Raw genomic sequence first — 169012 nt, 5'->3', positions numbered from 1 at the left:
GCAAGACCCATGTGCGCGAATATAACCTGAAATGGAACTTCTTTGACGGCTCGCCGGAAGATGCGGTTGCGGCGCAAATGGACAAGGACCGCGTATGGGAACGCGAAACCAAACCGTTCAAGAAAACCGAAGAAGAACGTGCATGGGCACGTCTGGGCGTGGATGACCCGCATCAGGTGCTTGGTGCCAACGCCACACAAAACCCCGGTCGCTCGATCACCGGCACGCGCAAACTGCCCCCCACCGAACGTCAGGCCATCGAGGTGCTCGAGGCCAAGGACCACTGGACCAAAGCCGAGGTGCGCAAACAATATAAAAAGCTGATCAAGGTGCTGCATCCGGACCTGAACGGCGGGGACCGTTCACAAGAGGAACAGTTGCAACTGGTGGTCTGGGCATGGGAACAGATCAAAACCAGCCGCCACTTCAAAATCTGATCCGCGTCTTCTCTTTTGTGAAAATATCCGCGCCGCAGGCAACCCGAGTGCCCGAAGGGCGCGAGATATAGAGCGGCCCCGTTCAGGGGCCACTATTTAGTTGTGTTGCGCTTTATTTATCAGGGAACCTCTAAAAATCCCCCAAAATCCGGCCTGACGGGGTAGAATCGTCATCAGGATGAAAATGATTCGACCGACGGGGTTTTGTCATGGGTCAGATGGGATTTTTTGATCTTTCCAGCCGATACGCGGGACTGGACAAATCTGGTGATCCGCTGGTGTTGCTCAACGACATGGTGCCGTTCGAGGATTACCGGGACGAGCTGAAGGCCATATGGCGCACGCCGCCCGAACAGCGCAAATCCAACGCTGGCCGCCCGCCTTGGGATGAGGTGCTGATATTCAAGACGATGGTTTTGCAGCAGCTCTACAACCTCTCTGACGATCAGATCGAGTATCAGATCCGCGACCGCCTGTCGTTCATGCGGTTTCTCGGCCTTGGCATTGAAGACAGCGTACCTGACGCCAAGACCATCTGGGCCTACCGTGAAAGGCTGGCCGGGGCCGGGAAGATGAAGGAGCTGTTTGACAAGTTCGATGCCTTTCTGCGCGAAAAGGGCTATCTGGCGATGGGCGGGCAGATTGTTGATGCGAGCATCGTTCCGGCGCCGCGCCAGCACAACAAAAGGGACGAGAACGAGAAAATCAAGGCGGGCGAAACGCCTGAAGAGTGGGAGGAAAAACCCCACAAGAAGCGCCAGAAGGACGTGGATGCGCGCTGGACGAAGAAGCACGGCAAGAGCTATTACGGCTACAAGAACCACATCAATGTCGACCGGCGGCACAAATTCATCCGCGCTTATGATGTCACCGATGCCGCCGTGCATGACAGCCAGGCGCTTGCCGGTCTGATTGATGCGAGCAACACCTCATCGGACCTGTGGGCCGACAGCGCCTATCGCTCGCAAAAGATCGAAAGCGAGCTGGAAGAGCGGGGGCTTCACAGCCATATCCATCACAAGGGCAGGCGCGGCAAGCCGCTTGGCGAGCGCCAGCAAAAGGCCAACCGGAGGCGCTCGAAAGTGCGGGTCCGGGTCGAGCATGTATTCGCTTTTCAGGAGCGCTCCATGGGCGGCAAGCTGATCCGCTCCATCGGCCTGAAGCGGGCGCGATTTCGCATCGGGATGATGAACCTGGTCTACAACATGAAGCGCTTCGTCCAGTTCGAATGCGGCCTGGCGGCGCCGGGATAAGGGTTCATGGGGTGAGGTGTGCCTGAAATACCCAAAACCGGCTTGAAACCGGTGAAAATGGGTTTATGATCCGAAGCAATCAGGCGGGACAGGCGAAAAACCGTCCACCCCGCCGCGAAGAAGGCGAAAACGGGAATTTACAGAGGTTCCCTATATTTGAAGGAATGCGAGTGGCGTTTCAACAACAGTGACCCTTCAGCTCAGTTATTGCAGCTAAGACAATGGGTTAAGCGTTACTTGAAGTAGTTATCTGGGTCAGCCCCTAGATATTTTACAACATGTTACAAAACTGAACCAAAACCCCTTTAGGCAACAGCTTTGGAGAATATCGGGGGGTAGAGAACCATTTCCGCCAAAACTGCCAGAAGGGCACTCAACAGCCCACCACCTATAACCTTTGAAAACAACAAGAAAATCCGGCTGGGGCCGCAAACGGAGAACGGGTTCTCCGGGGATAGTGGCGGTGGGGACGGTTCTGGGGGCGAACGGTCTCTGCTGAAGTGGTATAGAATTCAATACCTCATGGCTAATAAAAAATACTGCCATGGCAAACTGGGCGGGTGCATCCCAATAGCATCAACGTTCACCCAGCGCGTTCTCAATCGTCCGCAGGATTGGTGCAAAAAAATAGCTGATAATACGCCGGTTTTCCGTCGTTACATCAATCGTCGCCGTCATGCCCGGGCGTAGGGGTAACCTTTTGCCACCTATCTGGATAAAGCCAGCCTCAGGGAAAATACGGACAACATAGCCCCATTTCCCATCACTGATTTCAGTGGAATCCGCAGCCATATCTGCAACATGACCAAATCGCTCTGACGGGTATGCATCAAGCCGGATATTAGCTTTTTGGCCAATAGCCATAAAACCAATATCTTGGTTCGAGAAAAGGGCATCAAATTCCACGGATGATGAATCTGGAACAATGCGAAGCAATTCTGCCCCTGCCTCCACAACTCCTCCCAAAGTATAGACCTGCAATTGATCAACCGTCCCAGACAATGGTGCCCGCAGCTTTGCAGCCTCCAAGCGGTTACGGGCTGCACGCTCACTTTCTGACAAAGTTGCAAGCCGGGCATAAATTTGGTTTTTTCGATTTAGCCGCGCACTTCTAGCATCTGCCAGCACTCTGCGCCTTTCACTTTCGAGCGCCGAGCGTTCAGAGACTAGAGGTGGTCGCGGAAATTCGGACCAGTTGTTAAGGTGGATCGACTTATGAGAAAGACGATTCAAAATGACGAAACGAAAGAACCATTCTCCCGAATTCAAAGCCCGCGTTGCGCTTGAAGCAATCCGCGAGGAAATGACGATGGCGGAGCTGTCGAAGAAGTATGGTGTGCATCCAACCCAGATTGGCACATGGAAACGAGCAGCGATTGAAAACATGGCCACGGCATTTTCCAGACGGGGCCGTGATCCTGATCGGGTTGATGAAGCCCAGATTGAGAAGCTGCACTCCAAGATTGGTCAGCTGGTCGTGGAACGGGATTTTTTAGCCAACGCCTCGCAACAGTTGCTCGGGAAGCGAGGCAAAAAATGGTGAGCCGTGAGCATGATCTGAGTGTGCGACGACAATGCGGGCTACTTTCTCTGGCGCGCTCGAACCTGTATTACCAGCCAAAAGGCGAAAGTGCTGAAAATTTGCGGTTCATGACAATAATCGACAAGCAATTCTTGCAGACGCCGTGGTATGGATCACGGCAAATGGCCCGGCACATGCAGCGCCAAGGTTACAAGTGTGGTCGCCACAGGGTCCGCCGTTTGATGCGGCTGATGCGGTTGGTTCCGATCTACCAGACGCCCAACACGAGCAAGAAACATCCGCAGCATAAGATCTACCCGTATCTGCTGCGAGACCTGACGATTGATCGTCCAAACCATGTGTGGTGCGTAGATATCACCTACATTCCGATGCAGCGCGGGTTCCTCTATTTGGTCGCGATCATGGACTGGCACAGCCGCAAGGTTTTGAGCTGGAGATTGTCAAACAGCATGGAGGCAGATTTTTGCGTTGAAGCCCTGAAAGAGGCTATGGCCAAATACGGCAAGCCCGATATCATGAACAGCGACCAGGGCAGCCAGTTCACCGGGTTTGAATGGACGCAGGCGCTGAAAGAAGCCGACGTGAAAATCTCGATGGATGGCAAAGGTCGCTGGGTCGATAACCGGATGATCGAGCGGCTTTGGCGATCCTTGAAATACGAATGCATTTACCTCAACGCATTTGAAACGGGTTCGCAGACCCGCGCCGGGATCGGGAAATGGTTGGCTTACTACAACACCGAGCGCCCGCATTCCACCCACGGAATATTGACCCCGGATGAAGCCTATGACAGAAAAACAAAACCAATGAGTTTGGCAGCCTAAATGAAACCCTGATCCATCTTAAACTGGCTGCTGACTGGTCAAAAAAGTGGGACCACCTCTTGTTGTAATAGCCTTTCCGAAATCGAAAGACGTTCGGCCTGGGTTTTCAAAGCCGATTCTACTCTATCGATATTCGCTTTTGTCACTTCCTCAGATTTGCGTAGGGCATTTTCCCGTGCATCGATTTGCGCAAGTGAAGCTTGGATATCTGCAATTTCCGCCTCAAGTAATGCCCTTTGCCGTATGAGAAAGGGCGATGCAGCCAAGTCTGAAGGAATCTCAATCCTGCTTTGGGTTTCTTCAGGTGCTATAGAGTGTTGTATGTCGCCAGCCAACAGAGTTAGCAGGGCCTCAATTCTCGCATTTTCAATAATCAACCGATCGCGTTCTTCAGTGATTGTTTGCAGTTCCACCATTGCGTCGGTTGGATCAAGCTCAACCAGGACGTCACCTTTTTCCACCCGGCTGCCATTGCGAACATGGATAGCCACAATCCGGCCAGAATATTCAGGTTGAACTACCTGCACCCGATCAACAGGAACAACACGTCCCTGTCCGCGTGCCACGACTTCAATTCTAAATATAAAGGACATTACAAGAACTACCGAAAACACCGCAATTGTGAACAAGATTGTGGCGTGCAGAGTCGGAGAGGTTATTTTCATTGGCTCAGCAGGCTGATTCATTGCAAGGCCTCAAAATTGATTACCTGATCCGGGGATTCAAACAGATCCGGACTGTGTGTAATGATGATCAGTGTTGTTTCCCGTTTCAAATGCTGCAATTCACAAGCCATACGATGCTGCGCAGCAGAATCAATAGAACTGGTGGGTTCATCCAGGATAAGAACCTTCGGCCTCCGCATGAGAGAACGCGCGATGGCCACACGTTGGCGTTGCCCGCCGGAAAGTGCCGAGCCCCGCTCGCCGACCAATGTGTCCAGACCAAGAGGAAGTTCATCAACCAGAGATTCTGCCGCTGATATTCGCAAGGCCCCTTCAATTGCCTCTGCATTTGCATTCTCATCACCAATAGTTAGGTTTTCGCGCAATGTGCCGGAAAACAAGTATGGTTCCTGCGGAACATATGCGATGTTCGTGCGGACATTGTTGGGATCATATTCGGAAATATTGCATCCGCCGATAGTGATGTGCCCTTTGTCGGGGGCTTCAATTCCCGAAGCCAGCCGCCCAAACGTGGATTTCCCGACGCCTGACGGGCCCACAATAAGCGTCAGTGTATTGGGTTTGGCGACAAAGTTGAATTGCTTCAGGACGAGTTTGCCCGGAGAGTATGAAAAATCCACCCCGTGAAACTGCAATTGCGCCATGATGTCATTCGGCAGATTTGGGCGTTTGTCGAACGGTTCCATCGGCGTGTTTACAATGTCACCAAGGCGTTGCCGAGAAACACGGATGTTCTGCCAACTTTCCCATAAGCGTGAAAAATTCTGTATCGGACCTGTAATCTTTTCGGCAACAAGATGAAAAGCGATCAATTCACCGAGCGTTATCTGACCTGCAAAAACCATTTGTGCCCCAAAATATATGATGCTGATCGTGATGGTTCTGTCGACAATCAGTAGTAGCTTGTCATTCCAAATCCTTAATAATCCAACGCGGTATCCAGTTTTGAGACTTTCATTCAGCGTCAGATCCAAACGCTCCAGCATTTTTTGTTCGGCACTCAGAGCTTTGACTGCTGCAATTCCTGAAATATTTTCAACCATCTGCGTCTGGTGGGCTGCGCCTGCATCAAACTGTAAGCGAAGGCGGCGGCGCAAGAATGGACCAAATCCCATGTAAATCAGCAGCTGAATAGGCAAAGCGATAAGAACAATCATCGCCAGCGGTACCGACAGAGCCATCAGCACCCCCAGATATATCACTACAAAGATGAGATCGAGGAAAATACCGGTGGTTGAACCGACAAGAAAAGACCGAATGGCATCAGTCTCGCTGACTCTGGCAATGGTTTCACCAACCGTCCATTTGCGAAAATGGCTAAATGGAAGTCGGAACAAGTGCCCAAATATGCGGCGGCCCAATTCCCGGGTTACGCGGTTGGCAGTCAGCATGCTGAGAAGTTGAGACAAAACCTCGAAGCCAAGTTGAAACAACGACACAGCTGCAAAAACAAAGACCACGACGACTAGAGATGCTTCGCGTTGGAATGGCAGGATTCTGTCTATAGGGAACCTCTAAAAATCCCCCAAAATCCGGCCTGACGGGGTAGAATCGTCATCAGGATGAAAATGATTCGACCGACGGGGTTTTGTCATGGGTCATATGGGATTTTTTGATCTTTCCAGCCGATACGCGGGACTGGACAAATCTGGTGATCCGCTGGTGTTGCTCAACGACATGGTGCCGTTCGAGGATTACCGGGACGAGCTGAAGGCCATATGGCGCACGCCGCCCGAACAGCGCAAATCCAACGCTGGCCGCCCGCCTTGGGATGAGGTGCTGATATTCAAGACGATGGTTTTGCAGCAGCTCTACAACCTCTCTGACGATCAGATCGAGTATCAGATCCGCGACCGCCTGTCGTTCATGCGGTTTCTCGGCCTTGGCATTGAAGACAGCGTACCTGACGCCAAGACCATCTGGGCCTACCGTGAAAGGCTGGCCGGGGCCGGGAAGATGAAGGAGCTGTTTGACAAGTTCGATGCCTTTCTGCGCGAAAAGGGCTATCTGGCGATGGGCGGGCAGATTGTTGATGCGAGCATCGTTCCGGCGCCGCGCCAGCACAACAAAAGGGACGAGAACGAGAAAATCAAGGCGGGCGAAACGCCTGAAGAGTGGGAGGAAAAACCCCACAAGAAGCGCCAGAAGGACGTGGATGCGCGCGGGTTGAAACGGCCCGAATTTGTCATCGTGGACGGGGCACCGGGACTTGAGGTCGCTCTCATTGCCCTCTGGGGTGAAGATCTGCCGATCCAGAGGTGCACGGTGCACAAGCACCGCAACCTTCTGGCCAAGGCACCCAAGCGTATGCATGATGAGTTGACAGAAGATTACCGCGACATGATCTACGCCAAAACACCCGAGGAAATCGCCACCCGCCGCAAGGCATTTCTGCGAAAATGGCGGCTGAAATGCAAGGCCGTCGCTGACAGCTTGGAAGAAGCAGGAGATAAGCTTTTCACCTTCACGCGTCTGCCACAAGGCCAGTGGAAATCGGCCAGAACGACAAATGCGATCGAACGCCTGAACGAGGAATTCCGCCGCCGCATCAAGACCCAGACCGTGCTGCCATGCGCCGAGACCGTGCCGATGCTGCTTTGGGCTCTGATGGCCTCGGGGCAGATCGTCATGCGAAAGGTCGATGGCTGGGAAACGCTCGCTCAGCCCGTCGCCGACGCAACCCTTGACCAAGCCGCCTGACCGGCGCATAACTCAACCCGCTCGGAGGTGCCTGAAATCAATTTCCACCACTTTCGAGACACAACCAGAAAGAAATAATTCCAGTCAAACCACATATCGCCATTCAAGCAGTTTGCCAGCTTGGCTGCATAAACGTAGTAATCTCAGCATTAATCTTGTTTAGGAAAACTTTGCGACAGAACCAGCCTGGTATATTGGTTTCGAACAAATCAGGCTTGGGATGAACCGCCAAACAAGATAGTTAGTGCCGATGAAAAAAAGAGAATCAAGAATATTATTGAACAAGAGTTTAAGAGAAACGGGACGATAGTCGAGGTTGAATTAACATCTTGAGGCTTGCAAAAGGGACCTGCCCACCTCACTCTCCCAAAACCCTCCCATCCCCCACATCTTGCCCCACATGCACCACCCCGGTCCGGCGGGCGCTCTCCCCCCTTCAAACCCACCGCACAATTCACCCCTAACGGCGGCGGCAGCCATGCGGGCGGCTGGTCCTCGCCCAACATCGCCAGCCGGTAATATCGGCCATCACTGCTACCTGACTGCAGCTTTGATATTTTAAGGCAGGATGCAAAGAAGTATCACCAAAAAGACCCCCCTCGGGCAACCTAATGCCAGAAGGGGGCACATTGCGAAACAATGCCAGGTTAGCGTGGTTTAATCATTGTCGCCGCCACCTTCGCCGCCCTCGCCACCTTCGCCACCACCTTCACCGCCGCCAGCGCCACCTTCGCCACCTTCGCTATCCCCATGTTCGGATCGTCATTATCACTTGCGGCTGCGGTTCCGCCGGTTGCAGTGTCGGTGCCCCCGTTTGTTACCTTGGTCGTTGCGGGTGTCGCAGTTGCCGGTGCTGTTGCAGGAGTCGCTGTTGGCTGTGTTGCCGGGGCGGTGGCCTGAGCCGATGCCAGACCTGCGCCAAATACGCTTGCTGCGATTGCCAGTGCTGCGGTGCTTGTCAGTAGATTTTTCATTTTATTCATCCTGTTTATTCAGACCCGTATTCGGGTGTTTGGTTGTGCCCGATCCGGGCGATTAAGTTCTGTTTGTCCGGCAAGCCATCAAGCCACGCCGTTTCGACAAGGATGACTATCGGGACTATTTCTGCCAGATGATATTGACGGATCGTTTATTCCGGAAATCTTATCCGGAGGTTTAAGTCCCTAAACCTTTTTCCAAAGCCAATGCATTGTAATTATTATACTTTGCTGATCCTGTTATTCCGGAATTTACCGCCTAAACTTTTGATTAGAACAGGGGATCAGGCTTGGCATAAACAAAATGAAACCCTGAATGGCGACTGCCAGCTTGCCATACGCAAGTCTTGCGCAAATCAGCCGCCGATCATACTGCCAAACTCGTTAATTCATCACGCCGCGCAAAACCCCGTATTTCCCACACTAGCATTTCCGCAAGCGTGCCCTTAACCTGCCCCGCATGATCCGTTATGCCGCCACCCGCTTGCTGTCCCTTGCCCTCAGTTTGCTGATGGCCTCGGTCGTCGTATTTGCCGTGGTCGAGGTGATCCCCGGCGATCCGGCCTCTTATATGTTGGGCCTGAACGCCACCCCCGAAGCAGTCGAGGCTTTGCGCAATGAACTGGGTCTGAACGGGTCAATCTGGGCGCGTTATATCGGTTGGGTTTCCGGTATGTTGGTGGGCGATTTCGGGCAATCCTACACCTACCGCGTGCCGGTTTCCGACCTGATTGCCCAACGCATCTGGGTATCGCTGCCGCTGGCGCTGATTGCGCTGCTGATGTCCACCTTTATCGCCTTTCCGGTCGGCCTGATTGCCGCTGCGCGGCGCGGGAAATTTAGCGATTACAGCATCATGGGACTAACCCAACTGGGCATCGCCGTGCCGAATTTCTGGTTTGCCATGCTGCTGGTGCTGGTGTTCGCGATCAATCTGCACTGGTTCGGGGCCGGCGGTTTTCCGGGCTGGGAAAACGGCATCCTTGCCGGTCTAAAGGCACTGACCCTGCCTGCCATTGCGCTGGCCCTGCCCCAAGCCTCGATCCTTGCCCGCGTGATGCGTTCCTCCCTGCTGGAAACCCTGACGCAGGATTACATCCGGTCCGCCCGCGCCAAGGGCCTGACCCGCGCGCAGGCCTTGCGCCGCCACGCCCTGCGCAACGCGATGATTCCGGTGCTGACCATCATTGGGTTGCAGTTCTCGTTTCTTCTGGCCGGTGCCATCATTATCGAAAACGTGTTCTACCTGCCCGGTCTTGGGCAGTTGATTTACAAGGGCATCACCCAGCGCGATCTGGTGGTGGTGGAAAGCGTTGTGATGCTGCTGGTTTTCGCCGTGATCCTTGTCACTTTCCTTGTCGATCTGGCCTATGCCGCCGTTTACCCCCGTCTAAGGAAACGCTGATGAGACTGCCGATCCAACTGATCCTCGGGGCCTTGCTGACATCGTTTTTCGTCATCGCGGTGCTAGTGTCCTTTGTCTGGACCCCGCATGACGTCACCGTGCTGACCATTGCTGACAAGCTGCAACCGCCATCGGATAAATACTGGCTGGGCACCGACCATTTCGGACGCGATATGTTTTCCATGCTGATGGTTGGCGCGCGCACGTCCATCGCCGTGGCCATTATCGCGGTGGGTATCGGCATGGGCATCGGCGTGCCGCTGGGTCTGATGGCGGCGGCCAACAAAGGCAGCCTGCTGGACGAGGTGATCATGCGCGGCAATGATCTGATCTTTGCCTTTCCCTCGCTTGTCATTGCCATCCTGATCACCGCCGTTTTCGGCCCCTCGGCCGTAAACGCCATCCTTGCCATCGGTATTTTCAACATCCCCGTTTTCGCCCGTGTTTCCCGTGGTGCAGCACTTTCGGTCTGGACACTGGATTACATCCTTGCCGCGCGCACTTTTGGCAAAGGGCGGGTGCGGATTTCGGCGGAACATATCCTGCCCAACATCGCCAACTTGTTGATCGTGCAAGGCACCATCCAGTTTTCGCTGGGCATTCTGGCCGAAGCGGGCCTGTCATACGTTGGTCTTGGCGCACAGCCCCCGACCCCCAGTTGGGGCCGGATGCTGGCCGATGCGCAAACCATGATCTACACCAAACCGATGCTGGCCGTCCTGCCCGGCATGGCGATTGTGTTTATGGTTTTGGGGCTGAACCTGATGGGCGACGGGTTGCGCGATCTGCTGGATCCACGGATCAGGAGGGAGCGTTGATATGATCTCGCTGCGCAACCTGAACCTGTCGATCCATCGCCTGCCAATCCTGAAAGACGTCGGTTTCGACATCGCGCAGGGGCAGATATTCGGATTGGTTGGCGAAAGCGGCTCGGGCAAATCCATGACCGCGCTGGCGCTGATGCAACTGCTGCCGCAAGGGTTTTCCGCCAGCGGTCAGGTGATGGTCGACGGCACCGATGTTCTGGCCCTGTCCGAGGCCGAAATGTGCGCCCTGCGCGGCAATGAAATCGGCATGATCTTTCAGGAACCGATGACGGCGCTCAATCCGGTGCAGACCATCGGCGATCAGGTGGCTGAAACCCTGCTGATCCACGGCAAGGCCAACAAGACCGAAGCCGCCAAAATCGCCCGCCATATGCTGAACCGTGTTGGCCTGCCCGAAGATAAATTCCCCGCGTCCCGCTATCCGCACGAACTGTCCGGCGGCCAACGCCAGCGAGTGTGCATCGCTATGGCGATTGCCCTGCGCCCCAAGCTGCTGATCGCCGATGAACCCACCACCGCGCTGGATGTGACCACGCAGGCGCAAATTCTGGAGCTGTTACAGGAACTGGTCGCCGAAGAAGATATGTCGCTGCTGCTGATTACCCATGATCTGGCCGTGGTGGCGGGCATGGCCGATTATGTGGCGGTGATGCGCAAGGGTGAAATCGTGGAACAGGGTGAAACCGAACACCTGTTCAAAACCATGTCGCACCCCTACACAAGGCAGTTGTTCGAGGCCTCAAGCCACCAACCCGACCACGGGGCCGTGACGCAGGAAACACCGATCCTCGAGGTGATAAATGCCACCCGCGAATACGCCGCCCCGCGCAGCAAACTGTTCCACCGCCCGCCCCCGTTTCGCGCTGTGGATAACGTCAGTTTCACCCTGAAACGTGGCGAAAGCCTTGGGCTGGTTGGCGAAAGCGGCTGTGGCAAATCCACCCTGACCCGTGCCATTCTGGGGCTGGATCCTTTGCAGGGCGGTGAAATCCGCCTGTCCGGCGAACCGGTTCTGGCCGGACAACACATGCCCACCCATCTGCGCCAGAAGGTGCAGGTGGTGTTTCAGGACCCCTACGGCAGCTTCAACCCGCGTCACAAGGTTCTGCGCTTGGTGATGGAACCGTTCCACCTGACCACCCCGCCCGACAACGCCCGCGAACATGTGGCCGAGGCTCTGGAAACCGTCGGCATGCCGGCGGACGCGATGGACCGCTACATCCACGAATTTTCCGGCGGCCAACGCCAGCGCATCGCCATCGCCCGCGCGCTGGTTCTGCACCCCGACCTGATCGTGCTGGACGAGGCCGTCTCGGCGCTGGATGTATCCATCCGCGCACAAATCCTTGACCTGCTGGCCGATCTGCAAAAACGGCTGGGGCTGTCCTATCTGTTCATTAGTCATGACCTAACCGTGGTGCAGGCGATCACCGATCGGGTGCTGGTGATGCAGCGGGGCAAGATCGTTGAAACTGGGCCAACAGAACAAGTGTTCATGTCGCCCGCCCATCCCTATACAAAACAACTGCTGAACGCCGCACCACAAATCCCTGCGGACTGGCAAGCGAGGTAAGACAACATGCTGAAAAATATCTGGTATCCCACCGACAAACTGTTCATCGGCGGTGAATGGGTGGCGCCCAAAGGCGGGGAAACACTGCAACTGGAAGACCCGTCCGACGGCACCCCGCTGGCCCCAATCGCACGCGGCAAAGCGACCGATATTGATGCGGCGGTTGCAGCGGCGCAGGCGGCCATGGACGGCGAATGGGGCCGCACCACGGCGCTGGAACGCGGCCGCATCCTGACGCGGATGGGGCAACTGGTTTTGCAGAAGGTTGATGAACTGGGCATCATCGAGGCCCATGATGTGGGCAAGCCCCTGACACAGGCCCGCAATGACGCCATCGCCCTGGCCCGTTATATGGAATTTTACGGCGGGGCTGCGGACAAGGTGCATGGCGAAACCATTCCCTATATGGACGGCTATACCGTTTACACCCTGAGAGAACCGCACGGGGTAACGGGGCATATCGTGCCGTGGAATTACCCGATGCAGATCATTGGCCGATCCGTCGGGGCGGCGCTGGCGATGGGCAACGCCTGTGTGTTGAAACCGGCGGAAGAGGCCTGTCTGACAGCGCTGGGTTTCGCCGCAATTGCCCAAGAGGCCGGCCTGCCCGCCGGTGCGTTGAACGTAGTGCCGGGATTGGGCGAAGAGGCCGGCGCGGCCCTGTCCGGCCATACCGGCATCCAGCATATATCCTTTACCGGCTCGGTCGGGGTGGGCAAACTGGTGCAGGCCGCAGCGGCGCAGAATGTCATTCCGGTGACGCTGGAACTGGGGGGGAAATCGCCGCAGGTAGTGTTTGATGACGCCGATCTGGATGCCGCCCTGCCGTTCCTTGTCGGGGCCTGCATCCAGAATGCGGGGCAGACCTGTTCAGCCGCTTCGCGCGTGCTGATCCAGCGCGGGGTTTATGATAAACTGCTGGCGCGGATGGCAGACAGTTATAGCGGCATGATGGTGGGGCCTGCGATGGCAGATGCCAACGTCGGCCCGCTGATTTCAGCCCGGCAAAAGGAAATTGTCACCGAGTTTCTGGAGCAGGGCAAAGATCTGCGTCTGGCCGCCCAGGGCAGTATTATCGAGGGCACACCAGAGGGCGGACATTATGTAGTGCCAACCCTATTTGCCGATGTGCCGCCGGATCACGCACTGGCCCAGAATGAAATTTTCGGTCCCGTTCAGGTGGTGATCCCGTTTGAAGACGAAGCCGAAGCGATTGCGATTGCCAACGGCACAGACTTCGGGCTGGTGGCAAGTGTCTGGAGCCGCGATGGCGCAAGGCAAATGCGCATGGCCAAGGCGCTGAAGGCCGGTCAGGTGTTCATCAACAATTACGGTGCGGGCGGCGGGGTTGAACTGCCTTTTGGCGGGGTTGGAAAATCCGGTCACGGACGCGAAAAAGGATTCGAGGCACTGTATGGATTTTCGGTTTTGAAAACGGTGGCTGCCTATCACGGGTAACCGAAATCTTTGAAAGATTTCGTGCTGTTTTCTTTGAAGGGAACCTCTAAAAATCCCCCAAAATCCGGCCTGACGGGGTAGAATCGTCATCAGGATGAAAATGATTCGACCGACGGGGTTTTGTCATGGGTCAGATGGGATTTTTTGATCTTTCCAGCCGATACGCGGGACTGGACAAATCTGGTGATCCGCTGGTGTTGCTCAACGACATGGTGCCGTTCGAGGATTACCGGGACGAGCTGAAGGCCATATGGCGCACGCCGCCCGAACAGCGCAAATCCAACGCTGGCCGCCCGCCTTGGGATGAGGTGCTGATATTCAAGACGATGGTTTTGCAGCAGCTCTACAACCTCTCTGACGATCAGATCGAGTATCAGATCCGCGACCGCCTGTCGTTCATGCGGTTTCTCGGCCTTGGCATTGAAGACAGCGTACCTGACGCCAAGACCATCTGGGCCTACCGTGAAAGGCTGGCCGGGGCCGGGAAGATGAAGGAGCTGTTTGACAAGTTCGATGCCTTTCTGCGCGAAAAGGGCTATCTGGCGATGGGCGGGCAGATTGTTGATGCGAGCATCGTTCCGGCGCCGCGCCAGCACAACAAAAGGGACGAGAACGAGAAAATCAAGGCGGGCGAAACGCCTGAAGAGTGGGAGGAAAAACCCCACAAGAAGCGCCAGAAGGACGTGGATGCGCGCTGGACGAAGAAGCACGGCAAGAGCTATTACGGCTACAAGAACCACATCAATGTCGACCGGCGGCACAAATTCATCCGCGCTTATGATGTCACCGATGCCGCCGTGCATGACAGCCAGGCGCTTGCCGGTCTGATTGATGCGAGCAACACCTCATCGGACCTGTGGGCCGACAGCGCCTATCGCTCGCAAAAGATCGAAAGCGAGCTGGAAGAGCGGGGGCTTCACAGCCATATCCATCACAAGGGCAGGCGCGGCAAGCCGCTTGGCGAGCGCCAGCAAAAGGCCAACCGGAGGCGCTCGAAAGTGCGGGTCCGGGTCGAGCATGTATTCGCTTTTCAGGAGCGCTCCATGGGCGGCAAGCTGATCCGCTCCATCGGCCTGAAGCGGGCGCGATTTCGCATCGGGATGATGAACCTGGTCTACAACATGAAGCGCTTCGTCCAGTTCGAATGCGGCCTGGCGGCGCCGGGATAAGGGTTCATGGGGTGAGGTGTGCCTGAAATACCCAAAACCGGCTTGAAACCGGTGAAAATGGGTTTATGATCCGAAGCAATCAGGCGGGACAGGCGAAAAACCGTCCACCCCGCCGCGAAGAAGGCGAAAACGGGAATTTACAGAGGTTCCCTGAAAGAAAACAGCACGACGCCCGGATTCGTTTTACCTACCCGTGCGGGTTTACACCGGTGGCCATCATCCAGTGATGATCCTGATGGTGCATGCCCAGCGCCATGATCCCGAAAAACCCGAGCGCACGCAGTTTATCCATGTCACCTGCGGCTATTGTAACGGTCAGAACCACCCCGGTTTCGGTTTTTTCCGGGCTAAAGGTCCAGTCACCTGTTCCGTTCATGATACCCGAATGGGCAATCGCCATCCGCTGAATGGACCCGATGGTTTTACCCGTTCCCGTCACAGCGAACTGAAAGCCGTTTGCAACCTCGGTCGTCTGGACTTCGGCGTCGGTGAACACCAGTTCCATATCGACCAGATGTTCACGCAAGGCAGGAATGTTTACCTTGGACCAGTCGGTATCCGGATCAGCCACAAGCGCGAGAACAATTTCCTCGATTGCGGCAAAGGCGGACTGGCCCGCTTCGGTCGCAGGGTTCATTTGCATGCCGGTCGCCATGGTTTGCATCTGGGCCATGCCGTTGCCATTCATCATTGCCTCGTGGTTCATGCCTGTATGGGCTTCCTGTGCCACGGCGAAATTTGGCATGGTCGCCAACAGACCCGCAATCAATAGATGTTTCATGTGCAATTTCCTGTTCCTGATTGATTTCCTGAATAGAGCTTGCCTGATAAATCCAATGTGTGACATGATAGTAATCATGTCGCAGAGCTTTTTTGACCACCTACAGCAGCTTCGCCATACCCGCCGCACCCTTGCGGCTGGGACAATGCTGTTTGATCGCGACGATCCTGTGACATCGGTTTACAGGGTCGAAAGCGGTGAAGTGCATCTTTTGCGGAGGCAGGCAGACGGGGCGGAATTCATCCTGCAACGGGCGCAGGCAGGGGGGCTGTTGGCCGAGGCGTCAATCACTTCAATGGCCTATCATTGCGGCGCTGTTGCGGTTCGCCCATCGGTTTTGACGGTGTTTTCGCGCACGGATGTGAAGGCGTTGATTGCCAATAACCAACAGGCCGCTGCCGCATTTGCCACCCATCTGGCACGCGAGGTGCGCGAGGCGCGGATGCGGGCCGAAATATTGTCGCTGAATCGGGTGTCAGAGCGGTTGGACGCCTGGCTAATCTGGAATGATAATACCCTGATAAACAAGGGGAAATGGCATCAGATTGCCAAAGAAATCGGAGTATCACCCGAAGCGCTGTACAGAGAGCTTGCGCGGCGTCGGTAAAGCAGGCAGATTGCGCGTAACAGATATGAAAACCGGGGGTAATCCGATGCGACTTGAAGGGAAAACAGCGATTGTAACGGGGGCCGGTTCCGGCTTTGGCGCAGGCATTGCCCGCAAATTTGCCGCCGAAGGCGCGCGGGTGATGGTGGCCGATATCAATATGGAGGGGGCCGAGGCTGTGGCCGCCGGTGTGGGCGGCATTGCGCAGAAAGTGGATGTCTCGAATGGTGAAAGCGTGGCCGATATGATCAAGGCAGCGCAAGAGGCGTTCGGGCAGATCGACATACTGGTGAACAACGCCGGTATTACCCATATTCCCGGCCCGATGGAGCAGGTCAGCGAAGAGGATTTCGACCGCGTGTTGGCCGTTAATGCCAAATCGGTCTACCTGACCGCACGCGAATTGGTGCCGTTGATGAAGGCGGCCAAGGCGGGGGTGATCCTGAATGTGGCCTCGACCGCGGGGGTTTCGCCGCGTCCGAACCTGAACTGGTATAATGCCTCCAAAGGCTGGATGATCACTGCAACGCGCACAATGGCGGTGGAACTGGCCCCCTTTGGCATACGGGTGAACGCGATCAATCCGGTGGCCGGTGACACGCCGCTTCTGAAAACATTCATGGGCGAGGACACGCCGGAAATTCGGGCCAAGTTTTTGTCGACCATCCCGATCGGGCGCTTTTCCACGCCTGAGGATATGGGCAATGCGGCGGCGTTCCTGTGCTCGGACGAGGCCAGCATGATCACCGGTGTTGCGATGGAAGTTGACGGCGGGCGGTGTATTTAAGGGTGGCAAACGGGGGTTTCACACCCCCGCACCCCCGTTTCACACCCCCGCACCCCCGTGAGGTATTTTTGGAAAGAAGAAGGGCAAAGTCATGAAACCGGGACCGCTTAATCTGATTACCGATGTGGCCGGATTGCGGGTCGGTAATGCTGCGGATGCCAAGGTAAAATCGGGATCAACCGTATTGGTCGGGGATGCGCCTTTTGTTGCGGCTGTGCATGTGATGGGGGGCGCGCCCGGCACGCGGGAAACCGATTTGCTGGCGCCGGACAAGGTGGTGCAGGAGGTGGATGCACTGGTTTTGTCTGGTGGGTCGGCCTTTGGACTGGATGCGGCTTCGGGTGTGGCGGATGCTTTGCGCGCACAGGGGCGTGGGTTTGAAATTGGTGGACAACACGTGCCGATTGTACCGGCAGCGATCCTGTTTGATTTGCTGAACGGTGGCGACAAGGATTGGGACGAGAACCCTTACAAAGGGTTGGGCCGCGCGGCGTTAGAGGCCGCAGCGGTGGAATTTTCTTTGGGCACCCACGGCGCTGGTGCGGGGGCAACCGTGACAGGGTTGAAAGGCGGTCTGGGGTCGGCCTCGGTCGTGCTGGAGTGCGGCGTGACGGTCGGTGCTTTGGTGGCCGTGAATGCGCAAGGGGCGGTGACGGTTGGGGATGGGCCTGAATTCTGGGCGGCGCCCTTTGAAATGGGCGGCGAGTTTGGCACAGGCGGCATGGCGCGGGGTTATGATGTGGGCCATGAGCCGCGCCCCGAAACCCAGTTGCGCGAGAACACCACGATTGCGATTGTCGCCACCGATGCGGTGCTGACGCAAGCGCAGGCCACACGCATGGCCACTGCGGCGCATGACGGCATGGCGCGGGCGATTGTGCCCAGTCACACGCCCTATGACGGGGATCTGGTGTTCGGCGTGTCCACGGGGGTTAAACCGCTGCCCGATCCGGTGTTCGACCCGATCCGGCTGGGCCATGCCGCCGCTGTTTGCCTAAGCCGCGCCATTGCCCGCGGGGTATACGAGGCCACGCCCGAGGAGGGGGACCGGTGGCCAACGTGGCGAGAGAAGTTCGGCCGCTAACCGTTCGCCAGCAGCACCGCCGGAAAGGCCATCATGTTCACGCCGATATGCGACAGGGTGGACAGATAGATCGACTTGGTTCGCCAAGCGAGGACACTCCAGAGCAGGCCCATGATGGCGGCCCCGCCGATCAGGGCCAGTGCGCCGCCCTGATAGTGCACCCCTTTGATCAACGCCAAAGCGATGTGCCATGCTGTGAATAATACCAGCGGGTAGATCACGGCATAGCGGGCGTTCTGCGGGAAATGTTGGATGAATGCGCCACGCCAGAACAGTTCTTCGGCGGTGCCGTTGATGATGGCGAACAGTGTTGCCAGCAGCAGGATACGGGGGGACAGGGACATGGCCACCGGCAGGAAGGCCGCAAAGAACACCAGCACCACGGGCAGGATGGTAAGGGCAAGGTTCAGTGCGTTTGCGGGTTTCGGGCGGGTGTAAAGCCGTTTCAGGTTGCTTAGGCCGATTATAGGGAACCTCTAAAAATCCCCCAAAATCCGGCCTGACGGGGTAGAATCGTCATCAGGATGAAAATGATTCGACCGACGGGGTTTTGTCATGGGTCAGATGGGATTTTTTGATCTTTCCAGCCGATACGCGGGACTGGACAAATCTGGTGATCCGCTGGTGTTGCTCAACGACATGGTGCCGTTCGAGGATTACTGGGACGAGCTGAAGGCCATATGGCGCACGCCGCCCGAACAGCGCAAATCCAACGCTGGCCGCCCGCCTTGGGATGAGGTGCTGATATTCAAGACGATGGTTTTGCAGCAGCTCTACAACCTCTCTGACGATCAGATCGAGTATCAGATCCGCGACCGCCTGTCGTTCATGCGGTTTCTCGGCCTTGGCATTGAAGACAGCGTACCTGACGCCAAGACCATCTGGGCCTACCGTGAAAGGCTGGCCGGGGCCGGGAAGATGAAGGAGCTGTTTGACAAGTTCGATGCCTTTCTGCGCGAAAAGGGCTATCTGGCGATGGGCGGGCAGATTGTTGATGCGAGCATCGTTCCGGCGCCGCGCCAGCACAACAAAAGGGACGAGAACGAGAAAATCAAGGCGGGCGAAACGCCTGAAGAGTGGGAGGAAAAACCCCACAAGAAGCGCCAGAAGGACGTGGATGCGCGCTGGACGAAGAAGCACGGCAAGAGCTATTACGGCTACAAGAACCACATCAATGTCGACCGGCGGCACAAATTCATCCGCGCTTATGATGTCACCGATGCCGCCGTGCATGACAGCCAGGCGCTTGCCGGTCTGATTGATGCGAGCAACACCTCATCGGACCTGTGGGCCGACAGCGCCTATCGCTCGCAAAAGATCGAAAGCGAGCTGGAAGAGCGGGGGCTTCACAGCCATATCCATCACAAGGGCAGGCGCGGCAAGCCGCTTGGCGAGCGCCAGCAAAAGGCCAACCGGAGGCGCTCGAAAGTGCGGGTCCGGGTCGAGCATGTATTCGCTTTTCAGGAGCGCTCCATGGGCGGCAAGCTGATCCGCTCCATCGGCCTGAAGCGGGCGCGATTTCGCATCGGGATGATGAACCTGGTCTACAACATGAAGCGCTTCGTCCAGTTCGAATGCGGCCTGGCGGCGCCGGGATAAGGGTTCATGGGGTGAGGTGTGCCTGAAATACCCAAAACCGGCTTGAAACCGGTGAAAATGGGTTTATGATCCGAAGCAATCAGGCGGGACAGGCGAAAAACCGTCCACCCCGCCGCGAAGAAGGCGAAAACGGGAATTTACAGAGGTTCCCTATAGTCAGACCAAAGCCAAAGCACACCGCACCCCAGTAGATCGCCAGCGCAATTGCCAGCCCGCGCGATTTTCCAAGGCTGTGCGTGAGGGTCGGAAACAGATAAATCAGCACCAGCACGATCAGGGGTGTTGCCACCAGCAGGGTCTTTTGCGGGGCGGAAAAGCGGCTCATGCCAGCAGCGCCTTGACCATCTCGCTGTCCGGCTCGGCCAGATCGTCAATCACATCGAAATGGTGGCGGTTTGGGGCGATGGTCAGTTGCGTATCCGGCCAGCCATCCGCCAACCAGCGGGCCTGATCCAGAAAGGCGGGGCGCTCGTTCGCACCGACCCAGACGTGGGTGGGGATGTTGCGTAAATCCTTACACAGCAGGGGGCTTTCGGCCACAGCTTCGGCCATGTCCATGCACAGCGTTTCGTTCATCTTTGTTTGCAGCAACGGGCGCAGATCAGAGAGCGGCGAGATCGGCATAATCCGCTGCACCCTGTCGGCCACATCCAGCGCCACATCCGAACAACGCATCCGCGCCACCAGATGCCCGCCCGCCGAATGGCCTGCCAGCACGATCGGTCCCTGAATGCATTTTGCCGCCGCTTCAATCGCACGGGCAATCTGGCGCAGCCGGTCTTCAATCGGGTCATAGCCTGCTTCATTGGCCAGTAGCGCGGATGTCGATGTTGCTGTATTCTTTGTCATGGCGTGATCTCCTTGGCGGTTCCAGCCGCCGGTTGGGTGGCTTCGATGCACCCGGAGATTACGCCGTCCTCGAATTTCCACCAAACTCGCGACACTACCCCCTTGCCATAGCGCAAATTCAGCCGCGCCCGCCCGAATGCATTTTCAAGCGAGCGGAAATCATGCGCCGCATCATCCCAGCGGTCGGGGTATTCATCGGCCCCGTCGATATAGGCGCTGTTACTGTAGGCGTTGTCGAAATCCATATCCGGCCCCGATAATTTGATCATTTTTCTGGACAACATGAAACGCACATGCTCTGCCATTGTCAAAGAGACATTTTCCGCAGGAGAACACCATGCTTGAATCCGCTACAAACCTGAAAGACCTGCTTAAGGACCCCTCGTTGCTGGCCACCAAAGGCTATCTGAATGGCGAATGGGTCGATGCCAGCGATGGCAACCAGTTCGACGTGACCAACCCCGCGCGCGGGGATGTGGTGTGTCAGGTGGCCGACCTGACCCGCGCGGATGTGAACCGCGCCACTGCGGCGGCACAGGTGGCGCAGAAAAAATGGGCGGCGCTGACGGCCAAGGAGAGGGCCAACACCCTGCGGGCGTGGTATGATCTGATGATGGACAACGCCGATGATCTGGCCACCATCCTGACCGCCGAAATGGGCAAACCCTTTGCCGAGGCACGCGGTGAAATCGTCTACGGCGCGTCCTTCATCGAATGGTTCGCGGAAGAGGCCAAGCGCGTTTACGGCGAGACCATTCCCGGCCATGCACCGGACAAACGCATAACCGTGATCAAGCAACCGATTGGCGTTGTCGGCTCGATCACCCCGTGGAATTTCCCCAACGCGATGATCACCCGCAAGGCCGGTCCGGCCCTTGCCGCCGGTTGCGCCTTTGTCGCCCGCCCCGCAGCCGAAACGCCGCTGTCCGCACTGGCGCTGGCGGTGCTGGCCGATCGCGCGGGCATTCCTGCCGGCGTGTTTTCCGTGGTGCCTTCAACCCATTCATCCGATGTGGGCAAGGAATTCTGCGAAAACCCGATTGTGCGCAAACTGACCTTTACCGGTTCGACCGAAGTGGGCCGTATCCTGCTGCGTCAGGCCGCCGATCAGGTGATGAAATGCTCGATGGAACTGGGCGGCAACGCGCCCTTTATCGTGTTTGACGACGCCGATCTGGACGCCGCCGTCGAAGGCGCGATGATTTGCAAATTCCGCAATAACGGCCAGACCTGCGTCTGCGCAAACCGGATTTATGTGCAGGCCGGTGTTTATGATGAATTTGCCAAAAAGCTGGCGGCGGCGGTCAAAGGGCTGAATGTCGGGGATGGTTTGAATGAAGGCATCACCACCGGCCCTCTGATCAACGATGACGCGGTGGAAAAGGTTCAAGACCACCTGGCCGATGCACTGGACAAAGGCGGCGAAATCTTGATGGGGGGCAAGGGGCACGCGCTGGGCGGCACCTTCTATGAGCCAACCATCGTCACCAATGTGACACAGGACATGGCCGTGGCACAGGACGAAACCTTTGGCCCACTGGCCGCCCTGTTCAAATTCGAGACCGAGGACGAGGTGATCGAAATGGCCAATGACACCATTTTCGGCCTTGCCTCCTATTTCTACGCCAAGGACCTGTCGCGCGTCTACAAGGTGGCCGAGGCGCTGGAATACGGTATGGTCGGCATCAACACCGGTATCATTTCCACCGAAGTCGCCCCCTTTGGCGGGGTCAAGCAATCTGGTCTGGGGCGCGAAGGCAGCCGCCACGGGATGGAGGATTACCTCGAGATGAAATATCTCTGTATGTCGGTCTGATCCCTTCCAAATGGTCCAAATATCCGCCCGCGCGGCAGCGCCTTAATCTTTTTTCCAAGGATTGACGCCGCACGTCCGTCTAACAGAGTGTAATGCGTATGGAGACCACAGACGAAACACTGGCCCAAGCGGCCGCTGGCGGTGATCGCGAGGCATTCTCGCTTTTGCTGCGGCGCAATTACGACCGCCTGTTCGGCCTGTGTTTCCGCCTGACCGGCACCCGCGCCGATGCCGAAGATCTGACACAGGACATCTGCGCCGCCCTGCCCGCCAAACTGAACGGTTTTCGCGGCCAGGCGCGGTTCTCGACCTGGCTATATCGCGTTGCAGTGAATGCCGCGCACGACCGCCGCCGCCGGTTTGCCAGCCACGCCCGCGCCGCCGATGGCTGGGGTGATTGGGAGGTCAACCGCGTTGCCGCAAACAAGGAAACGCAGGACGGGATCGACTGACTAACGCAAGCCATGTGCGCCCTGCCACAAGAATTGCGCGACACACTGGCGCTGACACTGGAAGAAGAAATGACACACCGCGAGGCCGGAGAAGTTTTAGGTGTGTCCGAGGGCACAATAAGCTGGCGCATGGCCGAGGTGAAAAAGCACCTGCGCGCCCTGCATGAAAAGGAGCAAAAGGCATGACAGATGATCTGACGCACCTGCAAGATGCCATGAAAGCGGCCACGCCCGAGCCGTCCAAAAAAGATGGCGATCTGGCGCTGGCGATGAAAAACTTTGACGATTTTCACGATGCCCGCCAAGGATCGGCCGATCCCGCGCGTCCTACTTCTGATCGCCCCACACACCGCTTGGGGCTTAGCTCAGGAGTATTCAAAATGTTTCATTCCCTAACCACCCGCGGCGCATTGGCCGCCACCACCTCGATTGTTGCCGTTGGCATTGGCGTGCTTTTCTACACGCAACAGGGGGGCACAACATTCGATTTACCCAAGCCGGCACCGGTTACCAACGAAACACCGGCAGACACCCCCGCACCGCAAAAGGCCGCAGAAGCTGCCGAACCGGTTGCCCCTGTTATCGAAGAAACCGCCCCCGATACCCGTGTTCGCAGAGAGGCCGAAGCAACAACCACTGCCCCGACTTTGGGGCTAAATCTGGCGGATTCCGAAGCTCGGGAAGACGCTACTTTAGGTTTGCTTGCAGAACAGGCAGCCCCGGCACCGGCGGAAAAAGATATGGCCGAAAGTGCTATCACTGATGAGGTGATAATGCAGGGGTATGCCGCCCCCCCCAGCGCGCAAGATGGTCTCGCCTTCAACTGGGATGGTTATTGAGTATTCCGAGCCTTCTGTCGTTTCACCGCTTTCCAACACCGAAGCCTTCGCCAACGCCGATGCAAACCCTGTCAAAATCACCACAGAGGAGCCGGTTTCCACCTTCTCGATCGATGTTGATACTGCGTCCTATGCCATTGTGCGTTCCAGCCTGATGAACGGGCAACTGCCCAACCCCGACGCTGTGCGGATCGAGGAAATGGTGAACTATTTCCCCTACAGCTATCCCGCGCCCAAGGCAGACGAGGCGCCGTTCAAGCCCACCGTCACCGTGATGCAAACCCCGTGGAACAGCGGCACCCAACTGGTGCATATCGGCATTCAGGGCGAACTGCCCGCGATGGATGATCGTGCGCCGCTGAACCTTGTGTTCCTGATTGATACCTCGGGATCAATGAACCAGCCCAACAAACTGCCTTTACTGATCCAAAGCTTCCGCCTGATGCTGTCCGAACTGCGCCCCAACGATGAAGTATCCATCGTCACCTATGCCGGCAGCGCCGGTCAGGTGCTGGAGCCGACACGGGTTGCGGACAAGGCAAAGATCATGGCCGCGTTGGAAAACCTGCGGGCCGGTGGCTCGACCGCCGGTCAGCAAGGCTTGCAACAGGCCTATGCGGTGGCCGAGGGCATGGCCAAAGATGGCGAAATCAGCCGGATCATTCTGGCCACTGATGGCGATTTCAATGTCGGCATCAGCAACCCCGTGGCGCTGAAAGATTTCATCGCCAAAAAACGCGAGAGCGGTACTTATCTGTCGGTTCTGGGTTTCGGGCGCGGCAATCTGGATGATGCCACCATGCAGGCGCTGGCGCAGAACGGCAACGGAACGGCGGCCTATATCGACTCCCTGTCCGAAGCGCAAAAGGTGCTTGTGGACCAGCTAAGCGGCGAATTGTTCCCGATTGCAAATGATGTGAAAATTCAGGTCGAGTTCAACCCCGCTCGGATCGCCGAATACCGCCTGATCGGCTATGAAACCCGCGCCCTGAACCGCGAGGATTTCAACAATGACAAGGTGGACGCAGGCGAGATTGGCGCAGGCCACACCGTGACCGCGATTTACGAGGTCACACCGGTCGGATCAGACGCCATTCTGAATGATGCGCTGCGCTATCAACCTGCCGCGCAACAGGAGGGAAGTGGCGAACTGGGCTTTCTGAAACTGCGTTACAAGGAACCGGGCGAGGATGTCAGCAAACTGCTGACCACACCGATCACATCGGGCATGGGGCAGGCCACGGATGATGTGCGGTTCTCGGTTGCGATTGCCGGGTTCGGGCAACTGCTGAAGGGTGGCAAATATCTGCAGGATTGGGGCTATGATGACCTGATCACGCTGGCCAACAGCAACAGGGGGCAGGATGCCTACGGCTATCGTTCGGAAGCCGTGAAACTGATGCGGCTAGCCAAAAGCCTGAGTGGCGAATAGCCCCCTGCTGGAATAAAAGGCCCCGCATCAAGTGCGGGGCTGCGACACGATAAAGGGCGCAAAGCGGTTTGCTTCGCGCCCAAGTCATTCCAAAACCCAAAAGCCGTTAGTGCGTCTTTTTGGCTTTCTTCGGTTTGTTTTCAACCGCTTTGGCATCCACCGGCAGGTCGGATGCGATTTTGATCTGACGCGGTTTCAGTGCTTCGGGCACTTCGCGCACCAGATCGATGTGCAGCATCCCGTCGGTATGGGCTGCCCCCACAACGCGGACATGTTCGGCCAGATGGAAGCGGCGTTCAAACGCACGGGTGGCGATGCCACGGTGCAGATAAACGCGGTCGTCTTCTTCCTCGGCTTTACGGGCGGTGACGATCAACGCCCCTTCACGCACTTCAACCGACAGGTCATCATCGGAAAAACCCGCAACGGCAATGGTAATCCGCCAGGAATCTTCGCCGGTTTTTTCGATGTTATAAGGGGGGTAGCTTTGCTTGCCAGCGTCATTGGTGAACACGCGATCCATCAGATCGGCGATCTGGTCAAACCCGACTGTGGCGCGGTAAAGCGGTGTAAGGTCAAGATTTCTCATGGTTTTTCATCCTTCTTCAAGCGATAAAATGTGGCGCCTTCCGGTATTGGACAGGCTGTCATACTGACCGGACCCGTTAAACGGCATCCGGCTAATCATAAAATAAGTAAGCGATTTTCAGGTTTCAAGACCCTAAGGGCGCACAAATTTTGCACCGCTGCTGCGCGTATCACTGCCGACTTGCAGCCGTCGCGGTTTTATGGATTTGACCGGTAATACACCTTGGCCAGTCCGGAAAGCAGTGAACATGTCTGAAACCAGCGCAGGCAACTCCATACCAAAGGTAACCTTTTGTCCGTCGTAATGACCGCCACTGCAAATGATTGAAACGATCCGTGCGCGATTGCCGGACATATCAAAAACCGGTGCGCCGGATGAGCCGAAGGTCACATCGCAACTGAACACAATCAACCCGTCACGCCGTCCCAGAACACCGCAATGGCGTTGCTTTGACAGTGCTTTTTTACGACCAATAGCATAGGAAACCACGGCAACTTCGTCCCCCAATCCGGAAAACGACTGGACCAGATAAGGCGCGGCTGTAGCGGCGGGGATGGGGCTGCTTAATTGCAAAAGCGCAACATCATAGCGAACTTGTAGCGCCTTGTCCTCGCCCTGATATTTGTAGTCCGGATGCACCACAGCGCGGGCCACCTTGCGTTCGGCCACAGATTTCCCATCACTAAAGCCTGCTTTGAACACGATGCCGGTAGGGTCATTACGCTTGCCTGTTTCGGGATCGAACAGGCAATGTCCGGCCGTAAGCACAATGTCCGGACGCAGCAAAACACCTGTGCAAAACCCGTCAGAACCGATATCGACACGGCCCACGGCCTCCCAGCCAAACACATCGGAACGGGTGGTCAGGCGGCGCAGACTGGAATCGCATTGCGCCACAACGGGTGCGAATGCAGCACAAATACAGGCAAAGGCAGCCAGATATTTCAGAGGCCGCATATCACTTATATCTGCGTTACGGGCGGACAAATTTTGCTCCGGTATGGTCCAGCGGCCCTTGCAGGATTATCCGTTGTGCAGCGGGCTCCACCTTTTGAAACGGCCCTTCGGTTTCTTTCAGCTTTGCCAGAACCACTTGCAACGGTTCGGCCAGCGACATGCCCAGCGCCACCTTTCGCCCCTGAACCTCGGCCATCGCCGACACCACCGAGACAATCAACGGATTGCCGTTTTCCATATTGAAGACCGGCGCACCACTGGCCCCGAAATCCACATCGCACGACATAATCAAATTCCCCGATTGCCGCGCCAGCACGCGACAGCTTTCTTCAATCGACGGGGAATCGCCCGCCCGCGCGCATAGGAAACCACCCCGACAGTCGCCCCCTTGCGCGGCCTTGGACCTGTGGCAAATGGCGTGATCGAGGTTTTCTGGATAGGTCGGGTCAATTGCAGCACGGCAATATCGTTGCGCACGCGGATGTCACTGGAATCCACTGCATAGGTATAATCCGGATGCACCACCGCCCGTTTCACGCGGGCATAGGCCGTGGCCCGCCCGCCCCGCCAACCGGCCAGAAACTCGATCTTGGTGGCGTCCACCTGTTTGCGGCTATCCTTGTCAAACATGCAATGCGCAGCGGTCAGTACCAGATCGGGCGCAATCAAGGCACCTGTGCACATGCTCGTTCCAGCAATGTTCAAGCGCCCCACGGCCTCCCAACCGCGGCTGTCGTCGCCGGTTATCATCTTGCGCAACCCGCTATGTTCCTCGGAATATCCCGCCGAGGCAAAACCGGCCAGCAAGACCAGAACGCTCAAGAAAAACCGCATACTTCCTCCGTTACCGGCCACATCCTAACGGCCGTTACGGCGAGATTAAGGCTGATTTTCCAAAATTGCACGCGGTTTCGGCCCGCCCAGCGCCCAGTCCAGCAATTCAACCGTATGCACCACCGGCACATCGGTGCCCCCGCTGATCTGGATCATACAGCCGATATTGCCCGCCGCGATCACATCCGGCGCCTTGGCCTCGAGCGTTCGCACCTTGCGGGTTTGCAGTTCTTTGGAAATCTCCGGCTGCATCAGGTTATAAGTGCCGGCCGAGCCACAGCACAAATGACTGTCCGCCGGTTCCACCACCTCGAACCCGGCACGTTTCAGCAAGGTTTTAGGGTGGGTTTTCACCTGTTGCCCATGTTGCAGAGAACAGGCCGCGTGATAGGCCACGCGCATCCCCTTGGCCGCCTTTTCGGGAAATTCCAGTGTGGCCAGCAATTCGCTGACATCCTTTGCCAGCCCCGCAATCACCGCCGCATCTTCGGCCAGCGGGTCATTGCGGAACATATGTCCGTAATCCTTGACCGTGGTTCCACAGCCCGAAGTGTTGATCACCACCGCGTCCAGCCCCTCGCCCCTGACTTCCCGCATCCATGCCGCGATATTCGCCGCCGCCGATCCATGCGCCTGTTTGTCCTTGCCCATGTGGTGCGTTAACGCCCCGCAACAGCCCATGCCCTGTGCAATCACCACCTCGCAACCCAGCCGCCGCAACAGCCGGATGGTGGCATCGTTGATATCCGTATTCAGCGCCTTTTGCGCACAACCGGTCAGCAGCGCCACCCGTTTCTTGCGTTCCCCCTTGGCTGCAAACACCTGCGGATCATTATTGCGGCTGACCGCCGGGATACGCTTGGGCGTCATTTCCAGCATTGCCTTCAACCGTGCATCCGGCACCAAAGCCCGAAATGGCCGCCCTATTTTCGCCCCCAACAGCGCCAGCCGGAACCGTTTGGGGTAAGGAATGACCGCTGCCAGAACCCGGCGCAAAGCGCGATCCATCAGTGGGCGTTTATAGGTCTTTTCGATATAACTGCGGGCGTAATCCACCAGATGCATGTAATGCACACCTGACGGGCAGGTCGTCATACAGGCCAGACAGGACAGGCATTTGTCCACATGCTCGACCGTCTTTTTATCCGCTGGCCGCCCTTCTTCCAGCATATCCTTGATCAGATAAATCCGCCCGCGCGGACTGTCCAGCTCATCACCCAGCACCTGATAGGTGGGGCAGGTCGCGGTGCAAAACCCGCAATGCACACAGGCCCGCAGGATATCATTGGCCCGCTGGATGTTGGGGTCGCGCATTTGCTCGGGGGTGAAGTTGGTTTGCATTTATCCCATCACCCCCACGTTCAATATGCCGCGTGGATCGAACTGCGCCCTGATCCCCGCGCTGATCCTTGCCAGCCCCGACGGCTCTGGATGAAACCGCGCAAAACCATTGCCCCGCACCAGCGTTGCATGGCCGCGCACCTCCCCCATCCGCGCCCGCAGATCAGTGCCCTCCTCCATCAAAGCCCAGACCAGCCCGCCGCCCCAGTCATAGACCACAGCCTCGGCCACCAATCCGGCCACCATATTGGGCGCGTCCGAGGGCTTGACCGATATCCGCCACACATCCCCTTCACGGCCCTGAAACGGCGCCACATCGCGCACATCGCGCCACATCGCAGCGACTTGTACCGGATCATCCAGAACCTCGACCTCGCCAAATTCGCCCAGCAATTCACGCAACCGGTCCGCCCGATAAGCCACGGAATCTGCAAACCCCTCGATCCGTAGCAGGGTGCGCCCGCCCTCATGCGCAGCCCCCGACACCTCGTAAGGCGAGCCAAGCGCCCGTACCATTGCCGCCACGGCTTGCCCGTCACCCAAACCACGCAGCACAATACAGGCGGCGGTTTCCACATCCGGCAACACCTTGAACGATACCTCGCTCAAAACCCCCAACGTGCCGTATGACCCCGCCAACAGCTTGACCAGATCATAGCCGGTAACGTTTTTCATCACCCGCCCGCCGCTTTTCAAAACCTCGCCGCGCCCGTCCACAAAACGCACCCCGATCAGGCTGTCCCGACAGGCCCCTGCCTGCACCCGTCGCGGCCCCGATATATTCGCCGCCACAACCCCGCCAATCGTCGACACCCCGCCCGAACCCAGCAACCCGCGATGGTCCATCGTCTCGAACGGCAGGCGCTGCCCTTCGGCGGCCAACACCGCCTCGATCTCGACCAAAGGCGTCCCCGCCCGCGCCACCAGAGTCAGCGCACCGGGATCATACAGCATAATCCCCGTCATCCCCGCCGTTGACAAAACATCCCCTGCGCACACCACCCCGCGCGTGCCGCCGCCGACAATCCGCAACGGCCCATCAGCCCCCGCAATCGCCTCGCCCAGCTCTTTTTCGTCTACCGGCTTCATCATTATCGTTCCTCAAATATCCCGGGGGTGAATTGGCCATTGGCCAAGAGGGGGCAGCGCCCCTTTACCCCGCCCGCCGTGCCTTGGTCGCCTGCAATGGAAACACCTTGGCCGGATTCAACAGCCACTTCGGATCAAACACATCTTTGATGCGCAACTGTGCCTCGATATCCGCATCCGTAAACTGGTCCGCCATCAGATCCCGCTTCTCGATCCCCACGCCATGCTCGCCGGTCAGACAGCCGCCCACCTCGACACACAGGCGCAGCACATCGGCCCCGAAGCGTTCCGCCAGTTCCAGATCGCCCGGCTTGTTGGCATCATACAGGATCAGCGGGTGCATGTTGCCATCGCCCGCGTGAAACACATTGCCCACGCCCAGCCCGTATTCCTGTGACAATTCACCAATCCGGCGCAGCACATAGGGCAGTTCGGACACCGGAATCGTGCCGTCCAGACACATGTAATCATTGATCTGCCCCATCGCCCCGAAAGCCGATTTTCGCCCCAGCCAGATTTTGGCACTTTCCTCCTCGGATTTGCTTTCACGCAATTCCACCGGATTATGACGCGCGGCAATCTCCATGATCTTGCCCAGTTGGAAATCAATCTCGGTGTCAGACCCTTCCACCTCGACAATCAGCAGCGCCTCGCAGTCAGGATAACCGGGGTGGGCAAAGGCCTCGGTCGCCTCGATGCAGGGGCGGTCCATGAATTCGATCGCCACGGGCAGCACGCCGGCCTTGATGATGTCCGACACACAGGCCCCCGCCACCTCGTTGCTGTCAAACCCGATCAGCACAGGGCGCGCCCCTTCCGGCTTTGGCAATATCTTCAGCGTGGCCTCGGTTACCACCCCCAATTGCCCCTCGGACCCGCAAATCAGCCCCAACAGATCCAGCCCGCCAGCATCCAGATGCGCCCCGCCAATCTCGACAACTTCGCCATCCATCAGCACCAGCGTTACCCCCAGCAGGTTGTTCGTGGTGACCCCGTATTTCAGGCAATGCGCCCCGCCGGAATTCATCGCGATATTGCCCGCAATCGCGCAGGCCAACTGGCTGCTGGGATCAGGCGCGTAGAAAAATCCATCCTCCTCGACCGCACCGGTCACCGACAGGTTGGTGCGCCCCGATTGCACCCTGATAAAGCGGTTGTCGTAATCCACCTCCAGCACATCATTCATCCGCGCCACGCCCAGAATAACGCTGTCCGCCGTGGGCAGTGCCCCGCCCGCCAATGACGTGCCCGAGCCGCGCGGCACCACCGGCACGCCCATCTCGTGACATATCTTCAACACCGCCGAAACCTGCTCTGTATTCTCAGGCAAAACCGCACACAACGGCGGGCAGCGATAGGCGCTTAGCGCGTCGCATTCATAGGCTTTCACCTCGGCCACATCGGAAATCACCGCCCCGTCCGGCAATACCGCTTGCAACCGCGCCACGATCTGCGCTTTTTTCGCCAGTATTTCCGCGTCGGGTATGGGCATTTCCATCGGCAAGGACTCCTGATTTTACAATTGGTAAAGAAATATAACCAATTTATCCGACTGGCAAGTCAATTCCCGACCCGTTATGATCACCGGCATGGAACTTCTTGATCGTTTACAGTTTTTCAGCACGCTTGATGTGATCGCCGTTGCCCTATTGGGGCTGGCATGGGTCGGGATCGACTGGATTATCGAACGCGCCGATGCCGCGCATCCGTCGGTTTCGGTGATCATGGCCGGTTACCGGCGTGAATGGATGACCCAGTTCGTCACCCGCGAGCCACGCATCTTTGACGCCAATATCCTTGCCAACCTACGCCAGAGCACCACCTTTTTTGCTTCAACCAGCATGATCGGCATCGGCGGCGGTCTGGCCCTGATCGGCAATAAGGACCAGTTGCTGGGCATTGCCCATGACCTGTCGCTGGAAAATGCGCCGGCGATGGTGTGGGAGGTTAAGATCCTGATCGTCACCCTGTTCCTTGCCAACGGATTCCTTAAATTCGTCTGGTCGCACCGGCTGTTCGGCTATTGCGCCGTGATGCTGGCCTCGGTCCCCAATGACGCCACCGATCCGGCCTGCGTTCCCCGCGCCAATCAGGCAGCGGAAATCAACATCACCGCCGCGCGCAGTTTCAATCGCGGCCTGCGGTCGGTCTATTTCGCCCTTGGCGCACTGGCGTGGTTGCTGGGGGCAATCCCACTTTTGTTTGCCATCGCACTGACCGTTCTGATCCTGTGGCGGCGCGAATTTGCTTCGCATTCCCGCAGCGTTTTGTTGCAAACCCACGGGCCGGATGATCTCACGCCATCGTGACGGGACATCCCGCCGCCAAACCGTCATTCTGCCGCCAACATGACCGGAGACCGATATGAAAAAACTTGCCTTTGCCCTGCTGATACTCACCCCTCTGCCCGCATGGGCCGAGTTCCCGACCATCGAAGCGGTAAAGGTTCAGCCCTCAGGTGATGCCTACAATTTCGCCGTCACCCTGAAGCACCCCGACAGCGGTTGGGACCATTACGCAGACGGCTGGGAGGTTCTGGATGCTGACGGCAATCGTCTTGGCTATCGCCTACTGGCCCACCCGCACGAACACGAACAGCCGTTTACCCGTTCTCTGGGCGGGGTGACCATTCCGGCAGGCACCGACAAGGTATTCATCCGCGCCCATTGTCTGGTCGATGGTTGGGGGGACCAGTTATTCGAGGTGACGTTGGGAGAATAATTCCCGACCTGATTGCGCCAAAACAACCCTTATCACTTTAGGATCAACTCGGATATATCTAGGCTATCGAGGTAACCCATCTCTTTCAATTCTATCACTTTCATCTCCAATTCTGGATCAACAATAGGCCCATGGTCTTTCAGCCTTTGCATCACACCCAGATCTTCCAGATCACCCAATAGACCAAGTTGCTCAAGGCTGTTGATTTCTCGTATCAGCTCTTGCTCAGGTTGTGTCTCGAAAGTGGTGGAAATTGATTTCAGGCACCTCCGAGCGGGTTGAGTTATGCGCCGGTCAGGCGGCTTGGTCAAGGGTTGCGTCGGCGACGGGCTGAGCGAGCGTTTCCCAGCCATCGACCTTTCGCATGACGATCTGCCCCGAGGCCATCAGAGCCCAAAGCAGCATCGGCACGGTCTCGGCGCATGGCAGCACGGTCTGGGTCTTGATGCGGCGGCGGAATTCCTCGTTCAGGCGTTCGATCGCATTTGTCGTTCTGGCCGATTTCCACTGGCCTTGTGGCAGACGCGTGAAGGTGAAAAGCTTATCTCCTGCTTCTTCCAAGCTGTCAGCGACGGCCTTGCATTTCAGCCGCCATTTTCGCAGAAATGCCTTGCGGCGGGTGGCGATTTCCTCGGGTGTTTTGGCGTAGATCATGTCGCGGTAATCTTCTGTCAACTCATCATGCATACGCTTGGGTGCCTTGGCCAGAAGGTTGCGGTGCTTGTGCACCGTGCACCTCTGGATCGGCAGATCTTCACCCCAGAGGGCAATGAGAGCGACCTCAAGTCCCGGTGCCCCGTCCACGATGACAAATTCGGGCCGTTTCAACCCGCGCGCATCCAGATCGTTGATGAACTGACGCCAGGCGGAGGTGCTTTCGCCGCCCATGTTCATCAGTGATAACAAGACCTTCTGCCCATCCCGGCGCACGCCAATCGCGGCCAGAACCGAGATATTGGTGGCCTTCCTGTCAATCCGCGTTTTGATCACGGTGCCGTCCAGGATCAGCCGCACGATGTCTTCATCCGCAAGGCTGCGGGCGCACCACGCCTGCCAGTCCACCTTCACCTTGCGCCAGGCGCGGCTCACCACATCCTTGCTGACCGCCCCCTGAAACAGGCCGAACAGGGCGCGTTTTACCCGCCGTGTGTTGGTGCCCGAAAGGTAGACAGCAGCGATCAGCGCCTCGGCCTTCTTCGTCAGCCGCTGGTAGCGGGGCAATGCCTTCGAGCGCCATTCTCTGGCCTTGCCGGCCTCGCCTGTGATCCGCGCACGCGGCACGCGCACCGTTTCGGTTCCAAATGTTCCGACCAGTTGCCGCTCGCGATGCCCGTGGCGGTATCCGGCCTTTGCCCCGCCGCTGCGGCCATACCGGCAACGGCCCAGAAACTGCTCCAGCTCCTCTTCGAAAACCGCCTCGATCGTCGCGCGGATGTTCTGGCGCAGCCGGTCTTCAATCGGGTCATAGCCTGCTTCATTGGCCAGTAGCGCGGATGTCGATGTTGCTGTATTCTTTGTCATGGCGTGATCTCCTTGGCGGTTCCAGCCGCCGGTTGGGTGGCTTCGATGCACCCGGAGATTACGCCGTCCTCGAATTTCCACCACTTTCGAGACACAACCAGTGGAAGAATAATCATGGCACTAAGGAAATATCAGGAATCGAAAGAAGCATTACCTTCCTAGAGGGCACAGGCCACGGACATTTCTGTATCTTGTTTTACGGGAACACAGGTTGTGAAGCTGCATTCCTATCCCATCTCCCACAATCGTTTGATCAGGCTTGACGTATCCCACCGTGCGCCGCCCAGTTTTTGGACGTCCTTGTAAAACTGGTCCACCAGTGCCGTCACCGGCAGGCTCGCGCCGTTTTCATCTGCTGTGTCCAGACAAATCCCCAGATCCTTGCGCATCCAGTCCACGGCAAAGCCATGTTCGAATTCATCGTCAATCATGGTTTCATAGCGGTTGGCCATTTGCCAGCTGCCCGCAGCCCCGCCGCTGATCACATCCACCACCGCGCGCCCGTCAAGGCCCGCTTTCTCGGCAAAATGCAACCCTTCGGCCAGCCCCTGCACCAGGCCGGCAATGCAGATCTGGTTCACCATTTTGGTCAATTGCCCCGCTCCGCTTTCGCCCAAACGCCGACAGGTGCGGGCATAGGCGTCAATCACCGGTTCGGCGCGCGCATAGGCATCTTCATCGCCGCCGCACATCACCGACAGGATCCCGTTTTCCGCACCCGCTTGCCCGCCGGAGATTGGCGCGTCGACAAAACTGATCTCCAAATCCTTGGCCGCAGTATAGAGTTCGCGCGTCACCTTGGCCGAAACCGTGGTGTGATCGACAAACACGCTGCCCGCAGACATTCCGGCAAAGGCACCGTCATCGCCCAGACAGATCGCACGCAGATCGTCGTCATTGCCAACACAGGACATTACAAACTCACAGCCTTGTGCCGCCTCGCGCGGGGTCGCGGCAAAGCGCCCCTTGTATTCATCCGCCCATTTCCGGGCCTTGGCCGTGCTGCGGTTGTACACACATACCTCGTGACCTGCAGCCACCAGATGCCCTGCCATCGGATATCCCATCACCCCGAGACCCAAAAACGCGACTTTTGCCATTGTTCATTCCTTTGAATTGTCATGCCATGCCTGACCCTGTATTGAACGTCAGGTAAAGCCCCGTCAAGAACGGGCATGTATCAATACAAACCGGGAAATCAGGTTGATGGCATTCATATTCCGCTGGCTTATCCGCATTTTGGTCGGACTTTTCGTGCTGGCCTTTCTAGCGGCGGGAACGGTCTATTACCTCGCCTCGCGCTCCTTGCCCGATTATGATGCAACACATCAGGTGGCGGGAATTTCCGGCAAGGTGGAAATCGTGCGCGATAACGCCGATGTGCCCCATATATTCGCCGACAACGACCGTGATGCGTTTTATGCGCTTGGTTTTGCCCATGCGCAGGACCGATTGTGGCAAATGACCATGCTGCGACGCACCGCGCAGGGGCGGTTGTCGGAACAGTTTGGCCGCAGGACACTGGAAATAGACAAACTGATGCGGCGGCTGGATATCTATAATCTGGCGGTGCGTTCGGTTCAGGTGCAAGATGCAAAAACCCTGGTGGCACTCAAGGCCTATTCGGCAGGGGTGAACGCCTGGTTAACAGAAATCAACAAAGAGGCGTTAGGGCGTGGCGCACCTGAATTTTTCCTTTTCAGCAATGAAATCGCCCCGTGGCAACCGGCGGATTCGATCGCCATCCTGAAACTGATGGCGTTGCAAATGTCCGGCCATCTGGAACAGGAAGTGTTGCGTGCCCAGACCTCGTTGATCCTGTCGCCAAATAGAGTCTTGGACATCCTGCCCGATGCGCCCGGCACCACCACCATTGCCGCCCTGCCAAAATACGCCAGCCTGTTTCCGACAGTGCCGCGTTACGCGACAAACGGCCCAACCCCGCTGGATCCGCTATCCCCATTCAAGCCCCGTGCCTTTGCCGGTGCTTCGAACGCATGGGCGGCGGCTCCGGCGCGGTCGGCCGCCGGCGGCACCCTGTTGGCGAATGATCCCCATTATGGGTTTTCCGCGCCTGCCATCTGGTATCTGGCGCGGCTGGAACTGGCCCAAGGCGGGATTATCGGCGGCACCATTCCCGGCATTCCGGCCATAATGACCGGCCGCAGTGATTATCTGGGGTGGGGCATTACCACGGCCTATGTCGATGATCAGGACGTCTATATCGAAAAGCTGAACCCGGAAAATCCCGACGAATACCTGACGCCGGAAGGGTATAAACCCTTCCTGACCAGCGATTCCATCATCAGGATCAAGGACGAAGGCCCGCTGACCCTGAAATTGCAATGGTCCGATAACGGCCCTGTCCTGCCCGGCAGCCATTATGATCTGGGAAGCATCACACCAGCCGGCCATGTCACCACCGTCGCCTGGACCGCGCTTAGTCCGGCGGATACCTCGGTTTCCGCGCTGCTGGGGTTGATGCAGGCCAAAACGATCGGCAAAGCACTGGCGCAGGCCAAGGGGTATCTGGCCCCGGCACTAAACCTTGTGCTGGCGGATGGGGACAATGTGGCGATGAAAACCATCGGCGCCATCCCCAAACGTGACAAAAACAGCCAGACACAGGGGCGCATCCCCTCGCCCGGCTGGATCGCGGCCAATCGTTGGCAAGGGCGGATGCCCTATGTCGACAACCCGACCTTTATGAATCCGGTTGGCGGCATTGTTGGCAACACAAACAACAAGATGATTGATCGCCCCTTTCCGCGCCACGTCAGCTATACTTGGGGCGATACGCAGCGAATATTGCGCTGGAAACGTCTGATGCAAAGCCGCGAGGTGCACACCCGCGAAAGTTTCATCGAGGCGCAACTGGACACCGTCAGCTATACCGCGCGTGCCCTGCTGCCATTGGTGGCCGCAAATCTGTGGTTCACAGGTGAAGCCGCCCCCGAAGGTACACCCGAGCGCCAGCGCCAGCGCGCGCTGGACCTGTTGGCCAACTGGAACGGCGAAATGAATGAACATATGCCCGAGCCGCTGATCTATGCGGCCTGGATGCGCGCCTTGCAGGACCGGCTGATCCGCGATGAAATGGGGCCGCTTGCGGCAAAATTCACTCATGTAGAACCGTTGTTTATCGAACGGGTGTTCCGCAATACCGACGGCGCGGCAAAGTGGTGCGACATCCTGCAATCCGCCGCCACCGAAAGCTGCACCGATATCGCCCGCATGGCGCTGGATGATGCGTTGTTGTGGATCGGGGAAAACTACAGCACCAACCTTGAGGCGCTGCGCTGGGGCGACGCCCATCAGGCCACCCATGACCATGCTGTACTGGGGGAAATTCCGGTTCTGAAATGGTTTGTGAATATCCGCCAGTCCACATCAGGTGGTGACAACACCCTGCAGCGAGGGCGCACCCGTGGCGGCCCTGTAAAGCCCTTTCAAAACGTGCATGGCGCAGGGTTTCGCGGGGTTTACGATTTCGCCGATCCGAACAGTTCGGTGTTCATCATTTCCACCGGCCAGTCTGGCCACCCCTTGTCGCGGTTTTATGACAATCTGGGCGAGTTGTGGCGCCGCGGTGAATATATCCCGATGTCACTGGACCCCGAACTGGCCCGCGCAGCGGCCGCAGGGATTACGGTGCTGGAGCCTGTAAAGTAAACCTCGCCCGATTGTGCGGTGCATCCAGATCCATCACCGGCCCAAGCGGCACGATCCCTGTCGGGTTAACCGTGGCATGGCTGGCATAATAGTGGTTCTTGATATAATCCATATGCACCGTTTGGGCGATCCCCGGGTGTTGATACAGATCGCGGACATAGTTTGACAGGTTCGGGTAATCCGCAATGCGCCTCAAGTTGCATTTGAAATGGCCGACATAAACCGGATCAAACCGCACCAATGTCGTGAACAGACGCCAATCTGCTTCGGTCAGGTCAGGCCCCGTCAGATATCGGGTTTTTGCCAATATCCCTTCCAGCCAATCCAGTGTTTCAAACAACGCCATGACGGCCTCTTCATAGGCGGCTTGGGTGGTGGCAAAGCCGGATTTGTAGACCCCGTTGTTCAATGTGCTGTAGACACGGGCGTTTATTGCGTCAATGTCGCCACGCAAGTGTTCAGGGTAATAATCCCCTGCGATCGCACCGACACCGTCAAACGCGCTGTTGAACATGCGGATGATTTCGGATGATTCATTGCTGACGATAGTCCGGTTTTTCTTGTCCCACAGCACCGGAACCGTAACCCGCCCGCTATAGGCTGGATCAGCAGACGTATAGACCTGATGCAGAAATTCGGCATTGTTCAGCGGATCGGGAACCACCCCGCCACCAGCGTGAAAGGTCCAGCCCTGATCGCGCATCAACCAGTTCACCACCGAAACCGGGATCATATCTTGCAAGCCCTTCAAGGCGCGGAAGATCATTGTGCGGTGGGCCCACGGGCAAGCGTGCGAGATATAGAGGTGATAGCGCCCCGCCTCGGCCATAAACCCGCCTACCCCAGTGGTACCGGCCGTGCCATCGGCGGTAATCCAGTTGCGAAACTGCGCGTCTGTGCGTTTGAAACGTCCACCGGTTGATCCGGTTTCATACCATTGATCAACCCATTCGCCGTTTTGTAACAATCCCATGCGGTTCCCCTTAATGCGCCGGTTTGACGAATGTGCCGTTGTTCAGATCCCGCAGCGCCTGTTTCAACTCGTCGCGGGTGTTCATCACAATCGGCCCATGCCACGCGATCGGCTCGTTCAATGGCGCGCCGGAAATCAGCAAGAACCGAACGCCTTGCGGCCCCGCTTGCACGGTAACTTCGTCACCATTCCCAAATTGGATTAACGTGCGGTCTCCCGACAGATCACAGATGTTCACCTCTTCGCCCAGAACCTCTTTCTCGAGCAACACCCCCTTGGGCGGCGCCGCATCCGTAAACCGACCTGCCCCGTCAAACACATAGGCAAAGGCATGGCGGTAGGTGTCTACCCGAAAGGTTTTGCGAATACCCGCCGGCACAAAGATATCCAGATATTGCGGGTCGGCCGCGATACCATCCACCGGGCCGCGTTTACCCCAGAATTCGCCGATAATTACCCGCACCTGTGTGCCGTCATCGTCAATGATCTCGGGAATATCCTTGCCCGCGATGTCCTGATAGCGCGGTGCGGTCATTTTCAGGCTGGCAGGCAGATTGGCCCACAGTTGAAACCCGTGCATCTGCCCCTGTGCGTTTCCTTTGGGCATTTCCTGATGCAGGATGCCGGATCCCGCCGTCATCCACTGAACCGCCCCCGCCCCTAACGTGCCCTCGTTATTCAGGCTGTCTTTGTGCGTCACACTGCCGGTCAGAACATAGGTAATAGTTTCGATGCCGCGGTGCGGGTGCCACGGGAATCCGGCGGCGTAATCCTCGGGATTCTCGTTGCGAAAATCGTCAAACAGCAGGTAGGGATCAAACATATCCGGATTGTGAAATCCGAACGCACGGTGCAGTTTAACGCCTTCCCCTTCAATGGTGGGTTGCGCTAGTGTGGTTGATTTTACCGGTCTGAATGACATCTGATACCCTCGGCGCTGGTTGCGGTGCGTATCAGTCAAATATAGATCGGTGCGTGCAGGCAAAGATACAGCCACTGACACACAGGTATCGTGCGCAATAGCACGGTTGGCGCATTACATCTCGCGAAAATTCTTTTCCTGACGGGCGGTCCACAGCACAGTCAGTTTGAAACCTTCTTCGGTCTGGTCCTCGTGCGTGACAACACCTTCCTGAAACAGCCACGCGCGTTTGCGCCCGTCGCTAAAGGGGATCAGCAATTCGCGTTCGGTTTTGGGATCAGTCAGGGCAGCGGTAATGGCATTCAGCAGTTCCTCGATCCCTTGCCCCGTGATCGCGGATACCGCGAATTTGTCATCCTTGCGGGCGGCTTTTTCCTGCAATGCTTCCTGTTCCTCGGGCAGCAGCAGGTCCAGCTTGTTCCAGACCTCGATCATCGGCGCATCATCGGCCACGCCCAGCTGCTCCAGAATGGTCGCCACATTGCGCGCCTGCTCGACCGTGTTGGGGTGCGAGATGTCACGCACATGCAGCACCAGATCGGCGTCCAGCACTTCCTCAAGCGTGGCACGAAAGGCCGCGACCAATTCGGTTGGCAGTTCGGAAATGAAACCCACCGTGTCGGACAGGATGATTTCCTGCCCTGACGGCAATTCGACGGATCGCATGGTCGGGTCCAGCGTGGCAAACAGCATGTCCTTGGCCATCACCCTTGCGCCGGTCAGACGGTTGAACAGGGTGGATTTGCCCGCGTTTGTATAGCCTACCAGCGCCACCACCGGAAACGGCACTTTCTTGCGCGAGGCGCGATGCAATTCGCGGGTTTTCACCACTTTGGACAATTGGCGCTTGATACGGGTTATTGCGTCGTCAATCGCACGGCGGTCGGCCTCGATTTGGGTTTCGCCGGGGCCGCCGACAAAGCCAAGCCCGCCGCGCTGGCGTTCAAGGTGGGTCCAGGCGCGCACCAGACGGGTGCGTTGATAGGACAGCGCGGCCATTTCCACCTGCAGCACCCCTTCACGGGTGCGGGCACGGTCGGAAAAGATTTCAAGGATCAGACCGGTGCGATCCAATATCTTGACGCCCCATTCTTCCTCCAGATTACGCTGTTGCACCGGCGTCAAAGCGCCGTCAATCAATACCAGTTCAATTTCTTCGGCCTCGAAGATGGCTTTCAACTCGGCAATTTTGCCTTTGCCAAACAATACACCGGATTGCACGCTGCGCAGCGGAATGATGTCGGAACCAACAATCTCCATTTCGGGCATCGCTTCAGCAAGGGCCACAGCCTCGTTTAGCGCCGCGACGGGATCACGACGGGAATTGTCGAATTTCAGTTCGGGATGCAGAACCCATGCGCGGGTGTTGCGCGGGGGATCAATTTCCATCAGCGGCTATTCTTCTTCGCCGTCATACAGGTTGATCGGCGCGCCCGGCATGATGGTGGAAATCGCGTGTTTGTAAACCAGCTGTGCCTGCCCGTCGCGACGCAACAGAACGCAGAAGTTGTCAAACCATGTGATGACCCCCTGCAGTTTCACACCGTTGATCAGGAAAATCGTTACCGGAATTTTGGTTTTCCGCACATGATTCAGGAATACATCTTGCAGATTCTGTCTGTCGGCAGCCATTGGTCTTTCGCCTTTTTATTGTGGTCTGCCCCTGTTGGGCAATTAACTGTTCTACACTGGCGCAATTATGAAGAGGCTTTGAGAGAGATTCCAGCCCTAAAATCAGCCCCCTAACGCATTAAACGACAAACTGTTGTTCAGGAGCGCCACAATGAGGGATTTAACAGGGCGATAATGGCAAGGGTTTCCAACCGTCCAAGCACCATGGCCGCCGCCAGAATGAGTTTCGCAATCGAGTCCAGATCTGTATAAAACAAGGGCGTATCAGCCGCGATCCCAGCCAGCGGACCCGTTGTTGACAACGCCGAGACAGTGAAAACCATGGCATGTTCAAAGGGTTGCCCTGTCAGGGAAAGGGCCAGCATAACCATTGCAATAGACATGCTGAACAACATGAAGAATATCCACGATATCTGCGCACCGGATCGCCTGATATAACGCGCTTTGGCCCCGGAACCGGCAACGCTGTCCGGGTGAAGAAGGCGCTCGATCTCGCGGCTGCCGTGTTTATAGAGCGCATAAATCCGCATCAGTTTGACCCCGCCAGCCGTGGTCGCAACCCCGCCGCCGATAACCGCAAGTCCCAGCATAATCAGCCCCGGAGTTTGCAATCCGGACCAGTTGCGGGCATCGGCCCAATCCACCGATTCAAAGCCGGTCGTCGTAAGGAAAGACATCACCGTAAACATCGCCCCCCAAAATGCACGACCAGCGGCCATCAGATCGGTTTCGGTGTCCGAGTCAAAGGCGGCCAGCCAGTGACGCAAGAAAAGAATTATAGGCAACAGGATTACCAAAAACAAACCCAAACGGAATTCGGGGTCATTGCGCAGCTGACGAAATCCCCCGCCTTGGCGATCCTTGAAAAAGGTCAATCGCGAGATGGCAAATATCATAAATCCGAATATCAGGACTTCACCTGTTATGCCGCTTCCTGTGACGTTGTTCTTACCCCCTACAGCCGAGATACCGCTGGTTGATAGCGTTGACATCGCGTGCGTCACCGCGACCAAAGGCTGATCCCCTGCAATCAGCAAAGCAATCCAGAGGATCATGGTCAGACCGGCATAGATCGGAAACAGTTGCGCACTATACTGGGTCAGTCGTTCCGAAGTATTTGCAGTATTGGTGATTTGGGTGAAATGACTGTTGCCGCTGTTCACGGCCGTAACCTCGAACCCGCCCAGATTTAACGGGGCAAGCACCGCAATGGCCATCACCCAGACCAAAAAGCCCCCCATCCAGCCAACCAGAGCCCGCCACAGGTGCAGGGCATCCGGCAGGCGGTCCGGGTCAAACAGGGTCGCGCCAGTGGTGGTCAGCGAGGAAACCATCTCGAAATAGGCATTCAGGAACGTGGTGGTGCGCAGGGCCTCGTAAAACGGAATGGCAAGCATGATCGGCAGGATGGTAAATGTTCCCAGCAGGGCCAGAAGATGCGAGCGCACAAGGTTGCTGCTTTTGCCCGGGGATGTGGCGATGCCTATCATCGTTGTCAGGATCAGGAACAGGGTGCCGCCATAAAGGAAAACCCGCGCCACATGCAGGTCATCCCCGACATAGGCATAGATCGCCGGAATATACATCGCCCCTGCCCCGATCCCCATCAGAATAACCAGTAAAGGCAGGTTTAACAGGCGTGCGAGCATCCTTGGCCCCTAGAAAAAATCGATGGAGACCTGCAACAGCCGCTCCACCTCGAGGACATCATCCGGCATGGAGAACAGCACGATCACATCCCCTTCGTCGATGCGGGTATCGCCGCGCGGGCGCACGACCTTGTTGTCTTTCATTATGGCGCCGACCAGCACGCCTTCGGGAAAGTCGATGTCGGCGATTTTCTTGCCGGTGATGGGCGACGTCGACATCACCTGTGCCTCGATCACTTCGGCTTCGGCATCACCGATAGAATAGACCGCCCGAACCCGCCCGTGACGAATGTGGCGCAGGATCGAACTAACCGTGGTGGCGCGCGGGTTGATGTAGGCGTCGATATTCATCGGCTTCATCAGGGGCACCAGGGATGGGTCATTGACCAGACAAATCGCCATCGGGCAGCCTTCGGCCTTGGCGCGGACCGCGGCAAGGATGTTGGTTTTGTCATCATCTGTGACGCAAAGTATTGCGTCGGCACGGTCAATCCCCGCTTCTTTCAGCAATTCGGCACTCAGGCCGTCGCCATGCAGCACAATGGTTTTTTCCAGCGCATCGGCTGCGACTTCGGCGCGGGCGCGGTCTTTCTCGATCACTTTGGCACGAATACGGTCAGCGCGGGTTTCCAGAGCCTCGGCCACGGCAAGCCCGACATTGCCACCACCCAAAATGACAATCCGGTCCTGTTTCTTGTTGGTTTTGCCAAATACTTCCAATGTGCGTGTGACGTCTTCCTTATTCGTGAAAACATAGATTTCATCCCCCACAAACACCTGATCACCGGCGTCAGGGGCAAACAATGTTCCGTCGCGCCGGATGCCGACAACAATGGCGCTGAGGGTGGAAAACAGATCGGTCAGCTGGCGCAGCGGGGTGTTGACCACCGGGCAATCGTCCTCGATCAAGATGCCCAGCAGCTCGGATTTCCCGTCCAGAAAACTCTCGGTATCAAAGGCAGCGGGGGCAGACAGACGTTGCAAAGCAGCCTCGGCCACTTCGCGTTCGGGGCTGATCACCACGTCTATCGGCATATGTTCGCGACGATACAGATCGGAATAGATCGCGGTCAGATAGCTTTGTGCCCGCAGGCGGGCGATTTTGCGGGGGATTTCAAATACGGAATGGGCCACCTGACAGGTGACCATGTTTACCTCGTCGGAATAGGTGGCGGCGATGATCATATCCGCATCCCGCGCCCCTGCCCGTTCCAGCACATCGGGATAGCTGGCAAAACCGGCAATGCCCTGCACATCCAGCGTTTCCGTGGCGCGGTGCACCAGTTCGGGATTGTTATCGACAACCGTTACGTCGTTGTTTTCACCTGACAGATGGCGGGCGATCTGCCACCCGACTTGACCAGCACCGCAAATGATAACCTTCATCACACCACCTTTTAGGACCGTAAGGCCCAATCCATGCCAGATGCACCGTCAGGCGTCAATCTGATCCCCTGATCCAAAGCAAGCCGCGTGGCATTCCTGCCCTATTCCTTGACCGGTTCATCCACATGCGCCACCCGTGCGCCGCCTTTGCTGGAAGTGACAATGCCCAGCGACTTCAGCTTGCGATGCAAGGCCGAGCGTTCCATGCCGACAAAACTGGCCGTGCGGCTGATATTGCCACCAAAACGGTTGATCTGGGTCATCAGGTATTCCTGCTCGAACATCTCGCGGGCCTCGCGCAGGGGCAATGTGGCCAATCCGGAAGACAACACCACCCGCCCTTCGCTTTGGGATGTATCTTCGGTTGTGGGCAGTTCCTTGACCGTGATAGGCCCGTTGTCAGAGCCAAGGATCAAAATACGCTCGACCACATTTTTCAACTGGCGCACGTTTCCGGGCCAATGCATGGTTTGCATCAGGGCTTGTGCCTCGTCCGACAACGGACGCAATGGCAAGCCCTGTGTCTTATTCAACTCGGCGATGAAATACTCGGCCAGCAGTGGAATATCCTCGCGACGTTCCTCAAGGGATGGCACATAGATCGGAACCACATTCAGGCGGTGAAACAGCTCTTGGCGGAAATTGCCGGCCGCAATTTCAGATTCCAGATTTTTGTTGGTGCTGGAAATAACCCGCATATCCACACGCACTTTGTCAGCCCCGCCGACCCGGTGGAACTGTTGATCTACCAGCACCCGCAGGATTTTCGATTGCGTTCCGGACGGCATATCCGCCACCTCGTCAAAATACAAAACCCCGCCATGCGCCTGTTCCAGCAGGCCCGGCTCGACCCCGCGATCCGGCGTTTCGCGCCCGAACAGCACTTCTTCCATACGCTCGGGTTCGATCGAGGCGGAATTGACCGAAATAAACGGCCCCGAGGCCCGCGGGGAATTGGCGTGGATATAGCGTGCGGCCACTTCCTTGCCCGCACCGGCAGGGCCGGTCAGCATGACGCGGCCGTTTGAATTGGTCACCTTGTCCAGATTGGATTTCAGCGCCTTGAACGCGGCACTTTCGCCCAGCATTTCGGAACAACCGGTTTCCCCGCGCTTTAGTTTCAGATTCTCGCGCCGCAGGCGAGATGTTTCCATCGCACGGGCCACAACCACCATCAACTGGTCGATATTAAAGGGCTTTTCGATAAAATCATACGCCCCCTGCTTGATTGCCGCGACCGCAATTTCGATATTGCCGTGGCCGGAAATGATCACCACCGGAATATCGGGGTTGTCACGTTTGACTGTCTTTAGGATGTCGATCCCGTCCATCCGGCTGTCCTTTAGCCAGATATCAAGGATCATTAACGCCGGTGGCTCGGCATTGACCTGTTTCATACAGTCATCCGAATTGGCCGCCAGACGGGTTGTATACCCCTCGTCCTTTAGAATATCCGCAATCAATTCGCGAATGTCGCGTTCGTCATCAACAATAAGAATATCACCCATATCAATTACCTCTGCTGTTGTCGTTGCTGCCGCTCACAAATTTGGCCGGCAAACGTATTTCGGCCCGTGCACCGGCACGGGTGTTTCCTTCAAAGATTTCGGCATCCCGCAAGATCAGCGTGCCACCGTGTTCCTCGATAATCTTTTTCACGATCGGCAGGCCCAGACCCGTGCCTTCCTCGCGTGTTGTCACATAGGGCTCAAACAGGCGCGCCCGGTCTTCGGGCAGGCCGATACCATTGTCGGAAATGTTGATATTGATTGTGCCGTCATCGGCTTTCATTTCCACATGGATTTCCGGTTTGAATCCCTTAGGCGCGCCTTTTTTCTGCAAACTTTCAATAGCTTCGCCTGCGTTTTTGATCAGGTTAACCAAGGCTTGCGAAATCATGGTTGCATCCAGTTCGGCCATCACGGGGGTATCCGGCAGGTCAGCCTTGATGGCCACATCCGGCAGGGCACTTTCCTGCAATGTCACCGCATCACGCAGGATTTTTGTCAGATCATGGGTGCGCAGTTCCGGTTCCGGCATCCGCGCAAATTTGGAAAACTCGTCCACAATCCGTCGCAAATCCCCGGTCTGGCGAATGATCACATCGGTATATTGCTCTAGCGTGTCCGACTGATCGCCAACCATCGGGGAAAACTTGCGTTTCAGACGTTCTGCGGACAGCTGGATTGGGGTCAGCGGGTTCTTGATTTCATGGGCAATCCGGCGGGCCACATCGCCCCAGGCGGCCATACGTTGGGCGGAAACCAGATCGGTGACATCGTCAAAGGCAATCACATAGCCCTCAAGCCGCCCGTCCTCATTGCGCCGTGTGCTGATCCGCACCAGCAGATTTTCCAGCTTGCCTTCGCGGGTCAGTTTGATTTCTTCCTGCACCACCTCTGTGTTCTTGTCGCGCAGCTTTTGCAGCAACGGGCCGAATTCCGGCACGGCCACGGTAATATCGCCGCTGTTTTCGTCCGGCAGAGCCAGCAGCCGTTCAGCCGAGCGGTTCACGAAGGTAACTTTACCATTGGCATCCACCCCGACAACCCCCGAAGCAACCGAGGACAGCACAGAATCAAACAGCCGCCTGCGACGTTCAATCTGTCGTGTGTTTTCCAGCAGCGTATCGCGTTGGCCCTTCAACTGTTTTGTCATCTGGTTGAAATAGCGCCCCAGCATGGCAATTTCATCGTCACCGCTTTCCTCGATGACCTGCACATCCAGATCCCCCGTCCCCACCTGTTGCGCCGCCCCTGCCAAACGGCCCACAGGGCGCGACAGGCGTTCGGCAAACCACAGGCCCAGCCAGATTGCCGCCAGAATAAGGATCACTGCAAAGCCGATATACAAAAGGCCGAATTCAAACAGCATCTTGCCGCGGTCTTTTTCCAGTTGCTGATACAACAATGCGGTTTCCTGCGTATCATCCAGCAGGTTCAGGATATCGCCATCCACAACACGGGTGACATAAAGATAACGGTCCACATAGGCGTCCAGCTTTTTCAGGGCGCGGAATTCGTTGTTGTCCCAGTCCTGAATGATCACCAGTTCGCCCTGATCCGCCTTGGCAATATCGTCAGGTGACGGGGCCTCGAAATCAAACAGATAGGATCGCGCCCCGCGCGCGCGCAGGTGTGCCCCGCCATCAATCACATAGGCTTCGCGCAGGCCCCGTTGGATCTGGGCCTGCCCTTGCGTTAGCAATTCGCGCAGATCGCCATCGTTCAGAAAGAACGTCGATTGCCGCGCACGGTTCAGATAATTGGCAAGGGCCTCGGTGTCTTTGGTCAGGGCAACGCGGTGTTCCTCTTGATAGGCCTGCGCCGCCTCAAGCGAGGTGCCGACCACCTGTCGCACACGGTCTGAAAACCAGCCTTCCAGACCAACATTCACGGTCAAAACAGCAAACACAGCCACCAGAATGGTCGGGATCAAAGCAACAACAGCAAAAACACCGGTTAATCGCAGGTGCAGCCGCGATCCGGCGGAATGGGCGCGGCGCGCGGCAATCATTTTGGCCACCCGTTGCAACACCAGCGCCGCGACCACAAGGATATAGACCAGATCGGTCAGCAACATCAGCCGCAGGCTGGGGGCGTTTGCTCCTTTGTCCAGCGGGCCAAGGATAACGAATGTGGCAATGGCCAATACCGGTCCCAACAGCACAAGGCCAAGGGTTGCCGCATTTTGCACACGTCTGCGACGCCGCAAACGGCTTAGTTTTTCAAAGGTTGCGCTTTTGGCAGGGCCTGACACCTGTTGCCCGCTTTCCTCTAATGCACCGCCTTGCACGTCACGATTGTGTGGCGCAAAGCCGTAAAACCACCATATTGCGTGTCCTCGTTACCGGCTGATGCCAATGGGCCACGCTTAATGTTGCCCTTTTACACCAGTTTGCGGCGACGTGTCACGCGAATATCGAGGTCTGTAATCTTCTTTCTCAGGGTATTTCGGTTGATCCCCAATAGATCCGCACATTTAGCCTGATTACCGCCCGTGGCTTCCAGCGCGATTTCCAGCAAAGGGCGCTCCATTTCATGCAAAATACGCGGATACAGGCCGGGGGGCGGCAAAGCCCCGCCATGCAAATCGAAATACCGTTGCAAATGGCGCGCAATCGAGGCCGACAGCTTATCCCCCTGCCCGCGCTGCATCACTGGCTCAATTGCCGGTTGTCCACCCAGCGCCTGTTCGGCCTCGCCCAGAGTGATTTCCGCCTGACCGCTGGTGGCGGCAAGGCGTTTCAGACAGTTTTCCAACTGGCGCACATTGCCGGGCCAACTGTAGCTGCGCATCAGTTTCATCGCATCCGGTGACAGAACATGGGTGCCGTCCTCGTCCGCATTCCGGCTCAGGAAAAACTCGGCCAAAAGCGGGATATCGTCAACGCGGTCGCGCAGGGCCGGAACCGCCAGCGATACACCGTTCAGACGATAAAACAGGTCTTGCCTGAAATCGCCTTCGTCCATCTTGGCGGCCAGATCGGCCTGTGTGGTGGCCATGATACGCGGGGAATTGTCGCCCAGACGGTCCATCAGGCGGGCCACCTGCCCCTGAATATTCCATTCCAGATCAGACACTTCGTCAAACACCAGCGTGCCCGTACCCGCGCGGGCCAGCATCCGGTCCAGCCCGTCGGGTGTGGTCAGATCAGAGGGGTTCACCACGACAAAGGGCAGCGCGCGCCTGTCGCTGAAATCGTGGATGGTGCGGGCAATCAGGGATTTGCCCGTGCCGCTTTCACCGCTGATCATCACCGGCAAACCGCCGTTCACCACCCGCGCAATCAGCCGGTAAATTTCCTGCATCACGCCGGTGCGCCCGACCAGTGGCAATTCGCTTTCGGCCTGCTTTGGGCTGTTTGCCGGACTGGCCACGCGCCGTTTCAACGCCAAGGCCCGTGCGCTGCGTTTCATCAGGTCGGGTAGATCAAATGGTTTGGGCAGATAGTCGAACGCCTTGGCCTCGGTCGCCTTGATCGCCGTCATAATGGTGTTCTGGGCCGAGATCACAATCACCGGCAATTCATCCCGTGCCGCACTGATTTTAGGCAGCATTTCCAAACCGTTACCGTCCGGCATGACCACATCCGAGATCACCAGATCGCCCTTGCCTTCCTCGACCCAGCGCATCAGCGTGACCAGCGACGATGTGGCATGCACCTTGCACCCTGCCCGCGTGAAGGCCTGCGTCAGAACCGTGCGGATCGTGCGATCATCGTCAGCGATTAATACTGTGCCATCCATCTATTCGGCTCCTGTTTCTGCGGGTGTTTCTGCGGGGGCTTTGGGCAGAGAAATGCGAAACACCGTGTGGCCCGGCTCGGATTCGACCGAAATCCATCCCTCGTGTTCGGCAATGATTTTCGACACCAGCGCCAGCCCCAGTCCGGTGCCGTTTTCACGCCCCGACACGAAAGGGTCGAACACATCGTCGGCAATATCGGACGGCAGTCCCGGGCCATTGTCGATAATTTCCACCAGAATGGGCAAAGGCGCGCCGCTGCCATCACTGCGGCGCAGGCGCAAGCCGTTGTCAAAAGCGGTGCGGATACGGATCACCCCGCCCGCCTTGGGCGCAGCTTCGGCGGCATTTTTCAACAGGTTCAGCACCACTTGCATCAACTGGTCCGCATCGGCCCATGTGGGGGGCAAGGAGGGGTCATATTCCTCGATGATCGTCATATGTGCGGCAAAGCCCACCTGCGCCGATATGCGGGCGCGGTCCACTACATCGTGGATATTGACCACGCGGCGATTTGGCGGCGACAGGTTGCCGAACTGTTCGACCTGATCCAGCAGGGCAACGATGCGGCGGGCCTCGGATACGATAAGATCTGTCATTTCAAGGTCTTGTGGTGGCAAGTTCATCGCCAGAAGCTGGGCCGCGCCAGTGATGCCCGCCAGCGGGTTCTTGATTTCATGGGCCAGCATTTCGGCCATGCCGATGGCGGACTTCGCGGCGGATTTGGAGGCTGGCCCGCCACCGCCATCCTTGTTTTGGCGCGGGATGATCAGCATCAGCAGCCGTGGATCATCCGGCGCCATCGGCGTGATCTGGATATTGCAGCGCTGGGGGGCATGGCCACGGTGGGCGGCCTCGATATCGTTGATGAACAGTGGACCATGCGTGCGCCGCACCCGTTGAATCGATTCCAGCAAAGGGGCGTTGATCGTTAGACGGTCATCCACCTGTTTGCCCTTCAACGATTTGGCCGAGGTCACAAGGAACCCTTCGGCGGAAGGATTGGCGGCAATTATCTCGTTATCCTCGCCTATCAGCAGCGCAGGTGTTGGCAGCGCGTTCCAGAGGCTGGCAAAGCTCATGCTGCTTGCCTTTCACCCGTCAGTGCCCCGGGCAGCAAGGACAGGACTGTGGCGGGGTCAACCTCGGTTAACAGACGTTTGCGCATATCCGGCGGGGTGCCCGCGTGGTCCATATACCAGCCCAGATGTTTGCGGGCATTGCGGTTGCCCATTTTTATGCCGTAAAACTCGATCATTGCCTCGTAATGTTCCGCTACCAGATCAACCAGCGCCGTCCCTGTCGGGATCACGGGGGGCGGTGTGCCATACAGATCGGCGGCGATTTCCGCCAGCCGCCAGGGCGCGCCCTGCGCCCCGCGTCCAACCATCACACCATCCACGCCCGAGGCTTGCAGGGCCGCGCGCGCATCAGCACTGGTTCTGATGTCGCCATTGGCGATAACGGGGATATTGACGGCCTGTTTGATTGGCGCGATTGCGGCCCAATCGGCGCGGCCTTTGTAGAACTGGCAACGGGTGCGACCATGGATGGTTATCATCTGGATGCCGGCGTTTTCAGCGCGCTGCGCCAACGTCGTAGCGTTCAGGCTGGCATCATCCCAGCCCAGACGGGTTTTCAGCGTCACGGGCACATCGACGGCCCCCACCACGGCGTCAATCAGACGCAAGGCATGGTCCAGATCGCGCATCAGGGCCGAGCCGGAATAGCCGCTGACCACCTTTTTGGCCGGGCACCCCATATTGATATCAATGATCCGCGCACCGTTACCGGCGACCACGCGGGCGGCTTCGGCAATCGGCTCAGGCTCACGACCGGCCAGTTGAACGGCAGTATTTTCCTCATTCAGCCCCAGCTCGGCCTTTTCCCGCACACCGCGTTTGCCAACCAGCATTTCAAAGCTGTCAACCATTTCACTGACCACCAGCCCCGCACCGAACCGCGACACCAGACGGCGAAACGGCAGGTCCGTGATACCGGCCAGCGGGGCCAGAAAAACCGGAGGGTCCAATGTGAGGTTTGCCAGTTTAATAGTCAAATGCCTAATCCTTGTGCATCCTGCCCTTTTACCCTTTGCCACGTTGCAAGCGCAATGGGAACGGGCGATTTGTCACCGTGTGAAACTTCGCATTGCCCTGCTTGCGGGAAAAATCTAAACCTTGCCCCTATGAAAACAGCCGCCATCATCGTTGCCGCAGGCCGTGGTCTTCGCGCCGGAGGGGATTTGCCAAAGCAATTCCAGCCCCTGCGCGGTCGCATGGTTTTGCAGCACACCATCGCCGCTTTTGCCCGTCACCCGCAGATCAACCGTATCATTCTGGTGATCAACACGGATGACCGCGATCTGTTGCCCACCCTGCCCGATGTGGAAGTGGTGAATGGTGGCGCAACGCGGGATGCCTCGGTACAGGCGGGCCTGAATGCGGCTAATGGCGCAGAACTGGTGCTGATCCATGACGCCGCACGCCCGCTGGTGTCACAGCGGATCATAACGGATGTTCTGGACGCCCTGAAAACCCATGCAGGTGCTGCCCCCGCCCTGCCCGTCACCGATGCGCTGTGGCGCGGTCAGGATGGCCGCGTGCAGGCCCCGCACCCGCGCGACGGGCTGTTTCGGGCGCAGACACCGCAGGGGTTTCATCTGGATCAAATCCTTGCCGCCCATGCGGCCCATTCCGGCGGCGCGCTGGATGATGTTGAAGTGGCCCTTGCTGCCGGTCTGGATGTGGCGATTGTCATGGGGGACGAGGCGAATATGAAAATTACCATGCCCGAGGATTTCACCCGCGCAGAGCAAATGATGGAGCAGGATATGGATATACGGCTGGGAAACGGTTACGATGTGCACCGGTTTTGCGAGGGCGACCACGTGGTGCTGTGCGGGGTCAAGGTGCCGCATAGCCACGGGCTGGACGGCCATTCGGACGCCGATGTGGGGATGCACGCGGTAACAGACGCGATTTACGGCGCGCTGGCGATGGGCGACATCGGCCAGCATTTCCCGCCAAGTGATCCGCAGTGGAAGGGCGCGGCCTCGCACATCTTCCTTGAACATGCGGTGAAAATGGCGGCTGATCACGGCTTCACCATTTCCAACGTCGATTGCACGCTGGTGTGCGAGATGCCCAAGATTGGCCCCCATGCTGGGACGATGCGCAGCGAAATGGCGCGGATCATGGGGATGGATATGGGGCGCGTCAGCGTCAAGGCCACCACATCCGAACAACTGGGCTTTACCGGCCGCAAAGAAGGGATCGCGGCGCTGGCCACCGTGACTTTGGTGAAGGCATGAGCAAACTGATCGCAACCTTTTTCTATGTCGGGCTGATCCGCCCCGCGCCGGGCACATGGGGGTCGGCAGCGGCGATTCCGGTGGGGTATCTGATCCATGTCGCGGGTGGCTTTCCGGCGCTGCTGATCGCCACCGTTGCGGTGTTTTTCATCGGCTGGTGGGCTACATCCGAGGAAACCAAAGGCAAGGAAAACCACGACCCAAGCGAGATTGTGATCGACGAAGTGGCTGGCCAGTGGATCGCGCTGCTGCCGGTGTCGGGTGGTTTGTGGTTCGCGGGGGTTGACCCCTGGCTGTTCCCCTACCCCGGCTGGGTCACGGCGTTCTTGATGTTCCGGCTGTTTGACATCTGGAAACCCGGCCCTGTGGGCTGGGCCGACCGCAAATCCACCGCTTTGGGCGTGATGCTGGACGATGTGATCGCGGGGCTGATGGCGGCTGTGGTTGTTTTGGCGGGGGCAGCGATTTCGCACGGGGTATTGATGCAATGAGCCTTGTGCCGGACCTGCTGACAACCTGTCGGGAACGCGGCTTGATGGTGGCCACCGCCGAAAGCTGCACCGGTGGTATGGTGGCGGCAGCGCTGACCGATGTGGCCGGATCCTCGGATGTGTTTGAGCGCGGGTTTGTGACCTATTCCAATGCCGCCAAACAGGACATGCTGGGGGTTTCAGGGGATACGCTGGAGCAATACGGCGCGGTATCGGAACCAGTGGCACGGGAAATGGCCGAAGGAGCGCTGCGCCGGTCTAAAGCCAATCTGGCCGTGTCGATCACCGGCATTGCAGGGCCTGGCCCGTCCGAGAACAAACCCGAAGGGCGGGTGTGTTTCGGGTTGGCTATGGACGGGCAAACAAAAGTGGAAACGGTGGAATTTGGCGCCTTGGGGCGGGAAAAGGTGCGTTTGATGGCAAGGGATCATGCGTTGGGGATGATGTTAAAGGCTGTCACCCCCGTGTAAGCGTTAGCCGTACAGCTCTTTCGCCCGCTTCTCGAACGCGCCCATCGTGCGGCGCACTGCTTCGCCGAACACCACGCCGATCAGTTTTTGCAAAATGGCGTTCTTGAATTCGAAATCCACGAAAAACTGAACTTCGCAGCCCCCTTCCGGCAGATCGGTAAAGCGCCAATTGGAAATCATGTATTTGAACGGCCCGTCCAGATATTCGGTATCAATGGTCTTGTTCTTTTCCGACAGCTTCACCCGGCTGCCGAACCGCTCACGAAACACCTTGAAGGAAATCACCAGATCCGCCTCGAGCAATTCGTAATCGCCCATGTCCTTGCGGCTGCGGATGCGCGCCGCGGAAATCCATGGCAGGAATTTCGGATAGGCCATCACGTCGGAGGCCAGCGCATACATCTGCGCGGCTGTGTAGGGCATGACCTTCTTTTCCGTCTGGGTGGGCATTTTTCCTGTTCCCCTGATCCTTTTTTATGCCATTAAGTGAATATATCGGGAAAGTTCAAGGAAACATTATGCCAACGCGACCCTATGTCATCGACGAAATGATCTCGGCCAAAACCATCGCCGCCCGGATCGAGGATCTGGCCCGCGAAATCCATGACGCATTCGAGGGCACCGACAAGCTGGTCGTGGTCGGCCTGTTGCGCGGCTCATTCGTGTTTATCGCCGATCTGGTGCGCGAGCTGGACCTGCCGGTCGAGGTGGATTTCCTTGAGGCGTCCTCTTATGGCGATGGCACCGAATCCAGCCGCGAAGTGAAAATCATGAAGGATTTGCGCGGCCAGATCGGCGGACGCGATGTTTTGCTGGTCGAGGATATTGTCGATACCGGTTTCACCCTGAAACATGTGGTTGGGCTGCTAAAGGCGCGCAAACCAGCGCATATGAAAACCATTGCCCTGTTGAACAAACAATCACGGCGCGAGGTCGATATAAATGCCGACTTGGTCGGTTTTGAAATACCGGATGAATTTGTGGTCGGCTATGGCATTGATTTTGCCCAGAGAAACCGCAATCTGCCCTTTATTGGAAAAGTACGGTTCACATAAGTCCACAACCGGCAAGGGAAATGGCCAGTTCCGAACCCGGGTAATGTGGATAAATGGCCGAATATTTAGGGTCAAATATAATCCGCCACCCGCTGTTGATAAGTTTATTATATACAATAATATCAATGCCGTGTGAACAGCATCTATTGCAATACAGTAGAAGCGATATTGTGTTTGCATAAATATCTATGATATTGGTAATCAAATCGCTTATTCGTGGGTATTTATTATGAAACGCACTGTCTTGGTTGCTATTGTGAGCACATTAATATCGGCACAAACTGCAATGGCAGAAGTGGATCAGAAACCTTTATTTTCACTAGGTGGAATAGGCATTTCTGGCTATGCGGATATATCCTATTTTGATGATGAAACCCAATCAGGCTCATTTGCGCGGGCCGATATCGATCTGACATATCTGCCCAATCGTTCGCCATCCTCTTTCTCGCTGGGATTTTCGCTAGGATTTGATGGCGCAAAACAAAGCGGTAGTGGTGGTATCAACTCGGGTGTTTTCTATCCGGCCGTTTTGTTCGACTTTGGGGACAGCGGCAGGGTTTCCATCGGTGCCCCACGTTCGGTGATGAACCGTGGCTACATACCGACAACTGTTTTTGCATTGAACAGCCGACTGGATTTGCAACTGTCCCCCTTTACGGATTCAGTGGTGCCCTATCTGGCGCTGGCCGGGGATTATCACCCCTACGGTATCCGCTATGATGCCGCATTCGGAAACACCGAAATCGGGATATCCTATAACCAAATCAGCGATTCCGGTTTGGACGCTGACTTTTATTCGATCGCTTTTTCCCACAGATTTGAATCCAGCGGCCGGATGCCTGAACTTGACATTTTCGGCGGTGTTGAGCGGATTGATACAGGGGCATTGAACACCCGCAATTATTCTCTTGGAATAGAAGCCAGTTTCGAAAATCTGGACGTCGGGTTTCGGCTCGATGAACGTAATTTGCCGGTGGATAGCCGCACAGCCGAGTTGTATGGCAGGATGCAGTTCAAGGTTGTGTCTCGAAAGTGGTGGAAATTGATTTCAGGCACCTCCGAGCGGGTTGAGTTATGCGCCGGTCAGGCGGCTTGGTCAAGGGTTGCGTCGGCGACGGGCTGAGCGAGCGTTTCCCAGCCATCGACCTTTCGCATGACGATCTGCCCCGAGGCCATCAGAGCCCAAAGCAGCATCGGCACGGTCTCGGCGCATGGCAGCACGGTCTGGGTCTTGATGCGGCGGCGGAATTCCTCGTTCAGGCGTTCGATCGCATTTGTCGTTCTGGCCGATTTCCACTGGCCTTGTGGCAGACGCGTGAAGGTGAAAAGCTTATCTCCTGCTTCTTCCAAGCTGTCAGCGACGGCCTTGCATTTCAGCCGCCATTTTCGCAGAAATGCCTTGCGGCGGGTGGCGATTTCCTCGGGTGTTTTGGCGTAGATCATGTCGCGGTAATCTTCTGTCAACTCATCATGCATACGCTTGGGTGCCTTGGCCAGAAGGTTGCGGTGCTTGTGCACCGTGCACCTCTGGATCGGCAGATCTTCACCCCAGAGGGCAATGAGAGCGACCTCAAGTCCCGGTGCCCCGTCCACGATGACAAATTCGGGCCGTTTCAACCCGCGCGCATCCAGATCGTTGATGAACTGACGCCAGGCGGAGGTGCTTTCGCCGCCCATGTTCATCAGTGATAACAAGACCTTCTGCCCATCCCGGCGCACGCCAATCGCGGCCAGAACCGAGATATTGGTGGCCTTCCTGTCAATCCGCGTTTTGATCACGGTGCCGTCCAGGATCAGCCGCACGATGTCTTCATCCGCAAGGCTGCGGGCGCACCACGCCTGCCAGTCCACCTTCACCTTGCGCCAGGCGCGGCTCACCACATCCTTGCTGACCGCCCCCTGAAACAGGCCGAACAGGGCGCGTTTTACCCGCCGTGTGTTGGTGCCCGAAAGGTAGACAGCAGCGATCAGCGCCTCGGCCTTCTTCGTCAGCCGCTGGTAACGGGGCAATGCCTTCGAGCGCCATTCTCTGGCCTTGCCGGCCTCGCCTGTGATCCGCGCACGCGGCACGCGCACCGTTTCGGTTCCAAATGTTCCGACCAGTTGCCGCTCGCGATGCCCGTGGCGGTATCCGGCCTTTGCCCCGCCGCTGCGGCCATACCGGCAACGGCCCAGAAACTGCTCCAGCTCCTCTTCGAAAACCGCCTCGATCGTCGCGCGGATGTTCTGGCGCAGCCGGTCTTCAATCGGGTCATAGCCTGCTTCATTGGCCAGTAGCGCGGATGTCGATGTTGCTGTATTCTTTGTCATGGCGTGATCTCCTTGGCGGTTCCAGCCGCCGGTTGGGTGGCTTCGATGCACCCGGAGATTACGCCGTCCTCGAATTTCCACCAAACTCGCGACACTACCCAGTTCAACACGGCCCTGTCTGCATCGGCTTCGGTGATCAATATTGATCCCAACATCGGAAATAGTGTTACGGTTTACGGGATTGCAGTTGAATATCTGTTTGTGAACAATACCTACTTCAACGCAAGCTATTCGGATGGCAGTAATGGTGTTCCACGCAATATTGACCTGTCCGTCGGGTGGCGGTTCTAGAATGGCTGCGCACAAGTGAATATTTGGCAACTTCTGCGCATGTCCAGATGGGCACGGCATCCACCAAGTGCGAAGAGGGTGAAACTGGTGCTGGGTGTCATTTTGATCTGTCTTATCCTATATGCAATCGAACGTTGGATCGGCGTGCCGGACTGGCTGCAAATGGAGCCGCAAAGACGCTTTCGCATGCCACGCCCATAGGCAAATTGCTGACTTTTTGCGATTTGCCCCCTATGCTGGGTGAATGTTCCGTTTCACCAAAAGCCATTGGCAAGGCCTGTTACCTGCCTATCTCTCTCTTTTTGTTATATTAATTGGATTACGGGTGATCATTCACCTGGTTTATGGCGTTGTTCCCGCTTCCCTCCCTTTAATCGGCATTGCGGCATTATTCACGGCTGATATGATCCTGATTATCTGGCAAATCACCGGTACCTTGCGGGCCTCGGAAAACCGTTTGGGAAAAAGTGGTGACACCCTGCTTTACTGGGGTAGTTACGGTGCTTCGATCGTAGCTGTTGCAATAATGATTGGGGCTGACCCAGATAACTACTTCAAGTAACGCTTAACCCATTGTCTTAGCTGCAATAACTGAGCTGAAGGGTCACTGTTGTTGAAACGCCACTCGCATTCCTTCAAATATAGCCCAAATTGGGCCTTGGGGACACCGTTAAATCGGCGCATGTGGCGCTTGGCTTGGTTCCAGAAATTCTCGATGCCATTGATGTGGTTGTGACGGTCTGCAAAGAGCTTGGAATGGTTGATGCGAAAGTGGTGGAAGTCTGACACATCCAGCACATTATAACCGCGCCAACAATCGGAATAGACGATGGAATCCGGCACGACTTTGCGCTCTATGATCGGGATCAGAGTGGCGGATTTGGCGTCCGGGATGATCTTGGTGTAAACCTTCCCACCCCTTTTTAATATACCAAAAACGGGAATTTTACCTGCCGCACCACGCCCGCGTTTACCTTTGCGTTTGCCGCCAAAGTAGCTTTCGTCCACTTCTATTTCTCCGCCGAACATAGCTTGGCTTTCCGCCTCCAGCTCATAGGCGATTATCTCGCGCAGGCGTAGAAAATAAAACGCTGCGGTCTTGCGGTTTACACCACACAAACTGGCTGCTGTTCGTGCTGTCGATCCCGAAACAAAATGCTCCGTAAGACGGTCTTGCTTGTAGTGGCTCAGGCGACTCTTTCTCATGCTTCCCATCATAACCTCTTTTTAGGTTATCTGGGTCAGCCCCTAATGATTTTCGATGCCACCACGATCATTTCTTCCCGAACCGGTGCCAATCCTGTTCCTGCCATCCCTACAACCGCCCTGATTGTTCGTGGCAATACAATACTGATCAACGGGGAGATAGATTTCGGTACATATGATGCCATAGAAGCCATTCTCGAAAAGCCGTCAGAGCCAATCACAACCGTACGTCTGGACAGTAATGGCGGTCGTATCTACGCCGCTCGTGGCATTGCGCGAATTCTGATCTGGCACAGGTTGGATACAGAAGTCGACAAGCGCTGCATATCCGCCTGCACTTTGGTTTTTCTTGCCGGAAACAGGCGTAAACTGTGGGAGGGCGCGCAACTGGGGTTTCACCAATATGCCCAAGCCAGCGATGTCCCACTACTCGACACGGCAGAAGAACAGGAAAAGGATCGGCTTTTCCTGAAGGCGCGTGGCGTTTCTGATAGCTTCCTTAGGAAAATGTTTCAGGCCGAACACAATGATATCTGGTTTCCTGATGGTAGTGTCGCGAGTTTGGTGGAAATTCGAGGACGGCGTAATCTCCGGGTGCATCGAAGCCACCCAACCGGCGGCTGGAACCGCCAAGGAGATCACGCCATGACAAAGAATACAGCAACATCGACATCCGCGCTACTGGCCAATGAAGCAGGCTAAGACCCGATTGAAGACCGGCTGCGCCAGAACATCCGCGCGACGATCGAGGCGGTTTTCGAAGAGGAGCTGGAGCAGTTTCTGGGCCGTTGCCGGTATGGCCGCAGCGGCGGGGCAAAGGCCGGATACCGCCACGGGCATCGCGAGCGGCAACTGGTCGGAACATTTGGAACCGAAACGGTGCGCGTGCCGCGTGCGCGGATCACAGGCGAGGCCGGCAAGGCCAGAGAATGGCGCTCGAAGGCATTGCCCCGCTACCAGCGGCTGACGAAGAAGGCCGAGGCGCTGATCGCTGCTGTCTACCTTTCGGGCACCAACACACGGCGGGTAAAACGCGCCCTGTTCGGCCTGTTTCAGGGGGCGGTCAGCAAGGATGTGGTGAGCCGCGCCTGGCGCAAGGTGAAGGTGGACTGGCAGGCGTGGTGCGCCCGCAGCCTTGCGGATGAAGACATCGTGCGGCTGATCCTGGACGGCACCGTGATCAAAACGCGGATTGACAGGAAGGCCACCAATATCTCGGTTCTGGCCGCGATTGGCGTGCGCCGGGATGGGCAGAAGGTCTTGTTATCACTGATGAACATGGGCGGCGAAAGCACCTCCGCCTGGCGTCAGTTCATCAACGATCTGGATGCGCGCGGGTTGAAACGGCCCGAATTTGTCATCGTGGACGGGGCACCGGGACTTGAGGTCGCTCTCATTGCCCTCTGGGGTGAAGATCTGCCGATCCAGAGGTGCACGGTGCACAAGCACCGCAACCTTCTGGCCAAGGCACCCAAGCGTATGCATGATGAGTTGACAGAAGATTACCGCGACATGATCTACGCCAAAACACCCGAGGAAATCGCCACCCGCCGCAAGGCATTTCTGCGAAAATGGCGGCTGAAATGCAAGGCCGTCGCTGACAGCTTGGAAGAAGCAGGAGATAAGCTTTTCACCTTCACGCGTCTGCCACAAGGCCAGTGGAAATCGGCCAGAACGACAAATGCGATCGAACGCCTGAACGAGGAATTCCGCCGCCGCATCAAGACCCAGACCGTGCTGCCATGCGCCGAGACCGTGCCGATGCTGCTTTGGGCTCTGATGGCCTCGGGGCAGATCGTCATGCGAAAGGTCGATGGCTGGGAAACGCTCGCTCAGCCCGTCGCCGACGCAACCCTTGACCAAGCCGCCTGACCGGCGCATAACTCAACCCGCTCGGAGGTGCCTGAAATCAATTTCCACCACTTTCGAGACACAACCTTCCTGATCGGCAGGAATTACTGACTGCCGGCGTCATTACTGACTGATCCTAGACCCTCCAGCGCAGCACTTTTACCTCGATCATGCTAAGAACAAAACTGAGTGTCACCCCCAGCAGCGACAGGATGGTCACACCGGCAAACAGCCGTTCCAGATCATAAAGTGCGCCGGCCTGCAGGATATAGGCACCGATGCCGAATTCCGCACCGATCATTTCCGCAGCCGTTAGCAGGATAATAGCAATCGCCAGACTGACCCGCAGGCCGGACAGAATACCGGGCATCGCACCGGGCAGCACGATCTTGCGGATGATGCTGGCGCGGGTCAGACCAAAGCTCTGGCCCATGCGGATCAATGTGCGGTCCACGTTATCCACCGCGCCATAAGTGGCCACCACCGTCGGGGTAAAGGTGCCAAAGGCGATCAGCATGTATTTCGACATCTCGTCAATGCCGAACCAGATCACGAACAGCGGCAACAGGGCGATTTTCGGGATCGGGAACAGCGCGGCCACCAGCGGCACCAGCCCCGCGCGCATCACGCTGAACAGGCCGATCCCCAGACCGATCAATATGCCCACCCCTGCCCCAAGGGTTGCCCCGACCGCCAGACGCGCCAGTGAAACACTAAGATGGGTCCACAACAGGCCCGAGGCAGCCAGTTCATAAAGCGTGCGGATCACGTCACTGGGGCGCGGCAGGGTCAGGTTGGTGATCCACCCTGCCCGCGTGCCCCATTCGGCAATCAGCAACAGGGCCACGAACACCCCGATACCCAGCCCGCGAATACGTTTGGGACGAAAGCCGCCGCCGCGATAGGGAACCGGTTTGCTCATGCGATCAGCTCCTGATCCGCTGCTTCGGCCTCGTCGCGCATCAATTGCCACAACTCCTGTTCAATCGCGGCCATCGCCGGATCACCCGCCGTGCGGTTTTCCAGCGGGGTTTTTATATCAATCACCTTGCGCACCCTGCCCGGCCTGCGCGACAGCACCACAATGCGATGGCCAAGGCGCACCGCTTCGGCCAGATTATGGGTGACATAAACGGCGGTGAACGGTGTGCGCAGCCACAGGCCGACCAGATCATCCATCAGCAATTCCCGCGTCTGCGCGTCCAGCGCCGACAGCGGTTCATCCATCAGCCAGACGGCAGGCCGCACCGCCAGCGCGCGGGCAATCGCCACCCGCTGTTTCATGCCGCCAGACAGGTTTTTCGGCAGGGCATCGGCAAAATCGGCCAGCTTTGTGCGGGTCAGAACATCGGTGATGATATGGTCCATTTCCGCTTTGCCCAACCCGTGATCTTCAAGCACCAGCCGCACGTTACCATCAACTGTGCGCCAAGGTAGCAGCGCAAAGTCTTGAAATACAAAAGTAAACGGGTTCAGGCTGTCGGCGGGCGGATCAGACAGTTGCAACACCTGCCCGTCGGTCGGACGTTCCAGCCCGCCAATAAACCGAAGCAGCGTGGACTTGCCACAACCCGACGGCCCCACCACGCAAACAATGCGTCCGGTGGGGATGTCCAGATTGATATCTGCCAGCACCTCTGTTTCGCCATAGCGGTGCGTCAGGGCGTCGATTTTCAGATCCATAGGGAATGGGGGGCGTCACCACCCCCCGCCTTTTTACATGATGGTTTTGACGTAGCTGTCATCAACCAGCGTTTCATAGGTCACGCTGTCCTTGATCATGCCCTCGGATTTGAACCAGTCCAGCTGATCCATCTCCGACGCCTTGTTCAGCGCCGCCCCCGCATTGATGCGCATTGCGCCGTTGCGGATCGATTTTCCCGCCTTTTCAATCGGCTTGTCGGCATAGACATATTTATGGATCAGGTTGACCATTTCGGTCGCGGCGTCGTCACCGGCGGTTTTGTCCACCAGAGCGGCGTTGAAATCATCCGCCCCTTTCGAGAACGCCCGCAAAAACGCCTCGGTTTTGGCGCGTTCATTGGCGGCATTATTGGCCGATGTAAACACAGTCGTAACCTGATAATTCGGAATGTAATCAGAGACATTGCCGATGATCTTGACCTTGCCAGCCCCGGCCAGTCCTTTGGCGATATGCGGCACGATCGACCACGCATCAATCTGGCCCGATTTCAGCGCCCCGATGATGGCTCCGACCTTGTTCAGCGGTTTGAAGCTGACTTTTACGCCCTCTTTGGCCGCGATTTTCGACCCCATGTAATGGAAGGATGATCCGGGCTGGGTGATGCCGTAGGATTTGCCATCCAGCATTGCCGGGCTGGTCAGACCAGCGTCAAATGCGGCAACCGACGCCAGGATTTTCTGCCCGTCGATACCCTCTTCCTCGCTTAGCGCACCGCCGATCACCTTGGCGGCCCCCTTTTCAGCCAGCGAGATCAAGCCACCGGAAATAGCGGTCACCGCGTAATCGACATCGCCCGAGGCAATGGCAACCGCCATCGGTTGGGCGGCCTGAAAGAATTCAAATTCTACATCCAGCCCCTCGTCTGTGAAATAGCCACGTTCAAAGGCGACAAAGCTGGCGGCATGACTGGTAAAGCGTAGCGCGCCCACTTTCAGCTTAGCCCCCGCAAAAGCCGGCGCCGGAATCATCGGCGCAGCCGCAGCGGCCCCAAGCAGCGCCAAGGACTGGCGACGTGTAAGTTTTGTCATTGTTCATACTCCCCTAACAAAAGTTAAAAACATATGGGCATTGCTTTGCCTGAATGTCAATTTGTTCGCATAAAACGGCGTTCTCTTGACACCGCAGAGCCAAGATTAATCCCTTGGCCGGTCGCAAATCATTAAGACCTCTGCATGAGGCCATGGCTTTCGGTTGAAGCAAGATTTCGGCCGCCCACCTTGCGCCCCTGCGGGTCCGGCGGACAGACGGGTGGCGGGGTTTGGGGCTATGCGATTGCGGGGGTTTGCGGGTTGAGGGTGATCCTGTTTGCGGCCTTGAGCAGGTTTTGCGCGATGGCGGCCATGACCATCTGGGCATGCACCCTGGCGCGCCCGAAATATCTCGCCCGCTGCAGGCCGAAGAGGCGTTTCATCGTGCCGAAAGTCTGCTCGATGCGGAAGCGGCGTTTCGAAATCAGCCGGTTGAAGCGTTTCTCCGATTGCCGCAGGGGGCGGCCGCGCGCTGCCTTGCGCAGGATGCCGTCGCGGTATTTGCCGCGCAGCATCTGGCGGTTGGCCTTGCTCGCATAGGCCTTGTCGGCCAGCACCCGCTGCGCCTTTGCGCCCGCGATCATGGTGGCGAATTCGGGGCTTTCGGCGGCATTGGCGGGCGTGGTGTGCACCTTGTCGATAAAGCCCTCTTCGTCGCAGCGGGCAAAGCCCTTGTAGCCGAGCGTGCTCTTGCGGCCCTTCTTGACCCAGCGGGCATCAGGGTCGGCGCTGAAATGCAGCTGTGCCCCGTCGGGTGAGACCTCGGGCGGATCATCCGGCGTCCCTTCCCTTGCCCCGTCCTCTGCCCGGTCCTGCGGGGCGTCGATATGGGTGCGCGGGCGCGCCGCCGCCGCGATCAGGGTCGCATCAATGATCGCCGCCTCAGCCTCTTTCAGCTTCAGCCCATGCGCCTCGATCTGGCGGCAGACCTCGGCCAGCAGCTCATCGTAAACGCCACCCCGGACCAGCGCATTGCGGAACCGGCAGTGGGTCGTCTCATCCGGCACCGACGCGTGCAGATCGAGCCCGCAGAACAGCATGAAATCCAGCCGCACCTTCAAGGCCCGCTCCAGCTTCGGGTCGCTCAGCCCGTGCCACTGGCCAACCAGAAGACACTTGAACAGAACCAGCGGATCATAGCCCTGAGGCCCGATCCCCGAGCGCCCCAGACCGCGCCGCAGGATCGGCAAAAACGAGTTCCAATCCATCAGCGCGTCGATCTTCGACAGAACGTCATCCGCGCCGATCCGTGCCGCCGCTTCGTGCAGGAAAAGGTCCATCTATTCACCCCAGAGATTTCCCGGCTAGCTTACCAAAACGGCCAACCCGGGGGAATCCCGATGTTATGCAGAGGTCTTTACCAGCCTATGCAATTGCCCTGACGGTCGCGGCCTCTACCGTTTTTGCAGCAAGCCAGATCACACCCGGCCCCTATGATGGCGCGATCAAAGCCCGCCAATCCCACATGCAACTGAATGCTTTCAACATCGGTGTGCTGGCCGGCATGGCCAAAGGCAAAATCGAATATAACGCCGAGGCCGCCGCCAATGCTGCCAGCAATCTGAACGCGCTGGCCAATCTGCACGGCGGTAATTATTGGCCCGAAGGCTCGGATTCGGTTGCCAACCAAAACACAAACGCGCTGCCTGCAATCTGGCAGAATTTCCCTGATTTCGCCTCAAAGGCAAAGGCGCTCAAGGTTGCCACAGCCCAGATGGATATGGTTGCCGGTAATGGTCTGGATGCCCTGAAAGGTCAGATCAAAGCCGTTGGCGGGGCTTGTGGCGGGTGTCACAAAGTGTATCGCCAGTCAGAATAATCCAACCGGAATGGACATAAAATGAAGCGCTTGTTTGTGTTTCTGGCAGTGCTGGCGTTTGCTGGCACTGTTACCGCATATCTGACCACCCCTGAAACGATTGATCCGGCCAAACTGGCAGGCATTACCCCCGACATTACATTTGGTGAACAGGTGTTTGCCGAAGGCGGCTGTGCCTCGTGCCACTCGGCCCCCAAAGCAGAAGGGGTCGAGCGCCTGAAACTGGGCGGCGGACGTGCCTTTCCCAGTGATTTTGGCACGTTTTATGCCCCGAATATATCGCCGGATACAAAAACCGGTATCGGCAACTGGGGTATGATTGATCTGGTCAATGCGATGCGGTTCGGGACCTCCCCCGACAATACACACTACTACCCTGTTTTTCCCTATGGTTCCTTCAACAAGGCCAGCCTGAAAGACATCGTTTCCCTATACGGCTATTTGATGCAGCTGCCAGCCGTGCAACAGCAAAATCGCCCCCATGACGTCAAATTCCCTTTCAACATCCGCGCCACACTGGGGGTCTGGAAGGCGCTGTTTCTGTCGGGTGACCCCGTGTTGAATGCCCCGACAACCCCCGAGGTGCGTCGTGGACAGTATCTGGTAGAGGGGCTGGGCCATTGCGCCGAATGCCATACGCCGCGCAATCTGTTGGGCGGGCTAAAACGGGACCGCTGGCTGGCGGGGGCGCCCAACCCGTCGGGGCGCGGGACAATTCCAAATATCACGCCGGCAAAGCTGAATTGGGATGTGACCGATATTGTTGCCTATTTCACAACGGGTTTGACACCCGAGTTTGACTCGGCGGGTGGGGAAATGGCCGAGGTGATCGAAAACCTGTCACAACTGCCTGAAAGCGACCTGATGGCAATTGCGGCCTATCTAAAGGCCATTCCGGCAGTCGAGTAGCCCGTCAGGATGACAGCTTTTCCAGCCGTGCCGCGCGCAGACGGGCAAAATCATCACCCGCATGATAGCTGGAGCGTGTCAGCGGCGTGGCCGAAACCATCAGGAACCCCTTGCCATAGGCGGCAGTTTCGTAGGATTTGAATTCCTCTGGCGTGACAAACCGCGCCACCGCGTGGTGTTTCGGGGTGGGTTGCAAATACTGGCCAATGGTCAGGAAATCCACACCCGCCGCGCGCATGTCGTCCATCACCTGACGCACACCCATTTCGTCTTCGCCCAGACCGACCATGATGCCGGATTTGGTGAACATGGTCGGGTCCAGTTCCTTGACCCGCTGCAACAGGCGCAGGGAATGGAAATACCGCGCCCCTGCCCGCACTTCGGGGTATAGGCCAGGCACGGTTTCCAGATTGTGATTGAACACATCGGGTTTGGCGGCAACCACCACTTCCAGCACGGACGGATCGCATTTCAGGAAATCCGGCGTCAGAATTTCAATCGTGGTTGTCGGGGACTGGTGGCGAATGGCGCGGATGGTTTGGGCGAAATGCTCGGCCCCGCCATCTTTGATGTCATCGCGATCAACCGAGGTGATCACAACGTGTTTCAGCCCCAGCTTTTTCACCGCATCGGCCACGCGGCCCGGCTCGAACGCATCCAGGTCCTCGGGTGGTTTGCCGGTGGCGATGTTGCAGAAACTACAGGCCCGCGTGCAAACCTCGCCCATGATCATCATCGTGGCGTGGCCCTGATTCCAGCATTCGCCCACATTGGGACAGCCTGCTTCCTCGCAAACCGTTACCAGCCCGTTTTCGCGCATGATCTTGTGGGTGTCGGCATAACCCGCGCCGCCGGGGGCACGTACCCTGATCCAGCTTGGTTTTTTGGGCTGCGCATTATCGGCACGGTGTACTTTTTCCGGATGGCGCTGTTCGGGTATTTTGAGGTCTCGCATCAGATATTCCCCTGATATTTGCCGCGAATATACGCATTATACCACGGGATACCAGAGCGGTTTTCGCAAAGCTGCCATGTATTTGAGTAACGCGTGAACGAGGGAGTATTACACATGAAGAAGATGATTGCAGAAGCATTTGGCACATTCATATTGGTGTTTTTCGGGGTCGGATCGGCCGTTTTGATGGGGGACCAGATCGGCATGCTGGGCATTTCGCTGGCATTTGGTATTTCCATCGTTGCTGCGGCCTATTCGATCGGCGCGATTTCCGGCGCGCATCTTAACCCTGCCGTATCACTGGGCATGGTCACCGCAGGCCGGATGGGCACCGGCGAATTTATCTCGTACGCTATCGCCCAAATCGCCGGCGCCATCATTGCCGCGTTGGTGGTGTTGATGATCGCCTCGGGCAAGGCAGATTATTCACTGGCCGAAAACGGGTTGGGCCAGAACGGGTTTGGCGCGGGTTATCTGGGGGAATACAACCTGACAGCTGCGCTGATATTCGAGGTGGTTGCAACCTTCGTCTTTGTCACCGTCATTCTGGGCGCAACCCAGAAAGGCGCCCCGTCGATGATGGCCGGTCTGGCCATCGGCCTGACACTGGCGGGCATCCATATGGTTGGCATCAATGTCACCGGCGTTTCGGTCAATCCGGCCCGATCCATCGGGCCTGCTTTGTTTGCCGTGGCCAAGGCGCTGGCGGACCTTTGGGTGTTTATCGTTGCCCCGTTGATCGGTGGCGCGGTTGCCGGAATTGTTTTCAAGGCTGGCCTAACCAGCGCCGAAGAATAAGAATACACTCACGGGCAATAAGAACAGGCAGGGCAGCCTTTACCGGGAGTAATGCCCGAAAGTTGGTGATGGGGTGATTGGGTGGCATATCATGGCGGTGTTGACGCGCCGCGATTCTCAGAGAGAAAAGGATATGCCACATGGAAGACGATACTATTTTGGAGTTTACCGATCCAGCCGGAATTTCACCTGATCCGCTGACGGATATCTTGCGCAAAGGCGCGCGGGATCTGTTGGCACAGGCGGTCGAGGCCGAGGTTTGTGATCTGATGGCGCAACACGCGCATTTGAGGGATTCGGCCGGTCGCCAGCGCCTTGTTCGCCACGGATACCTGCCGGAGCGCGAGGTGATGACGGGGATCGGCCCTGTCCCGGTGAATGTGCCTCGGGTGCGTGATCGTGGCACGGGGGCGGAGAAGATCAGGTTCACCTCGACGCTTCTGCCGCCGTATCTGCGCCGGGCAAAGTCGGTCGAGGAGTTGTTGCCCTGGCTCTATCTCAAAGGTATTTCCACGGGTGATTTCGGCGAAGCACTGGCGGCCCTTCTGGGGCCTGATGCGGGTGGTTTGACATCGAGCACGATTTCGCGCCTGAAGGCGGAGTGGTGGGCAGAATACGAGCGTTGGAACCGGCGTGACCTGTCGGCCAAACGCTATGTGTATTTCTGGGCCGACGGGGTTTATTTCAAGCCGCGCACGGATGCTGACAAGCAATGCATGCTGGTGATCATCGGCGCGGACGAGTGGGGTAACAAGGATGTTCTGGGCCTCGTGGACGGGTATCGAGAAAGCAGCCAGAGCTGGCGTGAACTGCTGCTGGACTTGCAACGTCGTGGCCTCAGAAAAGCCCCTGATCTGGCCGTTGGTGATGGCGCGCTCGGCTTCTGGAACGCCTTGCGGGAGGTGTTCGGTGAGACCCGGGAGCAGCGCTGCTGGGTGCATAAAACCGGCAACGTCCTGAATGCCATGCCGAAGTCGCTGCAAGCCAAAGCCAAGGGCCATCTACAGGACATCTGGATGGCCGAGAACAAACGGGACGCCGAGGCCGCGTTCAATTTCTTCATCGAAGCCTATGGCGTGAAATACGAGCGTGCCGTGGGGAAGCTGACCAAGGACCGGGACGTGCTGCTGACCTTCTACGACTTCCCTGCCGAGCACTGGAAACACATCCGCACATCCAACCCCATCGAAAGCATATTTGCCACCGTGCGGCACCGAACGAAGAAGACCAAAGGCTGCCTCGGGCGCAAGACCGCCTTGGCAATGACCTTCCGCCTGATGATGTCGGCAAAGAAGAAATGGCGTAAACTCGACGGCGCATTCCGATTGCCGGAAATCATCGAAGGGGTTGAATTTAAGGACGGGATCAAGCAGGAAAAACATGCCGCCTGATTACTGCGTCACCAACTTTTGGGCATAGCTCCTTTACCGGTTGCCCTGCTTTCTATTTGATCACATTCTGGAATCAGAATAAGAAGCAAAACAGAAACAACCAACCAAATTAATCCCAAAAGGAAATACACTATGAAAGCTGGCGTAACTTTGCCTCGGGTCACCTTCCACACTCGCGTGCGCGATGAATCTATCGGTGGCGACAACCCGTTCAAATGGGAAGACAAAACCACCGATGACTATTTTAAAGGCAAGCGCGTGGTGCTATTTTCACTGCCTGGGGCCTTTACCCCCACATGTTCCACTTACCAGCTGCCCGGCTATGAAAAAGCCGCCGCAGAATTTCGCGATCTGGGGATTGACGAAATCTATTGCCTGTCGGTGAACGACAGCTTTGTGATGAACAAATGGGCGCAGTCGCAGAATCTGGAAAACGTCAAGGTCATCCCCGATGGTGCCGGTGAATTCACCCGCCTGATGGGTATGCTGGTCGATAAATCCAACATCGGCTTTGGCATGCGTTCATGGCGTTATGCAGCTATCGTCAAGGATGGTGTGGTCGAAGCATGGTTCCAGGTACCCGGTCGCGAAGACAACCATGGTGAAGACCCGTATGGTGAATCCTCGCCCGAAACCGTAATGGCCTATCTGACAAATGCCAAGGCAAGTGCAGCGGCCTAAGATTTGATGCGGGGCGGCATCCCTGCCCCGCATTCCCCTGCCGGCAGTAATTCCCTGCCCGCGTCGGCCAAAGTTTCGGCCAGTTTTTCAAACCATCCATCCCCCGCACTGCTTTTGCGACGCACCAGACCAATCACACGCGAAGGCTCTGGGGTTTCAAAGCGCAATGTCGCCATTTCGGGCACGGCCCTGCATTCGCTGGCCAGCGCGATCTCGGGTAAAAACGTCAACCCGAACCCTTCGGCCACCAAACGGCACAATGTTGCCAGCGACGAGGCCGATAAATCGACCCGAGTCGCGCTACGTTCCATTGCGCACACCTCGAGCGCCTGATCAGACAGGCAATGCCCTTCTTCAAGCAGCAGTAACCGGTCGGGATCAATCGTGGTTGGGCGCAGTGCATCCGGGGCCGCAGCAAGTTTGGCTATTTGCGCCATTGATCCGGCCAAAAGAAACCTGTCCTGAAACAAAGGGTATTCCACCAAGCCAGGCACATCGGATGGAAGTGCGACTACAGCCGCATCCAGTGTTCCATTTTGCAATTCATCAACCAGACGTTCCGTGCGCGATTCACGCACCCGCAAATCAAGATTAACATTCTGCCCCCGCAACATTGGCAAGGCCACGGGTAACAGGTAAGGCGCGACTGTCGGAATCACCCCCAAAGACACCCGCCCCGACAATCCATCCCGCAATCGCGTAACACATTGCAAATCCCGCATTTCTGACAATACCTGTTTTGCATGGCGCAATACATCATGACCAGCGGGGGTCAGCACAATATCGCGGGGTTGGCGTTCAACCAGTTTTGCGCCCAGCCGGTCTTCCATTTCGCGTATCTGCACAGACAGCGCAGGCTGGGTGACGTGAACCTTCACTGCCGCCCGCCCGAAATTTCGCGCCTCGGCCAAGGCAATGAAATATTCAAGTTGTTTCATGGTTATATTCATAATGCCTTCCTATCAGTTTGCGCTAGAATAACAATTTCTAATTATCCCTGAAAAATGGCCGCATATCAGTATAAGAAAAACCTCGGAAATTTAGGTAGTGTCGCGAGTTTGGTGGAAATTCGAGGACGGCGTAATCTCCGGGTGCATCGAAGCCACCCAACCGGCGGCTGGAACCGCCAAGGAGATCACGCCATGACAAAGAATACAGCAACATCGACATCCGCGCTACTGGCCAATGAAGCAGGCTATGACCCGATTGAAGACCGGCTGCGCCAGAACATCCGCGCGACGATCGAGGCGGTTTTCGAAGAGGAGCTGGAGCAGTTTCTGGGCCGTTGCCGGTATGGCCGCAGCGGCGGGGCAAAGGCCGGATACCGCCACGGGCATCGCGAGCGGCAACTGGTCGGAACATTTGGAACCGAAACGGTGCGCGTGCCGCGTGCGCGGATCACAGGCGAGGCCGGCAAGGCCAGAGAATGGCGCTCGAAGGCATTGCCCCGCTACCAGCGGCTGACGAAGAAGGCCGAGGCGCTGATCGCTGCTGTCTACCTTTCGGGCACCAACACACGGCGGGTAAAACGCGCCCTGTTCGGCCTGTTTCAGGGGGCGGTCAGCAAGGATGTGGTGAGCCGCGCCTGGCGCAAGGTGAAGGTGGACTGGCAGGCGTGGTGCGCCCGCAGCCTTGCGGATGAAGACATCGTGCGGCTGATCCTGGACGGCACCGTGATCAAAACGCGGATTGACAGGAAGGCCACCAATATCTCGGTTCTGGCCGCGATTGGCGTGCGCCGGGATGGGCAGAAGGTCTTGTTATCACTGATGAACATGGGCGGCGAAAGCACCTCCGCCTGGCGTCAGTTCATCAACGATCTGGATGCGCGCGGGTTGAAACGGCCCGAATTTGTCATCGTGGACGGGGCACCGGGACTTGAGGTCGCTCTCATTGCCCTCTGGGGTGAAGATCTGCCGATCCAGAGGTGCACGGTGCACAAGCACCGCAACCTTCTGGCCAAGGCACCCAAGCGTATGCATGATGAGTTGACAGAAGATTACCGCGACATGATCTACGCCAAAACACCCGAGGAAATCGCCACCCGCCGCAAGGCATTTCTGCGAAAATGGCGGCTGAAATGCAAGGCCGTCGCTGACAGCTTGGAAGAAGCAGGAGATAAGCTTTTCACCTTCACGCGTCTGCCACAAGGCCAGTGGAAATCGGCCAGAACGACAAATGCGATCGAACGCCTGAACGAGGAATTCCGCCGCCGCATCAAGACCCAGACCGTGCTGCCATGCGCCGAGACCGTGCCGATGCTGCTTTGGGCTCTGATGGCCTCGGGGCAGATCGTCATGCGAAAGGTCGATGGCTGGGAAACGCTCGCTCAGCCCGTCGCCGACGCAACCCTTGACCAAGCCGCCTGACCGGCGCATAACTCAACCCGCTCGGAGGTGCCTGAAATCAATTTCCACCACTTTCGAGACACAACCCTTCAAGTAACGCTTAACCCATTGTCTTAGCTGCAATAACTGAGCTGAAGGGTCACTGTTGTTGAAACGCCACTCGCATTCCTTCAAATATAGCCCAAATTGGGCCTTGGGGACACCGTTAAATCGGCGCATGTGGCGCTTGGCTTGGTTCCAGAAATTCTCGATGCCATTGATGTGGTTGTGACGGTCTGCAAAGAGCTTGGAATGGTTGATGCGAAAGTGGTGGAAGTCTGACACATCCAGCACATTATAACCGCGCCAACAATCGGAATAGACGATGGAATCCGGCACGACTTTGCGCTCTATGATCGGGATCAGAGTGGCGGATTTGGCGTCCGGGATGATCTTGGTGTAAACCTTCCCACCCCTTTTTAATATACCAAAAACGGGAATTTTACCTGCCGCACCACGCCCGCGTTTACCTTTGCGTTTGCCGCCAAAGTAGCTTTCGTCCACTTCTATTTCTCCGCCGAACATAGCTTGGCTTTCCGCCTCCAGCTCATAGGCGATTATCTCGCGCAGGCGTAGAAAATAAAACGCTGCGGTCTTGCGGTTTACACCACACAAACTGGCTGCTGTTCGTGCTGTCGATCCCGAAACAAAATGCTCCGTAAGACGGTCTTGCTTGTAGTGGCTCAGGCGACTCTTTCTCATGCTTCCCATCATAACCTCTTTTTAGGTTATCTGGGTCAGCCCCTTTCCTTTTATCTTGGGATCGGCATTGTTCAACAGATTACCCCGCATATATCGGCAAAAAACCGCCTGTTTATCATATAGATAGAAATGCGACGCTGTGCCCGGTTCAAATTTCTTGCTCTGGAGTTATCCCTTCGTTAACAAAAGCGGGTGGGATTTGTGATGGGGACGAATACCACACTGTGAGACAAACATAGGGCAATAGTTTTGACATCTCGACTAGCGACTAAATTCAACTCGATTCTGGCACGCAAATTTCCCGATCGCCGTGTGTTTCTGCGTTCGGAAACGGAAACAAAATTCCTCCGCCTGACACCCACCACACAATTGCTGGGCTGGGTCGGCAGCATAGCCGTTTTTGCCTGGGCCATCTTTGCCACCGCGATCCTGTTGATCGACAGCATCGGGTCCGGCAATGTCCGCGAACAGGTCAAGCGGGAACAGATCGCCTATGAAACTCGCCTGAACGCCCTGTCTGACGAACGCGACCTGCGCGCCCAAGAGGCCGAAATGGCGCATCAACGCTTTAGCGTTGCACTAGCCCAAATCTCGGAAATGCAGTCCAAACTGCTTGAATCCGAAGACAGCCGCGCCGAACTGTCAAAAGGCATTGACGTTATTCAGGCCACCCTGCGTCGCACAATTTCGGAACGTGATGCAGCCCGCGCCAAGGCGCAGGATCTGGAAGTTGCGCTAAACGGTGCCGAAGAAAACGGCACCACGGCCGCCGGACGGGTCGAAGATGCCATTGGCACGCTCGACTTTATGACATCTGCACTGGAAACCACCGCCACCGAGCGTGACCAGATCGCCGCCGATGCACAGGAAGCTATTGACCACGCTCAGGAACTGGAATTCCAGGCCGAGCTGATGAAAGAGCGCAATGACCGCATCTTTACCCAGCTTGAAGACGCAATGACAATTTCGGTCAAGCCGCTGGACAAAATGTTCGCGGCTGCTGGCCTGTCCAGCGACAGCCTGATTGCACAAGTGCGCCGGGGCTATTCTGGTCAGGGCGGCCCGCTGATGCCCCTGTCCTTTTCCACCATGGGTCAGGAACCCGATGCAGATACATTGCGCGCCAATGGCATCCTGAACCAGCTGGACCGGCTAAACCTGTATCGCATCGCTGCACAAAAAGCCCCCTTTGCCCTGCCCGTTAAATCCGCCTTCCGGTTTACATCGGGGTTTGGCATGCGCTGGGGGCGGATGCACAAAGGCACCGATTTTGCCGCACCTTATGGAACACCAATCTACGCCACGGCCGATGGTGTTGTAATTTCGGCTGGCTGGGGAAGCGGTTATGGCAAACTGGTAAAGATTCAACATGCGTTCGGTATCGAAACCCGTTATGCCCATATGTCTAAAATTCTTGTGAAGGTGGGCCAAAGGGTCTCGCGCGGGGATCAAGTAGGTGCTATGGGTAATACTGGGCACTCAACAGGCACACATCTTCACTACGAAGTACGTGTCGGCGGCAAGGCCGTAAATCCAATGACTTATATCAAGGCAGCGAAAGATGTTTTCTAAGAGCAAAATCAACGAACCCGGCCCCAAGGCGGGCGCAAGCGACAAACCGGCCACACCGGATACTGCTAAACCTGCGGGCGATTTTCAGGCCTCAGCGGCAAAACCAAAGCCGCCAGCGTCTGTTCTGTCATCCGACTTGCACATCAAGGGCAACATCAAAACCACCGGCGATATCCTGATCGAAGGTCAGGTCGAAGGCGATATCCGCGCCCACCTGCTGACGGTTGGCGAAGGCGCCACCATCAAGGGCGAAGTGATGGCCGACGATGTGGTTGTTAATGGTCGCGTTGTAGGCCGTGTGCGCGGGCTGAAGGTGCGTCTGACATCCAGCGCACGGGTCGAGGGTGACATCATTCACAAGACCATCGCGATTGAATCCGGGGCGCATTTTGAAGGCTCGGTTCAGCGTCAGGATGATCCTATCAGCAAAACCGGCCCTGCCACCAAACCGGCAGCTGCAAAACCGGACGCCAAGGCGTAAAATACACCGGGGCTGACCCAGATAACTACTTCAAGTAACGCTTAACCCATTGTCTTAGCTGCAATAACTGAGCTGAAGGGTCACTGTTGTTGAAACGCCACTCGCATTCCTTCAAATATAGCCCAAATTGGGCCTTGGGGACACCGTTAAATCGGCGCATGTGGCGCTTGGCTTGGTTCCAGAAATTCTCGATGCCATTGATGTGGTTGTGACGGTCTGCAAAGAGCTTGGAATGGTTGATGCGAAAGTGGTGGAAGTCTGACACATCCAGCACATTATAACCGCGCCAACAATCGGAATAGACGATGGAATCCGGCACGACTTTGCGCTCTATGATCGGGATCAGAGTGGCGGATTTGGCGTCCGGGATGATCTTGGTGTAAACCTTCCCACCCCTTTTTAATATACCAAAAACGGGAATTTTACCTGCCGCACCACGCCCGCGTTTACCTTTGCGTTTGCCGCCAAAGTAGCTTTCGTCCACTTCTATTTCTCCGCCGAACATAGCTTGGCTTTCCGCCTCCAGCTCATAGGCGATTATCTCGCGCAGGCGTAGAAAATAAAACGCTGCGGTCTTGCGGTTTACACCACACAAACTGGCTGCTGTTCGTGCTGTCGATCCCGAAACAAAATGCTCCGTAAGACGGTCTTGCTTGTAGTGGCTCAGGCGACTCTTTCTCATGCTTCCCATCATAACCTCTTTTTAGGTTATCTGGGTCAGCCCCTACACCAAACCGAATTTTTAAAACGGGCACCATATCACCGGGTGCCCGTTTTTTGTGCTTATTCTCTATTCTTCGGGACTTAGTGCCAGCCGGTACAAATGCCACGAGGCATGCCCCAAAACCGGCAACACCACCAACAGCCCCAGAAAATAGGGCAGCATCCCGATAATCAGCATCAGCACAATAAACCCGGCCCATAGCAACATGACCGGCAGGTTTTGCAGCACTGTCTGGAAACTGACGATCATCGCTGTGACGAAATCCAGTTCCCGATCCAGCAGCAATGGCAGCCCCATCACGGTGATCGCATAGATCAATCCGGCCAAGGCAGCACCCGCCACTGTGCCTACGGCCAACATGGTCATCCCATTCGCGGTCAGGAACACATCCAGCGACGACATCACATTTGTCATCGCCGAAAGCCCCAGAAACACTGCAAATATCATGTGCCCCGCAAAGGCCCAGAACATGAATATCAGCACGATCACCACGATGATTGACGGAAACTGGCGGTTCTTTTGCCGGTATGCCATACCCAAAAGGCAGGCCCATGTCGGTTTCTCGCCCCGCTCGCGGCAGCGGCTGATTTCATACAGCCCCACCGCCAAAAACGGCCCGATCAGCGGGAAACCAAAACCAAGGATCACCACCCAATAGGTTTCCCCCGTGGCCCGCGTCACCCACCAGATCAACATTCCCCCAAGGACATATACCCCTCCGAAAAACAACCCGAACAAAGGGTATGCCATGAAATCGCTCCAGCCCGATTTCAATGCGGATTTCAGCATGGATATGGTTACAGTATTTATTTCAGGCACCTTTGAAGGTGCCAGCTCTTCTACAGCTGTCATTGTTATCTCTCCTGTTCGCGCACTCAGGCTAGCGGCAGGAGGGACGTAACGGCAAGGAAAATCTGAGCGTGTGTCTGCGGGGCTTAGTCATCGCCCTGTGCTTCGGCACGGGATTTACCAGATACATCCAGCGCCAGTGTGGCCGCCATGAACCCGTCCAGATCACCGTTCAGAACGCCCTGGGTATCGGATGTCTCGTAATTGGTGCGCAGGTCTTTGACCATCTGGTAGGGCTGTAAGACGTAGGACCGGATCTGGTTGCCCCAGCCCGCATCACCCTTGTTTTCATGGGCGTCATTGATCGCCTGATTGCGTTTATCCAGTTCCATCTGATACAGACGCGACTTTAACGCTTTCATCGCGATATCGCGGTTCTGGTGCTGGGATTTCTGCGACGAGGTCACCACGATATTGGTCGGAATGTGGGTGATCCGCACTGCGGAATCCGTGGTGTTCACATGCTGCCCACCTGCGCCCGAGGAGCGGTAGGTATCAATGCGGATATCCGATGGATTAACGTCAATTTCGATATCGTCATCCACTACAGGGTAAACCCAGACCGAGGAAAACGATGTGTGGCGCTTGGCATTTGAATCAAATGGGGATATGCGCACCAGCCGGTGCACACCGCTTTCGGACTTTAGCCAGCCATAGGCGTTCGGGCCGCTGATCTTGTAGGCAACCGATTTGATACCGGCCTCTTCCCCGGGTGTTTCGGACTGTAATTCGACCTTATAGCCCTTCTTTTCGGCCCACCGCACATACATCCGCGCCAGCATGTTGGCCCAGTCACAGCTTTCGGTGCCACCGGCGCCTGCGTTGATTTCAAGGAAGGTGTCATTGCCGTCTGCTTCGCCATTCAGCAACGCCTCCAGCTCTTTCTGGGCGGCGGTTTTGGCCAGTTTGGTCAGGGCCTCTTCGGCCTCCTTGACAACTTCTTCATCCTCTTCCATCTCGCCCAGCTCGATCATCTCGACGTTGTCGGACAATTCCTGCGCGATATCCTCGTAGGTCTTGATCGCATCCAGCAGCGCCTGACGGTCGCGCATCAGTTTTTGCGCCTTGGCGGGGTCGTCCCACAGCGTCGGGTCCTCGACCCGCGCATCGAATTCTTCCAGCCGGTGTTTGGCCGTGTCCCAATCCATCCGCTGGCGCAAAAGTGCGAGGGATTTTTCAATCGCGTCCACGGTGTTCTGTGTCTCTGCGCGCATGGGGTAGCCTTTGGATGTTGGTGGTCAGGTCAGTATCAGGGGTGTAGCAATGTCAGGCGTGACGGGCAAGCAGCCCGTCAATACAACCCGCCCGATTGCACGGTCCCGAAGGTGGCCTTGCCGCCCAGCGTCACGGTGTTGCCATCGGATGTGGTTACGGTTGTGGCCTGGTCGACCTCGTTAAACAGGGGCAGATTGGCCCCCATCGCAAAGCCGCCATCAAACGCAATACCGAACATCGGATCTTCGCCATCGCGGAAATATTCCGCCACTACATTCGGACCCGAGGCATTGTCAGGCAGGCGTGCACCGGTATAGCGATCGATCTTTATGAAATGGCCGCCAGGGGGCACCGCAAAGGGGCCGCCCCCATATTTTGCTGTCGCCTTTTGCATGAATTTATTAAACACAGGCGCGCACATTGTGCCACCAAATGCCCCGCGCCCCAAAGGCCGCGGTGTGTCAAAACCCATATAGCAACCAGCCACGATATTAGAAGTGAAACCTGTAAACCAAACATCTTTTGATTCATTGGTTGTCCCGGTTTTACCGGCAACCGGCACATTCAGATTGATCTTGCCTGCGGCTGTCCCGCGCTGAACAACCCCCTGCATCATCGACCGGATCTGATAGGCAGTCACCGCATCAATAACCCTTTGACGGTTCGACACGATCCTTGGCGCCACACCAGGTTCCAGCGAAGCAACCTGGCAATCCACACATTCCCGCTTGTCGTGTCGGTAGATCGTATTTCCATAACGGTCCTGCACACGGTCCACCAGTGTCGGTTCAATCCGCTCACCGCCATTGGCTATCATCGCATAGCCAGTCACGATCCGCATCAATGTGGTTTCCTGACTGCCCAAGGCATTGGCCAAGAACCGGTCCATCCTGTCATAGACCCCGAATTTTTCGCCATATTCAGCAACAACTTCCATGCCAATTTCATTGGCAAGCCGGATCGTCATAATGTTTCTTGATTGCTCGATCCCCGTGCGTAATGGTGTCGGGCCATAGAACCTTTTGGATGAATTTTTTGGCCGCCATATGCCCTGCGCTGTCGATATTTCGATCGGGGCATCAACAATAATCGTTGCCGGAGTATAACCACTGTCCAATGCTGCGGCATACACGAATGGTTTGAAGTTCGAACCGGGCTGGCGCCACGCCTGTGTTGCCCGGTTAAACACCGAATTCTGATAGGAAAACCCGCCCTGCATCGCAATCACACGACCGGTATGAACATCCATCGCCATGAAACCGCCCTGAATTTCCGGCACCTGTCGCAATGTCCAGCGGATAAAGCTGCCATCGCTATCTTTGACCATGGCCCGTACATGCACTACATCGCCAACCTCAACCAGTTTCCCTTTACGCCCCAGTTTGCCGTTGTCCAAACGCTTGCGTGCCCAGGCCATATCCTTGGCCGGAACCCAGTTTCCACCCTCGGGCGTGTCCACCCCTTCGATACCCAACCGCGCCCCTTTATCGGTAACTTCCAGTACCACGGCAGGGTGCCACTGTGTTTCCAGAAAAATGTCACGCGCAACCCGCACATTGGCCAGCGCCGCGCGCCATGTTGCTTCGTCAACCAGTGCTTCGGCGGGCAGGGTTTTGCCCGTTCCACGCCAAACGCCCTGACGCCGGTCATATTTTTCAAGCCCTTTGCGCAGTTCTTTAGCCGCTTCTTTTTGCATCTCGGGATCAATCGTTGCCCGAATGCTCAGACCACCACTAAAAAATTCACCCTCGCCAAAATCGCGGGTCAGCTGGCGGCGGATTTCGTCGGTAAAATAGTCGCGCGGTGGCAATTCCTGCTTGAAGCTCTCGAAATCACCGTTTTGCACTGTCAGCAATGGCGCGTCGCGCGCTGTTTCATAAGCATCCTTGGTCAGATACCCGTTTTGATACATTTCCCGCAGCACATAATTGCGTCGCGTTACAGCTTTATCGTGCTGGCGCACCGGATGGTAATCCGACGGCGCTTTGGGCAGCACGGCCAGATAGGCCACTTCCTCGGGCTTCAATTGATCCAGTGTTTTGTTGAAATAGGTCTGGGCCGCTGCGGCCACGCCATAGCTGTTCTGACCCAGAAAAATCTCGTTCAGGTAAATTTCCAGCACCTTTTCGCGGCCAATGGTATTGACCAGACGCGCGGCGATAATGATCTCGCCAATCTTGCGCTCGATCTTGCGCTCGCCACCCAACAGCATGTTTTTGGCCACCTGCTGTGGAATGGTCGACGCCCCGCGCACCCGTTTGCCGCGTGATTTCACAGCCTCGATCATCGCCGCCGCAATGCCACGCAGATCATAGCCCGCATGTTTATAGAAATTCTTGTCTTCAGCCGAGATGAACGCCTGCTTGACCAAATCGGGAATGTCACCAATGGGCGCAAACAGGCGGCGTTCCTTGGCAAATTCGTCAATAATCCGCCCCTCGCCCGAATAAATCCGGCTGATCGTGGCAGGTGTATATTGTGCCAGCGCCTCGTGACTGGGCAGGTTCCGGCTAAAGGTCCAGAACACGCCGCCCAGAACCAATGCGCCCATCAACAGGGCCAGCGTCAGCCAGCTAAAGATTGCGCCAAAAAATGACAAGATGCCTTTGATCAAAACCGTTCTCCAAAACGAGGTCTAGGGCGTATATAGGCACGCGTTGACCGAGGGTCAAAATAAGTTGCCAAAATAATCAGCCATTTCGCGCCGTTTTCATCACTTTTATTTCATTACTGCCGACGCAAACCCGCTTCTACGGCATCGGCCGCGCTCCATTCAATCAAACCCGCCCGAATCCCCTTGGCCGCCTTCGCCCGCCATTGGGGCGTCGTAAGGTTTTTCAAGTCACCGGAATTCGATAAAAACCCGATCTCGATTAAAACCGACGGTATATCTGCTGCTTTCAACACAGAAAACCCTGCCGATTGCCTCGGACGTTTGTGCATCTTGCCAATTGCCGCTGTCAGCCCGATCACCAACTGGTCCGCCAGTTTATCCGCTCGCGCCGTTGTTTCCACCCGTGCCATATCCATCAACACACCGGCAATCACATCATCCTGCCCGGCCAGATCAACACCGGCCAGCAGATCATCCCGATCATGGCGTTCCGCCAATATGGCCGAGGCCTCGTCCGTCGCGGTTTCAGACAGGGTATAAACCGTCGCCCCTGCGGCCCCTCCCTCGCTCAAAGTATCGGCATGCAGCGAGATAAACACATCCGCACCGGCCTTGCGTGCAATGCTGATCCGCGTTTCAAGCGGGACGAATATATCTTCATTGCGGGTCAAAACCACCCTGAACCCGCCTGCCCGCGTCAAATCCTCTTTGATCTGGCGGGCAAAGGACAACATCAGGTTTGCCTCGGTCTCGCCCCCGGTTTGCGCGCCTGGGTCAATCCCGCCGTGCCCCGGGTCCAGCACCACAACCAGCGCCCCACCGGTTTGGCGGGCCACCGGACGCGTCACACCGGCGCTTTGCGGCACTCCCCACAACGGGGTCTGCGGCGCGCCAGCGCGGGCAGCAAAATCGGACGCATCACTGCTCACCAGACGGATTTGCACCATCGCATCGCCGTCATTCGGATCTGTCACCATCGTTGCGGTTTTCACCACCAATGGCGCCGCCAGATCAACCACCATGCGCGACCAGCCGAGTCGAAACACTCCGATACGCGCCCCGCTTGCCTGTGAGCCTTGCAGCAGATCGGCTGCCTTCACCCCGCCCCAGTCCACTTCGCGAAAATCGACCACCAGCCGCCGCGGTTCATCCAGTGTGAACACCCGATACGGCACCGCCTGCGTCAAATGCAGATCAATCGCCAGACCGCTGCGTCCAGCATCCCGAATATAGGAGCGTGTAGCGTCCAGCCGCGCCAGCGCCGACATCTGCTGCGCCTGCGCCGCCCCTGCCCACAGGACAAAGACCATCATCAATAATCGTGTAATACCGCTCATCTGTCACCTATTTTACGGTGACTATACCGCCCCGCAAACAATTGCGAAACAGCCTTCCCATTATCGTTCCATAAATATCCGCGCCGCAGGCATCCCGCGCCCTCAGCCTGTGCCGCGTTTATCCATAAACGCCTTCAGTCGGGCCAGACCTTCCACAATATCCTCTGTCGCCCGCGCATAGGAAAACCGCAACGTCCCTGCCCCACGAACAGGGTCAAAATCCAGCCCCGGCGTGACCGCCACACCGGCCTCGCGCAGAATTTCATCAGCAAAGGCGCGGCTGTCGCCCGTCATCGAAGACACATCCGCATAGATGTAAAATGCCCCGTCCGGCGGCGCGATCCGGTCAAACCCCGCCTGCGGCAACCCCTCCAGCATCAACCGGCGGTTTTCGCGGTAAACATCCATGTTCCCCTCAAGCTCATCGCCACATTCCATTGCCGCCAGCGCCACCAGTTGCGAGGCATGCGAAGGACAGATGAACATATTCTGCGCCAGCCGCTCGATCACGCGCACATGATCTTCAGGCACAACCATCCAGCCCACCCGCCAGCCGGTCATCGAGAAATACTTGGAAAAGGAATTGATCACATAGACATCATCACTGATCTCCAGCGCCGAAACCGCGCGGCCCTCGTACTGGATGCCATGATAGATTTCATCGGAAATGAAACTGATCCCCTGATCCGCACTGGCATGGATCAACCCCTCCATCGCACCCCTGTCCAGCATTGTGCCCGAGGGATTCGCAGGCGAAGCCACAATCAACCCGTCCAATTCCCGCCCTGACAGATCAGCCGGAACCGGCTGCAAGCGGTTTTCAGCCGAGGTTTGAATCCCCACCGGTGCCAGATCCAGCGCGCTTAAAATCTGCCGATAAGACGGATAACCCGGCTCGCCCAGCCCCACCCGCGCGCCTGCGTCAAACAGCGTGGTAAAGGCCAGAATGAACGCACCGCTGGACCCCGGCGTCACAATCACCCGCGCCGGATCAAGGTCGATACCATACCATTCTTTATACAGCCCGGCGATCCGCGCCCGCAGTTCCGGTAGGCCCAGTGCCACGGTATACCCCATCGCCTGATCCTGCATCGCCTCTGCCAATGCGGCGCGCGCAGCAACGGGGGCCGGCGTGCCGGGCTGGCCGACTTCCATATGGATAATATGGCGCCCTGCCACCTCAGCGGCGCGCGCGGCCTCCATCACATCCATCACGATAAAGGGATCAACCACGCTTCGACTTGATGTTTTCATCATACCCCCGCAAACTGCGCAAAATTCAGGGGTCTTGTCCCAAGCAATGCAAAGAAGGTCAATGGCAGCATTTTTCATTAAACGGTTTTTACAAGTCGCGCTTTTTCTGGCCGCCCTAACCACCAGCGCCAGCGCCCAAAGCCTGATCCGCGATGCCGAAATCGAATATGCCCTGCGCAAGCTGGCGCAACCGATCTTTACCGCTGCCGGACTAAACGGTAACCACATCAAAATTCTGGTGATCAATGACAGCAACCTGAATGCCTTTGTTGCCGATAACCAGCATATGTTCATCAATTCCGGCCTGATCCTGAAACTGAAATCGGCCGAGGAACTGCAAGCCGTGATCGCCCACGAAACAGCCCATATCGCCAATGGCCATATCTCGCGGCGGCTGTCCAATATGCGCTCGGCTAGAACCGCTGCCGGTCTGGGTATTTTGCTGTCACTGGCCGCGGGTGCGGCTTCGGGGAACATTACCGCAGGCACCGGCGCCGCTGTTGGCACGATGAGTTCGGCCCAAAGGGTATTCCTGTCCCACACCCGCAGCGAGGAAAATTCGGCCGACCAGTCCGGTGCCCGTTACATGGCCCGCGCCGGGATTGACCCGCAAGCGATGGTCAAAGTGCTGGACCTGTTTCGCGGCCAAGAGGCGTTCTCGTCCACCTCGCGCCATATCGATCCTTACGCCCTGACCCACCCGATGTCTCGCGATCGTCTGCGCGCGGTCAAAGGCTATGCCGCCGCCTATGGCCCGCAAGGCAAACCCGATCCGAACGCCGGTTACTGGTATGCCCGCGCCCGTGGCAAACTGGGCGCCTTTATCCGCAACCCCAACTGGGGCCTGCGCGAAGCCCGCAAGACCAGCTACAAAGACGTGGCCCTGATGATGAAGGCCGTGGCCTATCACCAGATGCCAAATGTCAAAAAGGCACTCAAAGCAGTGGACGCTTTGGTCAAGGCCCGCCCGAATGATCCATATGCCCACGAACTGCGCGGCCAGATCCTGCTGGAATCACGCAAATTCAACGCCGCTGCCGCCGCTTATGCCAAAGCCGTGTCGCTTGCTCCGCGCGAGGCGCTGATCCTTGCTGGTTATGGCCACGCCCTGCTGGCCCAGGGCAACATCAAAAAGGCGCTGCCCGTGTTGGAAAAGGCCCGCGCGCGTGACCCGCAGGACGAACGCATGATGCGCGATCTGGCAATGGCCTATGCGAAAACCGGCAACAACGGCATGGCCTCGCTTGCTACTGCCGAACGATATGCCCTGCGCGGCCGCCTGAAAGACGCCGCCCTTCACGCCAAACGTGCCGCGGGCCTTTTGCCGCGTGGCTCGGCGGGGTGGAATAGGGCACAAGACGTGTTAAGAGCTGCGCAAGCAGTAGCAAAACGGAGATAAAACCAGCATGAAACGCATCCTACTGGCCACAGCATTGGCCATCACCACATTTACCGCGCCAGCATCGGCCACCGACCTGATGGATATGACCGACAGCGAACGCGATGTGTTTCGCGCCGAGGTCCGCGCCTATCTGATGGAAAATCCCGAGGTGCTGCTGGAAGCCATCAACGTGCTTGAGCAACGTCAGGCCGCCGAAGAAGCGGTGAACGATTCCACCCTGCTACAAAACAACGCTGAAGAAATATTCAACGACGGGGTATCCTATGTCGGTGGCAATCCGGATGGCGATGTTACCATTGTCGAATTCTCCGATTACCGCTGTCCTTATTGCAAACGCGCCCACCCCGAGGTGGCGCAATTGCTAGAAAAGGATGGAAACATCAAATTCATCTATAAGGAATTTCCAATCCTTGGGCCGGATTCCCTAACCGCGGCCCAGTTTGCCGTTGCCGTTCTGTTGCAGGACGGACCCGAAAAGTATCGCGCAGTCAACAATGCCCTGATGGAAATGCGTGGCGAACCCAGCGATGCGGCTTTGACACATATCGCGGACGGGTTCGGCCTGGATGGCACGGCCCTGCTGGATAAAATGAAAAGTGATGAAGTGATGCAAGTCATCAAGGCCAACCGCGCCCTTGGACAGCGCCTGAAAATATCAGGCACGCCGACTTTTATCATTGGTGATCAGTTGATCCGCGGATACATCCCACAAGACAATATGCAGGCTATCGTAGACGAAGCCCGCAAAGAGTAATTCAGGCTCCGTCCATCCCGCCAAACCGGGGGTGATGGACGGGGTATTACTCTGCCGCTTCTGTCTTGGCGATCTCGGCCTCGATCACAGCGGCGCGTTCCTCGACCTGCTCGACGATATGTTCGATCATCTCGTCATTGCTTAACTTGTGGCTTTGGGCACCGGCGATATAAACCATCCCGCTGCCTGCCCCGCCGCCGGTGAATCCGACATCTGTCATCAGGGCTTCGCCCGGGCCATTCACAACACAGCCAATGATACTTAGCGACATCGGCGTTTTGATATGTTCAAGGCGGCGCTCCAGCGTGTCCACCACCTTGATCACATCAAACCCCTGCCGCGCACATGAGGGGCAGGAAATGATATTCACCCCGCGATGGCGCAAGCCCAGAGATTTCAGAATTTCAAAGCCCACCTTGACCTCTTCCACCGGATCGGCAGACAGGGATACGCGGATGGTATCGCCAATGCCTGCCCACAGCAGATTGCCAAGACCGATGGCAGATTTGATGGTGCCGGACACCAATCCACCCGCTTCGGTTACGCCCAGATGGATCGGCGCGTCTGTGGCCTCGGCCAGTTGCTGGTAAGCGGCGGCGGTCATGAACACATCCGACGCTTTGACCGAAATCTTGAATTCGTGGAAATCATTGTCCTGCAGGATGCGTATATGTTCCAGCCCGCTTTCGACCATCGCGTCGGGGCACGGTTCGCCGTATTTTTCCAGCAGGTGTTTTTCCAGTGATCCCGCGTTCACGCCGATGCGGATAGAACAATTATGATCGCGCGCGGCCTTGATCACATCCTTTACCCGTTCAGGATTGCCGATATTGCCGGGGTTGATCCGCAGACAGGCGGCGCCTGCCTCGGCCGCCTCTATGGCGCGTTTGTAATGAAAATGGATATCGGCAACGATTGGCACGGGGCTTGCGGCGACAATTTCCTTTAGCGCGGCGGACGACTCCACGTCCGGCACCGACACCCGAACAATATCGGCGCCAGCCTCGGCACAGGCCAGAACCTGCTTGATGGTGGCCGCGGCGTCAGAAGTCAGCGTGTTGGTCATCGTCTGCACCGCAATCGGCGCATCCCCCCCGATTGGCACAGAGCCAACGTGGATTTTGCGGGATTTGCGGCGGTCAATATCGCGCCACGGACGGATCGGGTTATGCGTCATCACAAAGGGCCTTTGTTTGGGCTGCTATGGGGGAGTAGATAATCACCTGCGCAAACAGGTGCAACGCCAAGCTGGCGTTATTCGTCCGGCAATTTGGCAGGATCAACCGATAGTTCAGCCACCACTTTGGCCAGTTCAGCATTTTGTGTCAGATCGGCCAGCGCATATTTTTCGGTGATCTCGCCCTCGCCCAAGGCAACCTTGCTGACCACTGACGGGCCATCACCCGCAGGGCCGTATGTTTTACCATTCACAGCAAAATATACACCGCCGGCATAACCGGTGCGCAAAGTTGGCGGTTCTTCGGTTTTAGGCAGAACAAACTTGTCGCCGGGCTGCATGACTTTTTCATAGATCACTGTGCCGTCAGCAGATTTGACACGAACCCATGCCTCACGAACCGCAAAAATCGCCACTTCGGGCACGCCATCCTCGACCACCTTGATAAGGGTGGGGTCTGTAGGTTCGGGGGACAGGTCGGGTTGGTCCAACCCTGCCATGACCCGCCGAAGCTCGGGGGCGCTTAGGCTGGTATCGGGCGCCAATGTGCCAAAGCTGTCGGGGTTCAGCGCTGCAATCGGACCATCACGGGCCACCATAACCGGCACTTCCAATGCCTGCGGGCGATACAGCCGGTCCAGTGCATCGGGCGATGGTGCCACGAACCCCGTGGTTTCCTCCTCGCTCATTGCCAATACGTCTTCGCGGCCTGCCAGCGGATCCACTGCCGTTGCCAGCCCGGGGGCCTGTTCGACCGGGGCAAACTGCACGCGTTGTACTTCCTGCAAAACGGTCCAGCCGCCGTATCCAATGCCACCGATCAGTGCGACCAGAACCATCATTGATCCGATTGCATTGATCTCGACACCGGAAAAGAAGGATTCCTTGCGTGGCAGGAACGTTGCATTCGGGTCAGCCAACGGGTCGCGATTCTGCACGACACGCTCGGTTTTTTGCGACGTGGTCGATGAAGCCTGCGCCGACATTCCGTGGGCCGTTTCGTAATCGCTTTCATCACAGAATTTCTGAAAGGCCCATTCCGGATCCATCCCCAGATAGCGCGCATAGGAACGCACATATCCGGCAATAAAACTGGGGGATTCAAAGGCGCTGGGATCGGCGTTTTCAATCGCCGCAACATAGGTCGCTTTGATCTTTAGTTCGCGTTGGACATCCTGCAGGGATTTGCCAAGGGTCGCGCGTTCGCCGCGCATCACATCCCCAAGACGTAGATCATATGCATCGAATCCAGACGGATGGACTGTTTCTTCAGCCTCTTTGGGCGTAAAAATTCGCCCGATCATGTGCCCTGCTCCGATGTCACCACATAGTCCCCAAAAGTGTCGACGATTCGCTTTACGCCAACCTATTACGGAATCGTTACCACAAACCAATCAATATTGCACGTTTTCAGATAGTTTAGCCTGTAAGGTCGGCGCGATTCAGCGCACATTGGGACCATAGATCATCCATGGCATGAACCAGCTTGTCCATCTCCTCGGGGCCATGCACCGGCGACGGGGTAAACCGTAACCGTTCGGTGCCCCGTGGCACGGTCGGGAAATTGATCGGCTGGACGTAAATACCGTAGTTTTCCAGCAGCAGATCAGACAGCATTTTGCATTTCACCGGATCACCCACATGCACCGGTACGATATGGCTGCCGTGATCGGTGATCGGCAGGCCCATCGCCTTTAGACGATCCTTCAGGATGCGCGCATGGGTCTGTTGCAATTCGCGCAGATGCGGATCGGTTTTCAGATGTTTGACCGACGCCGCCGCCCCCGCTGCAACTGCGGGCGGCAGGCTTGTGGTGAAAATAAAACCGGGCGCATAGGAACGGATCGCATCCGCCATCTTGGCGCTGGTGGCAATATAGCCGCCATGCACACCGTATGCTTTGCCCAAGGTGCCGTTGATGATATCGATCCGGTCCATCAGCCCGTCACGTTCGGCCACACCGGCGCCATGAGCACCATACATGCCCACGGCATGCACTTCGTCAATATAGGTTAATGCGCCAAATTCTTCTGCCAGATCAAGCACTTCTTCGATTGGGCCAAAATCGCCATCCATCGAATAGATTGATTCAAAGGCAATCAGTTTCGGTGCGTCCTTGTCCAAGCCTTCCAGCAATTCGCTCAGGTGGGCGGTATCATTGTGGCGCCAGACCTTTTTATCGCAACGCCCGCGGATAATGCCCTGAATCATCGACGCATGGTTCAATTCATCCGACAAAATAGTCAGCCCGGGGAACAACAACGGCAAGGTGGAAAGCGTGGCGTCATTGGCAATATAGGCCGATGTGAAAATCAGCGCCGCTTCTTTTTGATGCAAATCGGCAAGCTCGGATTCCAGTGCCTTGTGGTACACCGTGGTGCCGGAAATATTGCGGGTCCCGCCCGACCCGGCACCGGTTGCATGCAGCGCGTCGTGCATCGCTTCCAGCACATGCGGGTGCTGGCCCATGCCCAGATAATCATTGCCACACCAGACGGTGATTTCCTGCTCGCTGCCATCGGGTTTGCGCCAGATCGCATGCGGGAAAGCCCCCTTGCGACGTTCGATATCAATAAAGGTGCGATAGCGTCCTTCGTCGTGCAGACGTTGCAGGCTTTCGTCGATCTTGGCGGAATAATCCAATGGTCAGCTCCCTAATATCCAGCGGCCCAGAATCACCGCTGTCGTTCGCGTTATCACAGGGAATAGCGCAGTTGTTTTAACAAAAACAGGTTACAAAATGCCGCGCGACCTAATTGTCCTGAATTACAACCCTACAGTCAGTCGCGCCTTTTTCAGATGCTGCTTTGTTACAGGCTGCCACCGCTGCCTCGGCTGCGCCATCACCCTTGGCAATCGCATAATCGCCGGTTGTTGGCGAAATCGCCATCGCCTTGGCCCCACGCCCTTTCAGATATGTTTTCCTGAATGCCGTTGTGGCACTCGCGGATAATTGCAAAGGTTGTTCGGAAAATTTGCGCGGAACGACATAAGCCACCATCAAACACTTTGGCCCGCCGCCACGCAGGGCATTGCATTCCTTGATAGCCGCAGCTTCGGCGGCCTTAATGCTGTGGTGGTTTGCCACAGCTGAAATAGACTTATGCGCCAGCCCCTGTTTAGGCGATGCCGCAACAGCCCCGTAATACAGCACCGCCTTGAACTCGGGCATATCCGCCATCAATTCCAGGGTTTTCACATCGACATCCGTCATAAAATCCTGCGGCACCACAACAAATTCCGTTTTCTTCGGGGAAAACAGCATCCGCTTGGCCTCTTTGCCGGTAAAGGGCGCCTCGCCCGCCATGGCCTGCGTGACGCCCAATACGATAATTGCCGCTGCGGTAAAGAGCTATGCCCAAAAGTTGGTGACGCAGTAATCAGGCGGCATGTTTTTCCTGCTTGATCCCGTCCTTAAATTCAACCCCTTCGATGATTTCCGGCAATCGGAATGCGCCGTCGAGTTTACGCCATTTCTTCTTTGCCGACATCATCAGGCGGAAGGTCATTGCCAAGGCGGTCTTGCGCCCGAGGCAGCCTTTGGTCTTCTTCGTTCGGTGCCGCACGGTGGCAAATATGCTTTCGATGGGGTTGGATGTGCGGATGTGTTTCCAGTGCTCGGCAGGGAAGTCGTAGAAGGTCAGCAGCACGTCCCGGTCCTTGGTCAGCTTCCCCACGGCACGCTCGTATTTCACGCCATAGGCTTCGATGAAGAAATTGAACGCGGCCTCGGCGTCCCGTTTGTTCTCGGCCATCCAGATGTCCTGTAGATGGCCCTTGGCTTTGGCTTGCAGCGACTTCGGCATGGCATTCAGGACGTTGCCGGTTTTATGCACCCAGCAGCGCTGCTCCCGGGTCTCACCGAACACCTCCCGCAAGGCGTTCCAGAAGCCGAGCGCGCCATCACCAACGGCCAGATCAGGGGCTTTTCTGAGGCCACGACGTTGCAAGTCCAGCAGCAGTTCACGCCAGCTCTGGCTGCTTTCTCGATACCCGTCCACGAGGCCCAGAACATCCTTGTTACCCCACTCGTCCGCGCCGATGATCACCAGCATGCATTGCTTGTCAGCATCCGTGCGCGGCTTGAAATAAACCCCGTCGGCCCAGAAATACACATAGCGTTTGGCCGACAGGTCACGCCGGTTCCAACGCTCGTATTCTGCCCACCACTCCGCCTTCAGGCGCGAAATCGTGCTCGATGTCAAACCACCCGCATCAGGCCCCAGAAGGGCCGCCAGTGCTTCGCCGAAATCACCCGTGGAAATACCTTTGAGATAGAGCCAGGGCAACAACTCCTCGACCGACTTTGCCCGGCGCAGATACGGCGGCAGAAGCGTCGAGGTGAACCTGATCTTCTCCGCCCCCGTGCCACGATCACGCACCCGAGGCACATTCACCGGGACAGGGCCGATCCCCGTCATCACCTCGCGCTCCGGCAGGTATCCGTGGCGAACAAGGCGCTGGCGACCGGCCGAATCCCTCAAATGCGCGTGTTGCGCCATCAGATCACAAACCTCGGCCTCGACCGCCTGTGCCAACAGATCCCGCGCGCCTTTGCGCAAGATATCCGTCAGCGGATCAGGTGAAATTCCGGCTGGATCGGTAAACTCCAAAATAGTATCGTCTTCCATGTGGCATATCCTTTTCTCTCTGAGAATCGCGGCGCGTCAACACCGCCATGATATGCCACCCAATCACCCCATCACCAACTTTCGGGCATTACTCGTCACCGGCGCATCCGGTTTTCTTGCCAGCCATATCCTGCTGCAACTTCTGGAACAGGGCTATACCGTGGGTTGTGTCTCGAAAGTGGTGGAAATTGATTTCAGGCACCTCCGAGCGGGTTGAGTTATGCGCCGGTCAGGCGGCTTGGTCAAGGGTTGCGTCGGCGACGGGCTGAGCGAGCGTTTCCCAGCCATCGACCTTTCGCATGACGATCTGCCCCGAGGCCATCAGAGCCCAAAGCAGCATCGGCACGGTCTCGGCGCATGGCAGCACGGTCTGGGTCTTGATGCGGCGGCGGAATTCCTCGTTCAGGCGTTCGATCGCATTTGTCGTTCTGGCCGATTTCCACTGGCCTTGTGGCAGACGCGTGAAGGTGAAAAGCTTATCTCCTGCTTCTTCCAAGCTGTCAGCGACGGCCTTGCATTTCAGCCGCCATTTTCGCAGAAATGCCTTGCGGCGGGTGGCGATTTCCTCGGGTGTTTTGGCGTAGATCATGTCGCGGTAATCTTCTGTCAACTCATCATGCATACGCTTGGGTGCCTTGGCCAGAAGGTTGCGGTGCTTGTGCACCGTGCACCTCTGGATCGGCAGATCTTCACCCCAGAGGGCAATGAGAGCGACCTCAAGTCCCGGTGCCCCGTCCACGATGACAAATTCGGGCCGTTTCAACCCGCGCGCATCCAGATCGTTGATGAACTGACGCCAGGCGGAGGTGCTTTCGCCGCCCATGTTCATCAGTGATAACAAGACCTTCTGCCCATCCCGGCGCACGCCAATCGCGGCCAGAACCGAGATATTGGTGGCCTTCCTGTCAATCCGCGTTTTGATCACGGTGCCGTCCAGGATCAGCCGCACGATGTCTTCATCCGCAAGGCTGCGGGCGCACCACGCCTGCCAGTCCACCTTCACCTTGCGCCAGGCGCGGCTCACCACATCCTTGCTGACCGCCCCCTGAAACAGGCCGAACAGGGCGCGTTTTACCCGCCGTGTGTTGGTGCCCGAAAGGTAGACAGCAGCGATCAGCGCCTCGGCCTTCTTCGTCAGCCGCTGGTAGCGGGGCAATGCCTTCGAGCGCCATTCTCTGGCCTTGCCGGCCTCGCCTGTGATCCGCGCACGCGGCACGCGCACCGTTTCGGTTCCAAATGTTCCGACCAGTTGCCGCTCGCGATGCCCGTGGCGGTATCCGGCCTTTGCCCCGCCGCTGCGGCCATACCGGCAACGGCCCAGAAACTGCTCCAGCTCCTCTTCGAAAACCGCCTCGATCGTCGCGCGGATGTTCTGGCGCAGCCGGTCTTCAATCGGGTCATAGCCTGCTTCATTGGCCAGTAGCGCGGATGTCGATGTTGCTGTATTCTTTGTCATGGCGTGATCTCCTTGGCGGTTCCAGCCGCCGGTTGGGTGGCTTCGATGCACCCGGAGATTACGCCGTCCTCGAATTTCCACCAAACTCGCGACACTACCATACCGTGCGCGGCTCGGTCCGTAACGCGGCCAAGGGCGCGCACATCCGCGAGGTGCTGAAAACACATGGGGCCGATACCAGCCGGCTAAGCTTTGTCGAACTTGACCTGATGCAGGACGCGGGTTGGGACGAGGCAATGGACGGGGTGGATTACCTGCTGCACACCGCCTCGCCATTTGTCACCACATCCCCCAAAGACCCCGATGAAATCATCAAACCCGCCCTTGAGGGCACCCGCCGCGCGCTGAACGCCGCCTTGCGGGCCAATGTCAAACGCATCGTGCTGACCTCGTCGATGGTGGCGGCCTGTCACGGGCATGAAAAATACCGCACCGCCCCCTACACCGAAGCCGACTGGACCAACCCGTCGGGCAAGGACGTGACCCCTTATATCCTGTCCAAGACCCTTGCCGAACAGGAAGCGTGGAAAATCATGGAGGCCGCAGCCAGACGCGACGACCTGACCGTGATCAACCCCGGCTTTATCCTTGGCCCGTTGTTAGAGCAGGACATCGGCACCTCGGGCGCGATCATCAAACGGCTGATGAAGGGCGAATTGCCCGGCTGCCCCCGCATCTATTTTTCCATCGTCGATGTGCGTGACGCGGCCGAATTGCACCTGTTGGCAATGCATGATTCAGCCACATTCGGCCGTCGCGTATTTGCGGCAGGACCGTCGATCGAATTCGTTGATGTCGCCAAAACACTGGCCGATGAATTCCCGGCCCACGCCAAGAAAATTCCCACCCGCCGCCTGCCCGATATCATCGTCCGGCTGGTGGCGTTATTTGACGGCGATGTGAAAAGCGCCGCGATGAATCTGGGGCGACAGCATCATATGGACATATCATTGGCCGAGCCACTGCTAGGCCGCCCATTGACCGACATAAACGAGGCCATCCGAAGCATGGGGCAATCATTGATCGACCTTGGGCAGGTTTAGGGCATGTCACACCAAATTGAATTCATCAACCGGACCCAATCTGGCGCGACAAGCCAAAGCAATACAAAGGTGAAAAGGCCAAAGGACCGCCTATAACTGCTCCAGCACCTCATCGCTGGCTTCAAAGTTGGTGGTCACCCGCTGCACGTCGTCGTCATCTTCCAGCGCCTCAATCAGTTTCATCAGCTTTTGCATGCCTTCCAGATCCAGCTCGGTGGTGATGTTCGGGCGCCATACCAGTTTTACGGTTTCAGCCTCGCCCAATGTGTCCTCTAACTCGCCCGCAACCGATGCCAGATCGGTGTCGGCTGTGACGATCACATAACCTTCGTCGGTATCCTCGACATCTTCGGCCCCCGCTTCCAGCGCGGCTTCGAATACGGTTTCCAGATCACCGGCAGATAAAGGATACAGAATTTCGCCCTTGCGATCGAACATGAAGCCGACCGATCCGGTTTCACCCAGATTGCCGCCGGTTTTGGTAAACAGCGAGCGCACCGAACTGGCCGTGCGGTTTTTGTTATCTGTCATCGCCTCGACAATCACCGCAACCCCGCCGGGGCCATACCCCTCGTAACGGATTTCATCGTAATTATCGCCCTCGCCCGCCGCCGACTTTTTAATCGCGCGGTCGATCACGTCCTTGGGCACCGAATTCGACTTGGCCTCTTTCACCGCCATGCGCAAACGCGGGTTTTTATCGGGGTCCGGGTCGCCCATTTTGGCGGCTACGGTAATTTCCTTGGACAGCTTCGAGAACAGTTTCGAGCGCAATTTGTCCTGACGCCCCTTGCGGTGCTGGATGTTTGCCCATTTTGAGTGGCCTGCCATGATGATACCCCGTCGAGTTTTCCATATTTAATGCCTCTATAAAACACGGATCACACCTGCACAACATTGCAAAACGCGCCCCAATCGGTTTCTAGTGGACAAAACCAAAGGAGCCGCGCCCGTGACCAGTGACCAGATTATCCTTTTTTCCCTGTTCGGGGCCGTGTTTGCCCTGCTGCTCTGGGGTAAATTCCGCTATGACCTTGTGGCCTTTACCGCTTTGCTGGTCGGGGTGGTGCTGGGCGTGATCCCCACCAAACACGCCTTTGACGGGTTCGGCCATCCGGCCACGCTGGTGGTGGCACTGGTGCTGGTGGTTTCCGCCGGGCTGGTACGTTCGGGGGCGGTGTTCCTGATCACCCGCACGCTGGTCGATAGTTCGCGCAAACTGGGTGCGCATATTGCCCTGATGGGCGCCATCGGCGGGGTGCTGTCGGCCTTTATGAACAACGTCGCGGCGCTGGCCCTGTTGATGCCAGTCGATATCCAGACCGCCCGCAAGGCCGGTCGCAAACCCGGCCTGTCGCTGATGCCGCTATCCTTTGCCACCATCCTTGGCGGTATGGTCACCCTGATCGGCACCCCGCCCAATATCATCATCGCCACCATCCGCGAGGACAGTCTGGGCAAACCCTTCAACATGTTCGATTTCGCACCTGTCGGCGGGGTAACCGCGATTGCTGGTCTGCTGTTCGTGGCCTTCATCGGCTGGCGTTTGATCCCGCAGGGCGATGACTCGACCGAGGCCGGCGATCCGATGGCGGATATGGCGCAATACATTGCAGAACTGACAGTGCCCGAAGACTCCAAACACATCGGCAAACGTGTGCGCGACCTGACCGAAGTAGCGGACAAAAACGATGTCGCTATCCTTGGGTTGGTGCGGGATGGCAAGCGACGCTATGGCACGGCCCAGAACGTGAAACTTCAGGCCGGAGATGCGCTGGTGCTTGAGGCCAGCCCCGACGCGCTGGACGAATTCCGCGCCGCCCTGTCGCTGGATTTTGCCGAAAGCAAACGCCAAGAGGCGCTACAGGCCGATGGCGACGGATTGCAGATCGTCGAGGTGGTGGTGCCCGAAGATTCCCGCATCAATGGCAAAACCGCGCAGGCCATCGGCCTTGGCTGGCGGCAACGCACCGTGCTGATGGGGATTTCCCGCTCTGGCCGCCGGATCACCAAACAGGTGCGCAAAACCGTGGTGCGGGCCGGCGACATTCTGCTGCTGCTGGTGCCGCAGGACAAAGCGGCGGATGTCACCGAATGGCTGGGATGCCTGCCGCTGGCCGATCGCGGGCTGGCCGTGACGGACGAAAAGAAAGTCTGGCTGGCCATCGGCATGTTCGCCGCTGCCGTGGCAGCCGCCAGTCTGGGGCTGATCTATCTGCCGATTGCGCTGGGGCTGGTTGTGGTCGGCTTTGTGCTGACCAAAATCCTGCCGCTGGCCGATATTTACGACCATATTTCATGGCCGGTGGTGGTGCTGCTGGGGTCGATGATCCCGCTGGGATCGGCGCTTGAAACCTCGGGCGGAACAGAATTGATCGCCGGTTGGCTGATCGACCTGACCGGCGGCATGCCACCCTGGGCGATCCTGACGGTGCTGATGATCGTCACCATGAGCCTGTCGGATGTGCTGAACAACACCGCCACCACCATTGTTGCCGCCCCCATCGGCATCCAGATGGCGCAAACGCTAAACGTCAATCCCGATCCGTTCCTGATGGCGGTTGCTGTCGCGGCCTCCTGCGCCTTCCTGACGCCCATCGGGCATAAGAACAACACCCTAATCCTAGGCCCCGGTGGCTACAGCTTTGGGGATTACTGGCGGATGGGCCTGCCGCTGGAAATTCTGGTGGTTGCCGTCAGCATTCCGGCGATACTGGTGTTCTGGCCGTTGTGACAATTGTTTCTGATTACTTTTAAGAATAATGCTCGCTCATTAAATGCTTTCGGCATCAATCCACATCTTGTGAAACGCCCTACTAAATACTACTATGAGGGGAATTGCAAAACAGCTATGGAATTATAAATGTCGAACTATACTCGAGTCTTTGAAAACTCTGTTTTTCTTGACCAATGGCAAAGAATCTCTGAATTATTAGATGCGATTGACGACAGCCAATTTGACACAGGTTTCAAAGAAAACCTCTTAAGATTTAGGAAGGCATACAAATTCATTGACGGGTTAACTCAAAACATTGACCCCGACTATTTGGAGTAATGCCCGAAAGTTGGTGATGGGGTGATTGGGTGGCATATCATGGCGGTGTTGACGCGCCGCGATTCTCAGAGAGAAAAGGATATGCCACAGGTAGTGTCGCGAGTTTGGTGGAAATTCGAGGACGGCGTAATCTCCGGGTGCATCGAAGCCACCCAACCGGCGGCTGGAACCGCCAAGGAGATCACGCCATGACAAAGAATACAGCAACATCGACATCCGCGCTACTGGCCAATGAAGCAGGCTATGACCCGATTGAAGACCGGCTGCGCCAGAACATCCGCGCGACGATCGAGGCGGTTTTCGAAGAGGAGCTGGAGCAGTTTCTGGGCCGTTGCCGGTATGGCCGCAGCGGCGGGGCAAAGGCCGGATACCGCCACGGGCATCGCGAGCGGCAACTGGTCGGAACATTTGGAACCGAAACGGTGCGCGTGCCGCGTGCGCGGATCACAGGCGAGGCCGGCAAGGCCAGAGAATGGCGCTCGAAGGCATTGCCCCGCTACCAGCGGCTGACGAAGAAGGCCGAGGCGCTGATCGCTGCTGTCTACCTTTCGGGCACCAACACACGGCGGGTAAAACGCGCCCTGTTCGGCCTGTTTCAGGGGGCGGTCAGCAAGGATGTGGTGAGCCGCGCCTGGCGCAAGGTGAAGGTGGACTGGCAGGCGTGGTGCGCCCGCAGCCTTGCGGATGAAGACATCGTGCGGCTGATCCTGGACGGCACCGTGATCAAAACGCGGATTGACAGGAAGGCCACCAATATCTCGGTTCTGGCCGCGATTGGCGTGCGCCGGGATGGGCAGAAGGTCTTGTTATCACTGATGAACATGGGCGGCGAAAGCACCTCCGCCTGGCGTCAGTTCATCAACGATCTGGATGCGCGCGGGTTGAAACGGCCCGAATTTGTCATCGTGGACGGGGCACCGGGACTTGAGGTCGCTCTCATTGGAGCTATGCCCAAAAGTTGGTGACGCAGTAATCAGGCGGCATGTTTTTCCTGCTTGATCCCGTCCTTAAATTCAACCCCTTCGATGATTTCCGGCAATCGGAATGCGCCGTCGAGTTTACGCCATTTCTTCTTTGCCGACATCATCAGGCGGAAGGTCATTGCCAAGGCGGTCTTGCGCCCGAGGCAGCCTTTGGTCTTCTTCGTTCGGTGCCGCACGGTGGCAAATATGCTTTCGATGGGGTTGGATGTGCGGATGTGTTTCCAGTGCTCGGCAGGGAAGTCGTAGAAGGTCAGCAGCACGTCCCGGTCCTTGGTCAGCTTCCCCACGGCACGCTCGTATTTCACGCCATAGGCTTCGATGAAGAAATTGAACGCGGCCTCGGCGTCCCGTTTGTTCTCGGCCATCCAGATGTCCTGTAGATGGCCCTTGGCTTTGGCTTGCAGCGACTTCGGCATGGCATTCAGGACGTTGCCGGTTTTATGCACCCAGCAGCGCTGCTCCCGGGTCTCACCGAACACCTCCCGCAAGGCGTTCCAGAAGCCGAGCGCGCCATCACCAACGGCCAGATCAGGGGCTTTTCTGAGGCCACGACGTTGCAAGTCCAGCAGCAGTTCACGCCAGCTCTGGCTGCTTTCTCGATACCCGTCCACGAGGCCCAGAACATCCTTGTTACCCCACTCGTCCGCGCCGATGATCACCAGCATGCATTGCTTGTCAGCATCCGTGCGCGGCTTGAAATAAACCCCGTCGGCCCAGAAATACACATAGCGTTTGGCCGACAGGTCACGCCGGTTCCAACGCTCGTATTCTGCCCACCACTCCGCCTTCAGGCGCGAAATCGTGCTCGATGTCAAACCACCCGCATCAGGCCCCAGAAGGGCCGCCAGTGCTTCGCCGAAATCACCCGTGGAAATACCTTTGAGATAGAGCCAGGGCAACAACTCCTCGACCGACTTTGCCCGGCGCAGATACGGCGGCAGAAGCGTCGAGGTGAACCTGATCTTCTCCGCCCCCGTGCCACGATCACGCACCCGAGGCACATTCACCGGGACAGGGCCGATCCCCGTCATCACCTCGCGCTCCGGCAGGTATCCGTGGCGAACAAGGCGCTGGCGACCGGCCGAATCCCTCAAATGCGCGTGTTGCGCCATCAGATCACAAACCTCGGCCTCGACCGCCTGTGCCAACAGATCCCGCGCGCCTTTGCGCAAGATATCCGTCAGCGGATCAGGTGAAATTCCGGCTGGATCGGTAAACTCCAAAATAGTATCGTCTTCCATGTGGCATATCCTTTTCTCTCTGAGAATCGCGGCGCGTCAACACCGCCATGATATGCCACCCAATCACCCCATCACCAACTTTCGGGCATTACTCTCGAAGCCACCCAACCGGCGGCTGGAACCGCCAAGGAGATCACGCCATGACAAAGAATACAGCAACATCGACATCCGCGCTACTGGCCAATGAAGCAGGCTATGACCCGATTGAAGACCGGCTGCGCCAGAACATCCGCGCGACGATCGAGGCGGTTTTCGAAGAGGAGCTGGAGCAGTTTCTGGGCCGTTGCCGGTATGGCCGCAGCGGCGGGGCAAAGGCCGGATACCGCCACGGGCATCGCGAGCGGCAACTGGTCGGAACATTTGGAACCGAAACGGTGCGCGTGCCGCGTGCGCGGATCACAGGCGAGGCCGGCAAGGCCAGAGAATGGCGCTCGAAGGCATTGCCCCGCTACCAGCGGCTGACGAAGAAGGCCGAGGCGCTGATCGCTGCTGTCTACCTTTCGGGCACCAACACACGGCGGGTAAAACGCGCCCTGTTCGGCCTGTTTCAGGGGGCGGTCAGCAAGGATGTGGTGAGCCGCGCCTGGCGCAAGGTGAAGGTGGACTGGCAGGCGTGGTGCGCCCGCAGCCTTGCGGATGAAGACATCGTGCGGCTGATCCTGGACGGCACCGTGATCAAAACGCGGATTGACAGGAAGGCCACCAATATCTCGGTTCTGGCCGCGATTGGCGTGCGCCGGGATGGGCAGAAGGTCTTGTTATCACTGATGAACATGGGCGGCGAAAGCACCTCCGCCTGGCGTCAGTTCATCAACGATCTGGATGCGCGCGGGTTGAAACGGCCCGAATTTGTCATCGTGGACGGGGCACCGGGACTTGAGGTCGCTCTCATTGCCCTCTGGGGTGAAGATCTGCCGATCCAGAGGTGCACGGTGCACAAGCACCGCAACCTTCTGGCCAAGGCACCCAAGCGTATGCATGATGAGTTGACAGAAGATTACCGCGACATGATCTACGCCAAAACACCCGAGGAAATCGCCACCCGCCGCAAGGCATTTCTGCGAAAATGGCGGCTGAAATGCAAGGCCGTCGCTGACAGCTTGGAAGAAGCAGGAGATAAGCTTTTCACCTTCACGCGTCTGCCACAAGGCCAGTGGAAATCGGCCAGAACGACAAATGCGATCGAACGCCTGAACGAGGAATTCCGCCGCCGCATCAAGACCCAGACCGTGCTGCCATGCGCCGAGACCGTGCCGATGCTGCTTTGGGCTCTGATGGCCTCGGGGCAGATCGTCATGCGAAAGGTCGATGGCTGGGAAACGCTCGCTCAGCCCGTCGCCGACGCAACCCTTGACCAAGCCGCCTGACCGGCGCATAACTCAACCCGCTCGGAGGTGCCTGAAATCAATTTCCACCACTTTCGAGACACAACCGTTCCTTCAACCAGAATGGTGACGCCAATGGCGGGAATGCAAATGCCAGCGAAGGCATCGGTAACTCCGGTTACGGCGGTGAAAGCAGCGGCAGTGCAGACGCCAATGGCGATGATGGTTATGCCGAAGCATACGGTGGTAACTCCGATGCAACCGGTGGATCCTTTGACGAAGTCGAAGGCGGCTCGAACAGCGCCGGAGACGGTGGCGATGGCGCAGGCGCCGGAGCAATGTCGGCAGGTCTTGGTGGACTTGGTGGCGGTTCCGGTTCAGGCGGTGACGGCGGTTCGTCCGATGCAGGCGACGGTGGTGCAGCCACTGGCGTAGGTGTTGGTGTCGGACTTGGCCTGATCGCAGCCGGGCTGGGTCTGGGTGCTGGTCAAGGTGGTGATGGCGGCGACAGCGGCGACGCTGACGGCGGCAACGGGCCTGGTGTCGGTGTCGGTATCGGTGCCGGTATTGGTGTCGCAGACGCCATGGGCGGCATGGGCGGCATGGGCGGAGGCGCTATTGGTGCCGGCGCAAGTGCTGGTGACGCCACAGGTAGAATTGCCGGTGGCAACGATGCGGCCGTTCACGGTGGCAACGGTGGTGATGGCGGCATGGCCTGGACAGGCGCCGGCGGCAACGGGACCGCTGCTGGTAGCTGGGGTTCAGGCAATGGCGATGACGGTTATGTAACCGGAACATCGGCAGCCGATGCTTCGTCTTTTGTCAACACCACAGCCTTTAACCAAAATATCGTAATGGGTGCCAATGTGCTTGGCAACTCGGTCGATATGACGGTTGTTGGCGGGTCGCTTGATTCGACTATGATTGGCGACGACGCAACCGGCTAATCAGTTTGAGCGATAACACCGGCCTGCGCGGCGGACCTCTTTCGCGCAGGCCCTTAATTAGCAATAAGGGAACCTCTAAAAATCCCCCAAAATCCGGCCTGACGGGGTAGAATCGTCATCAGGATGAAAATGATTCGACCGACGGGGTTTTGTCATGGGTCAGATGGGATTTTTTGATCTTTCCAGCCGATACGCGGGACTGGACAAATCTGGTGATCCGCTGGTGTTGCTCAACGACATGGTGCCGTTCGAGGATTACCGGGACGAGCTGAAGGCCATATGGCGCACGCCGCCCGAACAGCGCAAATCCAACGCTGGCCGCCCGCCTTGGGATGAGGTGCTGATATTCAAGACGATGGTTTTGCAGCAGCTCTACAACCTCTCTGACGATCAGATCGAGTATCAGATCCGCGACCGCCTGTCGTTCATGCGGTTTCTCGGCCTTGGCATTGAAGACAGCGTACCTGACGCCAAGACCATCTGGGCCTACCGTGAAAGGCTGGCCGGGGCCGGGAAGATGAAGGAGCTGTTTGACAAGTTCGATGCCTTTCTGCGCGAAAAGGGCTATCTGGCGATGGGCGGGCAGATTGTTGATGCGAGCATCGTTCCGGCGCCGCGCCAGCACAACAAAAGGGACGAGAACGAGAAAATCAAGGCGGGCGAAACGCCTGAAGAGTGGGAGGAAAAACCCCACAAGAAGCGCCAGAAGGACGTGGATGCGCGCTGGACGAAGAAGCACGGCAAGAGCTATTACGGCTACAAGAACCACATCAATGTCGACCGGCGGCACAAATTCATCCGCGCTTATGATGTCACCGATGCCGCCGTGCATGACAGCCAGGCGCTTGCCGGTCTGATTGATGCGAGCAACACCTCATCGGACCTGTGGGCCGACAGCGCCTATCGCTCGCAAAAGATCGAAAGCGAGCTGGAAGAGCGGGGGCTTCACAGCCATATCCATCACAAGGGCAGGCGCGGCAAGCCGCTTGGCGAGCGCCAGCAAAAGGCCAACCGGAGGCGCTCGAAAGTGCGGGTCCGGGTCGAGCATGTATTCGCTTTTCAGGAGCGCTCCATGGGCGGCAAGCTGATCCGCTCCATCGGCCTGAAGCGGGCGCGATTTCGCATCGGGATGATGAACCTGGTCTACAACATGAAGCGCTTCGTCCAGTTCGAATGCGGCCTGGCGGCGCCGGGATAAGGGTTCATGGGGTGAGGTGTGCCTGAAATACCCAAAACCGGCTTGAAACCGGTGAAAATGGGTTTATGATCCGAAGCAATCAGGCGGGACAGGCGAAAAACCGTCCACCCCGCCGCGAAGAAGGCGAAAACGGGAATTTACAGAGGTTCCCAATAAGATACCGGATTTTCATCGTGGCCATGGGCAAGCCACTGATTTACCTCATATTTGCAGGACACGGAAATGGCCTTTGACGACAAATCAGAAATCATTGCGCATTTTATTGGTATATTTAACACCAATACCGAAGCCGCCCGTTTGCGTTCGGATTATGACAAATTCCGCGCCGAGGTTAAGAAGACCGATGGACCCAATGACCTGATGAATATCAACGTCAAGGTGACCAGCCCTTTTGCGGAAACCGGTTTCCAACCGGGTCTGAACATTAATAACAATTCATATTCTGCACAGATCAACGTCGCATCCCCCGCCCATTCACTGCAAGACGCCGGGGTGAAGGCGCTGAACATTCAGAAAATTGCTCTGGGCACCCTGCCCGATCTGCCTCTGGCTTCGCAGATTGGCGGCTTTGGTGTCTATAGTTTCACATATTTCCTTCATCCCCCTTCTTCAGTTGCCACGATAAATATCCAGCAAAACCTGCTGGTTGACGATGATGTATTTGCCAACGTAGATCTGGGTGTCGAATTTGTTGACCCGTCCGTATTTCACACCGCGGTAAATGAGCTGGCGAACACCGCCGAGAGTTTACAGATCGTCCAAATTCCGGATCTGCCGGAAAACGGGGACGCCATCGCGCAAAATGCGCTGACCACAGTTGAAGCACTGGCCACAGCGACAGCCCCTGAAATGGAGGGTGCCACGATTGATCTGGCGCATGGGCAGGACGCCGTTGGAATTGTTGAAAATGGAAATGCCACAAACGAAGTCAGCAATCTGAAAGACGCCATGCCCGCAGTGAAGCAACCACATGAAAGCGTGGAAACTCAGGATGATACCCCCGGGCATGTTGTTAATACCGGTGGTTCGACGATGGTTAACCAAGCAGTTGTGACAACCAACTGGCTGGACGCCCCCGTAATTGCAGTGATGGGCGATTATGTTTCTGTCAGTGCCGTTGGCCAGGTCAATGTCTGGAATGATACCGATACGACAAACATTGCAGCAGGTGCAGTGATCTCGTCTACAACTCACGGACTTAACAGTTCGACGATCACCACCGTTGCCAATGCCGTCGCTGAAAGCGGATATACAGGAGGGCCTGAAACCGTCATCGTCACACGGATTGAAGGGAATGTGGTCAATGTGAACTACATCCAGCAATATAATTTTGCCTATGACAATGATGTCGTCAGCGTCACCTTTTCAGCGACGGAAACCTATCTTGAACTGTCGGACAACACGCTGGTCAATATTGCCGACCTGGTCGAGCTTGGCTTTCAGTATGATCTGATCGTGATTGGCGGCGACATGATCGATTTGCGGGTGATCTCGCAAACCAATGTTCTGCTGGATACCGACAGCATCCATGTCGAAGGCAGCTTCTCAGGCAATATTGACGGATCCGATAACCTGCTTTGGAACGAAGCGCTGATTTATCAAAGCGGTATAAATACGGTCGAGGATATGCCGGATTTTTACGCCGACACGGCATTTACGCTTGAAAGCGGGTCGGACGATGTCGACGAAGGTGTTCTAAACGACGAAGCGATGGATGGAACACAGGTCCTGCGGGTTCTGTATATCGAAGGTGATTTGCTGGATGTGCAGGCAATCGAACAGGTCAACGTTATGGGTGATGCCGATCAGGTCGCCTTGGCCAGCGAAACCATCCAAAGTGCGGATGGTGCAAATATCGAGGTCATTACCGGCTCGAATGCGCTGATCAATGTTGCGTCGATCATAGATTTAGGAATTGATTCAACCATTTACGTTGGCGGTGACCAATATTCGGACGCCATGCTGTATCAGGCAGGGTTTGTTTCAACCGAGGATCCTCTGGTTGTCAGAGATACGTCCGGACTGGCCAGCGAAGCTGTGCTGTTTTTGGCCGACGACATGATCGAAGCCCCGCAAACCGGCAGCGATGCAGATATGACGCCGGTTATATCGAGCGAGCCACCTTCTGATGTGATGCAGTCGGTCTTGGCCTAGAAAATAAACGGGCAGGAAAGAAGGGCGGAACAGTGAAAGATACAAATGAATATCCTGTGGATGGCGGCGAGGAAATACCAACAGTATTTCGCAGCAGCCGTGCCAGAAAAGCGCTTCGGCTAACCCCCGATCAACGCGTCAATGATACACCGGACACTGCCCGCAAGGGCGGGGATAGCAGCGATGGGGGTGCAGGCAAAAAGCTGGGCACCACAATCAGCGGCAAGGCCGGAGTTCCAGCTGCTGGTACGGGTGGCGGTGGTGGCGGCGACAACCGCAAATTTCACAAGCGCACCGATCCGGCCGGTTTTGAAACCAATCTGAAACGCGGCATCCGCGCTGTTCGACGCAACCTGTTTCTGGTTGGCCTGTTCACATTGGCCACAAATATTCTGGTCCTGTCGATCCCGATCTACCTGTTCCAGATTTCCGACCGCGTTTTGACCAGCCGGTCGCTGGACACATTGCTGATGCTGACCTCGGTTATCATCGGGGCGGTGATCCTGCAGGCCATTCTGGATGCCGTGCGCCGGTTTATTCTGATGCGCACCGCGGTTGAAGTGGCGGTTCAGCTTGGCTCGCCGATCCTGAGTGCCGCAGCACGGGCGGCTTTGCACAGCTCGGGCCGTGAATACCAGACATTGGGCGACCTGCAGCAATTGCGCGCCTTTCTGGTTTCGGGAACGTTGCTGTCCTTTCTGGATGTGCCATTTGCACCGTTATTCATTATGGCCATATTCATGATCCACCCCGATCTGGGGTATATCGTTGTGGTCACGGCGCTAATCCTTCTGGTGATTGCCATCGTGAACCAAAAGATAACGGCCAAACCCTTTGCCCGCGCCAATATGCACCAGTCCAAGGCAAACCTGCATCTGGACTCGATGTCGCGCAACAGCCAGATCATCAACGCTTTGGCCATGATCCCCGAGGCCGTTTCCATCTGGGGCCGTGACACCGCCGCATCGCTAAAGGAACAGGTGCAGGCGCAAGACCGCAACATCATCGCCTCGGCGGTTTCCCGCGCCGTGCGCCTGCTGACGCAAATCGGCATGCTGGGTTGGGGCGCCTACCTGTCCATTCAAGGCGAACTGACCGGCGGGATGGTGATCGCGGCCTCCATCATCGCGGGCCGCGCACTGGCCCCAATCGAAGGGTCCATCGAGGGCTGGAGCCACTTCCTGCTATCGCGCAGTGCTTATGACAGGATTGCAAGCTTGCTGCGCTCGTCCCCACTGAACCACGAACGGTTGATCCTGCCCCGCCCCGAAGGTCACCTGAGCATCGAACGCCTGTTATTCGTTCCGGCAGGCACTAAAACCGTTGTGTTGAACGGGTTCAGCTTTACGCTACAACCGAGTGAATCCCTGGCCGTGATCGGCAATTCGGGCGCAGGCAAAACCACGCTTGGCAAAATGCTGGTTGGTTCGATCCTGCCCACATCGGGCTGTGTGCGGCTGGATCTGATGGACCTGCGCAACTGGGATCAGCGCCAGCTGGGCGAAAACATCGGCTATCTGCCACAGGACGTGCAACTGTTCCCCGGAACCATCAAGGACAACATCGCCAGAATGCGCCGCGATGTGCCGGACGAACAGATCCACAAGGCTGCCGTTCTGGCCGATGTCCATGAAATGATCGCCAGTTTCCCGCAAGGATACGAGACCATCGTTGCCGCAGATGGTGCGCCCCTGTCGGGCGGGCAAAAACAACGCATCGCACTGGCGCGTGCCTTCTTTGGCAACCCGCGCATGCTGGTTCTGGACGAACCAAACTCGAATCTGGACACCGCTGGTGATCAGGCCTTGGCCCGCGCCCTGAAACACGCGAAATCGGAAAACATCACGGTTGTGGTTATCACCCAGAAACCGTCGCTATTAAGCGTGGTGGACAAGATCATGGTGATGGCAGGCGGCAATATCGCCATGTTCGGCCACCGTGTCGAAGTGCTCAAGGCCCTTGCAAAACGCCAGAAAGAAGAAAGCAGCGGACAGATTACTCACCCGTGATCCAGTTGCCCAAACAGGAATAAAACAATGTCGGAACTGCAACTATATGAACAACCCATGGACTGGTACGAGGAAGTTCCCCGCCGGGTAAACCGGATCGGCCTGTTCGGCCTGATGCTGATGCTGGCCGCATTTGGCGGATTTGGATACTGGGCCTTTCGCGCACCATTGGCGGCAGCGGTGATCGCGCAGGGCAGTTTCGTTGCAACCGGCAGCAACAAGGTGCTGCAACATCTGGAAGGCGGGATCATCAAGAAAATCCTTGTGGCCGAAGGGGACCATATCGAAGCGGGCCAGACGCTTGTGCTGCTGGATGACACCGCCGCCAAAACCCGCAAAACCGAACTGGTGCTGCGTCTGGCGCGACTAAGGGCGATCAATGCCCGCCTGTTGGCCGAATACCAGGGGCTGGACAACCTGCCATTTCCCGATGACCTTCTGTCACAGGCCAGTGATCCCAAAGTGGCCGAAATTATCGATGGCCAGCGGATCAACTTCAGCATGTCCAGCACCAAAAAGGCCAACGATATCCGCCTGATAGAAGCCAACATCAAGGCGCTGGAACAACGCATCAACGGCTATTCCATCCAGCGTGACACCCTGCAAACCCAGATCAATATCCTGAACGAGGATTACACAGCAAAAAAGGAACTGTTTGACAAGGGTCTGATCCGTAAACCGGAAATCAACGCCTTGCTGCGCGCCCAGGCCGAAGGCGCGGGGCAAATCGCCCGCCTGACCGCCGAAATCGAGGAAAGCACAACCCTGATCGGCAAATACGAACGCCAGATCGACCAGACAAAACAGGCCTATTATCAGGCTGCACTGGATGAAATCCAGTCGGTTCAGGCGGAAATGGACAGCGTCACCGAAAAGGTTCTGAACGCCACTGATATTCTGCGGCGTACTAAAATTGTCGCGCCTGTTTCGGGCACCATTCTACGCCGCTACTACAATACATCCGGCGGCGTGATCGCTGGCGGCAAACCCATTCTGGAAATCCTGCCCGAAGGGGCCGACCTGATCGTCGAGGTTTTGGTCAAGCGCACCGAAATCGACAGTGTCACCATCGGCCACGAGGCCACGGTGCGTCTGGTCGCCCTGAACCGGCGCACCACGCCTGTGCTGTATGGCAAGGTGTTTTATGTCTCGGCCGATGCCCTGCCCGACAAAACCGCGACCGGTCGTCGCCGCGAGGTCTATCTGGCACGGGTCAGCCTGTCGCCCGAACAACTGGCCCGCGTTCCGGGATTTACACCAACACCCGGGATGCCCGCCGAGGTATTGATCAAAACGCAGGAACGCACGTTCTTCCAGTATCTGACCAAACCGATTGTAGATTCTATGTCGCGGGCGTTTCGCGAGGATTAGAACGTGAAATATTGCTGTGCCTGCCCAGCCCATAACGCAGGCACAGCCCGATCACCACCAGCGAAATCAGCAGCCACAACCCGCCCCACATCATCGTCGCCCCGCCAAACCGGTCCGCCAGCATATAGGCGTCAGAGGTGGTCCCACTTTTTTGACCAGTCAGCAGCCAGTTTAAGATGGATCAGGGTTTCATTTAGGCTGCCAAACTCATTGGTTTTGTTTTTCTGTCATAGGCTTCATCCGGGGTCAATATTCCGTGGGTGGAATGCGGGCGCTCGGTGTTGTAGTAAGCCAACCATTTCCCGATCCCGGCGCGGGTCTGCGAACCCGTTTCAAATGCGTTGAGGTAAATGCATTCGTATTTCAAGGATCGCCAAAGCCGCTCGATCATCCGGTTATCGACCCAGCGACCTTTGCCATCCATCGAGATTTTCACGTCGGCTTCTTTCAGCGCCTGCGTCCATTCAAACCCGGTGAACTGGCTGCCCTGGTCGCTGTTCATGATATCGGGCTTGCCGTATTTGGCCATAGCCTCTTTCAGGGCTTCAACGCAAAAATCTGCCTCCATGCTGTTTGACAATCTCCAGCTCAAAACCTTGCGGCTGTGCCAGTCCATGATCGCGACCAAATAGAGGAACCCGCGCTGCATCGGAATGTAGGTGATATCTACGCACCACACATGGTTTGGACGATCAATCGTCAGGTCTCGCAGCAGATACGGGTAGATCTTATGCTGCGGATGTTTCTTGCTCGTGTTGGGCGTCTGGTAGATCGGAACCAACCGCATCAGCCGCATCAAACGGCGGACCCTGTGGCGACCACACTTGTAACCTTGGCGCTGCATGTGCCGGGCCATTTGCCGTGATCCATACCACGGCGTCTGCAAGAATTGCTTGTCGATTATTGTCATGAACCGCAAATTTTCAGCACTTTCGCCTTTTGGCTGGTAATACAGGTTCGAGCGCGCCAGAGAAAGTAGCCCGCATTGTCGTCGCACACTCAGATCATGCTCACGGCTCACCATTTTTTGCCTCGCTTCCCGAGCAACTGTTGCGAGGCGTTGGCTAAAAAATCCCGTTCCACGACCAGCTGACCAATCTTGGAGTGCAGCTTCTCAATCTGGGCTTCATCAACCCGATCAGGATCACGGCCCCGTCTGGAAAATGCCGTGGCCATGTTTTCAATCGCTGCTCGTTTCCATGTGCCAATCTGGGTTGGATGCACACCATACTTCTTCGACAGCTCCGCCATCGTCATTTCCTCGCGGATTGCTTCAAGCGCAACGCGGGCTTTGAATTCGGGAGAATGGTTCTTTCGTTTCGTCATTTTGAATCGTCTTTCTCATAAGTCGATCCACCTTAACAACTGGTCCGAATTTCCGCGACCACCTCTGTCCGAGCGCAATTCAGAGCGCGCAATCGTGTCGCTGAAGATATCCATCGGCACATAGATCATGCTGGTCAACCCGACCACCCGCAACACAAGGTCATTCACATCGCGTGACAAAAACCGCGCAGCAACCAGCATCAACACGCCCCCGCCGACAATAAAGGCCAGCGCAAATCCATCGCGGATATACAGTGCAGCGATCAACAGCATAACCACCCCCAGCCCCGCCATCATAATCCGGTCGGCATGGCTGCGCACCGCCCCCAGAAACAGCAAAACCCCGATCAGCAATGACCCCAGATACCCCGCTGACATCTGTAAAAACACATTGCCCCCGCGCGTCACCGTCGTGCCGCCCATTTGCGGCGAAATACTGATACTATCAACCGATCCGCCAGTTAGCCAGGCAGCCAAAGCATGGCTTAGTTCATGGAAAAACACGATCAGGATTTTCAGCGGAATGATGACGGGGGTGAACCACAGCAAAAGGATCGCGACCGTGATAACAAGCATTTGCCAATGTCCGCGCACCACCTTCATAGCGGCCACATGAACGGAATGATCAGGCTGGCCAGCAGCCCGACCGACAGATTCAACGGAATCCCCACCCGCATAAAATCGGTAAACTTGTATCCGCCGGGACCATAGACCAGCATATTCGTCTGATAGCCGATCGGTGTTGCAAAGGATGCCGACGCCGCCACCATCACCGCCACCACCAAAGGCCGCGCATCTATGCCCATTTCGGCGGCCAGCCCGATGGCAATCGGTGTCACCACCACCGCAACGGCATTGTTGGACACCAGCTCGGTCAGAACCGAGGTCAGCAGGTAAATCGCCCAGACAATCAGGAACGGCGGCAAGGCCCCCATATAGGGCGCCAGCGTCCGCACAATCAGCGCCACAGCGCCTGATGCCTCAAGGGCCGCGCCAATTGCAAGCATCGCAAAAATCATCGCCAAAAGGCGACCATCGACAAAGGAAAAGGCCTCGTCCGCGTCAATACATCGGGTCACCAGAACCAGTGCCACCGCCAGTATCGCCAGCAGGAATATCGGTGCCACGCCAAGTGCGGCCAGCCCCACAATCAACAGCAATGACAACACCGCAATCGGTGCATGTGCGCGGCGAAACGCGCGGGCCGACGGGTGGGAAATATCGACCAGCCCCATATCTGCCGCCAGCCGCTGAATATCCTCGGGCGCGCCTTCCAGCAGCAGGGTATCGCCGACCTGCACCACCAGATCATCCAGCTGCCCGCTGATGTTTTTATCCCGCCGATGCACCGCCAGCACATAGACGCCATAGCGCCGCCGCAGCCGCAAATCGCCCAGTTTACGCCCGATCATCTTGCCCCTCGGCGTGATCAGCACCTCGACGGTTTTGGTCTCGACCGCGCTTAACTGATCCACCCGTTTCAGGCTTTTGTTGCGCTGCAATGACAGCAATTCCGTCATCGCCGTGCGCAGAACCACGCGGTCCCCGACCTGCAAGGTCACATCCTTCAGATTGCGGCGCAAGGATTGGTCCCCGCGCAAAACGTCGATCAACCGCACCCCGTCGCGTTTGAACAATTGCACGCTCAAAACCTCGCGCCCGATCAGATCGCTTTCCGGCGGAATCGCGGCTTCGGTAAAGAATTTCATGCGGGATTTATCGGACAAAAGGTTCGCCAGACTGTCCCGGTCCGGCAACAGACGCGGCGCGATATAGCGCAGGTAGATCATGCCCCAGATCACCAGAATGATGCCCAGCGGCGTGACCTCGAAAATCGAAAACGCCTGCATCCCGTTGGCCCGCGCCACCCCGTCCACCAACAGGTTGGTCGAGGTGCCGATCAGCGTCAGCGTGCCGCCCAGAATTGCCGCATAAGATAGCGGAATCAACAGCTTGCTGGCTGAAACATCCATCTTTTTGGCCAGTTGCACAAAGACGGGGATCATCACGACGACGACCGGCGTATTCGATACCACCGCACTGGCAACAACCACAAATGCCATCAAGGCCCCGATCGCCACAGCGGGGCGCGTTTGCGCATTTCGTTCGGCAATTTTGGTGAACCAGTCCAGCGCGCCGGTGCGCACCAAAGCCCCCATCACGATAAACATCGCCGCAATGGTCCAGGGAGCGGGGTTTGACAGAACCTTCAGTGCGTCGTCATAGGGCAATATCCCCAGCGCCAGCAACACCGCCGTGCCAGCAATCGCCACCACTTCGGTCGGGAACACCTCGCGCAGGAACAACACGAACATACCGGCCACCACCAGCAGGGTGATCACCGCCTGCGCGGTCGGGGAAAAGGTAAACAGCGTCATTTCCATGTGCCGAGTGTCGCCCAATCAGGTCGCTTTGTCACGCGGCTGCACCAGAAAAATTCCCAACAGCATCAGCGCCATCGCCAGCCAGACAAACCAGGAATAACTCTCGCCCAGAAACACCATCGATATCAGCACACCAAACAGCGTCACCAGATACGCCACCTGCGCCGAAAACACCGGCCCCGCCTTGCCGATCAGCCAGACATATCCGGCATAGGCGCTCCAGTTGATCACCGAGGCCGCAAGGATCGCCCAATCCGGCGCGCCCCACGGATGCAGCGGGCTGATAAACTGCCCCGACCCCAGCGCCAGCGGTATCGCCAAAGCCAACCCGATCACCGACGCCCCGAACAGGATCTGCAACGCGTCCAGCCCGCGCGCGCCATACCAGGTCAGGAAATTTCCCTCGCAACCATATAAAAACGGTGCCATCGCCGCGACCAGCACATAGATCACCCTGGTGCCTTCGGGCAGGCTTGTCTCCGGCCCGATCAGCAAAACCACCGCCACCGCACCGCAAAAGGTGCCAAACAGCCGGATCAGTGACAGTTTTTCAAACCCCAGCATCAGCGCAATCGGCATGGAAAACAGCGGCACCAGCGCGATGATCACCGAAATGATGCCCGCTGGCAGTTCCCGCGCAGCCGTAATGGAAAACCAGTTCGGCACCACCGTGCCCATCAGGGCAATGCCCAGAAACAGGATGAAATAGCGCGGCGCCAGCGTTAACCGGCGCCCCCGTAATACCGTCAGAACACCGGCAAGCAACAACCCGACCAGCATTTGCCAGACCAGAATGCCGAACGGTTTATATCCCGTGGAAACGGCCACCTTGGACAGCGGAAACACCGCCCCCCATGCCGCGCCCATCAGGACCAGCACCAGATAATACAGCATTGATGGCTTCACCCCGTTGGCCCCGATTGCTGCAACCGCCCGCCGACACGCACCATCTGCACATCAACCGCCTTGCCGCTCTTGTCATCGGTTTCCACGAACAGGCCCGATAGCGTCGCCTCGCCCTTGGCCGGCTGGAACCGTCCCTTGCCCATACCGGTAATAAAACGGCGCAGGGGTTCTTCCTTGTCCATGCCGATCACCGAATTATAGTCGCCACACATCCCCGCATCGGCCTGAAACGCACATCCTTTGGGCAATATCTGTGCATCCCCCGTGGGCACATGGGTATGCGTGCCAACCACCATGCTTGCACGCCCGTCGCACCAATGGCCCATGCCCATCTTCTCGCTTGTGGCTTCGCAATGCACATCCACCAGAATAGCCTGCGCCATCCCGCCCAGCGGGTGCGCCTTCAACACAGTTTCAATAGCAGAAAACGGATCATCAAACGGGCGCTTCATAAACACCTGCCCCAGAACCTGTGTCACCAGTATTTTGCGCCCGCGCGCATCCGAAAACAGCCGCGCGCCCTTGCCCGGTGCGTTCTTGGCAAAATTCAAAGGCCGGATGATGCGCGGTTCCTGATCAATGAATGTCAGCATATCGCGCTGGTCAAACGCATGATCGCCCAGCGTGACACAATCCGCACCGGCCTCGAGCAACCCCTTGGCGTGTGCGGCCGACAACCCGGCCCCGTTGGTGGCGTTTTCACCGTTCACCACAACGAAATCCAGCCGCCAGTCGTCGCGCAGCCCCTTCAGCCGTTCCGCCACAGCATTACGCCCCGCGCGGCCGACCACATCCCCTAAAAACAGAATTCTCATATGTCTTGCCTATTGCGCCTACCCTGCAAGAGCAATCCCCAGTTTCTCTTTTGCCCAAATATCCGCGCCGCAGGCAAATCCGAGGCCCCCTTTTGGGGTCGAGACATACAGCGGCCCGCAGGGCCTCCATTAAACAGCCCTACCCGAACACCAGCGTTTCACGTTCAGTCACGATCGCATCCAGTGGCTGGTCGGTCGGCTCCAGCGGCAGCCCGTCGGCCTCTTGCCCCGCATAGGCGAACCCCACTGCCACCGTCGGGCGGCGTTCGCGCAGCATTTGCAAAGTGCGGTCATAAAACCCGCCGCCATAACCCAGCCGCCCACCGCTACGGTCAAATGCCACCAGCGGCACGATCAATACTTCCGGCTCCAGCCACGCGCCATCCGCCGGCACACGCGCCCCGAACGGCCCCGCCAACATCTCGCACTCCGGTGTCCATTGGCGAAACTTCAGCGGCAGCCCCGCACCCTCGATCACCGGCACCACCACAAACCCGCTTTGCGCCATTTTGGCCATCACCGCCAAAGGGTCAATCTCGGTGCGGATCGGCATATAGCCCGATATCGTCTGCCCCGCGTGTGGTTCCAGATATTCCAGCAAGCGCGCCGCCGCCAGTTCCCCGTGCGCCGCCTCATGCGCCAGTTTGCGCCGATCAAACCCCGCCTTGCGCGCCGCCGCTTTCACGTCCTTCAAATCGTTCATAACAACACCACCGAAGCCAGCCCCAGAAAGGCAAAAAACCCAACCACATCCGTCATCGTCGTCACAAAAGCCCCCGATGCCAACGCCGGATCAACCCCCACTTTATCCAGCAAAACAGGCACCACGACCCCGACAAAGCTGGCCACCAGCAGGTTGATCACCAATGCCGCGCCGATCACCACGCCCAGCATCGGCATCCCGAACCACAGCATGCCAAGCCCCCCTATGACCACGGCAAAAACCGCGCCGTTGACCAGCCCGACCAGTATTTCCCGACGGATCACCCGCCAGACGTTGGCGCTGGTGATATCCTTGGTCGCCAGCGCCCGCACCGCCACGGTCAGCGCCTGCGTGCCCGCATTGCCCCCCATCGAGGCCACAATCGGCATCAACACGGCAAGGGCGACAAATTCGGCAATCGTGTCGGAAAACTGCGAAATCACGAACGAAGCCGCAAACGCCGCAAACATCGTTACAAACAGCCACGGCAAGCGCCGTTTAGAGGTTTCGATCACCCTGTCCGACAGGCTGCCTTCGCCCACACCAGCCAGCCGCAACATGTCTTCCTCGTGTTCTTCGTCCAGCACCGCCATGGCGTCATCAATGGTGATCACCCCGACCAGCCGGTCGTCCTTGTCCACCACGGGCGCGGAAATCAGGTGGTACTGGTTGAACGCATAGGCCACATCCTCTTCGTCCTGATTGACGGATATGGTGCGGAAACTGTCCTCGGTGATGTCCTGCAACTTCATATCGCGCGGGCTGCTCAACAGCTTGCCCAAGGTCACATAACCGGTGGGGCGCATTTTGGGGTCAACCAGTATCATATGGTAAAACTGTTCAGGCAAATCCTGCTGGGTGCGCAGATAGTCAATCGCTTCGCCCACCGTCCAGTGTTCCGGTGCCACCACCAGCTCGCGCTGCATCAAACGGCCGGCAGAATCCTCGGGATAGGTCAGCGCCTGCTGCACCGCCACACGATCCGCATCCTCCAGAACCTCGAGGATTTCATCCTGTTGCGGCGCGTCCAGATCTTCCAGCAGATCAACCACATCGTCGGTTTCCAGATCGCGCACCGCTTCGGCCAGTTCCTCGGGGGCAAGGCTTTCCATCACCTCTTCGCGCAGGGATTCGTCCAGTTCGGACAGAACCTCGCCCTCCATCTCGCCTTTCCACAGGCGCAGCAGGGCGCGGCGCTGAGTGGCGCTGATCTGTTCCAGAATATCGGCAATATCGGCCGCGTGCAGCGGTTCCAGCAATTGCGTCAGCCGCACGCTGTCCCCCTGTTCGATCGCCTCGATCACTTCGTCGATCAAACGGTTACCCAGCGCGAAATCCTCGTCCAGCCCGTCACGATTTTCCTGTTGCTCTGTATTCATGATCAGTTCCTGTCCGACGGTTTCCCGTTCTACATAAACAATCCCGCCCGTTAAAAACAGCGAAAATGGGGGCTTCCCCTTGGGCAATCTTGCGCCTAATCTGGGGCGCTGTGAAAACCCGGAGCATCCAATGACCATCGCGCAACTTTTACTGGGCCAGACCCTGACATTCACTGCTGACCCGTTCCATGCACTGGTAAGTGAAGCCACCCGTCACGAGCGACGTGGCGGGGTGCTGGTTGAAGACGGGAAAATCACCGCCACAGGCACAGCAGATGATCTGCGCGCTGCCCACCCGCAAGCGAAGATCACCGATTACGGCGATGCGCTGATCATGGCCGGTTTCATTGACGCCCACGCCCATTACCCGCAGACCGGCATCATCGCCAGTTGGGGCAAACGGCTGATTGACTGGCTGAATACCTATACTTTCCCCGAGGAAACGCGCTTTACCGATCCTGCCTATGCCGCAAAAACCGCCGCCCGTTATCTGGACCTGACCGCCGCCAACGGCACCACCACCATTGCCAGTTTCTGCACCATCCACCCCGCCAGCGTGGATGCGCTGTTCGATGCGGCCAAGGCACGGGACCAGCGCATTGTTGCCGGCAAAACCTGTATGGACCGCAACGCGCCCGACGGTCTGCGGGATACCGCCAAATCCGCCTATGACGACAGCCGCGCCCTGCTGGAAAAATGGCACGGCTTGGGCCGCGCATCTTACGCCATCACCCCGCGGTTTTCGCCCACCTCGACACCCGAACAACTCGAAGCCCTTGGCGCCCTTTGGGCCGAGCACCCCGATTGCCTGATGCAGACCCACCTGTCCGAACAGCTGGATGAAATCGAATGGGTGCAGCGGCTGTTCCCAAAGGCCCGCGATTATCTGGATACTTATGAATCCTTCGGCCTGCTGGGCGAAGGCGGGCTGTTCGGCCACGCCATCCACCTGACCGAGCGCGAAAAAGCCCGCCTGCGCGAGGTTGACGCGGCACTGATCCACTGCCCCACCTCGAACACCTTTATCGGTTCGGGGCTGTTCCAGATGGGGGCCTTGATGGCCGCCGGTCACCGCATCGGCCTTGCCACCGACACTGGCGGCGGGTCATCATTCTCGATGCTGCGCACCATGGCGGCGGCTTATGAGATCGGCCAGTTAACCGGCACAGCCCTGCATCCGGCGCAACTGCTGTGGCTGGCCACTAGCGGCTCCGCCCGCGCCCTGCGGCTGGATGATAAAATCGGCAATCTGGCGGCAGGGATGGAGGCCGATCTGGTGGTGCTTGAGCTGGCCGCCACACCGGCGATTGCACAGCGTAGCGAACGGGCCAATGATTTCTGGGAACAGGTTTTCCCCACCATCATGATGGGGGATGATCGCGCGATTGTTGCCACATGGATCAACGGCAAAGCGGTGCTGCCCCGCAGCTGATGCGGGGCCTCTTGCAATGAAAAACAGCAGGCCCCGGATCACGTCCGGGGCAACGGAATATCACCCTTTGCGGCTCACTGATCAGACCGCCGGTTTCACCGCTCCATCAACCTGCGGGCCAGCGCATTCTGCCGCTCGATCATGCGGGGCAGATCAATCGTCGCCATCTGCCCGTCCCGCACCACCTGCCGCCCTTCGACAAACAGATCGCGCACCTTTGTCGGCCCCGCCAGCAACAGTGCGGCCGCATCCCAACTACCGGCGCTTTCCACGCCGCTGACATCCCAAACCGCAATATCCGCCCGCTTGCCAACCGCAATCTGTCCGCAGTCATGCCGCCCCAGAACCGCCGCCCCGCCACGGGTGGCGATCTCCAGCGCCTCGCGTGCGCTCATCGCGTCGGCACCATTCTGCACCCGTTGCAGCAGCATCGCCTGTCGCGCCTCGGACACCAGATTGCCCGCATCATTGCTGGCCGAGCCATCCACCCCAAGCGCCACATTCACCCCCGCATCGCGCATCTGGCGCACCGGCGCGATGCCCGAGCCAAGGCGGCAGTTGGAACAGGGACAATGGGCCACGCCAGTGCCGGATCTGGCAAACAGGTCAATTTCCCGCCCGTCCAGTTTCACGCAATGGGCATGCCAGACATCATCGCCGGTCCAGCCCAGATCTTCTGCATATTGCCCCGGACGACAGCCGAATTTTTCCAGTGAATAGGCAATGTCTTCGTCATTTTCCGCCAGATGGGTGTGCAGCATCACCCCCTTGTCCCGCGCCAGCAATGCCGCATCGCGCATCAGATCACGGCTAACGGAAAACGGCGAACAAGGCGCAATCCCGACCCGCACCATTGCCCCGTCGCTTGCATCATGGAACCGGTCCACCACGCGGATGCAGTCCTTCAGAATGGCCGCTTCATCCTCGACCAGAGAATCCGGCGGCAAGCCGCCATCGCTTTGCCCGATGCTCATCGCGCCACGGGTCGGGTGGAACCGCAGCCCAATTTCATGCGCTGCCTCAATGGTGTCGTCTAAACGGCTGCCATTGGGGAATAAATACAGATGATCCGATGACAGGGTGCAGCCCGATAGCGCCAGTTCCGACAGGCCGATCATGGCGGATACACGCATCTCTTCCGGCCCGAAATTTGCCCAGATCGGATAAAGCGTCTGCAACCAGCCAAACAGCAAGGCATCCTGCCCACCGGGCACCGCACGGGTCAGGGTTTGATACAGATGGTGGTGCGTGTTCACCAATCCGGGCGTTACCACACAGCCTTTGGCATGCACCACTTCGGCATCGTTTGCCGGCAGGTTCTGCCCCACCTCGACAATCACCCCGCCGGATATGCGGATATCCCCGCCCGTGATTTCACGGCGCGCGTCATCCATTGTCACCAGCGTATCGGCCCCCCTGATCAGAATATCGGTCATTGGTTATTCCTCTGCCTGCTGCAAAATCTCCAGCGCCGCCGCATGCACATCCGCATTGGCCGCCGCCAGCATCCGCCCGCCTTCATGCGCAGGGCCTCCGCGCCAGTCGGTCACCACCCCGCCCGCCGCCTGCACCACTGCAATCGGGGCCTGCACATCATAGGCCTGCAATCCCGCCTCAATCACCAGATCAACCTGACCGGCGGCCAGCAACGCATAGCCATAGCAATCCATCCCGTATCGGGTCAGTTGCACCTGTTTTTTCACCGCATCAAACGCGGCTTTTTCAACCGGCGTTCCAATGGCGGGAAAGGTGGTCAGCATGATAGCCTCGGACAGGGGCCTTGCCGCGCGGGTGTTCAGGTCAAAGCGCCCATGTGGCCCGTCCACCCAGGCCTCACCCAGCCCGCCAACGAAACGCTCGCCGATATAGGGCTGGCAGATCATGCCGAAAAACGGCCCCGTTTCATCGCGCACCGAAATCAGCACCCCCCAGGTCGGCGTGCCGCTGATATAGCCACGGGTGCCGTCAATCGGGTCCAGAACCCACGTCAGCCCGCTGGTGCCCTCGGAATAGCCGAATTCTTCACCCAGAATGGCGTCATCGGGGCGCAAATCAGCCAACACGTCGCGCATCGCAAGTTCCGCAGCGCGGTCCGCTTCGGTCACCGGATCAAACCCGACAGACCATTTGTTATCCGCCATCAGCCCCGGAATGCGAAAATGGCGCAGGGTTTCCACCTGCGCCACATCGGCCATCGCACGGGCCGTTTTTTTCAAGCTGTCTTGTTCGCTTTGACTTAACACGGTCCGATCCCACCCTTTTTGACATCAATGCCCTTGCAGGATGGTATCGGGCCGTCTGACCAGTTCGTCAAGCGCCCTTAGGCAGCGTCACTCAGCACGCGCGCCAGATCGAACAGGCGGCGGCGCTGGTTTTCCGGGATCGAATAATACGAGCGCAGCAATTCCAGCGCTTCTTTATCCGTCATCATATCAACAGGTGAATCGCCCTTGCTGCTGGCTTCTTTTTCCAGGCCATCGAAAAAGAAACTAACGGTAACGCCAAGAGCATTGGAAATGTCCCACAGACGCGACGCGCTGACACGGTTCATACCGGTTTCATATTTCTGGATTTGCTGGAATTTGATTCCAAGGTTGTGTCTCGAAAGTGGTGGAAATTGATTTCAGGCACCTCCGAGCGGGTTGAGTTATGCGCCGGTCAGGCGGCTTGGTCAAGGGTTGCGTCGGCGACGGGCTGAGCGAGCGTTTCCCAGCCATCGACCTTTCGCATGACGATCTGCCCCGAGGCCATCAGAGCCCAAAGCAGCATCGGCACGGTCTCGGCGCATGGCAGCACGGTCTGGGTCTTGATGCGGCGGCGGAATTCCTCGTTCAGGCGTTCGATCGCATTTGTCGTTCTGGCCGATTTCCACTGGCCTTGTGGCAGACGCGTGAAGGTGAAAAGCTTATCTCCTGCTTCTTCCAAGCTGTCAGCGACGGCCTTGCATTTCAGCCGCCATTTTCGCAGAAATGCCTTGCGGCGGGTGGCGATTTCCTCGGGTGTTTTGGCGTAGATCATGTCGCGGTAATCTTCTGTCAACTCATCATGCATACGCTTGGGTGCCTTGGCCAGAAGGTTGCGGTGCTTGTGCACCGTGCACCTCTGGATCGGCAGATCTTCACCCCAGAGGGCAATGAGAGCGACCTCAAGTCCCGGTGCCCCGTCCACGATGACAAATTCGGGCCGTTTCAACCCGCGCGCATCCAGATCGTTGATGAACTGACGCCAGGCGGAGGTGCTTTCGCCGCCCATGTTCATCAGTGATAACAAGACCTTCTGCCCATCCCGGCGCACGCCAATCGCGGCCAGAACCGAGATATTGGTGGCCTTCCTGTCAATCCGCGTTTTGATCACGGTGCCGTCCAGGATCAGCCGCACGATGTCTTCATCCGCAAGGCTGCGGGCGCACCACGCCTGCCAGTCCACCTTCACCTTGCGCCAGGCGCGGCTCACCACATCCTTGCTGACCGCCCCCTGAAACAGGCCGAACAGGGCGCGTTTTACCCGCCGTGTGTTGGTGCCCGAAAGGTAGACAGCAGCGATCAGCGCCTCGGCCTTCTTCGTCAGCCGCTGGTAGCGGGGCAATGGGGGATCAGGCGGCCCTGGGCCTGCCAGCGCGCCATTCTCTGGCCTTGCCGGCCTCGCCTGTGATCCGCGCACGCGGCACGCGCACCGTTTCGGTTCCAAATGTTCCGATCAGTTGCCGCTCGCGATGCCCGTGGCGGTATCCGGCCTTTGCCCCGCCGCTGCGGCCATACCGGCAACGGCCCAGAAACTGCTCCAGCTCCGCTTCGAAAACCGCCTCGATCGTCGCGCGGATGTTCTGGCGCAGCCGGTCTTCAATCGGGTCATAGCCTGCTTCATTGGCCAGTAGCGCGGATGTCGATGTTGCTGTATTCTTTGTCATGGCGTGATCTCCTTGGCGGTTCCAGCCGCCGGTTGGGTGGCTTCGATGCACCCGGAGATTACGCCGTCCTCGAATTTCCACCAAACTCGCGACACTACCCGACATCGCATCAAATACATCTATAAACCGTTCACCCTCCTGTTTTTTAACATAACTTTTGGGGCTGACCCAGATAACCTAAAAAGAGGTTATGATGGGAAGCATGAGAAAGAGTCGCCTGAGCCACTACAAGCAAGACCGTCTTACGGAGCATTTTGTTTCGGGATCGACAGCACGAACAGCAGCCAGTTTGTGTGGTGTAAACCGCAAGACCGCAGCGTTTTATTTTCTACGCCTGCGCGAGATAATCGCCTATGAGCTGGAGGCGGAAAGCCAAGCTATGTTCGGCGGAGTGTGAATCGGCGTGCAAAACTGACCCACTTGGGTGGGTTATGAGCGAGTAAAATTGACCCACCTGTTTCGTTAACATCCGCGCAAAATTGTGCGGAGGAAAGAGCAGGTGATATTGATGGAAAGCGTATCGAAGATCCGGCGCTGGGTGCTGGTTGAAGGGCGCAGCATCCGGTCTGTGGCGCGGGCGACGGGACTGTCGCGGAACACGATCAAGAAGTATTTGAAGGACGAGAATCCGCCGAGCTACCAGCGCCATGCGCCGCCAGTTCGGCACAAACTGTGCAATGGGTTTGATCTTCGGCTGCAGGAACTGTTTGATCAGGACTCGAGGCGACCACGCCGGGAGCGGCGGACGGCCCAGAAGCTATACGAGCAGCTTGTGGCAGAGGGCTATACCGGGTCCTATTCGCCGGTTCAGCGTTTTGTTCGTGAGTTGAAGCGCGCCGGGGCCTGTTCGGGAGATGCGTTTATCCCGCTGCATTTTGCGGCGGGTGACGCGCTGCAATTTGACTGGAGCGAAGAACGGGTCGTACTGGGTGGTGTCGAGCAGAAGGTGAAGGTCGCTCATTTCCGCCTGTGTCACAGCCGCAAGCCTTTCGTGATTGCCTATCCCGGTGAAGCCCAGGAGATGGTGCTGGATGCTTTCGTGCAGGCGCTGTCCTTTTACGGAGGCGTTCCGCGCAGGGTGATCATCGACAACCCCAAGACCATGGTGACCTACGTTTCGCGCTCGAAGGAGCGGATATTCCATCCCCGGTTCCTGGCCTTGATGAACCACTATGTGATGGAGCCGGTGGCCTGCACGCCCGCTGCGGGCTGGGAGAAGGGACAGGTCGAGAACCAGGTCCAGTTCTTGCGGGGCCGGTTGTTCGTTCCCGAACCGGCCTTTGATGATCTCGAGGCGCTGAACGCGTGGCTGCGTCTGCGTTGCGAAGATCTGGCAGAGCGTCCCCATCCCGAGCAGCAGGATCGCACGATTACCGAAGTGTTCGAAGACGAGCGCGCCGAACTGCGCCCCCTGGGTCGGGCCTTCGACGGCTACGTGGAAAAGACCGTCCGTGTCCGCTCCACCTGCCTGGTTCAATATGCCAGCAATCGCTACAGCGTGCCCTCCCGCTTTGCCGGGCATCATGTGTCGCTACGCGCCTATGCCGGCCGGATCGTGGTGGTCTCCGGTCAGGATGTGATTGCCGAGCACAGGCGTCATTTTACCCGCAATATCAGCTATTTCGAGCCCTGGCATTACGTTCCCCTGCTGGACCGCAAGCCTGGTGCCCTGCGCAATGGCGCCCCCTTTGTGGGCTGGGAACTGCCCGAGGCCATGCATCGGATCAGGGAACATTACATGGCTGGTAAAGGCGGGGATCGGGAGTTCGTCGACCTGCTCCTGCTGGCACAGGATCACGGGATCGAGGTGGTCGAGACGGCCTGCAATCTGGCGGTGGCACAAAACACCCTGCGGCTGCCCGCCATCATCAATCTGATCAACCAGTTGGTGGAACCGGTCATCACACCGCTCAGCGATGCCTGCGCTTATCCGCAGCTGACCTTGCGGCCCGAAGCCGATTGCAAACGCTATGAGACCCTGTGCTCGGCTGAGGAGGTTGCCGTATGAATGCCTTGATCGACCAACTGACAGCCCTCAGGTTGCATGGAATGGCAGCTTGCGCCCATGATCTGCTGTCCGCGCGCAAGCCGCCAAGTCTGACCACAGCGATAAGGCAACTGATCGACGCCGAGACTGTAGAGCGCCGGGTGCGCTCCATCCAGTATCAAATGAGGGTTGCGAAGTTCCCCCATCACAAGGACTTCGCCACCTTCGATTACAGCGCCGCCGCCCTCACCCAGGCCCAGATCGAACCATTCTGCACCGGCCAGTTCACAGAGGAGGCCCATAACCTCATCCTGGTGGGCGGAACCGGCACGGGCAAAACCCACATCGCCATCGCGCTGGGAACGACGCTGATCAACAACGGCAAGAAGGCGCGCTTCTTCAACGCCGTCGATCTGATCAACGCCCTGATCAAGGAACAGGCCGACGGCAATGCAGGGAAGATCATCCGGCAGCTCTCGGCTTTGGACTGCGTCATCATCGACGAGCTGGGCTACATCCCGTTTCCCAAATCCGGTGGCGCGTTGCTCTTCCATCTGATCAGCAAGCTCTACGAGAAGACCAGCATCATCATCACAACCAACCTTGAGTTCGGTGAATGGGTCTCGGTCTTCGGGGATGCCAAGATGACAACCGCCCTTCTGGATCGCGTCACTCATCACTGCAACATCATCGAAACCGGCAATACCTCATACCGGTTCGCCCAGAGTAAACGCCGTAGAAAAAACTAGCCGTTCCGCAAGCAAAGCCCCCAGACGGACTCGCTACATGAAGGCGGCCCGACTGGGGGCTTTGCGCCACAAAGGGGGGGGCAAATTTAAATGCCGAAACCGGGTCAGTTTTAAATGCTCATTGACAGATCAGGGAGCTTTATCGGGGCTCAAGCATGGCAAAGATATCGGTAAATTACAGCCTGCAAAGCAAGCGGAAAGAGAACGAGCTCTTGGTGATGCCGCTCTAAGCAACCGCGCCCAAGGCTTTCTTCCTAAATTTCTTAATCCATTTGATGACTTGTGGAATGTTTTCAGCTTCATCCATTTCGATACCATTATTTTTCAAGTCCAATCCTTTTACCGCATAGTGCGGAAGTCGTGTCCTGTCCAAGATAGTGCCGTGCGTGGTGTGTTCATTGATCCAGTCCATTTCATCTATTACCCTAAAAGGGATAAGTGTCGCATAGCCTGTATTTCCCCGAGCTATGCCCAAAAGTTGGTGACGCAGTAATCAGGCGGCATGTTTTTCCTGCTTGATCCCGTCCTTAAATTCAACCCCTTCGATGATTTCCGGCAATCGGAATGCGCCGTCGAGTTTACGCCATTTCTTCTTTGCCGACATCATCAGGCGGAAGGTCATTGCCAAGGCGGTCTTGCGCCCGAGGCAGCCTTTGGTCTTCTTCGTTCGGTGCCGCACGGTGGCAAATATGCTTTCGATGGGGTTGGATGTGCGGATGTGTTTCCAGTGCTCGGCAGGGAAGTCGTAGAAGGTCAGCAGCACGTCCCGGTCCTTGGTCAGCTTCCCCACGGCACGCTCGTATTTCACGCCATAGGCTTCGATGAAGAAATTGAACGCGGCCTCGGCGTCCCGTTTGTTCTCGGCCATCCAGATGTCCTGTAGATGGCCCTTGGCTTTGGCTTGCAGCGACTTCGGCATGGCATTCAGGACGTTGCCGGTTTTATGCACCCAGCAGCGCTGCTCCCGGGTCTCACCGAACACCTCCCGCAAGGCGTTCCAGAAGCCGAGCGCGCCATCACCAACGGCCAGATCAGGGGCTTTTCTGAGGCCACGACGTTGCAAGTCCAGCAGCAGTTCACGCCAGCTCTGGCTGCTTTCTCGATACCCGTCCACGAGGCCCAGAACATCCTTGTTACCCCACTCGTCCGCGCCGATGATCACCAGCATGCATTGCTTGTCAGCATCCGTGCGCGGCTTGAAATAAACCCCGTCGGCCCAGAAATACACATAGCGTTTGGCCGACAGGTCACGCCGGTTCCAACGCTCGTATTCTGCCCACCACTCCGCCTTCAGGCGCGAAATCGTGCTCGATGTCAAACCACCCGCATCAGGCCCCAGAAGGGCCGCCAGTGCTTCGCCGAAATCACCCGTGGAAATACCTTTGAGATAGAGCCAGGGCAACAACTCCTCGACCGACTTTGCCCGGCGCAGATACGGCGGCAGAAGCGTCGAGGTGAACCTGATCTTCTCCGCCCCCGTGCCACGATCACGCACCCGAGGCACATTCACCGGGACAGGGCCGATCCCCGTCATCACCTCGCGCTCCGGCGGGTATCCGTGGCGAACAAGGCGCTGGCGACCGGCCGAATCCCTCAAATGCGCGTGTTGCGCCATCAGATCACAAACCTCGGCCTCGACCGCCTGTGCCAACAGATCCCGCGCGCCTTTGCGCAAGATATCCGTCAGCGGATCAGGTGAAATTCCGGCTGGATCGGTAGGTTGTGTCTCGAAAGTGGTGGAAATTGATTTCAGGCACCTCCGAGCGGGTTGAGTTATGCGCCGGTCAGGCGGCTTGGTCAAGGGTTGCGTCGGCGACGGGCTGAGCGAGCGTTTCCCAGCCATCGACCTTTCGCATGACGATCTGCCCCGAGGCCATCAGAGCCCAAAGCAGCATCGGCACGGTCTCGGCGCATGGCAGCACGGTCTGGGTCTTGATGCGGCGGCGGAATTCCTCGTTCAGGCGTTCGATCGCATTTGTCGTTCTGGCCGATTTCCACTGGCCTTGTGGCAGACGCGTGAAGGTGAAAAGCTTATCTCCTGCTTCTTCCAAGCTGTCAGCGACGGCCTTGCATTTCAGCCGCCATTTTCGCAGAAATGCCTTGCGGCGGGTGGCGATTTCCTCGGGTGTTTTGGCGTAGATCATGTCGCGGTAATCTTCTGTCAACTCATCATGCATACGCTTGGGTGCCTTGGCCAGAAGGTTGCGGTGCTTGTGCACCGTGCACCTCTGGATCGGCAGATCTTCACCCCAGAGGGCAATGAGAGCGACCTCAAGTCCCGGTGCCCCGTCCACGATGACAAATTCGGGCCGTTTCAACCCGCGCGCATCCAGATCGTTGATGAACTGACGCCAGGCGGAGGTGCTTTCGCCGCCCATGTTCATCAGTGATAACAAGACCTTCTGCCCATCCCGGCGCACGCCAATCGCGGCCAGAACCGAGATATTGGTGGCCTTCCTGTCAATCCGCGTTTTGATCACGGTGCCGTCCAGGATCAGCCGCACGATGTCTTCATCCGCAAGGCTGCGGGCGCACCACGCCTGCCAGTCCACCTTCACCTTGCGCCAGGCGCGGCTCACCACATCCTTGCTGACCGCCCCCTGAAACAGGCCGAACAGGGCGCGTTTTACCCGCCGTGTGTTGGTGCCCGAAAGGTAGACAGCAGCGATCAGCGCCTCGGCCTTCTTCGTCAGCCGCTGGTAGCGGGGCAATGCCTTCGAGCGGGTAGTGTCGCGAGTTTGGTGGAAATTCGAGGACGGCGTAATCTCCGGGTGCATCGAAGCCACCCAACCGGCGGCTGGAACCGCCAAGGAGATCACGCCATGACAAAGAATACAGCAACATCGACATCCGCGCTACTGGCCAATGAAGCAGGCTATGACCCGATTGAAGACCGGCTGCGCCAGAACATCCGCGCGACGATCGAGGCGGTTTTCGAAGAGGAGCTGGAGCAGTTTCTGGGCCGTTGCCGGTATGGCCGCAGCGGCGGGGCAAAGGCCGGATACCGCCACGGGCATCGCGAGCGGCAACTGGTCGGAACATTTGGAACCGAAACGGTGCGCGTGCCGCGTGCGCGGATCACAGGCGAGGCCGGCAAGGCCAGAGAATGGCGCTCGAAGGCATTGCCCCGCTACCAGCGGCTGACGAAGAAGGCCGAGGCGCTGATCGCTGCTGTCTACCTTTCGGGCACCAACACACGGCGGGTAAAACGCGCCCTGTTCGGCCTGTTTCAGGGGGCGGTCAGCAAGGATGTGGTGAGCCGCGCCTGGCGCAAGGTGAAGGTGGACTGGCAGGCGTGGTGCGCCCGCAGCCTTGCGGATGAAGACATCGTGCGGCTGATCCTGGACGGCACCGTGATCAAAACGCGGATTGACAGGAAGGCCACCAATATCTCGGTTCTGGCCGCGATTGGCGTGCGCCGGGATGGGCAGAAGGTCTTGTTATCACTGATGAACATGGGCGGCGAAAGCACCTCCGCCTGGCGTCAGTTCATCAACGATCTGGATGCGCGCGGGTTGAAACGGCCCGAATTTGTCATCGTGGACGGGGCACCGGGACTTGAGGTCGCTCTCATTGCCCTCTGGGGTGAAGATCTGCCGATCCAGAGGTGCACGGTGCACAAGCACCGCAACCTTCTGGCCAAGGCACCCAAGCGTATGCATGATGAGTTGACAGAAGATTACCGCGACATGATCTACGCCAAAACACCCGAGGAAATCGCCACCCGCCGCAAGGCATTTCTGCGAAAATGGCGGCTGAAATGCAAGGCCGTCGCTGACAGCTTGGAAGAAGCAGGAGATAAGCTTTTCACCTTCACGCGTCTGCCACAAGGCCAGTGGAAATCGGCCAGAACGACAAATGCGATCGAACGCCTGAACGAGGAATTCCGCCGCCGCATCAAGACCCAGACCGTGCTGCCATGCGCCGAGACCGTGCCGATGCTGCTTTGGGCTCTGATGGCCTCGGGGCAGATCGTCATGCGAAAGGTCGATGGCTGGGAAACGCTCGCTCAGCCCGTCGCCGACGCAACCCTTGACCAAGCCGCCTGACCGGCGCATAACTCAACCCGCTCGGAGGTGCCTGAAATCAATTTCCACCACTTTCGAGACACAACCGGATTGCATAAATTCAGGTCACACAAAGTTAATTTGTGTCACCATCCGGCAATCTTAGTTAACAGGCGGTTAACTTAACTGTTTTTTCAGGAGTTTGTCGCCATTGCGTCAACAAACCGCTCGAATAAATAGTAACTGTCCATCGGTCCGGGGCTGGCTTCGGGGTGGTATTGCACCGAAAACACCGGACGATCCACCATACGGATGCCGCAGTTTGAGCCGTCAAACAGGGAAATATGGGTTTCCACCACACCATCCGGCAGGGTTTGCGCATCCACCGTAAAGCCGTGGTTCATCGATGTAATCTCGACCTTGCCGGTGTCCTTGTCCTTGACCGGATGGTTCGCGCCATGGTGGCCGTGGTTCATTTTGATCGTATTGGCCCCCAGTGCCAGCGCCAGCATCTGGTGCCCCAGACAAATCCCGAAAACCGGAATGTCCGCGGCCAGAATACCCTTGATCATCGGCACGGCATATTTGCCGGTCGCGGCCGGATCACCGGGGCCGTTTGACAGGAACACACCTTCAGGGTTGTGAGCCAACACCTCTTCGGCGGTGGCGGTGGCGGGCAAGACGACCACATCGCAACCGGCCGAGGCCAGCGAGCGCAGGATGTTGCGTTTCGCGCCGAAATCCACGGCCACAACCTTGTGCCCCTTGCCGGTCCTTTTGGGGTAACCATCCGGCCATGCCCAGCGCATTTCGTCCCATGTATAGGACTGTGCACAGGTCACGGTTTTGGCCAGATCAAGCCCCTCAAGTCCGGCAAATGCCCGCGCTTTGGCCACCAGTGCTTCGATGTCGAAATTCCCATCCGGATCATGCGAGATCGCCACATGCGGCGCGCCCTGCTGCCGGATCGCGCGGGTCAGGCGGCGGGTGTCCAACCCCCCGATCCCGATGCGTCCGCGCTTTTCCATCCAACCGCGCAAATCCCCCGTGGCACGCCAGTTCGACGGCTCGGTCGGGTCCCATTTTACGACAATGCCCTCGGCCACCGGATCGACGGTTTCGTCATCTTCCGGCGTAATGCCGGTGTTGCCGATATGCGGGAAGGTAAAGGTCACAATCTGGCCCGCATAGGACGGGTCGGTCATGATTTCCTGATAGCCGGTCATCGCAGTGTTGAAGCACAGCTCGGCCTCGCAATCACCGGTCGCGCCGAACCCTGTGCCGTAAAACAATGTGCCATCGGCCAGTGCAAGGCAGGCGGTGGGTTTGGGGGTGTCAATTTTACTGGCTGCGGCAGGCATGGGGCGACTCCTTTGCACAAATCTAGCGGAACCTATGGCGGGGCGCAATTGCGGTCAAGCGGAAAGGAAATTTGACTTATTGTTCAAAAACAACGCCTTAGCATTGTGATGCGCGGTTGTCATGGCTGGGCTGTCGGGTTAATCTGGTGGTCTTGATATTTTCGGCACCTAGGGGATGAGGAAACCGAATGGACCTACGACATAGAATAGCGGACGCATTGAAAGAAGCGATGCGCGCCAAAGACACCGAACGCCTGTCCACCTTGCGCCTGATCAATGCGGCGATCAAGGATCGGGACATTGCCCTGCGTGGCGATGGCAACGATGATGGCGCAACCAATGACGAAGTGCTTGCGATCCTTGGGAAAATGGTCAAACAACGCCACGAAAGCGCCAAGGTCTATGAGGAAGGTGCGCGGCTGGAACTGGCCGAAAAGGAATTGTCCGAGATCAAGATCATCGAGGATTTCCTACCCAAACAGCTAAGCGAAGACGAGGCAGCCGAGGCGGTAAAAGCCGCGATTGCCAAGGTGGGTGCAGAATCAATCCGCGACATGGGCAAGGTGATGGGCGAGCTGAAAGCCAATTACATGGGCCGGATGGATTTTGGCAAGGTCGGACCGATGGTCAAGGATTTGCTGGGATAGCCACAAAAACACCTGTATGGTTTGTCTATGACATTTGTCGGCAAACCCTACGGCGATTTTGCGCAACCGCCAGTCCTTCTGGAACACTGGGAATTTGACGCGATCCAAAGGGATATCACTACGGTGCTGCCTGATGGCTGCCGTGATCTGATCATCTGGCGCGGCAAAGGTGTGCGTCCGCAATGTTTTGTCACCGATCTGGCCACGGGATGCGATCAGGTGCCTGTCAGTGCGGGCGATCATTTCAACGGATTTCGCCTGCACCCCGGGGTGCAGGTTGACGTGGACGGATTGCTGGCCAGTCTGGAGGACGGGCTGGACGATGTATCCATCAGCGCCCGCCTGCATGATTACGCAACCCCGCTGCCGCAAGTTGTTGAGGCGCTGGCCTGTCTAGCCTCGGGCGTCACATCAGTTGGCGATGCAGCGGCCATGTTAGGTGTGCGCCTGCGCAGCCTGCAACGTCTGCTGAAACGTGAAACGGGGCAAGCGCCGGTGTTCTGGCTGCGGCTGGCCCGCGCACGACAAGCGGTTGCACGGTTGGGCCACGCGGAGGCGTTGGCCGATCTGGCCTGTGACTCGGGCTATGCCGATCAGGCGCATATGACGCGCGAGTTTCGCCGCTGGTTTGGCACCACCCCCCACAGGATACGCGCCGATGCGGGGTGGGTGACACGGAATTTCGTGGCCGGCTACGGCGCCTGAACGGCGGTGCAGATTTCAACCAGTATCCCTTCGGGCAGGCGCACATAGGCGGTGGTCTGGCCCCACGGCATTTCCTGAACCTCTTGCACCTGCTCGGCCCCGGCCTGCACCGCCTTTGCCAAGGCCCCCGCAACATCATCTGTTTCAAAGGCAATCTCGAAAGACGGATTGGTGATGGGTTCGCTCGCCGGTGATTAGAGGTGGTCCCACTTTTTTGACCAGTCAGCAGCCAGTTTAAGATGGATCAGGGTTTCATTTAGGCTGCCAAACTCATTGGTTTTGTTTTTCTGTCATAGGCTTCATCCGGGGTCAATATTCCGTGGGTGGAATGCGGGCGCTCGGTGTTGTAGTAAGCCAACCATTTCCCGATCCCGGCGCGGGTCTGCGAACCCGTTTCAAATGCGTTGAGGTAAATGCATTCGTATTTCAAGGATCGCCAAAGCCGCTCGATCATCCGGTTATCGACCCAGCGACCTTTGCCATCCATCGAGATTTTCACGTCGGCTTCTTTCAGCGCCTGCGTCCATTCAAACCCGGTGAACTGGCTGCCCTGGTCGCTGTTCATGATATCGGGCTTGCCGTATTTGGCCATAGCCTCTTTCAGGGCTTCAACGCAAAAATCTGCCTCCATGCTGTTTGACAATCTCCAGCTCAAAACCTTGCGGCTGTGCCAGTCCATGATCGCGACCAAATAGAGGAACCCGCGCTGCATCGGAATGTAGGTGATATCTACGCACCACACATGGTTTGGACGATCAATCGTCAGGTCTCGCAGCAGATACGGGTAGATCTTATGCTGCGGATGTTTCTTGCTCGTGTTGGGCGTCTGGTAGATCGGAACCAACCGCATCAGCCGCATCAAACGGCGGACCCTGTGGCGACCACACTTGTAACCTTGGCGCTGCATGTGCCGGGCCATTTGCCGTGATCCATACCACGGCGTCTGCAAGAATTGCTTGTCGATTATTGTCATGAACCGCAAATTTTCAGCACTTTCGCCTTTTGGCTGGTAATACAGGTTCGAGCGCGCCAGAGAAAGTAGCCCGCATTGTCGTCGCACACTCAGATCATGCTCACGGCTCACCATTTTTTGCCTCGCTTCCCGAGCAACTGTTGCGAGGCGTTGGCTAAAAAATCCCGTTCCACGACCAGCTGACCAATCTTGGAGTGCAGCTTCTCAATCTGGGCTTCATCAACCCGATCAGGATCACGGCCCCGTCTGGAAAATGCCGTGGCCATGTTTTCAATCGCTGCTCGTTTCCATGTGCCAATCTGGGTTGGATGCACACCATACTTCTTCGACAGCTCCGCCATCGTCATTTCCTCGCGGATTGCTTCAAGCGCAACGCGGGCTTTGAATTCGGGAGAATGGTTCTTTCGTTTCGTCATTTTGAATCGTCTTTCTCATAAGTCGATCCACCTTAACAACTGGTCCGAATTTCCGCGACCACCTCTATTTGCCCAGTTGCTGCATCAGTTCAATTGACGACACGGCCAGTTTGGTTTGCCCCGTGTCCAATTCGCCGTAATCGCCGCTTTCGTGCAGAAAGGCGGTTTTAAGACCAAAGGCGGCGTTGAAAAAATCAAGGGTGGCTTTGACATCTTGAACATATAGGATGGTGTAGCGGAAAATCATGATACTGGCTCCGGTTTGTGTTTGCCCGACCTTAGCCGCCCCGCACGCAAAAATCTTGAAGATTTGCGACAGCGGTTTAGGTCAGGGATTTACCCAGCCGAACCACTTCATCCACCAATAGATCCAGATCGCAATTGCGGGTGCGGTGGTTGGTGATGTTCACACGGATCGCCGTTTTCCCGTCCAGCGTTGTGACCGAGGGCGCGGCGATGCCGCTTTCCTGCAACCGCATCACGATTTCCCCGTTCACCACATCGCTATCTCCGTATCGAAGACACACGATACTGCTGGCGACCGGCGCCAACAGGGTTAATGCGGGTTGGTCCTGCACCAGCCGCGCCAGATATCGCGCCTGTGCGCAGTTCTTGCTGATCATCGCGCCCAGCTTGTCAGTGCCATGCTCCACCAGTTGCGCCCAGATTTTCAACGCCCGAAACCCACGCGACAGCTCCGGGCCGTATTCCACCGGCCACGGGTTGCCCGCCGCAAGGCCGCGCCCTGCGGCTTGCAGGTAATCGGGACGGCTGGAAAAGGTGGCCAGATGCGCAGCCCCGTCCCGCACCATCACAAACCCCGCGTCATAATTCACATGCAGCCATTTGTGGAAATCAAACGCCAGCGAATCCGCCCGCTCGACCCCTTTCAAACGGGGCCGCAAAGTTTCCGACAACACCCCCGCCGCGCCGAAGGCCCCGTCAACGTGCAGCCACATATCCTGCTTGGTGGCCAGATCGGCCAGCGCCTCCAGATCGTCAAACGCCCCCACATTGACACTGCCCGCCGTGCCAACCACCAAGAACGGCTGCATCCCCTTGGCACGATCCTGCGCGATCATTTCGGCCAGCGCAGACTGGTCCATTTCATAGGCCGCATTAACCGGAACCGAACGCAAGGCCCCTGCCCCAAGCCCCAGCAAATCAAACGCCCGCGCTACGCAATTATGCGCCTGCGAAGAGGCATAGCCAACCAGCCGGTGCGCGCCCACGCCATCGCTGCGGGTCGCCAACCCCAGCGCATTTTCCCGCGCCACCTTTAGCGCAATGATGGTGGCCATCGATGTGCCGGACACCACCAAACCGCTGGCCACATCGGGAAAGCCGAACATCTGCCGCACCCAGTCCACCACCTGCTTTTCAACATAGATCGCCCCGTGATCCCGCCCGCCCAGATTGGCGTTCATTGCGCTGGCAGCGATCTCGGCAATCAACCCGCTGGCCGCCCCTGCCCCGTGCACCCAGCCAAAGAACCGCGGATGGGTGTTGCCCACCCCATAAGGCAACAGGGTTTGGGCGCGGGCCTGCATCGCCGCCACCCCCGCGCCCTGCTGTGGCAAGGGCGCTTGCAACGCCTGTTTCAAGTCATCGGGCAAGGGCTGCCAGACCGGCCCCTCGGTGGCATGCTCTATCTTGTCCAGTGCCGCATCCAGCATCCGGTGCGCGGCGGCGCGGGTTTGTGTCCAGTTTTCAGGGTCAAGCGTATCAGTCATTGCGGCGTCCTATGGTTGCCCACTGCTAGCATGGTTTTAACACCACAAGAAACAGATGCCCTGTAAATTCACGCAATTTTGGGGTGCAAAACAGAACTGTTCCCGCTAATGAAAAGGAAATGAATCGCACATTTTCTAAACCCGTGCGACCAAGGGGGAATATGAGACAGTTTTTTGTATTGGGAACCTCTAAAAATCCCCCAAAATCCGGCCTGACGGGGTAGAATCGTCATCAGGATGAAAATGATTCGACCGACGGGGTTTTGTCATGGGTCATATGGGATTTTTTGATCTTTCCAGCCGATACGCGGGACTGGACAAATCTGGTGATCCGCTGGTGTTGCTCAACGACATGGTGCCGTTCGAGGATTACCGGGACGAGCTGAAGGCCATATGGCGCACGCCGCCCGAACAGCGCAAATCCAACGCTGGCCGCCCGCCTTGGGATGAGGTGCTGATATTCAAGACGATGGTTTTGCAGCAGCTCTACAACCTCTCTGACGATCAGATCGAGTATCAGATCCGCGACCGCCTGTCGTTCATGCGGTTTCTCGGCCTTGGCATTGAAGACAGCGTACCTGACGCCAAGACCATCTGGGCCTACCGTGAAAGGCTGGCCGGGGCCGGGAAGATGAAGGAGCTGTTTGACAAGTTCGATGCCTTTCTGCGCGAAAAGGGCTATCTGGCGATGGGCGGGCAGATTGTTGATGCGAGCATCGTTCCGGCGCCGCGCCAGCACAACAAAAGGGACGAGAACGAGAAAATCAAGGCGGGCGAAACGCCTGAAGAGTGGGAGGAAAAACCCCACAAGAAGCGCCAGAAGGACGTGGATGCGCGCTGGACGAAGAAGCACGGCAAGAGCTATTACGGCTACAAGAACCACATCAATGTCGACCGGCGGCACAAATTCATCCGCGCTTATGATGTCACCGATGCCGCCGTGCATGACAGCCAGGCGCTTGCCGGTCTGATTGATGCGAGCAACACCTCATCGGACCTGTGGGCCGACAGCGCCTATCGCTCGCAAAAGATCGAAAGCGAGCTGGAAGAGCGGGGGCTTCACAGCCATATCCATCACAAGGGCAGGCGCGGCAAGCCGCTTGGCGAGCGCCAGCAAAAGGCCAACCGGAGGCGCTCGAAAGTGCGGGTCCGGGTCGAGCATGTATTCGCTTTTCAGGAGCGCTCCATGGGCGGCAAGCTGATCCGCTCCATCGGCCTGAAGCGGGCGCGATTTCGCATCGGGATGATGAACCTGGTCTACAACATGAAGCGCTTCGTCCAGTTCGAATGCGGCCTGGCGGCGCCGGGATAAGGGTTCATGGGGTGAGGTGTGCCTGAAATACCCAAAACCGGCTTGAAACCGGTGAAAATGGGTTTATGATCCGAAGCAATCAGGCGGGACAGGCGAAAAACCGTCCACCCCGCCGCGAAGAAGGCGAAAACGGGAATTTACAGAGGTTCCCTATTGGTAATTTTCACAATTTTCACCGCATTATCCGGTGTGGCCAACGCCCAGCAATCCGCCTGGGTCCAGATCGAAGCCCAACCCAGCCTGCGCGAAGGCCAGGACCGCGCCCGCGCCTATGCCGGCGTGTTTGACAATGTCAGCGGCTTTTCCGTCGGGCGCGGCTGGTATGCCATTGCGCTGGGGCCATATACGCCAGAGGGCGCGATTTCGACGCTGGAAACGCTGAAACGTGAAAACCTGATCCCGCACGACAGTTTTATTTCAGACGGGCGATCCTACTGGCAGCAATTCTGGCCAATCGGGGCCAACACCCTGAACCAACCCCCAGCCCAACCGCAAACACCTGATGTTGTGGCCGATGCGCCGGTTGTTGTTACTCCTCCGCCCCCCGCCGATGAAACCCCGCGTCAGGCACGCCGGTCCGAAGCCTTGCTGACAAGGGACGAGCACAAACTGCTGCAAACCGCCCTGCAATGGGAAGGGTTCTATAATTCTGCCATTGACGGCTTGTTTGGCAAAGGCACCCGCCGTTCTATGGCAGCCTATCAAGAGGCGATGGGGTATGAAGTAACAGGTGTTCTGACCACCCTGCAGCGCAACGAACTGATAGATAATTACAACGCCGTTCTGGCCGGAATCGGCATGGCCCCCGTGCGGGACGATACGGCAGGAATCGAAATCAACATGCCAACCGCTTTGGTCGAATTCGCCAAATACGAGCCGCCTTTCGCGCATTACAATTCCAAAGGGGACAGCGGTGTGCGGGTCTTGCTGATCTCGCAATACGGCGATCAGGCATCACTTTACGGGTTGTATGACATCATGCAGACCCTTGAAATCGTGCCCACCGAAGGCCCGCGTGAACGTGGCAAGAACAGTTTCGAACTGACCGGCATGAATGACAGCATCATATCCTATACCTATGCCGCCCAGAAAAACGGGATGATCAAAGGGTTTACTGTGGTCTGGCCCACCGGCGATGAAAAACGCCGCAAACGGGTGATTGATGAAATGAAGGCCAGCTTTGCCCCCTTTGGTGATGTTGCGCTGGATGATGTGATGGACCAACCGGACGAGGACCAGCGGATCGACCTGCTGGCAGGGCTGGAAATTCGCAAACCCACCCTGTCGCGATCCGGGTTTTATGTGGACGCCAGCGGGCGGGTGCTGACCACATCCGATGCCGTGGAAAACTGCAAACGCATCTCGCTGGACGATACATATGATGCCACGGTTTCCTTTATTGACGAAGGGCTGGGCGTTGCCCTGCTAACCCCGAACGAAAATCTATCGCCCGATACATTCGCCAATTTCCGCACCGCCATCCCACGCATCAAATCCGAAGTTGCCGTGGCCGGTTACCCCTACGAGGGCGCACTTGGTGCCGCCACAATGACCTTTGGTACATTGGCCGACATTCGGGGCCTGCGCGGCGAAAAGGAACTGCGCCGCCTTGCGCTTTATGCACAGGATGGCGATGTTGGCGGGCCGGTTCTGGATATGAGCGGCAGCGTGTTGGGTATGCTATTGCCCAAGGTGCAGGCCAATGGTCAACGCCTGCCTGACGAAGTCAGCTTTGCCATCAGCGCACAGGCAATGGGCAAAGTTCTGGCGGAAAACGGTGTGACCATTTCCGCCTCGCAACCCGCCGGAACGATATCGCCCGAGGATCTGACAATTCTTGGCACCGATATGACGGTGCTGGTCAGCTGCTGGAACTAGGCCATGTTCGATTACACCTTATTGCATTGGACCGGCTTTCTGACCGCTGCCGTGGTTCTTAATCTGGCGCCCGGCCTCGACATTGCCTTTATACTGGGGCAAACCGTGCGTGGTGGGCGAAAAACCGGCTTTGCCGCAATGGCAGGCATCTGGACCGGTGCCTTTGGCCATGTCCTGATGGCAGCGGCGGGATTGTCGGCCATTCTCGCGACCTCGGCTGTGGCATTTTCAGTGGTGAAATGGGTCGGCGCGGGCTATCTGATCTGGCTTGGCATTCAGGCGCTGCGCTCGGATGGTAGCGGGTTCATTGCCGAAGGGATCAAAAGCAGCACAAAACTGATGCCGATTTACCGCCAAGGCGTGGTTGTGGCATTGCTAAACCCCAAGGTCGCAATTTTCTTTCTGGCCTTCCTGCCGCAATTCGTGGTTCAGGGCGCTGGCCCTGTCTGGGCGCAACTGTTCCTGCATGGCAGCTTAATCATCGTGGTTGCCGCCTTTATTGAACCGCCACTGATACTGGCAGGCGAACGGCTGACGAACAAGCTGCGTTCATCCCCCAAATTCGGGCTGTGGCTGGATCGCAGCCTTGGGGCAATCCTTGTTGCACTTGGCCTGCGACTGGCCATGGAGCAACGCTAGCCCCCGAAATCTTTAAAAGATTTCGCCTGTTTTCTTTCAAAGAAAACAGTCCGGCGTCACATGGATCAACGTTGGCCCCTTTGCCTTCAACGCCGCCTGCAAAACCTGCTTAAACTCTTCAGGCGTTGCCGGCTCCTCTGCTTCGGCCCCGAACGCCCGCGCCAAAGCACAAAAATCGGGATTCCGCGCCACAACCGCATTTGGCGCGATCTGGCTGCGGATCATGCTATCCTCGATTTCCTTCAGCTTGCCGTTGTCCCACAGGATAATCGGCAGGCTTAACCCCAGTTCCACCGCCACGCCCAATTCCTGCATGGTATAATGAAACCCGTAATCCCCCGCAATCGCCACCACTGGCGTGCCCGGTTTGCCGATCTTGCCACCGATGGCTGCGGGCAGCGCATAGCCCAGCGTGCCAAACCCGTAAGGGTGATGCCACAGGTTGGGCCGGTCCAGCGGGTATAGCTCCTTGGAGACATAGGCAAATTGCGTCATGTCCGAATAGATCAGCGTGCCCTTGGGCAAAACCTGCTCCATCGCCGCACAGATCGGTGCAATCCCCTGACGCGCGGCATCGGTTTCGGCGTGAAACGCGGCTTTTGCATCGGCCACCTCTTTTGCCATCCAGTCGCTGGTGACATTGTGCCCCTCGACCAGATCGCACAGATCCGACAGGAACACCGCCGCATCCCCCATGATCGGCAGATCCGCCACATGGTCATCGGCCAGCGAATGGGCATCAATATCAACCCGGATCATCGGCGCGTCATAGCCCAGATTATCGCGCCAGATATCGGTTTCCGACAGTTCCGTGCCGATGCACAGCACCAGATCGGCCTTGGCAAGTTCTGCCGCACTATCCCCCCGCGCCAGACAGGGGCCATAGTTCAGCGTGTGAATCGGCGTGCAAAACTGACCCACTTGGGTGGGTTATGAGCGAGTAAAATTGACCCACCTGTTTCGTTAACATCCGCGCAAAATTGTGCGGAGGAAAGAGCAGGTGATATTGATGGAAAGCGTATCGAAGATCCGGCGCTGGGTGCTGGTTGAAGGGCGCAGCATCCGGTCTGTGGCGCGGGCGACGGGACTGTCGCGGAACACGATCAAGAAGTATTTGAAGGACGAGAATCCGCCGAGCTACCAGCGCCATGCGCCGCCAGTTCGGCACAAACTGTGCAATGGGTTTGATCTTCGGCTGCAGGAACTGTTTGATCAGGACTCGAGGCGACCACGCCGGGAGCGGCGGACGGCCCAGAAGCTATACGAGCAGCTTGTGGCAGAGGGCTATACCGGGTCCTATTCGCCGGTTCAGCGTTTTGTTCGTGAGTTGAAGCGCGCCGGGGCCTGTTCGGGAGATGCGTTTATCCCGCTGCATTTTGCGGCGGGTGACGCGCTGCAATTTGACTGGAGCGAAGAACGGGTCGTACTGGGTGGTGTCGAGCAGAAGGTGAAGGTCGCTCATTTCCGCCTGTGTCACAGCCGCAAGCCTTTCGTGATTGCCTATCCCGGTGAAGCCCAGGAGATGGTGCTGGATGCTTTCGTGCAGGCGCTGTCCTTTTACGGAGGCGTTCCGCGCAGGGTGATCATCGACAACCCCAAGACCATGGTGACCTACGTTTCGCGCTCGAAGGAGCGGATATTCCATCCCCGGTTCCTGGCCTTGATGAACCACTATGTGATGGAGCCGGTGGCCTGCACGCCCGCTGCGGGCTGGGAGAAGGGACAGGTCGAGAACCAGGTCCAGTTCTTGCGGGGCCGGTTGTTCGTTCCCGAACCGGCCTTTGATGATCTCGAGGCGCTGAACGCGTGGCTGCGTCTGCGTTGCGAAGATCTGGCAGAGCGTCCCCATCCCGAGCAGCAGGATCGCACGATTACCGAAGTGTTCGAAGACGAGCGCGCCGAACTGCGCCCCCTGGGTCGGGCCTTCGACGGCTACGTGGAAAAGACCGTCCGTGTCCGCTCCACCTGCCTGGTTCAATATGCCAGCAATCGCTACAGCGTGCCCTCCCGCTTTGCCGGGCATCATGTGTCGCTACGCGCCTATGCCGGCCGGATCGTGGTGGTCTCCGGTCAGGATGTGATTGCCGAGCACAGGCGTCATTTTACCCGCAATATCAGCTATTTCGAGCCCTGGCATTACGTTCCCCTGCTGGACCGCAAGCCTGGTGCCCTGCGCAATGGCGCCCCCTTTGTGGGCTGGGAACTGCCCGAGGCCATGCATCGGATCAGGGAACATTACATGGCTGGTAAAGGCGGGGATCGGGAGTTCGTCGACCTGCTCCTGCTGGCACAGGATCACGGGATCGAGGTGGTCGAGACGGCCTGCAATCTGGCGGTGGCACAAAACACCCTGCGGCTGCCCGCCATCATCAATCTGATCAACCAGTTGGTGGAACCGGTCATCACACCGCTCAGCGATGCCTGCGCTTATCCGCAGCTGACCTTGCGGCCCGAAGCCGATTGCAAACGCTATGAGACCCTGTGCTCGGCTGAGGAGGTTGCCGTATGAATGCCTTGATCGACCAACTGACAGCCCTCAGGTTGCATGGAATGGCAGCTTGCGCCCATGATCTGCTGTCCGCGCGCAAGCCGCCAAGTCTGACCACAGCGATAAGGCAACTGATCGACGCCGAGACTGTAGAGCGCCGGGTGCGCTCCATCCAGTATCAAATGAGGGTTGCGAAGTTCCCCCATCACAAGGACTTCGCCACCTTCGATTACAGCGCCGCCGCCCTCACCCAGGCCCAGATCGAACCATTCTGCACCGGCCAGTTCACAGAGGAGGCCCATAACCTCATCCTGGTGGGCGGAACCGGCACGGGCAAAACCCACATCGCCATCGCGCTGGGAACGACGCTGATCAACAACGGCAAGAAGGCGCGCTTCTTCAACGCCGTCGATCTGATCAACGCCCTGATCAAGGAACAGGCCGACGGCAATGCAGGGAAGATCATCCGGCAGCTCTCGGCTTTGGACTGCGTCATCATCGACGAGCTGGGCTACATCCCGTTTCCCAAATCCGGTGGCGCGTTGCTCTTCAATCTGATCAGCAAGCTCTACGAGAAGACCAGCATCATCATCACAACCAACCTTGAGTTCGGTGAATGGGTCTCGGTCTTCGGGGATGCCAAGATGACAACCGCCCTTCTGGATCGCGTCACTCATCACTGCAACATCATCGAAACCGGCAATACCTCATACCGGTTCGCCCAGAGTAAACGCCGTAGAAAAAACTAGCCGTTCCGCAAGCAAAGCCCCCAGACGGACTCGCTACATGAAGGCGGCCCGACTGGGGGCTTTGCGCCACAAAGGGGGGGGCAAATTTAAATGCCGAAACCGGGTCAGTTTTAAATGCTCATTGACAGTTCAGCGGGTAATCCGGCGCGATGATGCCCCGCCCCGCAAATGTGCACATGGTGGCAGCGCGCGTCAGACGCACCAGCTTGCGCGCGGCCTCGAACCCCAGTGCTGCCCCCCCGCCAAAGATGAACAGCGGCCGCCGTGCCCCCAGCAACCATTCCGCCGCCGCCGCCACATCCTCGGGGCGGGCAACGGGTTTGGCGGGGGCAATGGGTTGATCTGGCGCGGGATCGGCAGGGCTGCCCAGCACATCAATCGGCACCTGAATGTGTTTCGGACGGGCGCGACTGGCAGAAAATTCGGCAAAGGCCGCATCTATCAACCGGTAAGCCGCAGGCGCATCGGGCGCTGTGACGGACCAGTCACAAACCGTGGCCGCCGCCCCCTCCTGATCGCGCATTTCATGCAGGCGGCCCCGCCCGATATGGCGGTCTTTGGTTTCCAGGCAGGACGACACCACCAGCATCGGCACCGAATCCGAATAGGCCTGGCCCATCGCCGTCATGATGTTGCACAGGCCCGGACCGGTGATCACATAGGCCACCCCCGGCTTGCCTGTGGCGCGGGCATAGCCATCGGCCATAAACCCCGCCCCCTGTTCGTGACGCGGCAGAACATGGGTGATCCCCGCCTCTTCAATGCCGCGATACAGTTCAATATTATGCACCCCGGGAATGCCGAAAATCACATCAACCCCGCGCGCCTTTAGCATGTGGGAAATATTCGCGCCCAGTGGTCGTTTTGTCATCTGCCAGCCTCGCCTTGCGTCTGTTTCTCACCGCTTACGGTTGGACTTGGGACGAGGACCTGTCAACCAAATTTCGGTCAATCACATCGCATCAATGTATACATTGTATTCTGGCGCAAAACGTTATTCATATCCTCGATGCTTGTGACGCCAGGCTCAAACGCAACCACATTGGCCCCGTGTTTCCCCGCCCGCTGCTGGAAATCCATCAATATTTCTTTGTTGCTTTGGTCTTTGCTGCCCCAGCCGGTCAGAATACCTACAGGGAACCTCTAAAAATCCCCCAAAATCCGGCCTGACGGGGTAGAATCGTCATCAGGATGAAAATGATTCGACCGACGGGGTTTTGTCATGGGTCAGATGGGATTTTTTGATCTTTCCAGCCGATACGCGGGACTGGACAAATCTGGTGATCCGCTGGTGTTGCTCAACGACATGGTGCCGTTCGAGGATTACCGGGACGAGCTGAAGGCCATATGGCGCACGCCGCCCGAACAGCGCAAATCCAACGCTGGCCGCCCGCCTTGGGATGAGGTGCTGATATTCAAGACGATGGTTTTGCAGCAGCTCTACAACCTCTCTGACGATCAGATCGAGTATCAGATCCGCGACCGCCTGTCGTTCATGCGGTTTCTCGGCCTTGGCATTGAAGACAGCGTACCTGACGCCAAGACCATCTGGGCCTACCGTGAAAGGCTGGCCGGGGCCGGGAAGATGAAGGAGCTGTTTGACAAGTTCGATGCCTTTCTGCGCGAAAAGGGCTATCTGGCGATGGGCGGGCAGATTGTTGATGCGAGCATCGTTCCGGCGCCGCGCCAGCACAACAAAAGGGACGAGAACGAGAAAATCAAGGCGGGCGAAACGCCTGAAGAGTGGGAGGAAAAACCCCACAAGAAGCGCCAGAAGGACGTGGATGCGCGCTGGACGAAGAAGCACGGCAAGAGCTATTACGGCTACAAGAACCACATCAATGTCGACCGGCGGCACAAATTCATCCGCGCTTATGATGTCACCGATGCCGCCGTGCATGACAGCCAGGCGCTTGCCGGTCTGATTGATGCGAGCAACACCTCATCGGACCTGTGGGCCGACAGCGCCTATCGCTCGCAAAAGATCGAAAGCGAGCTGGAAGAGCGGGGGCTTCACAGCCATATCCATCACAAGGGCAGGCGCGGCAAGCCGCTTGGCGAGCGCCAGCAAAAGGCCAACCGGAGGCGCTCGAAAGTGCGGGTCCGGGTCGAGCATGTATTCGCTTTTCAGGAGCGCTCCATGGGCGGCAAGCTGATCCGCTCCATCGGCCTGAAGCGGGCGCGATTTCGCATCGGGATGATGAACCTGGTCTACAACATGAAGCGCTTCGTCCAGTTCGAATGCGGCCTGGCGGCGCCGGGATAAGGGTTCATGGGGTGAGGTGTGCCTGAAATACCCAAAACCGGCTTGAAACCGGTGAAAATGGGTTTATGATCCGAAGCAATCAGGCGGGACAGGCGAAAAACCGTCCACCCCGCCGCGAAGAAGGCGAAAACGGGAATTTACAGAGGTTCCCTACATCTTTCCCATTCTCGCAATCCGACGGGTAACCAAAAACGATTTGTACCTTTTCCGGCGGAACGGCCGGATAGGATTTCAGAATGACTTCCGTTGGCGGGCTGTCAGGGCCCAGTGCCTGAACCTTTGCCATGAAAGCATCACCAGAGCCGGCAAGGACGCCGGTGGCAAAAGAAACCGCCGTCAGGGCTATTAGTATCGTTTTAATCAAAATCTCTTTCCTTTTGGCAAATGTAATCCGGTGTTCTTTTTGGACAAACCCCTGGTATCGGCTACCCCACATGAAACAGCGTGTTGAACAGTTTCGGATCCAGACTGTCGGTGACAAACGTATCGCCCTCGGTCACGATCGACACGGCATCATGGCTGTGCAGGCTTTCCTGATGACTGGCGATCACGCGGAAATCCTCGATGCGGGGATCATTTTGCAGCCCTTCAAAAAACAGCCGCGCCGCATCCTCGACGAAAATCGGATTGGCCGCGTTCAGTTCGGCGAAGGCCTGTTCGTCCTCGCGTTTGACCATGACTTGTGTTTCGGTCGGCACCGCTGCACGGCAAATGTCGATCAGATCCTCGAACCACAGACAGTTCGCACCCGGCGTCATCTGCACCGAAATCCGCGCCACCGAGCGTTGCGAATGCGGCGTGGCCAGCTGACCCCGCGTTTGGCGGGCATGTTCGGATAGTTCAAGAGAGCAGGGGCAAGTGGAGGAGTAGACATAGTCAAGATGTATGATTTTGACAATTTTGCCTTTCTTTTCGACCAGCTCCAGCGCGATATCATAGTATTGATATCCCTCAAGCCCCGACCGCAAAGAGGGCAGTTTCACAGGAAAGGAAAACCGCATCTGGATGCGCGCATCAAAGCTGTCCAGATCGGCCTTGTAATCGCTCAGGGCCGCCTCGATCACATCAAAGCTAAAGGTCTTTTCGGCGTGGGTATAAAAGGTGCGCATGATGCGCGACATATTGATCCCCTTCTTGCCCGCCTCAAGGCTGACGGTGCCAGTGACTGATGTTTCCAGCCGGATATCGCCATCATCCCGGGTATGGAACCGGATCGGCAGGCGGAAATTGGAAATGCCCACATGCTGGATATGCCGCTTGGCCCCTTTGATCAGGCTTTCGGGCCCGTTCTGCAGATCGGGAAGCGAGGCTTTGTAAGCCTCGTCCACGGTAAATTCTTCGGGGTAGGCGCGGGCCAGCGCCGGATAATTCGCCACCTCGTTTTCCGGCAACAGACGGGCGATGGCGGGATCCAGTTGCGCCACCTCGATCGCACTGACCGATTTGGCCCAGTCGCGCAAGGTCGCCAATGCCTGTTCGGCCTTTTGCCGGTCAGCATCATTACTGTCTTTGGGAGGCTGAATATTCACGGCCACTCCTTCATCGTTTCCTGTTCGCCCTGTTAATGTAATGGATCAGGCCCAATTAACCAAATGTTACCGACCCATCGCGGCCCTATGCCGCCATCAGCGCCTTCAGAATGTCGGCCTGCAGGTCATCCGCATCCTCAAGCCCGATGCTGATCCGCACCAGACCGGGTGTGATGCCCAACTCGGCCTTTTGCGCGTCCGGCAGGCGCTGATGGGTCGTGGTTGCAGGATGGGTGACAATGCTTTTGGCATCGCCCAGATTGTTGGAAATGATGATGATTTCCAGCGCATTCAAAAAACTGAACGCCGCCGCCTGCCCGCCCTTCAGGTCCAGCGACAACATGGTGCTGCCCTTGCTCATCTGCCGGCGGGCAAGATCCACCTGCGGGTGGCTGTCCAGAAACGGATGGATCGCGCGGGCCAGTTTTTCGTGGCCCTGCACCGCCTTGGCAATCTGCATCGCACTATCGGCCATCGCACGGCACCGCAGGTCCAGCGTTTCCATACCCTTCAGCATCACCCAGGCGTTAAACGGACTCATCGAGCCACCGGTGTGTTTCAGATATGGCTCCAGCGTACCGCGGATAAAATCACGGCTGCCCAGCACCACCCCGCCCAGGCACCGCCCCTGCCCGTCGATGTGTTTGGTGGTGGAATAAACCACCACATCGGCGCCCAGATCGAACGCATTGGAAAAGATCGGCGTGGCGAACACATTGTCCACCACAACCAGCGCCCCAACCGCATGGGCCAGATCACAAACCGCTTTGATATCAATCAGTTCCAGCGTCGGGTTGGAAATGCTCTCGAAAAATACCAGCCTGGTATCACTGCGCAACGCCCCGCGCCATGCGTCCAGATCAGGACCATCCACCAGCGTCACTTCAACCCCGAAGCGGGCCAAAATATCCTCAAGGATATACAGACATGAGCCAAACAGCGCCCGCGCCGCCACCACATGATCCCCCGCCTTCAATCCACAGGTCAGCGCCGCATTGACCGCTGCCATGCCCGATGCGGTGGCAAAGGCGTCCTCGGCCCCCACAAGGGCCGCGATCCGGTCCTCGAACATGCGCACGGTCGGGTTGCCATAGCGGGCGTAGATAAATTCATCCGGCCCTGTTTCGATAAACCGCGCCTCGGCGTCCTCGGCGGTGTCGTAAACAAACCCCTGCGTCAGGTATATCGCCTCGGATACTTCGTTATACTGGCTGCGGCGGCTGCCCGAATGCACCAGCTTGGTGCGGGCGTTCCAATCATTGCTCATCACGTCTCCTTATCCATGCCATCAGGCACAAAAAAACCCCAAAACCGGAGCCAAGGTTTCGGGGGTATCGCCCTATCCCTCTTTAGCGGCATGTTTAACGTGGCCCGCAATCCGGTAACAAATCGCCACGATGGGGTCTGGATAATGGCAGCAGGGCGCGTGGTCAAGTATTGTTGAAACACCCGCCTTGCCCTTTTGTCCGATCCGGTGCTGAATGGCAAAAAAAGGAACGCACAACATGAAACCGATTGACCTTTACTATTGGCCCACCCCGAATGGCTGGAAAATCACCATTGCGCTGGCGGAAATGGACCTGCCTTACAATCTGCATCTGGTGAACATCGGCGCGGGCGAACAGTTTGAACCCGATTTCCTGAAAATCGCCCCGAACAACCGGATGCCGGCGATTGTTGACCCCGACGGGCCGGATGGCGCGCCGATCCCGATCTTTGAGTCAGGTGCGATCCTGCAATATCTGGCCCGCAAGACAGGGCAGTTTTGCGGCAAGACCGAGCGCGAGCGGGTTGCGGTGGATCAATGGCTGATGTGGCAGATGGGCGGCCTTGGTCCGATGGCGGGTCAGGCACACCATTTCCTGAAATACGCCCCGTCGATGGAGCCACCCAATGACCTGCCCTATGCCAAAGACCGCTACCGCAACGAAACTGCCCGCCTTTATGGTGTGCTGGACCGTCAACTGGCGAATAACGAATATGTCGCCGGAGATTTCTACTCCATCGCCGATATGGCGATCTGGCCTTGGGCGTCGCTGTGGGAAGGGCAGGAACAGACGTTGGACGACAAACCCCACATGGCCCGCTGGCTGGAAACGGTCGGCGCGCGGGATGGCGTGATTAAAGGGCGGGCAGTTGCGTCGGACAAACGGGGCAATTTGCAGGCGGACAAAAAGGCGCAGAATGTGTTGTTCGGGCGCAAACCCTGATCTTATTATCGTTCCATAAATATCCCCGCCGGAGGCATAGAATCTCTTGCCTGCGGCGCAGGTATTTATTGCAAGAAGAAGGGCTAAGCCTCGTCTTCCTCGACCGCGTATTTCTGCATCAACTTGCCTTGGGTCATGAAAAATGCAAACATCGCAGCCGTCAGGCCGAACACCTTGAAATTCACCCAGGCGTCTGTCGACATCGTGCGCCAGACCACTTCGTTCGTGACAGCCAGCGCCAGAAAAAACAGGGTGATGCGTTTGGTCAGGATCATCCAGCCCTCGTGTTTCAGCGGCATCGCCTCGTCCATCACCAGTTGCAGATAGCTTTGGCCGCGCATCAATCCAAACCCCAGCATGCCCGCGAACAACAGGTAAATCATCGTCGGTTTCATTTTAAAAAAGCGTTCGTCATTGAACCAGACCGACAGCCCCCCGAACACCACCACAATCAGCAACGTCATAATCTGCATGACCGAAATCTTGCCGCTTAGCCGGTACAAAATAAACGTTGTGAGCGCCAACAGCGGCACGAACAGCGCCGTAACCACGATGAAGCCGTTATAGTCTGTGCCGTTATAGGCAAACGTCTGGTCCTTCATCCTGCCATAGGCGATGAAAAACACCACGATCGGCCCCAGCTCCAGCGCCAGTTTGACAAAGGGGTTCACTTTTTTCACGTTACTCATTTGCGGCCTTTCGCTTTATCCACCCAGTTCAACTATCACAGCGCCCAGCGCAATCAATGCCATAAGTATCAGGCGGCGCGGGCCGACCCGTTCTTTCAGCATCAACCAGCCGATCAATGCGGCAAACACGGTCGAGGTTTCCCGCAGCACCGCCGCCTGCCCGACATTGTCCAGACGGGTGGCCAGAATGATGCCGCCAAAGCTGAAGTAGGCGATGATGCCACCGATCAGCCCGCGCAACAGCAGTGGACGCAAGGTGGGCGGGTTTTGCATCACACGATAGCGCAGGGCGGCAATGGTGGGCATAAAGAACAGCCCGTCAATCATGAAAAACCACGCCAGAAAGGTAAAAGGGTCGGTGCTGGCGCGGATGCCGTAGGCGTCATAGGTGGTATAGGTCGACACCGTCAGCCCGGTTATCACCGCCAGTACCAGCGCCATCCTAAGGGTATCGCGCCCCACGGTCAGATGGCGCAGATTATAAAGCGCCAACCCGTAGATACCCGCCAAAAGCACCGCCACACCCAGCCATTGCACCGCGTTGAAACGCTCGCCAAACAGCAGCCAGGCGCCGATGATGGCAAACAGCGGGCCGGTGCCGCGCACCACGGGGTAAACCACCGTATAGGCCCCGCGTTCATAGGCCATCGCCTGCATGTATTTGTAAAAACAGTGAATCACAAAGGTGATGGCAAAGATCATCCACATATGCGGCTCAGGCCAGGGCACCACGAACAAAACAAACGGCACCGCGATCAGACCATAGGATATGTCAATCGCCCCGCGTGACAGCCACGGATCATGGTTGCCCTTTTGCAAAGCGCCGAAAATCGCATGCAACAATGCCGATCCCAACGCCAGCGCCAGCGCAATCTGGTGGCCCGCTGGCGTGCCTTCCAGCGCGGTGAACCAGTCGGTCATCCGCTCGCACCCGAAACCTGTGGCATCAGTTCACGGCGTCAAACAGATTGGGGCTATAGCCGGCTTCAACAGTAACACCCTCCAGCATTTGGGCCAGTTTCTGACCGGTTGCCCAAAGTCCAAAGCGCAATATCGGGTACCCTTTGGCCGCCGTCAGATGAAGCAACAAATCCCCTTTCGGGTCGGGTAAATCCGAAACCAGCCTGTTCACAGATGCAAGGTCGTTCCCACTCATCACCTTTGACAGTTCAGTCGCGATATACAGCGTTGCCAGGGATCTGAACCCGTCAATATCCCCATTCGGGATTTTCCCTTTCAACATGGTGACCCCCAGCTCCAGCAGCGGGTTCTTTCGGGTGTCACGGCTGTTGATCACGATGGTCAGATTATCGATTATCAGGGGGAAAACGCCAATTTCTGGGTTTTTGGGAAAGGCCGGAGCAACCCCGCGCAGTCTGGCCGATAATCTGGCAGAGTTTCCATTGTGGAAATCCAGAGAAGCCCCCGCCAGTTCCAACACCCCCTTGTCAGCCTGAAAACCAAAATCCAGTGTCGCATCAAATGCACGGCCGGACTTGCCATAATTCACCAAATAATCCCATGCCGGATCATTCGCCGGGGCATTTGTCACCTTCACACCGCGCATTTCCAGTTGCAACTGGCCCGGCAATAGCCCGTCACTTAGGGGCGCAAGTCCGTTCCGGTTCCATGTTATCCGCTCGATTGTTAGCGTAACACCGGACTGTTTGGCGACAACATCCACTGATTGGGCATCACATTTTCCGATCACCTTGCGCGGGGATGTGGCGGGTGTGATCTCGACTTTGACCAGTTTCGCCAGATCTTCCAGCCCGCCGATGCAACCTGCATTGTCCATCCGCAGAATGCTTTGTGCATATCCGCTTGCGGTGGTGGAAAGTATGAAAAACCCCGCCAAAGCCAGATTTCTCATCTTGAAATGCGCATACCTCATTACAACTCCCTTTCCGGCCCCCCACAGCACTCTACATCAATCCTCCAGCCCTGTCAGGGCATGGGCAAATTCTTCGGGATCAAAAGCCGCCAGATCGTCGATCTGTTCGCCCACCCCGATCGCATGGATCGGCAGGCCGAATTGGTCGGCCAGCGCGACCAGCACCCCGCCCTTGGCCGTGCCATCCAGTTTGGTCATCACAAGGCCGGACACATTAGCCAGCTTTTGAAACACTTCAACCTGTGTCACCGCGTTCTGCCCTGTGGTCGCATCCAGCACCAACAATGTGTTGTGCGGCGCAGTTTCGTCCTTTTTGCGGATCACGCGGACGATTTTGGACAGCTCCTCCATCAGGTCAGCGCGGTTGTGCAAACGGCCTGCCGTGTCGATCATCAACAGGTCGGCCCCGTCTGCTTCGGCCTTGGTCATCGCATCAAAGGCAAGGCTGGCAGGATCAGACCCTTCGGGTGCGGTCAACACCGGCACGCCAGCGCGCTCGCCCCAGACCTGCAATTGCTCCACCGCGGCCGCGCGGAATGTGTCGCCCGCCGCGATCACCACGTTTTTGCCCGCCGCCTTGAACTGGCTGGCCAGCTTGCCGATGGTCGTGGTCTTGCCCGAGCCATTGACCCCGACCACCAGCACCACCTGCGGTTTTTTGGCATATAGCGGCAGGGGTTTGGCAACCGGTTCCATGATGCGGGTGATTTCAGTAGCCAACAGGCGTTTAATTTCGGCGGTGGACAGCTTTTTGCCAAACCGCCCTTCGGCCATGTTGGCGGTGACGCGCAAGGCGGTATCAACACCCATATCGGCGGTGATCAACAGCTCCTCGATCCGCTCCAGCATGTCATCGTCCAGAACCCGTTTGACAACGGTTTTCTTGGCGGGTTTGCCTTCCTTGCGGCCCAACAAACGCCCGATCAGGCCCGGCTTTTTGGCTTCTTCCTGCGGTTCTGCCATAGGTTCGGCCGCGGTGCCCGCTGGCACTTCGGGTTCGGGTTCGGGTTCGGGTTCGGGTTCGGGTGAGACAACTTCCTCAACCACGGGCGCGTCAAGCGCCTCGGCAATGGTTTCCTCGACAGCTTCCACCACTTCCGGCGCGGCCTCGGCGACCTCTTCAACAGGTTCAGGCTCCACAACCGGCTCAGGCTCTGTCGGAGTGCCCGCCGGCACCTCTGGCTCTGGCTCTGGCTCTGGCTCTGGCTCTGGCTCTGGCTCTGGCTCTGGCTCTGGCTCTGGCTCTGGCTCTGGCTCTGGCTCTGGCTCTGGCTCTGGCTCTGGCTCTGGCTCTGGCTCTGGCTCTGGCTCTGGCTCTGGCTCTGGCTCTGGCTCTGGCTCTGGCTCTGGAAGAGTCTCCTCGACCGCGGGGGTTTCGTCAACCACATCCTCGATCAGTTCTTCTTCGCCACCATCCTCGACGATTTCATCCAGCCCTTTTTCCAGCTTGGACGAGGATTTGAAAAGACGGTTTTTCAGCTTTTTAAAGAATGACATCGTGCCGGACCCTTTGTGTTCCTTACCCAACTATTGCACCTTCGCAGCGGATGGAAGTGGCAAGCGTTAAAACTATACCGTTCCCAGCCCCCAAAACAGGCCAATCTGGGCGGCAATATAGGTGATCCACACGGCCTTGCCCGCCCATTTGCGGCGCGGATCATCCTGATCCAGCACAAAGGTTTCAACCGACAGGATCAGATCGGTCAGCACAAACAGCATTGCCCCCCACAGGGCGACATTGCGCGCCACGGGCAGGCCCAGCGCCATCAGTCCCATACCAAGGATAATCACCACATAGCCGCGCACCGGTCCTTTCAACGCGCCGGTGTGCGGGCGCAGCCAGAATTCGGTGGAAAGGCCTAGCGCAACCATATGGGAACCTCTAAAAATCCCCCAAAATCCGGCCTGACGGGGTAGAATCGTCATCAGGATGAAAATGATTCGACCGACGGGGTTTTGTCATGGGTCATATGGGATTTTTTGATCTTTCCAGCCGATACGCGGGACTGGACAAATCTGGTGATCCGCTGGTGTTGCTCAACGACATGGTGCCGTTCGAGGATTACCGGGACGAGCTGAAGGCCATATGGCGCACGCCGCCCGAACAGCGCAAATCCAACGCTGGCCGCCCGCCTTGGGATGAGGTGCTGATATTCAAGACGATGGTTTTGCAGCAGCTCTACAACCTCTCTGACGATCAGATCGAGTATCAGATCCGCGACCGCCTGTCGTTCATGCGGTTTCTCGGCCTTGGCATTGAAGACAGCGTACCTGACGCCAAGACCATCTGGGCCTACCGTGAAAGGCTGGCCGGGGCCGGGAAGATGAAGGAGCTGTTTGACAAGTTCGATGCCTTTCTGCGCGAAAAGGGCTATCTGGCGATGGGCGGGCAGATTGTTGATGCGAGCATCGTTCCGGCGCCGCGCCAGCACAACAAAAGGGACGAGAACGAGAAAATCAAGGCGGGCGAAACGCCTGAAGAGTGGGAGGAAAAACCCCACAAGAAGCGCCAGAAGGACGTGGATGCGCGCTGGACGAAGAAGCACGGCAAGAGCTATTACGGCTACAAGAACCACATCAATGTCGACCGGCGGCACAAATTCATCCGCGCTTATGATGTCACCGATGCCGCCGTGCATGACAGCCAGGCGCTTGCCGGTCTGATTGATGCGAGCAACACCTCATCGGACCTGTGGGCCGACAGCGCCTATCGCTCGCAAAAGATCGAAAGCGAGCTGGAAGAGCGGGGGCTTCACAGCCATATCCATCACAAGGGCAGGCGCGGCAAGCCGCTTGGCGAGCGCCAGCAAAAGGCCAACCGGAGGCGCTCGAAAGTGCGGGTCCGGGTCGAGCATGTATTCGCTTTTCAGGAGCGCTCCATGGGCGGCAAGCTGATCCGCTCCATCGGCCTGAAGCGGGCGCGATTTCGCATCGGGATGATGAACCTGGTCTACAACATGAAGCGCTTCGTCCAGTTCGAATGCGGCCTGGCGGCGCCGGGATAAGGGTTCATGGGGTGAGGTGTGCCTGAAATACCCAAAACCGGCTTGAAACCGGTGAAAATGGGTTTATGATCCGAAGCAATCAGGCGGGACAGGCGAAAAACCGTCCACCCCGCCGCGAAGAAGGCGAAAACGGGAATTTACAGAGGTTCCCATAAGCAGGATCAGCGGCCATTGCGCCAGTTGCAGGCCACTGCCCAGCGAGGCCATCAACGCGATATAGGCGATATGCGCGCTGGCAAACGCGACCATTCCAGCCATAAACGCCTTTTCACCGGGCCGCGACAGGGCCAGATCGCCCAGCGCGCTGAACGCCAGACCGGCAACCAGCAACGCAGGCGCGCCCTGATAATACGCAGCCAGCGCGAACAGAGCCACCGGCAGGGTTTTGCGGATACTGCGCGACCAGCGGATGCGGCTGCCGGTGCGCGGCAGGTAAAAAACGGCCGTGGCAACACCAAGGGCGAAAAGGGCGGCGGGAAGAAGCATATGCAGACCTGCGGTTATTGTGCCTGGCCAGACCCTAGCGCAGATCGGGCGGGGATGGCCATTGCCTTTTGCCATTGGCCACAGGGACGGGATGTGGCACACTGCCGTTATGAAAACGCATTTGTTATTCGTGATCCTGCTCACCCTGCTTGCCACCCCGTTGGCCGCCCAAACCCCGATGACCGGCGACGAATTCGAGGCTTACTCCCAGGGCAAGACCCTGTTTTTCCGCTATGATGATGACCGTTACGGGGCGGAAGAATACCTACCCAACCGCCGTGTGCGCTGGTCGTTTCTGGACGGGGATTGCAAAGATGGCGAATGGTACGAGGACGGCCAGATGATCTGTTTCGTCTACGAGGACAACCCCGATCCGCAGTGCTGGTCGGTTTACGAACAAGGGGACGGGCTGATGGCACAGTTTGAAAACGACCCGACCCAGACTACGCTGTTTCAGGTGGAAAAGACAGACGAGCCGATGGTCTGTCTGGGCCCCGATGTCGGGGTTTGAGCCGGTCTTTGATCTGCCCAATTCCACATCGTAAAAACCGCAATATCAGGAGGAACACCCTATGAATATCATCTGGCTGGGCCATTCGGGCTTTCGCATTGAAACCGGCGATCTGGTGCTGTTGATCGACCCCTGGCTAACTGGCAACCCCCTGTTCCCCGAAGACCGCCGCGCCGAAGCGATTGCAGGGGCCACACATATCCTTGTCACCCACGGGCATGGCGACCATACCGGCGACACCATCGCAATTGCCCGCGAACTGTCCATCCCCGTGCATGGCATCTACGATCTGATGACATGGTGGGGCGAAAAAGAAGAGGTCGAGGTGGTCGGCTTTAACAAAGGCGGAACGGTCGATCTGGGAACGGCCCAGGTAACGATGGTCAATGCCACCCATTCCTCGTCCCTTGGCAACGGAGAGGACGGGCCGATCTATGGCGGGCATGAATCCGGTTATGTGATCACCACGCCCGACCATGTGGTGTATTTTTCCGGCGACACCGATGTGATGGCCGATATGGAACTGATCAATGATCTGCACAAACCCGATATCGGCATTCTGGCGGCGGGTGGCTATTTCACCATGGACATGCGGCGGGCGGGTTATGCAGCGCAGAAATACTTTGATTTCAAAACCGTGATCCCCTGCCATTACCGCACCTTCCCGCTGCTGGCGCAATCCGCGGATGAGCTAAAGGCCGCCTTGCCGGATGTGGATGTGATCGAGCCGGAAGTGCTGGAGCCGATCCGCCTGTAACGGGTTAAAACAGGCTGCCCTGATCCGGCGGGGTTTCTCTGGGCTTGGCTTTGCGCGGCGCGGCCCCCGCCCCGACGGCATAGCGCCCGTCGGCAAATTCGATCTCGAGCGAAGCCGCCTTTTTCGCGGCCTTGGCAGTTGTCACCACGTCCCCGTCGCCACGCACCACGGCATAGCCACGGTTCAGGGTTTCCCTATAGCCCAGCGTCTGGCGGATACGCTCAAGGGCTTGCAACCGGCTGGACCAACCATCAAGCTGCCCCATCGCCACGCGTGACAAACGGGCCGAAATTTGTTCAAACGCATCCCTTTTGCGCCTGATATCACGGGTCAGCAGGTCACTGCTCAAACGGCCCGCGCGGTCGGCCAGTCTGGATCTGGCCTCGTCCACCCGCCGTATCAGCGTCGCGGGGCGCAGGCTGCCGCTGACTTCGCTTAACCGCAGGCGTTTCACCTGTGCGGCGCGGGTCAGGGCGGCGGGCAGGCGTTCGGTGGCGCGGTCCAGCCTTTGGCGCGGGGTGTCCAGCAGGCTCTCGGGTTTGGGCAAGGCCCGCGACAGATCCCGCAGGCGCTGTTTGCGCATATCCACCGCCACCGTGGCTGCACGGGTCAGGCGGGCGCCCTGTTCCTCGACCCAGGCCAGCAATTCGCTACGCACCGGCACCGCCAATTCGGCAGCCGCTGTCGGTGTCGGCGCGCGCTGGTCTGAAACGTAATCAATCAACGTGGTGTCGGTTTCATGCCCCACCGCCGAAATCAGCGGAATGTCGGACGCCGCCGCCGCGCGGGCAACGATTTCTTCGTTAAAGCCCCACAGATCCTCGATCGACCCGCCCCCGCGCGCCACAATCAGCAGATCAGGACGCGGCAGCGCCCCGCCCGGCGTCATTGCATTGAACCCTTCAATCGCGCGGGTCACTTCGGGGGCGCATTGCTTGCCCTGCACCGCCACCGGCCAGATCAGCACCTTGCGCGGGAACCGGTCACGCAGCCGGTGCAGAATATCGCGGATTACGGCACCGGATGGCGATGTAATCACCCCGATCACCTCGGGCAGATAGGGCAACTCGCGTTTACGCTCGGTCGCAAACAACCCTTCGGCGGCCAATGCCGCCTTGCGTTTTTCCAGCATCGCCATCAGCGCGCCCATACCGGCGGGGGCGATATCTTCGATCACCATCTGGTATTTCGATTGCCCACCGAATGTGGTCAGCTTACCGGTGGCGACCACCTCCATGCCTTCCTCGGGCTGCACTGCCAGCCGCGTGGCAACGCCTTTCCAGATCACGCCGGACAGCACGTTGCGGTCATCCTTCAGGTCCAGATAGACATGCCCCGACCGCGGCCGCGACACCCGCCCGATTTCGCCCTTCACCCGCACATGGCCAAAGGTGCCCTCGATCGTGCGCTTCACCGCGCCGGAAATCTCGGTGACAGTAAATTCGGGGGTGTTTTCGCCCTCGGATGGCTCATCAATCAGGTCGGACATATCTGCTCGCTTGTCATATGGTCGGACCCACCTTAGAACGCGGACAAGCAAAGGCCAAGCGGGGGACGATATGAATATCCTTATTCTGGGAAGCGGCGGGCGCGAACATGCGCTGGCATGGGCGGTGAAACAGAACCCCAAATGCGACCGGCTGATTGTGGCGCCGGGCAATGCGGGCATCAGTCAGATCGCGGAATGCGCCGATATCGACATTATGGACGGCGGCGCGGTGGTGGAATTTGCCACCGGCAACGCAGTGGATTTCGTGATCATCGGACCCGAGGCCCCCTTGGCCGTTGGCGTGGCCGACCGTTTGCGCGATGCGGGCATCCTGTGTTTCGGGCCCAGTCAGGCAGCGGCCAAACTGGAAGCCTCCAAAGCCTTCACCAAGGAAATCTGCGCTGCCGTGGGCGCCCCCACCGCCGCCTATGGCCATTTCACCGATGCCGAGACCGCCAAGGATTATGTCCGAGAGCAAGGCGCGCCGATTGTGGTCAAGGCCGATGGTCTGGCCGCTGGCAAGGGCGTGATCATGGCGATGGACGTGGAAACGGCGCTTGCCACCATTGACGACATGTTCGGCGGTGAATTCGGCACAGCGGGCGCGGAAGTGGTGATCGAGGAATTCATGGAGGGCGAGGAAGCGTCATTCTTTGTGCTGTGCGACGGCGAAAACCTGTTGCCCATCGGCACGGCCCAAGACCACAAGCGCGCCTATGAGGGCGACAAAGGGCCGAACACCGGCGGCATGGGCGCCTACTCCCCCGCCCCCGTGATGACGGATGCGGTGATCGCCAAAACCATGGATGAAATCGTCACCCCGACAATGGCTGAAATGGCACGGCGCGGAATGCCGTTTCAGGGGGTGCTGTTCGTTGGCTTGATGATCAAGGACGGCCAGCCGCGACTGGTGGAATACAACGTGCGCTTTGGCGATCCGGAATGTCAGGTGCTGATGATGCGGCTGGGCGCGCAGGCGTTTGACCTGTTGCAGGCCGCCACCGAGGGGCGGCTGGATCAGGCACAGGTGAACTGGGCCGATGACCACGCGCTGACGGTGGTGCTGGCGGCAAATGGCTATCCCGGTGCTTATGAAAAAGGCAGCGTGATTGGCGGGCTAGAGGATCTGCCCGAAGACAGCACGCATATGCTGTTCCACGCGGGGACCGCTGAAAAGGACGGGCAGATCGTGGCCACTGGCGGACGGGTGCTGGCCGCCACAGCACGCGGCGCGACATTGGCCGAGGCGCAGGCGCAGGCTTATGCGATGGTGGATATGATTGACTGGCCGCAAGGGTTTTGCCGGCGCGATATTGGCTGGCGGGCGTTGTAAATGATTGGTTGTGTGGAATAGACGAGGTTAACGATTGCCGAAAAAAACCGATGAACCTATCACGTTGGGTGATAAATTACCCAGCAAACGCGCAATACGCGTGTCAGAATTAATCATGATTTTCCTGATATCAGGACTCGTTGGGGTCGCTTTATGGTGGGGCGAGCAAAACATCGTTACATGCGCAATTGCGTCCGTAATATCTGCCATATTTCTTGCCAAGCTCTTTTTAACGATAGACCAAAAAGAGCATTTCCTGATCCATTCCGACTGGAACGGGTTTATGAAATCCCTGAAACTGGCAAACAAAACCGCACTATTTGATGGCAGCAACATATACCACTTAGGGCTAGAGCATGGAGTTGGGGCTAAACCCCTGAAAGCCCTGATTCAGCGGTTAAGGGCAGACGGTTACAGGATCATTTGTTTCTTCGATGCAAATATATACTTCACATTGCGGGATAATAACGAATTTCAGAACCGTCGTGAACGGTTCTCGCCTGCTATCCTGCAAAGACTGTTCGGTCTTGAAGCAAATGAAATTTACGTTGTCCCCAGTAAACTTCAGGCCGACTTGTTTATCGTCGAAACCCTGTCACAGAGGTGGTCGCGGAAATTCGGACCAGTTGTTAAGGTGGATCGACTTATGAGAAAGACGATTCAAAATGACGAAACGAAAGAACCATTCTCCCGAATTCAAAGCCCGCGTTGCGCTTGAAGCAATCCGCGAGGAAATGACGATGGCGGAGCTGTCGAAGAAGTATGGTGTGCATCCAACCCAGATTGGCACATGGAAACGAGCAGCGATTGAAAACATGGCCACGGCATTTTCCAGACGGGGCCGTGATCCTGATCGGGTTGATGAAGCCCAGATTGAGAAGCTGCACTCCAAGATTGGTCAGCTGGTCGTGGAACGGGATTTTTTAGCCAACGCCTCGCAACAGTTGCTCGGGAAGCGAGGCAAAAAATGGTGAGCCGTGAGCATGATCTGAGTGTGCGACGACAATGCGGGCTACTTTCTCTGGCGCGCTCGAACCTGTATTACCAGCCAAAAGGCGAAAGTGCTGAAAATTTGCGGTTCATGACAATAATCGACAAGCAATTCTTGCAGACGCCGTGGTATGGATCACGGCAAATGGCCCGGCACATGCAGCGCCAAGGTTACAAGTGTGGTCGCCACAGGGTCCGCCGTTTGATGCGGCTGATGCGGTTGGTTCCGATCTACCAGACGCCCAACACGAGCAAGAAACATCCGCAGCATAAGATCTACCCGTATCTGCTGCGAGACCTGACGATTGATCGTCCAAACCATGTGTGGTGCGTAGATATCACCTACATTCCGATGCAGCGCGGGTTCCTCTATTTGGTCGCGATCATGGACTGGCACAGCCGCAAGGTTTTGAGCTGGAGATTGTCAAACAGCATGGAGGCAGATTTTTGCGTTGAAGCCCTGAAAGAGGCTATGGCCAAATACGGCAAGCCCGATATCATGAACAGCGACCAGGGCAGCCAGTTCACCGGGTTTGAATGGACGCAGGCGCTGAAAGAAGCCGACGTGAAAATCTCGATGGATGGCAAAGGTCGCTGGGTCGATAACCGGATGATCGAGCGGCTTTGGCGATCCTTGAAATACGAATGCATTTACCTCAACGCATTTGAAACGGGTTCGCAGACCCGCGCCGGGATCGGGAAATGGTTGGCTTACTACAACACCGAGCGCCCGCATTCCACCCACGGAATATTGACCCCGGATGAAGCCTATGACAGAAAAACAAAACCAATGAGTTTGGCAGCCTAAATGAAACCCTGATCCATCTTAAACTGGCTGCTGACTGGTCAAAAAAGTGGGACCACCTCTCACATTTGCCCAAATCATTTGCGGTTACGAATGACCTATATCGGGATTATGAGCCGAACTACGAGTTTTTGACCAAAGACTACGGATGGAGAAAAGGGGTGAAGATTAAGAAAGGCTCCCTGCACCTCTTTCAATATAGTTTCAAGCCACCTTTGAAGGTTTAGGTTAGACCTCCCCTTACATCCGGCAATCCATCGCCCGCCTAAACGAATTCTGCCCCTTGTGCGGCCCGATCGCGGCGCTGCGGATTTCCTTGCCGTCAAACACCGAGGCGATGATCTGGCTCCAGTCCGCATTGGCGGTGATCATCTGCGGCCCCGCACCGCAATCGCGGATACCGCCGGAAATATAGGTCTGTCCGATCTGGTGATTGGTCAGCCCGCCCTGTTCGGCCACAAGGGTCAGTTTGCCATCCTTGTAACGCCAGATTTTCAACAGCCGTGCCAGATGTGGGCGGTCGATATAGGCGATCTCGATATTGCCGTCGCCATCCAGATCAGCCGCCCCGATCGGGGCCAGCCAGCGGTGGGTATGGCCGATATGCGGGGTTTCCGCAATCTTGCCTGTTTCATCATAAATGGCCAGTTGCGCCCCTTTGGCAACATCGGTTTCTACAACGATGATCTCGCGGTCGCCATCGCCGTCTACATCAACCAGACGTGGGGCGATATCTTCGAACACATGGTCCAGCGGCAGGCGGATGGTAACCGCCCCACGCCGCAGAACTGCATCTTTTGATAGCGAACGGCCACTTACCCCTTCATAACGGACAAGCATCGCGCCATATTCAATCTCGTCTCCGAGGATGCCGTGGGTATACCGTGATGTCGGGTCCGTGAATTTCGCTGAAACCACATCTGCCATCACCGGAAAAGCAAAGACTATCGCAAGAACGGCGCCCCGCCACATGATCAGATCTGCTTTTCAGGCAGTTGCACGATCAACCCGTCCAGATCATCGGTTACCTTGATCTGGCAGGTCAGACGCGAACGCACCTCGTCGGGTTGATAGGCAAAATCCAGCATGTCCTCTTCCATCGCGTCCTTGGCGGGCACTTTTTCCACCCAGTCGGGGTGCAGATAGACGTGGCATGTGGAACAGGCGCAGGCGCCGCCGCAATCGGCCTCGATCCCAGGCACGTTGTTGTCCCGCGCGGCCTCCATCACGGTCAGGCCTGCGGCCACCTCTACAACGTGCTCGGTGCCGTTGTGTTCAACAAATGTAATCTTCGCCATGTTGCTTCCCTTGTATCAAAGCTTTCGTGCATTTTCTAACCTTGCCAGATAAACCCTGCCAAGCCGTTTTACCAGAGCCAAGTCAAAACCGCTTTCGCGGCAATGGCCAAGCGGCTAGTATCGCGACCAGTTGCCACAACGGGAATAGGAAACAGGCATGATCCGTATCACTGCACTTATGGCGGCCAGCGCCCTGTTTCTGACGGCCTGCCAGACCGCAACAGGGGTGGGCACCAGTGCCCCGACCGAAACGATAACCCTGCACAAAGCCGAACCGGTAAACGCGGATCCCGACACCTGCTGGACCGGCCAGACTGCCCCACAGAACGATGGCGATATCTGGTTTGAAACCCCCTGCCCCGATGCGCTGGACACCAATTTCATCGCCATGCTGCAACGGGCACTAAAGGCGCGTGGCCTGTATGACGGGGAAATTGACGGCACCTTGGGCACAGGCACCCGCAAGGCCATCCGGATGTATCAGGCCGCCCACGGGCTGGACAGCGATATACTGGCGCTGGATGCGGCACGACAACTGGGGCTGATCGCCTATCCCCGCCCTGACAACACATAACCCCGACGCGCCCAACGCTTGCACCGGCGCGCCGCGCAAGTTAAGCACAGTGAACAACTGCCCCACAGGACAAGGCAACCGTGACAAAAACCCCCGCAAATGATCCCTATTCCTCGCGCACCCTGATGCGGCGCCTTTGGAATGGCTACCTGAAATACCACAAATGGTGGATGGCGCTGGCCATGGTGCTGATGGTGATCGAGGGCAGCACGCTGGCCATCCTGTCCTATATGCTGCAACCGATGTTCGACAATGTATTTGCGGCAGGTAACAAACACGCTGTCTGGTGGGTTGGCGGCATCATCTTCGGGCTGTTTGTGGTACGCGCCATCACCCAGCTGGCGCAGAAAACCATCATGACCCGTATCGCGCAAAAAACTTCGACCATGATGCAGGTAGATCTGTTGCGCCACCTGATGCGGCTGGATTCGGTGTTCTTCCAGAAAAACCCGCCCGGCGCGCTGATGGAGCGGGTGCAGGGTGATACCTTGGCCGTGCAACAGGTCTGGGGCGTGATCATATCCGGCGCGGGGCGCGATGCGATTTCGCTGATCTCGCTGCTGGGTCTGGCCCTGTCGATCGACTGGGTCTGGACGCTGGTGGCGGTGATCGGTGCGCCTTTGCTAGTGGTGCCGGTCTATATCCTGCAAAAATACATCCGCCGCAAAACCAGCCACATGCGCCAGCAGGCCTCTCTGCGCTCGACCCGTCTGGACGAGGTGTTCCACGGTATCAACCCGATCAAACTGAACCTGCTCGAGGAATATCAGGCCAACCGTTTCTCCTCGATCATCGACATGATCGTTTCCGCCGAAGTCAAAACCGCTGCCAGCCGCGCCATGATCCCGTCCCTGATCGACATCATCACCGGCCTTGGCTTTTTCGGTGTGATGATCGTCGGCGGGCAAGACATCATCGACGGCGAAAAAACCATCGGCCAGTTCATGAGCTTTTTCTCGGCCATGGCGCTGGCCTTTCAGCCGATGCGCCGGTTGGGCAGCATTTCCGGCATCTGGCAGGTCGCCGCCGCCAGTCTGGAACGGCTGTACCGGCTGTTTGATACCGAACCGACCATCACATCCCCCGCCACCCCGGCCAAACCGGTAAAAGATACCGAACTGGTGATGCAGAACGTCACCTTTGCCTATGACGACACGCCGGTTCTGAACGCCACCACCCTGACCGCTGAAGCGGGCAAAACCACCGCCCTTGTCGGCGCATCGGGGGCGGGCAAAAGCACCATCTTCAACGTGCTGACCCGTCTGGTCGAACCGCAATCGGGCAAAACAACCGTCGGCGGCACCCCGATCAACGAATTGTCCCTGACCGATCTGCGCGGCATGTTTTCCTTGGTCACGCAGGACGCCCTGCTATTTGACGAAACCATCCGGGAAAACATCCTGCTGGGCCGCACCGATGTGACGGACATGCAGCTAAAAGACGCGCTTGATGCCGCCCACGTCACCGACTTCCTCGATAAACTGTCACAGGGTCTTGATACCCCCGCCGGTCCGCGCGGCTCCAACCTGTCGGGCGGCCAGCGCCAGCGCGTCGCCATTGCCCGCGCCATCCTGCGCAACACCCCGATCCTGCTGCTGGACGAGGCCACCTCGGCCCTTGACGCCCAGTCCGAAGCGGTGGTGCAACAGGCGCTGGAACGCCTGTCCAAGGGGCGCACCACACTGGTGATTGCGCATCGCCTTTCCACCATCCAGTCTGCCGACAAAATTATCGTGATGGAAAAGGGCCGCGTGGTCGATCAAGGCACCCACGAAGAACTGCTGGCCGGCGGCGGCATCTACGCCGAACTGCACCGCCTGCAATTCAAGGAAAACGCCCCCATCGGCGGCGCCAACCCGCTCGACCCGCCCGAGGGACCAGCGGGCAACGCGGGCGGAGTGGCAGTGAGTGGCGGCGAGAAGAACGGGCTGTTTTCAAGGTTTGCACGGCGGTTGTTCGGGCGGTAGAGGGGGAAATAGTGGATAACTGGTGCCCCCAAAGAGTAATGCCCGAAAGTTGGTGATGGGGTGATTGGGTGGCATATCATGGCGGTGTTGACGCGCCGCGATTCTCAGAGAGAAAAGGATATGCCACATGGAAGACGATACTATTTTGGAGTTTACCGATCCAGCCGGAATTTCACCTGATCCGCTGACGGATATCTTGCGCAAAGGCGCGCGGGATCTGTTGGCACAGGCGGTCGAGGCCGAGGTTTGTGATCTGATGGCGCAACACGCGCATTTGAGGGATTCGGCCGGTCGCCAGCGCCTTGTTCGCCACGGATACCTGCCGGAGCGCGAGGTGATGACGGGGATCGGCCCTGTCCCGGTGAATGTGCCTCGGGTGCGTGATCGTGGCACGGGGGCGGAGAAGATCAGGTTCACCTCGACGCTTCTGCCGCCGTATCTGCGCCGGGCAAAGTCGGTCGAGGAGTTGTTGCCCTGGCTCTATCTCAAAGGTATTTCCACGGGTGATTTCGGCGAAGCACTGGCGGCCCTTCTGGGGCCTGATGCGGGTGGTTTGACATCGAGCACGATTTCGCGCCTGAAGGCGGAGTGGTGGGCAGAATACGAGCGTTGGAACCGGCGTGACCTGTCGGCCAAACGCTATGTGTATTTCTGGGCCGACGGGGTTTATTTCAAGCCGCGCACGGATGCTGACAAGCAATGCATGCTGGTGATCATCGGCGCGGACGAGTGGGGTAACAAGGATGTTCTGGGCCTCGTGGACGGGTATCGAGAAAGCAGCCAGAGCTGGCGTGAACTGCTGCTGGACTTGCAACGTCGTGGCCTCAGAAAAGCCCCTGATCTGGCCGTTGGTGATGGCGCGCTCGGCTTCTGGAACGCCTTGCGGGAGGTGTTCGGTGAGACCCGGGAGCAGCGCTGCTGGGTGCATAAAACCGGCAACGTCCTGAATGCCATGCCGAAGTCGCTGCAAGCCAAAGCCAAGGGCCATCTACAGGACATCTGGATGGCCGAGAACAAACGGGACGCCGAGGCCGCGTTCAATTTCTTCATCGAAGCCTATGGCGTGAAATACGAGCGTGCCGTGGGGAAGCTGACCAAGGACCGGGACGTGCTGCTGACCTTCTACGACTTCCCTGCCGAGCACTGGAAACACATCCGCACATCCAACCCCATCGAAAGCATATTTGCCACCGTGCGGCACCGAACGAAGAAGACCAAAGGCTGCCTCGGGCGCAAGACCGCCTTGGCAATGACCTTCCGCCTGATGATGTCGGCAAAGAAGAAATGGCGTAAACTCGACGGCGCATTCCGATTGCCGGAAATCATCGAAGGGGTTGAATTTAAGGACGGGATCAAGCAGGAAAAACATGCCGCCTGATTACTGCGTCACCAACTTTTGGGCATAGCTCCAAGCGACAATGTTGTTTGGAAAAGTTTCCAAGACTTTTATGATCTGATATCTGAACTGCTAGTAGATCCCGCATTAATTTTGTCCGAGCGGGATCAGTTCTTATTGAGAAACCTGCAAATATTATTCTATGAAAGCGGACTTTTACCTAAAGGGAACCTCTAAAAATCCCCCAAAATCCGGCCTGACGGGGTAGAATCGTCATCAGGATGAAAATGATTCGACCGACGGGGTTTTGTCATGGGTCAGATGGGATTTTTTGATCTTTCCAGCCGATACGCGGGACTGGACAAATCTGGTGATCCGCTGGTGTTGCTCAACGACATGGTGCCGTTCGAGGATTACCGGGACGAGCTGAAGGCCATATGGCGCACGCCGCCCGAACAGCGCAAATCCAACGCTGGCCGCCCGCCTTGGGATGAGGTGCTGATATTCAAGACGATGGTTTTGCAGCAGCTCTACAACCTCTCTGACGATCAGATCGAGTATCAGATCCGCGACCGCCTGTCGTTCATGCGGTTTCTCGGCCTTGGCATTGAAGACAGCGTACCTGACGCCAAGACCATCTGGGCCTACCGTGAAAGGCTGGCCGGGGCCGGGAAGATGAAGGAGCTGTTTGACAAGTTCGATGCCTTTCTGCGCGAAAAGGGCTATCTGGCGATGGGCGGGCAGATTGTTGATGCGAGCATCGTTCCGGCGCCGCGCCAGCACAACAAAAGGGACGAGAACGAGAAAATCAAGGCGGGCGAAACGCCTGAAGAGTGGGAGGAAAAACCCCACAAGAAGCGCCAGAAGGACGTGGATGCGCGCTGGACGAAGAAGCACGGCAAGAGCTATTACGGCTACAAGAACCACATCAATGTCGACCGGCGGCACAAATTCATCCGCGCTTATGATGTCACCGATGCCGCCGTGCATGACAGCCAGGCGCTTGCCGGTCTGATTGATGCGAGCAACACCTCATCGGACCTGTGGGCCGACAGCGCCTATCGCTCGCAAAAGATCGAAAGCGAGCTGGAAGAGCGGGGGCTTCACAGCCATATCCATCACAAGGGCAGGCGCGGCAAGCCGCTTGGCGAGCGCCAGCAAAAGGCCAACCGGAGGCGCTCGAAAGTGCGGGTCCGGGTCGAGCATGTATTCGCTTTTCAGGAGCGCTCCATGGGCGGCAAGCTGATCCGCTCCATCGGCCTGAAGCGGGCGCGATTTCGCATCGGGATGATGAACCTGGTCTACAACATGAAGCGCTTCGTCCAGTTCGAATGCGGCCTGGCGGCGCCGGGATAAGGGTTCATGGGGTGAGGTGTGCCTGAAATACCCAAAACCGGCTTGAAACCGGTGAAAATGGGTTTATGATCCGAAGCAATCAGGCGGGACAGGCGAAAAACCGTCCACCCCGCCGCGAAGAAGGCGAAAACGGGAATTTACAGAGGTTCCCTAAAGACCTCTGCATAACATCGGGATTCCCCCGGGTTGGCCGTTTTGGTAAGCTAGCCGGGAAATCTCTGGGGTGAATAGATGGACCTTTTCCTGCACGAAGCGGCGGCACGGATCGGCGCGGATGACGTTCTGTCGAAGATCGACGCGCTGATGGATTGGAACTCGTTTTTGCCGATCCTGCGGCGCGGTCTGGGGCGCTCGGGGATCGGGCCTCAGGGCTATGATCCGCTGGTTCTGTTCAAGTGTCTTCTGGTTGGCCAGTGGCACGGGCTGAGCGACCCGAAGCTGGAGCGGGCCTTGAAGGTGCGGCTGGATTTCATGCTGTTCTGCGGGCTCGATCTGCACGCGTCGGTGCCGGATGAGACGACCCACTGCCGGTTCCGCAATGCGCTGGTCCGGGGTGGCGTTTACGATGAGCTGCTGGCCGAGGTCTGCCGCCAGATCGAGGCGCATGGGCTGAAGCTGAAAGAGGCTGAGGCGGCGATCATTGATGCGACCCTGATCGCGGCGGCGGCGCGCCCGCGCACCCATATCGACGCCCCGCAGGACCGGGCAGAGGACGGGGCAAGGGAAGGGACGCCGGATGATCCGCCCGAGGTCTCACCCGACGGGGCACAGCTGCATTTCAGCGCCGACCCTGATGCCCGCTGGGTCAAGAAGGGCCGCAAGAGCACGCTCGGCTACAAGGGCTTTGCCCGCTGCGACGAAGAGGGCTTTATCGACAAGGTGCACACCACGCCCGCCAATGCCGCCGAAAGCCCCGAATTCGCCACCATGATCGCGGGCGCAAAGGCGCAGCGGGTGCTGGCCGACAAGGCCTATGCGAGCAAGGCCAACCGCCAGATGCTGCGCGGCAAATACCGCGACGGCATCCTGCGCAAGGCAGCGCGCGGCCGCCCCCTGCGGCAATCGGAGAAACGCTTCAACCGGCTGATTTCGAAACGCCGCTTCCGCATCGAGCAGACTTTCGGCACGATGAAACGCCTCTTCGGCCTGCAGCGGGCGAGATATTTCGGGCGCGCCAGGGTGCATGCCCAGATGGTCATGGCCGCCATCGCGCAAAACCTGCTCAAGGCCGCAAACAGGATCACCCTCAACCCGCAAACCCCCGCAATCGCATAGCCCCAAACCCCGCCACCCGTCTGTCCGCCGGACCCGCAGGGGCGCAAGGTGGGCGGCCGAAATCTTGCTTCAACCGAAAGCCATGGCCTCATGCAGAGGTCTTAATTAGAATATGTAGCCGATAACGCAGCGACCCCGAGGACATAATGGACATTCTGCCCCTTGTTGAATGGCTGGGCGAAAACCCCACAGCCGCCCTGTTCGGCCTGATCACCGGCGTGATTTTCGGCATCGCCGGTCAGCGCTCGCGGTTTTGTCTGCGTGCTGCCACCATCGAATTTGCCCGCGGCCAGATCGGGCCAAGTGTTACCGTCTGGCTGCTGACATTTTCCACCGCCCTGTTCTGGGTGCAGGGCGCGGATTTGCTGGGCTGGATGCGGGTGGAAGAGGCGCGGATCATGGCCGTGCCCGGATCATGGTCAGGTGCCATCATTGGTGGCTTGATCTTTGGCGTTGGCATGGTTTTGTCGCGCGGCTGTTCGGGCCGGTTGCTGGTGCTGGCGGCCACAGGCAACCTGCGCAGCGTCGTTTCGGGTCTGATTTTTGCCGTGGTTGCCCAGATGAGCCTGCACAGCTGGCTGGCCCTCCTGCGCAACTGGCTGGCCGCACTCTGGACCACATCGGGCGGGCAGAACATGGACCTGCTGGCCGAATTTCACCTGCCCGACTGGGGCGGATTTGCCTTGGGCATCGTGCTGTCCGGTTACGCCATCTATCAGGCGTGGCGCAATCAAATGAGCACCATGCGGCTGGTATTCGCCTCGGGCGTCGGGTTCGCGGTTGCGGTTGGCTATCTGCTGACCTTCTCGCTCTCGGAAATCAGCTTTGATCCGATCACCGTCACCAGCGCCACCTTTACCGGCCCCTCGGCCAATACTTTGATGTTCGCGCTGGACAGCACATCCATCCTGAAATTCGATATCGGGCTGGTGCCCGGTGTGTTTCTTGGCTCGTTCATGGCGTCCGTAATCGCGCGGGATTTCAAGTTTCAGGGGTTCGAGAACGAGGCCAACATGCGCCGCTCGATGTTTGGCGCGGTGCTGATGGGCTTTGGCGGGATGCTGGCGGGGGGCTGTGCGATTGGCAACGGCGTGACGGGCACATCCATCATGGCCGGCACCGCATGGCTGGCGTTGCTTTGCATGTGGATCGGGGCGATGACCACCGATTACCTGCTGGACCAGCGTCGGGTTGCCGTGCCTGCCTGATCAAAGCACACTAAAGCAAGTCCCTGATCACATCCAAACTTACTGTTGGCCAACTTGTTAGTGTTCACTCACAAACTGGTTAACCTTCACCCCCTGCGATTTCAAAACGGCTATCTGGGACGGGTCACTGATTTGCAGGTAATCAAGGTTCAATTCTTGCAGTTCATCCATACCAGACAAAGGCGATAGGTCACTGATCTTTGTGCCGCGAATATCCAGCCATTTCAGATTATTCAGGCCAAGCAAGGTTGTGTCTCGAAAGTGGTGGAAATTGATTTCAGGCACCTCCGAGCGGGTTGAGTTATGCGCCGGTCAGGCGGCTTGGTCAAGGGTTGCGTCGGCGACGGGCTGAGCGAGCGTTTCCCAGCCATCGACCTTTCGCATGACGATCTGCCCCGAGGCCATCAGAGCCCAAAGCAGCATCGGCACGGTCTCGGCGCATGGCAGCACGGTCTGGGTCTTGATGCGGCGGCGGAATTCCTCGTTCAGGCGTTCGATCGCATTTGTCGTTCTGGCCGATTTCCACTGGCCTTGTGGCAGACGCGTGAAGGTGAAAAGCTTATCTCCTGCTTCTTCCAAGCTGTCAGCGACGGCCTTGCATTTCAGCCGCCATTTTCGCAGAAATGCCTTGCGGCGGGTGGCGATTTCCTCGGGTGTTTTGGCGTAGATCATGTCGCGGTAATCTTCTGTCAACTCATCATGCATACGCTTGGGTGCCTTGGCCAGAAGGTTGCGGTGCTTGTGCACCGTGCACCTCTGGATCGGCAGATCTTCACCCCAGAGGGCAATGAGAGCGACCTCAAGTCCCGGTGCCCCGTCCACGATGACAAATTCGGGCCGTTTCAACCCGCGCGCATCCAGATCGTTGATGAACTGACGCCAGGCGGAGGTGCTTTCGCCGCCCATGTTCATCAGTGATAACAAGACCTTCTGCCCATCCCGGCGCACGCCAATCGCGGCCAGAACCGAGATATTGGTGGCCTTCCTGTCAATCCGCGTTTTGATCACGGTGCCGTCCAGGATCAGCCGCACGATGTCTTCATCCGCAAGGCTGCGGGCGCACCACGCCTGCCAGTCCACCTTCACCTTGCGCCAGGCGCGGCTCACCACATCCTTGCTGACCGCCCCCTGAAACAGGCCGAACAGGGCGCGTTTTACCCGCCGTGTGTTGGTGCCCGAAAGGTAGACAGCAGCGATCAGCGCCTCGGCCTTCTTCGTCAGCCGCTGGTAGCGGGGCAATGCCTTCGAGCGCCATTCTCTGGCCTTGCCGGCCTCGCCTGTGATCCGCGCACGCGGCACGCGCACCGTTTCGGTTCCAAATGTTCCGACCAGTTGCCGCTCGCGATGCCCGTGGCGGTATCCGGCCTTTGCCCCGCCGCTGCGGCCATACCGGCAACGGCCCAGAAACTGCTCCAGCTCCTCTTCGAAAACCGCCTCGATCGTCGCGCGGATGTTCTGGCGCAGCCGGTCTTCAATCGGGTCATAGCCTGCTTCATTGGCCAGTAGCGCGGATGTCGATGTTGCTGTATTCTTTGTCATGGCGTGATCTCCTTGGCGGTTCCAGCCGCCGGTTGGGTGGCTTCGATGCACCCGGAGATTACGCCGTCCTCGAATTTCCACCAAACTCGCGACACTACCGACTTTCGTGTAGGAGAAAGACAATAACTCCAACTCTGTCAGTTTCAACAGCGGTGATAAGTCTCTGACACTCGCTCTTAAGAAGCTTAGCCGTTTCAGATTATTCAGGCCTGTT

The 169012-nt window shown here is 57.6% G+C and carries 159 protein-coding genes, 7 pseudogenes and 1 riboswitch; of the genes and pseudogenes, 78 read left to right on the top strand and 88 right to left on the bottom strand.

Features of this window, described 5'->3' with window-relative positions:
- The 4 genes and pseudogenes from ACQY4M_RS00830 to ACQY4M_RS00815 all read left to right on the top strand — a co-directional run.
- Window positions 1-437, top strand: a 437-nt coding sequence (locus ACQY4M_RS00830; RefSeq protein WP_428539579.1) for a J domain-containing protein, incomplete at its 5' end; no start/stop codon positions are given.
- A 209-nt stretch (window positions 438-646) separates the two neighbouring features.
- Window positions 647-1690: an IS5 family transposase gene (locus ACQY4M_RS00825; RefSeq protein WP_428539227.1), complete on the top strand. Its 1044-nt coding sequence runs from the start codon at window positions 647-649 to the stop codon at window positions 1688-1690.
- 65 nt (window positions 1691-1755) lie between these two features.
- Window positions 1756-1881: a hypothetical protein gene (locus ACQY4M_RS00820; protein ID WP_428539576.1), complete on the top strand. Its 126-nt coding sequence runs from the start codon at window positions 1756-1758 to the stop codon at window positions 1879-1881.
- Window positions 1841-1936 (top strand): annotated as a pseudogene (locus tag ACQY4M_RS00815) (IS1595 family transposase); the annotation flags it as partial. The gene ACQY4M_RS00820 and the pseudogene ACQY4M_RS00815, both read left to right, overlap by 41 nt.
- A gap of 330 nt (window positions 1937-2266) precedes the next feature.
- Here ACQY4M_RS00815 and ACQY4M_RS00810 read toward each other — a convergent pair.
- Window positions 2267-2818: an HlyD family efflux transporter periplasmic adaptor subunit gene (locus tag ACQY4M_RS00810; protein ID WP_428539573.1), complete on the bottom strand. Its 552-nt coding sequence runs from the start codon at window positions 2816-2818 to the stop codon at window positions 2267-2269.
- A 106-nt stretch (window positions 2819-2924) separates the two neighbouring features.
- On the opposite strand from ACQY4M_RS00810, the gene ACQY4M_RS00805 reads away from it, so the two are divergent.
- Window positions 2925-4057, top strand: a protein-coding gene (locus ACQY4M_RS00805) for an IS3 family transposase (RefSeq protein ID WP_428539245.1) whose coding sequence is annotated in 2 segments (ribosomal slippage) — window positions 2925-3177 and window positions 3177-4057 — 1134 coding nt in all. Because the reading frame shifts where the segments join, the coding sequence is not laid out codon by codon here.
- Window positions 4058-4095: 38 nt separating this feature from the next.
- Here the strand turns inward: ACQY4M_RS00805 and ACQY4M_RS00800 are convergent.
- Window positions 4096-4743 (bottom strand): biotin/lipoyl-binding protein, encoded by a 648-nt coding sequence (locus ACQY4M_RS00800; protein ID WP_428539570.1) that lies wholly within the window; start codon window positions 4741-4743, stop codon window positions 4096-4098.
- Window positions 4740-6236, bottom strand: coding sequence for a peptidase domain-containing ABC transporter (locus tag ACQY4M_RS00795; protein ID WP_428539624.1), 1497 nt, complete (start codon window positions 6234-6236; stop codon window positions 4740-4742). The genes ACQY4M_RS00800 and ACQY4M_RS00795 overlap by 4 nt, the downstream gene beginning before the upstream one ends.
- A 100-nt stretch (window positions 6237-6336) precedes the next feature.
- Here ACQY4M_RS00795 and ACQY4M_RS00790 point away from each other — a divergent pair, with 100 nt between their 5' ends.
- The gene (locus tag ACQY4M_RS00790) at window positions 6337-7443 is read left to right on the top strand and encodes a transposase (protein WP_428539567.1); all 1107 of its coding nucleotides are present in this window, start codon (window positions 6337-6339) and stop codon (window positions 7441-7443) included.
- 647 nt (window positions 7444-8090) lie between these two features.
- Here ACQY4M_RS00790 and ACQY4M_RS00785 read toward each other — a convergent pair.
- Window positions 8091-8417 (bottom strand): hypothetical protein, encoded by a 327-nt coding sequence (locus ACQY4M_RS00785; RefSeq protein ID WP_428539564.1) that lies wholly within the window; start codon window positions 8415-8417, stop codon window positions 8091-8093.
- A gap of 463 nt (window positions 8418-8880) precedes the next feature.
- Here ACQY4M_RS00785 and ACQY4M_RS00780 point away from each other — a divergent pair, with 463 nt between their 5' ends.
- From ACQY4M_RS00780 to ACQY4M_RS00755, 6 genes are all read left to right on the top strand, one after another.
- Entirely contained in the window at window positions 8881-9825 is a 945-nt protein-coding gene (locus tag ACQY4M_RS00780) for an ABC transporter permease (protein WP_428539561.1), read from the top strand.
- A gap of 5 nt (window positions 9826-9830) precedes the next feature.
- Window positions 9831-10643, top strand: a complete 813-nt coding sequence (locus ACQY4M_RS00775; RefSeq protein ID WP_428539621.1) for an ABC transporter permease — start codon at window positions 9831-9833, stop codon at window positions 10641-10643.
- 1 nt (window position 10644) lies between these two features.
- Window positions 10645-12225 (top strand): ABC transporter ATP-binding protein, encoded by a 1581-nt coding sequence (locus tag ACQY4M_RS00770; RefSeq protein ID WP_428539558.1) that lies wholly within the window; start codon window positions 10645-10647, stop codon window positions 12223-12225.
- Window positions 12226-12231: 6 nt separating this feature from the next.
- The gene (locus ACQY4M_RS00765) at window positions 12232-13683 is read left to right on the top strand and encodes an aldehyde dehydrogenase family protein (protein ID WP_428539555.1); all 1452 of its coding nucleotides are present in this window, start codon (window positions 12232-12234) and stop codon (window positions 13681-13683) included.
- 125 nt (window positions 13684-13808) lie between these two features.
- Window positions 13809-14852 (top strand): IS5 family transposase, encoded by a 1044-nt coding sequence (locus ACQY4M_RS00760; protein ID WP_428539227.1) that lies wholly within the window; start codon window positions 13809-13811, stop codon window positions 14850-14852.
- A gap of 65 nt (window positions 14853-14917) precedes the next feature.
- A complete protein-coding gene (locus ACQY4M_RS00755) occupies window positions 14918-15079 on the top strand; it encodes a hypothetical protein (protein WP_428539552.1) in 162 nt (53 codons plus the stop codon).
- Here the strand turns inward: ACQY4M_RS00755 and ACQY4M_RS00750 are convergent.
- Entirely contained in the window at window positions 15040-15633 is a 594-nt protein-coding gene (locus ACQY4M_RS00750) for a hypothetical protein (protein ID WP_428539627.1), read from the bottom strand. The genes ACQY4M_RS00755 and ACQY4M_RS00750 overlap by 40 nt on opposite strands.
- On the opposite strand from ACQY4M_RS00750, the gene ACQY4M_RS00745 reads away from it, so the two are divergent.
- From ACQY4M_RS00745 to ACQY4M_RS00735, 3 genes are all read left to right on the top strand, one after another.
- Window positions 15524-16240, top strand: a complete 717-nt coding sequence (locus ACQY4M_RS00745) for a Crp/Fnr family transcriptional regulator (RefSeq protein WP_428539618.1) — start codon at window positions 15524-15526, stop codon at window positions 16238-16240. The genes ACQY4M_RS00750 and ACQY4M_RS00745 overlap by 110 nt on opposite strands.
- A 46-nt stretch (window positions 16241-16286) precedes the next feature.
- Window positions 16287-17027 carry an SDR family oxidoreductase gene (locus ACQY4M_RS00740; RefSeq protein ID WP_428539549.1) on the top strand — a complete coding sequence of 247 codons (741 nt, stop codon included), beginning with the start codon at window positions 16287-16289 and terminating at the stop codon, window positions 17025-17027.
- 91 nt (window positions 17028-17118) lie between these two features.
- On the top strand, window positions 17119-18111 hold the full coding sequence (locus ACQY4M_RS00735) for a P1 family peptidase (RefSeq protein ID WP_428539546.1): 993 nt from the start codon (window positions 17119-17121) through the stop codon (window positions 18109-18111).
- On the opposite strand, the gene ACQY4M_RS00730 is transcribed toward ACQY4M_RS00735, so the two are convergent.
- Window positions 18108-18455, bottom strand: coding sequence for a CPBP family intramembrane glutamic endopeptidase (locus tag ACQY4M_RS00730; RefSeq protein ID WP_428539543.1), 348 nt, complete (start codon window positions 18453-18455; stop codon window positions 18108-18110). The two genes, ACQY4M_RS00735 and ACQY4M_RS00730, sit on opposite strands and share 4 nt — an antisense overlap.
- Before the next feature lie 211 nt (window positions 18456-18666).
- Here ACQY4M_RS00730 and ACQY4M_RS00725 point away from each other — a divergent pair, with 211 nt between their 5' ends.
- Entirely contained in the window at window positions 18667-19710 is a 1044-nt protein-coding gene (locus tag ACQY4M_RS00725) for an IS5 family transposase (protein WP_428539540.1), read from the top strand.
- Window positions 19711-19789: 79 nt separating this feature from the next.
- Here ACQY4M_RS00725 and ACQY4M_RS00720 read toward each other — a convergent pair whose 3' ends face one another.
- Genes ACQY4M_RS00720 through ACQY4M_RS00710 form a run of 3 tightly spaced genes read right to left on the bottom strand, consistent with a single transcriptional unit; the run spans window position 19790 to window position 20828 of the window.
- Complete coding sequence (locus tag ACQY4M_RS00720) at window positions 19790-20035, bottom strand: hypothetical protein (RefSeq protein WP_428539537.1); 246 nt, start codon at window positions 20033-20035, stop codon at window positions 19790-19792.
- On the bottom strand, window positions 20032-20640 hold the full coding sequence (locus ACQY4M_RS00715; protein ID WP_428539534.1) for an alpha/beta hydrolase: 609 nt from the start codon (window positions 20638-20640) through the stop codon (window positions 20032-20034). Before ACQY4M_RS00715 ends, ACQY4M_RS00720 begins: the two co-directional genes overlap by 4 nt.
- Complete coding sequence (locus ACQY4M_RS00710) at window positions 20556-20828, bottom strand: hypothetical protein (protein WP_428539531.1); 273 nt, start codon at window positions 20826-20828, stop codon at window positions 20556-20558. Before ACQY4M_RS00710 ends, ACQY4M_RS00715 begins: the two co-directional genes overlap by 85 nt.
- Window positions 20829-20896: 68 nt before the next feature.
- Between ACQY4M_RS00710 and ACQY4M_RS00705 the strand changes: the two genes are divergently transcribed.
- The 3 genes and pseudogenes from ACQY4M_RS00705 to ACQY4M_RS00695 all read left to right on the top strand — a co-directional run bounded on the left by ACQY4M_RS00705 (window position 20897) and on the right by ACQY4M_RS00695 (window position 25098).
- A complete protein-coding gene (locus ACQY4M_RS00705; protein ID WP_428539528.1) occupies window positions 20897-22375 on the top strand; it encodes an NAD-dependent succinate-semialdehyde dehydrogenase in 1479 nt (492 codons plus the stop codon).
- 98 nt (window positions 22376-22473) lie between these two features.
- Window positions 22474-23013 (top strand): annotated as a pseudogene (locus ACQY4M_RS00700) (RNA polymerase sigma factor).
- Window positions 23014-23207: 194 nt separating this feature from the next.
- A pseudogene (locus ACQY4M_RS00695) lies at window positions 23208-25098 on the top strand (vWA domain-containing protein).
- Window positions 25099-25204: 106 nt separating this feature from the next.
- Here ACQY4M_RS00695 and ACQY4M_RS00690 read toward each other — a convergent pair.
- From ACQY4M_RS00690 to ACQY4M_RS00660, 7 genes are all read right to left on the bottom strand, one after another.
- On the bottom strand, window positions 25205-25687 hold the full coding sequence (locus ACQY4M_RS00690) for an Hsp20 family protein (protein ID WP_428539525.1): 483 nt from the start codon (window positions 25685-25687) through the stop codon (window positions 25205-25207).
- Between the two features lie 132 nt (window positions 25688-25819).
- Window positions 25820-26518: a trypsin-like serine peptidase gene (locus ACQY4M_RS00685; RefSeq protein ID WP_428539522.1), complete on the bottom strand. Its 699-nt coding sequence runs from the start codon at window positions 26516-26518 to the stop codon at window positions 25820-25822.
- A 142-nt stretch (window positions 26519-26660) separates the two neighbouring features.
- Entirely contained in the window at window positions 26661-26930 is a 270-nt protein-coding gene (locus ACQY4M_RS00680; protein ID WP_428539519.1) for a hypothetical protein, read from the bottom strand.
- 2 nt (window positions 26931-26932) lie between these two features.
- Window positions 26933-27478, bottom strand: a complete 546-nt coding sequence (locus tag ACQY4M_RS00675) for a trypsin-like serine peptidase (protein WP_428539516.1) — start codon at window positions 27476-27478, stop codon at window positions 26933-26935.
- 45 nt (window positions 27479-27523) lie between these two features.
- Entirely contained in the window at window positions 27524-28819 is a 1296-nt protein-coding gene (gene glcF, locus ACQY4M_RS00670) for a glycolate oxidase subunit GlcF (protein WP_428539513.1), read from the bottom strand.
- Window positions 28820-29908 (bottom strand): FAD-binding protein, encoded by a 1089-nt coding sequence (locus ACQY4M_RS00665; RefSeq protein ID WP_428539615.1) that lies wholly within the window; start codon window positions 29906-29908, stop codon window positions 28820-28822.
- A 64-nt stretch (window positions 29909-29972) separates the two neighbouring features.
- On the bottom strand, window positions 29973-31406 hold the full coding sequence (locus ACQY4M_RS00660; protein WP_428539510.1) for an FAD-linked oxidase C-terminal domain-containing protein: 1434 nt from the start codon (window positions 31404-31406) through the stop codon (window positions 29973-29975).
- A 91-nt stretch (window positions 31407-31497) separates the two neighbouring features.
- Between ACQY4M_RS00660 and ACQY4M_RS00655 the strand changes: the two genes are divergently transcribed.
- The gene (locus tag ACQY4M_RS00655; RefSeq protein ID WP_428539507.1) at window positions 31498-32217 is read left to right on the top strand and encodes a DUF599 domain-containing protein; all 720 of its coding nucleotides are present in this window, start codon (window positions 31498-31500) and stop codon (window positions 32215-32217) included.
- A gap of 55 nt (window positions 32218-32272) precedes the next feature.
- Window positions 32273-32629: a hypothetical protein gene (locus ACQY4M_RS00650; RefSeq protein ID WP_428539504.1), complete on the top strand. Its 357-nt coding sequence runs from the start codon at window positions 32273-32275 to the stop codon at window positions 32627-32629.
- Window positions 32630-32661: 32 nt separating this feature from the next.
- Here ACQY4M_RS00650 and ACQY4M_RS00645 read toward each other — a convergent pair whose 3' ends face one another.
- From ACQY4M_RS00645 to ACQY4M_RS00635, 3 genes are all read right to left on the bottom strand, one after another.
- Window positions 32662-32940, bottom strand: coding sequence for a hypothetical protein (locus ACQY4M_RS00645; RefSeq protein WP_428539501.1), 279 nt, complete (start codon window positions 32938-32940; stop codon window positions 32662-32664).
- Window positions 32924-34150 carry an IS256 family transposase gene (locus ACQY4M_RS00640; protein ID WP_428539582.1) on the bottom strand — a complete coding sequence of 409 codons (1227 nt, stop codon included), beginning with the start codon at window positions 34148-34150 and terminating at the stop codon, window positions 32924-32926. The genes ACQY4M_RS00645 and ACQY4M_RS00640 overlap by 17 nt, the downstream gene beginning before the upstream one ends.
- A gap of 227 nt (window positions 34151-34377) precedes the next feature.
- On the bottom strand, window positions 34378-35250 hold the full coding sequence (locus tag ACQY4M_RS00635; protein ID WP_428539498.1) for an NAD(P)-dependent oxidoreductase: 873 nt from the start codon (window positions 35248-35250) through the stop codon (window positions 34378-34380).
- A 106-nt stretch (window positions 35251-35356) separates the two neighbouring features.
- On the opposite strand from ACQY4M_RS00635, the gene ACQY4M_RS00630 reads away from it, so the two are divergent.
- The gene (locus ACQY4M_RS00630) at window positions 35357-37822 is read left to right on the top strand and encodes a penicillin acylase family protein (protein WP_428539495.1); all 2466 of its coding nucleotides are present in this window, start codon (window positions 35357-35359) and stop codon (window positions 37820-37822) included.
- Here ACQY4M_RS00630 and ACQY4M_RS00625 read toward each other — a convergent pair.
- The 11 genes from ACQY4M_RS00625 to dusB form a co-directional block, all read right to left on the bottom strand.
- On the bottom strand, window positions 37797-38795 hold the full coding sequence (locus ACQY4M_RS00625) for a glutathione S-transferase family protein (RefSeq protein WP_428539492.1): 999 nt from the start codon (window positions 38793-38795) through the stop codon (window positions 37797-37799). The two genes, ACQY4M_RS00630 and ACQY4M_RS00625, sit on opposite strands and share 26 nt — an antisense overlap.
- Window positions 38796-38805: 10 nt before the next feature.
- On the bottom strand, window positions 38806-39717 hold the full coding sequence (locus ACQY4M_RS00620; RefSeq protein ID WP_428539489.1) for a pirin family protein: 912 nt from the start codon (window positions 39715-39717) through the stop codon (window positions 38806-38808).
- A 114-nt stretch (window positions 39718-39831) separates the two neighbouring features.
- Window positions 39832-41106, bottom strand: coding sequence for a GTPase HflX (hflX, locus tag ACQY4M_RS00615; protein ID WP_428539486.1), 1275 nt, complete (start codon window positions 41104-41106; stop codon window positions 39832-39834).
- 6 nt (window positions 41107-41112) lie between these two features.
- Entirely contained in the window at window positions 41113-41349 is a 237-nt protein-coding gene (hfq, locus tag ACQY4M_RS00610; RefSeq protein WP_118942560.1) for an RNA chaperone Hfq, read from the bottom strand.
- A 137-nt stretch (window positions 41350-41486) separates the two neighbouring features.
- Window positions 41487-42998: a TrkH family potassium uptake protein gene (locus tag ACQY4M_RS00605; protein WP_428539482.1), complete on the bottom strand. Its 1512-nt coding sequence runs from the start codon at window positions 42996-42998 to the stop codon at window positions 41487-41489.
- A gap of 9 nt (window positions 42999-43007) precedes the next feature.
- A complete protein-coding gene (trkA, locus tag ACQY4M_RS00600; RefSeq protein ID WP_428539479.1) occupies window positions 43008-44384 on the bottom strand; it encodes a Trk system potassium transporter TrkA in 1377 nt (458 codons plus the stop codon).
- 101 nt (window positions 44385-44485) lie between these two features.
- Entirely contained in the window at window positions 44486-45892 is a 1407-nt protein-coding gene (locus tag ACQY4M_RS00595; RefSeq protein ID WP_428539476.1) for a sigma-54-dependent transcriptional regulator, read from the bottom strand.
- A gap of 1 nt (window position 45893) precedes the next feature.
- A complete protein-coding gene (locus tag ACQY4M_RS00590) occupies window positions 45894-48143 on the bottom strand; it encodes an ATP-binding protein (protein ID WP_428539473.1) in 2250 nt (749 codons plus the stop codon).
- Window positions 48144-48271: 128 nt separating this feature from the next.
- Entirely contained in the window at window positions 48272-49633 is a 1362-nt protein-coding gene (locus ACQY4M_RS00585) for a response regulator (protein ID WP_428539470.1), read from the bottom strand.
- Entirely contained in the window at window positions 49634-50713 is a 1080-nt protein-coding gene (locus ACQY4M_RS00580; RefSeq protein WP_428539467.1) for a two-component system sensor histidine kinase NtrB, read from the bottom strand.
- Entirely contained in the window at window positions 50710-51690 is a 981-nt protein-coding gene (dusB, locus tag ACQY4M_RS00575; protein WP_428539464.1) for a tRNA dihydrouridine synthase DusB, read from the bottom strand. The genes ACQY4M_RS00580 and dusB overlap by 4 nt, the downstream gene beginning before the upstream one ends.
- A gap of 129 nt (window positions 51691-51819) precedes the next feature.
- Between dusB and ACQY4M_RS00570 the strand changes: the two genes are divergently transcribed.
- The 3 genes from ACQY4M_RS00570 to ACQY4M_RS00560 are packed head-to-tail and all read left to right on the top strand — an operon-like array spanning window position 51820 to window position 53905.
- Window positions 51820-52944, top strand: a complete 1125-nt coding sequence (locus ACQY4M_RS00570; protein WP_428539461.1) for a bifunctional 2-C-methyl-D-erythritol 4-phosphate cytidylyltransferase/2-C-methyl-D-erythritol 2,4-cyclodiphosphate synthase — start codon at window positions 51820-51822, stop codon at window positions 52942-52944.
- Window positions 52941-53435 (top strand): phosphatidylglycerophosphatase A family protein, encoded by a 495-nt coding sequence (locus ACQY4M_RS00565; RefSeq protein WP_428539458.1) that lies wholly within the window; start codon window positions 52941-52943, stop codon window positions 53433-53435. The genes ACQY4M_RS00570 and ACQY4M_RS00565 overlap by 4 nt, the downstream gene beginning before the upstream one ends.
- Window positions 53432-53905 carry a CinA family protein gene (locus ACQY4M_RS00560; protein ID WP_428539455.1) on the top strand — a complete coding sequence of 158 codons (474 nt, stop codon included), beginning with the start codon at window positions 53432-53434 and terminating at the stop codon, window positions 53903-53905. The genes ACQY4M_RS00565 and ACQY4M_RS00560 overlap by 4 nt, the downstream gene beginning before the upstream one ends.
- A gap of 3 nt (window positions 53906-53908) precedes the next feature.
- On the opposite strand, the gene ACQY4M_RS00555 is transcribed toward ACQY4M_RS00560, so the two are convergent.
- Complete coding sequence (locus tag ACQY4M_RS00555; protein WP_428539452.1) at window positions 53909-54355, bottom strand: type II toxin-antitoxin system RatA family toxin; 447 nt, start codon at window positions 54353-54355, stop codon at window positions 53909-53911.
- A gap of 68 nt (window positions 54356-54423) precedes the next feature.
- On the opposite strand from ACQY4M_RS00555, the gene hpt reads away from it, so the two are divergent.
- Entirely contained in the window at window positions 54424-54960 is a 537-nt protein-coding gene (hpt, locus tag ACQY4M_RS00550; protein ID WP_428539449.1) for a hypoxanthine phosphoribosyltransferase, read from the top strand.
- A gap of 229 nt (window positions 54961-55189) precedes the next feature.
- The gene (locus ACQY4M_RS00545) at window positions 55190-56083 is read left to right on the top strand and encodes a hypothetical protein (RefSeq protein WP_428539446.1); all 894 of its coding nucleotides are present in this window, start codon (window positions 55190-55192) and stop codon (window positions 56081-56083) included.
- On the opposite strand, the gene ACQY4M_RS00540 is transcribed toward ACQY4M_RS00545, so the two are convergent.
- Complete coding sequence (locus tag ACQY4M_RS00540; RefSeq protein WP_428539582.1) at window positions 56044-57270, bottom strand: IS256 family transposase; 1227 nt, start codon at window positions 57268-57270, stop codon at window positions 56044-56046. The genes ACQY4M_RS00545 and ACQY4M_RS00540 overlap by 40 nt on opposite strands.
- 45 nt (window positions 57271-57315) lie before the next feature.
- On the opposite strand from ACQY4M_RS00540, the gene ACQY4M_RS00535 reads away from it, so the two are divergent.
- Together ACQY4M_RS00535 and ACQY4M_RS00530 are read left to right on the top strand one after the other, a co-directional pair.
- Window positions 57316-57561, top strand: a complete 246-nt coding sequence (locus ACQY4M_RS00535; RefSeq protein WP_428539443.1) for a hypothetical protein — start codon at window positions 57316-57318, stop codon at window positions 57559-57561.
- 244 nt (window positions 57562-57805) lie between these two features.
- Window positions 57806-58123: a hypothetical protein gene (locus ACQY4M_RS00530; RefSeq protein WP_428539440.1), complete on the top strand. Its 318-nt coding sequence runs from the start codon at window positions 57806-57808 to the stop codon at window positions 58121-58123.
- Here ACQY4M_RS00530 and ACQY4M_RS00525 read toward each other — a convergent pair.
- On the bottom strand, window positions 58111-58767 hold the full coding sequence (locus ACQY4M_RS00525; RefSeq protein WP_428539609.1) for an IS1595 family transposase: 657 nt from the start codon (window positions 58765-58767) through the stop codon (window positions 58111-58113). The genes ACQY4M_RS00530 and ACQY4M_RS00525 overlap by 13 nt on opposite strands.
- Window positions 58768-59412: 645 nt before the next feature.
- Here ACQY4M_RS00525 and ACQY4M_RS00520 point away from each other — a divergent pair.
- A pseudogene (locus ACQY4M_RS00520) lies at window positions 59413-60639 on the top strand (IS256 family transposase).
- A 115-nt stretch (window positions 60640-60754) separates the two neighbouring features.
- On the opposite strand, the gene ACQY4M_RS00515 reads toward ACQY4M_RS00520, so the two are convergent.
- The 4 genes from ACQY4M_RS00515 to ACQY4M_RS00500 form a co-directional block, all read right to left on the bottom strand.
- Window positions 60755-61540, bottom strand: coding sequence for an ABC transporter permease (locus tag ACQY4M_RS00515; RefSeq protein WP_428539437.1), 786 nt, complete (start codon window positions 61538-61540; stop codon window positions 60755-60757).
- Window positions 61537-62301, bottom strand: coding sequence for an ABC transporter ATP-binding protein (locus ACQY4M_RS00510; protein WP_428539434.1), 765 nt, complete (start codon window positions 62299-62301; stop codon window positions 61537-61539). The genes ACQY4M_RS00515 and ACQY4M_RS00510 overlap by 4 nt, the downstream gene beginning before the upstream one ends.
- 33 nt (window positions 62302-62334) lie before the next feature.
- Entirely contained in the window at window positions 62335-63351 is a 1017-nt protein-coding gene (locus ACQY4M_RS00505; RefSeq protein ID WP_428539431.1) for an ABC transporter substrate-binding protein, read from the bottom strand.
- A gap of 236 nt (window positions 63352-63587) precedes the next feature.
- Window positions 63588-64631 carry an IS5 family transposase gene (locus tag ACQY4M_RS00500; protein ID WP_428539221.1) on the bottom strand — a complete coding sequence of 348 codons (1044 nt, stop codon included), beginning with the start codon at window positions 64629-64631 and terminating at the stop codon, window positions 63588-63590.
- Between the two features lie 65 nt (window positions 64632-64696).
- Here ACQY4M_RS00500 and ACQY4M_RS00495 point away from each other — a divergent pair, with 65 nt between their 5' ends.
- Both ACQY4M_RS00495 and ACQY4M_RS00490 read left to right on the top strand, forming a co-directional pair.
- Complete coding sequence (locus ACQY4M_RS00495) at window positions 64697-65170, top strand: c-type cytochrome (RefSeq protein WP_428539428.1); 474 nt, start codon at window positions 64697-64699, stop codon at window positions 65168-65170.
- 21 nt (window positions 65171-65191) lie between these two features.
- Entirely contained in the window at window positions 65192-66079 is an 888-nt protein-coding gene (locus tag ACQY4M_RS00490; RefSeq protein WP_428539425.1) for a c-type cytochrome, read from the top strand.
- Between the two features lie 4 nt (window positions 66080-66083).
- Here ACQY4M_RS00490 and lipA read toward each other — a convergent pair whose 3' ends face one another.
- A complete protein-coding gene (lipA, locus tag ACQY4M_RS00485; protein WP_428539422.1) occupies window positions 66084-67034 on the bottom strand; it encodes a lipoyl synthase in 951 nt (316 codons plus the stop codon).
- A gap of 114 nt (window positions 67035-67148) precedes the next feature.
- Here lipA and ACQY4M_RS00480 point away from each other — a divergent pair, with 114 nt between their 5' ends.
- From ACQY4M_RS00480 to ACQY4M_RS00470, 3 genes are all read left to right on the top strand, one after another.
- Complete coding sequence (locus ACQY4M_RS00480; protein ID WP_428539419.1) at window positions 67149-67832, top strand: aquaporin; 684 nt, start codon at window positions 67149-67151, stop codon at window positions 67830-67832.
- A 140-nt stretch (window positions 67833-67972) separates the two neighbouring features.
- A complete protein-coding gene (locus ACQY4M_RS00475; RefSeq protein WP_428539230.1) occupies window positions 67973-69223 on the top strand; it encodes an IS256 family transposase in 1251 nt (416 codons plus the stop codon).
- 132 nt (window positions 69224-69355) lie between these two features.
- A complete protein-coding gene (locus ACQY4M_RS00470; protein ID WP_428539416.1) occupies window positions 69356-69904 on the top strand; it encodes a peroxiredoxin in 549 nt (182 codons plus the stop codon).
- Here the strand turns inward: ACQY4M_RS00470 and ACQY4M_RS00465 are convergent.
- Window positions 69901-70854 carry a hydrogen peroxide-inducible genes activator gene (locus tag ACQY4M_RS00465; protein WP_428539413.1) on the bottom strand — a complete coding sequence of 318 codons (954 nt, stop codon included), beginning with the start codon at window positions 70852-70854 and terminating at the stop codon, window positions 69901-69903. The genes ACQY4M_RS00470 and ACQY4M_RS00465 overlap by 4 nt on opposite strands.
- 192 nt (window positions 70855-71046) lie before the next feature.
- On the opposite strand from ACQY4M_RS00465, the gene ACQY4M_RS00460 reads away from it, so the two are divergent.
- Window positions 71047-72273, top strand: coding sequence for an IS256 family transposase (locus ACQY4M_RS00460; protein WP_428539582.1), 1227 nt, complete (start codon window positions 71047-71049; stop codon window positions 72271-72273).
- 12 nt (window positions 72274-72285) lie between these two features.
- On the opposite strand, the gene ACQY4M_RS00455 is transcribed toward ACQY4M_RS00460, so the two are convergent.
- Complete coding sequence (locus tag ACQY4M_RS00455; RefSeq protein WP_428539612.1) at window positions 72286-72993, bottom strand: IS1595 family transposase; 708 nt, start codon at window positions 72991-72993, stop codon at window positions 72286-72288.
- A 249-nt stretch (window positions 72994-73242) separates the two neighbouring features.
- On the opposite strand from ACQY4M_RS00455, the gene ACQY4M_RS00450 reads away from it, so the two are divergent.
- Window positions 73243-74565, top strand: coding sequence for a DUF5930 domain-containing protein (locus tag ACQY4M_RS00450; protein ID WP_428539410.1), 1323 nt, complete (start codon window positions 73243-73245; stop codon window positions 74563-74565).
- A complete protein-coding gene (locus ACQY4M_RS00445) occupies window positions 74555-75046 on the top strand; it encodes a bactofilin family protein (RefSeq protein ID WP_428539407.1) in 492 nt (163 codons plus the stop codon). Before ACQY4M_RS00450 ends, ACQY4M_RS00445 begins: the two co-directional genes overlap by 11 nt.
- Before the next feature lie 25 nt (window positions 75047-75071).
- Here the strand turns inward: ACQY4M_RS00445 and ACQY4M_RS00440 are convergent, their stop codons facing one another.
- Together ACQY4M_RS00440 and ACQY4M_RS00435 are read right to left on the bottom strand one after the other, a co-directional pair.
- Complete coding sequence (locus ACQY4M_RS00440; RefSeq protein ID WP_428539609.1) at window positions 75072-75728, bottom strand: IS1595 family transposase; 657 nt, start codon at window positions 75726-75728, stop codon at window positions 75072-75074.
- A gap of 108 nt (window positions 75729-75836) precedes the next feature.
- Window positions 75837-76466: a DUF2189 domain-containing protein gene (locus ACQY4M_RS00435; protein WP_428539404.1), complete on the bottom strand. Its 630-nt coding sequence runs from the start codon at window positions 76464-76466 to the stop codon at window positions 75837-75839.
- 52 nt (window positions 76467-76518) lie between these two features.
- Here ACQY4M_RS00435 and ACQY4M_RS00430 point away from each other — a divergent pair, with 52 nt between their 5' ends.
- The gene (locus tag ACQY4M_RS00430) at window positions 76519-76671 is read left to right on the top strand and encodes a hypothetical protein (protein WP_428539401.1); all 153 of its coding nucleotides are present in this window, start codon (window positions 76519-76521) and stop codon (window positions 76669-76671) included.
- A gap of 34 nt (window positions 76672-76705) precedes the next feature.
- On the opposite strand, the gene prfB is transcribed toward ACQY4M_RS00430, so the two are convergent.
- The 4 genes from prfB to ACQY4M_RS00410 all read right to left on the bottom strand — a co-directional run bounded on the left by prfB (window position 76706) and on the right by ACQY4M_RS00410 (window position 83039).
- Window positions 76706-77833 carry a peptide chain release factor 2 gene (gene prfB / locus ACQY4M_RS00425; protein ID WP_428539398.1) on the bottom strand — a complete coding sequence of 376 codons (1128 nt, stop codon included), beginning with the start codon at window positions 77831-77833 and terminating at the stop codon, window positions 76706-76708.
- Between the two features lie 77 nt (window positions 77834-77910).
- Window positions 77911-80448 carry a penicillin-binding protein 1A gene (locus ACQY4M_RS00420; RefSeq protein WP_428539395.1) on the bottom strand — a complete coding sequence of 846 codons (2538 nt, stop codon included), beginning with the start codon at window positions 80446-80448 and terminating at the stop codon, window positions 77911-77913.
- A 113-nt stretch (window positions 80449-80561) separates the two neighbouring features.
- Window positions 80562-81785, bottom strand: a complete 1224-nt coding sequence (locus ACQY4M_RS00415) for an N-acetylmuramoyl-L-alanine amidase (RefSeq protein ID WP_428539392.1) — start codon at window positions 81783-81785, stop codon at window positions 80562-80564.
- Window positions 81786-81887: 102 nt separating this feature from the next.
- Complete coding sequence (locus ACQY4M_RS00410; protein ID WP_428539606.1) at window positions 81888-83039, bottom strand: pyridoxal phosphate-dependent aminotransferase; 1152 nt, start codon at window positions 83037-83039, stop codon at window positions 81888-81890.
- A 61-nt stretch (window positions 83040-83100) separates the two neighbouring features.
- Between ACQY4M_RS00410 and ACQY4M_RS00405 the strand changes: the two genes are divergently transcribed.
- Both ACQY4M_RS00405 and ACQY4M_RS00400 read left to right on the top strand, forming a co-directional pair.
- Window positions 83101-84438 (top strand): M48 family metalloprotease, encoded by a 1338-nt coding sequence (locus tag ACQY4M_RS00405; RefSeq protein WP_428539389.1) that lies wholly within the window; start codon window positions 83101-83103, stop codon window positions 84436-84438.
- 7 nt (window positions 84439-84445) lie between these two features.
- Window positions 84446-85195 (top strand): DsbA family protein, encoded by a 750-nt coding sequence (locus tag ACQY4M_RS00400; RefSeq protein WP_428539386.1) that lies wholly within the window; start codon window positions 84446-84448, stop codon window positions 85193-85195.
- A 46-nt stretch (window positions 85196-85241) separates the two neighbouring features.
- On the opposite strand, the gene ispG is transcribed toward ACQY4M_RS00400, so the two are convergent.
- The 6 genes from ispG to ACQY4M_RS00370 form a co-directional block, all read right to left on the bottom strand.
- Entirely contained in the window at window positions 85242-86372 is a 1131-nt protein-coding gene (gene ispG / locus ACQY4M_RS00395) for a flavodoxin-dependent (E)-4-hydroxy-3-methylbut-2-enyl-diphosphate synthase (protein ID WP_428539383.1), read from the bottom strand.
- Window positions 86373-86449: 77 nt separating this feature from the next.
- Window positions 86450-87676: a helix-turn-helix domain-containing protein gene (locus tag ACQY4M_RS00390; RefSeq protein WP_428539380.1), complete on the bottom strand. Its 1227-nt coding sequence runs from the start codon at window positions 87674-87676 to the stop codon at window positions 86450-86452.
- A 115-nt stretch (window positions 87677-87791) separates the two neighbouring features.
- On the bottom strand, window positions 87792-89015 hold the full coding sequence (gene hemA, locus ACQY4M_RS00385) for a 5-aminolevulinate synthase (protein WP_428539377.1): 1224 nt from the start codon (window positions 89013-89015) through the stop codon (window positions 87792-87794).
- Between the two features lie 109 nt (window positions 89016-89124).
- Window positions 89125-89697 (bottom strand): 5-aminolevulic acid synthase, encoded by a 573-nt coding sequence (locus tag ACQY4M_RS00380; protein ID WP_428539374.1) that lies wholly within the window; start codon window positions 89695-89697, stop codon window positions 89125-89127.
- A 55-nt stretch (window positions 89698-89752) separates the two neighbouring features.
- Entirely contained in the window at window positions 89753-91003 is a 1251-nt protein-coding gene (locus ACQY4M_RS00375) for an IS256 family transposase (protein ID WP_428539230.1), read from the bottom strand.
- A 229-nt stretch (window positions 91004-91232) separates the two neighbouring features.
- Window positions 91233-92459 carry an IS256 family transposase gene (locus tag ACQY4M_RS00370; protein WP_428539582.1) on the bottom strand — a complete coding sequence of 409 codons (1227 nt, stop codon included), beginning with the start codon at window positions 92457-92459 and terminating at the stop codon, window positions 91233-91235.
- Here ACQY4M_RS00370 and ACQY4M_RS00365 point away from each other — a divergent pair.
- Entirely contained in the window at window positions 92432-93502 is a 1071-nt protein-coding gene (locus ACQY4M_RS00365) for an NAD-dependent epimerase/dehydratase family protein (RefSeq protein WP_428539371.1), read from the top strand. The genes ACQY4M_RS00370 and ACQY4M_RS00365 overlap by 28 nt on opposite strands.
- Window positions 93503-93592: 90 nt before the next feature.
- Here the strand turns inward: ACQY4M_RS00365 and ACQY4M_RS00360 are convergent, their stop codons facing one another.
- Complete coding sequence (locus ACQY4M_RS00360; protein ID WP_428539367.1) at window positions 93593-94333, bottom strand: YebC/PmpR family DNA-binding transcriptional regulator; 741 nt, start codon at window positions 94331-94333, stop codon at window positions 93593-93595.
- 121 nt (window positions 94334-94454) lie between these two features.
- Between ACQY4M_RS00360 and ACQY4M_RS00355 the strand changes: the two genes are divergently transcribed.
- Entirely contained in the window at window positions 94455-96236 is a 1782-nt protein-coding gene (locus ACQY4M_RS00355; protein WP_428539364.1) for an SLC13 family permease, read from the top strand.
- 509 nt (window positions 96237-96745) lie between these two features.
- Window positions 96746-97501: pseudogene (locus ACQY4M_RS00350) on the top strand (IS256 family transposase); the annotation flags it as partial.
- Window positions 97502-97530: 29 nt separating this feature from the next.
- Here the strand turns inward: ACQY4M_RS00350 and ACQY4M_RS00345 are convergent.
- A complete protein-coding gene (locus ACQY4M_RS00345) occupies window positions 97531-98781 on the bottom strand; it encodes an IS256 family transposase (RefSeq protein WP_428539230.1) in 1251 nt (416 codons plus the stop codon).
- A gap of 140 nt (window positions 98782-98921) precedes the next feature.
- Here ACQY4M_RS00345 and ACQY4M_RS00340 point away from each other — a divergent pair, with 140 nt between their 5' ends.
- The 7 genes from ACQY4M_RS00340 (at window position 98922) to ACQY4M_RS00310 (ending at window position 107785) form a co-directional block, all read left to right on the top strand.
- Window positions 98922-100148, top strand: a complete 1227-nt coding sequence (locus tag ACQY4M_RS00340) for an IS256 family transposase (protein WP_428539582.1) — start codon at window positions 98922-98924, stop codon at window positions 100146-100148.
- 296 nt (window positions 100149-100444) lie between these two features.
- The gene (locus ACQY4M_RS00335) at window positions 100445-101053 is read left to right on the top strand and encodes a hypothetical protein (protein ID WP_428539361.1); all 609 of its coding nucleotides are present in this window, start codon (window positions 100445-100447) and stop codon (window positions 101051-101053) included.
- Window positions 101054-101207: 154 nt separating this feature from the next.
- Complete coding sequence (locus ACQY4M_RS00330; RefSeq protein WP_428539227.1) at window positions 101208-102251, top strand: IS5 family transposase; 1044 nt, start codon at window positions 101208-101210, stop codon at window positions 102249-102251.
- Between the two features lie 65 nt (window positions 102252-102316).
- Window positions 102317-102484, top strand: a complete 168-nt coding sequence (locus ACQY4M_RS00325; RefSeq protein WP_428539358.1) for a hypothetical protein — start codon at window positions 102317-102319, stop codon at window positions 102482-102484.
- Window positions 102474-104405, top strand: coding sequence for a hypothetical protein (locus ACQY4M_RS00320; protein ID WP_428539355.1), 1932 nt, complete (start codon window positions 102474-102476; stop codon window positions 104403-104405). Before ACQY4M_RS00325 ends, ACQY4M_RS00320 begins: the two co-directional genes overlap by 11 nt.
- 32 nt (window positions 104406-104437) lie before the next feature.
- Window positions 104438-106414: a type I secretion system permease/ATPase gene (locus ACQY4M_RS00315; protein WP_428539352.1), complete on the top strand. Its 1977-nt coding sequence runs from the start codon at window positions 104438-104440 to the stop codon at window positions 106412-106414.
- Window positions 106415-106441: 27 nt separating this feature from the next.
- A complete protein-coding gene (locus ACQY4M_RS00310) occupies window positions 106442-107785 on the top strand; it encodes an HlyD family type I secretion periplasmic adaptor subunit (protein WP_428539349.1) in 1344 nt (447 codons plus the stop codon).
- A 193-nt stretch (window positions 107786-107978) separates the two neighbouring features.
- On the opposite strand, the gene ACQY4M_RS00305 is transcribed toward ACQY4M_RS00310, so the two are convergent.
- The 7 genes from ACQY4M_RS00305 to mgtE all read right to left on the bottom strand — a co-directional run bounded on the left by ACQY4M_RS00305 (window position 107979) and on the right by mgtE (window position 115298).
- Window positions 107979-109111, bottom strand: a protein-coding gene (locus ACQY4M_RS00305; RefSeq protein WP_428539245.1) for an IS3 family transposase whose coding sequence is annotated in 2 segments (ribosomal slippage) — window positions 107979-108859 and window positions 108859-109111 — 1134 coding nt in all. Because the reading frame shifts where the segments join, the coding sequence is not laid out codon by codon here.
- Window positions 109112-109126: 15 nt separating this feature from the next.
- A complete protein-coding gene (locus ACQY4M_RS00300; protein WP_428539346.1) occupies window positions 109127-109687 on the bottom strand; it encodes a M50 family metallopeptidase in 561 nt (186 codons plus the stop codon).
- A gap of 23 nt (window positions 109688-109710) precedes the next feature.
- Complete coding sequence (locus ACQY4M_RS00295; RefSeq protein WP_428539343.1) at window positions 109711-111489, bottom strand: SLC13 family permease; 1779 nt, start codon at window positions 111487-111489, stop codon at window positions 109711-109713.
- A 24-nt stretch (window positions 111490-111513) separates the two neighbouring features.
- A complete protein-coding gene (locus tag ACQY4M_RS00290; protein WP_428539340.1) occupies window positions 111514-112389 on the bottom strand; it encodes a DMT family transporter in 876 nt (291 codons plus the stop codon).
- Between the two features lie 8 nt (window positions 112390-112397).
- Complete coding sequence (locus ACQY4M_RS00285; protein ID WP_428539337.1) at window positions 112398-113216, bottom strand: TIGR00282 family metallophosphoesterase; 819 nt, start codon at window positions 113214-113216, stop codon at window positions 112398-112400.
- Window positions 113217-113355: 139 nt separating this feature from the next.
- Window positions 113356-113919, bottom strand: a complete 564-nt coding sequence (locus ACQY4M_RS00280; RefSeq protein ID WP_428539334.1) for a 5-formyltetrahydrofolate cyclo-ligase — start codon at window positions 113917-113919, stop codon at window positions 113356-113358.
- A complete protein-coding gene (gene mgtE, locus ACQY4M_RS00275; protein ID WP_428539331.1) occupies window positions 113916-115298 on the bottom strand; it encodes a magnesium transporter in 1383 nt (460 codons plus the stop codon). The genes ACQY4M_RS00280 and mgtE overlap by 4 nt, the downstream gene beginning before the upstream one ends.
- A gap of 136 nt (window positions 115299-115434) precedes the next feature.
- Here mgtE and guaD point away from each other — a divergent pair, with 136 nt between their 5' ends.
- Window positions 115435-116730, top strand: coding sequence for a guanine deaminase (gene guaD, locus ACQY4M_RS00270; RefSeq protein WP_428539603.1), 1296 nt, complete (start codon window positions 115435-115437; stop codon window positions 116728-116730).
- A gap of 95 nt (window positions 116731-116825) precedes the next feature.
- On the opposite strand, the gene ACQY4M_RS00265 is transcribed toward guaD, so the two are convergent.
- The 4 genes and pseudogenes from ACQY4M_RS00265 to ACQY4M_RS00250 form a co-directional block, all read right to left on the bottom strand.
- On the bottom strand, window positions 116826-118166 hold the full coding sequence (locus ACQY4M_RS00265) for an 8-oxoguanine deaminase (protein WP_428539328.1): 1341 nt from the start codon (window positions 118164-118166) through the stop codon (window positions 116826-116828).
- Window positions 118167-118169: 3 nt separating this feature from the next.
- Window positions 118170-118973, bottom strand: coding sequence for an inositol monophosphatase family protein (locus tag ACQY4M_RS00260; RefSeq protein ID WP_428539325.1), 804 nt, complete (start codon window positions 118971-118973; stop codon window positions 118170-118172).
- Window positions 118974-119050: 77 nt separating this feature from the next.
- Entirely contained in the window at window positions 119051-119317 is a 267-nt protein-coding gene (locus tag ACQY4M_RS00255; protein WP_428539600.1) for a helix-turn-helix domain-containing protein, read from the bottom strand.
- A 71-nt stretch (window positions 119318-119388) separates the two neighbouring features.
- Window positions 119389-120637, bottom strand: a pseudogene (locus ACQY4M_RS00250) (IS256 family transposase).
- Window positions 120638-120839: 202 nt separating this feature from the next.
- On the opposite strand from ACQY4M_RS00250, the pseudogene ACQY4M_RS00245 reads away from it, so the two are divergent.
- The 3 genes and pseudogenes from ACQY4M_RS00245 to istB (ACQY4M_RS00235) all read left to right on the top strand — a co-directional run.
- Window positions 120840-121028: pseudogene (locus ACQY4M_RS00245) on the top strand (IS1595 family transposase); the annotation flags it as partial.
- A 117-nt stretch (window positions 121029-121145) separates the two neighbouring features.
- Window positions 121146-122645, top strand: coding sequence for an IS21 family transposase (gene istA / locus ACQY4M_RS00240; RefSeq protein WP_428539289.1), 1500 nt, complete (start codon window positions 121146-121148; stop codon window positions 122643-122645).
- A complete protein-coding gene (gene istB, locus ACQY4M_RS00235) occupies window positions 122642-123373 on the top strand; it encodes an IS21-like element helper ATPase IstB (protein ID WP_428539322.1) in 732 nt (243 codons plus the stop codon). Before istA (ACQY4M_RS00240) ends, istB (ACQY4M_RS00235) begins: the two co-directional genes overlap by 4 nt.
- A 226-nt stretch (window positions 123374-123599) precedes the next feature.
- Here the strand turns inward: istB (ACQY4M_RS00235) and ACQY4M_RS00230 are convergent, their stop codons facing one another.
- The 3 genes from ACQY4M_RS00230 to ACQY4M_RS00220 form a co-directional block, all read right to left on the bottom strand.
- Window positions 123600-123785 carry a hypothetical protein gene (locus ACQY4M_RS00230; protein WP_428539319.1) on the bottom strand — a complete coding sequence of 62 codons (186 nt, stop codon included), beginning with the start codon at window positions 123783-123785 and terminating at the stop codon, window positions 123600-123602.
- An 81-nt stretch (window positions 123786-123866) separates the two neighbouring features.
- Entirely contained in the window at window positions 123867-125117 is a 1251-nt protein-coding gene (locus tag ACQY4M_RS00225; protein ID WP_428539597.1) for an IS256 family transposase, read from the bottom strand.
- Between the two features lie 40 nt (window positions 125118-125157).
- The gene (locus ACQY4M_RS00220) at window positions 125158-126150 is read right to left on the bottom strand and encodes an IS256 family transposase (protein ID WP_428539316.1); all 993 of its coding nucleotides are present in this window, start codon (window positions 126148-126150) and stop codon (window positions 125158-125160) included.
- A 45-nt stretch (window positions 126151-126195) separates the two neighbouring features.
- On the opposite strand from ACQY4M_RS00220, the gene ACQY4M_RS00215 reads away from it, so the two are divergent.
- Window positions 126196-127422, top strand: coding sequence for an IS256 family transposase (locus ACQY4M_RS00215; RefSeq protein ID WP_428539582.1), 1227 nt, complete (start codon window positions 126196-126198; stop codon window positions 127420-127422).
- Window positions 127423-127574: 152 nt separating this feature from the next.
- On the opposite strand, the gene carA is transcribed toward ACQY4M_RS00215, so the two are convergent.
- Window positions 127575-128741: a glutamine-hydrolyzing carbamoyl-phosphate synthase small subunit gene (gene carA / locus ACQY4M_RS00210; RefSeq protein ID WP_428539313.1), complete on the bottom strand. Its 1167-nt coding sequence runs from the start codon at window positions 128739-128741 to the stop codon at window positions 127575-127577.
- 188 nt (window positions 128742-128929) lie between these two features.
- On the opposite strand from carA, the gene ACQY4M_RS00205 reads away from it, so the two are divergent.
- On the top strand, window positions 128930-129388 hold the full coding sequence (locus tag ACQY4M_RS00205) for a GatB/YqeY domain-containing protein (protein ID WP_428539310.1): 459 nt from the start codon (window positions 128930-128932) through the stop codon (window positions 129386-129388).
- A 27-nt stretch (window positions 129389-129415) separates the two neighbouring features.
- Window positions 129416-130093, top strand: a complete 678-nt coding sequence (locus ACQY4M_RS00200) for a helix-turn-helix domain-containing protein (RefSeq protein WP_428539307.1) — start codon at window positions 129416-129418, stop codon at window positions 130091-130093.
- Here the strand turns inward: ACQY4M_RS00200 and ACQY4M_RS00195 are convergent.
- The 4 genes from ACQY4M_RS00195 to ACQY4M_RS00180 form a co-directional block, all read right to left on the bottom strand.
- The gene (locus ACQY4M_RS00195; RefSeq protein WP_428539594.1) at window positions 130081-130248 is read right to left on the bottom strand and encodes a VOC family protein; all 168 of its coding nucleotides are present in this window, start codon (window positions 130246-130248) and stop codon (window positions 130081-130083) included. The two genes, ACQY4M_RS00200 and ACQY4M_RS00195, sit on opposite strands and share 13 nt — an antisense overlap.
- A 101-nt stretch (window positions 130249-130349) precedes the next feature.
- A protein-coding gene (locus ACQY4M_RS00190; protein WP_428539245.1) for an IS3 family transposase occupies window positions 130350-131482 on the bottom strand; the annotation gives its coding sequence in 2 pieces (ribosomal slippage) (window positions 130350-131230 and window positions 131230-131482; 1134 coding nt in all).
- 64 nt (window positions 131483-131546) lie between these two features.
- On the bottom strand, window positions 131547-131729 hold the full coding sequence (locus tag ACQY4M_RS00185) for a hypothetical protein (protein ID WP_428539304.1): 183 nt from the start codon (window positions 131727-131729) through the stop codon (window positions 131547-131549).
- A gap of 76 nt (window positions 131730-131805) precedes the next feature.
- Window positions 131806-133215, bottom strand: a complete 1410-nt coding sequence (locus tag ACQY4M_RS00180; protein WP_428539301.1) for a pyridoxal phosphate-dependent decarboxylase family protein — start codon at window positions 133213-133215, stop codon at window positions 131806-131808.
- 268 nt (window positions 133216-133483) lie between these two features.
- Between ACQY4M_RS00180 and ACQY4M_RS00175 the strand changes: the two genes are divergently transcribed.
- The 3 genes from ACQY4M_RS00175 (at window position 133484) to ACQY4M_RS00165 (ending at window position 137044) form a co-directional block, all read left to right on the top strand.
- Complete coding sequence (locus ACQY4M_RS00175; protein WP_428539263.1) at window positions 133484-134527, top strand: IS5 family transposase; 1044 nt, start codon at window positions 133484-133486, stop codon at window positions 134525-134527.
- Between the two features lie 153 nt (window positions 134528-134680).
- Entirely contained in the window at window positions 134681-136405 is a 1725-nt protein-coding gene (locus tag ACQY4M_RS00170; RefSeq protein ID WP_428539298.1) for a trypsin-like peptidase domain-containing protein, read from the top strand.
- A 3-nt stretch (window positions 136406-136408) separates the two neighbouring features.
- Complete coding sequence (locus ACQY4M_RS00165; RefSeq protein WP_428539295.1) at window positions 136409-137044, top strand: LysE family translocator; 636 nt, start codon at window positions 136409-136411, stop codon at window positions 137042-137044.
- A gap of 36 nt (window positions 137045-137080) precedes the next feature.
- Here the strand turns inward: ACQY4M_RS00165 and ACQY4M_RS00160 are convergent, their stop codons facing one another.
- Window positions 137081-137965, bottom strand: coding sequence for a thiamine pyrophosphate-dependent enzyme (locus tag ACQY4M_RS00160; protein ID WP_428539292.1), 885 nt, complete (start codon window positions 137963-137965; stop codon window positions 137081-137083).
- 88 nt (window positions 137966-138053) lie between these two features.
- On the opposite strand from ACQY4M_RS00160, the gene istA (ACQY4M_RS00155) reads away from it, so the two are divergent.
- Window positions 138054-139553 carry an IS21 family transposase gene (istA, locus tag ACQY4M_RS00155; protein WP_428539289.1) on the top strand — a complete coding sequence of 500 codons (1500 nt, stop codon included), beginning with the start codon at window positions 138054-138056 and terminating at the stop codon, window positions 139551-139553.
- Window positions 139550-140281 carry an IS21-like element helper ATPase IstB gene (gene istB, locus ACQY4M_RS00150; protein ID WP_428539286.1) on the top strand — a complete coding sequence of 244 codons (732 nt, stop codon included), beginning with the start codon at window positions 139550-139552 and terminating at the stop codon, window positions 140279-140281. The genes istA (ACQY4M_RS00155) and istB (ACQY4M_RS00150) overlap by 4 nt, the downstream gene beginning before the upstream one ends.
- A 118-nt stretch (window positions 140282-140399) precedes the next feature.
- Here the strand turns inward: istB (ACQY4M_RS00150) and ACQY4M_RS00145 are convergent, their stop codons facing one another.
- Entirely contained in the window at window positions 140400-141152 is a 753-nt protein-coding gene (locus ACQY4M_RS00145; protein ID WP_428539283.1) for a thiamine pyrophosphate-binding protein, read from the bottom strand.
- Window positions 141153-141503: 351 nt separating this feature from the next.
- On the opposite strand from ACQY4M_RS00145, the gene ACQY4M_RS00140 reads away from it, so the two are divergent.
- Entirely contained in the window at window positions 141504-142547 is a 1044-nt protein-coding gene (locus tag ACQY4M_RS00140) for an IS5 family transposase (protein ID WP_428539227.1), read from the top strand.
- A gap of 425 nt (window positions 142548-142972) precedes the next feature.
- Here the strand turns inward: ACQY4M_RS00140 and folE2 are convergent, their stop codons facing one another.
- Both folE2 and metZ read right to left on the bottom strand, forming a co-directional pair.
- Window positions 142973-144076, bottom strand: coding sequence for a GTP cyclohydrolase FolE2 (gene folE2, locus ACQY4M_RS00135; protein WP_428539280.1), 1104 nt, complete (start codon window positions 144074-144076; stop codon window positions 142973-142975).
- 85 nt (window positions 144077-144161) lie between these two features.
- Complete coding sequence (gene metZ / locus ACQY4M_RS00130) at window positions 144162-145343, bottom strand: O-succinylhomoserine sulfhydrylase (protein ID WP_428539591.1); 1182 nt, start codon at window positions 145341-145343, stop codon at window positions 144162-144164.
- 61 nt (window positions 145344-145404) lie between these two features.
- Window positions 145405-145482, bottom strand: a riboswitch (SAM riboswitch).
- 99 nt (window positions 145483-145581) lie between these two features.
- On the opposite strand from metZ, the gene ACQY4M_RS00125 reads away from it, so the two are divergent.
- A complete protein-coding gene (locus ACQY4M_RS00125) occupies window positions 145582-146286 on the top strand; it encodes a glutathione S-transferase N-terminal domain-containing protein (RefSeq protein ID WP_428539277.1) in 705 nt (234 codons plus the stop codon).
- Window positions 146287-146369: 83 nt separating this feature from the next.
- On the opposite strand, the gene ACQY4M_RS00120 is transcribed toward ACQY4M_RS00125, so the two are convergent.
- The 5 genes from ACQY4M_RS00120 to ACQY4M_RS00100 all read right to left on the bottom strand — a co-directional run bounded on the left by ACQY4M_RS00120 (window position 146370) and on the right by ACQY4M_RS00100 (window position 150807).
- Window positions 146370-146975 (bottom strand): inner membrane-spanning protein YciB, encoded by a 606-nt coding sequence (locus tag ACQY4M_RS00120; protein WP_428539274.1) that lies wholly within the window; start codon window positions 146973-146975, stop codon window positions 146370-146372.
- Window positions 146976-146990: 15 nt separating this feature from the next.
- A complete protein-coding gene (locus ACQY4M_RS00115) occupies window positions 146991-147896 on the bottom strand; it encodes a DMT family transporter (RefSeq protein WP_428539271.1) in 906 nt (301 codons plus the stop codon).
- Window positions 147897-147921: 25 nt separating this feature from the next.
- Window positions 147922-148869, bottom strand: coding sequence for a hypothetical protein (locus tag ACQY4M_RS00110; RefSeq protein ID WP_428539269.1), 948 nt, complete (start codon window positions 148867-148869; stop codon window positions 147922-147924).
- A gap of 36 nt (window positions 148870-148905) precedes the next feature.
- Window positions 148906-150366, bottom strand: a complete 1461-nt coding sequence (gene ftsY, locus ACQY4M_RS00105) for a signal recognition particle-docking protein FtsY (RefSeq protein WP_428539266.1) — start codon at window positions 150364-150366, stop codon at window positions 148906-148908.
- Between the two features lie 72 nt (window positions 150367-150438).
- Complete coding sequence (locus ACQY4M_RS00100; protein ID WP_428539588.1) at window positions 150439-150807, bottom strand: lysoplasmalogenase family protein; 369 nt, start codon at window positions 150805-150807, stop codon at window positions 150439-150441.
- Window positions 150808-150830: 23 nt separating this feature from the next.
- Between ACQY4M_RS00100 and ACQY4M_RS00095 the strand changes: the two genes are divergently transcribed.
- A complete protein-coding gene (locus ACQY4M_RS00095) occupies window positions 150831-151874 on the top strand; it encodes an IS5 family transposase (RefSeq protein ID WP_428539263.1) in 1044 nt (347 codons plus the stop codon).
- Window positions 151875-151937: 63 nt separating this feature from the next.
- On the opposite strand, the gene ACQY4M_RS00090 is transcribed toward ACQY4M_RS00095, so the two are convergent.
- Window positions 151938-152360, bottom strand: a complete 423-nt coding sequence (locus ACQY4M_RS00090) for a lysoplasmalogenase family protein (RefSeq protein ID WP_428539260.1) — start codon at window positions 152358-152360, stop codon at window positions 151938-151940.
- Between the two features lie 109 nt (window positions 152361-152469).
- Here ACQY4M_RS00090 and ACQY4M_RS00085 point away from each other — a divergent pair, with 109 nt between their 5' ends.
- Window positions 152470-152871 (top strand): hypothetical protein, encoded by a 402-nt coding sequence (locus ACQY4M_RS00085; protein ID WP_428539585.1) that lies wholly within the window; start codon window positions 152470-152472, stop codon window positions 152869-152871.
- Window positions 152872-152932: 61 nt separating this feature from the next.
- Window positions 152933-153628 (top strand): metal-dependent hydrolase, encoded by a 696-nt coding sequence (locus ACQY4M_RS00080; protein ID WP_428539257.1) that lies wholly within the window; start codon window positions 152933-152935, stop codon window positions 153626-153628.
- Window positions 153629-153632: 4 nt separating this feature from the next.
- Here the strand turns inward: ACQY4M_RS00080 and xseA are convergent, their stop codons facing one another.
- On the bottom strand, window positions 153633-155117 hold the full coding sequence (gene xseA / locus ACQY4M_RS00075; RefSeq protein WP_428539254.1) for an exodeoxyribonuclease VII large subunit: 1485 nt from the start codon (window positions 155115-155117) through the stop codon (window positions 153633-153635).
- 70 nt (window positions 155118-155187) lie between these two features.
- On the opposite strand from xseA, the gene purD reads away from it, so the two are divergent.
- From purD to ACQY4M_RS00060, 3 genes are all read left to right on the top strand, one after another.
- Entirely contained in the window at window positions 155188-156450 is a 1263-nt protein-coding gene (gene purD / locus ACQY4M_RS00070) for a phosphoribosylamine--glycine ligase (RefSeq protein ID WP_428539251.1), read from the top strand.
- 34 nt (window positions 156451-156484) lie between these two features.
- Window positions 156485-157168, top strand: a complete 684-nt coding sequence (locus ACQY4M_RS00065; protein WP_428539248.1) for a hypothetical protein — start codon at window positions 156485-156487, stop codon at window positions 157166-157168.
- Window positions 157116-158248, top strand: a protein-coding gene (locus ACQY4M_RS00060; protein WP_428539245.1) for an IS3 family transposase whose coding sequence is annotated in 2 segments (ribosomal slippage) — window positions 157116-157368 and window positions 157368-158248 — 1134 coding nt in all. Because the reading frame shifts where the segments join, the coding sequence is not laid out codon by codon here. Before ACQY4M_RS00065 ends, ACQY4M_RS00060 begins: the two co-directional genes overlap by 53 nt.
- Window positions 158249-158485: 237 nt before the next feature.
- Here ACQY4M_RS00060 and ACQY4M_RS00055 read toward each other — a convergent pair.
- Both ACQY4M_RS00055 and ACQY4M_RS00050 read right to left on the bottom strand, forming a co-directional pair.
- Window positions 158486-159085 (bottom strand): FG-GAP repeat domain-containing protein, encoded by a 600-nt coding sequence (locus ACQY4M_RS00055; protein ID WP_428539242.1) that lies wholly within the window; start codon window positions 159083-159085, stop codon window positions 158486-158488.
- 134 nt (window positions 159086-159219) lie between these two features.
- Window positions 159220-159543: a 2Fe-2S iron-sulfur cluster-binding protein gene (locus tag ACQY4M_RS00050; protein ID WP_428539239.1), complete on the bottom strand. Its 324-nt coding sequence runs from the start codon at window positions 159541-159543 to the stop codon at window positions 159220-159222.
- Window positions 159544-159700: 157 nt separating this feature from the next.
- Between ACQY4M_RS00050 and ACQY4M_RS00045 the strand changes: the two genes are divergently transcribed.
- The 7 genes from ACQY4M_RS00045 (at window position 159701) to ACQY4M_RS00015 (ending at window position 167259) form a co-directional block, all read left to right on the top strand.
- The gene (locus tag ACQY4M_RS00045; RefSeq protein ID WP_428539236.1) at window positions 159701-160117 is read left to right on the top strand and encodes a peptidoglycan-binding domain-containing protein; all 417 of its coding nucleotides are present in this window, start codon (window positions 159701-159703) and stop codon (window positions 160115-160117) included.
- A gap of 80 nt (window positions 160118-160197) precedes the next feature.
- Window positions 160198-162084, top strand: coding sequence for an ABC transporter ATP-binding protein (locus tag ACQY4M_RS00040; protein WP_428539233.1), 1887 nt, complete (start codon window positions 160198-160200; stop codon window positions 162082-162084).
- A gap of 127 nt (window positions 162085-162211) precedes the next feature.
- On the top strand, window positions 162212-163462 hold the full coding sequence (locus tag ACQY4M_RS00035; RefSeq protein ID WP_428539230.1) for an IS256 family transposase: 1251 nt from the start codon (window positions 162212-162214) through the stop codon (window positions 163460-163462).
- Window positions 163463-163732: 270 nt separating this feature from the next.
- Window positions 163733-164776, top strand: a complete 1044-nt coding sequence (locus ACQY4M_RS00030; RefSeq protein WP_428539227.1) for an IS5 family transposase — start codon at window positions 163733-163735, stop codon at window positions 164774-164776.
- 65 nt (window positions 164777-164841) lie between these two features.
- Window positions 164842-165003: a hypothetical protein gene (locus ACQY4M_RS00025; protein WP_428539224.1), complete on the top strand. Its 162-nt coding sequence runs from the start codon at window positions 164842-164844 to the stop codon at window positions 165001-165003.
- Between the two features lie 4 nt (window positions 165004-165007).
- Complete coding sequence (locus tag ACQY4M_RS00020) at window positions 165008-166051, top strand: IS5 family transposase (protein ID WP_428539221.1); 1044 nt, start codon at window positions 165008-165010, stop codon at window positions 166049-166051.
- 146 nt (window positions 166052-166197) lie between these two features.
- Complete coding sequence (locus tag ACQY4M_RS00015; protein WP_428539218.1) at window positions 166198-167259, top strand: YeeE/YedE family protein; 1062 nt, start codon at window positions 166198-166200, stop codon at window positions 167257-167259.
- Window positions 167260-167316: 57 nt separating this feature from the next.
- Here the strand turns inward: ACQY4M_RS00015 and ACQY4M_RS00010 are convergent, their stop codons facing one another.
- Entirely contained in the window at window positions 167317-167544 is a 228-nt protein-coding gene (locus ACQY4M_RS00010; protein WP_428539215.1) for a leucine-rich repeat domain-containing protein, read from the bottom strand.
- A 27-nt stretch (window positions 167545-167571) separates the two neighbouring features.
- Window positions 167572-168798, bottom strand: coding sequence for an IS256 family transposase (locus tag ACQY4M_RS00005; RefSeq protein WP_428539582.1), 1227 nt, complete (start codon window positions 168796-168798; stop codon window positions 167572-167574).
- Between the last annotated feature and the right edge of the window lie 214 nt (window positions 168799-169012).

Source organism: Profundibacter sp., from assembly GCF_965277155.1.
In the GTDB taxonomy this organism is placed as follows: Bacteria; Pseudomonadota; Alphaproteobacteria; order Rhodobacterales; family Rhodobacteraceae; genus Profundibacter.
This window is presented reverse-complemented; position numbering and strand designations above follow the sequence as displayed.

What these genes read in the sequence shown, in the direction of transcription:
- ACQY4M_RS00825 (WP_428539227.1), top strand. Translation starts at nt 647, where the DNA reads ATGGGTCAGATGGGATTTTTTGATCTTTCCAGCCGATACGCGGGACTG.
- ACQY4M_RS00820 (WP_428539576.1), top strand. Translation starts at nt 1,756, where the DNA reads ATGATCCGAAGCAATCAGGCGGGACAGGCGAAAAACCGTCCACCCCGC.
- ACQY4M_RS00800 (WP_428539570.1), bottom strand. Translation starts at nt 4,743, where the DNA reads ATGAATCAGCCTGCTGAGCCAATGAAAATAACCTCTCCGACTCTGCAC.
- ACQY4M_RS00790 (WP_428539567.1), top strand. Translation starts at nt 6,337, where the DNA reads ATGGGTCATATGGGATTTTTTGATCTTTCCAGCCGATACGCGGGACTG.
- ACQY4M_RS00785 (WP_428539564.1), bottom strand. Translation starts at nt 8,417, where the DNA reads ATGAAAAATCTACTGACAAGCACCGCAGCACTGGCAATCGCAGCAAGC.
- ACQY4M_RS00780 (WP_428539561.1), top strand. Translation starts at nt 8,881, where the DNA reads ATGATCCGTTATGCCGCCACCCGCTTGCTGTCCCTTGCCCTCAGTTTG.
- ACQY4M_RS00770 (WP_428539558.1), top strand. Translation starts at nt 10,645, where the DNA reads ATGATCTCGCTGCGCAACCTGAACCTGTCGATCCATCGCCTGCCAATC.
- ACQY4M_RS00765 (WP_428539555.1), top strand. Translation starts at nt 12,232, where the DNA reads ATGCTGAAAAATATCTGGTATCCCACCGACAAACTGTTCATCGGCGGT.
- ACQY4M_RS00760 (WP_428539227.1), top strand. Translation starts at nt 13,809, where the DNA reads ATGGGTCAGATGGGATTTTTTGATCTTTCCAGCCGATACGCGGGACTG.
- ACQY4M_RS00755 (WP_428539552.1), top strand. Translation starts at nt 14,918, where the DNA reads ATGATCCGAAGCAATCAGGCGGGACAGGCGAAAAACCGTCCACCCCGC.
- ACQY4M_RS00745 (WP_428539618.1), top strand. Translation starts at nt 15,524, where the DNA reads ATGCCGTTGCCATTCATCATTGCCTCGTGGTTCATGCCTGTATGGGCT.
- ACQY4M_RS00750 (WP_428539627.1), bottom strand. Translation starts at nt 15,633, where the DNA reads ATGAAACATCTATTGATTGCGGGTCTGTTGGCGACCATGCCAAATTTC.
- ACQY4M_RS00740 (WP_428539549.1), top strand. Translation starts at nt 16,287, where the DNA reads ATGCGACTTGAAGGGAAAACAGCGATTGTAACGGGGGCCGGTTCCGGC.
- ACQY4M_RS00735 (WP_428539546.1), top strand. Translation starts at nt 17,119, where the DNA reads ATGAAACCGGGACCGCTTAATCTGATTACCGATGTGGCCGGATTGCGG.
- ACQY4M_RS00730 (WP_428539543.1), bottom strand. Translation starts at nt 18,455, where the DNA reads ATGTCCCTGTCCCCCCGTATCCTGCTGCTGGCAACACTGTTCGCCATC.
- ACQY4M_RS00725 (WP_428539540.1), top strand. Translation starts at nt 18,667, where the DNA reads ATGGGTCAGATGGGATTTTTTGATCTTTCCAGCCGATACGCGGGACTG.
- ACQY4M_RS00720 (WP_428539537.1), bottom strand. Translation starts at nt 20,035, where the DNA reads ATGAGCCGCTTTTCCGCCCCGCAAAAGACCCTGCTGGTGGCAACACCC.
- ACQY4M_RS00710 (WP_428539531.1), bottom strand. Translation starts at nt 20,828, where the DNA reads ATGATCAAATTATCGGGGCCGGATATGGATTTCGACAACGCCTACAGT.
- ACQY4M_RS00705 (WP_428539528.1), top strand. Translation starts at nt 20,897, where the DNA reads ATGCTTGAATCCGCTACAAACCTGAAAGACCTGCTTAAGGACCCCTCG.
- ACQY4M_RS00690 (WP_428539525.1), bottom strand. Translation starts at nt 25,687, where the DNA reads ATGAGAAATCTTGACCTTACACCGCTTTACCGCGCCACAGTCGGGTTT.
- ACQY4M_RS00680 (WP_428539519.1), bottom strand. Translation starts at nt 26,930, where the DNA reads ATGTCGTGCGATGTGGATTTCGGGGCCAGTGGTGCGCCGGTCTTCAAT.
- ACQY4M_RS00675 (WP_428539516.1), bottom strand. Translation starts at nt 27,478, where the DNA reads ATGCGGTTTTTCTTGAGCGTTCTGGTCTTGCTGGCCGGTTTTGCCTCG.
- glcF (WP_428539513.1), bottom strand. Translation starts at nt 28,819, where the DNA reads ATGCAAACCAACTTCACCCCCGAGCAAATGCGCGACCCCAACATCCAG.
- ACQY4M_RS00665 (WP_428539615.1), bottom strand. Translation starts at nt 29,908, where the DNA reads ATGAAGCCGGTAGACGAAAAAGAGCTGGGCGAGGCGATTGCGGGGGCT.
- ACQY4M_RS00660 (WP_428539510.1), bottom strand. Translation starts at nt 31,406, where the DNA reads ATGGAAATGCCCATACCCGACGCGGAAATACTGGCGAAAAAAGCGCAG.
- ACQY4M_RS00655 (WP_428539507.1), top strand. Translation starts at nt 31,498, where the DNA reads ATGGAACTTCTTGATCGTTTACAGTTTTTCAGCACGCTTGATGTGATC.
- ACQY4M_RS00650 (WP_428539504.1), top strand. Translation starts at nt 32,273, where the DNA reads ATGAAAAAACTTGCCTTTGCCCTGCTGATACTCACCCCTCTGCCCGCA.
- ACQY4M_RS00640 (WP_428539582.1), bottom strand. Translation starts at nt 34,150, where the DNA reads ATGACAAAGAATACAGCAACATCGACATCCGCGCTACTGGCCAATGAA.
- ACQY4M_RS00635 (WP_428539498.1), bottom strand. Translation starts at nt 35,250, where the DNA reads ATGGCAAAAGTCGCGTTTTTGGGTCTCGGGGTGATGGGATATCCGATG.
- ACQY4M_RS00630 (WP_428539495.1), top strand. Translation starts at nt 35,357, where the DNA reads ATGGCATTCATATTCCGCTGGCTTATCCGCATTTTGGTCGGACTTTTC.
- ACQY4M_RS00625 (WP_428539492.1), bottom strand. Translation starts at nt 38,795, where the DNA reads ATGGGATTGTTACAAAACGGCGAATGGGTTGATCAATGGTATGAAACC.
- ACQY4M_RS00620 (WP_428539489.1), bottom strand. Translation starts at nt 39,717, where the DNA reads ATGTCATTCAGACCGGTAAAATCAACCACACTAGCGCAACCCACCATT.
- hflX (WP_428539486.1), bottom strand. Translation starts at nt 41,106, where the DNA reads ATGGAAATTGATCCCCCGCGCAACACCCGCGCATGGGTTCTGCATCCC.
- hfq (WP_118942560.1), bottom strand. Translation starts at nt 41,349, where the DNA reads ATGGCTGCCGACAGACAGAATCTGCAAGATGTATTCCTGAATCATGTG.
- ACQY4M_RS00605 (WP_428539482.1), bottom strand. Translation starts at nt 42,998, where the DNA reads ATGCTCGCACGCCTGTTAAACCTGCCTTTACTGGTTATTCTGATGGGG.
- trkA (WP_428539479.1), bottom strand. Translation starts at nt 44,384, where the DNA reads ATGAAGGTTATCATTTGCGGTGCTGGTCAAGTCGGGTGGCAGATCGCC.
- ACQY4M_RS00595 (WP_428539476.1), bottom strand. Translation starts at nt 45,892, where the DNA reads ATGGGTGATATTCTTATTGTTGATGACGAACGCGACATTCGCGAATTG.
- ACQY4M_RS00585 (WP_428539470.1), bottom strand. Translation starts at nt 49,633, where the DNA reads ATGGATGGCACAGTATTAATCGCTGACGATGATCGCACGATCCGCACG.
- ACQY4M_RS00580 (WP_428539467.1), bottom strand. Translation starts at nt 50,713, where the DNA reads ATGAGCTTTGCCAGCCTCTGGAACGCGCTGCCAACACCTGCGCTGCTG.
- ACQY4M_RS00570 (WP_428539461.1), top strand. Translation starts at nt 51,820, where the DNA reads ATGAAAACAGCCGCCATCATCGTTGCCGCAGGCCGTGGTCTTCGCGCC.
- ACQY4M_RS00565 (WP_428539458.1), top strand. Translation starts at nt 52,941, where the DNA reads ATGAGCAAACTGATCGCAACCTTTTTCTATGTCGGGCTGATCCGCCCC.
- ACQY4M_RS00560 (WP_428539455.1), top strand. Translation starts at nt 53,432, where the DNA reads ATGAGCCTTGTGCCGGACCTGCTGACAACCTGTCGGGAACGCGGCTTG.
- ACQY4M_RS00555 (WP_428539452.1), bottom strand. Translation starts at nt 54,355, where the DNA reads ATGCCCACCCAGACGGAAAAGAAGGTCATGCCCTACACAGCCGCGCAG.
- hpt (WP_428539449.1), top strand. Translation starts at nt 54,424, where the DNA reads ATGCCAACGCGACCCTATGTCATCGACGAAATGATCTCGGCCAAAACC.
- ACQY4M_RS00545 (WP_428539446.1), top strand. Translation starts at nt 55,190, where the DNA reads ATGAAACGCACTGTCTTGGTTGCTATTGTGAGCACATTAATATCGGCA.
- ACQY4M_RS00540 (WP_428539582.1), bottom strand. Translation starts at nt 57,270, where the DNA reads ATGACAAAGAATACAGCAACATCGACATCCGCGCTACTGGCCAATGAA.
- ACQY4M_RS00535 (WP_428539443.1), top strand. Translation starts at nt 57,316, where the DNA reads ATGCACCCGGAGATTACGCCGTCCTCGAATTTCCACCAAACTCGCGAC.
- ACQY4M_RS00530 (WP_428539440.1), top strand. Translation starts at nt 57,806, where the DNA reads ATGTTCCGTTTCACCAAAAGCCATTGGCAAGGCCTGTTACCTGCCTAT.
- ACQY4M_RS00525 (WP_428539609.1), bottom strand. Translation starts at nt 58,767, where the DNA reads ATGAGAAAGAGTCGCCTGAGCCACTACAAGCAAGACCGTCTTACGGAG.
- ACQY4M_RS00515 (WP_428539437.1), bottom strand. Translation starts at nt 61,540, where the DNA reads ATGAGCAAACCGGTTCCCTATCGCGGCGGCGGCTTTCGTCCCAAACGT.
- ACQY4M_RS00510 (WP_428539434.1), bottom strand. Translation starts at nt 62,301, where the DNA reads ATGGATCTGAAAATCGACGCCCTGACGCACCGCTATGGCGAAACAGAG.
- ACQY4M_RS00505 (WP_428539431.1), bottom strand. Translation starts at nt 63,351, where the DNA reads ATGACAAAACTTACACGTCGCCAGTCCTTGGCGCTGCTTGGGGCCGCT.
- ACQY4M_RS00500 (WP_428539221.1), bottom strand. Translation starts at nt 64,631, where the DNA reads ATGGACCTTTTCCTGCACGAAGCGGCGGCACGGATCGGCGCGGATGAC.
- ACQY4M_RS00495 (WP_428539428.1), top strand. Translation starts at nt 64,697, where the DNA reads ATGCAGAGGTCTTTACCAGCCTATGCAATTGCCCTGACGGTCGCGGCC.
- ACQY4M_RS00490 (WP_428539425.1), top strand. Translation starts at nt 65,192, where the DNA reads ATGAAGCGCTTGTTTGTGTTTCTGGCAGTGCTGGCGTTTGCTGGCACT.
- lipA (WP_428539422.1), bottom strand. Translation starts at nt 67,034, where the DNA reads ATGCGAGACCTCAAAATACCCGAACAGCGCCATCCGGAAAAAGTACAC.
- ACQY4M_RS00480 (WP_428539419.1), top strand. Translation starts at nt 67,149, where the DNA reads ATGAAGAAGATGATTGCAGAAGCATTTGGCACATTCATATTGGTGTTT.
- ACQY4M_RS00475 (WP_428539230.1), top strand. Translation starts at nt 67,973, where the DNA reads ATGGAAGACGATACTATTTTGGAGTTTACCGATCCAGCCGGAATTTCA.
- ACQY4M_RS00470 (WP_428539416.1), top strand. Translation starts at nt 69,356, where the DNA reads ATGAAAGCTGGCGTAACTTTGCCTCGGGTCACCTTCCACACTCGCGTG.
- ACQY4M_RS00465 (WP_428539413.1), bottom strand. Translation starts at nt 70,854, where the DNA reads ATGAATATAACCATGAAACAACTTGAATATTTCATTGCCTTGGCCGAG.
- ACQY4M_RS00460 (WP_428539582.1), top strand. Translation starts at nt 71,047, where the DNA reads ATGACAAAGAATACAGCAACATCGACATCCGCGCTACTGGCCAATGAA.
- ACQY4M_RS00455 (WP_428539612.1), bottom strand. Translation starts at nt 72,993, where the DNA reads ATGAGAAAGAGTCGCCTGAGCCACTACAAGCAAGACCGTCTTACGGAG.
- ACQY4M_RS00445 (WP_428539407.1), top strand. Translation starts at nt 74,555, where the DNA reads ATGTTTTCTAAGAGCAAAATCAACGAACCCGGCCCCAAGGCGGGCGCA.
- ACQY4M_RS00440 (WP_428539609.1), bottom strand. Translation starts at nt 75,728, where the DNA reads ATGAGAAAGAGTCGCCTGAGCCACTACAAGCAAGACCGTCTTACGGAG.
- ACQY4M_RS00435 (WP_428539404.1), bottom strand. Translation starts at nt 76,466, where the DNA reads ATGTTGATCTGGTGGGTGACGCGGGCCACGGGGGAAACCTATTGGGTG.
- ACQY4M_RS00430 (WP_428539401.1), top strand. Translation starts at nt 76,519, where the DNA reads ATGAAATCGCTCCAGCCCGATTTCAATGCGGATTTCAGCATGGATATG.
- prfB (WP_428539398.1), bottom strand. Translation starts at nt 77,833, where the DNA reads ATGCGCGCAGAGACACAGAACACCGTGGACGCGATTGAAAAATCCCTC.
- ACQY4M_RS00415 (WP_428539392.1), bottom strand. Translation starts at nt 81,785, where the DNA reads ATGAGCGGTATTACACGATTATTGATGATGGTCTTTGTCCTGTGGGCA.
- ACQY4M_RS00410 (WP_428539606.1), bottom strand. Translation starts at nt 83,039, where the DNA reads ATGAAAACATCAAGTCGAAGCGTGGTTGATCCCTTTATCGTGATGGAT.
- ACQY4M_RS00405 (WP_428539389.1), top strand. Translation starts at nt 83,101, where the DNA reads ATGGCAGCATTTTTCATTAAACGGTTTTTACAAGTCGCGCTTTTTCTG.
- ACQY4M_RS00400 (WP_428539386.1), top strand. Translation starts at nt 84,446, where the DNA reads ATGAAACGCATCCTACTGGCCACAGCATTGGCCATCACCACATTTACC.
- ispG (WP_428539383.1), bottom strand. Translation starts at nt 86,372, where the DNA reads ATGACGCATAACCCGATCCGTCCGTGGCGCGATATTGACCGCCGCAAA.
- ACQY4M_RS00390 (WP_428539380.1), bottom strand. Translation starts at nt 87,676, where the DNA reads ATGATCGGGCGAATTTTTACGCCCAAAGAGGCTGAAGAAACAGTCCAT.
- ACQY4M_RS00375 (WP_428539230.1), bottom strand. Translation starts at nt 91,003, where the DNA reads ATGGAAGACGATACTATTTTGGAGTTTACCGATCCAGCCGGAATTTCA.
- ACQY4M_RS00365 (WP_428539371.1), top strand. Translation starts at nt 92,432, where the DNA reads ATGTCGATGTTGCTGTATTCTTTGTCATGGCGTGATCTCCTTGGCGGT.
- ACQY4M_RS00370 (WP_428539582.1), bottom strand. Translation starts at nt 92,459, where the DNA reads ATGACAAAGAATACAGCAACATCGACATCCGCGCTACTGGCCAATGAA.
- ACQY4M_RS00360 (WP_428539367.1), bottom strand. Translation starts at nt 94,333, where the DNA reads ATGGCAGGCCACTCAAAATGGGCAAACATCCAGCACCGCAAGGGGCGT.
- ACQY4M_RS00345 (WP_428539230.1), bottom strand. Translation starts at nt 98,781, where the DNA reads ATGGAAGACGATACTATTTTGGAGTTTACCGATCCAGCCGGAATTTCA.
- ACQY4M_RS00340 (WP_428539582.1), top strand. Translation starts at nt 98,922, where the DNA reads ATGACAAAGAATACAGCAACATCGACATCCGCGCTACTGGCCAATGAA.
- ACQY4M_RS00335 (WP_428539361.1), top strand. Translation starts at nt 100,445, where the DNA reads ATGTCGGCAGGTCTTGGTGGACTTGGTGGCGGTTCCGGTTCAGGCGGT.
- ACQY4M_RS00330 (WP_428539227.1), top strand. Translation starts at nt 101,208, where the DNA reads ATGGGTCAGATGGGATTTTTTGATCTTTCCAGCCGATACGCGGGACTG.
- ACQY4M_RS00325 (WP_428539358.1), top strand. Translation starts at nt 102,317, where the DNA reads ATGATCCGAAGCAATCAGGCGGGACAGGCGAAAAACCGTCCACCCCGC.
- ACQY4M_RS00320 (WP_428539355.1), top strand. Translation starts at nt 102,474, where the DNA reads ATGGCCTTTGACGACAAATCAGAAATCATTGCGCATTTTATTGGTATA.
- ACQY4M_RS00310 (WP_428539349.1), top strand. Translation starts at nt 106,442, where the DNA reads ATGTCGGAACTGCAACTATATGAACAACCCATGGACTGGTACGAGGAA.
- ACQY4M_RS00300 (WP_428539346.1), bottom strand. Translation starts at nt 109,687, where the DNA reads ATGCTTGTTATCACGGTCGCGATCCTTTTGCTGTGGTTCACCCCCGTC.
- ACQY4M_RS00295 (WP_428539343.1), bottom strand. Translation starts at nt 111,489, where the DNA reads ATGACGCTGTTTACCTTTTCCCCGACCGCGCAGGCGGTGATCACCCTG.
- ACQY4M_RS00290 (WP_428539340.1), bottom strand. Translation starts at nt 112,389, where the DNA reads ATGCTGTATTATCTGGTGCTGGTCCTGATGGGCGCGGCATGGGGGGCG.
- ACQY4M_RS00285 (WP_428539337.1), bottom strand. Translation starts at nt 113,216, where the DNA reads ATGAGAATTCTGTTTTTAGGGGATGTGGTCGGCCGCGCGGGGCGTAAT.
- ACQY4M_RS00280 (WP_428539334.1), bottom strand. Translation starts at nt 113,919, where the DNA reads ATGAACGATTTGAAGGACGTGAAAGCGGCGGCGCGCAAGGCGGGGTTT.
- mgtE (WP_428539331.1), bottom strand. Translation starts at nt 115,298, where the DNA reads ATGAATACAGAGCAACAGGAAAATCGTGACGGGCTGGACGAGGATTTC.
- ACQY4M_RS00265 (WP_428539328.1), bottom strand. Translation starts at nt 118,166, where the DNA reads ATGACCGATATTCTGATCAGGGGGGCCGATACGCTGGTGACAATGGAT.
- istA (WP_428539289.1), top strand. Translation starts at nt 121,146, where the DNA reads ATGGAAAGCGTATCGAAGATCCGGCGCTGGGTGCTGGTTGAAGGGCGC.
- istB (WP_428539322.1), top strand. Translation starts at nt 122,642, where the DNA reads ATGAATGCCTTGATCGACCAACTGACAGCCCTCAGGTTGCATGGAATG.
- ACQY4M_RS00230 (WP_428539319.1), bottom strand. Translation starts at nt 123,785, where the DNA reads ATGGACTGGATCAATGAACACACCACGCACGGCACTATCTTGGACAGG.
- ACQY4M_RS00220 (WP_428539316.1), bottom strand. Translation starts at nt 126,150, where the DNA reads ATGCACCCGGAGATTACGCCGTCCTCGAATTTCCACCAAACTCGCGAC.
- ACQY4M_RS00215 (WP_428539582.1), top strand. Translation starts at nt 126,196, where the DNA reads ATGACAAAGAATACAGCAACATCGACATCCGCGCTACTGGCCAATGAA.
- carA (WP_428539313.1), bottom strand. Translation starts at nt 128,741, where the DNA reads ATGCCTGCCGCAGCCAGTAAAATTGACACCCCCAAACCCACCGCCTGC.
- ACQY4M_RS00205 (WP_428539310.1), top strand. Translation starts at nt 128,930, where the DNA reads ATGGACCTACGACATAGAATAGCGGACGCATTGAAAGAAGCGATGCGC.
- ACQY4M_RS00200 (WP_428539307.1), top strand. Translation starts at nt 129,416, where the DNA reads ATGACATTTGTCGGCAAACCCTACGGCGATTTTGCGCAACCGCCAGTC.
- ACQY4M_RS00185 (WP_428539304.1), bottom strand. Translation starts at nt 131,729, where the DNA reads ATGATTTTCCGCTACACCATCCTATATGTTCAAGATGTCAAAGCCACC.
- ACQY4M_RS00180 (WP_428539301.1), bottom strand. Translation starts at nt 133,215, where the DNA reads ATGACTGATACGCTTGACCCTGAAAACTGGACACAAACCCGCGCCGCC.
- ACQY4M_RS00175 (WP_428539263.1), top strand. Translation starts at nt 133,484, where the DNA reads ATGGGTCATATGGGATTTTTTGATCTTTCCAGCCGATACGCGGGACTG.
- ACQY4M_RS00165 (WP_428539295.1), top strand. Translation starts at nt 136,409, where the DNA reads ATGTTCGATTACACCTTATTGCATTGGACCGGCTTTCTGACCGCTGCC.
- istA (WP_428539289.1), top strand. Translation starts at nt 138,054, where the DNA reads ATGGAAAGCGTATCGAAGATCCGGCGCTGGGTGCTGGTTGAAGGGCGC.
- istB (WP_428539286.1), top strand. Translation starts at nt 139,550, where the DNA reads ATGAATGCCTTGATCGACCAACTGACAGCCCTCAGGTTGCATGGAATG.
- ACQY4M_RS00145 (WP_428539283.1), bottom strand. Translation starts at nt 141,152, where the DNA reads ATGACAAAACGACCACTGGGCGCGAATATTTCCCACATGCTAAAGGCG.
- ACQY4M_RS00140 (WP_428539227.1), top strand. Translation starts at nt 141,504, where the DNA reads ATGGGTCAGATGGGATTTTTTGATCTTTCCAGCCGATACGCGGGACTG.
- metZ (WP_428539591.1), bottom strand. Translation starts at nt 145,343, where the DNA reads ATGAGCAATGATTGGAACGCCCGCACCAAGCTGGTGCATTCGGGCAGC.
- ACQY4M_RS00125 (WP_428539277.1), top strand. Translation starts at nt 145,582, where the DNA reads ATGAAACCGATTGACCTTTACTATTGGCCCACCCCGAATGGCTGGAAA.
- ACQY4M_RS00120 (WP_428539274.1), bottom strand. Translation starts at nt 146,975, where the DNA reads ATGAGTAACGTGAAAAAAGTGAACCCCTTTGTCAAACTGGCGCTGGAG.
- ACQY4M_RS00115 (WP_428539271.1), bottom strand. Translation starts at nt 147,896, where the DNA reads ATGACCGACTGGTTCACCGCGCTGGAAGGCACGCCAGCGGGCCACCAG.
- ACQY4M_RS00110 (WP_428539269.1), bottom strand. Translation starts at nt 148,869, where the DNA reads ATGAGGTATGCGCATTTCAAGATGAGAAATCTGGCTTTGGCGGGGTTT.
- ftsY (WP_428539266.1), bottom strand. Translation starts at nt 150,366, where the DNA reads ATGTCATTCTTTAAAAAGCTGAAAAACCGTCTTTTCAAATCCTCGTCC.
- ACQY4M_RS00095 (WP_428539263.1), top strand. Translation starts at nt 150,831, where the DNA reads ATGGGTCATATGGGATTTTTTGATCTTTCCAGCCGATACGCGGGACTG.
- ACQY4M_RS00090 (WP_428539260.1), bottom strand. Translation starts at nt 152,360, where the DNA reads ATGCTTCTTCCCGCCGCCCTTTTCGCCCTTGGTGTTGCCACGGCCGTT.
- ACQY4M_RS00085 (WP_428539585.1), top strand. Translation starts at nt 152,470, where the DNA reads ATGAAAACGCATTTGTTATTCGTGATCCTGCTCACCCTGCTTGCCACC.
- ACQY4M_RS00080 (WP_428539257.1), top strand. Translation starts at nt 152,933, where the DNA reads ATGAATATCATCTGGCTGGGCCATTCGGGCTTTCGCATTGAAACCGGC.
- xseA (WP_428539254.1), bottom strand. Translation starts at nt 155,117, where the DNA reads ATGTCCGACCTGATTGATGAGCCATCCGAGGGCGAAAACACCCCCGAA.
- purD (WP_428539251.1), top strand. Translation starts at nt 155,188, where the DNA reads ATGAATATCCTTATTCTGGGAAGCGGCGGGCGCGAACATGCGCTGGCA.
- ACQY4M_RS00055 (WP_428539242.1), bottom strand. Translation starts at nt 159,085, where the DNA reads ATGCTTGTCCGTTATGAAGGGGTAAGTGGCCGTTCGCTATCAAAAGAT.
- ACQY4M_RS00050 (WP_428539239.1), bottom strand. Translation starts at nt 159,543, where the DNA reads ATGGCGAAGATTACATTTGTTGAACACAACGGCACCGAGCACGTTGTA.
- ACQY4M_RS00045 (WP_428539236.1), top strand. Translation starts at nt 159,701, where the DNA reads ATGATCCGTATCACTGCACTTATGGCGGCCAGCGCCCTGTTTCTGACG.
- ACQY4M_RS00035 (WP_428539230.1), top strand. Translation starts at nt 162,212, where the DNA reads ATGGAAGACGATACTATTTTGGAGTTTACCGATCCAGCCGGAATTTCA.
- ACQY4M_RS00030 (WP_428539227.1), top strand. Translation starts at nt 163,733, where the DNA reads ATGGGTCAGATGGGATTTTTTGATCTTTCCAGCCGATACGCGGGACTG.
- ACQY4M_RS00025 (WP_428539224.1), top strand. Translation starts at nt 164,842, where the DNA reads ATGATCCGAAGCAATCAGGCGGGACAGGCGAAAAACCGTCCACCCCGC.
- ACQY4M_RS00020 (WP_428539221.1), top strand. Translation starts at nt 165,008, where the DNA reads ATGGACCTTTTCCTGCACGAAGCGGCGGCACGGATCGGCGCGGATGAC.
- ACQY4M_RS00015 (WP_428539218.1), top strand. Translation starts at nt 166,198, where the DNA reads ATGGACATTCTGCCCCTTGTTGAATGGCTGGGCGAAAACCCCACAGCC.
- ACQY4M_RS00005 (WP_428539582.1), bottom strand. Translation starts at nt 168,798, where the DNA reads ATGACAAAGAATACAGCAACATCGACATCCGCGCTACTGGCCAATGAA.